Source organism: Amycolatopsis sp. NBC_01307 (genome assembly GCF_035975215.1).
In the GTDB taxonomy this organism is placed as follows: Bacteria; Actinomycetota; Actinomycetes; order Mycobacteriales; family Pseudonocardiaceae; genus Amycolatopsis.
This window is the reverse complement of the sequence record NZ_CP108403.1, coordinates 393,473-623,569: the sequence shown is the minus strand read 5'-3', so window position 1 is coordinate 623,569 and position 230,097 is coordinate 393,473. Positions and strand designations below refer to the sequence as shown.

Annotated in this window: 213 protein-coding genes (2 of these 213 only partly in view); 101 read left to right on the top strand and 112 right to left on the bottom strand. The window is 71.9% G+C overall.

Annotated features, from left to right (window positions below):
* From ruvX to OG439_RS02940, 8 genes are all read right to left on the bottom strand, one after another.
* Nucleotides 1–168: the 5' portion of a Holliday junction resolvase RuvX gene (ruvX, locus tag OG439_RS02975; RefSeq protein WP_230862612.1), read on the bottom strand. It extends 261 nt beyond the left edge of the window; the window shows 168 of its 429 coding nt (coding positions 1–168); it begins with the start codon at nt 166–168; its stop codon lies off the left edge, out of view.
* A gap of 64 nt (nt 169–232) precedes the next feature.
* On the bottom strand, nt 233–2,893 hold the full coding sequence (gene alaS, locus OG439_RS02970; protein ID WP_326947783.1) for an alanine--tRNA ligase: 2,661 nt from the start codon (nt 2,891–2,893) through the stop codon (nt 233–235).
* 86 nt (nt 2,894–2,979) lie between these two features.
* On the bottom strand, nt 2,980–3,285 hold the full coding sequence (locus OG439_RS02965) for a hypothetical protein (protein ID WP_326947782.1): 306 nt from the start codon (nt 3,283–3,285) through the stop codon (nt 2,980–2,982).
* Entirely contained in the window at nt 3,282–3,668 is a 387-nt protein-coding gene (locus tag OG439_RS02960) for a DUF948 domain-containing protein (RefSeq protein ID WP_247049106.1), read from the bottom strand. Before OG439_RS02960 ends, OG439_RS02965 begins: the two co-directional genes overlap by 4 nt.
* A 128-nt stretch (nt 3,669–3,796) precedes the next feature.
* A complete protein-coding gene (locus OG439_RS02955; protein WP_326947781.1) occupies nt 3,797–4,645 on the bottom strand; it encodes an NAD(P)-dependent oxidoreductase in 849 nt (282 codons plus the stop codon).
* Nucleotides 4,646–4,760: 115 nt separating this feature from the next.
* Nucleotides 4,761–5,138, bottom strand: coding sequence for a VOC family protein (locus OG439_RS02950; RefSeq protein ID WP_326947780.1), 378 nt, complete (start codon nt 5,136–5,138; stop codon nt 4,761–4,763).
* Nucleotides 5,139–5,286: 148 nt separating this feature from the next.
* Nucleotides 5,287–6,945 carry a purple acid phosphatase family protein gene (locus OG439_RS02945; protein ID WP_326947779.1) on the bottom strand — a complete coding sequence of 553 codons (1,659 nt, stop codon included), beginning with the start codon at nt 6,943–6,945 and terminating at the stop codon, nt 5,287–5,289.
* A 100-nt stretch (nt 6,946–7,045) separates the two neighbouring features.
* Nucleotides 7,046–8,422, bottom strand: coding sequence for a replication-associated recombination protein A (locus OG439_RS02940; RefSeq protein ID WP_247049100.1), 1,377 nt, complete (start codon nt 8,420–8,422; stop codon nt 7,046–7,048).
* Nucleotides 8,423–8,553: 131 nt separating this feature from the next.
* Here OG439_RS02940 and OG439_RS02935 point away from each other — a divergent pair, with 131 nt between their 5' ends.
* From OG439_RS02935 to OG439_RS02925, 3 genes are all read left to right on the top strand, one after another.
* Nucleotides 8,554–9,249, top strand: a complete 696-nt coding sequence (locus OG439_RS02935; protein WP_326947778.1) for a TetR/AcrR family transcriptional regulator — start codon at nt 8,554–8,556, stop codon at nt 9,247–9,249.
* Nucleotides 9,250–9,280: 31 nt separating this feature from the next.
* Entirely contained in the window at nt 9,281–10,492 is a 1,212-nt protein-coding gene (locus OG439_RS02930) for a cytochrome P450 (RefSeq protein ID WP_326947777.1), read from the top strand.
* A 61-nt stretch (nt 10,493–10,553) separates the two neighbouring features.
* A complete protein-coding gene (locus OG439_RS02925; protein ID WP_326947776.1) occupies nt 10,554–11,282 on the top strand; it encodes a metallophosphoesterase family protein in 729 nt (242 codons plus the stop codon).
* On the opposite strand, the gene OG439_RS02920 is transcribed toward OG439_RS02925, so the two are convergent.
* The 14 genes from OG439_RS02920 to OG439_RS02855 all read right to left on the bottom strand — a co-directional run bounded on the left by OG439_RS02920 (nt 11,254) and on the right by OG439_RS02855 (nt 31,834).
* Nucleotides 11,254–12,147, bottom strand: a complete 894-nt coding sequence (locus tag OG439_RS02920; protein WP_326947775.1) for an SGNH/GDSL hydrolase family protein — start codon at nt 12,145–12,147, stop codon at nt 11,254–11,256. The two genes, OG439_RS02925 and OG439_RS02920, sit on opposite strands and share 29 nt — an antisense overlap.
* A gap of 794 nt (nt 12,148–12,941) precedes the next feature.
* Entirely contained in the window at nt 12,942–14,126 is a 1,185-nt protein-coding gene (locus tag OG439_RS02915; protein ID WP_326947773.1) for a phosphotransferase, read from the bottom strand.
* Nucleotides 14,127–14,205: 79 nt separating this feature from the next.
* On the bottom strand, nt 14,206–15,153 hold the full coding sequence (locus OG439_RS02910; RefSeq protein WP_326947772.1) for a DUF389 domain-containing protein: 948 nt from the start codon (nt 15,151–15,153) through the stop codon (nt 14,206–14,208).
* Nucleotides 15,153–16,931 (bottom strand): aspartate--tRNA ligase, encoded by a 1,779-nt coding sequence (gene aspS / locus OG439_RS02905; protein ID WP_326947771.1) that lies wholly within the window; start codon nt 16,929–16,931, stop codon nt 15,153–15,155. Before aspS ends, OG439_RS02910 begins: the two co-directional genes overlap by 1 nt.
* A 105-nt stretch (nt 16,932–17,036) precedes the next feature.
* Nucleotides 17,037–17,639: an organomercurial lyase gene (gene merB / locus OG439_RS02900; RefSeq protein WP_247049093.1), complete on the bottom strand. Its 603-nt coding sequence runs from the start codon at nt 17,637–17,639 to the stop codon at nt 17,037–17,039.
* A gap of 340 nt (nt 17,640–17,979) precedes the next feature.
* Entirely contained in the window at nt 17,980–19,908 is a 1,929-nt protein-coding gene (locus OG439_RS02895) for an intein-containing Rv2578c family radical SAM protein (RefSeq protein WP_326947770.1), read from the bottom strand.
* A gap of 268 nt (nt 19,909–20,176) precedes the next feature.
* The gene (gene sthA, locus OG439_RS02890; RefSeq protein WP_326947769.1) at nt 20,177–21,589 is read right to left on the bottom strand and encodes a Si-specific NAD(P)(+) transhydrogenase; all 1,413 of its coding nucleotides are present in this window, start codon (nt 21,587–21,589) and stop codon (nt 20,177–20,179) included.
* A gap of 64 nt (nt 21,590–21,653) precedes the next feature.
* Nucleotides 21,654–22,979, bottom strand: coding sequence for a glutamine synthetase (locus OG439_RS02885; protein WP_326951478.1), 1,326 nt, complete (start codon nt 22,977–22,979; stop codon nt 21,654–21,656).
* Nucleotides 22,976–24,715, bottom strand: a complete 1,740-nt coding sequence (locus tag OG439_RS02880; protein WP_326947768.1) for an IucA/IucC family protein — start codon at nt 24,713–24,715, stop codon at nt 22,976–22,978. The genes OG439_RS02885 and OG439_RS02880 overlap by 4 nt, the downstream gene beginning before the upstream one ends.
* On the bottom strand, nt 24,712–25,998 hold the full coding sequence (locus OG439_RS02875) for a lysine N(6)-hydroxylase/L-ornithine N(5)-oxygenase family protein (protein ID WP_326947767.1): 1,287 nt from the start codon (nt 25,996–25,998) through the stop codon (nt 24,712–24,714). Before OG439_RS02875 ends, OG439_RS02880 begins: the two co-directional genes overlap by 4 nt.
* Nucleotides 25,995–27,440, bottom strand: a complete 1,446-nt coding sequence (locus OG439_RS02870; RefSeq protein WP_326947766.1) for a pyridoxal phosphate-dependent decarboxylase family protein — start codon at nt 27,438–27,440, stop codon at nt 25,995–25,997. Before OG439_RS02870 ends, OG439_RS02875 begins: the two co-directional genes overlap by 4 nt.
* 472 nt (nt 27,441–27,912) lie before the next feature.
* A complete protein-coding gene (locus OG439_RS02865; RefSeq protein ID WP_326947765.1) occupies nt 27,913–28,863 on the bottom strand; it encodes an LLM class F420-dependent oxidoreductase in 951 nt (316 codons plus the stop codon).
* Nucleotides 28,860–30,959, bottom strand: coding sequence for a S9 family peptidase (locus OG439_RS02860; RefSeq protein WP_326947764.1), 2,100 nt, complete (start codon nt 30,957–30,959; stop codon nt 28,860–28,862). The genes OG439_RS02865 and OG439_RS02860 overlap by 4 nt, the downstream gene beginning before the upstream one ends.
* A 20-nt stretch (nt 30,960–30,979) precedes the next feature.
* Nucleotides 30,980–31,834: a PPK2 family polyphosphate kinase gene (locus tag OG439_RS02855; RefSeq protein WP_326947763.1), complete on the bottom strand. Its 855-nt coding sequence runs from the start codon at nt 31,832–31,834 to the stop codon at nt 30,980–30,982.
* A 162-nt stretch (nt 31,835–31,996) separates the two neighbouring features.
* On the opposite strand from OG439_RS02855, the gene rocD reads away from it, so the two are divergent.
* The 4 genes from rocD to OG439_RS02835 all read left to right on the top strand — a co-directional run bounded on the left by rocD (nt 31,997) and on the right by OG439_RS02835 (nt 36,699).
* Nucleotides 31,997–33,229 carry an ornithine--oxo-acid transaminase gene (gene rocD, locus OG439_RS02850; protein ID WP_326947762.1) on the top strand — a complete coding sequence of 411 codons (1,233 nt, stop codon included), beginning with the start codon at nt 31,997–31,999 and terminating at the stop codon, nt 33,227–33,229.
* A gap of 102 nt (nt 33,230–33,331) precedes the next feature.
* The gene (locus OG439_RS02845) at nt 33,332–34,690 is read left to right on the top strand and encodes a DUF2252 domain-containing protein (RefSeq protein WP_326947761.1); all 1,359 of its coding nucleotides are present in this window, start codon (nt 33,332–33,334) and stop codon (nt 34,688–34,690) included.
* An 84-nt stretch (nt 34,691–34,774) separates the two neighbouring features.
* The gene (locus tag OG439_RS02840) at nt 34,775–36,073 is read left to right on the top strand and encodes a glycoside hydrolase 5 family protein (RefSeq protein WP_326947760.1); all 1,299 of its coding nucleotides are present in this window, start codon (nt 34,775–34,777) and stop codon (nt 36,071–36,073) included.
* Nucleotides 36,074–36,147: 74 nt separating this feature from the next.
* A complete protein-coding gene (locus OG439_RS02835; protein WP_326951477.1) occupies nt 36,148–36,699 on the top strand; it encodes a phosphatase PAP2 family protein in 552 nt (183 codons plus the stop codon).
* On the opposite strand, the gene zapE is transcribed toward OG439_RS02835, so the two are convergent.
* Nucleotides 36,653–37,675, bottom strand: a complete 1,023-nt coding sequence (gene zapE / locus OG439_RS02830; protein WP_326947759.1) for a cell division protein ZapE — start codon at nt 37,673–37,675, stop codon at nt 36,653–36,655. The genes OG439_RS02835 and zapE overlap by 47 nt on opposite strands.
* 109 nt (nt 37,676–37,784) lie before the next feature.
* On the opposite strand from zapE, the gene OG439_RS02825 reads away from it, so the two are divergent.
* The 11 genes from OG439_RS02825 to OG439_RS02775 all read left to right on the top strand — a co-directional run bounded on the left by OG439_RS02825 (nt 37,785) and on the right by OG439_RS02775 (nt 44,736).
* Complete coding sequence (locus tag OG439_RS02825; RefSeq protein ID WP_442792278.1) at nt 37,785–38,510, top strand: dihydrofolate reductase family protein; 726 nt, start codon at nt 37,785–37,787, stop codon at nt 38,508–38,510.
* The gene (locus OG439_RS02820) at nt 38,507–39,067 is read left to right on the top strand and encodes an RNA polymerase sigma factor (protein ID WP_326947757.1); all 561 of its coding nucleotides are present in this window, start codon (nt 38,507–38,509) and stop codon (nt 39,065–39,067) included. The genes OG439_RS02825 and OG439_RS02820 overlap by 4 nt, the downstream gene beginning before the upstream one ends.
* Nucleotides 39,067–39,468: a hypothetical protein gene (locus tag OG439_RS02815; RefSeq protein ID WP_326947756.1), complete on the top strand. Its 402-nt coding sequence runs from the start codon at nt 39,067–39,069 to the stop codon at nt 39,466–39,468. The genes OG439_RS02820 and OG439_RS02815 overlap by 1 nt, the downstream gene beginning before the upstream one ends.
* A 91-nt stretch (nt 39,469–39,559) precedes the next feature.
* Nucleotides 39,560–39,997, top strand: a complete 438-nt coding sequence (locus tag OG439_RS02810; protein ID WP_247049077.1) for an Asp23/Gls24 family envelope stress response protein — start codon at nt 39,560–39,562, stop codon at nt 39,995–39,997.
* Nucleotides 39,994–40,257 (top strand): hypothetical protein, encoded by a 264-nt coding sequence (locus OG439_RS02805; RefSeq protein ID WP_326947755.1) that lies wholly within the window; start codon nt 39,994–39,996, stop codon nt 40,255–40,257. Before OG439_RS02810 ends, OG439_RS02805 begins: the two co-directional genes overlap by 4 nt.
* 100 nt (nt 40,258–40,357) lie before the next feature.
* Nucleotides 40,358–40,534, top strand: coding sequence for a hypothetical protein (locus OG439_RS02800; RefSeq protein WP_013224542.1), 177 nt, complete (start codon nt 40,358–40,360; stop codon nt 40,532–40,534).
* The gene (locus OG439_RS02795; RefSeq protein ID WP_326947754.1) at nt 40,531–40,881 is read left to right on the top strand and encodes a hypothetical protein; all 351 of its coding nucleotides are present in this window, start codon (nt 40,531–40,533) and stop codon (nt 40,879–40,881) included. Before OG439_RS02800 ends, OG439_RS02795 begins: the two co-directional genes overlap by 4 nt.
* A 2-nt stretch (nt 40,882–40,883) precedes the next feature.
* Nucleotides 40,884–41,420, top strand: a complete 537-nt coding sequence (locus OG439_RS02790) for a DUF6286 domain-containing protein (RefSeq protein ID WP_326947753.1) — start codon at nt 40,884–40,886, stop codon at nt 41,418–41,420.
* Entirely contained in the window at nt 41,417–42,016 is a 600-nt protein-coding gene (locus OG439_RS02785; RefSeq protein ID WP_326947752.1) for an alkaline shock response membrane anchor protein AmaP, read from the top strand. The genes OG439_RS02790 and OG439_RS02785 overlap by 4 nt, the downstream gene beginning before the upstream one ends.
* 26 nt (nt 42,017–42,042) lie before the next feature.
* Nucleotides 42,043–43,122, top strand: coding sequence for an ATP-dependent DNA ligase (locus OG439_RS02780; protein WP_326947751.1), 1,080 nt, complete (start codon nt 42,043–42,045; stop codon nt 43,120–43,122).
* Between the two features lie 69 nt (nt 43,123–43,191).
* Nucleotides 43,192–44,736 carry an alpha/beta hydrolase gene (locus OG439_RS02775; RefSeq protein WP_371827491.1) on the top strand — a complete coding sequence of 515 codons (1,545 nt, stop codon included), beginning with the start codon at nt 43,192–43,194 and terminating at the stop codon, nt 44,734–44,736.
* Between the two features lie 143 nt (nt 44,737–44,879).
* On the opposite strand, the gene OG439_RS02770 is transcribed toward OG439_RS02775, so the two are convergent.
* Nucleotides 44,880–45,122, bottom strand: a complete 243-nt coding sequence (locus OG439_RS02770; RefSeq protein ID WP_247049070.1) for a DUF2630 family protein — start codon at nt 45,120–45,122, stop codon at nt 44,880–44,882.
* 89 nt (nt 45,123–45,211) lie between these two features.
* On the opposite strand from OG439_RS02770, the gene OG439_RS02765 reads away from it, so the two are divergent.
* Nucleotides 45,212–45,586, top strand: a complete 375-nt coding sequence (locus OG439_RS02765) for a thioredoxin family protein (RefSeq protein WP_247049069.1) — start codon at nt 45,212–45,214, stop codon at nt 45,584–45,586.
* Between the two features lie 64 nt (nt 45,587–45,650).
* Here OG439_RS02765 and OG439_RS02760 read toward each other — a convergent pair whose 3' ends face one another.
* Both OG439_RS02760 and pruA read right to left on the bottom strand, forming a co-directional pair.
* The gene (locus tag OG439_RS02760; RefSeq protein ID WP_326947749.1) at nt 45,651–46,580 is read right to left on the bottom strand and encodes a proline dehydrogenase family protein; all 930 of its coding nucleotides are present in this window, start codon (nt 46,578–46,580) and stop codon (nt 45,651–45,653) included.
* A gap of 13 nt (nt 46,581–46,593) precedes the next feature.
* Entirely contained in the window at nt 46,594–48,222 is a 1,629-nt protein-coding gene (gene pruA, locus OG439_RS02755; RefSeq protein WP_326947748.1) for an L-glutamate gamma-semialdehyde dehydrogenase, read from the bottom strand.
* Nucleotides 48,223–48,347: 125 nt separating this feature from the next.
* Here pruA and OG439_RS02750 point away from each other — a divergent pair, with 125 nt between their 5' ends.
* Both OG439_RS02750 and OG439_RS02745 read left to right on the top strand, forming a co-directional pair.
* Nucleotides 48,348–49,910, top strand: a complete 1,563-nt coding sequence (locus OG439_RS02750) for a PucR family transcriptional regulator (RefSeq protein WP_326947747.1) — start codon at nt 48,348–48,350, stop codon at nt 49,908–49,910.
* Nucleotides 49,911–49,928: 18 nt separating this feature from the next.
* Nucleotides 49,929–50,582 (top strand): maleylpyruvate isomerase N-terminal domain-containing protein, encoded by a 654-nt coding sequence (locus OG439_RS02745; protein ID WP_326947746.1) that lies wholly within the window; start codon nt 49,929–49,931, stop codon nt 50,580–50,582.
* Nucleotides 50,583–50,698: 116 nt separating this feature from the next.
* Here the strand turns inward: OG439_RS02745 and OG439_RS02740 are convergent, their stop codons facing one another.
* Nucleotides 50,699–51,679, bottom strand: coding sequence for an LLM class flavin-dependent oxidoreductase (locus OG439_RS02740; protein ID WP_326947745.1), 981 nt, complete (start codon nt 51,677–51,679; stop codon nt 50,699–50,701).
* A gap of 49 nt (nt 51,680–51,728) precedes the next feature.
* Complete coding sequence (locus tag OG439_RS02735) at nt 51,729–52,121, bottom strand: DUF6221 family protein (RefSeq protein ID WP_247049063.1); 393 nt, start codon at nt 52,119–52,121, stop codon at nt 51,729–51,731.
* Nucleotides 52,122–52,464: 343 nt separating this feature from the next.
* Between OG439_RS02735 and OG439_RS02730 the strand changes: the two genes are divergently transcribed.
* Nucleotides 52,465–53,088, top strand: a complete 624-nt coding sequence (locus OG439_RS02730) for a hypothetical protein (RefSeq protein WP_326947743.1) — start codon at nt 52,465–52,467, stop codon at nt 53,086–53,088.
* 1 nt (nt 53,089) lies between these two features.
* Here OG439_RS02730 and OG439_RS02725 read toward each other — a convergent pair whose 3' ends face one another.
* A complete protein-coding gene (locus tag OG439_RS02725; protein WP_326947742.1) occupies nt 53,090–54,115 on the bottom strand; it encodes a DNA polymerase domain-containing protein in 1,026 nt (341 codons plus the stop codon).
* 89 nt (nt 54,116–54,204) lie between these two features.
* Here OG439_RS02725 and OG439_RS02720 point away from each other — a divergent pair, with 89 nt between their 5' ends.
* The 8 genes from OG439_RS02720 (at nt 54,205) to OG439_RS02685 (ending at nt 60,580) form a co-directional block, all read left to right on the top strand.
* On the top strand, nt 54,205–54,879 hold the full coding sequence (locus OG439_RS02720) for a TVP38/TMEM64 family protein (RefSeq protein WP_326947741.1): 675 nt from the start codon (nt 54,205–54,207) through the stop codon (nt 54,877–54,879).
* Between the two features lie 118 nt (nt 54,880–54,997).
* Complete coding sequence (locus OG439_RS02715; protein WP_326951476.1) at nt 54,998–56,653, top strand: serine/threonine-protein kinase; 1,656 nt, start codon at nt 54,998–55,000, stop codon at nt 56,651–56,653.
* A 56-nt stretch (nt 56,654–56,709) separates the two neighbouring features.
* Entirely contained in the window at nt 56,710–57,015 is a 306-nt protein-coding gene (locus tag OG439_RS02710; RefSeq protein ID WP_247049058.1) for a hypothetical protein, read from the top strand.
* A 19-nt stretch (nt 57,016–57,034) separates the two neighbouring features.
* Nucleotides 57,035–57,457: a peptide-methionine (R)-S-oxide reductase MsrB gene (gene msrB / locus OG439_RS02705; RefSeq protein WP_326947740.1), complete on the top strand. Its 423-nt coding sequence runs from the start codon at nt 57,035–57,037 to the stop codon at nt 57,455–57,457.
* An 87-nt stretch (nt 57,458–57,544) separates the two neighbouring features.
* Nucleotides 57,545–58,465, top strand: a complete 921-nt coding sequence (locus OG439_RS02700) for a TIGR04222 domain-containing membrane protein (protein ID WP_326947739.1) — start codon at nt 57,545–57,547, stop codon at nt 58,463–58,465.
* Between the two features lie 66 nt (nt 58,466–58,531).
* Complete coding sequence (locus tag OG439_RS02695) at nt 58,532–59,452, top strand: TIGR04222 domain-containing membrane protein (RefSeq protein WP_326947738.1); 921 nt, start codon at nt 58,532–58,534, stop codon at nt 59,450–59,452.
* Nucleotides 59,445–60,245 (top strand): DUF692 domain-containing protein, encoded by an 801-nt coding sequence (locus OG439_RS02690; RefSeq protein ID WP_326947737.1) that lies wholly within the window; start codon nt 59,445–59,447, stop codon nt 60,243–60,245. Before OG439_RS02695 ends, OG439_RS02690 begins: the two co-directional genes overlap by 8 nt.
* Entirely contained in the window at nt 60,242–60,580 is a 339-nt protein-coding gene (locus tag OG439_RS02685; RefSeq protein ID WP_326947736.1) for a hypothetical protein, read from the top strand. The genes OG439_RS02690 and OG439_RS02685 overlap by 4 nt, the downstream gene beginning before the upstream one ends.
* Before the next feature lie 28 nt (nt 60,581–60,608).
* On the opposite strand, the gene OG439_RS02680 is transcribed toward OG439_RS02685, so the two are convergent.
* Nucleotides 60,609–61,184, bottom strand: coding sequence for a TetR/AcrR family transcriptional regulator (locus tag OG439_RS02680; protein ID WP_326947735.1), 576 nt, complete (start codon nt 61,182–61,184; stop codon nt 60,609–60,611).
* A gap of 92 nt (nt 61,185–61,276) precedes the next feature.
* Here OG439_RS02680 and OG439_RS02675 point away from each other — a divergent pair, with 92 nt between their 5' ends.
* A complete protein-coding gene (locus OG439_RS02675; protein ID WP_326947734.1) occupies nt 61,277–62,209 on the top strand; it encodes an NADP-dependent oxidoreductase in 933 nt (310 codons plus the stop codon).
* A 1-nt stretch (nt 62,210) separates the two neighbouring features.
* Here OG439_RS02675 and OG439_RS02670 read toward each other — a convergent pair whose 3' ends face one another.
* The 4 genes from OG439_RS02670 to hemE are packed head-to-tail and all read right to left on the bottom strand — an operon-like array spanning nt 62,211 to nt 66,783.
* Nucleotides 62,211–63,551, bottom strand: a complete 1,341-nt coding sequence (locus tag OG439_RS02670) for a CoA transferase (protein ID WP_326947733.1) — start codon at nt 63,549–63,551, stop codon at nt 62,211–62,213.
* A gap of 14 nt (nt 63,552–63,565) precedes the next feature.
* A complete protein-coding gene (gene hemQ, locus OG439_RS02665; protein ID WP_247049049.1) occupies nt 63,566–64,258 on the bottom strand; it encodes a hydrogen peroxide-dependent heme synthase in 693 nt (230 codons plus the stop codon).
* A 57-nt stretch (nt 64,259–64,315) separates the two neighbouring features.
* A complete protein-coding gene (gene hemG, locus OG439_RS02660) occupies nt 64,316–65,716 on the bottom strand; it encodes a protoporphyrinogen oxidase (protein ID WP_326947732.1) in 1,401 nt (466 codons plus the stop codon).
* A complete protein-coding gene (gene hemE / locus OG439_RS02655) occupies nt 65,713–66,783 on the bottom strand; it encodes a uroporphyrinogen decarboxylase (protein WP_326947731.1) in 1,071 nt (356 codons plus the stop codon). Before hemE ends, hemG begins: the two co-directional genes overlap by 4 nt.
* Nucleotides 66,784–66,871: 88 nt before the next feature.
* Here hemE and OG439_RS02650 point away from each other — a divergent pair, with 88 nt between their 5' ends.
* The 3 genes from OG439_RS02650 to OG439_RS02640 all read left to right on the top strand — a co-directional run bounded on the left by OG439_RS02650 (nt 66,872) and on the right by OG439_RS02640 (nt 70,239).
* Complete coding sequence (locus OG439_RS02650) at nt 66,872–67,435, top strand: DUF3000 domain-containing protein (RefSeq protein WP_326947730.1); 564 nt, start codon at nt 66,872–66,874, stop codon at nt 67,433–67,435.
* Nucleotides 67,436–68,198: 763 nt separating this feature from the next.
* Nucleotides 68,199–68,915 (top strand): response regulator, encoded by a 717-nt coding sequence (locus tag OG439_RS02645; RefSeq protein ID WP_033261886.1) that lies wholly within the window; start codon nt 68,199–68,201, stop codon nt 68,913–68,915.
* Nucleotides 68,916–69,015: 100 nt separating this feature from the next.
* Nucleotides 69,016–70,239 (top strand): HRDC domain-containing protein, encoded by a 1,224-nt coding sequence (locus OG439_RS02640; RefSeq protein ID WP_442792321.1) that lies wholly within the window; start codon nt 69,016–69,018, stop codon nt 70,237–70,239.
* Between the two features lie 2 nt (nt 70,240–70,241).
* On the opposite strand, the gene OG439_RS02635 is transcribed toward OG439_RS02640, so the two are convergent.
* From OG439_RS02635 to OG439_RS02625, 3 genes are all read right to left on the bottom strand, one after another.
* The gene (locus OG439_RS02635; protein WP_326947728.1) at nt 70,242–70,622 is read right to left on the bottom strand and encodes a hypothetical protein; all 381 of its coding nucleotides are present in this window, start codon (nt 70,620–70,622) and stop codon (nt 70,242–70,244) included.
* 228 nt (nt 70,623–70,850) lie between these two features.
* Nucleotides 70,851–70,994, bottom strand: coding sequence for a hypothetical protein (locus tag OG439_RS02630; protein ID WP_326947727.1), 144 nt, complete (start codon nt 70,992–70,994; stop codon nt 70,851–70,853).
* The gene (locus tag OG439_RS02625) at nt 70,994–71,653 is read right to left on the bottom strand and encodes a TetR/AcrR family transcriptional regulator (protein WP_326947726.1); all 660 of its coding nucleotides are present in this window, start codon (nt 71,651–71,653) and stop codon (nt 70,994–70,996) included. Before OG439_RS02625 ends, OG439_RS02630 begins: the two co-directional genes overlap by 1 nt.
* Before the next feature lie 419 nt (nt 71,654–72,072).
* Between OG439_RS02625 and OG439_RS02620 the strand changes: the two genes are divergently transcribed.
* The 8 genes from OG439_RS02620 to OG439_RS02585 all read left to right on the top strand — a co-directional run bounded on the left by OG439_RS02620 (nt 72,073) and on the right by OG439_RS02585 (nt 84,035).
* Nucleotides 72,073–72,906, top strand: coding sequence for an urea amidolyase associated protein UAAP1 (locus OG439_RS02620; RefSeq protein ID WP_326947725.1), 834 nt, complete (start codon nt 72,073–72,075; stop codon nt 72,904–72,906).
* Nucleotides 72,903–73,538: an urea amidolyase associated protein UAAP2 gene (locus OG439_RS02615; RefSeq protein WP_326947724.1), complete on the top strand. Its 636-nt coding sequence runs from the start codon at nt 72,903–72,905 to the stop codon at nt 73,536–73,538. The genes OG439_RS02620 and OG439_RS02615 overlap by 4 nt, the downstream gene beginning before the upstream one ends.
* Nucleotides 73,535–77,062, top strand: a complete 3,528-nt coding sequence (gene uca, locus OG439_RS02610; RefSeq protein WP_326947722.1) for an urea carboxylase — start codon at nt 73,535–73,537, stop codon at nt 77,060–77,062. The genes OG439_RS02615 and uca overlap by 4 nt, the downstream gene beginning before the upstream one ends.
* Nucleotides 77,059–78,654 carry an allophanate hydrolase gene (locus tag OG439_RS02605; protein WP_326947721.1) on the top strand — a complete coding sequence of 532 codons (1,596 nt, stop codon included), beginning with the start codon at nt 77,059–77,061 and terminating at the stop codon, nt 78,652–78,654. The genes uca and OG439_RS02605 overlap by 4 nt, the downstream gene beginning before the upstream one ends.
* A gap of 123 nt (nt 78,655–78,777) precedes the next feature.
* Complete coding sequence (locus OG439_RS02600) at nt 78,778–79,914, top strand: hypothetical protein (protein ID WP_326947720.1); 1,137 nt, start codon at nt 78,778–78,780, stop codon at nt 79,912–79,914.
* A 60-nt stretch (nt 79,915–79,974) separates the two neighbouring features.
* Nucleotides 79,975–80,592, top strand: coding sequence for a DUF998 domain-containing protein (locus tag OG439_RS02595; protein WP_326947719.1), 618 nt, complete (start codon nt 79,975–79,977; stop codon nt 80,590–80,592).
* 99 nt (nt 80,593–80,691) lie between these two features.
* Nucleotides 80,692–81,924: a thiolase family protein gene (locus OG439_RS02590; RefSeq protein ID WP_326947718.1), complete on the top strand. Its 1,233-nt coding sequence runs from the start codon at nt 80,692–80,694 to the stop codon at nt 81,922–81,924.
* Nucleotides 81,924–84,035, top strand: a complete 2,112-nt coding sequence (locus OG439_RS02585; protein ID WP_326947717.1) for a 3-hydroxyacyl-CoA dehydrogenase NAD-binding domain-containing protein — start codon at nt 81,924–81,926, stop codon at nt 84,033–84,035. Before OG439_RS02590 ends, OG439_RS02585 begins: the two co-directional genes overlap by 1 nt.
* 61 nt (nt 84,036–84,096) lie before the next feature.
* Here OG439_RS02585 and OG439_RS02580 read toward each other — a convergent pair whose 3' ends face one another.
* Together OG439_RS02580 and OG439_RS02575 are read right to left on the bottom strand one after the other, a co-directional pair.
* Nucleotides 84,097–84,615: a permease-like cell division protein FtsX gene (locus OG439_RS02580; protein ID WP_326947716.1), complete on the bottom strand. Its 519-nt coding sequence runs from the start codon at nt 84,613–84,615 to the stop codon at nt 84,097–84,099.
* 8 nt (nt 84,616–84,623) lie between these two features.
* Nucleotides 84,624–85,334: a GntR family transcriptional regulator gene (locus OG439_RS02575; protein WP_326947715.1), complete on the bottom strand. Its 711-nt coding sequence runs from the start codon at nt 85,332–85,334 to the stop codon at nt 84,624–84,626.
* An 84-nt stretch (nt 85,335–85,418) separates the two neighbouring features.
* On the opposite strand from OG439_RS02575, the gene OG439_RS02570 reads away from it, so the two are divergent.
* A complete protein-coding gene (locus OG439_RS02570; RefSeq protein ID WP_326947714.1) occupies nt 85,419–86,150 on the top strand; it encodes an SDR family oxidoreductase in 732 nt (243 codons plus the stop codon).
* 3 nt (nt 86,151–86,153) lie between these two features.
* Here OG439_RS02570 and OG439_RS02565 read toward each other — a convergent pair whose 3' ends face one another.
* From OG439_RS02565 to OG439_RS02555, 3 genes are all read right to left on the bottom strand, one after another.
* Nucleotides 86,154–87,278 carry a sensor histidine kinase gene (locus OG439_RS02565; protein ID WP_326947713.1) on the bottom strand — a complete coding sequence of 375 codons (1,125 nt, stop codon included), beginning with the start codon at nt 87,276–87,278 and terminating at the stop codon, nt 86,154–86,156.
* Nucleotides 87,275–87,952 (bottom strand): response regulator transcription factor, encoded by a 678-nt coding sequence (locus OG439_RS02560; protein ID WP_247049032.1) that lies wholly within the window; start codon nt 87,950–87,952, stop codon nt 87,275–87,277. The genes OG439_RS02565 and OG439_RS02560 overlap by 4 nt, the downstream gene beginning before the upstream one ends.
* Before the next feature lie 132 nt (nt 87,953–88,084).
* Entirely contained in the window at nt 88,085–89,590 is a 1,506-nt protein-coding gene (locus OG439_RS02555; RefSeq protein ID WP_326947712.1) for a PucR family transcriptional regulator, read from the bottom strand.
* A gap of 107 nt (nt 89,591–89,697) precedes the next feature.
* Between OG439_RS02555 and OG439_RS02550 the strand changes: the two genes are divergently transcribed.
* Genes OG439_RS02550 through OG439_RS02530 form a run of 5 tightly spaced genes read left to right on the top strand, consistent with a single transcriptional unit; the run spans nt 89,698 to nt 96,532 of the window.
* Nucleotides 89,698–91,149, top strand: a complete 1,452-nt coding sequence (locus OG439_RS02550; protein ID WP_326947711.1) for a sodium:solute symporter — start codon at nt 89,698–89,700, stop codon at nt 91,147–91,149.
* Nucleotides 91,142–92,086, top strand: coding sequence for an agmatinase (gene speB, locus OG439_RS02545; protein ID WP_326947710.1), 945 nt, complete (start codon nt 91,142–91,144; stop codon nt 92,084–92,086). The genes OG439_RS02550 and speB overlap by 8 nt, the downstream gene beginning before the upstream one ends.
* Complete coding sequence (locus tag OG439_RS02540; RefSeq protein WP_326947709.1) at nt 92,083–93,738, top strand: thiamine pyrophosphate-binding protein; 1,656 nt, start codon at nt 92,083–92,085, stop codon at nt 93,736–93,738. The genes speB and OG439_RS02540 overlap by 4 nt, the downstream gene beginning before the upstream one ends.
* Entirely contained in the window at nt 93,735–95,087 is a 1,353-nt protein-coding gene (locus OG439_RS02535) for an aminobutyraldehyde dehydrogenase (RefSeq protein ID WP_326947708.1), read from the top strand. The genes OG439_RS02540 and OG439_RS02535 overlap by 4 nt, the downstream gene beginning before the upstream one ends.
* Entirely contained in the window at nt 95,084–96,532 is a 1,449-nt protein-coding gene (locus OG439_RS02530; RefSeq protein ID WP_326947707.1) for a purine-cytosine permease family protein, read from the top strand. The genes OG439_RS02535 and OG439_RS02530 overlap by 4 nt, the downstream gene beginning before the upstream one ends.
* 81 nt (nt 96,533–96,613) lie before the next feature.
* On the opposite strand, the gene dxs is transcribed toward OG439_RS02530, so the two are convergent.
* Nucleotides 96,614–98,527 (bottom strand): 1-deoxy-D-xylulose-5-phosphate synthase, encoded by a 1,914-nt coding sequence (dxs, locus tag OG439_RS02525; RefSeq protein ID WP_326947706.1) that lies wholly within the window; start codon nt 98,525–98,527, stop codon nt 96,614–96,616.
* 182 nt (nt 98,528–98,709) lie between these two features.
* Between dxs and OG439_RS02520 the strand changes: the two genes are divergently transcribed.
* Nucleotides 98,710–100,179, top strand: a complete 1,470-nt coding sequence (locus OG439_RS02520) for an aldehyde dehydrogenase family protein (RefSeq protein WP_326947705.1) — start codon at nt 98,710–98,712, stop codon at nt 100,177–100,179.
* Here the strand turns inward: OG439_RS02520 and OG439_RS02515 are convergent.
* Genes OG439_RS02515 through OG439_RS02505 form a run of 3 tightly spaced genes read right to left on the bottom strand, consistent with a single transcriptional unit; the run spans nt 100,134 to nt 103,653 of the window.
* A complete protein-coding gene (locus OG439_RS02515; RefSeq protein ID WP_326947703.1) occupies nt 100,134–100,373 on the bottom strand; it encodes a hypothetical protein in 240 nt (79 codons plus the stop codon). The two genes, OG439_RS02520 and OG439_RS02515, sit on opposite strands and share 46 nt — an antisense overlap.
* Before the next feature lie 32 nt (nt 100,374–100,405).
* Nucleotides 100,406–101,593 carry a class I SAM-dependent RNA methyltransferase gene (locus OG439_RS02510; protein WP_326947702.1) on the bottom strand — a complete coding sequence of 396 codons (1,188 nt, stop codon included), beginning with the start codon at nt 101,591–101,593 and terminating at the stop codon, nt 100,406–100,408.
* Nucleotides 101,590–103,653: an APC family permease gene (locus tag OG439_RS02505; RefSeq protein WP_326947701.1), complete on the bottom strand. Its 2,064-nt coding sequence runs from the start codon at nt 103,651–103,653 to the stop codon at nt 101,590–101,592. The genes OG439_RS02510 and OG439_RS02505 overlap by 4 nt, the downstream gene beginning before the upstream one ends.
* Nucleotides 103,654–103,800: 147 nt before the next feature.
* On the opposite strand from OG439_RS02505, the gene OG439_RS02500 reads away from it, so the two are divergent.
* Both OG439_RS02500 and OG439_RS02495 read left to right on the top strand, forming a co-directional pair.
* A complete protein-coding gene (locus tag OG439_RS02500; RefSeq protein ID WP_326947700.1) occupies nt 103,801–104,466 on the top strand; it encodes a potassium channel family protein in 666 nt (221 codons plus the stop codon).
* The gene (locus OG439_RS02495; protein WP_247049020.1) at nt 104,463–105,119 is read left to right on the top strand and encodes a potassium channel family protein; all 657 of its coding nucleotides are present in this window, start codon (nt 104,463–104,465) and stop codon (nt 105,117–105,119) included. The genes OG439_RS02500 and OG439_RS02495 overlap by 4 nt, the downstream gene beginning before the upstream one ends.
* 69 nt (nt 105,120–105,188) lie before the next feature.
* Here OG439_RS02495 and OG439_RS02490 read toward each other — a convergent pair whose 3' ends face one another.
* Both OG439_RS02490 and OG439_RS02485 read right to left on the bottom strand, forming a co-directional pair.
* Nucleotides 105,189–105,911: a DUF3159 domain-containing protein gene (locus tag OG439_RS02490; protein ID WP_247049019.1), complete on the bottom strand. Its 723-nt coding sequence runs from the start codon at nt 105,909–105,911 to the stop codon at nt 105,189–105,191.
* 9 nt (nt 105,912–105,920) lie between these two features.
* On the bottom strand, nt 105,921–106,301 hold the full coding sequence (locus OG439_RS02485) for an OB-fold nucleic acid binding domain-containing protein (protein WP_247049018.1): 381 nt from the start codon (nt 106,299–106,301) through the stop codon (nt 105,921–105,923).
* Nucleotides 106,302–106,406: 105 nt separating this feature from the next.
* Between OG439_RS02485 and OG439_RS02480 the strand changes: the two genes are divergently transcribed.
* Nucleotides 106,407–107,120 (top strand): alpha/beta fold hydrolase, encoded by a 714-nt coding sequence (locus OG439_RS02480; RefSeq protein ID WP_326947699.1) that lies wholly within the window; start codon nt 106,407–106,409, stop codon nt 107,118–107,120.
* 61 nt (nt 107,121–107,181) lie between these two features.
* On the opposite strand, the gene OG439_RS02475 is transcribed toward OG439_RS02480, so the two are convergent.
* Both OG439_RS02475 and dut read right to left on the bottom strand, forming a co-directional pair.
* Entirely contained in the window at nt 107,182–107,841 is a 660-nt protein-coding gene (locus OG439_RS02475) for a DUF3710 domain-containing protein (RefSeq protein WP_326947698.1), read from the bottom strand.
* Nucleotides 107,841–108,344: a dUTP diphosphatase gene (gene dut / locus OG439_RS02470; protein WP_326947697.1), complete on the bottom strand. Its 504-nt coding sequence runs from the start codon at nt 108,342–108,344 to the stop codon at nt 107,841–107,843. Before dut ends, OG439_RS02475 begins: the two co-directional genes overlap by 1 nt.
* Before the next feature lie 24 nt (nt 108,345–108,368).
* Here dut and OG439_RS02465 point away from each other — a divergent pair, with 24 nt between their 5' ends.
* Nucleotides 108,369–108,851, top strand: a complete 483-nt coding sequence (locus tag OG439_RS02465; RefSeq protein ID WP_326947696.1) for a DUF3093 domain-containing protein — start codon at nt 108,369–108,371, stop codon at nt 108,849–108,851.
* 136 nt (nt 108,852–108,987) lie between these two features.
* Here OG439_RS02465 and OG439_RS02460 read toward each other — a convergent pair whose 3' ends face one another.
* On the bottom strand, nt 108,988–109,296 hold the full coding sequence (locus tag OG439_RS02460; RefSeq protein ID WP_086676737.1) for a DUF4193 domain-containing protein: 309 nt from the start codon (nt 109,294–109,296) through the stop codon (nt 108,988–108,990).
* Between the two features lie 516 nt (nt 109,297–109,812).
* Between OG439_RS02460 and cei the strand changes: the two genes are divergently transcribed.
* A complete protein-coding gene (gene cei / locus OG439_RS02455; RefSeq protein WP_247049014.1) occupies nt 109,813–110,496 on the top strand; it encodes an envelope integrity protein Cei in 684 nt (227 codons plus the stop codon).
* A 187-nt stretch (nt 110,497–110,683) separates the two neighbouring features.
* Here the strand turns inward: cei and OG439_RS02450 are convergent, their stop codons facing one another.
* Nucleotides 110,684–111,505 (bottom strand): inositol monophosphatase family protein, encoded by an 822-nt coding sequence (locus OG439_RS02450; RefSeq protein WP_326947695.1) that lies wholly within the window; start codon nt 111,503–111,505, stop codon nt 110,684–110,686.
* Between the two features lie 64 nt (nt 111,506–111,569).
* Between OG439_RS02450 and ppgK the strand changes: the two genes are divergently transcribed.
* From ppgK to OG439_RS02435, 3 genes are all read left to right on the top strand, one after another.
* Nucleotides 111,570–112,337 carry a polyphosphate--glucose phosphotransferase gene (ppgK, locus tag OG439_RS02445; RefSeq protein ID WP_371827686.1) on the top strand — a complete coding sequence of 256 codons (768 nt, stop codon included), beginning with the start codon at nt 111,570–111,572 and terminating at the stop codon, nt 112,335–112,337.
* Between the two features lie 219 nt (nt 112,338–112,556).
* Entirely contained in the window at nt 112,557–113,948 is a 1,392-nt protein-coding gene (locus OG439_RS02440; RefSeq protein WP_326947694.1) for an RNA polymerase sigma factor, read from the top strand.
* 103 nt (nt 113,949–114,051) lie between these two features.
* A complete protein-coding gene (locus tag OG439_RS02435; RefSeq protein ID WP_326947693.1) occupies nt 114,052–114,903 on the top strand; it encodes an LLM class flavin-dependent oxidoreductase in 852 nt (283 codons plus the stop codon).
* Between the two features lie 105 nt (nt 114,904–115,008).
* Here the strand turns inward: OG439_RS02435 and OG439_RS02430 are convergent, their stop codons facing one another.
* From OG439_RS02430 to malQ, 10 genes are all read right to left on the bottom strand, one after another.
* Entirely contained in the window at nt 115,009–115,401 is a 393-nt protein-coding gene (locus tag OG439_RS02430) for a hypothetical protein (RefSeq protein ID WP_326947692.1), read from the bottom strand.
* A 198-nt stretch (nt 115,402–115,599) separates the two neighbouring features.
* Nucleotides 115,600–117,810, bottom strand: coding sequence for a 1,4-alpha-glucan branching protein GlgB (gene glgB / locus OG439_RS02425; protein WP_326951475.1), 2,211 nt, complete (start codon nt 117,808–117,810; stop codon nt 115,600–115,602).
* A gap of 5 nt (nt 117,811–117,815) precedes the next feature.
* Nucleotides 117,816–119,189 (bottom strand): maltokinase N-terminal cap-like domain-containing protein, encoded by a 1,374-nt coding sequence (locus OG439_RS02420; protein WP_326947691.1) that lies wholly within the window; start codon nt 119,187–119,189, stop codon nt 117,816–117,818.
* Nucleotides 119,190–119,194: 5 nt separating this feature from the next.
* Nucleotides 119,195–121,003, bottom strand: a complete 1,809-nt coding sequence (gene treS, locus OG439_RS02415; RefSeq protein ID WP_247063535.1) for a maltose alpha-D-glucosyltransferase — start codon at nt 121,001–121,003, stop codon at nt 119,195–119,197.
* Nucleotides 121,004–121,060: 57 nt separating this feature from the next.
* Nucleotides 121,061–123,043: an alpha-1,4-glucan--maltose-1-phosphate maltosyltransferase gene (locus OG439_RS02410; RefSeq protein ID WP_326947690.1), complete on the bottom strand. Its 1,983-nt coding sequence runs from the start codon at nt 123,041–123,043 to the stop codon at nt 121,061–121,063.
* 178 nt (nt 123,044–123,221) lie between these two features.
* A complete protein-coding gene (glgX, locus tag OG439_RS02405; protein ID WP_326947689.1) occupies nt 123,222–125,369 on the bottom strand; it encodes a glycogen debranching protein GlgX in 2,148 nt (715 codons plus the stop codon).
* 70 nt (nt 125,370–125,439) lie between these two features.
* Nucleotides 125,440–127,155, bottom strand: coding sequence for a malto-oligosyltrehalose trehalohydrolase (treZ, locus tag OG439_RS02400; protein ID WP_326947688.1), 1,716 nt, complete (start codon nt 127,153–127,155; stop codon nt 125,440–125,442).
* Nucleotides 127,152–129,425 carry a malto-oligosyltrehalose synthase gene (gene treY / locus OG439_RS02395; RefSeq protein WP_326947687.1) on the bottom strand — a complete coding sequence of 758 codons (2,274 nt, stop codon included), beginning with the start codon at nt 129,423–129,425 and terminating at the stop codon, nt 127,152–127,154. The genes treZ and treY overlap by 4 nt, the downstream gene beginning before the upstream one ends.
* On the bottom strand, nt 129,422–131,542 hold the full coding sequence (gene glgX, locus OG439_RS02390) for a glycogen debranching protein GlgX (protein WP_326947685.1): 2,121 nt from the start codon (nt 131,540–131,542) through the stop codon (nt 129,422–129,424). The genes treY and glgX (OG439_RS02390) overlap by 4 nt, the downstream gene beginning before the upstream one ends.
* 86 nt (nt 131,543–131,628) lie before the next feature.
* Nucleotides 131,629–133,605 (bottom strand): 4-alpha-glucanotransferase, encoded by a 1,977-nt coding sequence (gene malQ, locus OG439_RS02385; protein ID WP_326951474.1) that lies wholly within the window; start codon nt 133,603–133,605, stop codon nt 131,629–131,631.
* 157 nt (nt 133,606–133,762) lie between these two features.
* On the opposite strand from malQ, the gene OG439_RS02380 reads away from it, so the two are divergent.
* Nucleotides 133,763–135,208, top strand: a complete 1,446-nt coding sequence (locus OG439_RS02380; protein WP_326951473.1) for an amino acid permease — start codon at nt 133,763–133,765, stop codon at nt 135,206–135,208.
* Here OG439_RS02380 and OG439_RS02375 read toward each other — a convergent pair.
* On the bottom strand, nt 135,186–135,968 hold the full coding sequence (locus tag OG439_RS02375; protein ID WP_326947684.1) for a DUF6885 family protein: 783 nt from the start codon (nt 135,966–135,968) through the stop codon (nt 135,186–135,188). The genes OG439_RS02380 and OG439_RS02375 overlap by 23 nt on opposite strands.
* 220 nt (nt 135,969–136,188) lie before the next feature.
* Nucleotides 136,189–136,992, bottom strand: a complete 804-nt coding sequence (locus OG439_RS02370; RefSeq protein WP_326947683.1) for an EamA family transporter — start codon at nt 136,990–136,992, stop codon at nt 136,189–136,191.
* A gap of 341 nt (nt 136,993–137,333) precedes the next feature.
* Between OG439_RS02370 and OG439_RS02365 the strand changes: the two genes are divergently transcribed.
* Nucleotides 137,334–137,510: a DUF7455 domain-containing protein gene (locus tag OG439_RS02365; RefSeq protein WP_247063514.1), complete on the top strand. Its 177-nt coding sequence runs from the start codon at nt 137,334–137,336 to the stop codon at nt 137,508–137,510.
* Between the two features lie 168 nt (nt 137,511–137,678).
* On the opposite strand, the gene OG439_RS02360 is transcribed toward OG439_RS02365, so the two are convergent.
* The 5 genes from OG439_RS02360 to OG439_RS02340 all read right to left on the bottom strand — a co-directional run bounded on the left by OG439_RS02360 (nt 137,679) and on the right by OG439_RS02340 (nt 145,269).
* Nucleotides 137,679–138,860, bottom strand: coding sequence for an ROK family transcriptional regulator (locus OG439_RS02360; RefSeq protein WP_326947682.1), 1,182 nt, complete (start codon nt 138,858–138,860; stop codon nt 137,679–137,681).
* A gap of 11 nt (nt 138,861–138,871) precedes the next feature.
* Nucleotides 138,872–140,335, bottom strand: coding sequence for a sugar ABC transporter permease (locus tag OG439_RS02355; RefSeq protein WP_326947681.1), 1,464 nt, complete (start codon nt 140,333–140,335; stop codon nt 138,872–138,874).
* Nucleotides 140,336–140,355: 20 nt separating this feature from the next.
* Complete coding sequence (locus OG439_RS02350) at nt 140,356–141,129, bottom strand: ATP-binding cassette domain-containing protein (protein ID WP_326947680.1); 774 nt, start codon at nt 141,127–141,129, stop codon at nt 140,356–140,358.
* Nucleotides 141,130–141,267: 138 nt separating this feature from the next.
* Nucleotides 141,268–142,407, bottom strand: coding sequence for a sugar ABC transporter substrate-binding protein (locus OG439_RS02345; protein WP_326947679.1), 1,140 nt, complete (start codon nt 142,405–142,407; stop codon nt 141,268–141,270).
* Nucleotides 142,408–143,532: 1,125 nt separating this feature from the next.
* A complete protein-coding gene (locus OG439_RS02340; protein WP_326947678.1) occupies nt 143,533–145,269 on the bottom strand; it encodes a DEAD/DEAH box helicase in 1,737 nt (578 codons plus the stop codon).
* Between the two features lie 209 nt (nt 145,270–145,478).
* Between OG439_RS02340 and OG439_RS02335 the strand changes: the two genes are divergently transcribed.
* Complete coding sequence (locus OG439_RS02335; protein ID WP_442792277.1) at nt 145,479–146,657, top strand: YihY/virulence factor BrkB family protein; 1,179 nt, start codon at nt 145,479–145,481, stop codon at nt 146,655–146,657.
* 88 nt (nt 146,658–146,745) lie between these two features.
* Nucleotides 146,746–149,901: an efflux RND transporter permease subunit gene (locus OG439_RS02330; RefSeq protein WP_326947677.1), complete on the top strand. Its 3,156-nt coding sequence runs from the start codon at nt 146,746–146,748 to the stop codon at nt 149,899–149,901.
* Between the two features lie 136 nt (nt 149,902–150,037).
* Here the strand turns inward: OG439_RS02330 and OG439_RS02325 are convergent, their stop codons facing one another.
* Nucleotides 150,038–150,874: a hypothetical protein gene (locus OG439_RS02325; protein WP_326947676.1), complete on the bottom strand. Its 837-nt coding sequence runs from the start codon at nt 150,872–150,874 to the stop codon at nt 150,038–150,040.
* A 167-nt stretch (nt 150,875–151,041) separates the two neighbouring features.
* Nucleotides 151,042–151,284, bottom strand: coding sequence for a DUF3039 domain-containing protein (locus OG439_RS02320; protein WP_247063499.1), 243 nt, complete (start codon nt 151,282–151,284; stop codon nt 151,042–151,044).
* Nucleotides 151,285–151,351: 67 nt separating this feature from the next.
* On the opposite strand from OG439_RS02320, the gene OG439_RS02315 reads away from it, so the two are divergent.
* From OG439_RS02315 to OG439_RS02295, 5 genes are all read left to right on the top strand, one after another.
* Nucleotides 151,352–152,140: a sporulation protein gene (locus OG439_RS02315; protein WP_326947675.1), complete on the top strand. Its 789-nt coding sequence runs from the start codon at nt 151,352–151,354 to the stop codon at nt 152,138–152,140.
* Nucleotides 152,141–152,163: 23 nt separating this feature from the next.
* Nucleotides 152,164–152,502, top strand: a complete 339-nt coding sequence (locus tag OG439_RS02310; RefSeq protein ID WP_326947674.1) for a pyridoxamine 5'-phosphate oxidase family protein — start codon at nt 152,164–152,166, stop codon at nt 152,500–152,502.
* A complete protein-coding gene (locus OG439_RS02305) occupies nt 152,499–153,116 on the top strand; it encodes an HD domain-containing protein (protein WP_326947673.1) in 618 nt (205 codons plus the stop codon). The genes OG439_RS02310 and OG439_RS02305 overlap by 4 nt, the downstream gene beginning before the upstream one ends.
* A gap of 9 nt (nt 153,117–153,125) precedes the next feature.
* Nucleotides 153,126–154,031: a pseudouridine-5'-phosphate glycosidase gene (locus tag OG439_RS02300; protein WP_326947672.1), complete on the top strand. Its 906-nt coding sequence runs from the start codon at nt 153,126–153,128 to the stop codon at nt 154,029–154,031.
* A gap of 73 nt (nt 154,032–154,104) precedes the next feature.
* Nucleotides 154,105–154,977 (top strand): carbohydrate kinase family protein, encoded by an 873-nt coding sequence (locus tag OG439_RS02295; protein ID WP_326947671.1) that lies wholly within the window; start codon nt 154,105–154,107, stop codon nt 154,975–154,977.
* A 51-nt stretch (nt 154,978–155,028) separates the two neighbouring features.
* On the opposite strand, the gene OG439_RS02290 is transcribed toward OG439_RS02295, so the two are convergent.
* Both OG439_RS02290 and OG439_RS02285 read right to left on the bottom strand, forming a co-directional pair.
* Nucleotides 155,029–155,364: a DUF3099 domain-containing protein gene (locus OG439_RS02290; protein ID WP_247063491.1), complete on the bottom strand. Its 336-nt coding sequence runs from the start codon at nt 155,362–155,364 to the stop codon at nt 155,029–155,031.
* Between the two features lie 17 nt (nt 155,365–155,381).
* Complete coding sequence (locus OG439_RS02285) at nt 155,382–156,647, bottom strand: amidohydrolase (protein WP_326951471.1); 1,266 nt, start codon at nt 156,645–156,647, stop codon at nt 155,382–155,384.
* A gap of 28 nt (nt 156,648–156,675) precedes the next feature.
* Here OG439_RS02285 and OG439_RS02280 point away from each other — a divergent pair, with 28 nt between their 5' ends.
* The 4 genes from OG439_RS02280 (at nt 156,676) to OG439_RS02265 (ending at nt 162,271) form a co-directional block, all read left to right on the top strand.
* Complete coding sequence (locus OG439_RS02280; RefSeq protein ID WP_326947670.1) at nt 156,676–158,175, top strand: DUF7782 domain-containing protein; 1,500 nt, start codon at nt 156,676–156,678, stop codon at nt 158,173–158,175.
* A complete protein-coding gene (gene dtd / locus OG439_RS02275) occupies nt 158,172–158,597 on the top strand; it encodes a D-aminoacyl-tRNA deacylase (RefSeq protein ID WP_326947669.1) in 426 nt (141 codons plus the stop codon). Before OG439_RS02280 ends, dtd begins: the two co-directional genes overlap by 4 nt.
* Before the next feature lie 286 nt (nt 158,598–158,883).
* A complete protein-coding gene (locus tag OG439_RS02270; RefSeq protein ID WP_326947668.1) occupies nt 158,884–159,912 on the top strand; it encodes a sigma-70 family RNA polymerase sigma factor in 1,029 nt (342 codons plus the stop codon).
* A gap of 697 nt (nt 159,913–160,609) precedes the next feature.
* Entirely contained in the window at nt 160,610–162,271 is a 1,662-nt protein-coding gene (locus OG439_RS02265) for a fumarate hydratase (RefSeq protein WP_326947667.1), read from the top strand.
* A gap of 130 nt (nt 162,272–162,401) precedes the next feature.
* Here the strand turns inward: OG439_RS02265 and OG439_RS02260 are convergent, their stop codons facing one another.
* The 4 genes from OG439_RS02260 to OG439_RS02245 all read right to left on the bottom strand — a co-directional run bounded on the left by OG439_RS02260 (nt 162,402) and on the right by OG439_RS02245 (nt 165,641).
* On the bottom strand, nt 162,402–163,085 hold the full coding sequence (locus OG439_RS02260; RefSeq protein ID WP_247063484.1) for a hypothetical protein: 684 nt from the start codon (nt 163,083–163,085) through the stop codon (nt 162,402–162,404).
* An 85-nt stretch (nt 163,086–163,170) separates the two neighbouring features.
* Nucleotides 163,171–164,595 carry an MFS transporter gene (locus OG439_RS02255; RefSeq protein ID WP_326947666.1) on the bottom strand — a complete coding sequence of 475 codons (1,425 nt, stop codon included), beginning with the start codon at nt 164,593–164,595 and terminating at the stop codon, nt 163,171–163,173.
* Between the two features lie 84 nt (nt 164,596–164,679).
* Complete coding sequence (locus OG439_RS02250; protein WP_247063479.1) at nt 164,680–165,117, bottom strand: SRPBCC family protein; 438 nt, start codon at nt 165,115–165,117, stop codon at nt 164,680–164,682.
* A gap of 14 nt (nt 165,118–165,131) precedes the next feature.
* Nucleotides 165,132–165,641, bottom strand: coding sequence for a hypothetical protein (locus tag OG439_RS02245; RefSeq protein ID WP_326947665.1), 510 nt, complete (start codon nt 165,639–165,641; stop codon nt 165,132–165,134).
* 85 nt (nt 165,642–165,726) lie between these two features.
* Between OG439_RS02245 and OG439_RS02240 the strand changes: the two genes are divergently transcribed.
* Complete coding sequence (locus OG439_RS02240; RefSeq protein ID WP_326947664.1) at nt 165,727–166,269, top strand: MarR family winged helix-turn-helix transcriptional regulator; 543 nt, start codon at nt 165,727–165,729, stop codon at nt 166,267–166,269.
* Nucleotides 166,266–166,631 carry a hypothetical protein gene (locus tag OG439_RS02235; RefSeq protein ID WP_326947663.1) on the top strand — a complete coding sequence of 122 codons (366 nt, stop codon included), beginning with the start codon at nt 166,266–166,268 and terminating at the stop codon, nt 166,629–166,631. Before OG439_RS02240 ends, OG439_RS02235 begins: the two co-directional genes overlap by 4 nt.
* A 96-nt stretch (nt 166,632–166,727) precedes the next feature.
* On the opposite strand, the gene OG439_RS02230 is transcribed toward OG439_RS02235, so the two are convergent.
* The 8 genes from OG439_RS02230 to OG439_RS02195 all read right to left on the bottom strand — a co-directional run bounded on the left by OG439_RS02230 (nt 166,728) and on the right by OG439_RS02195 (nt 173,979).
* Entirely contained in the window at nt 166,728–167,261 is a 534-nt protein-coding gene (locus tag OG439_RS02230) for a hypothetical protein (RefSeq protein WP_326947662.1), read from the bottom strand.
* A 61-nt stretch (nt 167,262–167,322) separates the two neighbouring features.
* Nucleotides 167,323–168,120 (bottom strand): ABC transporter permease, encoded by a 798-nt coding sequence (locus OG439_RS02225; protein ID WP_326947661.1) that lies wholly within the window; start codon nt 168,118–168,120, stop codon nt 167,323–167,325.
* Entirely contained in the window at nt 168,098–168,949 is an 852-nt protein-coding gene (locus tag OG439_RS02220) for a 2-aminoethylphosphonate ABC transporter permease subunit (RefSeq protein ID WP_442792276.1), read from the bottom strand. The genes OG439_RS02225 and OG439_RS02220 overlap by 23 nt, the downstream gene beginning before the upstream one ends.
* Nucleotides 168,946–170,007 (bottom strand): ABC transporter ATP-binding protein, encoded by a 1,062-nt coding sequence (locus OG439_RS02215; protein ID WP_326947660.1) that lies wholly within the window; start codon nt 170,005–170,007, stop codon nt 168,946–168,948. Before OG439_RS02215 ends, OG439_RS02220 begins: the two co-directional genes overlap by 4 nt.
* Entirely contained in the window at nt 170,004–171,008 is a 1,005-nt protein-coding gene (locus tag OG439_RS02210) for a 2-aminoethylphosphonate ABC transporter substrate-binding protein (protein ID WP_326947659.1), read from the bottom strand. Before OG439_RS02210 ends, OG439_RS02215 begins: the two co-directional genes overlap by 4 nt.
* Nucleotides 171,005–171,670, bottom strand: a complete 666-nt coding sequence (locus OG439_RS02205) for an HAD family hydrolase (protein ID WP_326947658.1) — start codon at nt 171,668–171,670, stop codon at nt 171,005–171,007. Before OG439_RS02205 ends, OG439_RS02210 begins: the two co-directional genes overlap by 4 nt.
* On the bottom strand, nt 171,667–172,785 hold the full coding sequence (locus OG439_RS02200) for a TIGR03364 family FAD-dependent oxidoreductase (protein ID WP_326947657.1): 1,119 nt from the start codon (nt 172,783–172,785) through the stop codon (nt 171,667–171,669). The genes OG439_RS02205 and OG439_RS02200 overlap by 4 nt, the downstream gene beginning before the upstream one ends.
* 417 nt (nt 172,786–173,202) lie before the next feature.
* Nucleotides 173,203–173,979, bottom strand: a complete 777-nt coding sequence (locus tag OG439_RS02195; RefSeq protein WP_247063452.1) for a GntR family transcriptional regulator — start codon at nt 173,977–173,979, stop codon at nt 173,203–173,205.
* Nucleotides 173,980–174,059: 80 nt separating this feature from the next.
* On the opposite strand from OG439_RS02195, the gene OG439_RS02190 reads away from it, so the two are divergent.
* Nucleotides 174,060–175,274: an APC family permease gene (locus OG439_RS02190; protein WP_326947656.1), complete on the top strand. Its 1,215-nt coding sequence runs from the start codon at nt 174,060–174,062 to the stop codon at nt 175,272–175,274.
* Nucleotides 175,275–175,399: 125 nt separating this feature from the next.
* Nucleotides 175,400–176,206 (top strand): S1 family peptidase, encoded by an 807-nt coding sequence (locus tag OG439_RS02185; RefSeq protein WP_326947655.1) that lies wholly within the window; start codon nt 175,400–175,402, stop codon nt 176,204–176,206.
* Nucleotides 176,207–176,272: 66 nt separating this feature from the next.
* Here the strand turns inward: OG439_RS02185 and OG439_RS02180 are convergent, their stop codons facing one another.
* Nucleotides 176,273–177,373 carry an NAD(P)H-dependent flavin oxidoreductase gene (locus tag OG439_RS02180; protein WP_326947654.1) on the bottom strand — a complete coding sequence of 367 codons (1,101 nt, stop codon included), beginning with the start codon at nt 177,371–177,373 and terminating at the stop codon, nt 176,273–176,275.
* A gap of 12 nt (nt 177,374–177,385) precedes the next feature.
* The gene (locus OG439_RS02175) at nt 177,386–179,002 is read right to left on the bottom strand and encodes an acyl-CoA synthetase (RefSeq protein WP_326947653.1); all 1,617 of its coding nucleotides are present in this window, start codon (nt 179,000–179,002) and stop codon (nt 177,386–177,388) included.
* 63 nt (nt 179,003–179,065) lie between these two features.
* On the opposite strand from OG439_RS02175, the gene OG439_RS02170 reads away from it, so the two are divergent.
* A complete protein-coding gene (locus OG439_RS02170; protein WP_326951469.1) occupies nt 179,066–179,854 on the top strand; it encodes a crotonase/enoyl-CoA hydratase family protein in 789 nt (262 codons plus the stop codon).
* Nucleotides 179,855–180,017: 163 nt separating this feature from the next.
* On the opposite strand, the gene OG439_RS02165 is transcribed toward OG439_RS02170, so the two are convergent.
* Nucleotides 180,018–180,251, bottom strand: a complete 234-nt coding sequence (locus tag OG439_RS02165) for a hypothetical protein (RefSeq protein ID WP_326947652.1) — start codon at nt 180,249–180,251, stop codon at nt 180,018–180,020.
* A 139-nt stretch (nt 180,252–180,390) separates the two neighbouring features.
* Nucleotides 180,391–181,938 (bottom strand): acyl-CoA synthetase, encoded by a 1,548-nt coding sequence (locus OG439_RS02160; protein WP_326947651.1) that lies wholly within the window; start codon nt 181,936–181,938, stop codon nt 180,391–180,393.
* A gap of 87 nt (nt 181,939–182,025) precedes the next feature.
* On the opposite strand from OG439_RS02160, the gene OG439_RS02155 reads away from it, so the two are divergent.
* Genes OG439_RS02155 through OG439_RS02140 form a run of 4 tightly spaced genes read left to right on the top strand, consistent with a single transcriptional unit; the run spans nt 182,026 to nt 185,811 of the window.
* The gene (locus OG439_RS02155; protein WP_326947650.1) at nt 182,026–183,003 is read left to right on the top strand and encodes a Zn-ribbon domain-containing OB-fold protein; all 978 of its coding nucleotides are present in this window, start codon (nt 182,026–182,028) and stop codon (nt 183,001–183,003) included.
* Between the two features lie 7 nt (nt 183,004–183,010).
* Nucleotides 183,011–184,024 (top strand): thiolase domain-containing protein, encoded by a 1,014-nt coding sequence (locus OG439_RS02150; RefSeq protein WP_326947649.1) that lies wholly within the window; start codon nt 183,011–183,013, stop codon nt 184,022–184,024.
* Nucleotides 184,021–185,184 carry a thiolase domain-containing protein gene (locus OG439_RS02145; protein ID WP_326947648.1) on the top strand — a complete coding sequence of 388 codons (1,164 nt, stop codon included), beginning with the start codon at nt 184,021–184,023 and terminating at the stop codon, nt 185,182–185,184. Before OG439_RS02150 ends, OG439_RS02145 begins: the two co-directional genes overlap by 4 nt.
* A 15-nt stretch (nt 185,185–185,199) precedes the next feature.
* A complete protein-coding gene (locus OG439_RS02140) occupies nt 185,200–185,811 on the top strand; it encodes a TetR/AcrR family transcriptional regulator (protein WP_326947647.1) in 612 nt (203 codons plus the stop codon).
* On the opposite strand, the gene OG439_RS02135 is transcribed toward OG439_RS02140, so the two are convergent.
* Together OG439_RS02135 and OG439_RS02130 are read right to left on the bottom strand one after the other, a co-directional pair.
* Nucleotides 185,786–186,805, bottom strand: a complete 1,020-nt coding sequence (locus OG439_RS02135) for a YhjD/YihY/BrkB family envelope integrity protein (RefSeq protein ID WP_247063424.1) — start codon at nt 186,803–186,805, stop codon at nt 185,786–185,788. The two genes, OG439_RS02140 and OG439_RS02135, sit on opposite strands and share 26 nt — an antisense overlap.
* 113 nt (nt 186,806–186,918) lie before the next feature.
* Nucleotides 186,919–187,710: a transglutaminase-like domain-containing protein gene (locus OG439_RS02130; RefSeq protein WP_326947646.1), complete on the bottom strand. Its 792-nt coding sequence runs from the start codon at nt 187,708–187,710 to the stop codon at nt 186,919–186,921.
* Between the two features lie 41 nt (nt 187,711–187,751).
* Here OG439_RS02130 and OG439_RS02125 point away from each other — a divergent pair, with 41 nt between their 5' ends.
* A complete protein-coding gene (locus OG439_RS02125; protein ID WP_326947645.1) occupies nt 187,752–188,315 on the top strand; it encodes a dienelactone hydrolase family protein in 564 nt (187 codons plus the stop codon).
* Here OG439_RS02125 and OG439_RS02120 read toward each other — a convergent pair.
* Nucleotides 188,306–189,532, bottom strand: coding sequence for a cytochrome P450 (locus tag OG439_RS02120; protein WP_247063418.1), 1,227 nt, complete (start codon nt 189,530–189,532; stop codon nt 188,306–188,308). The genes OG439_RS02125 and OG439_RS02120 overlap by 10 nt on opposite strands.
* A gap of 244 nt (nt 189,533–189,776) precedes the next feature.
* On the opposite strand from OG439_RS02120, the gene OG439_RS02115 reads away from it, so the two are divergent.
* Nucleotides 189,777–190,934, top strand: coding sequence for a steroid 3-ketoacyl-CoA thiolase (locus OG439_RS02115; RefSeq protein WP_326947644.1), 1,158 nt, complete (start codon nt 189,777–189,779; stop codon nt 190,932–190,934).
* Between the two features lie 526 nt (nt 190,935–191,460).
* Here the strand turns inward: OG439_RS02115 and OG439_RS02110 are convergent.
* Together OG439_RS02110 and OG439_RS02105 are read right to left on the bottom strand one after the other, a co-directional pair.
* Nucleotides 191,461–191,937, bottom strand: coding sequence for a pyridoxamine 5'-phosphate oxidase family protein (locus tag OG439_RS02110; RefSeq protein WP_326947643.1), 477 nt, complete (start codon nt 191,935–191,937; stop codon nt 191,461–191,463).
* Nucleotides 191,938–191,970: 33 nt separating this feature from the next.
* Complete coding sequence (locus OG439_RS02105; protein ID WP_326947642.1) at nt 191,971–193,236, bottom strand: beta-ketoacyl [acyl carrier protein] synthase domain-containing protein; 1,266 nt, start codon at nt 193,234–193,236, stop codon at nt 191,971–191,973.
* A gap of 147 nt (nt 193,237–193,383) precedes the next feature.
* Between OG439_RS02105 and asnB the strand changes: the two genes are divergently transcribed.
* Nucleotides 193,384–195,168: an asparagine synthase (glutamine-hydrolyzing) gene (asnB, locus tag OG439_RS02100; RefSeq protein WP_326947641.1), complete on the top strand. Its 1,785-nt coding sequence runs from the start codon at nt 193,384–193,386 to the stop codon at nt 195,166–195,168.
* Here asnB and OG439_RS02095 read toward each other — a convergent pair.
* Genes OG439_RS02095 through OG439_RS02085 form a run of 3 tightly spaced genes read right to left on the bottom strand, consistent with a single transcriptional unit; the run spans nt 195,165 to nt 197,231 of the window.
* On the bottom strand, nt 195,165–195,548 hold the full coding sequence (locus OG439_RS02095; protein WP_326947640.1) for a RidA family protein: 384 nt from the start codon (nt 195,546–195,548) through the stop codon (nt 195,165–195,167). The two genes, asnB and OG439_RS02095, sit on opposite strands and share 4 nt — an antisense overlap.
* A 31-nt stretch (nt 195,549–195,579) precedes the next feature.
* Nucleotides 195,580–196,479 (bottom strand): SDR family oxidoreductase, encoded by a 900-nt coding sequence (locus tag OG439_RS02090; protein WP_326947639.1) that lies wholly within the window; start codon nt 196,477–196,479, stop codon nt 195,580–195,582.
* The gene (locus OG439_RS02085; protein ID WP_326947638.1) at nt 196,476–197,231 is read right to left on the bottom strand and encodes an SDR family oxidoreductase; all 756 of its coding nucleotides are present in this window, start codon (nt 197,229–197,231) and stop codon (nt 196,476–196,478) included. The genes OG439_RS02090 and OG439_RS02085 overlap by 4 nt, the downstream gene beginning before the upstream one ends.
* Nucleotides 197,232–197,307: 76 nt before the next feature.
* Here OG439_RS02085 and OG439_RS02080 point away from each other — a divergent pair, with 76 nt between their 5' ends.
* From OG439_RS02080 to OG439_RS02060, 5 genes are read left to right on the top strand one after another with little or no spacing between them, the layout of a single operon-like run.
* Entirely contained in the window at nt 197,308–198,057 is a 750-nt protein-coding gene (locus tag OG439_RS02080) for an enoyl-CoA hydratase family protein (protein ID WP_326947637.1), read from the top strand.
* Complete coding sequence (locus OG439_RS02075; RefSeq protein ID WP_326947636.1) at nt 198,054–198,917, top strand: CoA transferase subunit A; 864 nt, start codon at nt 198,054–198,056, stop codon at nt 198,915–198,917. Before OG439_RS02080 ends, OG439_RS02075 begins: the two co-directional genes overlap by 4 nt.
* Nucleotides 198,914–199,636, top strand: coding sequence for a CoA-transferase subunit beta (locus OG439_RS02070; RefSeq protein ID WP_326947635.1), 723 nt, complete (start codon nt 198,914–198,916; stop codon nt 199,634–199,636). Before OG439_RS02075 ends, OG439_RS02070 begins: the two co-directional genes overlap by 4 nt.
* The gene (locus tag OG439_RS02065) at nt 199,633–200,676 is read left to right on the top strand and encodes an NAD(P)H-dependent flavin oxidoreductase (RefSeq protein WP_326947634.1); all 1,044 of its coding nucleotides are present in this window, start codon (nt 199,633–199,635) and stop codon (nt 200,674–200,676) included. Before OG439_RS02070 ends, OG439_RS02065 begins: the two co-directional genes overlap by 4 nt.
* 9 nt (nt 200,677–200,685) lie before the next feature.
* Nucleotides 200,686–201,483, top strand: coding sequence for an alpha/beta fold hydrolase (locus OG439_RS02060; RefSeq protein ID WP_326947633.1), 798 nt, complete (start codon nt 200,686–200,688; stop codon nt 201,481–201,483).
* An 8-nt stretch (nt 201,484–201,491) separates the two neighbouring features.
* Here the strand turns inward: OG439_RS02060 and OG439_RS02055 are convergent, their stop codons facing one another.
* The 5 genes from OG439_RS02055 to OG439_RS02035 are packed head-to-tail and all read right to left on the bottom strand — an operon-like array spanning nt 201,492 to nt 206,776.
* A complete protein-coding gene (locus tag OG439_RS02055; protein ID WP_326947632.1) occupies nt 201,492–202,718 on the bottom strand; it encodes a hypothetical protein in 1,227 nt (408 codons plus the stop codon).
* Between the two features lie 48 nt (nt 202,719–202,766).
* Nucleotides 202,767–203,969, bottom strand: coding sequence for a metal-dependent hydrolase family protein (locus OG439_RS02050; protein WP_326947631.1), 1,203 nt, complete (start codon nt 203,967–203,969; stop codon nt 202,767–202,769).
* Nucleotides 203,966–205,378 carry a sodium:solute symporter family protein gene (locus tag OG439_RS02045; RefSeq protein ID WP_326947630.1) on the bottom strand — a complete coding sequence of 471 codons (1,413 nt, stop codon included), beginning with the start codon at nt 205,376–205,378 and terminating at the stop codon, nt 203,966–203,968. The genes OG439_RS02050 and OG439_RS02045 overlap by 4 nt, the downstream gene beginning before the upstream one ends.
* Nucleotides 205,375–205,578, bottom strand: a complete 204-nt coding sequence (locus tag OG439_RS02040) for a hypothetical protein (RefSeq protein WP_247063390.1) — start codon at nt 205,576–205,578, stop codon at nt 205,375–205,377. Before OG439_RS02040 ends, OG439_RS02045 begins: the two co-directional genes overlap by 4 nt.
* A gap of 4 nt (nt 205,579–205,582) precedes the next feature.
* Nucleotides 205,583–206,776 (bottom strand): M20 metallopeptidase family protein, encoded by a 1,194-nt coding sequence (locus tag OG439_RS02035; protein WP_326947629.1) that lies wholly within the window; start codon nt 206,774–206,776, stop codon nt 205,583–205,585.
* A gap of 68 nt (nt 206,777–206,844) precedes the next feature.
* Between OG439_RS02035 and OG439_RS02030 the strand changes: the two genes are divergently transcribed.
* Nucleotides 206,845–207,891, top strand: coding sequence for an Lrp/AsnC family transcriptional regulator (locus OG439_RS02030; RefSeq protein ID WP_326947628.1), 1,047 nt, complete (start codon nt 206,845–206,847; stop codon nt 207,889–207,891).
* Nucleotides 207,892–208,547: 656 nt separating this feature from the next.
* Here OG439_RS02030 and OG439_RS02025 read toward each other — a convergent pair.
* The 4 genes from OG439_RS02025 to OG439_RS02010 all read right to left on the bottom strand — a co-directional run bounded on the left by OG439_RS02025 (nt 208,548) and on the right by OG439_RS02010 (nt 212,736).
* Nucleotides 208,548–209,510: an SCO0930 family lipoprotein gene (locus OG439_RS02025; RefSeq protein WP_326947627.1), complete on the bottom strand. Its 963-nt coding sequence runs from the start codon at nt 209,508–209,510 to the stop codon at nt 208,548–208,550.
* Between the two features lie 46 nt (nt 209,511–209,556).
* Nucleotides 209,557–211,047: a DUF1996 domain-containing protein gene (locus OG439_RS02020; RefSeq protein ID WP_326947626.1), complete on the bottom strand. Its 1,491-nt coding sequence runs from the start codon at nt 211,045–211,047 to the stop codon at nt 209,557–209,559.
* 324 nt (nt 211,048–211,371) lie between these two features.
* Nucleotides 211,372–212,166, bottom strand: a complete 795-nt coding sequence (locus OG439_RS02015; protein ID WP_326947625.1) for a zf-HC2 domain-containing protein — start codon at nt 212,164–212,166, stop codon at nt 211,372–211,374.
* 6 nt (nt 212,167–212,172) lie between these two features.
* A complete protein-coding gene (locus OG439_RS02010; RefSeq protein ID WP_247063381.1) occupies nt 212,173–212,736 on the bottom strand; it encodes a sigma-70 family RNA polymerase sigma factor in 564 nt (187 codons plus the stop codon).
* A 229-nt stretch (nt 212,737–212,965) separates the two neighbouring features.
* Here OG439_RS02010 and OG439_RS02005 point away from each other — a divergent pair, with 229 nt between their 5' ends.
* From OG439_RS02005 to OG439_RS01985, 5 genes are read left to right on the top strand one after another with little or no spacing between them, the layout of a single operon-like run.
* Nucleotides 212,966–213,559 (top strand): hypothetical protein, encoded by a 594-nt coding sequence (locus OG439_RS02005; protein WP_326947624.1) that lies wholly within the window; start codon nt 212,966–212,968, stop codon nt 213,557–213,559.
* Nucleotides 213,543–214,343: a DUF4142 domain-containing protein gene (locus OG439_RS02000; protein WP_326947623.1), complete on the top strand. Its 801-nt coding sequence runs from the start codon at nt 213,543–213,545 to the stop codon at nt 214,341–214,343. The genes OG439_RS02005 and OG439_RS02000 overlap by 17 nt, the downstream gene beginning before the upstream one ends.
* The gene (locus tag OG439_RS01995; RefSeq protein WP_326947622.1) at nt 214,336–214,953 is read left to right on the top strand and encodes a hypothetical protein; all 618 of its coding nucleotides are present in this window, start codon (nt 214,336–214,338) and stop codon (nt 214,951–214,953) included. Before OG439_RS02000 ends, OG439_RS01995 begins: the two co-directional genes overlap by 8 nt.
* 1 nt (nt 214,954) lies before the next feature.
* Complete coding sequence (locus tag OG439_RS01990; protein ID WP_247063377.1) at nt 214,955–215,185, top strand: ferredoxin; 231 nt, start codon at nt 214,955–214,957, stop codon at nt 215,183–215,185.
* Complete coding sequence (locus OG439_RS01985; protein WP_326947621.1) at nt 215,178–216,620, top strand: NAD(P)/FAD-dependent oxidoreductase; 1,443 nt, start codon at nt 215,178–215,180, stop codon at nt 216,618–216,620. Before OG439_RS01990 ends, OG439_RS01985 begins: the two co-directional genes overlap by 8 nt.
* A 397-nt stretch (nt 216,621–217,017) precedes the next feature.
* Here OG439_RS01985 and OG439_RS01980 read toward each other — a convergent pair whose 3' ends face one another.
* From OG439_RS01980 to OG439_RS01965, 4 genes are read right to left on the bottom strand one after another with little or no spacing between them, the layout of a single operon-like run.
* Nucleotides 217,018–218,172: an acetyl-CoA C-acetyltransferase gene (locus tag OG439_RS01980; protein ID WP_326947620.1), complete on the bottom strand. Its 1,155-nt coding sequence runs from the start codon at nt 218,170–218,172 to the stop codon at nt 217,018–217,020.
* Entirely contained in the window at nt 218,165–218,770 is a 606-nt protein-coding gene (locus OG439_RS01975; protein WP_326947618.1) for a TetR/AcrR family transcriptional regulator, read from the bottom strand. Before OG439_RS01975 ends, OG439_RS01980 begins: the two co-directional genes overlap by 8 nt.
* Nucleotides 218,771–218,817: 47 nt before the next feature.
* On the bottom strand, nt 218,818–219,594 hold the full coding sequence (locus tag OG439_RS01970; protein ID WP_326947617.1) for an SDR family oxidoreductase: 777 nt from the start codon (nt 219,592–219,594) through the stop codon (nt 218,818–218,820).
* Nucleotides 219,591–220,733 carry an acyl-CoA dehydrogenase family protein gene (locus tag OG439_RS01965; RefSeq protein ID WP_326947616.1) on the bottom strand — a complete coding sequence of 381 codons (1,143 nt, stop codon included), beginning with the start codon at nt 220,731–220,733 and terminating at the stop codon, nt 219,591–219,593. Before OG439_RS01965 ends, OG439_RS01970 begins: the two co-directional genes overlap by 4 nt.
* Before the next feature lie 72 nt (nt 220,734–220,805).
* Here OG439_RS01965 and OG439_RS01960 point away from each other — a divergent pair, with 72 nt between their 5' ends.
* From OG439_RS01960 to OG439_RS01925, 8 genes are all read left to right on the top strand, one after another.
* On the top strand, nt 220,806–222,302 hold the full coding sequence (locus OG439_RS01960; protein ID WP_326947615.1) for a FadD3 family acyl-CoA ligase: 1,497 nt from the start codon (nt 220,806–220,808) through the stop codon (nt 222,300–222,302).
* Nucleotides 222,299–223,138 (top strand): enoyl-CoA hydratase, encoded by an 840-nt coding sequence (locus tag OG439_RS01955; protein WP_326947613.1) that lies wholly within the window; start codon nt 222,299–222,301, stop codon nt 223,136–223,138. Before OG439_RS01960 ends, OG439_RS01955 begins: the two co-directional genes overlap by 4 nt.
* The gene (locus OG439_RS01950) at nt 223,138–224,271 is read left to right on the top strand and encodes an acyl-CoA dehydrogenase family protein (RefSeq protein WP_326947612.1); all 1,134 of its coding nucleotides are present in this window, start codon (nt 223,138–223,140) and stop codon (nt 224,269–224,271) included. Before OG439_RS01955 ends, OG439_RS01950 begins: the two co-directional genes overlap by 1 nt.
* On the top strand, nt 224,268–225,152 hold the full coding sequence (locus OG439_RS01945) for an acyl-CoA dehydrogenase family protein (RefSeq protein ID WP_326947611.1): 885 nt from the start codon (nt 224,268–224,270) through the stop codon (nt 225,150–225,152). Before OG439_RS01950 ends, OG439_RS01945 begins: the two co-directional genes overlap by 4 nt.
* Nucleotides 225,149–226,078 (top strand): acyl-CoA dehydrogenase family protein, encoded by a 930-nt coding sequence (locus OG439_RS01940; protein WP_326947610.1) that lies wholly within the window; start codon nt 225,149–225,151, stop codon nt 226,076–226,078. The genes OG439_RS01945 and OG439_RS01940 overlap by 4 nt, the downstream gene beginning before the upstream one ends.
* Before the next feature lie 140 nt (nt 226,079–226,218).
* Complete coding sequence (locus tag OG439_RS01935; protein ID WP_326947609.1) at nt 226,219–227,238, top strand: fatty acid desaturase family protein; 1,020 nt, start codon at nt 226,219–226,221, stop codon at nt 227,236–227,238.
* Nucleotides 227,239–227,247: 9 nt separating this feature from the next.
* Nucleotides 227,248–228,309, top strand: a complete 1,062-nt coding sequence (locus tag OG439_RS01930; RefSeq protein ID WP_326947608.1) for an MBL fold metallo-hydrolase — start codon at nt 227,248–227,250, stop codon at nt 228,307–228,309.
* The gene (locus OG439_RS01925) at nt 228,306–228,560 is read left to right on the top strand and encodes a Smr/MutS family protein (RefSeq protein ID WP_247063355.1); all 255 of its coding nucleotides are present in this window, start codon (nt 228,306–228,308) and stop codon (nt 228,558–228,560) included. The genes OG439_RS01930 and OG439_RS01925 overlap by 4 nt, the downstream gene beginning before the upstream one ends.
* A gap of 7 nt (nt 228,561–228,567) precedes the next feature.
* Here OG439_RS01925 and OG439_RS01920 read toward each other — a convergent pair whose 3' ends face one another.
* Together OG439_RS01920 and OG439_RS01915 are read right to left on the bottom strand one after the other, a co-directional pair.
* Entirely contained in the window at nt 228,568–229,158 is a 591-nt protein-coding gene (locus tag OG439_RS01920) for an Rv1733c family protein (RefSeq protein WP_326947607.1), read from the bottom strand.
* A 121-nt stretch (nt 229,159–229,279) separates the two neighbouring features.
* On the bottom strand, nt 229,280–230,097 hold the 3' portion of the coding sequence (locus tag OG439_RS01915; RefSeq protein ID WP_326947606.1) for a hypothetical protein. 262 nt of this gene lie beyond the right edge of the window; only the last 818 of its 1,080 coding nucleotides appear in the window; its start codon lies off the right edge, out of view; its stop codon occupies nt 229,280–229,282.

Here is a 230,097-nt window from a genome sequence, read left to right as displayed (position 1 = left end):
CGGCAAGCCCACGATCACCTCGACCACCTCGTGCTCGGTGACGAGGGCGGCCAGCTGGTCCAGATCACTGTCGTCGGTCGCATCGCGGGAGAGGGTAACCAATGGCGACGCGAGCACGGGCGCCGGATCGCTCAGAGCGACCCCGACCCGGACGGATCCGACATCCACCCCGAGCCGCCGGCCGCGGCCCGGATCGCCGGGGCCGGGGCGATCCGGGCCGCGGTTTCCGCGGTTAACCAATGCCGGCGATCGCCGCGCGCAGGGCCGTGACCGCGTCGGCCGCGCCGGCCGGGTTCGTGCCACCGCCCTGGGCCATGTCGGGCTTGCCGCCACCGCGGCCGCCGATCGCGCCGGCGAACGACGGGACGAGCTTGCCCGCGGCGACGCCCTTGTCCTGCGCCGCCTTCGTCGTCGCGACGACGAAGCTGAGCTTGTCGCCCGCCGGCGAGAACAGCGCCACCACGCCGGGCCGCGAGCCGAGGCGGCCGCGCAGGTCCGAGGCAAGGGCGCGCAGGCCGTTGCCGTCGACGTCCGGGACGACCTCGGCGACGACCGTGACGCCGCCGACGTCCTGCGCCTTGTCGAGCAGCGCGCCCGCCGAGCCCAGCACCTGCTGGGTCTTCAGCTGGGCGATCTCCTTCTCGGCGTTCTTCAGCCGGGTCAGGACGTCCTCGATGCGGCCCGGCAGCTCGTCCGAGGGCACCTTGAACGTGTTCGCCAGCTGCGAGACCAGCAGCTGCTCCTTGCGGACGTACTTCAGCGCGTCACCGCCGACGAGCGCCTCGACGCGGTGCACGCCGGAGCCGATCGACGCGTCGGAGACCAGCTTGACCAGGCCGAGCTGGCCGATCCGGTCCACGTGCGTGCCACCGCAGAGCTCGCGGGAGTACTCGCCCATGTCGACCACGCGGACGTCGTTGCCGTACTTCTCGCCGAACAGCGCGACCGCGCCCAGCTCGAGGGCCTTGTCCTTGGTCGTGGTGAAGCTGTTGACCTCCACGTCGGTCTGCAGGTAGTCGTTGACCTCCTGCTCGACCTCGGTCAGCACGTCCGCCGAGACCGAGCCGGGCGTGGTGAAGTCGAACCGCATCCGGCCCGGCGAGTTCAGCGAACCCGCCTGCGCCGCGCGCTTGCCGTAGGCGCCGCGGACCGCCGCGTGCACCAGGTGGGTCGCGGAGTGCGAGCGCTCGATGGACAGCCGGCGGTGCGCGTCGACCGAGCCGGTGACCTTGGAGTCCAGGCCGACCTCGCCGTCGAGCACCTCGACGCGGTGCACGAACAGCCCCGGGACGATCTTCTGGACGTCCAGGACCTTCAGCTCGACGCCGTCGCCGAGCAGCACACCGGTGTCGGCGACCTGGCCGCCGCTCTCGGCGTAGAACGGGGTGCGGTCGAGGACCAGCTCGGCCTTCTTGCCCGCCGAGACGCTGCGGACCGGCTGCCCGTCTTCGAGCAGCGCGACGACCTTCGCCTCGGCCTGCAGGTCGGAGTAGCCGAGGAACTCGGTCTCGCCGTGCTGCTCCAGGACCTTCCGGTACTCCGAGAGGTCGCCGTGGCCGGTCTTGCGGGCCGCCGCGTCCGCCTTCGCGCGGGTGCGCTGCTCGTTCATGAGCGTGCGGAAGCCGTCTTCGTCGACGCTCAGGCCCTGCTCGGACGCCATTTCCAAGGTCAGGTCGATCGGGAAGCCGTAGGTGTCGTGCAGCTGGAACGCCTTGTCGCCGGCCAGGACGTCACCGCCGCCGCGCTTGGTCTCCTCGGCCGCCATGTCGAAGATGCGCGACCCGCTGGTCAGCGTGGCGAGGAACGCCTCCTCCTCGATCCGGACGACCTCGTTGATCCGGTCGAAGCCGCTGACGAGCTCGGGGTAGGTCGGGCCCATCGTGTCGCGCACGACCGCGGCGAACGACTGCAGCACCGGCTCGTGCACGCCGAGCAGGCGCGAGGAGCGGACGATGCGGCGCAGCAGCCGGCGCAGCACGTACCCGCGGCCGTCGTTGCCCGGGGTGACGCCGTCGCCGATCAGCAGGACGCCGGTGCGGGCGTGGTCGGCGATCACGCGGAAGCGGACGTCGTCGGCGTGGTTGCCGCCGTAGCGGCGGCCGGAGAACTCCTCGGCGCGGCCGATCACCGGACGCACCAGGTCCGTCTCGTAGACGTTCTCGACGCCCTGCAGGATCGTCGCGACGCGCTCGACGCCCATGCCGGTGTCGATGTTCTTCTTCGGCAGCTCACCGATCGGCTTGTGCCCGAGCTTGGGGCTCAGCTCGCCGCGGATGTCCTGCATGAAGACGAGGTTCCAGATCTCGATGTAGCGGTCCTCGTCCGCGACCGGGCCGCCCTCGCGGCCGTACGCCGGGCCGCGGTCGTAGTAGATCTCCGAGCACGGGCCGCCGGGACCGGGCACGCCCATGTCCCAGTAGTTGTCCTTGCCGTCGCGCACCTGGATGCGCTCGCCGGGCAGGCCGGTGAGCTTGCGCCACAGGCCGGCCGCCTCGGCGTCGTCCTCGTAGACCGTCGCCCACAGGCGGTTCGGGTCGAGGCCGTAACCGCCGTCGCTCTGGAGCTTGGTGATCAGCTCCCAGGCGTACTCGATGGCGCCTTCCTTGAAGTAGTCGCCGAAGGAGAAGTTGCCGGCCATCTGGAAGAACGTGTTGTGCCGGGTGGTCTTGCCGACCTCGTCGATGTCCGGGGTGCGCACGCACTTCTGCACGGAGGTCGCGCGCGGGTACGGCGGCGGCGCCTCACCGAGGAAGTACGGCTTGAACTGGACCATGCCGGCGTTGACGAAGAGCAGGTTCGGGTCGTCGAGGATCAGCGGCGCGCTGGGCACGCGCGTGTGGCCCTTGCTCTCGTAATGGCGCAGGAAACGGTCGGTGATTTCGTGTGTGTCCACGGGTCAGGTCCTTGTGCTGGTGCTGGTGCCGGAGTGCAGGGATGACGACGGCGGCGGAGCGGCTTCCGGGTCGCGAAGGCGACCGGTCAGCCCTCCGCCCGGCGAGCTCGCCGGGCGGGCCGCCGGGCTTCGGCGGCGTGCCGGCCCGAGGCCTGCGGCGTCACCACACCCGACCGCTGCTCGACCATCTCGTGCAACTCCTGCTCCCGCTCGCTCATGCCCGCGCGCACCTCGGCGCCGAACGAACCCACGGCGCCCGCCAGCTCGCGCACGGCGTCACCCAGGTTCGATGCTATCCCGGTGGGAGTGGCCTGACGAGCGGTTTCGGCGGCCTTGCGGGACAGCGCGACCCCGGCGACCACGCCGACGCCGAGCCAGAACAGCCGCTTCACTTCGCGGCCTTCTTCGCGGCCTTGGCGGCGTTCTTCTTCTTGCGCGCCCGGATCGCCTTGCTGAGCCCGTAGGACAGCGCGGCGGTCTTGACCAGCGGCCCGCCCAGCGTCGCGGTGAACACCGACGTCAACGCGGAGACGTTCCCGGTGACGGCCTGCGCGTTCGACGTGATCCCGTCCACCCGCTCGAGCTGGGCGTTGACGTGGGTGATCGTCTGGTTCGCGCCGACCAGCAGCGGATCGGTGTTGCTGTTGGTGCGCTCGATCGCCTCGGTGGCCGCGTCCAGCGTCTTGCCGAGCTTGATCAGCGGGATCGCCAGCAGGACGACCAGCACCACGAATGCTCCTGCGGCGATCAACGCGGCGATCTGCCCTGCCGACACGGGCCCTCCTCGGTTCACTGGGACTTGGAGTCTTGGGTGCTGGTGAGGTTACCGCCTGGCCGGGTCCCCGACCGTGTCACCCCGCCGCACTGTCACGGTCCGCACCGGGGGCCGCGGGCGTGGACCGCTCAGCCACGCTCCTTGAGCACCGCCCGGTAGAGGGCCGCCATGTCCTCGTCGCCGTGGCCGGCTTCGACCGCCGTCTCCAGGTGCGACAAGACCGCCCGGGCGCCCGCCACGTCGACGGTGTCGCCCGCGGCCTCGACGACCAGGCCGGCGTCCTTCGCCGCCAGGCTCGCCGGGAACGACGGCTCGTAGTCGCCCGACAGCATCGCCGCGCCCTTCACGTGCGCGTAGCCGACGTCCAGGCCGCCGCCCTTGATCGTCTCCAGGAACAACGCCGGGTCCAGGCCCAGCGCGCCGGCGAGGCCGAGGCTCTCGGCCGTGCCGTTGGTGAGCGTCAGCACCCACGCGTTCAGCACCAGCTTCAGCCGGCTGCCCTGGCCGGCCGGGCCGAGCCAGCGCGTGCGGATCGCGACGGCGTCGAACACCGGCGTCGCGGCCGGGCGAGCCTCCTCCGGGCCGGACGCCAGTACCTGCAGCTGCGCCTGCTCGGCCGGCTGCCGGGTGCCGAGGACCGGCGCGTCGACGAACACCACGCCCGCCTTCTCCGCCAGCGCGGCGAGCCGGTCGGTCCAGTCGAGGCCGACCGTGCTCATCTGCAGCCACAACGTGCCCGAAGCGGGCGAAGCGGCTTCGAACGCCGACGCGACGGCGGGACCGTCGGCCAGCATCGTCACCAGGATGTCGGCGCCGTCGGCCGCCGCGGCGGCCGAATCGGCCACCGTCGCGACGTCGGCGAGGGGCTCGGCCTTCGCCCGCGTCCGGTTCCAGACGCGGACGTCGAGGCCCGCCTTCGCGATGTTGGCCGCCATGGCGGCGCCCATGATCCCGGTACCGAGGAACGCGATGCTCATGCGCCCCATCGTGCCGAAGACTCCGCCGCCGCGCAGTCCACGGACGGATGAGCGAGGGAGTTCCGCGCCACCGAAGGCTTCTACGGCAAGCACTTCGCGGCGGAAGTACCCGCGGTCAGTAGTCGCCGAGGAGGCAGAACGGGTGGCCCGCCGGGTCGGCGTAGACGCGCCAGCCCCGGCCGCCGAGGTCGGGGTCGAGCAGCCGGCCGCCGTACGCGAGAACCTGGTGGTGCGTCTGGGCGAGGTTGTCGACCTCGAAGTCGAGGTGGAACTGCTGCGGGTGGGCCGGATCCGGCCAGCGCGGCGGCTGGTGGCCGGGAGCGCGCTGGAACCCCAGGACCATGCCGTTCACGTGCAGGGTCGACCAGTCCTCGTCCACCCGCCAGCGGGGGTCCGGGAGATCCACCTCGCCGCCCATGATCGCTTGGTAGAAGTACGCGAGCACGACGGGTTCCGGACAGTCCAGGACGATGCACTGCAGCGTCGCGGGCACGGGGATGCCTCCTGCCTTCGCTGGGCCGCCCCCCTGTGTTCAGGCCGCCCCAAGCCGCGAAGCTTACGAAACCCGATGATCTTGCTGCCTCCGGCCCACGTTCGGTGCCCGTTCCCGCACGGGCCGTGCGGGAGCGGGCCCGCGATCCTCAGGCGTCGCCCGGGTCCGCACCGACCTGTGCCGAGCCACCGGAACCGCCGAAGTCGCCCGTCGCGGTGTGCAGGCCCGCGGTGCGGCGCAAGGAGAATCTGTCGATTTCGACGCCGTCGTTGCGCAGTGTCCGCACGGTCAGCGTGGTCTTCCGGCCGAACCACGCCGGCTCGACGTCGATCGCGAGGAACGAGTAACCGGTGTAGCGCACCCGCGACCAGCCGACGGTCTCCGTCTCCTGCCCGCCGCCCTTCACCCAGTGGTAGCTGGTGAACTCGCCGTCGAAGGTGTCCGGCACCGGGAAGCTGTAGACGCTGCGGCCCCCGCCGCCGCAGGTGGCGTAGACCGTGCCGTCGCGGTCCGGGTCGACGGTGTCGCCGATGGCGACCTTCTTCGTGACGCGGCCGCCGCGCAGCGCGTCGGTGCGCTCGTAGATGTGGTTGTGCCCGTTGACGACCAGGTCGACGTGGAACTGGTCGAACAGCGGCACCCACTCCTCCCGCACGCCGCCTTCGGACGCGTGCTGGTTGGTCGTCGAGTAGGCGCAGTGGTGGAAGAACACCACGACGAAGTCGACGTCCGGCTGCAGGCGCAGGTACCGCAGGCGGCGCTTGAGCCACGCCGTCTGGGAGCCGTGCGAGTAGCCGCGGTTGGCCGGGATCTCGTACGAGACGTCGTTGGCGTCCAAGGAGATCACGCCGACGTTGCCGTAGATGAACGAGTACACGCTCGGGCAGTCGGCCGGGCCACTGCCGGGGAAGTCCCAGCGCTTGGTCTGGCCGCCGTAGCCGTCGGGCGAGTACAGCGCTTCCATGTCGTGGTTGCCGGTCGTGACCATCCACGGCACGGACGCGGCGACGCCCTCGATCTGGTTGTAGTAGGCGTCCCAGACCTTCGGGTCGTACAGGTCGTGGGTGCCGTCGGCGACCGGGCCGGGCGGCAGGCCCGCGCCGCTCGGGTCGGCGTAGGCGATGTCACCGGCGAGGAGGTGGAAGCGCGGGTGCTGCTTGGCGACCGCGCCGTCCTGGGCCAGCGCGGTCGTGGAGACACCCTGGTCGCCGAACGCGGTGAAGGTGAACTTCCCCGCCGGGAAGCCGCGTGCGGGCGCGGTCGTGAACGTCGAGAGCGCGGCGGGGCCGCCGTCGCCGTTCGCCGGGTCGAAGCCGTCGTGGCCGACCGCGTAGGTGTAGGTGCGGCCGGGCGTCAGACGGCTCGCCTCGGCGTGCAGGTAGTACTGGTCGTACGGCGGGATGACCCCGGCGACCTCGGAGTGCAGCGCCCGCGTCTCGGCCGGGATCCGGTGCCCCCACTGGTATCCGTGGCGGTCATGGTGCTGTGCCGATGGGTTCTCGCCGGGAAAGCGTGGCTCGAACTCGGCGACGCGCAGGAAGGGGTTCTTCACGCGCGTCGGCACCTGCCAGGCGACGCGGACGTCCGTGCGCGGGTTGCGCCCGAAGGCGAGGTGACGCCCGGCCGGGGCGACCTTCGCGCCGTCGGCGTAGGCGGTGCCGGGCAGCAGCATCGGGCCGGCGGCGAGCAGGGCACCGGTGGCGGCGGCGCCCTTCAGCAGGGAACGACGGGAGAGGTACTCGTGCTGCTCGGCCATGGTGAGGCGGGCAGCCAGTGCGTCGGGAACGCCGACTCTCGGGATTTCCATGCGCGGATGCTCGCCGACGCACGTGCCCGGATCGCGTCGGCCGGGCGAACACCAGCCGTCCAGTTCCCCCGGGCTCTCCCAAGGGATTCCCAAGCCGCCTTTACCGCTCGCCGCGGATGGTCCGGCGCAGCTTCGGGACGCGCTCGGCGAGCGGGCGTTCCGCACCGCGCTGGGTCGGCTCGTAGTAGTCCCTGCCGACCAGCTCGTCCGGCGGGTACTGCTGCGCCAGCACGCCTTCCGGGACGCCGTGCGGGTAGCGGTAGCCCTGGGCGTTGCCCAGCTTCTTGGCGCCCGCGTAGTGGCCGTCGCGCAGGTGCGGCGGGACACTGCCGGCCAGCCCGGCCCGGACGTCGGCCAGCGCGGCGTCGATGCCGGTGACGACGGCGTTCGACTTCGGGGCCGTGGCCAGGTGGATCGTCGCCTGCGCGAGCGCCAGCCTGCCCTCGGGCATGCCGATGAACTGGACGGCGTGCGAGGCCGCGACCGCCGCCTGCAGCGCCGTCGGGTCGGCCATGCCGATGTCCTCGCTGGCGTGCACGACCAGGCGCCGGGCCAGGAAGCGCGGGTCCTCCCCCGCCTCGATCATCCGGGCCAGGTAGTGCAGCGCGGCGTCGACGTCGGACCCGCGGATCGACTTGATGAACGCGCTGATGATGTCGTAGTGCTGGTCGCCGTCGCGGTCGTAGCGCACCGCCGCCTTGTCCACAGTGGACTCGACGATCGGCAGGTCGATGGTCTTCGCCTCGGTGGCCGACGCCGCGTCCGCCGCCGCTTCGAGCGCGGTCAGCGCGCGGCGGGCGTCACCGCCGGCGAGCCGGACGAGGTGGGCGCGGGCGTCCTCGGTCAGCGTGAGCTCGCCGCCGAGGCCGCGGTCGTCGGTCAGCGCGCGCTCGATCAGCCGCGTGATGTCCTCGTCGGTCAGCGGGCGCAGCTGCAGCACGAGCGAGCGCGACAGCAGCGGTGAGACGACGGAGAACGACGGGTTCTCGGTGGTCGCCGCGACCAGCAGCACCGTGCGGTCCTCGACCGCGCCGAGCAGGGCGTCCTGCTGGGTCTTGGAGAAGCGGTGCACCTCGTCGATGAACAGGACGGTGTTCTCGGTGTTGTACTGCCGGCGGCGCCGGGCCTCCTCGATTACCCCGCGCACCTCCTTGACGCCCGCCGAGAGCGCCGACATCGCGACGAACCGGCGTCCGGTGGCGATCGAGACCAGGTTGGCCAGGGTCGTCTTCCCGGTGCCGGGCGGGCCGTAGAGCAGCACGGACGCCGGAGCGGCGCCCTCGACCAGCCGGCGCAGCGGGGCGCCTTCGCGCAGCAGGTGCTGCTGGCCGACGACCTCGTCGAGCGAGCGCGGCCGCATCCGCACGGCCAGCGGGGAGCTCGCCGGGTCCGCCTGCCGCTCGTCCGCGTTCGACGTGGTGCGTTCAGGTGGGGGCGCCACGTCGGCGTTCACGGTGAAGAGCTCGTCTTGTGCCACCCGGATGACGTTAACCGACGCCACCGACAGAACCCTTGCCCCGGGGTTCGGGGGCGCGCTACCGTCGTGATGACCGGTTGACCGAAAGTGCGAATCCGGTCAACAAGTCAAATCCTCGACGGAAGAGCGGCATGAGCCATCCCAACCGCGAGCGCGGCGACCGCATCCTGGACGCGGCGGGCGAACTGCTGCTGCGCATGGGCTACCGCAAGGTGGCCGTCGACGACATCGCGCGCGCGGCCGGCATCGGCAAGGGCACCGTCTACCTGCACTGGCGCACCAAGGAACTGCTGTTCCAGGCGCTGATGATGCGGGAGTCCGCCGACCTGACCGAGGTCATCCTGGACGGGATCAAGGCCGACCCGGCGATGATCCTGCCGCACCGGATGATCTCGTCGTCGTTCCTCGCCACCCACCGGCGGCCGCTGGTGATGGCGATGATGCGCGGCAACGCGGAGCTGTTCGGCTCGCTCGGCGACCTGGCGCTGCGCAAGCAGCAGCAAGAGCTGAGCGGCCACTTCGAGGACGCCATGCGCCGGCACGGGCTGGTCCGCACCGACGTCCCGAACCTGGACTACGCGCTCAACGCCACGTCGATCGGCTTCTACCTCACCGACGTGGTGTCCGCCAAGTTCGAGGGCATCCCGATCGAGGAGCGGGCCGGCGCCCTCGCGCACACGATCCGCGTCGCGTTCGAGCCGCCAGGGGAACCCGATCCCGCGGCGGTCGCGAAGGTGGCCGCGGAGCTCACAGCGGCGCTCGAGGAGCTCGTCTCGGGCTACCGGCAGGGGATCTACGCACACGATCCCACCGAGGATCCCGGCTGATCCCGGGCCCACAAAGGGAAAAGGGGCGGACATGACCACCACACTCGCCGACACCTGGGGACTGCACGAATCCCAGTTCTGGCTGCGGGGGAAGCAACCGGCCGAACGCGTGCGGCACGCGGCCGACCTCGGGTTCTGGAACGTCTACGGGCACCCGGAAGCCGAAGAGATCCTCCGCGACCCGGGGACCTACTCCTCGGACACCACCCGGCTGGTGCCGAAGGAGCTGCTCGAGGACGTCGACCTGGCGGCGATGTCGGCGGGCAACCTGCTGCAGCTGGACCCGCCGCTGCACAACAAGATGCGCAAGCTCGTCAGCCGCGCGTTCACGCCGAAGGTCGTCGCCGACCTCGAGCCGCGCATCGCCGCGGTGACGACCGAAATGCTCGACGAGGCCGGCGGTTCCGGCCGGCTGGAGCTCGTCGAGGACCTGGCCTACCCGTTGCCGGTGATCGTGATCGCGGAGCTGCTGGGGGTCCCCGCGAGCGACCGGCACCTGTTCAAGGGCTGGGTGGACAAGCTGCTCAACGCCTCCGAGCAGTTCTCGCTGAAGGAGCAGAGCGAGGAGAACCAGGCGTCGGTCAAGAAGTCGCTGGAAGGCCAGAAGGCGCTCGTCGAGTACCTCGGCGAGCACGTCGACGAGCGGCGCACCCGGCCGCGCGACGACCTGCTGACGAAGCTCGTCGAGGCGGAGCTCGACGGCGAGAAGCTGACCCGCAACGAGGTCGTCAACTTCGCGAACGTGCTGCTGCTGGCCGGGCACATCACCACCACGATGCTGCTCGGCAACGCCGTGCTGTGCCTCGACACGCACCCGGAGTGGGACGAGCGGGCCCGCGCCGACCGGGCCCTGGTGCCGCCGCTGATCGAGGAGTCGCTGCGCTACCTCTCGCCGTTCGCGGCGGTGGCCCGCACGACGAACCGCGAGGTGCAGCTGGGCGGCGCGACCATCCCGGCCGAGCAGATGCTGATGGTGTGGGTCGCCGCGGCCAACCGCGACGAGCGCGTGTTCGCCGAGCCGGACACGTTCAACCCGCTGCGCGATCCGAACCCGCACCTGGCGTTCGGCCGCGGCATCCACTTCTGCATCGGCGCGCCGCTCGCGCGGCTCGAAGGGCGGGTGGCGCTGAACACCCTGTTCGACCGCTACCCGGCGCTGCGCACGATCCCGGGTGAGCCGCCGAAGTTCCAGGTGAACCCGAACATGACCGGCGTGCGGGAGCTGCCGCTCACCACGGGCTGAACCGGTTGCGCCCTGGGCGAAACCACTCGCCCGGGGCGCGTCCGTGCCCGAGGGTGGGCGGATGCGGATCGCGGTGCTCTCGGACATCCACGGCGTCCTGCCGGCGCTGGAAGCGGTGCTGGCCGAACCGGACGTCGTCGCGGCGGACCGGATCGTGCTGCTGGGCGACATGCTCGCCGGGCCGATGCCCGTCGAAACCCTGGAGCGCCTGGTTTCCCTGGGCGAGCGCGCGGTCTGGGTGCGCGGCAACGCCGACCGCGAGCTGGCGGCGTCCGCGCGCGGCGACGGGAAGTTCGTGCCGGACCCGATCTTCCCGTGGGCGGCGCGGCAGCTGCGTCCGGGCGATCTGCCGGTCCTGGACGCGCTCCCGCTGACGGTCACGCTCGACGGCGTCCTGTTCTGCCACGCGACCCCGCGCGACGACACCGAGATCGTGCTCGTCGACAGTGCGCTGGAACGCTGGGCGGAGGTCCTGGACGGCGTTTCTGCGTCCACCGTGGTGCTCGGTCACACCCACATGCCGTTCACGCGGCTGGCGGACCGGCGGCTGATCGTGAACCCCGGCAGCGTCGGAATGCCTTACGGGACCGGGGGTGCGCACTGGGCGTTGCTCGGCGACGGCGTCGAACTGCGGCGCACGCGGTACGACGTCGAGGCGGCGTGCCGGTTCCTGGCCTCGCACTGTGCTTATCCGGACATCGAGGAGTGGGCGGACTTCTTCGTCCGCAACCCGGCTTCGGACGCCGAGGCGTTGCGGGTGTTCAGCGCGTCCGGACCGAGTTCCACATGATGACCGCGGCGTAGGGCAGGAACTCGCGGCCGCGGCGCCACAGCCACGGAATCCCCTTCAGCACCAGCCATCCCACGTGTCCCGTGGCGCTCGGCTCGACTCCGCCACCGCAGGTGAGGCTCACCGGTTCCGGGACGTCGAACCCGGCGTCGGCGAGCAGCCCGGTGAAGCCGTCCGCCAGCATCCGGTGCCCCAGTTCGGACGGGTGCAGCCGGTCGACGCTCCACGCCGCCAGGTCGTACGCGCCGGGCAGCCGGCCGAGGTCCAGGCAGGGCACGCCTTCGCGGGCGACGACGACGTCGATGGCCGCGTTCAGCTCGGCGACGCGGGCGCTGAGGGCACGCTTGAGGGCCGGCGGGAGGCGGAACACCTTGCTGTGGTCGTGGAACCGGACGGGGATGACGGTGGTACCGACCGCACCGAGCCGCCGCACGACCTCGGTGAGATCGGCGGCGATGGCACCGGCGTCGAAGTCGGGCCGCAGGGTGTCGTTCATCCCGGCGACCACGAGCGCCACATCAGGCCGGTGCGCCACGGCGGCGGGCACCTGCTCGCCGAGCACACAGCGCATCCGGGCACCGGTGAAGGAGGGATTGAGGTAGCCGTCGGCCCCGACCCCGAGCGCCGCGGCGACCAGCGGGCCGACACCCCGCCACCCCCCACGCCGAGGCAAGGGATCCCCCAGCCCCACGGCGGTCGAGTCCCCGAGCACGACGAGCCGCCGCGCTCGCCTGAGCGACGGGAGGCTCGGGCTGTTCGGGACTTCCGGGATGTTTGGGACGTTCGGGACCGCTTTGAGCGCGGGCCGGGAGGGTTCGGGACAGGGAGTGACTTCGAGGCTGGTCACGGTCACGCCCAAAACCATCGGCCACGGAGACTCACCTGCGGTGAGGACGAGGTAACGCGACCACGACACCACGCCGAATTCTTGACACTCAGCTCACGAATGTCCGAAATGTCCCGCGTCTGCCGCCCCTAAAGCAGCCCCCACCCTCCCTGGGGGCCGGCCCCGCATCCAGCGTATCGCCGGGGCCCGACGAAAGGCCGGGAGAAGCCGTGTCCGGGCCGGCTTGTCCACATCACGGCCGGGCTGTGGACAAGCGGGGCTGCCGCGGCCTGTCGTGAGTGGTCAGCCGGGTTAGAGCGGACCCGCCCTTGGCGACCTACCGATTCCGGCTGCGGTTTGTGGTTGCCGAGGCTGATGCGGTCGCCGGGGCGTTGCGGCTGGGGGTCGTGAGTGTTTAGGAGGGTTAGAACCCTCCTAAACACTCACGACCGGTACCGGTGTGGCGCGTGTGACTTCTGGTGCGGCGGGGTTGGCTTGCGGCGGCTGAGTGCCGGGCCTGCGTGACGCCGGCCAGCGGTATCCCGGTCGTGAGTTGGCCGTTGGGTTCTGACCCGACTGACCCCTCGCGTGGAGACAGAGCCGCGGAAACCGGACAGCACGCCGGGCTCGGCGAAGTGCGTAGGCCTGGGCGGAAGAACCGGCTGTTCGCCGGCCGGCGCGGCCGGGCCGTGGACGAGTCCGGCCGGGGTCAGCAAGATGCCAAGCCGGACGCCGGGTCAGGCGACCCGACACACGGGGTCGGCCCGGGGAATCTCGCCGCCGGATCGCGGTCGTTGCGCCGCGCAAGCCAGGCCGAGCTGAGGACAAGCGGGTCAGCGGAAGGCTGGGTAGAACGCCAGGTCCGCGTGCGGGCCCAGCCGGGCCGCCAAGGCCGCTGCCACCTTTGACGAGAACTCCGAGACCGCCGTCATGCGGACGTAGCCCGCGTGCTTGGCCAGGTCGCGCCACCACGTCACCAGGGCCGCCTCGCGGCTCACCGGGGCCGCGTGGCGGGAGAGGTCCAGGGCGCCCAGCTCCTCGCCCGTGATCAGCCAGACTCGCAGCAGCTCGCTCGACGTGAGGTGGCCGGCCAGTGCCTCGTCGTCGGCGAAGGCGGGCCACACGCCCGCCACCTCCGCGCGCCACGCCGCGATCATCGCCTCGCTCATGCCCGCGGGCAGCGCCAGCGCGTCCGGCCAGCTCGCGAACGGCAGCCGGAGGTTGGCGGCGTCGACCAGTGCCGACCGGACCCGGCCGTACTCGAAGTCTAGGAACCGCACCCCCTCGCCGGTGACCAGGTTGTTGTCGGGGCTGAGCTCCACCGGGCTGAACGCGCGGAAGGCCGTCGACCGGGACTGCTCGACGGCGTGCGTGACCGCGTCGAGCACCGCTTCCGGCACCGGCGTGCCCAGCCGGTCCTGGATCAGCGACGGCACCCGCGCGCAGATCTCGTCGACGTCGTCGTGGTCGCACTTGGCCGGTCCGCCGAGGCGGCGCAGCAGGGCGTTGAAGTCGGCCTCGCGCCCGGCGGTGTTCGCGTGCAGCCGGCCCAGCGACCGGGCCCAGGACAGCAGCGCGCGCTCGGCGGCGCGGGAGTCGCGGGCGTGGAGCTTGTCCTCCAGGGTCGCCGTGCGGCCGAGGTCCTCCAGCACGAGCACGCGGTCGCGGCCGTCGTGGGCCAGCAGTTCCGGGCACATCCGCTCGTCCGGGGACAGCGCCGTGAACAGCTGGTAGCTGACCGCCTCCTGGGCGAACGAGTCCTCCTCGCCCGGCGCCGGACGGTCCGGGTAGTGCTTGATGACCAGCGTGCGCGGCAGCGCGAAGGACGACGACACCACTCTCGCGCGGACGACCGTGGCCGGCCCGCTGCCCGCGAGGTCCTCGGGCGAAACCAGCGTGATCGCACTGCCGAACCGGCGCGAGAGAACGGACTCGCCCGCCGCGACCGCGGCGGCGATATCCTGCTCGGCTCCTGCCCCGACCCCAGCGTCGCCGGTGGAGGAGGTGTCGACTGTCATTGTCACCGACCCTACTCGTGACTGAGCAACCATGACTACTGACATCCGGACAACAAGGAGCATCCCGCCCGGATCCGGGTCACCCGCGTGAAAGCGGACGCAGCTCCTTCAGAGAACCTTGCCCATTCCGGCGCACGATCAACACGACGGCCGCCGCTGCAACGATTCCGAGAAGGTTCACGAGCAGCTGCCCGATCGACTGGAGACACCTGCTCCACTCCCCTGCCACGGCCGCCACGACCGCGTATCCCGCGGCCGGCACCGTGGTCACCGAGATGAAGACCCCCACGAGCGCGGCCGATTTCGCCGACGTCATGGCGAGCATCCCGGCCGCTCCGGCGAGCATCGCCACGACCAGCGACGGTACGCCCACCGAGAACACGAAGTCGACCTCGTTGTGCTGCTTCAGCTCGAACGCCTGCGCGCCGAAGACGCCCGTCACCCGGACCAGCAGCGCACCGCCGAGCGTGACGACGATGGCCAGCGGGAAGCCGATCGCGAGCGCCGCGCCCGCCTGCCGGACCAGGTCCCAGCGCCGCAGCACGAGACCGACCGCGAGCGCGGCGAGAGGCCCGAACTCGGGGCCGACGACCATCGCGCCGACGATCGTCACCGCCGAGTCGGTCAGCACACCGACCGCGGCGAGCAGGCACGCGATGATGAGGAACGCCAGGAACGTCACGTTGAGCCGCGACTCCTCGCCGGTGCGGGACAGCAGCTCCTGCCACACGACGGCGTCGGCCCCCTCCCCCGGCGCGGCTTCTTCCGCCTCGTCGGCGGCGTCGGACAGCGCGGTGTCGAGCGCCTCCAGGGTGATCCCGCCGGTGCGGTCGAGCTCGAGCACGCACAGCGCGTCCACGATCTCGTCCGCCGCTTCGCGCGCGATGTCGGCCTCGAGCAGATCTCCCGCGGGCGAAACGGCGGCACCGCGGTGCACGATCAGGTGCGCGGTGCCGGCGTGTACCCGCAGGACGTCGAGCGCCTGAGCGGTCTTGTCCGGCGGGCACACGGCCCTGAGGTGCAGCATTAGTTCTGCGTTGCGGGGGCGGCCGGCTTCGCGTCGATGCCGGCCTCCTTGCGCTGCTGCGCGGTGATCGGCGCGGGCGCCGCGGTCAGCGGGTCGTAGCCGCCGCCGGTCTTCGGGAACGCGATCACGTCACGCAGCGAGTCGGCCTTGGCCAGCAGCATGACGATGCGGTCCCAGCCGAACGCGATGCCGCCGTGCGGCGGCGGGCCGAACGCGAAGGCGTCGAGCAGGAAGCCGAACTTCTCCTGCGCCTCTTCCTCGCCGAGGCCCATCAGCGAGAAGACGCGCTTCTGCACGTCGCCGCGGTGGATACGGATCGAGCCACCGCCGATCTCGTTGCCGTTGCAGACGATGTCGTAGGCGTAGGCCAGGGCGTTGCCCGGGTCCTGCTCGAACTTGTCGATCCACTCCGGGGTCGGCGAGGTGAACGCGTGGTGCACGGCGGTCCACTTGCCGGAGCCGACGGCGACGTCGTCACCGATGTCCTCGACCGGCGCGAACAGCGGGGCGTCGACGACCCACACGAACGACCAGGCGTCCTCGTCGATCAGGCCGAGGCGCTTGCCGATCTCGTCGCGCGCGGCGCCGAGCAGCGGCTGCGTGCTCGCGGCCTTGCCGGCGGCGAAGAAGACGCAGTCGCCGGCCTTCGCGCCCGCCGCGGCGGCGACGTTCTCGCGCTCGGTCTCGGACAGGTTCTTGGCGACCGGGCCGCCGAGCGTGCCGTCCTCGTTGACGAGGATGTACGCGAGGCCGCGCGCGCCGCGCTGCTTGGCCCACTCCTGCCACGCGTCGAGCTGGCGACGCGGCTGCGAAGCGCCGCCGGCCATCACGACCGCGCCGACGTAGGGCGCCTGGAACACGCGGAACGGCGTGTCGGCGAAGAACTCCGTCATGTCGGTGATCTCGAGGTCGAAGCGCAGGTCCGGCTTGTCCGAGCCGTACTTGGCCATCGACTCGAGGTAGGTGATGCGCGGGATCGGCCGCGGGATCTCGTGCCCGATCAGCTTCCACAGCGCGGTGACGATGTCCTCGCCGACCTTGATGACGTCGTCCTGCTCGACGAAGCTCATCTCGATGTCGAGCTGGGTGAACTCCGGCTGGCGGTCGGCGCGGAAGTCCTCGTCCCGGTAGCAGCGCGCGATCTGGTAGTACCGCTCCATGCCGCCGACCATGAGCAGCTGCTTGAACAGCTGCGGCGACTGCGGCAGGGCGTACCAGGACCCGGGCTTCAGCCGCGCCGGGATCACGAAGTCGCGGGCGCCTTCCGGGGTGGAGCGGGTCATCGTCGGCGTCTCGATCTCGACGAAGTCCTGCTCGTGCAGCACCTCGCGGGCGGCGCGGCTGACCTCGCTGCGCAGCCGCATCGCCGCGGCCGGCCCGCTGCGCCGCAGGTCCAGGTAGCGGTGCTTGAGGCGGATCTCCTCGCCGACGTCGACCCGGTCGTCGATCGGGAACGGCAGCGGCGCGGCCTCGGACAGCACCTCGAGCTCGGTCGCGAGGACCTCGATCTCGCCGGTCGGGATCTCGGCGTTCGCGTTGCCGTCGGGGCGCTTCGCGACCTCACCGACGATCTTGACGCAGAACTCCGAGCGCAGCGCGTGGGCGCGCTCGGCCATCTCGCCCTCGCGGAAGACGACCTGGGCCACACCGCTGGCGTCGCGGAGGTCGATGAAGATGACGCCGCCGTGATCTCGCCGCCGGGCCACCCATCCGGTGAGGGTGACGGTCTGTCCGGCCTGCTCGGCACGCAGGGTGCCGGCGTTGTGAGTGCGGAGCACTGCGACTGCTCTCCTTCGACATGGACGGTTCTCGCTGCCCGGAAAGGCTAACGAACCGCCCAGCCTACGACGTCGGCAGGTTTGACTTGCCCGCGGTGCCGGGCGTCAGAGCACGAACTTGGGGCGGGCCTCCAGCGCGGCCACCAGCCGGTGGGCCTGGGCGAGGTAGGCGGCGACCTGGTAGATCCGCCCGCCGGGGTGCGAGACCAGCCAGTTCGCGGCCGCCGACGCCGACGCGAAGAACGGCTGCCCGGCGCAGGCGACGGCGTCGACGCGGTCGAGGTCGAAGCCGAGGTCGACCGCGGCGACGACGGCGGAGGCCGGGTCGGCCTGCAGGATCCCCCACGGGGTGAGCTCGATGCGGATGCGCGTGCCGGTGACCGGGCAGGTCGCGACGGCGTGCACACGCTCGTTGGTCGCCAGGGCCAGCAGGAACATGTCGACGGAGCCGTCCGGGCCGGCCCCGAGGGTGCCTTCGGCGGGCTCGAGCCGCTGGTGGCTCCCGCGCGGCGCGGGTCCGGTCGAGACGAGGTCGCGGTGCAGGGTGAAGCCGATCAGCTCGACGAGCCGGCGCGCTTCGGCCGGGGTGACGCCGACGGTCCCGGCGAGCCGGTCGACGCCCACCGGGTGACGGCCGGCCCGGGTCAGCTTCAGCGCGGCCCAGGCGAGCCGGGCCGCCGCGACACGGTCGGTCTGCGAGGTCGTCAACGTCCGGCTCCTTTCGGATCGATCCCTTCGACGTTAGGCGTCGGTGAGGGGGCCCGACAACGACACGATCGGACATTTTCCCGCAAGCACCCGACACCACCCGCCGGGTTACGGCGAACGGTGCAGTGTCACGGTTGTCGGGGGTGACGGCCTCACTCACACGGCCGCCCGGTGGGAGGATCACGTACCGCAATCGTGGTCCATAAAGGACAGTCAAAGGACTCACTGCGGACGCTGACCCACTGGGCCATCAGAGTAGCCGGAATCGCCCGGCGAGCGGGAGCCGTCCCGCTGAGTGAGCACCGGACGCGCTCCGCCGTGACAGGGCACCGCGGGGCCGTCACAGCAACCGCAGCTGTTCGGCGGGCGGTACGTCCTCCCCCTGCGACGACACCGACGGCACCGGCGGCTCCGGCGTCCGTACTTCGTACCCCGTCTTCGGGGCCAGCCCGTGCCGCCTCAGCAGCGGCGCCACCCGCTCGCCGAGCCGCTCGCGGTACGCCTTCTGCACGTAGCTCCCCTTCGCGTACAGCTCCCGGTAGCGCGGGACCAGCGCCGGGTACGTGCCCGCCAGCCAGCGGCCGAACCACTCGCGGGCGCCCGGGCGCAGGTGCAGCGGGATGACCGTCACGCTCGTGGCGCCCACCTCGGCCAGCCGCGCGAACAGCGCGTCGAGGGCCTCGGCGGAGTCGGTCAGCCACGGCAGCACCGGCGCCACCAGTACCGAGCACGGCAGCCCGGCCTCACGGGCCTTGCGGACGAGCTCCAGCCGCGCCCGCGGGCTCGGCGTGCCCGGTTCGAGACGGTGCTGCAGCTCGCGGTCGAGCAGCGCGATCGACACGGCGAGGCCGACCGGGACGTCCGCCGCGACGCGCTGCAGCAGCGGCAGGTCCCGGGCCAGCACCGTGCCCTTCGTGAGCACCGACAACGGCGTGCCGGACCGCGCGAGCGCCGTGATGATGCCCGGCATCAGCCCGTAGCGGCCCTCCGCGCGCTGGTACGGGTCGGTGTTGGTGCCCATCGCGACGGGCTCGCGCCGCCAGGACGGCCGCTTCAGCTGCGCCGCCAGCACCTGCGGGGCGTTGACCTTGACGACGACCTGGGTGTCGAAGTCACGGCCGGCGTCGAAGTCCAGGTAGGTGTGGGTGTTCCGGGCGAAGCAGTTGTGCGACACCATGCCGTCGGCGATGAAGTCGCCGGTGCCGGTGGTGATGTCGAACAGCGGGAGCTGCAGGCCCAGCGGCTCGATCGCCTCGACGCGCCGCCGGCTGGCGCCGATCACCGAGCCGTCGAGCGAGCGTTTCCAGGCGACCGCCGGGTTGCTCAGGTGCAGGAACCGGAGGACCTCGCCGGCGCCGCCGAGCAACCGGACCTCTTGGCGCGTCGGGAACTTCGGCACTTCGTCGAGCTGGTGCGCGAAGCCGAAGCTGGTGAGCGCCGCCGCGAAGGCGTCGGCGATCTCCGGCTCGTCGTGCGCGACGGACAGCATCCCGCGGCCGTGGCTGCCGGCGAGGTCGAAGACGCCGGCGAGGAACCCGCGCCGCCAGTGCGCGTCCGGGTCGGCGGGCACCTTCAGGAAGCCGACCGACGCCCCGAAGTCGGGCAGGTACTCCAGCGCCCGCGCGGCCGCGTCCGCCTCCGCGCCGAACCCGCCGGAGCGCAGCATCCCGCACAGGTAGCCGGCGCGGTAGCCGAGCGTCTCGTCGGGCGTCGGCGCGAACCGGCCGACGCCGATCAGCTCGGCCCCGGGGGTCAGGTGCGGCCGTTGGGCGGCGCCGAGCTTGCTGCCGGTGACGTGCTTCCAGCCCTTCGAGGTGAGGAACCGGTGATCGCCGCTCGCGACGAGCCGCGTGCCGTCGTCGAGGGTGACGCGGTAGGCGTCGCGCAACGTCGTCCAGTGCGCGAGCACCGTGGTCGGCACCAGCCGCCGGGCCGCGCCGTGGCCGCGGGTGCCGTAGATCGCGTCGCCGACCTTCAGCTCCGACAGCGCCCGCGTCCGGCCGTCGGCGAGCAGGATCCGGGTGCCGCCCTCCAGGCAGTAGGTACAGGCGTGGGAGCAGCCGCGGTACGGGTTCACGGTCCAGCTGAACGGCACCCCGGAGCCCGCAGGCACCTTGTTCAGCACCGAGCGGGCGTTCACCTCGTGAAAGGTGACGCCGTCGAATTCCGGTGACCGCACGGAACGCACCAGGCCTTCCAGCCCGGGCAGTGCCGGCTCACCCTCCCCTGCTCGCTGCCGATCCCATCGCACTCCGGCAGTCGAACACATGTTCTATTGGGGTGTCAAACGCGTTCGCGGCGGGTGGGACGGGTGGTGCGGATGGGGCCGCCTTCGCGAGGTATCAGCAGGGGCGGGTGGTGCGCAGGGCCCACCGCGCGACCGTGCGCTGCGCACGGAAGCCGTGCCGGCGACCCGCACGACGAAGCTCACCTGACGCTCGGCGCGGGTTGTCGTGAGTGTTTAGGAGGGTTCTAACCCTCCTAAACACTCACGACCCCTGGTGTCACAGAGCCTGGCGAATTCGGCGACGACGGTGTCAGGAGGTGAACCGGTCCAGGGCGCGGATCTTGTTGGTGGCGTCCAGCGCGGCCACCTTGTAGGCCTCCGAGAGCGTCGGGTAGTTGAACACCGCGTCGACGAGGTAGTCGACCGTGCCGCCGCAGCCCATCACCGCCTGTCCGATGTGGACCAGGTCGGTCGCGCCCGTGCCGAACACGTGCACGCCCAGCAGCTTCCGGTCCTTCGTGGACACCAGCAGCTTCAGCATGCCGTAGCTGTCGCCGGTGATCTGGCCGCGCGCGAGCTCGCGGTAGCGGGCGATGCCGACCTCGTACGGCACCGACGACGACGTCAGCTGGGCCTCGGTCGCCCCGACGTACGAGATCTCCGGGATCGTGTAGATGCCGATCGGCTGCAGCGCGCCGAGGCCGTTCGCCGGCTCGCCGAACGCGTGGTAGGCCGCGAGCCGGCCCTGGTCCATCGACGTCGCCGCGAGCGCCGGGAAGCCGATCACGTCGCCGACGGCGTAGATGTGCGGGACCTCGGTGCGGTAGTGCTCGTCGACGACGAGCCGGCCGCGCTCGTCCGCGGCCAGCCCGGCCTGGTCCAGCGCGAGCGAGCCGGTCATGCCCTGGCGGCCGGCGGAGTACATCACGCCGTCGGCCGGGATGCGCTTGCCGCTGACCAGCGTCGTGATCGTCGCGTCGTCGGACACCGCGACGTCGGCGACCTTCTCGCCGAACCGGAACGTGACGCCGAGGTCGCGCAGCTGGAACTTCAGCGACTCCACGATCTCGGGGTCGCAGAAGTCGAGCATCTGGTCGCGCTGCTCGACCACGGTGACGCGCGAGCCGAGCGCGGCGAACATCGACGCGTACTCGATGCCGATCACGCCCGCGCCGACCACGACGAGCGACGACGGGATCTGTTCGAGCCGCAGGATCTCGTCGGAGTCCAGCACGCGGGCGGCGTCGAAGTCGACGTGCCCGGGCCGCGCGGGCCGGGTGCCGGTGGCGATCACGACGTAGTCCCCGGTCAGCGTCCGGCGGTCCCCGGCGTGCTTGCCGTCGACGACCACGGTGTGCGGGTCGGCGAACGAGCCGAGGCCGGCGATGAGGTCGACGTGGTTGCGCATCAGCTGGGCGCGCACCACCTGGACCTCGCGCCCGACCACGTGGTGGGTGCGCGCCAGCAGGTCGGCGATGGTGATGTCCTGCTTGACGCGGTAGCTGGCGCCGTACAGCTCGCGCTGGTTCATGCCGGTCAGGTAGAGCACCGCTTCGCGCAGGGTCTTGGACGGGATCGTGCCGGTGTTGACGCACACCCCGCCGACCATGTCGTGCCGGTCGACGACCGCCACCTTCTTGCCCAGTTTCGCGGCCGCGATGGCGGCCTTCTGCCCGCCCGGGCCCGAACCGATGACGATGAGGTCGTACTCGTGCTCGCTCACGGTGTCGAGCCTGCGCACCCGGAGCCCGCCGCGCAACCCCCAGCGGGTGAAGAGGGGTGCAGGCTCAGGCCCGGAGGGCGCCCCGGCGCCGCTGCCAGTCGGTCACCGCGTCCAGACCGGACTCGATCTCCTCCGTGAGCAACGCCGTCAGCTGCGCCGCGACGTCGACGCCGAGCAGCTTGCCGGCCCGGCCGTCCGAGATCAGCGCCAGCGCCTCCCACGGCGACGTCGCCAGCTCGTCCACGGTCGTCCCGGCCGGCGGCGGCGTCAGGCCCTCCTCCAGCCCGAACCGCCCGGCCGCCAGCAGGGCCGCGACGACCAGGTGGGGCTGGGCGTCGGCACCCGGGAAGCGGAACTCCAGGCGGCGGTTCGCCGCGGGCCCGGCCACGCGGACCGACGCCGTCCGGTCGTCGTGGCCCCAGCGGATCTCGCGCGGGGAGAACGGTGCCGTCCGCAGCCGGACGTAGCCGTTCCACGTCGGCGCCCACACGGCCGTCAGCGCCCGCGCGTCCCGCAGCACGCCCGCCAGGAACCCGCCCAGCAGATCCGGCCCGGAACCGTCCACGGCGGACAGTGACAGGTGGACGTGCCCCGAGTTGCCCTGGCCGGGCGCGGGCGCCGCGAGGTAGTCGGCGGTGACGCCGTGGCGTGCCGCGACCCGGCGGACGATCAGCTGCTGCAGCAGGACGTCGTCGCAGGCGGCGAGGGCGTCGCGGTGGCGCAGCACGATCTCGTACTGGCCCGGGTGGCACTCCGCGCGCGCCGACTCGACGCCCAGCCCGGCCTCGTCGAGCGCCACCCGCAGGTCGCGCAGCAGCGGCGCCAGGCGCTCGGTGCCGCCGACCGCGTAGTCGGCGCCGTGCGCGGTGAGCGGCTCGCCGGCCGCGTCGCGGAACACCACCTCGTGCTCGATGCCCACCGACGGCACCAGCCCGAGCCCTTCGAGGGCTTCGAGCTGCCCCCGCAGCACCTCGCGCGGGGCGAGCTCCGCGACCGGTCCGGCCGGCCACTCGGCGTCGCACACCACCGCCCACGTCCGGTCGCCGAGCGGGATCGCGCTCGCCGCGTCCGGCCGCATCCGCAGGTCGCCGTAGCCCTCCAGGTAGCCATTCAGGTAGCCACCGAGCGCCCCGGACTCCGGCAGCGCCGCGCGCTCGGGCGTCCACGCGAAGACGTAGCTGCAGACGCCGTAGCCGTCGGTGAGGACGTCGGCGGCGAACGGCGCGGCCAGCTCGACGGCGGCGAAGCGGGCGTGCGGGTCGGGCACCAGCAGGAGCAGCCGCGCGCCGTCCTCGGCGAGCACCCCGCGCAGCACGCCTTCCCCGGTCACGGCCGCCGCGCGCCGGGCGGCCAGCGACCGCGGGCCGGCCGGGCGCGCGAACGGCGTCACCACGCGCCGCCGGGATCCGCGCTGTGCAGCGGGTTCGGCACCCGGCCGAAGCGGACGTCGAACTCGTCGTCGCGCTCCACCTTGTCGAAGCCCTGCCCGGCGAAGTGCTCGCGGTTGAGCGTGACGCGCTCGACGTCCGGTGCGAACAGCCGGCACGCGTCGAACCGCGCGGCGACGTCCGGGTTCTCGTCGCGGTAGCGGCCGACGATCTCGCGCACCGGCGCCCAGAACCTCGCCCGCGGCAGGCCCAGCTCGTCGAGCAGCACCTCAGCCCAGAACCGGAACTGCCCGGAGAACACCGAGCTGAACAGCGACTGCGCGAGCAGGTGCGCCGGCCAGCGCAGCATGTCGGCGGCCGCCTCGGGCGGGAGGCTTTCGTAGCTTTCGAGCTGCTCGTCGAGCAGGTCGACGCCCTGCGCGAAGTCCTTGATCAGCACCCGCTGCGGCACGCCGGCGGCGTCGACGACGAGGATCAGGTTCTGGCCGTGCGGGCAGAAGCCGACGCCGTGGCGCAGCAGCCACTGCAGCAACGGCGTGAGCGTCAGGTCGAACAGCCGCGTCAGCCACGCCTCCGGGTCGCCGTCGCCGATCAGGTGGGCCAGCACCGAGACGCCGTCGGGCCCGCGATAAGGCAGTGCGGCGAACGAGATCGCGCGCTCCCCGGCCGCCAGGTGCGCGGTGAGGGGTTCCCGCCACAACGCACCGAGGGTCTCGTGGAACCGGTACGGCAGCTCCTCCAGGTGCCCGAACAGCGGGTGCTTCACCGACACGCTCGCGACCTCGCCGAGCAGCCCGAAGCGGTACTTCCCGGCCAGGAGCGGATCGCCCGCGCTGACCCGGCGCAGCCACGACGTCACCGACGGCCCGGCGAGCGTGGCCGCGGAGTTGAGCCCGCGGTAGACGAGCGTGTTGCGCACCGACACGGCGGTCTTGACGTCGTGCCGCCCGGGCGTGCTCACGTTCGCCAGCGTCCGGACGGTCTGGTGCGCGCGGTAGCCGTCGGCGCTCTCGCCGAGGTCGATCATGACGCCGGTGGCCAGCTCGGCGGCGTAGAGCGTGCCGAGGATTTCGTCGGCCTGCCACGGGTGCACCGGCACCCACACGTAGCCGTCGGGCGCGCGGCCGGCGAACTCCGCGCGCAGGTCGCCGAGTTCGGCGGCCAGCAACGCGTCCCGGCTCAGCTCGTCGACACAGCGGAACTCGGCGTGCTCGGGGTGGACGGCGAACCAGCGCAGCCGGACGTCGGCCCCGGCCTCCGGCGCGTAGCGGGCGCGGTCGAGCGCGGAGAAGCCGACGCGGCCCTTGTTGAGCACCAGCCGCGGGTGACCCGTGAGGTGCCCGTCGGCGACGTTGTAGTCCAGTGCGGACAGTTCGGCCGCGGTCGGTGCGCGGCGCAGGCGGGCGGCCTCGTTGGCGACCGTCGCGGTCAGCTCGGCCAGGACGTCGGCCAGCCGCAACCCGCTGAGTCCCAACGTCTTCCGGGCGTCCACGACGAGCGTGCGCGGGTCGGTGGCCGGCTCGCCGGACCGGTGCGCGCTGCCCGCGACCACCGTCCAGGCGTCGAAAGCGCCGCGCCGAGCTTGGAACGTATAGACGACGTCGTCCGGCAGCTCGAGCCGGTAACTGTCGCCGTCGGCCACCGGCTCCAGCATGTGCTCGTACGACAGCTCGCCGAGCATCTTGTGCGTGATCAGGGCACCGGCCGCGCGCCAGGCGGCCGCCTCGTCGATGCTCACTTGTCCTCCAGGCCGAACGTGGTGAAGGCGGTGCGGTCGGGCAGCTCGTGCACGGTCTTGCCGCACACGGCGTTGAGGATCACGGCCGCCCGCCAGGCGCCCAGGCCGAGGTCGGGGGCGCCCGGCCCGTGCGTGTGCCGTTCGGCGTTCTGCACGAACAGCGGCCCCGGCACGTCGAGGGCGACGCGGTGGTCGGCGCCGACCACGAGCCGGCCCCGGTCGTCGCGGTGCACGGCGTCGCCGAGCCCGGCCAGCAGCGGCCCGGTCGGCGTTTCGGTGTAGCCGGTGGCCGCGACGACGGCGGCGGTGCGCACGGTCCCGTTGCGGCCCTGCTGCGCGTGCCGGAGGCCCAAGTCGACTTGTCCATCCACAGTGGATGCCGAGACGACCTCGACGCCCGGGCTCAGCACCGCGGCGGGCCAGCCGCCGCCGATGCTGCGGCGGTAGAGCTCGTCGTGGATCGCCGCGATCGTCTCGGCGTCGATCCCCTTGTACAGCTGCCACTGCGTGGGCAGCAGGCGGTCGCGGACCGCGCTCGGCAGGCCGTGGAAGTAGGCGGTGTAGTCCGGGGTGAACTGCTCCAGCCCGAGCTTCGAGTACTCCATCGGCGCGAACGCCAGGGTCCGCGCCAGCCAGCGCAGGCCGTCCACAGTGGACCGCGCGCGCAGCAGGTCGAGGACGACCTCGGCCCCCGACTGCCCGGACCCGACGACCGTGACGCTCTCGGCGGCCACCAGTGCGGCCCGGTGGGTGAGGAAGTCCGCGGAGTGCAAGGCAAGGGTGTCCGGGTCCGAAACCAGGTCCCGCAACGGTTCCGGCACCGACGGCACCGACCCGACGCCGAGCACGACGGCGTCGGCCAGCACCGGTTCGGTGCCGGCGACCGTCAGCTCGAACGCCGCTTCGGCCGCGTCCCACCGGACGCCGGTGACCTCGTGGCCGAACCGGCACGACGGCAGCCGCGCCGCGGCCCAGCGGCCGTAGTCGTCGTATTCGGCGCGCGGCAGGTGGAACCGCTCGGCGAAGTAGAAGGGCAGCAGCCGGCCGCGGTCGCGCAGGTAGTTGAGGAACGACAACGGGTTCGTCGGGTCGACCAGCGTCACCAGGTCGGCGAGGAACGGCACCTGCAGGCTCGCGCCCTCGACCAGCAGGCCCGGGTGCCACCGGAACTCCGGGCGGGCGTCGAAGAACACCGCGTCCAGGCCGTCGACCGGGGCGGCGAGCGCCGCGAGCGAGAGGTTGAACGGCCCGATCCCGATGCCCGCCAGGTGGTGGCGCCTCACGAAGCGACCGGGCTTTCCCGGTTCGCGACGAGCTCGGCGCCCGCCGTGGCGGCGATCCGGTCCAGCAGCGGGCGGTAGTCCTCGACCGTGGTTTCGGGGTGCAGCAGCGTCAGCTTGAGCCACAGCTGCGGCGCGCCGCCGGGGCCGGTCGGCAGCGCGGCCCGGCCGATCACCGCGGTGCCCGCCTCCAGCAGCGCGCGGCGGACCCGGGCGACCAGTTCGTCGGCTTCGGCGTCCGCGAGGTTCTCGGCGACGACCGGGCGCAGGACGACGGTGGACAGCTCCGGCGCGCCCCAGAGGCGCAGGCCGGGGTGGGCGTCGACGACGGCCGCGACCTCGCCGGCGGTGTCGCAGCAGTGCTCGACGAGCGCGCCGAGGCCGTCGGTGCCCAGCGCTCGCACGGTGACGGCCATCCGGAACGCGTCCGGCCGCCGCGACGTCCGGATCGAGCGGCCGAGCAGGTCCGGCAGGCCGGCCTCGGTGTCGTCGTCGGCGTTGAGGTACTCGGCCCGCACGGTCAGCGCGCCGAGGTCGGCGGCCTCGCGGGCGGCGAAGAGCCCGGCCGCGACCGGCTGCCAGCCGAACTTGTGCAGGTCGAGCGCGACGGAGTCGGCCTGCTCCAGCCCGGCGAGCTGGGCCCGGAGCGCGGTGCTGCACAGCGCCATCCCGCCGTACGCGGCGTCGACGTGCAGCCGGGCACCCGCTTGGCGGCAGATCTCGGCGATCTCGGGCAGCGGGTCGATCGTGCCGGTGTTGGTGGTGCCGGCGGTCGCGACGACGACGGCGGACGCGCCCAGGTCGCGGAGGGTTTCGGCGAGCGCGGCCGGGAGCAGGCGATCGCCCTCGCACGCGACGACGACCGGCGCGGGCAGGCCGAGCAGCCAGGCCGCGCGGGCGACGCTGTGGTGGGCGTTGACGCCGCAGACGGGCCGGACGTGCGCGTCCCGCTCGCGGGCGAGCAGCAGCCCGAGCAGGTTGGATTCGGTGCCACCGGTGGTCACGACGGCGTCCGGCGCGGCGGCGTCCGGGTAGCAGAGGCGGGCGATGCCGGTGGTGAACTCGCGCTCCAGCTCGCTGGCCACCGGCGCCTGGTCCCAGGAGTCCATCGACGGGTTGAGCGCGCTCGCCACGACGTCGGCGGCGACGGACACCGCGAGCGGCGGGCAGTGCAGGTGCGCCGCGCAGGCCGGGTCGGCGGGATCGGCCGAGCCCGCCGCGAGCAGCCGGCTGAGCTCCTCCAGCGCGGCTTCGGCGCCGACGCCGTGACGTGGCAGCGCGCCCCCTTCACCGGCGAGCGCCGCGGCCACCGCGGCGGGTCCGCCGGCCGGCACCGGCCCGCCGCGTTCGGCCACCCCGGCCGCCATGCCGCGCAGTGCCGCCGGGATCAGCTCCCCGAGCCGGTCCGCGCCGCCTTCGCCCCCGGCCAGCCCGTCTGCCCGCATGTACCCCCGCCTTCCTTAGGGTTGCCTTGCCTACGCTGAGCAACAGTACGGCGACCGAAGGCTGCCTGTCACCCGGCCCCGTTCCAGCATGCGCGACCGAGCGGCGGGAACGCGTCGGCCATCGGGAGTAGGTTCGGCCCCGAAGGTGATCGGCTGTGACGACGGGCTGCGAGCGCGGATCGCCGGGCTGGCCCCGATCGGGGCGCCGGCGGACGCGGTCTGACTGGTCGCCCACCGTCTTCCCGGCCGACGCGGTGTCCGATATCCGGTCGACGTACTCGGCGAGCGTGCTGCCGACCACTTGCGCTTCATGCGGCGACGCCGGGCTGCAGCCGTGTGCCGCCGCTTCCACCCGGATCTCGCCGGGATCACCCGGCGCCGCGCGCGAGGCGAGGCTTTCGTGCGCGCGGTTGGCTCGCCGCACGAAAGCCTTGCCGCGCGCCGGTTTCTCGCGCGACGACTCGGCGAAGGGTCAGCGCGGGGCCAGGGCCCGGACCTGCTCGAACGGGTCGCCGCCCGTCGGCAACAGCGCGATGATCGGCGTCGTCAGGCCGTTGTCCACATAGGACTGGATCTGTTCCCGGCACGAGTCGAGGCTGCCGTGGACGATCAGGTCGTCCACCACCGCGTCCGGGATGACCTGGTTGGCCTTCTGGCGGTCGCCCGCCGCCCAGGCCTCGTGCATCGGGGCGAGGGCCTCGCCGCGGCCGAGCCACTCGTGAAACGCCGCGTACACCGGGACCGTGAGGTAGCTCGAGATCAGCATCCGGCCGAGGCCCCGCGCCGCGGCGGCGTCCTCGGTGGGGCAGACGAAGATCCGGGCCGCCAGCTCGACGTCCGGGCCCACGACCGCGCGGATCTTCGGCACGTCCGTGGGCGCCAGCCAGTTCGTGATCGCGCCGTCGGCCTCGCGCGCGGCCAGCTTGAGCATGCCCGGGCGCAGCGCGGCCAGCATGATCGACGGCGGCGGGTCGGCCGGGCGCTCCAGGCGGAACTTCGAGACGGCGAACGTCTCGTACTTCTCGCTGACCTTCTCCCCCGTCAGCGCCGAGCGCAGGAACCGCAAGGTGTCCCGCGACCGCGCGAACGGCGCTTCGAACGGCGCCGCGTTCCAGTTCGAGACGATCACCGGCGACGACGCGCCGATGCCGAGCACGAACCGGCCCGGCGCCAGCTCGGCCACCGTCGCCGCCTGCATCGCCAGCAGACCCGGACCACGCGTGTACACCGGCACGATCGCGGTGCCGAGCCGCAGCTGCGGCGCCCACTGCGAGGCGAGCACCAGCGGCGTGAACGCGTCGGTGCCCGCCGTCTCGGCCGTCCACGCGTCGGTGTAACCCAGGTCCGGCAGCTGCTCGACCAGCTCACGGTGCGCCGTCAACGGCACCCCGGTCAGCGGAATCGTGAGGCCCCAGCGGCTCATGCGATCTCCTTCTCCACGACGGAAAGCTCACGCAGGATCCAGTCCACCTGGGTGCGCATCAGGTTCTCCGCGACCTCTTCGGCCTGCGGCGTCATGTGGGTGGCCCCGGCCAGCGGCAGGAACACGTGCGAGCGGCCCTTCGCCAGCAGCGCCGACGACAGCCGCAGCGAGTGGGCGACGAACACGTTGTCGTCGGCCAGCCCGTGCACGATCAGCAGCGCCCGGCTCAGCTCGCCGGCGCTCTCGATCAGCGAGTTGTGCGCGTAGCTCTCCACCTCGTCCTGAGGCTTCCCGAGGTAACGCTCGGTGTAGTGCGTGTCGTACAACGACCAGTCCGTGACGGGCGCTCCCGCGACCGCCGCGTGGAAGACGTCCGGGCGGCGCAGCACGGCCAGCGCGGACAGGTAACCGCCGTAGGACCAGCCGCGGATCGCGACGCGCTCGACGTCCAGCTCGGGGAACCGCGCGGCCGCGGCCTGCAGCGCGTCGACCTGGTCCTGCAGGGTGACGTCGGCGAGGCGGCCGTGGATCTCTCGCTCCCACACCGCGCCGCGCCCGGGCGTGCCGCGGCCGTCGGCGACGAGCACCGCGAACCCCTGGTCGGCCAGCCACTGCGACGTCAGGAACGCGTTGCGGCTCTGCAGCACGCGCTGGGCGTGCGGGCCGCCGTACGGGTCGAGCAGCACCGGCAGCTTGCCCTCGCTCGGCTCGTAGCCCCGGGGCAGCAGCAGGGCGCCGCGCAGGCCGCGCTCCCCCAGCGTCAGCCAGGTCAGGTTCGGCACGATGTCGGGGTCCACAGTGGACGACGCGATCGCCACGGCCTCGGCGCCGTCGCGCAGCACCGAGACGCGCGGGCCGCTGTGCTCCAGGCTCCACGACGACAGCACGGTCACCGCGGCGGACCCGGCGCCGTGGTGTACGCCGTCCACAGTGGACACCCGGTGGATCGAACCGCCTTCGGTGCGGTAGACGTGGATCTGCGTCGAGTCCTCGTCGGACGCGCTGAAGAGCAGCTCGTCGCCGACGTCGAGGACCGCGCGCAGCTGCAGCCCGGCCGGGGTGACGGCGTCTTCGCCGACGTAGAGCCGGTGGTCGCCGTCGACCATCCGCTCGGTGACGAGGCGCCCGTCCGGCGTCCACGCCGGGACGCCGCCGACGATGTCGATCCAGTGCTGGTCGGTGGCGGTGTGCACGACCGACGTCGAGCCGTCGGTGACGTCGAGGGCGAGCACGTCCAGCCGCGTCTGGTCGCGCGGCTCGACGGCCAGCAGCGGCGCGCCGCCCGCCGACCAGTGCACCGAGGCGAGGTACTCCCACTCCCCCGGCGCGACGTCGACGCGCGAGCCGTCCAGGCCGAGGACGGCCAGCGTGACCAGGGCGTTCGTGGTGCCCGCGGCCGGGTAGGCGACGACGTTGGCCGGGTTCTGCGGGTTGGCCGGGTCGGCGATGGTCCAGCGCGGCACCGGACCGCGGTCGGCGCGCTCGGCCAGCAGCGCGGCGCCGTCCGGGGCCCACCAGTAGCCGCGGGTGCGGTCCATCTCCTCGGCGGCGATGAACTCGGCGAGCCCCCAGGAGACGTCTTCGTCGTCCTCGCCGGCCAGCACCCGGTCGTCGCCGGTGGCCAGCTCCATGACGTGCAGCCGGCGGTCCTGCACGTACGCGACGTGCGTGCCGGTGGGGCTCGGCCGCGGGTCGATGACCGCGCCGTCGACCCGCAGCGTCACCTCGCCGGACGCGAGATCCAGGGTGTAGAGCTTGCCCGAGAGCGTGAAGGCCGCGACCGTGAAGCCCGCGTCGACGCCGTAGTGGACGACCCCGCCGCCGGTCTCGCGGGCCCGTTCGCGCCGCGCCCGCTCCTCGGCCGGCAGCTCCTCCTCGCCGGGCAGCAGCTCGGCGGCGTCGACGACCTTCGTCTCGGCGCCGCTCGCGAGGTCGGCCGACCAGAGGCTGTGCCGCGGGTCGGTACCCGACTCCGCCCGCAGGAACAGCACGCGCGAACCGTCCGGGGCGACCCGGAACGCCTTCGGCGCGCCGAGGGTGAAGCGCTGGGTACGGGCCTGTTTGCGGAGGAACGGGAGATCGTCGACATCGGTCACGCCCGCACTCTTCCAGACACTCAGGCCGGTACGCCAACACCCTTCAGCTTCGCCAGCTCGGCGTCGACGTCGTAGTCCGGCTGCGGGAACTTCGGGTCCAGCTCGGTGAGGGTCTCGATGAGCAGCTCCGCGACGGCCCAGTTCCGGTACCACTTGTGGTCGGCCGGCACGACGTGCCACGGCGCGTAGTCCGTCGACGTCTTCTTGAAGATGTCGGCGTAGGCCTTCTGGTAGGCGGGCCAGTGCGACCGAGCCTCGAGGTCGCCCGGGTTGTACTTCCAGTGCTTCTCGGGCGTCTCCAGCCGGGCCTTCAGCCGCTTGAGCTGCTCTTCGGGCGAGATGTGCAGGAAGACCTTGACGACGGTGGTGCCGCCGTCGGTCAGCTCCTTCTCGAACGCGTTGATCTCGCTGTAGCGGCGGCGGCGCTCCTCCGCGCTGAGCAGCCCGGACACCCGCGGGACCAGGATGTCCTCGTAGTGCGAGCGGTCGAACACGCCGATCTGGCCGGGTACCGGCAGCTGCTTGCGGATCCGCCAGAGGTAGTGGTGGCGCCGCTCGGCCGCCGTCGGCGCCTTGAACCCCGAGTAGTGCACGCCCATCGGGTTGACCAGGCCGAGCACGTGCGAGACCGTGCCGCCCTTGCCCGAGGTGTCCATGCCCTGCAGCACCAGCAGGACGTTGCGTTCGCCGCCGCCGACACCCTCGGCGTAGAGCGCCTCCTGCAGCGCGGACAGCCGCTCGCCCGCGGTGCCGAGCTTGGCGAGGGCCTTCGGCTTCTTGCCGGGCCCGACCGGCGCCGAGCCCGGGTCCGGCAGCTCCCCGGTGATCCGCAGCGCGTCCCGGACCCGGCTTCCCTCGTCGTTCTTCTTGCCCATCCCGCGAGGTTAACGACTCGGGCGGCGGCTTTCCTGTCGACGCACCCGGCCGGGTGGCGGCGCAGCGATTCGGGGGTCGGATCCGCGAATTGCGCAACGAACAACGGGTGAAAGCAACGATTCCCGGCTGAACTCTGCGTCTGCGGTCTCTAACCTGAACGCATGACGACGTTCGCCGGCCGGGAAACCGCCGCCCCCACCGCCGCGAGCTTCATCGCGCTCGACGAGCAATGGAGCACGCACAACTACCACCCGCTGCCCGTCGTGATCGCCGAAGCCTCCGGGGCGACGGTGACCGACGTCGAAGGCCGGTCCTACCTGGACTTCCTCTCCGGCTATTCGGCGCTGAACTTCGGCCACCGCCACCCGGACCTGATCGGCGCCGCCGTCGAGCAGCTCGGCCGCGTCACGCTCACGTCGCGAGCGTTCCACCACGACCAGCTCGGCCTGTTCTGCCGCGAGCTGGCCGAGCTGACCGGCACCGAGATGGTGCTGCCGATGAACTCGGGCGCCGAGGCCGTCGAGTCCGCGGTCAAGCTCGCCCGCAAGTGGGCGCACACGGTCAAAGGCGTGCCGGACGGCACCGCCGAGATCATCGTCGCCGACTCGAACTTCCACGGCCGGACCACCACGATCGTGTCGTTCTCGACCGACGAGACCGCGCGTGCCGACTTCGGCCCGTTCACCCCGGGCTTCGTCACGGTGAAGTACGGCGACGCCGCCGCCCTGCGCGACGCGATCACCCCGCGCACGGCCGCCGTCCTGCTCGAGCCGGTCCAGGGCGAGGCCGGCGTCATCGTGCCGCCGTCGGGCTACTTCGCCGACGTCCGCGCGGCCTGCGACGACCACAACGTGCTGCTGATCGCCGACGAGATCCAGTCCGGCCTGGCCCGCACCGGCACCGTGCTGGCGCTGGACCACGAGGGTGTCCGCGCCGACGTCTACACGCTGGGCAAGGCCCTCGGCGGCGGCATCCTGCCGGTGTCCGCGGTGGTCGGCAGCCGCGACGTGCTGGGCGTGCTGAAGCCGGGCGAGCACGGCTCGACGTTCGGCGGCAACCCGCTGGCCTGCGCGATCGGCCGCGCGGTCGTGAAGCTGCTGCAGACCGGCGAGTTCCAGCAGCGCTCCACCGAACTGGGCGCCCACCTGCACACGCGCCTGACCGAGCTGGTCGGGAGCGGGCTGTCCGAGGTCCGCGGCCGCGGCCTGTGGGCGGGCATCGACATCGCCCCCGGCGGCCCCGAGGGCCGGGCGGCGTCGGAGGCCCTGGCCGCCCGCGGCGTGCTGTGCAAGGAGACGCACGACCGCACGCTGCGCGTCGCCCCGCCGCTGGTGATCACCCGTGAGGAGCTGGACCGCGGCATCGACGCCATCGCCGAGGTCATCCGCCCCTGAACCCCGGTCGTCCGTGAATGCCACATCGAGGGACATAGTGTCCCTCGATGTGGCATTCACGGCGTTCGGGAGCGAACCGGGCGGATCGGGCGTTGGGCAGGTATGGGATCAGGGGAATGGGTGGAGCGGCCGCTGGCCGGTGCGGACAGCGTCACGCCGGCCGAGCTGTACGAGCAGGGGAAGCGACTCCGGGACAAGACGCCGGTCACCGCGCACGACCACGAGGCCGCCGCGACGGACCGGCCGACGCCCGCGCAGTACTTCGAGGCCAGTGGCAAAGGACGGCTGCCCGAGCTGGTCGAACTCCGCCGTGAGCGGATGCTCGCGTCCCCGTTCACCTTCTTCCGCGGCGCCGCCGGGCTGATGGGCGCCGACCTCGCGCGCACGCCCGTCTCGGGCCTCGACGCCCAACTCTGCGGCGACGCGCACGCGGCGAACTTCGGGCTCTACGGCACGCCCGAGGGCAAGATCGTGATGGACATCAACGACTTCGACGAGACCGTCCCCGGCCCGTGGGAGTGGGACCTCAAACGGCTCGCCGCGAGCCTCGTGCTCGCCGGCCGCGAGGGCGGCATCGGCGAGTCCGGCTGCCGCGAAGCCGCCGAGGACGCGGCGAAGTCGTACCGGCGGACCATCCGCGCGCTGGCCGAGCTGCCGTTCCTGCGCAGCTGGAACGCGCTGCCGGACTCGTCCGTGCTGTCGAAGGCCCGCGCGGACGAGCTGATCGACGACTTCGCCGACGCCGCCGAGAAGGCCCGCAAGAACGACAGCGCCAAGGTCGCCGCGAAGTGGACCGAGCGCGTCGACGACCACCGGACGGGCCTCGCGCGCCACCGGTTCGTCGAGGACCCGCCGGTGCTGACGCACGTCGACGAGCAGACCGCGGAGGCCGTCGCCGCCGGACTGGCGTCCTATGTGGACACCCTGCGCGAGTCGCGGCGGACGCTGATCTCGCGTTACCGCCTCGCCGACGTCGCCTTCCGCGTCGTCGGCACCGGCAGCGTCGGGCTCCGCAGCTACGTCGCGCTGCTGCACGGCAACGACGACGAAGACCTGGTGCTGCAGGTGAAACAGGCGGCGTCACCGGCGCTCGGGCCGTACCTGGACCTGCCCGCGGCCGAGCACGAAGGCCGCCGGATCGTCGACGGCGCCCGGCTCGTGCAGGCCGAGACCGACATCCTGCTCGGCTGGACCACGATCGACGGCGTCCCGTACATCGTCCGCCAGTTCCGGAACCTCAAGGGCGACATCGACCCGGCGGAGCTGGAGAAGGACCACCTCGACGACTACGGCAGGCTCGCCGGGGCGCTGCTCGCCCGCGCCCACACGCGGTCGCTGCACCCGCAGCTGCTGTCCGGCTACTTCGCCGACGACTCCGAGCTGGACGAGGCGATCGGCGCGTACGCCGTGCGCTACGCCGACCGGACGGAGGCCGACCACGCCGCCTTCTCGGGGACCTGACCGGACAGGAAGCCGGTCAACGCTGGAGAACGAATTCCCCGCCGTGCTAGATCTTCGTGAACGGGTGACGGCGAGGGAGACGGCGTGGCGGATCTCAAACGGCGGTCGGTGCTCACGGGAGCGGTCGCGACGGCGTTGGCGGCCACCGCCGCGCCCGCACTGGCCGCCCCCAGGCGGCGGCCGTTCCGGCTGGGCGTCAACTACACACCCTCGACGCGCTGGTTCCACATGTGGGAGGACTGGCGCGAAGCCGACCTGCGCCGCGACCTCGACGACATCGCCGCGCTCGGGCTCGACCACATCCGGATGATGCTGCTGTGGTCGGCGTTCCAGCCCGAGCCGCACCTGGTCAGCGGCGAGAAGCTCGACCGGCTGCACCGGTTCCTGGACCTCGCGGGCGCGGCCGGCCTCGACGTCGAGGTGACGGTCTTCAACGGCCACATCTCGGCCCGCTACTGGACGCCGAACTGGCTGCAGACCACGCCGGAGCCGGTCAACTGGTTCACCGACCCGGCGGCCCTCGACGCCCAGCGCGCGCTGCTCACGGCACTGGCCGCGCGGATCGGGAAGCACCCGCGGTTCCTCGGGTTCGACCTGTCGAACGAGCCGTACTACTACTGGGACTCCTTCGCCGGCCTGGCGGTGACGCCGGAGCAGGCCGACGCGTGGGCGCACACCCTGTGCGAGACGGCGGAGAGCGTCGCGCCGGGAAAGGCGCACACGGTCGGCTGCGACCGCGCGCCGTGGGACAACGGCCGCTACTTCACCCGCGCCGGCCTGGCCGACGCCGGGAACGTCGTGGCGATCCACCCGTGGACGTCGTTCTTCGGCACGCTCAAGACGACGCCGCTCGGCGCGTTCGAGACGCACAACGCGGAGCGCCTGATCCAGGTGGCGCAGGCGTACGCGACGGACCCGGCGAGGCCGTGCTGGATCCAGGAGGACGGCGCGGCGCCGTCGATCCACTTCAGCGACGCGACCCGCCCGCAGTACGCCGAGTGGCTGTCCCGCTCGATCCGCAACGCGGCGTCGTGCGCGCACACGCTGGGCTTCACGTGGTGGTGCTCCCACGACGTCGACCCGGCGCTGGTCCCGAACCTGAATCCGCTGGAGTACGACCTGGGGCTGTACACGAACGACCACCGTCTCAAGCCCGCGGGCCGCGCGTTGCAGGCGCTGGTGGCGGAGTTCGACCGCACCCCGCCGAAACCGGCGCCGCGGACGACGGCGATCGTCATCCCGGACGCGGACCCGACCCGGGGCTCGGACCGCTTCTTCGCACTGGCCGACGCCGGGACGCGGGCGGCGTTCGTGCTGCAGAGCCGAGCCGGCGACGCGAACTACCTGGCGCGGCGGGGCATCACGGCGCTGGTACAGCCCTGACCAGGCCCGCGACGTCCGCCGCGCGGCCGCGGGAGCGGGCGACGACTACCCTCGCGGGGGTGAGGACGATCTGGGTGCTCGCCGCCGGGTGCGGTCTGCTGGCCCTCCTGCTGGGGCTTCCGTTCGCCGGCGGTGACACGCCCAGTGCGCTCGACTCGGCCGCCGCGGGCGCTGTCGCGCACCTGGGGCCGGTGGCGGCGCGGATCCTGGTGCTGCCGACCGAGCCGTACGTCGTGTTCGCGCTGGCCGCCGTCGCCGTGTTCCTGTGCCTGCGCGCCGGGCGGCGGTGGGAAGCCGCGCTCGCGCTGGGCGGGCCGCTGCTGGCGATCCTGCTCAACACCTGGCTGCTCAAGCCGCTGTACGACCGGTGGAAGAACGGCACGCTCGTCTACCCGAGCGGCCACACCGTCAGCCTGGTCGCGGTGCTGACCGTGCTGGTGCTGCTCACGCGCAAGACCTACGTCGTCGTGCTGAGCGCCGTGGCGCTGCTCGCGGCCACCGCCGGCCTGATCGGCATGGGCTACCACTACCTCACGGACGTCGTCGGCGGCACGCTGTTCGCGGTCGCCGTCGTGCTCGTCACGTGGTCTGTGCCGCGTCGCGTGCCAGCGCCGTCAACCGGCTGATCGCGCGCAGGTACTTCTTGCGGTAGCCGCCCTCGATCATCTCCTCGGTGAACAGCGCCGGCAGCGGTTCGCCCGAGACGACGACCGGGATCGCGCGGTCGTAGAGGCGGTCGGCCAGCGCCACCAGCCGCAGCGCGACGTTCTGGTCCGGCGCCGGGTGGATGCCGCGCAGGTGCACGCGGGTGACGCCGTCCAGCAGCCGCCCGTACCGCGACGGGTGCAGCTCGCCCAGGTGGGCGCACAGCGCGTCGAAGTCGTCCACAGTGGACCCGTCGTGGGCCGCGACGGACGCCGCCAGCTCGTCGGCGGAGACCGGCGGCGGCGCGTCCGGCAGGCCGCGGTGCCGGTAGTCGGGACCGTCGACGCGCACGACGCCGAACCGGGCCGACAGCGACTGGATCTCGCGCAGGAAGTCCTCGGCGGCGAAGCGCCCCTCGCCGAGCTTCTCCGGCAGCGTGTTCGACGTCGCCGCGATGTACACCCCGGCGTCCATGAGCTCCTGCAGCAGCCGCGTGACCAGCGTGGTGTCGCCCGGGTCGTCCAGCTCGAACTCGTCGATGGCCAGGATCCGGTGCTCCGACAGCCGCCGCACGGCCTCGGGGAAGCCCAGCGCGCCGACGAGGTGGGTCAGCTCGACGAACGTGCCGTACGCCTTCGGGGACGGCGCCGCGTGCCACGCCGAAGCCAGCAGGTGGGTCTTGCCGACGCCGAAGCCGCCGTCGAGGTAGAGCCCCATCGGGCCGGACGGCGCCGAGGAGGAGCCCCCGAAGAGCCGGAACTTCTTCTTCTCCGGTCGCGCGCCGATGCGGCCGGCGAACGCCGCGCAGGCCTCGACCGCGGCGGCCTGGCTGGGCTCGTCCGGGTTCGGGATGTAGGTGTCGAACCGCACCGCGTCGAAACGCGGCGGCGGCACCAGCGCCGTGATCAGCTCGTCGGCGCCGAGCACGGGACGGCGGTCGGTCAGGTGCGCGGGCATGGTCGCAGAGCCTATCCGCCGCCGCGAAGGCCCCGGATCACCGGTGAGTAGCCACATCCCCCGGTGGAGAACGGGTTTCCGGGCGTGCTGGGATGGTCGGGTGCGGAGCGTGTGGCCACCATCACCGGGCGAGCTGACCGGGGCCGACCTGGAGGCGATCTACGCCTACCCGGCGGCCCTCGACCGGTCGTGGGTCCAGGTCAACTTCGTCGCCTCCGCCGACGGCGCCGTCGAGGTCGACACGACGTCCGCGGGCCTGTCGCACGCCGCCGACCGCGAGGTCTTCCTGCTCGGGCGCGATCTCTGCGACGTCGTCCTGGTCGGCGCCGGCACCGCGCGCGCCGAGGGCTACCGCGGGGTCCGGGCGAGCGCGAAGCGGCTCGAGCGCCGGCGCCGGCTCGGGCTGGCGGACGTCCCGCCGATCGCCGTCGTGACGCGCACCGCGGACCTCGACCCGCACTCTCCGTTGTTCACCGACACGATCGTGGCCCCGATCGTGGTCACGACCACCGGCGCCGACACCGCGCACCTGGCCGGCGCCGAGGTCCTGCGTGCCGGGGACGCCGACGTCGACCTCGCGCTCGCGCTGGACCTGCTGGCCGGGCGCGGCCTGCGCCGCGTCGACTGCGAAGGCGGGCCGCGCCTGTTCGCCGGGCTGATCGCCGCCGACCTCGTCGACCAGCTGTGCCTCACCGTCGCGCCGCTGCTCGTGGCGGGCGGCGCCGGGCGCATCGCCGCGGGTCCGGCCCTCGCGGCGCCGCGCGCCCTGGCCCTGGCGTCGGTCCTCGTCGAGGACGGCTTCACGCTCCTGCGCTACCGCCGGGGTGGCGGATGACCGACGACGCCACGCTGGTCGAACGGGCCGCCGGCGGCGACGAAGCCGCGTTCGGCGTGCTGGTGCGGCGGCACACGCCCCGGATGTACCGGGTCGCGCTGCGGATCACCGGCAGCGCCGCCGAGGCCGAGGACGTCGTGCAGGAGGCGTGGCTGGCCGCCTGGCGCTCGCTGGGCGGCTTCCGGCACGAGTCGGCCGTGTCGACGTGGCTCTACCGCGTCGTCACCAACGGCGCGCTCGCGATGCTGCGCCGCCGGAAGCCGACGATCTCCCTGGACTCACCCGAGCCCGCCGGGAAGTCCACTGTGGACAGCGCACTGCTCGCGGCGGCCGAACCCGGGCCGGAGGGGCGCGTCGTGCGCGCCGAGGAGGTCGACGCCGTGCTGCGGGCGATCGGCCGGCTCGAGCTGTCCCAGCGGGTGCCGCTGGTGCTGCGCGAGCTGGAAGGGCTGAGCTACGAAGAGGTCGCCGAAGTGCTCGACGTGAACGTCGGCGCCTTGCGCTCCCGCCTGCACCGGGCCAGGGTGGCGCTGCTCGCCGAGCTGAGGGAGCGGTGATGGACCCGGAACAGGACCCCCGCTGGGACGCCGTGCGCGCGGCCGCCCGCCGCCGGGTGCCGACCCCGCCCGGCCTGGTCGAACGCGTGCTGCGCACGGTGGCCCGCGGCCGCCGGACGGCGGTGGACGTGCCCGGCGAGGAAGGCAGCCTGCGCGTGACCGAGCGGGTCATCGGCCGCCTGGCCTCGGCGATCGCCGCCGCACGGGCGCCCGCGGGCGTGCGGATCTCGGCCGTCGCGGTGGAGGACGACGTGGTCCAGGTGCTGGTGTCGGTCCGCTTCGGCCTGACCGCCGACGAAGCCGCCGAGACGCTCCGGCGGGAGATCACCGCGGAGCTGGCGCGGCAGCTGGGCGTGGCCACTGTGGTCAACGTGCACGTCGTCGACGTCCACCCCGACTGAAACATTCCCCCGAATGGGTGACCTTGCGTGAGAGCCCCGTGGTCGCGGGCATCGTAGGGACGACAAGACCGCTCGAAAGGAGCCTGCAGGCATGCATCCGGAACGGACCGAAAGCCCCGGCCTGGTGACCCCGCTCAACGAGGAGGGCGCCGCCGGCCGCACCACGATCTCGTCGCTGGTGGTGCAGAAGGTCGCCGGGATGGCCACCCGCGAGGTCACCGGGGTGCACGCGCTGGGCGGCGGCATGTCGCGGGCGTTCAGCGCCCTGCGCGAGCGCATCCCCGGCTCCGGCACGGTCACCACGTCCGGCGTGTCGGTCGAGGTCGGCGAGAAGCAGACCGCGATCGACCTCGACGTCGTCGTCGAGTACGGCGCGCGCATCGCCGACGTCGCCCGCGCGGTGCGGCGCAACGTGATCACCGCCGTCGAGCAGATCACCGGCCTCGAGGTGATCGAGGTCAACATCGCCGTCAACGACATCCACCTGCCGGGTGAGGACGAGCCCGAACTCCCGTCGCGGGTGGAGTGACCGCGCGGGGTGCGCGGGACGACCCGGAGGCCCGCGCGGCCTTCCGGGAGTTCGTGCGCACCCACCACCCCGACGTCGGCGGCGACCCGGCCGAGTTCGCCGCCGGGCTCGCCCGGTTCCGCGCCGGCAAGTCCGAAGTGGACTCGACGATCGGTGACGCCCGGTTCGACGCGCCGATCCGCTTCGTGGTGAACCGCCGCGGAGTGGCCGCGGTGCTCGCGCGCCTGCGCAAGCGCCGCCGTCCGCCCCGCGTCAAATGACCTCCCCGCAGTGCCATCCGGGGCCTTGCCCCGGGCCGGGGGCTCCGCCACCCGGACCCCGCAAGAAGAGGTTTCTCCCCGCCTGTCCTTGGAGGACAACGTGAACGCAACGCAGACCGGGCTCCTGGCCGGGCTCATCCTCGGCCTGGCCGCGACCCAGGGGTTCACCGCGTTCCTGGTGACCCTGGCCGTCGGGATCATCGGGCTGGTCGCCGGCCGGGTGCTCGACGGCGAACTCGACCTCGGCGAGCTGTTCGGGAAGGGCCGCGACAAGTGAGCCGGCTCCTCGACGTGCCGCGCGAGCTCGCCGAACCGGACGAGCGCGGCACCCTCACCATCGGGCACGCGGTGGTGCGCAAGGTCGCGCAGCACGCCGCCGACCAGGTGCCCGGCACCGCGCGGGCCGGCAAGAAGGGCGCGCACGCGCGGGTCGGCGGCCACGACAACGACGTCGACCTGGCGCTGGACCTCGCCCTGCACTACCCGGCGGCGGTGCGCGCGGTCGTCGGCGTCGTGCGCGAGCGGGTCGTCGACGAGGTCGAGCGGATCACGTCCTACCAGGTGCGGACCCTGGCCGTGACGGTGTCGGCGCTGCTGCCCGACGTCCCGCCGAGGGTGCGGTAACCGTGCGCCTGTTCGTCCGGCTCCTGTCCACCCTGCTCGGCCTGGCCTTCGCCGGCGCCGGGATCCTGCTCGCGCTCGAGGTCGGCTGGCACTGGTGGCGCCCGGGGTCCGGGCCGCTGCTGGTGCCGTGGCCGCGCTGGCAGGCCGAGCTCGCGGCCCTGGGCTGGGACGCCTACACCGTGCGCGTCGGCGCCGTCGTGCTCGCCGTCGCGGGCCTGGTGCTGCTGCTGTGCGCGCTGGCCGCCGGCAACCGCGCGGTCCGGCTGACCGACCCGGCCGACGAGGTCAGCGTCTCGACGTCCCCGCGGTCGCTGGCCCGGCTCGTCGGGCTCGTGGTGCGGGCGCAGGACAACGTCGCGGGCGCGACGGTCACCGCCAGCGCCCGCCGGGTCCGGGTCCGCGCGACCAGCAGGCTCGAAACCGAAGGCGAGCTGCGGCCGCGCCTGCTGGAGACCGTGGCCACGCTGCTCGACGACGTCCCGCTGGCCCGGCGGCCGAAGGTCAGCGTCGTCGTCGACTCGCCGAAGGACCGCCGATGAGCAAGTCAGTCGCCACGAAGGCGCTTTCCCGGTCGTACGCGGGCGAACGCGTGCTGACGTTCCTCGTCGGGCTGCTGGCCCTGCTCGGCGGCGCGCTCGCGCTGGTCGTCGGCGCCGGCTTGCTGGGCGAGTTCCGCGGCCGGCGCCCGCTGCTCGACCCGATGGCCGTCGACTGGCTGGGCGGGCACGCCACGCCCGCTCGCATCGCCGCGATCGTGCTCGGCCTGCTCCTGTTCGTGCTGGGCCTGCGCTGGGCGGTGCGGTCGCTGCGCCCGGAACCGCGGCCCGACCTGGCCCTCGACGACGCGGTGGGTGCCGAGCTGGTCGTCACGGCGGGCGCGATCTCCGACGCGGTCCAGGCCGACGCGGAGCAGCTCGACGGCGTCAGCCGCGCCCGGGTCCGCGCGGTCGGCTCGCGGACTTCTCCCGCGTTGCGCATCACCCTGTACCTGCACGAGGGCACCGACCTCAAGCGCGTCTGGGAAGACCTCGACCTGCGCGTGCTGACCAGGGCGCGCGAGTCCCTCGGCCTCGACGTCCTGCCGACGGCCGTGCGCCTCGAGCTCGACACGGGCCGGGCCGAACGCGTGCGCTGAGCGGCGTTGTTCCGCAGAATGCCGTCATGCCCCTACCGCTGCAGCCGCCGCTGAAGCCGATGCTCGCCAAGCCCGCCAAGGCCATCCCAGACTCCGGCGGGCTGCTGTTCGAGCCCAAGTGGGACGGCTTCCGCTGCATCGTGTTCCGCGACGGCGACGAGCTGTACCTGCAGTCCCGCGCCGAGAAGCCGCTCAACCGGTACTTCCCGGAGGCGGTCGCGCGGCTGCTCGAGATCCTGCCGCCGAAGGTCGTGCTGGACGGCGAGCTCGTCGTCGCGCGGGACGGGCGGCTCGACTTCGACGCGCTCACCCAGCGGATCCACCCCGCCGAAAGCCGCATCACGCTGCTGGCGGACGAGCAGCCCGCCGAGTTCGTCGCGTTCGACCTGCTCGCCCTCGGCGACGAGTCCTTCCTCGACGAACCGACGTCGGCCCGCCGCGAACGGCTCGAGAAGCTGGCCGACGGCCGCATCTCGCTCACCCCGGCGACCACCGACCCGGACACGGCGCGGCACTGGTTCGAGCTGTTCGAGGGCGCCGGCCTCGACGGCGTCATCGGCAAGCCGCTCGACGAGCCGTACTCCCCCGGCAAGCGGGTCCTGCTCAAGTACAAGCACCTGCGCACCGCCGACTGCGTGCTGGCCGGGCTGCGCTGGCACGTCGACGGCGGCCCGGGCGACCTCGTCGGCTCGTTCCTGCTCGGCCTGCACGACGACGCGGGCGTGCTGCACCACGTCGGCACGATCGGGTCGTTCCCGAAGGACCGCCGTCGCGAGCTGGCCGAGGAGCTGGCGCCGCTGATCACCGACGGCGAGGACCACCCGTGGGGCGGCAAGGCCACCGGCGAGGCGCAGCGGATCCCCGGCGGGATCACCCGCTGGCGCGCCACCGAGCACGAATGGGTGCCGCTGCGGCCCGAGCGCGTCGTCGAGGTGGCCTACGAGAACACCGAGGGCGGCATGCCGTCGCGGTTCCGGCACAACGCGCGGTTCGTGCGGTGGCGCCCGGACCGCGAGCCCGCGTCGTGCGACTACGGCCAGCTCGACGAGCCGGCCCGCTACGACCTCGACGCCGTGTTCCGCGGCCAGGTGGTGCGTACCCGCTAACCCGCGTCCCACACCGGACGTGGAAAGCTCACGGGTGTTCCGGCCTTGATCTACGTGAGGACTTCGCCCGTGCGCCGCCGTTCCCGTCTGCTGGTCGCGCTGCTCGCCCTGGCCTCCGCCGCGGGCTGCGCCGCGGGGCCGTCGGTGCGCCCCGCGCTGGTCGAGAACGACGGCCCGGCGAAGTCGGCGGCGCCCAGCGCCACGCCGCCGGTCCCGCTGCCGCCGCTGGGCGAGCCGCAGTCGTCGACGCTGAAGTGGTCCGACTGCGACGACGACACCCGCCAGCGGATCGGCACCCCGCCGGTGCCGGACAGCCTGCACTTCACCTGCGCCCGCGTGTCGACCCCGGTCGACGCGCCGGGCGAGCCGCGCCGCTCGGTCATGCGGCTGCTGGCGCTCAAGGTCGGCGCCGGGCCGGTGCCGCTCGTCGTCGTCAACGACGTCGGCGGCGAACCGGGCACGATCTACGCCGCCCGCCTCGCCACCACGCTGCCGCCGGCGTTCCTGGAGAAGTTCTCGCTGATCGGCCTGGACCGGCGCGGCACCGGGATGTCGGGCGCCGTGCAGTGCGTGCCGGCCGAGATCCGGCACGACCTGATCGACGCCGACCCGGCGCAGGGCGGCCTCGCCGACGTCCTGGACGCCGCGCGCAAGGCCGGTCAGCAGTGCGCCATCGAGCTGGACGACACGCAGACCGCGCTGGACAGCTGGCGCGCCGCGGGCGACCTCGACGAGCTGCGCAAGCAGCTGGGCATGGAGCGGCTCGACGCGCTCGGCCGCGGCGACGGCTCGAAGGTGCTTGCGGAGTACGCCGTGCGCTTCCCCGGCCAGGTCGGCCGGATGGTGCTCGACGGCGTGCCCGACCCGGGCCCGGACTCGGCCGCGGTGCTCGACGCCGTCGCGGCCGGCGCCCAGTCCACTTTGGACGCTTTCGCGGCCGACTGTGCGGCGCGCGGGTGCTCGCTCGGCGACCCGAAGGCCGCCCTCGCCACCCTGACCGACCAGCTGCGCGCTTCGCCGCCGTCGAACGACGACGGGAGCGCGTTCGGCCCGGGCGTCGCGATGTTCGCCGTCTACTCCGGACTGACGCAGCGCTCGCGCTGGCCCGAGCTGGCCGACGCGATCACGGCGGCCAAGGGCGGGACCATCGCGCCGCTGGCCGCGTTCGCCGCGCCGGCGCTGCACGACTCGCGGGCCCAGCCGTCGCGGCTCGACTCCACCATCGCGACGCACTGCAACGACAGCCAGACGCGCCTGTCGGCCGACCAGCTCGACCAGGTCGTCGGCGGGATGCGCGCCAAGTACCCGCAGTTCGGCGCGGTCGTCGCCCAGGAGCTGGCGTGGTGCGGCCCGTGGCCGGTGCGGACCGAGCCGCTTCCCCCGGCGGGCGCCCCGGGCGCACCGCCGATCCTGGTCACGGCCACCGCGGCCGACCCGGTCACCCCGCAGGTGGGCACCACCCGCGCGGCCGACCAGATGCCGTCGGCGGTGACGCTGACCTGGCAGGGCGCGGGCCACGGCGCGCTGGGCGCGTCCCCCTGCGTCACGGACGCGGCCCGCGGCTTCCTCATCGACGGCAAGATCCCCGCCGACGGCACCCTCTGCCCCGCCTGACCCGTGATCAGCGGGTCAGCACGCGTGATTGAGCAGTCATCACTCGTGATTGAAGGGTCGACACGGCGTCGCGCATCGTGTCGACCCTTCAATCACGCGTGTCGACCCTCTGATCACGCGTGTCGACCCCTCCATCACGCCGTCTACTGGCGGTAGGACTCGACCTCGGAGACCGGGCGGGCCTGGGCGTCTTCCGGGTTCTCGTGGAACTCGGTTTTCGCGCGGCGCTGCCGGAGCAGGTCCCAGCACTGGTCGAGCTGCTGCTCGACCGAGGTGAGCCGGTCCTTGTCGGTGCCGGCCAGGCCCACGCCCACCGAGCGCGACCGGAGCTCGTGCTCCTCCGCGATCAGTTCGTCGATCCGGCCCAGGATCTCGCTGTCGGCCATGTCTCCTCCTCGGGTCACGCGGGTTTCGCTCGTGCAGACGCTACCGCGCGCCCGGGAATTCCCGCCGCGCCCACGTCGTTGACCAGGTCATGAGCACCGTTGAGCTGACCGCCGAGAACTTCGACCAGACCCTCAATGACCACGAGTTCGTCCTCATCGACTTCTGGGCGAGCTGGTGCGGCCCGTGCCGTCAGTTCGCGCCGGTGTACGAGAAGGCGTCGGAGAAGCACGAGGACATCGTGTTCGCGAGCGTCGACACGGAGGCGCAGCAGCAGCTCGCGGCCGCCTTCGACGTCCGCTCGATCCCGACGCTCGCGATCATCCGCGACAAGACCCTGATCTACGCCCAGCCCGGCGCGCTCCCCGAGCCCGCCCTGGAAGAGCTGATCAAGCAGGCGCGCGACATCGACATGGCCGAGGTCAAGCGCAAGGCCGCCGAAGCCGAGACGGCCGAGCAGGCGTAACGCCCGAAAGCCGTGAAGGCCTCCTTACCGGCCGTAAGAGCCGGTAAGGAGGCCTTCACGGCTTTCAGGACCGGGTGGCCAGGCCGCGCAGGAAGAACCCGAGGTTGGCCGGGCGCTCCGCGAGACGGCGCATGAAGTAGCCGTACCACTCGTCGCCGTAGGGCACGTAGACGCGCATCCGCGAGCCCGACGCCGCGATCCGCGCCTGCTCCTCCGGGCGGATGCCGTAGAGCATCTGGAACTCGTGGTCGTCGGACGACCGGGTGTTCTCGATCGCCAGCGCCGCGGCGATCTCGATCATCCGCGGGTCGTGCGAGGCCACCATCGGGTAGCCCTGTCCGGCCATCAGGACGCGCAGGCAGCGCACGTACGACTTGTCGACGTCGCCCTTGTCCTGGAACGCGGCCGACTCCGGCTCCGCGTAGGCACCCTTGCACAGCCGCACCCGCGAACCCGGGCCGGACAGCTCACGGCAGTCCTGCTCGGTGCGCCGCAGGTACGCCTGGAGCACCGCGCCGACCCACGGGTACTCGCCGCGCAGCTCCCGCAGGATGCCGAGCGTCGAGTCCGTGGTGGTGTGGTCCTCCATGTCGAGCGTCACGGTCGCGCCGACCGCGTCCGCCGCGGCGCAGATCTTCCGGGCGTTCTCCAGTGCGACGTCCTCGCCGTTCGACGGCAGGAACTGGCCCACCGCCGACAGCTTCACCGAGACGTCCGCGCCGGAAGCAAGCCCTTCCGAGGCCAGCGCCGACAGCACGGCTTCGTAGGCCGCGACCGTCGCGGCCGCCTGCGTGGCATCGGTGGTGTCCTCACCCAGGTGGTCGAGGGTGATCCGCCGGCCATCCGCGGCCAGTTCCCTGGCCACGCGGACGGCGTCGGCGGTCTCGGACCCGGCCACGAACCGGCGCACCACGGATCGCGTGGCGGGCACCGCTTCGACGAGCCGCCGGATGCCCTTCGAGCGGGCGGCGGCGAGCAACGGGGCACGCAGCATGACGGTCTCCCTCTCAGCCCTGGTGCGGGTAGCGGACGCTGGTCGGCGGGACGAAGGTTTCCTTGATCGAGCGCGGGCTCGTCCAGCGCTGCAGGTTGAAGATCGAGCCGGCCTTGTCGTTGGTGCCCGAGGCCCGCGCACCGCCGAACGGCTGCTGGCCGACGACCGCGCCGGTCGGCTTGTCGTTGACGTAGAAGTTGCCGGCGGCGAACCGCAGCGCCTCGGACGCCTTCGCCACGGCCGTGCGGTCGTTGGCGATGATCGCGCCGGTCAGCGCGTACGACGCCGTCTCGTCGACGAGCTTCAGAACGGCGTCGAAATCGCCGTCCTCGTAGACGTGCACCGACAGGATCGGGCCGAAGTACTCGGTCGAGAAGATCTCGTGCTTCGGGTTGTCCGAGACGAGGATCGTCGGCTGGACGAAGAAGCCGTCGGTGTCGTCGGCCGTGCCGCCGGTGAGGATCTCCACCGAGGCGTCACCCTTGACGCGGTCGAACAGCGAAGCGTGCTTGTCGAACGCGCGCCGGTCGATCACCGCGCCGCCGAAGTGCGACAGGTCGGTGACGTCGCCGTAGGACAGGGCTTCGGTCTCCGCGACGAGACCGTCCTTCACCCGGTTCCAGACGCTGCGCGGGATGTAGGCCCGCGACGCCGCGGAGCACTTCTGGCCCTGGTACTCGAAAGCGCCGCGGACCATCGCGGTGCGCAGGACGTCGACGTCGGCCGACGGGTGCGCGACGATGAAGTCCTTGCCGCCGGTCTCGCCGACCAGCCGCGGGTAGGAGCGGTACCCGGCGATGTTCGCGCCGATCGTGCCCCAGAGGTGCTGGAACGTCGCGGTCGAGCCGGTGAAGTGGACGCCGGCCAGGTCGCGGTGGGTCAGGGCGACCTCGGAGACGGCCTGGCCGTCACCCGGCAGCAGGTTGATGACGCCCGCGGGCAGGCCGGCCTCTTCGAGCAGCCGCATGGTCAGGTGCGCGGCGAACGACTGCGTCGGCGACGGCTTCCACAGCACGGTGTTGCCCATCAGCGCGGGCGCGGTCGGCAGGTTGCCGGCGATCGCGGTGAAGTTGAACGGCGTGATCGCGTAGACGAAGCCTTCGAGCGGGCGGTGCTCCAGCCGGTTCCACACACCCGGTGAGCTGATCGGCTGCTCGGTGAGCACGCGGCGACCGAACTCGACGTTGAAGCGCCAGAAGTCGGCGAGCTCGCAGGCGGAGTCGATCTCGGCCTGGGTCGCGGTCTTGGACTGGCCGAGCATGGTGGCGGCGTTGATCGTGGCGCGCCACGGGCCGGTCAGCAGGTCGGCCGCGCGCAGCAGGATGGCGGCGCGGTCGTCGTAGGACAGCGCGCGCCACTCCGGCGCGACCGTCGCGGCCGCGGTGATGGCGTCCGTGGTGTCCTGCTGCGTGGCGCTGTGGATGGTGCCCAGCACGTGACGGTGGTTGTGCGGCTGCACGACGTCGATCTTCTCGCCGCCGCCGGGGCGCTGCTCGCCCCCGACGGTGACCGTGAGGTCGACGGGTTCCGCCTGGCCCAGCCGCTTGAGCGCGCCCTCGAGTTCCGCGCGCTCCGCGCTGCCCGGCGCGTAGGTCAGCACCGTCTCGTTCTTCGGGGCGGGGGTCTGGGTCACGGCGTCCACGGCGGCTCCTCTGCAGCGCTCTTCCAAGTCCTGATGCCCCGAACGGTAACCCCGGACACGTGTTCTGGGTTTGTCCGAACGGCTAAAATCACCGACATGAGCTTGTCCGATCGGCTGACCCGCAGGTGACGGCCGGGACGTCGCTGCGGCACGTGCTCGCCACCCTCGGCGAACCGCTGGTCGAGGTCGTCGTGGCGCCGCACGGCCTCGGCGTGCCGGTCTCGGACGTCGTCATCCTCGACCCCGAAGACCCGCTCGAAGCGAGCCCCGGCGACCTGGTGCTGGTCATCGGCGCGCGCGGGCGGGCCGCGGCGCCCGCGATCCGCGCGGCCGGCCGCGGTGGTGCGGCGGCCGTGGCGGTCAAGGGCACCGGCGGTGCCGAGGTGGCCGCGGACGCCGGCGTCGCCCTCCTCACCGTCGGCGCCGAAGCCCGCTGGGAGCAAGTGGAGTCACTCGCCCGTGGTGTCGTCGAGGCCGCCCGCGCGGGCGGCGAAGCGGCGAGCGGCGAGGTGCTCGGCGACCTGTTCGCCCTGGCGCAGACGATTGCGACCCTCACCGGCGGGCTCGTCAGCATCGAGGACACGGCCAGCCGCGTGCTCGCCTACTCCCGCGCCGGCGACGAGGTCGACGAGCTGCGACGGCTGTCGATCCTCGGCCGCGAAGGCCCGGAACGCTACCTCGCGCTGCTCCGCGAATGGGGCGTCTACCAGCGGCTTCGCGCCGGCGAGGGGATCGTGCGGATCGACGAGCGCCCCGAGCTCGGCATCCGCCGGCGCATCGCGGCGGGCATCCACGCCGGCACGCAGCCGCTCGGCACGATCTGGGTCCAGGAAGGCGCCCAGCCCCTCACCGAGCAGGCCGAGCTGGCCCTGCTCGGCGCGAGCCGCGCGCTCGCCCCGCAGCTGATCCGCGCCCGCACCCTGCCCAGCCCCGAGCTGCGGCTGCGCGAGGACCTCCTGGCGAGCCTGCTGGAAGGCAAGCTGGACGCCGAGTCCGTCGCCGACGACATCGGCGCCGACCCCTCGCGGCCGGCGCAGGTGCTGGCGTTCGCCCTGGAGCGATCGGACAACCGGCAGCTGCGGCGCGCCGAGCTGGTGCACCTGATCGCCGTGCACACCGCCGCGTACCGGCGCAGCGCGCTGGTGAGCGTGATCGGCGGCCGTGTCTACGCGCTGCTGCCGGACCTGCCCGAGCACTCGGACGCCGCCGTCCTGGCGCTGGCCCGCGAGATCGCCGGCGCGGCCCGCCGGCACCTGGACGTCCCGGTCCGGGCGGCGCTCGGCGGCGTCGTACCGCGGCTGTCCGACGCCGTCGCCTCGCGCGGGGACGCCGACCGCGTCCTGGCCACGATGGCGCGCGGGCATTGGCCGTCCGACGTCGCTTCGCTGGCCGACGTCCGCGCCGAGGTGCTGCTGTCGGAGGTGCTGGCCCACCTCGGCGACCAGCCGCGGATCCGCGACCCGCGGCTGACGGCGCTGGTGGCGCACGACGCCGAGCACGGCGGCATCCTCGTCCCCGCCGTGCTGAGCTGGCTCGACGCGTTCGGCGACGTCCGCGCCGCCGCCGCGGCGCTGAACGTGCACCCCAACACCGTCCGGTACCGCGTCCGGCGCGCCGCCGAAGTGTCCGGTGTGGACTTCGGCGACCCCGCGCAGCGGATCCTCACCCAGCTGCAGCTGCGGCTCTGAATCGCTACCTTGGCCGACGTGGATCTCTTCTCGCGGTCGTGGACGGCGTTGCGCGCGGCGGTAGCCGGTCTCGAAGGCGGCCAGTGGGCCCAGCCGTCGGGCTGCACCGGCTGGCTGGTGCAGGACCTGGTGTTCCACCTGGTCATCGACGCGCAGGACGTGCTGATCACCCTGGTGACGCCGACCGACGCGGAACCGGACATGGACGCGGTGACGTACTGGCAGCCCGCGGACCTGCCGACGGGCGTCGACGCGGAAGCGGCGTTCGTCCGCCGCGGCGCGGCGGCCTACCGCGACGCCGACGGCCTCCGCCACCACTTCGACGACCTGGCGGGCGCCGCCGGCCGAGCGGCGGCCGCGGCGGACCCGGCGCGGCGGGTGGAGACGACCGACCGGGTCATCACGATCGCCGACTACCTCGGCGTGTACGTCGTGGAGTGGACGCTGCACCACCTGGACCTGGTCGCGCACCTGCCGGAGGTGGCCGGGCCGCCCGCAGAGGGGTTGGCGTACACCCGGCAGGTGCTGGAGAAGTTCGCCGGCACGACGATCAGCGACCGGCTGGACGACACGGACGCGCTGCGGGTGGTCACGGGCCGCCGCGCCCCGACGGAAGCGGAGACGGCCGCGCTGGGCACCCTCGCCGCCCGGCTGCCGTTGGTCCTCGGGTGATCGCGCGAGAACGACGCTGCCGAACCGTCACGGATAATTGACGACACGATAGTCCGATACTCGGAATTTCATTCACCGACGCGATATCGCTCGAATTGGTCGACGGCTCACGGAATTCAGGCGGGAACGCGAAGATCGGCCAGCTCGGCCAAGGCGGCGAAAGAATCGAGACGCGCCGTTTGGTCGTAGGCCGCCGTCGTCGAGAGGACTTCGTCGGCCGCGGTGGTCTCGACCAGTGCGCCCAGCCGGTCGGCGGCTTCGGCCGGGGTGCCGGAGATCTGGCCGTCCAGGGTCTCCTCCAGGCGGCGGCGTTCGCAGTCGGTCATCGGCAGGGCCAGGACCTCCGCGGGCGGGGACAGCGGCGGGAAGACGCCGTGGGAGCGCGAATAGACCGTCGCCCAGGCCTCCGAGACGAGCAGGCGCCGGGCGTCGGCCGCCGTCTCCGCGACGGCGATGGCCGTCGAGACCACGACGTACGGCTCCCCCGCCCACGCCGACGGCCGGAACCCGTCGCGATAACGCGTCACGGCTTCCTTCAGGGCCTGTTCGCCGCGGACCGGCGCGATCACCAGCGGCAGTCCCAGCTCGGCGGCGAGGTCCGCACCGGAGCCGGTGGCCAGCAGGAACGGCGCGACGCGGGCGCCCTCGGCCGGGTAGGCGTGGACGCCGGGAAAGCCGTGGTCACCGGTGAAGAACCCGAGCAGCTCCCGCACCTGCGCACCGAAGTCGTCGGCGGCGTCCTTGCCGTGGCCGAGCGCCTCGCGGACCCCGCCGGTGAACCCGACCGAACGGCCCAGCCCCATGTCGATCCGGCCCGAGTACAGCGCTTCGAGGACGCCGAACTGCTCGGCGACGACCAGCGGGCGGTGGTTCGGCAGCATCACGCCGCCGGTGCCGACGCGGATCCGCGACGTCGCCCCGGCGACGGCCGCGGCCAGCACGGTCGGCGCGGACCCGGCGACCCCGGGCACGCTGTGGTGCTCGGACACCCAGAAGCGGTGGTAGCCCAGCCGTTCGACGCCGGCGGCGAAGGCGACGGTGTCGCGCAGCGCCCGCGCCGGGGTGCTGCCGCGCCGCACGGGCGAACGGTCGAGCACGGAAAGCTTCACACCGGGTGCAACGCCCGGCGCGCGACGGGATTCCCCGTCAGGGGCGCCAGCGCTCGCTGTAGTCCGCGTGGTCGGCGTAGGGCAGCGCCAGCAGGCGCAGCGTGAGGCACCAGTTCGAGCCGGCCTCGTCGGCGGGCACGTGGCAGGTCTCACACCAGTATTCGCTGCCGTAGAGCGGAAAGCCGGGGACCTTCTCGGACACCGTCGTGCGGTGGGCGAGCAGGATCCGCCGGGTCGCCTCGATCTCGTTGATCATCTGGTTGACGGCGTCGAGGTCCAGGTCGGTCAGCCCGCGGATCCGCTGCTCCACGGCGACCTTCGTCTCGCCGCGGTTCATCGTGTCGCCGCCCTTGGCCTTGTTGACGGCCTGCATGATCAACGCCTGCCGCGCGCCCACGCGCGCGGCGAGGAATGCGATCAGGTCGTCCACGAAGGGCCTCCCTCTGGTCGAGCCCGCCCCCGGCATTGTCCCGGGGAGTCGTCGATTCGGGACCGCACGTTACGCCGTTCGAGTCCATGATCGTGACGCCGAACTCGGCCGTGCAACATTTGTGACCCTATAGGCGACACCGCGCGCTTGGGTGATCACTCCGCGTTCTTTCGGGCGGGAAACCGATAAAGGTTTTGACCACTTTCGCCGAGCGCGAGTGGCGCCCGGCACCCCTGTGGCGATGGTTACAGTCCGTGCCGGTTTTCGGCACGGACTGGTCTCGCTGAGTAACAACGCGATTCGTCGTGGCGTCTGTCCTCGCACACCGTCACGGGAGGAAACCATGTCCGTTCCGACTCCGACCGGCCCGCCGCTGCCGTACTACGCACCGCCCGCCCCCGAGCCGCCGCGCAAGAAGTGGCCGTGGGCCGTCGCCGCGCTGGTCGCCCTGCCGCTGCTGGTGGCCGGTATCGCCGTGGTGGTCGTGGTCGGCAAGGCCGCCTCCGGCCCGTGCCTGGACAAGGCGCAGCAGGCCCCGTGCGTGGGCCCCGGCGGGACGTGGGTGTCGGCCGACGGCCAGGTGCGCCCGCGCGACGCCGCCGCTCCCGCGACCACCAGCCCGTCCATCCCCGAGCTGGTCGCGCCGACCAGCACCGAGCCCCTGCTGCCGGAACCGGCGGCGAAGGACTACTCCGTCGCCCTCAGCGTCGTGTCCAAGCAGTGCTTCGGCTCCGCGGGCTGCAACGTCGTCGTCGAGCCGAAGCTCAGCATGCTCGGCGCGAGCACCCTGCTCTGGGACTGCGACATCACCTACAGCATCTCGGGGGACGACTCCGGCGAGCTGATCGAGACCGCCTACTCCCAAGGCGGTTCCTCCTACCGCGTCGACCGCACCGTCATGTCCACCAAGAGCACCAAGGTCGCGCCCAAGGCGACCGTGACCGGCGTCAGCTGCCGGAAACCCTGAGTCAGGCCTCCGGCTCCGGGCGGGCCTTGCTCGGCTGGACCCGCTTCGGCTCCCCCGGCATCTTCGGATAGTCCGGCGGGTACGGCAGGTCCCCGAGCCCGTGGTCGCGCAGGTCGCGGTCGTACCACTCCAGGGCCGTCTCCAGGCCGAACGCCTTGTCGTCCAGGTGCTCGTGCAGGTCTCCGTGCTCGGCGAGGAAGTCCGGGACCGTGAGGACGTCGAAGTCATCCGCGTCGACCTCGGGCAGCATGTCCCACGTCAGCGGGGTGGAGACCGTCGCTCGTGGGGTGCCGCGGACCGACCAGCTGGAGGCGACCGTGCGGTCGCGGGCCGCCTGGTTGTAGTCGAGGAAGACGCGGCCGCCGCGTTCCTCCTTCCACCAGGAGATCGTCGCCTTGTCCGGGATCCGGCGCTCGACCTCGCGGCCCAGCGCGATCACCGCGTGGCGCACCTGGACGAAGTCCCACTCCGGGCGGATCCGGACCAGCACGTGCACCCCGCGCCCGCCGGACGTCTTCGGGTAGCCCGTCAGCCCGGCGGCCTCCAGCACCTCGCGGACGACCTGCGCGACCCCGACCGCGTCGGCGAACCCGGCGCGGTCCGGCGGGTCGACGTCGATCCGCAGCTCGTCCGGGTGATCGACGTCCGGGCGCCGCACCGGCCACGGGTGGAAGTCGAACGTGCCGAGGTTGGCCGCCCACGCGAACACGGCCGGCTCGGTCGGGCACACCTCGGCGGCCTTGCGGCCCGAGGGGAACGTGATCTCGGCGGTCTCCACCCAGTCCGGCGCGCCCTTCGGCAGGCGCTTGGCGTAGAACCAGTCGCCCTCGACGCCGTCGACGTAGCGCTTCAGCGTCGTGGGCCGCTCGCCGATCGCGCGCAGCAGCGGCTCGCCGACCGCCAGGTAGTACTCGACGACCTGCCGCTTGGTGATGCCGCGCTGCGGGAAGTACACCTTGTCCGGGCTGGAGACGCGGACGCTGCGCCCGCCCACCTCGTAGGTCACCGGGTCACCGTGCTTGGGCATGCGGCCACGCTAGCGGTGATCGCGCCGCCCGGCCCGCGCGAGTTTCCCGGCGGAACGACCCGGGAAACCGACGCTGTAGCCTCGAACGGGTGTCCGGCCGCACCAAGCTGATCGTCGCGCTCGCCGTGCTCGCCCTCTTCGCGGCGGCCGCGGTGCTGTTGCCGATCCCGGGGCCGGCCGAGCTGCGCGCCTGGGCGGCGGCCACCGGCCCGGCCACCCCGCTCATCCTGTTCGTCGCGTACTCGCTGCTCACGGTGATCCCGATCCCGCGGACGGTGTTCAACCTCGCGGCGGGCCTGCTGGTCGGCACCGCGGCCGGGATCGCGATCGGGCTCGTCGCCACCACCATCGCGGCCGGCCTGTCGTTCGGGCTGGCCCGGCTGCTCGGCCGCGACCTCGTCACCCGGCACCTGCACCGCGCGTCGGTGCGGGCGGTCAACGACCGGCTCTCCGACGGTGGCGTCCTGGCCATCACGTCGCTGCGACTCATACCCGTAGTGCCCTTCGCGCCCTTCAGTTACCTCTGCGGGGTGTCGTCCGTACGGCTGACCCCGTATCTGGCGGGTACGCTGCTGGGAAGCGTGCCCGGCACCGTCGCGGTGGTCGTGCTCGGGGACGTCTTGACCGGCGACACGCCGCCCGCGCTGCTCGCCTGTTACGGCGTCTTCGCGCTGGCCGGGGCGATCGGGCTGGTCAGGGTGTTCCGGAAACGGGCGCCGGTGGAGCCGGTACCCGAACCGGAGCCCGCCGGTCCGGCTGGCTGACGCGAACAGCACACGGCCGCCCGCTACACTCGATCGGGTGCGCGAAGCGGGTACGCGCTGAGCAGGGTCACCATCACCGGGAATTTCGTCAGGAGCAGTCGCCATCGACACCGGTCAGCTGATCGCGGGGCACTACCGCCTCGTCGAGCACGTCGGAAGCGGTGCCATGGGAGTCGTGTGGCGCGCGACCGACGTGCGCCTCGAGCGCACCGTGGCGATCAAGCAGATCCTGCCCCAGCCGGGCGTCTCCGAGACCGAGCGCGACAACATGCGCCAGCGCGCCATGCGCGAGGCGAAGAACGCCGCCCGGTTCCAGCACCCGAACGCCATCGTGGTGTTCGACATCGCCGAGCACAACGGCGACCCGTGCCTGGTCATGGAGTACCTCAACGGGCCGAGCCTCTCCACGATCCTCTCCGAGGAGGGCACGCTGCCCCTCGGCCGGATCGCGCGGATCGGCGAGCAGGTGGCGTCGGCGCTGGTCGCCGCGCACCGCGCCGGGATCGTCCACCGCGACGTCAAGCCCGGCAACATCCTCATCGACGAGACCGGCACCGCGAAGATCACCGACTTCGGCATCTCGCGCGCGGCCGGCGACATGACGCTGACGGCGACCGGCCTGATCGGCGGCACGCCCGCCTACCTGGCGCCCGAGCTGGCGCGCGGCGCCGACCCGGTGCCCAGCTCCGACGTCTTCGCCCTCGGCGCGACCCTCTACCAGGCCATCGAGGGCACCACGCCCTACGGCAACACGACCAACCAGCTCGCACTGCTCTACGCGGCCGCGAACGGCCAGATCAACCCGCCGGTGCAGGCGGGCGGGGCCACCGCGCTGCTGATGAGCCTGCTGCGCAGCGAACCGGGCGAGCGCCCGTCCATGGCCGAGGCCCGCGAACGGCTGGCCGCGCTGGCCCGGACCGAGCCGGGCGGCATGTCGGCGTCACCGCCGCTGCTCTCGGGTGGCGGGGGCCGCAGGCCCGCCGCTCCCCCCGCGGACAGCGGTGACCGTCCGCCGTGGCAGCGCTTCGACCAGCAGCAGGCTCCGCCGTCACCGCCGGTCGGCACGCCGGTGCCCGCGGGCAAGGCGTCGTCGAACCCGCCGCGCCCGACCGCCGCGTTCATGCCGATGCGGTCCGCGGCCGCGCCGCCGAACACCCCGCCCAGGCCGGTGCCCGCGGCTTCGGCGCCGTCGGCCAGGGCGCCCCAGTACTCGTCGGGCACGGCCAAGCCGGACAACAAGCGCAAGTACGCGATCTTCGCCGGCGCGGGTGCCGCGGTCGTCGTGGTTGCCGTGATCATCTTCCTGATGGTCAACTCCGGCAGCGGCGGCACGGGCGGCGACCAGACCGCGCAGTCCCCGGGCGCGCCGACCAGCGCACCCGGCACCGCGCCGAAGAGCACCGGTGCCCCGAGCGCCACGGACGCCCCCGCCGGTCTGGGCAAGACCGCGCCGGAAGGCAAGATCAGCGACTACGGCGCCGCCGGCCGCGCGCTCACCGCGTTCTACGACAGCCCGTCGAGCGGCTGGTCGAAGCTCACCCAGGCCGCGCAGCAGGTGTACGGCGGCGAGCAGGCCTTCACCGACTACTGGTCGAGCAACAAAGCCCCCAACTACAGCACGGCCCGCGCCGACAGCGGCGGCGCCAACTCCGACGGCTCGATCACGATGAACCTGACGGTCAACGGGGTCCGCAGCGGTTACCGGATCGTCACGGTCGGCGGTCAGATGCTCATCGACGCCGACACCAGGCTCCCCGGCTCGGCCTCCCGCTAGTGAGACTTAACGCGCCGCTGGTGGGCTGAGCGGTCCCGATGGCCTACCGTGGTGGTATGGCCGAGAGCGGAGCTTCGCCGCCGGGCGGGAACCCTCGCTTCCACGAGGACCTGGTCGGGCTGGACCCGTTTGACCCGGAGGCGCGCGCGTTCGCCGAGCACCTCGACCGGATCGAACGATCCGGTCCGAACTTCACGATCGAAGCCGCGCTCGACGGCGTCGCCGACTTCGCCGATTCCAGCAACCGCCTCGGCGGCCTGCGCTACTGGGTGTCCGCCCTGATCGTCGTGCTCATCGTCCTGGGAGTGATAGTCGCCGCATGGGACATCGTGGTGCACGCCCTCGCGTGGCTCGCGGCGTAACGTGGATCGGGTGAAAGGTATGAAACCCGTTGTCGGCGCCACCCCTCGCGTCGTGAAGTCCGAGCAGGAATGGCGGGCGGAGCTGGGCCCGGAGGAGTACGCCGTACTCCGCCAGGCCGGCACCGAACGGCCGTTCACCGGCGAGTACACCGACACCAAGACGACCGGCGTCTACGCCTGCCGCGCCTGTGGTGCCGAGCTGTTCCGCAGCGACACGAAGTTCGAGAGCCACTGCGGCTGGCCGTCGTTCTACGACCCGGCCGACTCCGACGCCGTCCTGCTCCGGGAAGACCGGGCCATGGGCATGAAGCGGATCGAGGTGCTCTGCGGCTCCTGCCACAGCCACCTCGGGCACGTCTTCGAAGGCGAGGGGTACGCGACCCCGACCGACCAGCGCTACTGCATCAACTCGATCTCCCTGAAACTGGAACCCCAGGCCTAAATCGCAGTCCTAAATCCTCCTTAAGCCGGCAACCCTCCGCCCTTCCTCGAACGTAGTCTCCGCACACGGACGAGGGAGGGCGGAGTCATGACCGACACGTGGGGCATTCCCGGACCGCTGTTCACAGGCCTCTACCTGGGCCTGCTTCTCATTCCCCTGCTTTACGCCGTGGTGCGCACCAGCCTGCTGGCGCGCGGCCACGCGGGCGGGGCACCCCGGAGCGTCGAAGAGCTCGCCCTGCTGACGGGTGGGCCCGACCGCGTCGGCGAGGTCGTCGTCGCGGGGCTGCTGGAGCACCAGTTCGTCCGGATGGACGGCACCGGCCGGCTGCACCGCGTCACGGGCCGGCCGGCGGATGAACTGGGCCGCATCGCGGTCGACCGCGTCGGCAAGACCGGCAGCTCGGTCGACCGGGTGCGCACCGCCGTCTCCCAGCACCGGTCGGTGACCGAACTGGCGGCCGGACTGGTCGGCCGCGGCCTGCTCGCCGACACGCGGAAACTGCGGCTGACCTGGACCACCACGTCGATCGCGTACTGGGTGCTGATCGCGCTCGGCATCGCGCGGCTGGTCGCCGGGGCGAGCACCGGCCACGCCGTCGGCTACCTGCTCGGACTGCTCGTGCTGAACGTGGTCGCGGTGGTCGCCGTCACCGTGCGGGCCGCGAACGCGCCCGAGGCGAAGGCCACCGGCGCCGGGCGGATGGCCGTCGAAGAAGCCCGCCGGGCCGGGACGCTGCTCTCCGGCACGACCGGCGCCGTCGCGAGCGGCGGCCTCGCCGCCCACCCGGACAAGGACGTCCGCACGGCCGTCACCCGGGCCACGCACGCCGCCGCCAAGACCTACGAGCGCCGGGCACGCCGCTCGCGCTGGGCGAACGCCGGGGGCGGCGCGGCCGTCGGTTACTACGGCGGCAGTTCCTGCGGTGGGGGCGGCAGCTCCTGCGGCGGCGGTGGCGGTGGCGGCGGGTGTGGTGGCGGCGGTGGCGGCGGGGGCTGCGGCGGTTGAAACGCCGACGCGACCTGCTGCGTCTCACAGCTACGGTAACCGGCATCAACTGAGGGGAGACGGGCGATGGACGACCCGTGGGGCATCTCGGGACCCGATTTCGTGGTCCTCTACATCGCGCTGCTGGGCGCGGTCCTGCTGATCCGGCTCGTCGTGTCCGGTGTCATGGCCGGCCGCGCGATGCGCGCCGACCACGCCCAGCCCGGCCCGACGCCGAGCGTCTACCAGCTCGCGTTCCTGGCCGGCGGCCCGGACCGGGCGACCGACGCGGCGATCGCGGCGCTGGTCGAACGCGGCCAGCTGCGGGTCAACAGCTACCGGCAGATCAGCCAGGCCGGCGCGCGGCCGGTGGAGCCGCTGGAGCAGGCGGTCGCCGACGTCGCGCAGCTGAAGACGACCGCGACGATCCGGGCGAAGGTCCGCGGCTCCGCGGCCATGCGGGCGCTGGAGGACGGCCTCGACCAGCGGGGGCTGCTGACGTCGGCCGCGGCGCGGCGCCAGGCCCGGACGTTCGGCCTGGTCCTGCAGCTGGCCGTGCTCGCGCTCGGCGTGATCCGGCTGCTCAACGGCATCTCGCTGGGCCGGCCGGTCGGTGTCCTGGTGTTCCTGGTGCTGATCGCGGCCGTGCTGACGATCGTGGCCGCGGTCCGGCGGAACAAGGCCGGCATGCGGCAGCCGTCGGCCGCGGGACACCGCCTGCTCGGCCAGGCGCGCGCGGCGGCGTCCGGGCCGGTGCCGGCCGGAGCGCTCGCGGGCGGCGTGCTGCTCGGCGGCGCCGTCGCCGCGGTCGCCCTCGGCGGCCTGGCGATGTACCCGGACGAAGAGCTCAGCGCGGCCCTGATGCCGCCCGCGGGCGCGGTCGGCGGCGGTGGGTCGTCGGGGTCGTCGTGCAGCAGCGGGTCGTCGTGTTCGAGTTCGTCGTCGTGCAGCAGCGGTTCTTCGTGCGGTGGCGGCGGTGGCTGCGGAGGCGGGGGCTGCGGTGGGTGAGCTCGGCATCGGGATCGGCTGGCGGCACGAGCTCGACCTGTCCATCGCCCGGCTCCCGGGCGTGGACTGGGTCGAGGTCGTGGCCGAGAACCTGCACCACGACAACCTTCCGGAGACGCTCGTCGCGTTGCGGGAGCGCGGTCTGCCGGTGCTGCCGCACGCCGTCTCGCTCTCGCTCGGCGGGGCCGAGCCGCTCGACACCGGGCGTGTCCAGCACCTCGCGGAGATCGCGCGGGCGCTGGACGCGCCGCTGGTCAGCGACCACGTCTGCTTCGTGCGCGCGGGCGGGCTCGACTCCGGGCACCTGATGCCGCTCCCCCGCACCCGGGAGGCGCTGGACGTGCTGGTCGCGAACGTGCGGCTCGCGCAGTCCATTGTGGACGTCCCGTTCGCGCTGGAGAACATCGCGGCGGTGCTGGAATGGCCGCACGCCGAGCTCACCGAAGAACAGTTCCTCACCGAGCTCACCGAGCGGACGAACTGCCGGCTGATCATCGACGTCGCCAACCTGTACGCCAACGCCCGCAACATCGGCACCGACCCGGAGGCCTTCCTCGACGGCATCCCGTGGGAGCGCCTGGCGTACGTGCACATGGCGGGCGGCATCGAGCGCGACGGCGTCTACCACGACACGCACGCGCACCCGGTGCTGCCGGAAGTCCTCGCGCTGCTGGCGGAACTCCGCCGGCGGACGGACCCGCCGGGAGTCCTGCTGGAACGCGACGACGACTACCCGAGCGACGCCGAGCTGGCGGCGGAGCTGGCCGCGCTCCGGGCGGCGGTGACGATGTGAGCCGCGAGGAGCTGGCGGCGCGGCAGGCGGAGCTGCTGCACGCCCTCCTGGCCGGCGGCGAACCCCCGCCGGGTTTCGACCCTTCGCGGTTGAAGGTGGAGGCGAACGTGTTGCGCCGCAAGCACGGCAAGGTGCTGGCCTACCAGCGCCCGGAGCTGGCGGAGACGCTGGGCGAGCGGTACGGGCCGTTGTTCGCGGAGTTCGCGGCGGGCCGCCCGAAGAAGGCCACGGAGCATTCGCACGCGTACGCGGACGAGTTCGTCACGTGGCTGATCGCGGCGGGCCACCTGCCGAAACCCAAGCGGGGCCTGGTTTCCCGGCTCCGGCGCCGCTAGCCGGCGCGCCGGACGCCGTCGAAACGGCTCAGCCGGGCGGTGGCCGGAGGCCGTCCATCAGCAGGTCCAGCAGGCGACCGGCCTTGGCTTCCTGCTCGGGCCGGGGCGCCACGGTGAAGATGCCGATGAGGGAAGCGGCGATGTCCTCGGCGGTGACGTCGGCGCGGAGGTCGCCCGCCGCGCGGCCGGCGTCGAGGATCGTGGTGATGGCCGTCAGCAGCTCGGTCCGGGTCTGCGCGTGGGCGATCTCGCCGGCGTCGATCATCGCGAGCAGCGTGTCGAGCATGCCGTTCTTGGTCGCGATCCAGTCCCCGAACAGGTCCATCCAGCGCCGCATCGCGGCGGCCGGGGGCAGCGTTCCGGTCAGCTCGCGGGCGCCGATTGTGAGCCGGCCGACCTGGTCGCGGTAGACCGCGTCGACCAGCGACTCGCGGGTCGGGAAGTGCCGGTAGAGCGTGGCGATGCCGACCCCGGCCTCACGGGCGATCGCCCGCATCGACGGCTCGGCGTCCGCCGTCACGAACACCCGGGTCGCCACCGCGAGCAGCTGGTCGCGGTTGCGGGCCGCGTCCGCCCGCGGCACGCGTGTCTCCGCCTCAGCCAAAACGGATCACGCTCCGGTTGTGTTAGGGTCGTCCATGGAAACGGAGCATAGTCCGTTTCACCGCGTTCCCCGACCCGAGGAGACGGACGTCCATGCAAGAACAGAGCAGGGCGGTCCGGCTCGACGCCTTCGGCGGCCCCGAAGTCCTCGACGTCCGTGCGGTTTCCGCTCCGCAGGCCGGCCCGGGACAGGTCCGCGTGCGGGTCACCGCGGCCGGCCTGAACCCGATGGACTGGATCATGACCGCCGACGCGGACACCGCCGCCCGGTTCGGCCTGAGCCTGCCGGCCGGGTTCGGCACCGACTACGCGGGCGTGGTCGACCAGGTCGGCGCCGGGGTGACCGGCTTCGCCCCCGGCGACCGGGTGTTCGGGGGCGCGTTGTCCCGCGCGGTCGCCGACTTCGTGGTGATCGAGCCGGCCGGGGCGATCGCGGCGAACGAGGCTCACCACACCCCCGACGGCGTCGACGACCGCACCGCCGCCACCCTCACGATCGCCGGCCGCACGGCATCCGCCGCCCTCGCCGTGGTCGCCCCGGGCCCGGACGACACCGTGCTGATCGGCGGCGCGGCGGGCGGGGTCGGGGTGTTCGCCGTCCAGCTGGCCCGGATCGCCGGAGCGCGCGTGATCGGGACGGGATCGGCGTCGTCGGCCGATTTCCTGCGCGACCTCGGCGCCGAGCCGGTCGTCTACGGCGACGGCCTGGCCGACCGGGTCCGGGCTCTCGCGTCCGGCGGCGTCACCGCCGCCATCGACGTGCACGGGACGGAGACCGTGCACGTCGCACGGGATCTCGGCGTCCCGGACGGCCGCATCTGCACCGTCGCCGCGCAGGTCGACGGCGTGTCGGCGGCCAACGGCGCGAACGCCGCTCCCGGCGCCCTGGAAGAGCTCGCCCGCTTGGTCGCGGCGGGCCGGCTCCGGGTGCCTGTCGGGGCGAGCTTCCCGATCGGGCAGATCCGCCGCGCGGCCGAACTCCAGGCTGGCCGGCACGTGCACGGCAAGGTCGTCATCGACCTCTAGGTCACGGCGTCCAGGTCGGCTTGTCGACACCCGGGGTGCGCGTCCCGAAGTCCCAGTGCGGTTCCGCGCCCGGCAGGCCGCCCGCCATCCGGACCCGGGTCAGCCGGCCGTAGCCGCTGTCGGTCTCCTCCAGCAGGTCGCTGAAGTCCACTTCGGACGACGCAGGATCCTTGCGGCCCAGGGAATCCAGCCAGCGGCCGGTGCCCGCGAGGGACAGCCGGACCCGCCAGGTGCCGCCGTCGGTGACCTGGCGGCGCAGGGCCGTCATGATCGCCGCCGCGGCGAGCCAGCCCGTGCCGTGGTCCAGCGCCTGGACCGGGAGCGGCGACGGCCCTTCCTCGCCCCACGCGATGCCGTTCGACATCTGGACCAGGCTGTCGAACCCGCGCCGCCGCGCCCAGGGGCCTTCCCAGCCGTAGGCGCTCAGGTCGGCGATCACCAGGCCCGGTCGCAGCTCGGCCAGATCCGCGGGACCGAAGCCGATCCGCTCGAGCGCGCCCGGGCGGAACGACTGCACGAGCACGTCGGCCCGGCTGATCAGCTTCTTGAGCCGCGCGCGGCCGCCCTCGGTGTCGAGGGCGACGAACGCGGATTTCTTGCCCTGCCCGGTGTCCCGCACGAGCGTCTCGACACGCGGCAGGTGCGCGGCCCCGACGTGCAGGACGTCGGCGCCGTGCGCGGCGAGCACCCGGCCGGCCACCGGGCCGGCGAGCACGTGCGTCAGCTCCAGCACGCGGACGCCGCCGAGCGGGCGGTCCGAGTAGAACAACGTCCGCTTCGGCGCTTCGCCGATCGGCGCGAGGTCCGCGAGCGGCAGCGAAGCCACCGCTTCGCCCTGCGGGTGCGCCGCCCAGTCCTCCGGCGAGCGCAGCTCCGCGGCCGCTCCCCCGGCGCTGACGACGGCGTGCTCGACCTCGCGCGCGATGCGCCCGGCGACCGTCTTCGTCACGACGTCGCGGCTGCCGGGCACGCCGAGTCCCCAGCACACCGCGGCTTCGTGACGCGGGTAGTTGCAGTGCAGGCGGACCCAGCCGTCGGTCGTGCGGTAGCTGCCCGACAGCGGCGCCCACACGGACTCGGGCTCGGTGCCTTCGACGCGCGAGAAGGCTTCGCTCGCGAAGGCCGCCGCCGCGTGGCGGGTGTCCGCCGTGACGACGCCGGGGTCGATCTCGCGCAGCTTCAGCAGTTCGCCGGCGGCCAGGGTCGCCGCCGCGATGGTCGTGGTCGCGGCCGCCGCCACCCGGTACGGCCCGGGCAGCACGTCTTCGGTCCCGGTCAGCTCGACCGGCCCCGGCGTCTCCCCGGTGAGGGTGTGCCAGACGCCGTCCAGGATCTCGGTCACGGAGGTCTCGGACACTAGGGCAGCGCCGCGACGAGCTCGGCGGGCGGCACGCGGGTGCCGGTGTAGAACGGGATCTCTTCACGCACGTGCAGGCGCGCTTCGGTGCCGCGCAGGTGGCGCATGAGGTCGACGATCCGGTGCAGCTCGTCGGCCTCGAAGGCGAGGATCCACTCGTAGTCGCCCAGCGCGAACGACGCGACGGTGTTGGCGCGCACGTCCGGGTAGTCGCGGGCTTCCTTGCCGTGGTCGGCGAGCATCTTGCGGCGCTCGTTCTCCGGCAGCAGGTACCACTCGTAGGAGCGGACGAACGGGTAGACGCAGATGAACTTGCGGGCCTCTTCCCCGGCGAGGAACGCGGGGATGTGGCTCTTGTTGAACTCGGCGGGCCGGTGCAGCGCGGTCTGGCTCCAGACCGGCGTCGACGCGCGCCCGAGCGGCGTCCGCCGGAACCCGGCGTAGGCGGCCTGGACCTGCTCGATCTCCTCGGCGTGCCACCAGATCATGTAGTCGGCGTCGGCCCGCAGGGCGGAAAGGTCGTAGACGCCGCGGACGACGACGCCCTTGGCCTCGAGCCCGTCGAGGTACTCGGTGGTCTCGCGACCGGCGGTCCCGCGGTCCTCACCCAGCCTGCCGGGCTCGATCCGGAAGACCGACCAGGTGGTGTACCGGATGGTGTCGTTGAGCTCGCTGAAGTTGACCCGCGCCATACGTCCATCCTGTCACCGCGCCCCGCAGGGCGCCCCCACGGGTAGCCGTGAGAGCACTCACGCGGAAAGGTGCGCCGCCACCCGCTGTGCGGCCGCTTCGGCCGTCGCCACGCACGCCGGCAGCCCGACGCCGTGCAGGGTCGCGCCCGCCACGGCCAGGCCCGGGATCCCGGCGATCGCCTTCTCGATGCGCTCGACCCGCTCCAGGTGGCCGGTGCCGTACTGCGGCAGGCCGCCGCCCCAGCGGGTCACCAGCGTCTCCACCGGTTCCGCCGTGACGCCCGTGAGGCGCGCGAGGTCGTCGCGGACCACGCGGACCAGCTCGACGTCGTCCGCCTTCAACGCGCCCAGCTCGCCGAAGCGGCCCACCGAGCCGCGGACCAGGACCGGGCCCGTGCCGAAGTGCGCCCACTTGCGCGAAGAGAACGTGAACGCCTTCGCCGCGTACGGCACGCCCGCCGCGTCACGCTCGCCTTGGCCGATCAGGATTCCCGACGCCGCGGGCAGCTCCGTGCCGGGTGGCAGGGCCAGCGCGACCACCGCCATCGACGCCAGCTCGACCTCGCCGAACGCCGCCGACGCCGCGGGCACCAGGTCCGCGAGCAGGCGGCGGGCCGACGGCGCGGGCACCGCGAGGACCACCGCGTCGGCGTCGATCGTGTTCTCCGCGGGCGCGTGCGCGGTCGGTGCCGCGCCGATCCGCAACCGCCAGCCCGTACCGTTCCGCTCGATGTCGCACACCGGCAGCCCGGTCCGCAGGTCGGCGCCGGACAGCTCGGTCAGCCGGTCGACGACCGTGCCCAGGCCGCCGGGAACCGTGCCGAACACCGGGGCCGAGCTGGGTGACGCGGGCAGCTGGGACGCGGCCGCCGCGGTCAGCGACCCCGCGCCGGCGGCCACCGCCGCGGCCAGGCCCGGCATGGTCGCGCGCAGGCCGAGACCGTCGGCCCCGCCCGCGTAGACGCCGCCCAGCAGCGGGTCGACCAGCCGGTCGACCAATTCGTCGCCGAACCGCTCGCGCAGCAGCGGCCCCAGCGGCACGTCCCCGCCCGGCAGCCGCAGCTCCGGCAGCGACGCCTCGGCCTCGACCGCGCGGCGCCCCGCCTCCGACAGCACGCCGGCGACCGACTCCGCCGACGCCGGGACACCCATCACTGTGCCCGGCGGCAGCCCGGTCACGGTCCCGCCGGCGTGGATCTTCGCGCGGGCGCCGGTCGGGTGGACGACGTCGAGGCCCAGCTCGCGGACCAGCGCGAGCATCTCGGGCCGGCGGGCGAGGAACGCCTCGGCGCCGACGTCGTAGGGCACGCCGGCCAGCTCGGTCGTGCGCAGCTTGCCGCCCGGGGTCCGGGTCTTCTCGAAGACGACGATCTCGGCGCCGGCGCCGAGCAGCTGCCGCAGCCGGTACGCCGCGGTCAGGCCGGAGACGCCCGCCCCGACGACGGCGACCCGCGTCACAGCTCGTGCACCAGCCCGGCCACGCGGGTCAGGACCTCGGGATCGACACTGGGGAGCACGCCGTGGCCCAGGTTGAAGATGTGACCGTCGGCGGCTCGCCCCTCGGCGACGATGCGGCGCACCTGGGCCTCGAGCACCGGCCAGGACGCGTACAGCAGCGCCGGGTCCAGGTTGCCCTGCACCACGGCCTTGCCACCGAGCCGCCGGACGGCCTCGTCGAGCGGGATCCGCCAGTCGACGCCGACGACGTCCGCGCCCGCGTCACGCATCGCGGGCAGCAGCTCGCCGGTGCCGACGCCGAAGTGGATCCGGGGGACGCCGTAGGCGGCGACGCCGTCGAGGACCTTCGCCGAGTGCGGCAGCACGAACTCGCGGTAGTCCCGCTCGGACAGCGCGCCGGCCCAGGAGTCGAACAGCTGGATCGCGTCGACGCCGGCGTCGAGCTGCGCGCGCAGGAAGGTCAGCGCGATGTCGGCCAGCCGGCCGGCCAGCTCGTGCCACACCGCCGGCTCGGAGTGCATGAGCGCCTTGGTGTGCTCGTGGTTGCGGCTCGGGCCGCCCTCGATGAGGTAGCTGGCCAGGGTGAACGGCGCGCCGGCGAAGCCGATCAGCGGTGTGTCGCCGAGCCGCTCGACCAGCAGCGCGATGCCGTCGGCGACCTTGCCGACCTGGTCGGGGACCAGCTCCGGCAGCGCCTTCACGGCGGCCAGGTCGCGCACCGGCGTCGCGACCACGGGACCGGTGCCCGGGACGATGTCGATGTCGACCCCGGCGGCCTTGAGCGGCACGACGATGTCGCTGAACAGGACCGCGGCGTCGACCTCGTGCCGCCGGACCGGCTGCAGCGTGATCTCGGCGAGCATCTCGGGGTCGAAACAGGCGTCGAGCATCGCCACGCCCTCGCGCAGCGCGCGGTACTCGGGCAGCGACCGCCCGGCCTGGCGCATGAACCAGACGGGCGTGCGCGCCGGGCGTTCGCCGCGCGCGGCGGCCAGGAACGGGGCTTCGGGCAGCTCGCGGCGGGCGGACGCGGGGGTCCGCTGCGGCAGAGGCGTGGTGGGAGACATCGTCTTCAATCGTGCCACGAGCCCGGTGGGGCCCTTCTCTCGGCGCGCCTCCGCCCGCAACAGGGCGTGCCCGCCCTAAAGTCGATGCGTGACCGCGACGACTCCAGTGCCCGAACTCTTCCGCGAAGCCGTCGCGTCGCTGCAGTCCGTCCGGCCCCGCCGGGAGGTGCTGCTCGAGCGGATGCGGGCGCCGCAGCGGCTCGCACCGTTCTCCTACGCGGTGAGCTGTGAGGTCGCCGGTCCTGCCGACGTGCTGGCCTCGGGCCGGCTGGTCCTGCTGCACGACCCGGACGGCCAGGAAGGCTGGGACGGTGTCCTGCGCCTCGTCATGTACGTGCGCGCGGAGCTGGACCGCGAACTGGCGACCGATCCCTTCCTCCCCGGCGTCGGCTGGTCGTGGCTGACCGACGCCCTCGAGGTGTCCGGCGCGAGCTGGAAGGCACTGGGCGGCACGGTCACCGAGACGTCGTCGGCCCGCTTCGGCGACATCTCCGGCCCGGCCCGCACCGACGACCTCGAGCTGCGGGCGTCCTGGACGCCCGCCGACGGCGCGCTGCTGCCCCACGGGCAGGCGTTCTGCCAGGTGATGGCGAGCGTCGTCGGCCTGCCGCCGGTCGGCGTGACGCTCTTCGGGCAGCGCCAGAACTCCTGAGCCGCGCCCTGCGGCCGTCCGGGCGACAGTCACGGGTGGAACCGCGACGCCGGGTCCTTCGCGAGCGTCCGCCGGGTCGCGTCTTGTACGAATGTGAGCAAAATTCGCGTCCGCCGAACGACGTCCAACCCCGGGCGGCCCGTCCGACGGCCGCTGAGCGGGCCGTCACGCGCTCGGAGTGGTCTATACAACACAAGACCCCGGCGGACCACCCGGAGCGTTCCCGAGGTCATTTCACGTCTCGCGCGGATGCCCCCGTTCGTGAGACAACGCCGTCACGCAGTGCGACAAGATCAACTTGCCCCGCGATCGCCGCCGGAACCGGTGAACACCCTTCACGGGATACGGACAGTCACCACGGGCGGCTGCGAAAGCCCTTCTGAAGCCGTTTCACGAAGTTGATCATGCCCCGGCCGAGACCGCTTTCCGGAGCAGTCGGACCCCCGTGGAGCCCCCGGTCGGCGGACGCACTGGAAGGTGCACGGCCCATCTGCACGGCCATTTGGGCGCCGGTAACTTCTTTGCATCGTGTTCGCTGGGCTATCCGTTAGCAACCGGCCGTGTACTAGCCCGATCGTGTTACCACGAACTCCCTGAGTGACTGTTCGTTTGAGATAGATACCCATTCGATCCCCCCGCAGCGGCCTCAGGGCGGCTACAGTGCCTTCGACGACACCACTTTCGGTCTAAAGCTGGCGCGGCTGAACGGCCGAAGGTCCCGGTGCCGGTCGGGGGGCACGACCGACTCCAGGGAGGTAGTGACGTGGCTACCGTCGGCATTTCTCAGGCCGTCCGATCCACGCCAGCCGGTGCTTTGCCGGCGAGCATGGTTCCGCACCCGCGGGAAGAGCTTTTTTCCGTGTTGGTGGTCGATGACCACCCGCTGTTGAGGGAGGCAATCGCAGCAAGACTCGCACAGATGGGTGCGGGTACCGTTCACGAAGCCGCCACGGTGGCCGAAGCGAGGGCGCGAGCACAGGCCACAGGGCCCTGTGACCTGGCGATCCTCGATCTCGGACTGCCGGACGGCAGCGGCATCGAACTGGTTACGGAACTTCGTAGCCACGGGTGGCCGCGCGTGGTGGTTCTCGCATCTTCGGACGACCCGTACGCGGTCCGCTCGGCCTTCCAGGCCGGGGCCCAGGCGTACCTGCTGAAGTCCGCGTCGCCGGTCGTAGTGACCGATGGCGTGCGGCGTGTGCTCGAAGGCGGCGTTTACGCCGACCCGAGCGTGGCTCCGGTGCTCGCCACCGGGACCCGCGTCGCCGGCACCGACAACACCCCGCGCGAGCTTTCCGCTCGTGAGGTGGAGGTGCTCCAGCTGGTCGCCGACGGACAGTCCAACAAGGAGATCGGCGAGGAACTTTCCCTCTCCGCCCTCACCGTCAAGTCCCACCTGTCTCGCATCGGGCGCAAGCTCGGCACGGGCGACCGGGCTCAGATGGTTGCGCTGGCCATGCGAGCCGGCGTCATCCGCTGACGGATAGACGAACCTCCCCACGGGGCGGGCGCACCAGGCGCGGTACGCCCGTCCCGTAGGGTCGTCAACCATGGAAAGCGCAGAAGCCGAGGACGCCGGGATGGAGATCGAGTCCGCAGGCGGACCCGTGCTGCTACGCGAGCCCGCCGAGGGCACACCTCCGGTGGTCACCGACCGGGCCGCACTGCTCGAAGCGTGTGCGCGGCTCGCCGCGGGCACCGGGGCCGTCGCCGTCGACACCGAACGCGCGTCCGGCTACCGGTACTGGCCCAAGGCCTATCTCGTCCAGTTGCGGCGTGAGGGTTCCGGCACGGTCCTGATCGACCCGACCGAGCTCGACGACCTCACCCCGCTGAAGAACGTCCTCAACTCCCTGGAGTGGGTGCTGCACGCCGCCTCCCAGGACCTCCCCTGTCTCGCCGAGCTGGACCTGCACCCGGCGGCGCTGTTCGACACCGAACTCGCCGGCCGCCTCGCGGGCTACGAGCGGGTCGCGCTCGGGACGCTCGTCGAGCTGCTGCTCGGTTACACCCTCGAAAAGGGGCACAGCGCGGCCGACTGGTCGAAGCGGCCCCTGCCGGTCGACTGGCTGAACTACGCCGCCCTCGACGTCGAGCTGCTCATCCAGCTGCGCGAAAAGCTGGAAGCGGAGCTGGGCGCCCAGGGCAAGCTGGAGTGGGCGCAGCAGGAGTTCGACGCCGTCCGCACCGCGCCGCCGCCCGCACCGCGGGCCGAGCCGTGGCGCCGGACGTCCGGGGTGCACAAGATCCGCAACCCGCGCGGTCTCGCCGTGGTGCGCGAGCTGTGGCAGGCGCGTGACGAGCTGGCCCGCAAGCGCGACCGCGCGCCGAGCCGGATCCTGCCGGACAGCGCGATCATCAACGCCGTCACGGCCGACCCGAAGACGGTCGAGGAGCTGCAGGCGCTGCCGGTGTTCAGCGGCCGCGTCCAGCGCAAGTACACCGCGAGCTGGCTGCGGCACCTGCAGGCGGCCAAGGCGCTGCCGGCGAGCGAGCTGCCGTCGCCGTCGCAGTCCACCGACGGCCCACCGCCGGTGAACCGCTGGGCGGACAAGGACCCGGACGCCGCGGCCCGGTTGTCGGCGGCCCGCGCGGCCCTGTCGGCGATCGCGGAGGACCGCCGGCTGCCGGTGGAGAACCTGCTGCTGCCGGACCTGGTCCGCCGCACCTGCTGGCGGCCCCCGGCCCAGCTGGACGAGGACACCGTGGCCGACGTCCTGCGCGCGGGCGGAGCCCGCCCGTGGCAGGTCGAGCTGACGGCGTCGGCGCTGAGCAAGGCCCTGCACGCCGCCGCGGCTTCCTGACGCTAGTTCGCCGCCTCGCGGGCCGCGGCCAGAGCATCGGCCATCCTCAGCGTCTTCGGGTGGCCGGGTCCCAGCACCAGCTCGAAGCCTTCGACCGCGTACTCGAACGCGACGACGGCGTCGGCCCACTCCGCGCGCCGGAAGTGCACCCGGGCCACCACGCTCTGGGCCCACAACAGCACCGGGTGGCCGGGCGGGAACGGGCCTGCGGCCAGGACGGCCCGCGCGTAGTGGTCCGCGTCGGCGAGGCGGTCGGTCTCGGCCAGCACCCGGCTCAACAGCAGGCGGGACTCCCACGTGAGCAGCGCGGGCCCGGCCGTGCGCAGCGTCTGTTCCGCGTCGTCGAACCGGCCCAGCTCGGCCTGCGCACGAGCGAGCCACACCCAGCAACTCCGGGTTCCGGTCGAGCAGGGCCCGGTAGGCGTCGATCGCCGCCGCGTACCGGCCGACGCGGTGCAACGTGCTCGCGACTGCGACGCGACACTCGCGGACCACCGGGTGCTCCCGCCCCATCACGTAGGCGAAGGTCGCCTCCAGCCAGGACAACAGCGCCAGCGCTTCGTCGACACGACCGGTCTCCGCACAGCGGTGGGCGATGCCGGACCAGGACATCAGCGTGCTCTGTCGTGGAGTTCGAGCAGCCGTTCCGCGATCTCTCGCCGCAGTTCCAGCGCCTCGATGCTGTCCCGCTTGCGTTTGCGGTCCAGTTTCGCGTGCAGCCACGTGATCTCGCCGCGAAGCCGCTGGACGTCCACTATTCGGTCGGCGTCGCCAGGAGGGCGTGGCCCCGCGTTCGCAGCTCGTCGGTCGGCTCCGGCAGCCCGGCCAGCCGGACGACGCCGTCGGCGCCTTCGCGGGTGTGGGCCTCGACGTCCAGCTCCGGGTCGTCGCGGCGGATCACCGCGATGCTCTCCACCAGGCCGAAAACGAGGTCCGTGCGGACGGCCGCCGGGACGACGCCCGCTGCGGCGAGCAGGTCGCCGTAGGCCGCCTTCAGCTCCGCGCGCTCGGCGCGGAAGCGGGCCAGGTTGGGCGAGCCGACCTCGGGCAGCAGGTACAGCGCGCCCAGGTTGTGCCGGGCGCCGCCGAGCAGGCCGATGTCCGCGTAGGCCAGGGCCCACAGCCGGACGGCCACCGGCGCGTCCCCGGCGACCAGCTGCGCGGCCAGGACCAGCGATGGGCGGACCGTCCCGGCCAGCAGCGCGGCGAGGATGTCCTCCTTCGCCGGGAAGTGGTAGTAGAGCGACGCCTGGCGCAGCCCGGCGCGCTCGGCGATCGCGCGGGTCGTCGTCGCCGCGTAACCGGCTCCGGTGAACAGCTCCCCCGCCGCGTCGAGCACGGCCTGCCGCGCGTCCGGGCGGTTCGCCGCCGCGCCACTCGCCCTGGGTCTGCCGACCCCCGCCCCTTTGACCACGGCGCTGATCCTGCCAGGTCCCCTTCCCGCACCTGATCACCGAGGTGGCGTTACGCCGGGGTGTCATCGTTGACGGCCGGTGGGCCGATCGGTTAACCGAGTCGCAACACCGCGGAGATCGTCACGCCCTGCCGTCACCTTAATTTCTGTCGTACGATCGAAACCATGACACGGGGAGCGTCCATGATCGACGAGCCGACCGGCTCCGGTCGGCCGCGGCGGCCGTCGCCCGCGGCCCGACGATGGTCGTGAACATCGGCCGGCGACGTGCGGAGATCTCCGATCTGTCCGGTTCGGGCGTCCTCGGACGCTCTTGTTCCCGCTAGAGTTCGTCGGCGGCGCGCCCGTGATCGGCGCGGTCTGCCGGCTGCGGCCACGCCCCGCTCCCGCCCTCGAACCGCTACCCGAGAGGACGTCCGATGAGCACGACCGCGACCACCTACGGCGCGCGTGACCACGCCCGCGCCCAGGCGGGCACCGTCGTCGACACGATGCCGTCGATCCCGGCGAGCACGTGGCCGTCACCGCCACCGGGGGTCGCACCCGAGGCGCTGACCTGGGCCGAGACGGTCGCCGGTGGCGGGTACACGCACAAGGTGCTGACCCGCGGCACCCGGCTGCGGCTCACCGACGTCGAGGGCGACGCGTGCGCGCACCTGCTGCTGTTCAACGCCGATCAGCCCTGGGAGCGGCTCAACGTCGCCGACACGGTGAAGGTGCAGTGGAACGCCTACCTCGGCGGGTCCGTGGCGCTGCTGTCGGACCAGGCCCGGGTGCTCGCGACGATCGTCGAGGATTCGAGCGGCCGGCACGACGCGCTGTGCGGGACGTCCACTGTGGACGGCAACACCGAGCACTACGGCGACGGCGCCCCGCAGGGCCCCTCTCCCGCCGGGCTCCCGCTGTTCACGTTGGCCGCGGCGAAGAACGGGCTCGGCCCGCGCGACCTGCCGCCGAGCCTGTCGTTCTTCCAGGGCGTGCGCGTGGGTGCCGCGGGCGAGCTGGAGTTCACCGGCTCCGCGGGCGCCGGGAAGTCCGTCGACCTGCGGATCGAGATCCCGTCGATCGTGCTGCTCGCGAACGTGCCGCACCCGGTCGACCCGCGGCCGGACTACACGGCGACCAAGCTCGAAGTGCTCGCCTGGCGCGATCGGCCGTCCACTCCGGACAGTCCCGAATGGACGCACAGCCCCGAAGCCCAGCGCGCTTTCGAGAACACCGCCGACTACCTGGCCGCGAGGGGGATCGCGTGAGCGCCGCTTACCAGTCCCAGCTGACGCTCACCTTCGACGTCCCGGCGCGGGCGCCGTTCTCCCTCGTGCTGAAGCAGGGACAGGAACTGTCGATCGTCGACCTCGGCGGCAACCAGGCCGTCGACTTCCTGTGCTACGACGCGAACGACACGGCGAAGCGCTACAGCGCCGCGGCGACGATCGCCGCGCAGCGCAACATCTTCCTGACGACTGGCAGCGTGCTGCGCACCCAGGAAGGCGCGCCGCTGCTGACCGTCGTCGCCGACACCTGCGGGCGGCACGACACACTCGGCGGCGCGTGCAGCAAGGAGTCCAACAGCCTGCGCTACGGCCAGCACACCCGGTTCCAGCACGCCTGCGTCGAGAACTTCCTCAGCGAGGGCGCGAAGTGGGGGCTCGGCAAGCGCGACCTCGTCAGCAACGTCAACTGGTACATGAACGTGCCGGTCGAGGCGGACGGCACCCTCGGCATCGTCGACGGGATCTCCGCGCCCGGCCTGGAGGTCCGGCTGCGCGCCGAGACCGACGTCCTGGTGCTGGTGTCGAACTGCCCGCAGATCAACAACCCGTGCAACGGGTTCGACCCGACGCCGGTCCGGCTGGTCGTGACGGCTTCCGGAGGCGGGGTGTGAGACTGCTCGTCGCCAACCGCGGCGAGATCGCGGTCCGGATCCTGCGCAGCGCGAAGGAACTGGGCCTCGAAACCGTCGCGGTGTACTCGGACGCCGACCGCCTGACCCCGCACGTGAGGCTCGCCGACCGGGCCGTCCGGCTCGGCCCGGCGCCCGCGGCGGAGAGCTATCTGCGCTCCGACGCGATCATCGCGGCCGCGCTCGAGACCAGCTGCGACGCCGTCCACCCGGGGTACGGGTTCCTCTCCGAGGACGCGGCGTTCGCGCGGGCCTGCGAGGACGCCGGGCTCGTCTTCGCCGGGCCGTCGCCCGAGCACCTGGAGGTGTTCGGCAGCAAGCACACCGCGCGCGAGGCGGCGATCGCGGCGGGCGTCCCGCTGCTGCCCGGCACCGGCCTGCTGTCCGATGTGGACGAAGCGGTGGCCCACGCGGCGGAGATCGGCTACCCGGTGATGCTCAAGGCGACCGGCGGGGGCGGCGGGATCGGGATGCGCGCGTGCGCCACGCCCGGGGAGCTGCGGCTCGCGTGGGACGGTGTGCGCAGCATCGCGGCCAAGAGCTTCGCCAGTTCCGGGGTGTTCCTGGAACGGCTGGTGCGCCGCGCCCGGCACGTCGAGGTCCAGGTGTTCGGCGACGGTTTCGGCGAGGTCCTCGCGCTGGGCACGCGCGATTGCTCGCTGCAGCGGCGCAACCAGAAGGTCGTCGAGGAGTGCCCGGCGCCGGACCTGCCCGACGCCGTCCGCCGTCGCCTGGTCGACTCGGCCGTCGCGCTGTGTTCGTCCGTGCGGTACCGCTCGGCGGGCACGGTCGAGTACGTCTACGACCCCGAGCACCGCGAGGCGGCGTTCCTCGAGGTCAACACCCGGTTGCAGGTCGAGCACCCGGTCACCGAGGCGGTGTACGGCGTCGACCTGGTCGCCTGGATGCTGCGGCTCGCCCAAGGCGACCGCGCGATGTTCCGGGCCGTGCCGGTGGCGCGCGGGCACGCCGTCGAGGCACGCGTGTACGCCGAGGACCCCAGCGCCGGCCACCGGCCGAGTGCGGGCCTCGTCACGCGGTTCACGCGGCCCGCCGGCGCCCGGGTGGACACCTGGGTCGAGCCGGGCACGACCGTCACCACGCACTACGACCCGTTGCTGGCCAAGGTGATCTGCACCGGCACCGACCGCGCGGACGCCCTGGCGAACCTGCGGACGGCCCTCGAAGAGACGCGCGTCGACGGCGTCGCGACCAACCTCGGGCAGCTGCGAGCCGCGGCCGCCGATCCGGCGTTCGGCACCGCGACGCACGACACGTCCACTTTGGACGACGTCGGGGACACCGAACCGCGGATCGACGTCGTGCGCGGCGGGACCATGACGACCGTGCAGGACTGGCCGGGCCGCACCGGGTACTGGCACGTCGGCGTGCCGCCGAGCGGGCCGATGGACGACCGTTCGCTGCGGCTGGGCAACGTCGCGCTGGGCAACCCCGAGGGCGCGCCCGGCCTGGAGTGCACTGTGGACGGTGTCACGCTGCGGTTCTCGCACGCCACGCAGGTGTGCGTCACCGGCGCGCCGACGACCGTCCTCGTGGACGGCGCCGAGGTTCCCTCGTGGACCCCCGTCGAGGTGCCGGCGGGGGCGACTCTCGACGTCCGGGCGTGCACGGCCGGGCTGCGCAGTTACGTGCTGCTGCGCGGCGGCGTCGACGTGCCGGAGTTCCTCGGCAGCACCGCGACGTTCACCCTGGGCCGCTTCGGCGGGCACGGCGGCCGCGCGCTGGCCGCGGGCGGCGTACTGCAGCTCGGCCCGGTGCCCGCGGATCCCGTCGTCGGGCCGGTGACCGACCGCCCGGGCTTCGCGTCGCACTGGACGATCGGCGCGCTCGAAGGACCGCACGCGGCCCCGGAGTTCTTCACCCCCGACGACGTCGACACGTTCTACACCACGGACTGGCAGGTCCACTTCAACTCGGCGCGCACCGGCGTCCGGCTCGTCGGCCCGCGGCCGAAGTGGGCCCGCGCGGACGGCGGCGAGGCGGGGCTGCACCCGTCGAACATCCACGACACGCCGTACGCGATCGGCGCCGTCGACTACACCGGCGACCTGCCGATCCTGCTCGGCCCGGACGGCCCCAGCCTCGGCGGGTTCGTCTGCCCGGCGACGGTCGCCACCGGCGAGCGGTGGAAGCTCGGGCAGCTGCGCCCCGGCGACACCGTGCGGTTCGTGCCGATCGACGCCGACCACGCGGCGGCCCTGCGCACGCGGTACGCGTCAGTAATCGAGCCGAGCCGGACTGCGCGCCACGACGGCGGTGTCCTCACGCGACTGTCCGCTTCGGACGACGAGCCGGCCGTCACCTACCGGCGCAGCGGCGACGACAACCTGCTCGTCGAGTACGGCGAGATGAAGCTCGACCTGGCGTTGCGGATGCGGGTGCACGCGCTCGCCGAGCGGCTCGCGGCCGAGGGCGTGCCCGGGATCGTCGACCTGACTCCGGGCATCCGGTCGCTGCAGGTGCACGTCGACCCGGACGCGCTGCCGGTCGGCAAGGCGCTCGGCCTGGTGCGCGAGCTGGAACGCGACCTGCCGCCGACGCACGATCTCGTGGTGCCGAGCCGCAGCGTGCGGCTCCCGCTGTCGTGGGACGACCCGGCGACGCGCGAGGCGATCGAGCGGTACATGACGGGCGTGCGCGACGACGCGCCGTGGTGCCCGTGGAACATCGAGTTCATCCGGCGCGTCAACGGACTGTCCAGTGTGGACGACGTCTACCGGACGGTCTTCGACGCCGAGTACCTGGTGCTCGGCCTCGGCGACGTCTACCTGGGCGCGCCGGTCGCGACGCCCTTGGATCCGCGGCACCGGCTGGTCACGACGAAGTACAACCCGGCGCGGACGTGGACGGCGGAGAACTCCGTCGGCATCGGCGGCGCCTACCTGTGCATCTACGGGATGGAGGGGCCGGGCGGGTACCAGTTCGTCGGGCGGACCGTGCAGGTCTGGAACAGCTGGCGTGGCGCGAAAGCGCCGTGGCTGCTGCGGTTCTTCGACCGGATCTCCTGGTACCCCGTGTCGGCCGACGAGCTGCTGGACCTGCGGGCGCGTTCGTCGGCCGGTCAGCTGGAGCTCGACGTCACCGACGGTTCGTTCGCCCTCGCCGGCTACCAGGAGTTCCTGGCCGGCAACGCGTCGAGCATCGCGGACTTCCGGGCGACGCAGGCGGCGGCGTTCGAGGCCGAGCGGCGGGCGTGGGCGGCGGCGGGCGAGTTCGACCCGAAGCCGGAACCGGTGACGCGGCCCTCGGCGCGCGTCGAGGCTCCGCCTGGCGGCCACGTCGTCGAGGCGCCGTTCGCGGCGACCGTGTGGCGGGTGGACGTCTCGGTGGGCCAGCACGTCGAGGACGCGCAGTCGCTGGTGACGCTGGAAGCGATGAAGACGGAGGCGCGGATCCCGGCGCCGGCCGGCGGGAAGGTGGTCGACGTGCTCGTGTCCCCCGGTGACCAGGTGGCGCCCGGCACGCCGTTGGTGGTGCTGGCATGAGCCTGCTGGAACGCGTGCGCGCGGCTTACCGGCGGATCGAGCAGGTCGACCGGCCCGAAATCTGGATCGATCTGCGGCCGGAAGCCGACGTGCTGGCCGAAGCGGCCGCGCTGGAAGAGCGTGGGCTGCCGCTCTACGGGACGCTCGTCGCGGTGAAGGGCAACATCGACGTCGCCGGGCTGCCGACGACGGCGGGATGCCCGGCCTACGCGTACCGGCCGGCCGCGGACGCACCGGTCGTGGCCCGGCTGCGGGCGGCCGGCGCGCTGGTGCTCGGCACGACAAACCTGGACCAGTTCGCGACCGGGCTGGTCGGCACGCGCAGCCCGTACGGCGCGGTCCGCAACGCCGTCGACCCGGCGTACGTCTCGGGCGGGTCCAGCTCGGGGTCGGCGGTGGCAGTGGCGCTGGGAATCGTCGACCTCGCTTTGGGCACCGACACCGCGGGTTCCGGACGGGTACCGGCGGCGTTCAACGGGATCGTCGGCCTCAAGCCGACGCCGGGCCTGCTGCCGACCGAGGGCGTCGTGCCCGCGTGCCGCAGCATCGACTGCGTCTCGCTCTTCGCGCGGACGGTCGAGGAGGCGGCGTTCGCACTGACGTGCCTGGCCGAGCCCGAACAGGTCCACACGGGACGGTTCCGCATCGGCGTGCCCGCGGAACTCGGCCCGCTCGCACCCGGCTGGGCGGAGGCGTTCGCCGCGACGGTGGAGGGCTACGCGGCCGCGGGCGCCGAAGTGACCACTGTGGACATCTCGGCGTTCCTGGACGCGGCGCAGCTCTTGTACGGCGGCGCGTTCGTCGCCGAGCGCTACACGGCGGTCGGCGAGTTCCTGGAGTCGCACCCGGACGACTGCGACCCGGTGGTGCACGGCATCATCACCGGCGCCCGGGACATCCGCGCGCACCGGCTGTTCGCCGACCAGGACACCCTGGCCGGGCTGCGCACCGAAGCCCTGGCCACGCTGGCCGGCGTCGACGCGCTCCTGCTGCCGACGACCACCGAGCACCCCACGCTCGCCGAGGTCGCCGCGGACCCGGTCGCCGTCAACGCGCGCCTCGGCCGGTTCACCAACTCCACCAACCTGTTCGGGCTGTCGGCCTTGGCGGTCCCGGCGGGGACGGTGGCCGGGCGCCCGTTCGGCGTCATGCTGGTCGGCGCTCCGCACGACGACCTGAAGCTGACGGCGCTGGCCTCGCTGCCGGGTGCGCGCGTACCGATCGTCGTGGTCGGCGCGCACCTTCGCGGGCAGCCGCTGAACCACGAGCTGACGTCCCGCGGCGGCCGGTTCGTGTCCGAAGTGGACACGGCGGCTTCGTACCGTCTTTACGCCTTGGACACTGTGCCGCCGAAGCCCGGGCTGGTGCGCGTCCCCGCGGACGGCGTGTCGGTGGCGGCGGAGGTCTGGTCGCTTCCCGTGCGGGGCTTCGGCGAGTTCGTCTCGCGGATCCCGTCGCCGCTGGCCATCGGCAAGGTCGAACTGGCGGACGGCCGCGAGGTGCCGGGCTTCCTGTGCGAACCGTCGGCTACCGAAGGCGCGAAGGACATCTCCGCCACCGGCGGCTGGCTCGCGTACCTGGCGTCGCGATAAATCAGGTGCGCCCCTGCGCACACTGGAGTGGTGAAAGCTCTATCGTGCGGCCATCTCGCACCGGCCGCCGGGGCGCGTGTCTGCGCCCATCTGACCACCGACAACGGACCTGACTGCTTCCGCGTGCTCACGGGCGTCGCGACCCGGTACGACCTGCTGTGCGAGGCGTGCGCCGACCTCGACGCCCCCGAACTGCTCGACGCGTGCGCCGGCTGCTTCGACCGGGCCGAGGCCGACGCGGACCTCGGCTGGCGCGGCACCCCCGGAATCCTCCGGCACGACCGGGACCTCGGCGGTGCCTGGACGACGACGGCCTGCCCGGTCACCCCGCTGAACGACCAGTGCCTCGCGCCCCTGCCGGACGGCTGGCTCGCGCTCACCGCGGAAGGCCTGGTCGGGATCGGCGGCGAACCCCGGCTCATCGGGCCGGTCGACGTGCCGCCGGAACCCCCGCGCGAGTGGGCCGGTCACGTCCGTGGACCGGCGCTGTACACGAGCGGCGACGGCCGGTTCGCCGCCGTGGTCACCGACTACGGCCGATACGGCGCGGTCGTCGACCTCGCTTCCGGCGCGGTGACCCTGGCGCTGGACCGGCAGGACTACCACGCCGACACGACCCGGTTCCCCGTCGCGTTCCTCGACGCCGGCGCCGGCGCGCTGGTCGTCGCGGCCACCGGCTGGAACCGGCTCGACGTCTTCGACGCCGCCACCGGCCGCCTGCTCACCGACCGCGTCACGACCCGTGAAGAGAACCCAGAGCACTACCTCGACTACTTCTTCGGCGCGCTGCGGCCGAGCCCGTCCGGGCGCGTCCTGCTCGTCGACGGCTGGGCCTGGCACCCGGTGGGGGTGCCGCTGGCGCTCGACTGCGAGGCGTGGCTCGCGGGTGAGCGGCACGCGCCCGAACACGGTCGCCTGCTCGCCGACCGCGGCTACTGCTGGAACCGGCCGATGGCCTGGATCGACGAGAACACCGTGGCGCTGCAAGGCATCGGTGAGGACGAGCCGATGCTCGACGGCGTCGAGCTCCGCGACGCCGGGGCCGGCCGCCGGATCGGGATGTTCGCCGGGCCCGCCGGCCAGATGTGGGGTCACCGCGGCCTGCTGTACGTCACCGCCGAGGCCGGGTTCGAGGTCTGGGATCCCGCCGCCGGCGCCCGGATCGGGTTCGCCGCGGGCTTCCGGCCCACCGCGCACCGCGACGGCACCTTCGCCGAGCTGGGTAACGATCGGCTGCGGATCTGGTCGTCCGCTCGGTAACGACCCTCAGACTCCGCCGCCGGTGTGCCGATGAATCACGGACGACTCCCGGAGGCGGCCATGACGACGGCGACCACATCCCCGCAGACCACGCTCGTCCACTCCTACCTCTACCTGCGGCGCGCCATCGGGCTGATCGGGCTCGCGCTGCCGCCCGTCCTGATCCTCGGCAAGCAGCTCGCGGACGGCGGCGGCCTCCTCGGCTCGCTCAGCGGCTACTACTACACCGACGTGGGGAACGTCTTCGTCGGCGCGATGTGCGCGGTCGGGGTGTTCCTGCTCGCCTACTACGGTCACGACCTCGTCGACAACGTCGTGAGCACCGTCGCGGGCCTCGGCGCGATCGGGGTCGGGCTGTTCCCCACCACGCCGGGCGGCGACGTCTCGGGCTGGGACCGGACCGCCGGCGTCCTGCACCTCACGTTCGCCACGGTGTTCTTCCTGAGCCTGGCCTGCTTCTGCCTGCGGCTGTTCCCGCGCGACGGCGAGCACTCCGCACAGCGAGGCACCTTCTACCGCGCCTGCGGCGCCGTGATCCTCGCCTCTCTGGTGCTCATCGTGCTCACCAGCGCCCTCGGCCTCGTCCCGGCGCTGCACCCGGCACTGTGGCTGGAGAGCGTCGCGGTGTGGGCGTTCGGGCTCGCCTGGCTCGTCAAGGGACAGACGATGACCCCGTGAGTGTGCCTTACCCCACTCGACCGGGCCACACCACTGGTTACCCACGGGTAACAAGGGCTACCCTGCGGCTAACAACCCTGTCTACTTGATGGAGTATTCGTGGCCGCACCAGCAACGCCGCTTGCGCCGAACGCGCGAGGGGTACGCAACGTCGCCTTCGTCGAGGGGGTACGGACCCCATTCGGCAAGGCCGGCGACAAGGGCATCTACGCCGGGACCCGCGCCGACGACCTGGTCGTCAACGCCATCCGGGAGCTGCTGCGGCGGCACCCGGAGCTGCCGCCCGAGCGCGTCGACGAGGTGGCCATCGCCGCCACCACGCAGATCGGCGACCAGGGCCTGACCATCGGCCGCACCGCCGCGCTGCTCGCCGGGCTGCCGAAGTCGGTGCCCGGCTTCGCCCTCGACCGGATGTGCGCCGGCGCCATGACGGCCGTCACGACCACCGCGTCCGGTATCGGCTTCGGCGCCTACGACATCGCGATCGCCGGCGGCGTCGAGCACATGGGCCGCCACCCGATGGGTGAAGGCGTCGACCCGAACCCGCGGATCATCGCCGACAAGCTGGTCGACCCGACCGCGCTCGTCATGGGCCAGACCGCCGAGAACCTGCACGACCGGTTCCCGGACATCACCAAGCTGCGCACCGACGCGTTCGCCGCGCGCAGCCAGGAGCGCTACGCCGAAGCCGTCAAGACCGGCAAGATCGGCCCCGAACTGGTGCCCGTCGCCACCCGTTCGAAGGAACTCGGCTGGGGCCTGGCCACCGAGGACGAGCCGCCGCGGCCCGGCACCACGCTCGAGACGCTCGCCGGGCTGAAGACGCCGTTCCGCCCGCACGGCCGGATCACCGCCGGCAACGCCGCGGGCCTCAACGACGGCGCGACCGCGGCGCTGCTGGCCGACGAGGACACCGCCCGCGAGCTGGGCCTGCCCGTCGCGATGCGGCTGGTCGGCTACTCCTTCGCCGGCGTCGAGCCCGAGGTCATGGGCATCGGCCCGGTGCCGGCCACCGAGAAGCTGTTCAAGCGCACGGGCCTCTCCATCGACGACATCGGCCTGTTCGAGATCAACGAGGCCTTCGCCGTGCAGGTGCTGGCCTTCCTCGACCACTTCGGCATCGCCGACGACGACCCGCGCGTCAACCAGTGGGGCGGCGCGATCGCCTGCGGCCACCCGCTGGCCTCCTCCGGCGTCCGGCTGATGACGCAGCTCGCGCGCCAGTTCGCCGAGCGGCCCGACGTGCAGTACGGCATCACCACGATGTGCATCGGCATCGGCATGGGCGGCACCGTGATCTGGGAGAACCCGGCGTTCGAGGGGGCGAAGTAATGACGTTCACCGCTGAAGAAGCGAAGGCCGCGTTCCCCGACGAGGTCGTCACGGTCGCGACGACCCGGCTCGTCAAGGTGCCCGGACTCACCAAGCCGGTCGCCCTGATCACGCTCGACAACGGCCACGACCACACCCGGCCGAACACCTTCGGCCCGCAGGGGCTCGTGTCGCTCGACACCGCGCTGGACAAGGCGTTCGAGGCCGAGCCGGCCGCGATCGCCGTCACCGGCAAGCCGTTCATCTTCGCCGTCGGCGCGGACCTCTCGGGTGTCGAGTCCGTCGCGGACCCGAAGCTGGCGCGCGAGATCGCCCAGACCGGGCACGACGTCTTCCGCCGCCTCACCGAGACGAAGATCCCGACGTTCGGGTTCGTCAACGGCGCGGTCATGGGCGGCGGCCTCGAGCTGGCGCTGTCGTGCCACTACCGGACGCTCTCGGAGAACACCGCCGCGATCGCGTTCCCCGAGGTCTTCCTCGGCCTGTTCCCGGGCTGGGGCGGCACGCAGCTGCTGCCGAACCTCATCGGGCCGGACGCCGCCGTCACGGTGATCATCGAGAACGCCCTGGCGCAGAACAAGATGCTCACCGTCAAGAAGACGGCCGAGCTGGGCATCGTCGACGCCGTCTTCGGCTCGGCGGACTACCTCGAGCAGTCGCTGCTGTGGCTGGCTCGCGTGGTCAACGGCGAGATCACCCCGGCGCGGCGCGAGATCGACCGCGGCGCGGAGTGGGACGACGCCATCGCGCGGGCCAAGTCCATTGTGGACGGCCGCACGCACGGCGCGTCGCCGGGCGCGACCAAGGCCGTCGAGCTGCTGGAACTGGCCCGGGAGAACGACCTCGACCGGGGTTACGCGGCCGAGACCGACGGCCTCGCCGAGCTGCTCATGTCCGACGTCCTGCGCGCCGGGCTGTACTCGTTCAACCTGGTCAACAAGCGCGCCAAGCGCCCGGCCGGCGCGCCGGACAAGAACCTGGCGCGCAAGGTGAACAAGGTCGGCATCGTCGGCGCCGGCCTGATGGCCAGCCAGCTCGCGCTGCTGTTCGTGCGCCGTCTCAAGGTGCCGGTCGTGCTGACCGACGTCGACCAGGCGCGCGTCGACAAGGGTGTCGGGTACGTCCACGACGAGATCGACAAGCTCCTGGCCAAGAAGCGCGTCTCCCCGGACGGCGCCAACCGGCTCAAGGCGCTGGTCTCCGGTTCGCTCGACAAGGCCGCGTTCGCCGACGCCGACTTCGTCATCGAGGCCGTGTTCGAGGAGCTGGGCGTCAAGCAGCAGGTGTTCGCCGAGCTGGAGCAGCACGTCTCCGCCGAGGCGATCCTGGCGACCAACACGTCGTCGCTGTCGATCACCGCGATGGCGTCGAAGCTGCAGCACCCCGAGCGCGTGGTCGGCTTCCACTTCTTCAACCCGGTGGCCGTGCTGCCGCTGCTGGAGATCGTCCGCGGCGAGCAGACCGACGACGCGTCGCTCGCGACGGCGTTCTCGGTCGGCAAGCAGCTGAAGAAGTCCAGCGTGCTGGTGAAGGACGCTTCGGCTTTCGTGGTCAACCGGCTCCTGCTGCGCTTCCTCGGCGAGGTGCTGGTGGCGGTCGACGAGGGCACGCCGTTCGAGGTCGCCGACGGCGCGCTCGAGCCGCTCGGCCTGCCGATGTCGCCGCTGACGCTGATGCAGCTCGTCGGCCCGGCCATCGCGCTGCACGTCGGCGAGACGCTGCACGAGGCGTACCCGGACCGGTTCACGGTCAGCGACAACCTCGCCAAGTTCGTCAAGGCGGGCAAGAAGGGCGTCTGGGTCTGGGATGCCCAGGGGAACCAGTCGCCCGACCCCGAGGTCGTCGAGCTGTGGACGCAGGGCGACCAGCCGTCGACGGCGGAGCAGGTGCGTGAGCGCGCCCTTTCCGCCATCGCCGAGGAGATCCGGATCATGCTCGACGAAGGCGTCGTCGCCGAGGCGCAGGACATCGACCTGTGCCTGGTCCTCGGCGCCGGCTGGCCGTTCTGGAACGGCGGCATCACGCCGTACCTGGACCGCTCGGGTGTGTCCGAGCGGGTGAACGGCAAGCCGTTCCTCGCCCCGGGCGTCGCGTCGGTCCCGGCCTCCTGAGGTAAAGCCGTGAAGGCCTCCTTACCGGCTCTTATGGCCGGGAAGGAGGCCTTCACGGCTTTCAGTACTCGCCCTCGCGCGGGCACTTCGGCGGCGGTGCGGTGACCTTCAGCCGCGTCGCCGCCTCGTTCAGGTCGTTGACCTGCACCTGGTCGGCGTTCGGGAAGCGGGCGTGCAGCTCTCGGGCCCAGGCGTCCAGGTCCGTGCCGGGCACCGCGAGCAGCGACACCGACGCGGGCAACGCGTCCGGTGTGGTCAGCTGCAGCAGTTCGGGCTGGTCCTTGAAGACGTCCTTGAACCGGGCGAACGCCTCCGCTTTGGTCTGGACGAACACCCGCCGCGCCTTCGGGTCGTCGCGGAACTTTCCCGCGGCGTCCCGCATCTCGTCGTCGGTCCGGAAGTACACCGCGACCGACGCGCAGAGGTTGTGCCCGGCCAGCGGCCCGGGGTTCGTGTCCACCGGCAGATCGGGCGGCCGCAGCAGCGCCGCGACGAAGAACGCCAGCCCGACCCCGGCGGCCAGGGCCGCGACGACGACCGGCACCAGGATCCGGGGCAACGACCGCGGTTTCGCGTCCACGCCAGGAATCACAGCACACTCCGCGGTTCGGCGCGCCCCTCCTGCTCGGGCCGGGTCTCGAGGATGAGGTCGGTGGTCAGCCGGATGTGGCCGGCCAGGGCGGCCACCGCGCCGTCCGCGTCGCCGGCCAGCGCGTGATCGGTGATGGCGGCGTGCTCGGCCGCCGGGTCGCGCTCGCGGTCCTGCTCGTCGAGGGCTTCGGACCACCGCCGGTAGAGCTTCGCGCTGTCGCGCAGGGCGCGCGCGATGCCGTAGAGGCGTTCGCTGCCGCACCCGGCGAGCAGGACGTCGTGGAACTCCGCGTGCGCGGCTTCCCAGTCCGGCGTCACGCGCCCGGGATCGGCCGGGTCACGGCGGCGCGTGTTCGCCAGGGTGTAGTGCGCCGCGACGACTTTCGAGCGCCAGGCCAGGTCGTTGCGCTCGACGGACCGCCGCAGCGCCAGGCCTTCGATGTCGACCCGGGTCGCGGTCAGGTCCCGCAGGTCCGCCTCGGAGATCGGCGTCACCTGGAACCCGACCTGCGGGCTCGCGCGCACCAGTCCCTGCTCGGCGAGCCGGCTCAGCACCTCGCGGACGAGGCTCACGCTCGCGGTGTACCGCGCGCACAGCGGCCGGAACTTCAGCCGCTCACCGGGCACCAGGACGCCGCCGAGGATGTCGGCGCGCAGCCACTCGTACACGTCATCGGTGCGGGTCTTCGCGGCAGCGGGCGTCGCCATGGCCTCACCCTACACATCTTCGAGTTCATCTCAGATGTTCGAACATCTCTTGACTTATCGAGAATCTGATTCTAGAACTGGGCCATGACTTCTTCCCGCACCGTCGTCATCACCGGTGGTGGCACCGGCATCGGCGCCACCACCGCCGCCCTCTTCGCCGCGGCGGGCGACACCGTCACCATCACCGGTCGCCGCGAGGACGTCCTGGCCGGCACCGCCGCGAAACTCGGCGTGCGCTACCTGGCTTTCGACGCGGCCGACCCGGGCTCGGTCCGGGCCGCGCTCGACCAGTTGCCCGGCTCGGTCGACGTGCTCGTCAACAACGCGGGCGGCAACACCGACCGGCAACGCCCGGCCGTCGAGCCCGGTGACCTCGACGGCGTCGCGGCCGCGTGGCGGGCCAACTTCGACGCCAACGTCCTCACCGCCGTGCTCGTCACGGAAGCCCTGACGCCGCGGCTGGCCGACGGCGCCCGGATCGTCACCGTGGGCTCGATCGCGGCGAAGCAGGGCTCCGGCTCCTACGGCGCGGCCAAGGCCGCCATCGAAGCCTGGAACGTCGACCTCGCCCGGAAACTGGCCGGACGCGGGATCAGCGCGAACGTCGTCGCCCCCGGTGTCACGCTCGACACCGAGTTCTTCCAGGGCACCGTGACCGAGGACTGGGTCCGGGCTCGCGTCTCGGTGGCGTTCGACAAGCGGCCCGGCACGCCCGCCGAGACCGCCGACACGATCTTCTTCTTGGCGGGCAACGGATCCGGTCACCTCACCGGGCAGGTCGTGCACGTCAACGGCGGCGCGTACACCGCCCGCTGACGCTCAGCCGACGGGCAGGTGCACCGTCACGGCCAGTCCACCGCCGACGATCGGCTCCGCCGCCACGCTCCCGCCGTGCGCCGCGACCGCCGCGCGGACGATCGACAACCCCAGTCCCGCACCGAACCGGGCCGTGCGCGCCACGCCCGCGCGGCGGAACGGCTCGAACAGCTCCGGCACCGCCGCCGGGTCCACGAGGCCGCCCGACGAGCGGACCCGCAGCACCGACCACTGCGGGCCCGGCTGGGTCACGACGTCCAGCCAGCCGTGCTCGACGTTGTGGCGCACGGCGTTCTCCAGCAGGTTGCCCGCGATCCGTTCCAGCAGCGCGGGATCGCCGAACGTGGGCGCCGGCGCCATCGTGAACGACGCCCGGATCCCGCGCTGCTCAGCCTCGACGCGGGCCGAGCGCCAGGCGCGGTCGACGACCACCACCAGGTCCACCGGCTCGCGGACGCCGAGGCCCGCGCCATCCGTGCGGGCCAGCAGCAGCAGCGAGTTGACGAGCTGGCCGGCGCGTTCGGTCGCGTCGCGGACCACGCCGCCCATCCGGCGCAGCTCGGCCACGTCGGCTTCCTCGTCGGCGAGCGTGACGTCCAGTTCCGTGCGGATCACCGACAACGGCGTCCGCAGCTCGTGGCTCGCGTTCGCGACGAAGTGGCGTTGCGCGTCGAACGCGGCCTGCAGCCGGTCGAGCATGTCGTCGAACGTGCCGGCCAGCTCGGCCAGCTCGTCACGCGAGCGGACCTCGCCGATCCGCGCCCCGAGCGACTCGACCGACAGCCGCCGCGCCGTGCCGGTGATCTCGCGCAGCGGCAGCAGCACGCGCGAGGTGAACGTCCAGGCGAGGATCGCCGCGGCCGCCACCACCAGCAGGAACGCCAGCGACCCGAACAGCAGCATCCGGTTGCGGGCGTGCACGCGCAGGTGCTCCGCGAGCGTCGAGGCGTCCACCTGGACGCCGTCGACGACCACGGTGCTGCCCGGCGGCATCTGCGGGACCGCGTCGAGCGAGTCCCGCACCAGCGTCCAGGCCAGCCAGAGCAGCAGCAGGCTGACGGCGGCGACCAGCACGGTCGCCAGCAGGGTGATCCGGGCGCGGAGGCTGCGGGTGCCCGGCAGGTTCACGCGCGCGGCGTGCCGGGCTCCGGCACCCGGTACCCGGAGCCGACGACCGTCTCGATGATCCCCGGCTCGCCGAGCTTCTTGCGCAGCGTCATGACGGTGACCCGGACGGTCGTGGTGAACGGGTCGGCGTTCTCGTCCCAGACCCGTTCGAGCAGCTCTTCGCTGCTGACCACCGAACCGGCGGCCGAGAGCAGCACCTCGAGGACGCCGAACTCCTTGCGGGTCAGCTCGACCGGCCCGCTGGCGCGGCGCACGGTGCGCTTCGCCGGGTCCAGCTCGACGTCACCCGCGGTCAGCAACGGCGGCGCGGCCGGCGTGGCGCGGCGGCCCAGCGCCCGCACCCGCGCGACCAGCTCGGGGAAGGCGAACGGTTTCGCGAGGTAGTCGTCGGCACCGAGCGACAGCCCCTCGACCCGGTCCGACACCGAACTGCTCGCGGTCAGCATCAGCACCCGCGTCAGCTCGCCGGACGCGACGATCTCGCGGCACAGCTCGTCACCGGACATCCCGGGCAGATCCCGGTCCAGCAACACGACGTCGTACCGCGTGACGGCGGCCTTCTCATGACCGTCATCACCCGTGAGCGCGACGTCCACCGCCATGCCTTCGCGGCGCAAGCCACGGGCGATCGCGTCGGCCAGGGGTTCTTCGTCCTCGACTACCAAAACTCGCACCGGACCACAATCCCATATTTTCCTGAGAGTGCCCTTTAAGGACTGAGGCTTGTTCTGGTCAGGCCGCCGCGACCCGCCCCGGATGCCGCGGATTACCGCGAAGTCATGCGGCGGCCGACGGCTGAACAAGCCTCACCGTGCGTCGGGTGTGGCCCAGCGCAGGGCGAACCACAGCCGCATCCGGGTCTCCGGGTCCGCCAGGTCCACGTCGAGCGCGCGCTCCACCTGGGCGATCCGGTGCCGGACGCTGTTGCGGTGCACGCCCAGCGCCGTCGCGGTCGCCTCCCAGCCGCCGTGGTGGGCCAGCCACGTGCGCACCGTCGGCACCAGTTCCCGGTCCCCCGCCCGGTCGAGGGCCAGCAGCGGTTCCAAAGCCCGGGCCGCGAACGCCCGGGACGCGTCCGGCGCCACCAACGCGTCGAAGTCGAGCGGGCCGCTGCCGGCGAGCACCGGGCGGCCGAGGGCCACCGCCCGCTCCAGCAGCAGATCCACCTCGGCCACGGCGTCGGCCAGCCGCTCGGCCGGGACCGGCGACCCGGCCGCCGCGAGCCAGCCGTGTGCGCGCAAGTCCTCCAGGTCTCCCGGCGACGGACCGGTGATCGCGACGAACCGCGGGCCGGGCCGGACCTCGAGCAGCGGCGTGTCCAGCCGCGCGCGCAGCCAGTCCGGGCGCAACGCCACCTCGCCGGGCCCGCGGCGGTACGGCGCACCCGCGACCAGCCGGCAGACGTCCGATCCCAGGACGGCCCGCGCGACGCCGTCGGCCGACGCGCGCCCGAGCAGCAGCCCGGTCGCCGCCGCGCCCAGCTCGGCCGCGTCCGAACCAGCGCGCCCGACCAGGCCGAGCAGGGCCGCGCCGACGGCGAGGATCGCGCGGTCGGCGCTGTCGAACCGGCGGGCGCGGCCGGTGACCACCAGGTGCGACGCCGTCGCCTGCGGGTACACCGGCTGGACCACGACGAAAACGCCGCCGGCCAGCTCGGTCGTCGCGCTGCGGATCCCGCTGCCTGCCCGCACGGTGGCGACGAGCTCGCGCACCTCGGGCGGCAACGGCGTCGGCGCGTCGTGGGCCGAGGCCAGCACGTCCCCGGCGCCGACCAGCGCGACCCAGGACCGCAGCCGGTCCGCGAGCGCTTCCGTCAGCTCGCCGAGCCCGCCGCCCGCCGCGCGTGTCAGGGCTTCCCGGGCCGCGGTGATCCGCCGTTGCTCCCGCTGGCCCGCCTCGGTCAGCGCGACCGAGACGGCCCGGTTGATCGCCAGGAACGGCGTCCGCGGCGGCACCACCAGCAGCGGCAGCCCGTGCCGCGCGCAGGCCCGGCGCAGCGGTTCGGGCAGCGTCTCGGAGACGGTCGGGGTGAGCCCGAAGCCGAGCGCCGTCACGCCGGCCTCGCGCAGCCCGCGCACGTACCGGTCGACGTCGTCGGGCAGGTTCACCCCGGCGGTGAGGATCAGCTCCTCGCCGATCAGGTACGGCGCGGGGTCCCGCAGCTCGCTGACGTGCGCCCAGCGCACCGGGGCGTCGAGCGCGCCCGGCCGCAGCGTCTCGGGGACGACGTCGAGCGCGAGCTCCCGGTTGCCGACGACGTCCCGTAACGGGACATTCACTTCGGTGGACCACGGATCCGCGTTCTGGGTCATTACGTCCTCATATTGAGCAAACAGAGGATGGATCGTCCCATGCCAGCGGGGTGGCCCGCGAACCTACGGTGACCCGAACACCACCCGAAGAGGTAAGGAGGACCGCCGTGACCGGGGACTATGTGGTCATCGCGCTCTACATCGCGGGGATGCTCGGGGTCGGCTGGTACGGCCTCCGGCTCGCGAAGACGAAGTCCGACTACCTCGTCGCCGGGCGGCGGCTGGGCTGGTTCATGTACTCCGGCACGATGTCGGCCGTCGTGCTCGGCGGCGCGTCCACCGTCGGCGGCGTGAAGCTCGGTTACACCTACGGCATCTCGGGCGCCTGGCTGGTGCTCTCCATCGGCGTCGGCATCCTGGTGCTGCACGCGGTGTTCGCGCGGCGGCTGGTGCGGCTCAAGGTCTACACCGTCGGCGAGATGCTCGACCTGCGTTACGGCGGCAACACCAGCGCGGTGTCCGGCGTCGTGATGTGGGGCTACACCCTGATGCTCACGGTCACCTCGACGCTGGCCTTCGCCACCATCTTCAAGGTGCTGTTCGACCTGCCGAACTGGGCGGGCATCGCCGTCGGCGGCGCGATCGTGGTGCTCTACTCGGTGCTCGGCGGCATGTGGTCGATCACGCTCACCGACATCGCCCAGTTCGTCATCAAGACCATCGGCATCCTGGCGATCCTGCTGCCGGTCGCGATCAGCTCCGCCGGCGGTTTCAGCGGCATGAGCGAGAAGCTCGACGCGAGCTTCTTCAGCTTCACCTCGATCGGCACGGACACGATCGTCACGTACTTCGTGATCTACACCTTCGGCCTGCTCATCGGCCAGGACATCTGGCAGCGCGTGTTCACCGCCCGCACGCCGGCGATCGCGACGTCCGGCGGGATCACCTCCGGCGTCTACTGCCTGGTCTACGGCGTCGCCGGCGCGCTGATCGGGATGGCCGCCCACGCGCTCTACCCGGACCTCGGCAGCGCGCAGGACGCCTTCGCGACGATCGTCGAACGCCTGCTGCCGACCGGCGTCCGCGGGCTGGTGCTGGCCGCCGCGCTCTCGGCGATGATGTCGACCGCCAGCGGCGCGCTCATCGCCTGCGCCACCACCACGACGTCGGACCTGCTGACCAAGCTGGGCCTGAAGAACAGCGAGACCGGCGAGGTCCGCCGCAACCGGATCACCACGCTCGTGCTCGGCCTGGTCGCGATCGGCATCGCGATGATCGTCGACGACGTCGTCAACGCGCTCACCATCGCCTACGACATCCTCGTCGGCGGCCTGCTGGTGGCGATCGTCGGCGCGCTGTTCTGGAAGCGCGGCACCCGCCAGGGCGCGTACGCCTCGATGATCGCCGGCACGGTGTCCGTCGTGACGTTCATGATCATCGACGGCGTCGAGGCCAACACCCCGATCTACTGGGGCCTGGGCGCGAGCCTGCTGGTCTACCTGGCCGTCAGCTTCGCCACGCCCCGCACGGCCGACTCGATCCTGACCACCTGGACCCGCCGTCTCAACGGCGAAGACACGTCCGTCCCGACCCGCGAACAGGAGCCTGCCAGTGCCTAACGTCGGACCCCTCGACTCGTCGCGGATCCCCCGGTTCGCCGGGTTCGCCACCTTCGCGCGGCTGCCGCGGATCGACCAGGTCCCCCACGCCGACGTCGCCGTCGTCGGGGTGCCCTTCGACTCCGGGGTGTCCTACCGGCCCGGCGCGCGGTTCGGCCCGGCCGCCGTCCGCGAGGCGAGCCGGCTGCTGCGGCCCTACCACCCGGAGCTGGACGTCTCGCCGTTCGCCGAGATGCAGGTGGTGGACGCGGGTGACATCGCCGTCAACCCGTTCAACATCGGCGAGGCGATCGAGGTCCTGCAGCAGGAAGCCGAGGCGCTGCAGGCGAACGGGACGCGGCTGGTGACCGTCGGCGGCGACCACACGATCGCGCTGCCGCTGCTGCGCGCGGCGGCCAAGCGCCACGGACCGGTGGCGCTGCTGCACTTCGACGCGCACCTCGACACCTGGGACACCTACTTCGGCGAGCCCTACACCCACGGCACCCCGTTCCGGCGGGCGTCGGAGGAGGGCATCCTCGACACGAGCGCGCTGTCGCACGTCGGCACGCGCGGGCCGTTGTACGGCAAGCGGGACCTCGAAGAGGACCGCCGCCTCGGCTTCGGCATCGTCACCTCCGGCGACGTCATGCGCCGGGGTGTCGACGAGACCGTGGACGCGCTGCGGCAGCGGATCGGCGACCGGCCGCTGTACGTCTCCGTCGACATCGACGTCCTCGACCCGGCCCACGCCCCCGGCACGGGCACCCCCGAAGCCGGTGGGATGACCAGCCGCGAGCTGCTGGAGATCCTGCGCGGGCTGCGCGACCTCAACCTGATCGGAGCCGACGTCGTCGAACTGGCCCCCGCTTACGATCACGCCGAGATCACCGCCATCGCGGCCTCCCACGTCGCCTACGACCTGGTGAGCCTGCTGACCTTGGGGAAGAGCGCATGACGGACACCGAACGCATCGGCGGCGACGTCGTCGTCGAAACGCTGCGCGCCCTGGGCGCCGACACGGTCTTCGGCCTGCCGGGCCAGCACGCCCTGGGCCTGTTCGAAGCCCTGCGGCGGGCCGACGACCTGCGCGTGATCAGCGGGCGCGTCGAGAACAACCTCGCCTTCGCCGCCGACGGGCACGCCCGCGCGCGGCTCGCGGCGAACCCGGACGGCCCGGTCCCGGTGACGCCGCTCGTCGTCTCCACCGGCCCGGGCGCGCTGCTGACGCTGGCTTCCCTGCAGGAGTCCCGCGCGGCGTCGGTGCCGGTGCTCGGGATCTCCAGCCAGATCCCGGTGGCCGGCCTCGGCGGTGGCCGGCACGGGTACCTGCACGAGCTGCCGGACCAGCAGGCGAGCTTCGCGGGCGTCGTGAAGTCGGTGCACGTCGTGCGCCGCGCGAGCCAGATCCCTTCGGCCTTGCGCGAAGCCTGGACGTCGGCCTCGACCGCGCCCTACGGTCCGGTCTGGGTCGAGATCCCCCAGGATGTGCTGCTCGGCCCGGCCGGAGTCCCGCCGATCACGTCGGTAGCCGCCGCGCCCGCTCCCCTGGCGCCGCTGCCCGAGCTGGTCACCGCGGCGGCGGATCTGCTGGCCGCGGCGTCGAACCCGGTCATCCTGGCCGGGGGTGGCGCGCTGCGGTCCGGCGCCCACGCCGAGCTGGGGGCGCTCGCCGAAGCTCTGCGCGCGCCCGTGCTGTCGACCTTCGGCGGCAAGGGCGTCTTCGGCTGGGACCACGAGCTGTCCGGGCAGTCGTGGCTGGAGGACTGGCACAGCACGGAGTTCCTCGCCGACGCCGACGTGCTGCTCGTGCTGGGCTCCGGGCTCGGCGAACTGTCCAGCAACTACCGCGAGTTCGCGCCGCGTGGGCGCGTGATCCAGGTCGAGGCCGACCTGGGCAAGCTGGAGTCCAACTACCCGGGCCTGGGCATCCACGCCGACGTCCGGCTCACGCTGCAGGCGCTGCTGGAGTGGGTGCCGATGCGGCGTTCGGACGGCCGCGCGGAAGCGGCGGTCGCTTCCTTGCTGTCACGGGTGCAGTCGCGTTTGGACGGTCAGGATCTGGCCGTCGAACGCAAGCTCGTCGACGACGTCCGCGCGGCCGTCCCCGACGGCACGCAGACGTACTGGGACATGACGATCGCCGCGTACTGGGCCTGGTCGGTGTGGAACCCCGAGGGTGCGCCGATCCACACGGCGCAGGGCGCGGGCGGCCTCGGCTACGGCCTGCCCGGCGCGCTCGGCGGCGCGGCCGCGACCGGCGGACCCACGCTGGCCGTGTCCGGCGACGGCGGCGCGATGTACAGCGTCGCGGAGCTGGCCACCGCCGTCCAGCACGGCCTGGACGTCACGTGGCTGATCGTCGACGACGGCGGGTACGGCATCCTCCGCGAGTACCTCACCGGCGCCTTCGGGCAGTCGACGGCCACCGAGCTGGCCCGGCCCGACTTCGTGGCGCTGGCGCAGTCTTTCGGCGTCGCCGCTCAGTTGTCCACTTTGGACAGCGTCGGCGCCGATCTCGCCGAGGCGTTGCGCACGCCGGGGCCGTCCGTCGTGGTCCTGCCCGCCCTGCTGAAGATGTTCGAGCCGACCCACCCGGAGCAGTCATGACGCTCGACCTGACCGACCCGGCGACCGGCGAAGTGTTCGGCACCAGCCCGATCGCCACGCAGTCCGATGTGGACAACGCTCTCGAATCGGCCGCGCGGGCGTTCAAGGTGTGGCGGCGCAGCACCCCGGCGCAGCGGCAGCTCGCCCTCCTGAAGATCGCGGACGCGCTGGAAGCGCGTGCGGCGGAGTTCGCCGACCTGGAAGTGCGCGAGACGGGCAAGATCCGGTCCGTCGTGCTGGAGGAGGAGATCCCGGAGTGCGTCAGCGCCCTGCGGTTCTTCGCGGGCGCCGCGCGGCAGCTGGAAGGCACCGCGGCCGGGGAGTACACGGCCGGCCACACGTCGGTGATCCGCCGCGAGCCGGTCGGGGTCTGCGCGCAGATCGCGCCGTGGAACTACCCGCTGATGATGGCGATCTGGAAGATCGCCCCGGCGCTGGCCGCCGGGAACACTGTGGTGCTCAAGCCCGCCGAGACGACCCCGTCGACGGCCGTGCTGCTGGCCGAGGTCGCCGCCGAGTTCCTGCCTTCGGGTGCGTTCACGGTCCTGACCGGCGACCGCGACACCGGCCGCGCCCTGGTCAAGCACCCGATCACGGCTCTGGTCTCGATCACCGGGTCGACGCGGGCGGGCATCGACGTCGCCACCGTGGCGGCCGCCGACCTCAAGCGCACCCACCTGGAGCTGGGCGGCAACGCACCGCTGCTGGTCTTCCCCGACGTCGACCTCGCCTCGACGGCCGAAGGCATCGTGGGCGCCGCGTTCTACAACGCCGGGCAGGACTGCACCGCGGGCAGCCGGGTGCTGGTGCACGCCTCGATCCACGACGACTTCGTCGCGGAGCTGACCAAAGCCGCCGCCGCGCAGACACCGGGCGTCGACTTCGGCCCGCTCAACAGCCGCGCGCAGTTCGACCGCGTCCAGGGTCTGCTCGAACGGCTACCGTCGCACGCCCGCGTCGAGACCGGCGGGGTTCAGCACGGCGACCGCGGGTTCTACTTCTCCCCCACGGTGGTTTCCGGGCTGCGTCAGGACGACGAGATCGTCCAGGAGGAGATCTTCGGACCGGTCGTCACCGTTCAGTCCTTTTCGGACGAAGACGAGGGTGTCGCGCTGGCCAACGGCGTGCCGTACGGGCTGGCGTCGTCGGTCTGGACGCGCGACCTCGCGATCGCCGCGCGCGTCTCGGCCGAGCTGGACTTCGGCTGCGTGTGGGTCAACACGCACGGCCCGCTGGTCGCCGAGATGCCGCACGGCGGCTTCGGCCACTCGGGGCACGGCAAGGACCTGTCGGCGTACGCCTTCGCCGAGTACACCCGCGTCAAGCACGTGATGACGCGGTTCGCGTGAGCGGCGGGATCACCGAGGTCGAGCAGCACGGGATCGCGCCGATCCCGCCGGAGGAACAGACTTCGCGCCCGCGTGACCTGTTCCGGATGGCGTTCGGCGGCGCGAACACGTTCGCCACGATCATCCTCGGCACGCTGCCGATCGCGTACGGCCTGAGCTTCCGGGCCGCGCTGGCGGCGACGGCGATCGGCGTGGTGCTCGGCGGGCTCGTGCTGGCCCCGATGGCGTTGTTCGGCCCGCGCACCCGCACGAACAACGCGGTGTCGTCCGGCGCGCACTTCGGCGTCGTCGGCCGGTGCGTCGGCTCGTTCCTGTCGCTGCTGACGGCGATCACGTTCTTCGCGATCTCGGTCTGGGTCAGCGGCGACGCCGTCGCCGGGGCGGCGCAACGGCTCTTCGGCTTCGACGGCGGCGCCGTGCTGCGGGCCGTCGCGTACGGCGTCATCGCGATCGCGACGCTCGTCGTCTGCATCTACGGCTACCGGTTCATGCTGCTGGTCAACCGGGTCGCGGTGGTCCTGGGCACGGTGATCATGCTGCTGGGCGTCCTCGCCTACGGCGGCACGTTCGACCCGGGCTTCAGCGGCACGGGCACGTACGCGCTGGGCACGTTCGGGCCGACGTTCATCCTTGCGGTGGTCACGGCGTTGGCCAACCCGATCTCGTTCGGTGCGTTCCTCGGCGACTGGTCCCGCTACATCCCTTCCAAGTACAGCAAACGCTCCCTGCTGGCGGCACCGTTCCTCGCGCAGGTGGCGACGCTGCTGCCGTTCGGCTTCGGCATCGCGACGGCCACGCTGGTCGCCGACCCGGCCGACTATATCACCGGCCTGACGGCGATTTCCCCGCTCTGGTACGCGATCCCGCTCATCGTGGTGGCGCTGATCGGCGGCCTGTCGACGGGCACGACGTCGCTCTACGGCACGGGGCTGGACTTCAGCTCGATCTTCCCGCGGCTGTCACGGGTCCAGGCGACACTGCTGATCGGCACGCTGAGCGTGGTGTTCATCTTCGTCGGCAACTTCGCGCTCGACATGGTGTCCAGCATCAACGCGTTCGCCACGCTGATCGTGCTGTGCACCTCGCCGTGGATGGTGATCATGATGATCGGCTTCGTCCAACGACGCGGCTTCTACGACGTCGCCGACCTGCAGGTCTTCAACGAGGGCCGCCGCGGCGGACGCTACTGGTTCACCCGCGGGGTGAACTGGCGCGCAATGGCGGCCTGGATCCCGGCAACGGCGCTGGGCCTGCTGTGCGCGAACACCCCGATGATCGCCGGCCCGCTACGCAACATCGCGGGCGGCGTCGACATCAGCCTGCTGGTAACCCTGGGCACCGCGGCAATCGCGTACCCGGCGCTGGTGAAGCTCTTCCCGGAACCGGCGGAGGTCTTCGGCCGGGCAACCGCGCCAATGCACGACGCGGTAGCCGCCGAAGCCTGACCCGCGAGGTCGGCGGTAAAGCCGTGAAGGCCTCCTTACCGGCCATAAGAGCCGGTAAGGAGGCCTTCACGGCTTTCACACTCAGCTGCGGTCGGCGCTCTTCTCGGACCGTTCCGCGGGTGCGCCGATGCGGCCCGACGCCCACTCCGTCACCCGGCGGGCGACGTCCTGAGCGGTGAGGCCGATGCGGGTCAGGACCTCGTCGCGGCTGCCCAGGTCGTGGAACGTCTGCGGGACGGCCAGGTCGCGCAGCGGGACGTCGCACTCGGCGTCGCGGAAGACCGCCGCCAGGGCCGAGCCGAAGCCGCCGTGGCGGCCGCTGTCCTCGACCGTCACCACCAGCTTGTGCTGCTCGGCCAGCGCGACCAGCTCCGCGGGCACCGGCAGCACCCAGCGCGGGTCGACGACCGTGACGCCGATGCCCTGGTCGGCCAGCCGAGCCGCGGCGGCCAGGCCCAGCGTGGCGAACGCGCCCACCGTGACCAGCAGGACGTCGGCGCCCTCCTTCGGGCGGCGCAGCACGTCGACCGTGCCGAGCCGCTCGACGGCGGTGACGTCCGTGCCGACCTTGCCCTTGGAGAACCGCAGCGCGGTCGGGCCGTCGGCCACCGCCACCGCTTCGCGCAGCTCCTCGCGCAGCGTGGCCGGGTCGCGCGGCGCGGCGACGCGCATGCCGGGCACCATGCCCAGCAGCGACAGGTCCCACATGCCGTGGTGGCTCGGCCCGTCCGGCCCGGTGATCCCGGCGCGGTCCAGCACCAGCGTCACCGGCAGGCGGTGCAGCGCGACGTCCATCAGGACCTGGTCGAACGCGCGGTTGAGGAACGTCGAGTAGATCGCGACGACCGGGTGCAGCCCGCCCATGGCGAGACCGGCGGCCGAGGTGACGGCGTGCTGCTCGGCGATGCCGACGTCGTACCAGCGGTCCGGGAACGCCTCGGCGAACTTGTCCAGCCCGGTCGAGCGCAGCATCGCCGCGGTGATCGCGACGACGTCGTCGCGGTCGGCGCCGATCTTCGCCAGCTCGTCGCCGAACACGCCGGTCCAGCTGGGGCCCTTCACCGGCGGCAGGCCGGTCTCCGGGTCGATCGGGTCGGTCTGGTGCATCTGGTCGTGCTCGTTGTTGACCGCGGGCGCGTAGCCGTGGCCCTTCTCGGTGACCACGTGCACGATCACCGCGCCGCCGAACGCCTTCGCGCTCTGGAACGCCTTCTCCAGCGCGGCGAAGTCGTGGCCGTCGACCGGGCCGAGGTACTTCAGGCCGAGGTCGGAGAACATCGCCTGCGGGCTCAACGCGTCCTTCAGGCCGGCCTTCGCGGCGTGCAGGGCGGCGTAGATCGGCTTGCCGACGACGGGGGTGTGCTTGAGGAGCTCGCGGCCGCCGTCGAGCAGGCGCTCGTACCCGGGTTGCAGGCGCAGCGCGGCGAGGTGGTCGGCGAGCCCGCCGATGGTCGGCGAGTAGGACCGGCCGTTGTCGTTGATGACGATCACGACCGGGCGGTCCCGGTGCGCGGCGATGTTGTTGAGCGCCTCCCAGCACATGCCGCCGGTGAGCGCGCCGTCGCCGACGACGGCGACCGCGTGCCGCTCGTCGTCACCCAGCGCGAACGCCTTCGCCAGGCCGTCCACATAGGACAGTGCCGAGGAGGCGTGGCTGCTCTCGACCCAGTCGTGCTCGCTCTCGGCGCGCGACGGGTAGCCGGTGACGCCGCCGGTCTGGCGCAGCTTGTCGAAACCCTCGGCGCGGCCGGTGACGATCTTGTGGACGTAGGCCTGGTGCCCGACGTCCCAGACGATCGCGTCGCGCGGCGAGTCGAACACGCGGTGCAGGGCCAGTGTCATCTCGACGACGCCGAGGTTCGGCCCCAGGTGCCCGCCGGCCCTGCGGACCTTGTCGACGAGGAAGTCCCGGATCTCGGCCGCCAGTTCGCCGAGGTCCTCGACACTCATGCGCTTCAGGTCCGCCGGTCCGCTGACGGACTCCAGCATCGTCACTCGTCTCCACCTCGCTCATCCACGACCACGTTCCGGCCAGTCTACGGAGACCCGCCACCGAGGTTCCGCCCGCCGCGTCCGGCGTCACAGGCGGAGCGCGACCACCCGTCATCACGCGGGGTGAACCTCGTCTCCCCGCGCTGCTGTGGCGGTTACGCCGCGTGGCCACGAGAATGGGCGGCATGGCGGACTTCTTCATCGGCGGCGACTGGGTGGACGCGGTGGCCGGCGGGCGGCGCGAAATCCGCTGCCCGGCCGACGGCACCCCGGTCGTGACGGTCGCCGAGGGCACCGCCGCGGACACCGAGGCCGCCATCGCCGCGGCGCGGCGCGCGTTCGACACCGGGCCGTGGCCCGGCACGCCCGCGCACCTGCGCGGTGACCTGCTGTTGCGCACCGCCGACCTGCTGGACCGCGACGCCGAGGCGTTCGCCAGGGCCGAGTCGCTCGACACCGGCAAGCGCCTGGTCGAGAGCCGCTACGACATGGCCGACATCGCCGCCTGCCTGCGGTACTTCGGCAAGCTCGCGGCCCAGGACGCGGGCCGCGTCGTCGACACCGGCAACCCGGACGCCTTCAGCCGGATCGTGCACGAACCGGTCGGCGTCTGCGGGCTGATCACGCCGTGGAACTACCCGCTGTTGCAGACCGTGTGGAAGATCGCACCCGCGCTGGCCGCGGGTAACACGTTCGTGCTCAAGCCCAGCGAGCTGACGCCGCACACGGCGATCCTGTTCCTCAAGCTGCTCACCGAGGCGGGCCTGCCGGACGGCGTCGCGAACCTGGTGCTCGGCGCCGGTGCGGAGGTCGGCGCGCCGCTGGCCGAGCACCCGGACGTCGACCTGGTGTCGTTCACCGGTGGCCTGGCGACCGGCCGGACCATCGCCGCGGCGGCGGCCGCCACGGTCAAGAAAGTGGCCCTCGAGCTGGGCGGGAAGAACCCGAACGTGGTCTTCGCCGACGCCGACTTCGAGACGGCGGTCGACTACGCGCTGACCGCGGTGTTCCTGCACTCCGGCCAGGTCTGCTCGGCCGGCGCGCGGCTGATCGTGCAGCGCGAGTGGCACGACGAGTTCGTCGCCGAGCTGGTGCGCCGGGCGGAGCGGATCCGCCTCGGCGGGCCGTTCGACTCGCAGGCGGAAACCGGCCCGCTGATCTCGGCGGCCCACCGCGACAAGATCGAGAAGTACGTGGCGGCGGCGCTGGCCGAGGGCGCGGTGCTGCGCACGGGCGGCCGCCGGCCTGCGGATCCGGCGCTGGCCGACGGCTTCTACTACCTCCCGACCATCCTGGACCAGGTGGAACAGGGCTCGTCGGCGGTCGTCGACGAGTCGTTCGGGCCGGTGCTGACGGTCGAGACGTTCACCGACGAGGACGACGCCGTCCGCATCGCCAACGACACCCACTACGGCCTGGCCGGCGCGGTGTTCACGCAGGACGCCGGGCGGGCGCAGCGCGTCGCGGGCCGGCTGCGCCACGGCACGGTGTGGATCAACGACTTCCACCCGTACCTCCCGCAGGCCGAGTGGGGCGGCTACAAGCAGTCCGGCTTCGGCCGCGAGCTGGGCCCGTCGGGCTTGGGCGAGTACACCGAGACGAAGCACATCTACCAGAACCTGCGCCCGGCGCCGCAGCGCTGGTTCGCGGGCTGAGCTGTCGCCCGATCGGGATCCACCGAACGGCCCAGCCGCGGAAGGTGACCGGAAAGCCAGCCGTGGGCCAGGTACTCGTTCACGCGCATGTGGACCAGGAACTCCCCCAGCACCTCACCCAACGGCCACCTTCGCGCGGTGACCAGGCCGGTCACCCTCGACGCGGCCCGGTCGAAAGCGTCGAGAACAGTCACCAGGACAGTGTGACGACCACCACCGGCAAAACTCAGGACAGCAGCGCCACGCACTCCACGTGGTGCGTCATCGGGAACGCGTCGAACGCGCGCAGCGCCGTCAGCGCGTAGCCGTGCGACGTGAAAGTCGCGAGGTCGCGGGCCAGGGCCGCCGGGTCGCAGGCGACGTACACGACGCGGTCCGGCTGGCCGGCCACGATCGACTCCACCACCGCCTTGCCCGCGCCCTTGCGGGGCGGGTCCAGGACGACGACGTCGACGGGCTTGTCCGCCGCGGACAGCACGTCCTCCACCCGCCCGGCCTGCCACGACACCTGCGGCAGGTCCGCGAGGTTGTGCTGGCCGTCGGTGACCGCGCGGCGGCCCGACTCGATCGCCAGCACCCTCCCGGATTCGCCGACCTGCGAGGCCAGCACCGACGCGAACAGCCCGACGCCCGCGTAGAGGTCCCAGGCCGATCCGCCCGCCGGCGCTTCCGCCCACTCCGCCACGACCGCGGCCAGGGTGGACGCCGCCGCCGGGTGGACCTGCCAGAAGCCGTGCGCGTCGAGGCGCCAGTCGCGGCCCGCGGCGTGCTGCACCGCCACCCCGCCCGACAGCTGCCGGGCGCGGACCTTGCCGCGCACCGTCGACAGCTCGCGGACGTGGGTGCGGCCGTCGCCGTCGCTGGTCACCTCCAGCTCGCTGCCCGGGCGCCAGCGCCGCGCGAGGACGTCTTCGAGCTCGCCCGGGACCGCGATCGGGCAGTCCTCCAGGGCCACCACGCGGTGGCTGTGGTGGGCGCGCAGGCCCGCGCGCCCGTCCCGCCCGGCGACCAGCCGGACGCGGCTGCGCCAGTCCAGCACCCCGCCGTCGAGGGCTTCGACGACGACCTCGCGTTCGATGCCGGCCAGCCGCTGCAGCTGCTCCGCGACCACCGCGGCCTTCAGCTCACGCTGGTACGACGGCGACGCGTGCTGCCAGTCGCAGCCGCCGCACGCGCCGGGCGCGGCGAGCGGGCACGGCGGTGTGACGCGGTCCGGTGACGGCTTGAGCACCTCGACCGCGTCGCCACGGCAGAACGAGCCGCCGTTGTCCTCGGTGACCTCGACGCGCACGTGCTCGCCGGGCAGCGCGTGCCGGACGAACACCACCCGTCCGTCGGCGCGGGCCACGCAGTGGCCGCCGTGCGCGACCGCACCGACCTCCACCTCGAGTACTCGGCCTTGCCAGGACGTCATTCAGCGGGCTCCTTGGGTTTCGCGACGGGTTTGGAAACGGGCTTCGAGACGGGGGTGACGGGCGGGACGCCGCCGGGTGAGAACCCGCGCCGGACGTCGCCCGCGGCGGGCCGTTCGTTCCGGACGCGCGCGGCCGCCTTGGCCGAGGACTCCAGCTGCCACGGCACGCTCGCCACGATCACGCCGGACTGGAACAGCAGACGGCCTTTGAGCCGCAGCGCGCTCTGGTTGTGCAGCACCTGCTCCCACCAGTGACCGACCACGTACTCCGGGATGAACACGGTGACGACGTTGCGCGGGTTGTCGCCGCGCACGCGCTTCACGTAGTCCAGCACCGGTTTCGTGATCTCGCGGTAGGGCGATTCGACGACCTTCAGCGGCACCTTGAAGTTGTGCGCGTCCCATTCGGCGGTGAGCCGGCGGGTGTCCGCGTCGTCCACGTTGACCGTGACGGCTTCGAGGACGTCCGGGCGCATCGCCTTGGCGTAGGCCAGCGCGCGCAGGGTCGGGCGGTGCAGTTTGGACACCAGGACGATCGCGTGGTTGCGCGACGGCAGCACGGTCGGGGTGTCGCCGAGGTCCTTCAGCTCGTCGGCGACGCGGTCGTAGTGCTTCCGGATCGCGGTCATCAGCACGAAGATCGCGATCATCGCGGCGATCGCGATCCACGCGCCCAGCAGGAACTTCGTGATCAGCACGATCACCAGCACGACGCCGGTGCAGGTGAGGCCGACCGCGTTGACCGTCTGCGAGCGCCGCATCCGCCGCCGCTTGGCGGGGTCGGTTTCCTTGGCCAGCAACCGGTTCCAGTGCCGGATCATGCCCGCCTGGCTCACCGTGAACGACACGAACACGCCCACGATGTACAGCTGGATCAGCCGGGTCACCTCGGCGTCGAACGCGATGATCAGCACCAGCGCGAACGCCGCCAGGAACAGGATGCCGTTGGAGAACGCGAGCCGGTCGCCGCGGGTGTGCAGCTGCCGCGGCAGGTAGCGGTCCTGCGCCAGGATCGAGCCCAGCACCGGGAAACCGTTGAATGCGGTGTTCGCGGCCAGCAGCAGGATGATGCCGGTGGAGAAGGAGATGTAGTAGAACGCCGGCGGGAAGTCCGCGAACACCGCGTGCGCGATCTGCGCGACGATCGTCTTCTGCTGGTAGCCCGCGGGCGCGCCGGCGAGCTGCTCCGCCGGGTCCTCGGCGAACTTGACGTCGGTGATCGTGGCGAGCGTGATGATGCCGACCAGCATGGTGACGGCGAGCAGGCCCATCATCAGCAGCGTGGTGGCCGCGTTCTTCGACTTGGGTTTCTGGAACGCCGGGACGCCGTTGCTGATCGCCTCGACCCCGGTCAGCGCCGCGGCGCCGGAGGAGAACGCCCGCAGCACCAGGAACGCGTACGCGACACCCGCGAAGGATCCTTCGGCGCTCAGCGTGAACCCGGCGCTCTCGGCCTTCATCTGGGTGCCGGTCGCCGCCTGGAACAGGCCCCAGACGACCATGATCATGATGCCGATGATGAACCCGTACGTCGGGATCGCGAAGGCCTTGCCCGACTCGCGGATGCCCCGCAGGTTCAACGCCGTGAGCACCGAGACGATCACGATGGACGCCAGCACCTTGTGCTCGGCGACCCACGGGACGGCGGACCCGATGTTGGCCACACCGGACGAAGTGGACACCGCGACCGTGAGGACGTAGTCGACGAGCAGCGCGCTCGCGACGGTCAGCCCGAACTTGCCGCCCAGGTTCGTGTTGGCGACCTCGTAGTCACCGCCGCCGCTCGGGTAGGCGTGCACGTTCTGCCGGTAGGACGCGACGACGACGAGCATCACCAGCGCGACCATGATGCCGATCCACGGCGCCAGCGCGTACGCGGACAGCCCCGCGACGCTGAGCGTCAGGAAGATCTCTTCGGGCGCGTACGCCACGCTCGAGAGCGCGTCGGACGCGAAGATAGGCAGCGCGATGCGCTTCGGCAGGAGCGTGTGAGCGAGCCTGTCACTGCGGAACGGACGTCCGAGGACCAGGCGTTTCAGCACGGTCGGGAACTTCGACACCACCGGACAGTACAGCGGAGCGGCGCTTCTCCGTCGAGGGCGGTGGCGGGGAGGACGGTGGAGCTGACCGGCGGGGCGCAGGGTAGGTTCGGCGCTGGCATGTCGGGGTAGGTACGGACGGGAAACCGCCGAATGAGGAGGCAGGGCGTGCACGTGGTGATCATGGGATGCGGCCGGGTCGGCGCGTCCCTGGCCGCTGCGCTGGAGCGGCTCGGCCACGAGGTGGCCGTCATCGACAAGAACCAGCAGGCGTTCCGCAGGCTGGGCAGCGACTTCCACGGCCAGCAGGTCGTCGGGGTCGGGTTCGACCGCAAGGTGCTGATCTCGGCCGGGATCGAGCGGGCCGGCGCGTTCGCCGCGGTGTCCAGCGGCGACAACTCGAACATCATCTCGGCGCGGGTCGCGCGCGAGAACTTCGGCATCGAGCACGTCGTGGCGCGGATCTACGACCACAAGCGCGCCGCCGTCTACGAGCGGCTGGGCATCCCGACGGTGGCGACCGTGCCGTGGACCACCGACCGGTTCCTGCGCACCCTGCTGCCGGACGGCGTCGCGTCAGCGTGGCGGGACCCGTCGGGCAATGTCGCGATCCTGCAGCTGCCGCTCCACGAGGGCTGGGTCGGGCACTCCGTGAAGTCCCTGCAGGAGGCGAGCGGCGCTCGGGTCGCGTTCATCATGCGCTTCGGCACCGCCGTGCTGCCGGACCCCAAGACCGTGCTGCAGGCCGACGACGACGTGTGGGTGGCCGCGCGCTCCGGCACCGTCAGCGACGTGGGCAGCGTGGCCAACCGCGAACCGGAGGACGAGGCATGAGGGTCGCGATTGCCGGTGCGGGCGCCGTGGGCCGGTCCATCGCCGCCGAGCTGATCGACGGCAGGCACCAGGTGATGCTCATCGAGCGGGAGGCCGACCAGTTCGAGCCGCACACCGTCGAGCAGGCCGACTGGGTGCTCGGCGACGCCTGCGAGGTGTCGATCCTGGAGGAGTCCGGGATCGAGCAGTGCGACGTCGTGATCGCGGCGACCGGCGACGACAAGGCCAACCTCGTGGTGTCGCTGCTGGCGAAGACCGAGTTCGCGGTGAAGCGCGTCGTGGCCCGGGTGAACAACCCGGCCAACGAGTGGCTCTTCACCGACGCCTGGGGCGTCGACGTCGCGGTGTCGACCCCGCGGATGCTCGCGGCGATGGTCGAAGAGGCGGTCAGCGTCGGCGACCTCGTCCGGCTGATGACGTTCCGGCAGAGCAACGCGAACCTCGTCGAGCTCACCCTCCCGGAGGAGACGCCGCTGGCCGGGAAGCCGGTGAGCGAGCTGGACCTGCCCCGCGACGCGGCGCTGGTGACGATCCTGCGCGGCGACCGCGTGATCGTGCCGCAGCCGGAGGACCCGCTCGAGCCGGGCGACGAGCTGCTGTTCGTGGCGACGTCCGACGTCGAGCCGGAGATCCGCACGGCCCTGGGCTACTGACAAAAGCCGTGAAGGCCTCCTTACCGGCTCTTATGGCCGGTAAGGAGGCCTTCACGGCGTTAGGGAACTTCAGGCCTCGGGGGCCGCGTACTTTTCGCGGAGCCGGGCTTCGACCTCGGCGTCGGTCTCCGGGGCCGGCTCGTCCTCGGCCATGGCCTTGAGCCGCTTGTCCGACCGGCGCACCGCCCAGACGACCACCAGCAGGCCCAGCGCGTAGAGCGGGTAGCCCATGGCGATCTTCGCGAAGGCCAGCCAGCCGGTGTAGTCCTCCTGGTAGAGCCACCGCTGCACGACGAACCGGGCGGCGAAGATCGCCGCCATGGCCAGCGTGGCGACGTCGTAGCCGTAGCGGGACGGCTTGTCCTTGCGCCACGCCTGGCCGGTGCCGTTGAGCATGTTCCAGACGACGCCCGCGATCGGGTAGCGCACCACCACCGACAGCACGAAGATGCCGCAGTAGACGAGGCTCGCGTAGATCCCGAAGAGGAAGAACCCCTTCGCGGACCCGGTACGGTAGGCGATGAACGCCGCGATGGCGACGCCGAAGAACCCGGAGATCGCCGGCTGCAGCGGCTCCTTGCGCACCAGCCGCAGCACGGTGATGGCCACCGCGCTGCCGATCGAGGTCCAGATGGCCGCGGTCAGGCCGAAGAAGGAGTTCGCCAGGACGAACACGATCACCGGCAGCGACGAGTAGATCAGGCCGGACACGCCGCCCATCTGCTCGAGCAGGGTCGGCTGCGGTTCATCCGCGTCTTCGGTCTTCTTCTCGCTCGGGGCGGGATCAGTCACGATAGGTGATCAACTCACTGGGCTCTGGAGTTCGTAATAGGGGTTGTACAGCACCTTCTGGCCGTCACGGGTGGCCATCCGGCCGCGCACCTTGATCGTGCGGCCCGGTTCGATGCCCGCGATCCGGCGGCGGCCGAGCCAGATTAGCGTCACGCCCTGTGTCCCGTCGAACAGCTCCGCCTCCAGCGTGGCGGCTTCGTTGGTCGGGCAGAGCTCGACACTGCGGAGTCTCCCCAGCACGGTGACCTCTTCGCCGGAGCGGCAGTCGCAGGCGCGCTGCGCGCCTTCGGCGTCCGACCTCATCGACATCTCGTCGGCGTCGAGATCCTCGACGTCGCTGGTCAGCTTGCGAACCAACCGGCTGAAGTAGCCGCCGTCTTTGGCGGACATAGGTGCTCCTGTGCTCCGGGGCCCCCGACTTGGTCTTTGCGGCCCGAACGTTTCCAGCGTACTGCGGTCCCCGTCAGGGAAACGCCTTTGCGCAAAGATCGCAACGTGACGTCCGCAATCCCCGCTCCCGCCGCCGTGCTGCTGCCCGGCACCGGCTCCGACGAGGTGTTCGTCCGCGCCGTCTTCGCCGGCCCGCTGCGCGCCCTCGGCGTCCCGCTCCTCACGCCGGCGCCGCCACCGGGGGCGACGCTGGCCGACGGCTACCTGGCGATCCTCGACGCGCTGGCGGACGAACACGGCGAACTGCTCGTAGGCGGCATTTCGTTCGGCGCCCACCTGGCCGCGGAGTGGGCCGTGCGCAATCCCGGCCGTTGCGGGGGCCTGCTGGCCGCGCTCCCGGCCTGGAACGGGACTCCGGGCCCAGCACCCGCGTCGCTCGCCGCGTCGCTGTCGGCGGATCTGGTGGCCCGTTCCGGGGTCGACGGCGCGCTGGCGCAGACCGCCGGCAGCCCGGACTGGCTGCGGGCGGAACTGGACCGCGCCTGGCGCCGGCACGGCGACGGCCTGGCGGCGAGCCTGCGCGTCGCGGCGGCCCGCCCGGCGCCGTCACTGGCCGAGCTGGCGGCGCTGACGGTGCCCGCGGGCGTCGGCACGTGCACCGACGACCCGATACACCCGACGAAAGTCGCATCCGAGTGGGCCGCGGCCCTCCCTCGAGCGTCGCTGGGCCCGACGACCCTGGCCGCGCTGGGCGCCGACCGCGAGTCACTGGGCCGCGCGACGGTGCTCGCCTTCCTCAGGGCTTGCCAAAAGCCGTGAATGCCACATTGACGGACGCTATGTCCCTCAATGTGGCATTCACGGACTTTCGGGTCGAGCGTCAGCCCTGTTGCTGGGCGGCGATGTGCTCCGCGACCGCCTCGGGGAGCGTGATGGTCAGCGGCGTCCGGACCGGCATCGGCGCGTCACCGCGGTCGACGATCGTGCGGCGGACGATGTCCCGCAGCACCTCCACCGCCGCCGCGGCCTCCGACTGCGGCCCGGCGATGACGCCGCGCAGCATCCAGCGCGGCCGGTCGATGCCGACGAAGCGCAGCGAGACGTCGCCGACGATGGCCGAGATCTCCAGGCCCCACGCGCCGCGGCCGATGTTGACCTTGGCGCCGTCGGCCCGCAGCTGGTCGGCCAGCTCGGTGCTGACCTCCCGCCACAACCCGCCGGTGCGCGGCGCGGCGTACGCGCTGACCGTGATCTGGCCCTGCTCGGTGACGACGTGCACGGCCCGCACGCCGCTGGTCTCCGGGTCCATCTCGACCTGGACCTGCGACCCGTCGGGCACCGGCACCTTCACCGAGCCGAGGTCGATCCGCGGGACGCCGTCGTCCTCGAAGTCCGCGACGTCGAACGGGCCGTCGGAGACGTCCGACAGCTCGGAGTCCTCGCTGAACTCGTCGTCCTCGATCGTGTCGTCGGCATCGGGCGCGGCGTGCCGTCCCGCGGACCCGCCCTCGGTCCGCCGCTTGCGTCCGAAAATCCCCACTACTTCTCCGTTCCTTCCCCAGCCACGGCGCTCGCCGCGAGCGCGTCTGCTCCCAGTGTGGCGTGTCCGCCCGTGGAGCCGTAGCCGCCGGCGCCCCGTTCGGTCGCGTCGAGCTCGGCGACCTCGACGAACTCGGCGTGTTCGACCCGCTGCACGACCAGCTGGGCGATGCGGTCCCCGCGGGTGAGCTTCACCGGGTGCACCGGGTCGTGGTTGATCAGGCAGACCTTGATCTCACCGCGGTAGCCCGCGTCGATCGTGCCCGGGGTGTTGACCACCGAGAGACCGACCCGGGCGGCCAGGCCCGAGCGGGGGTGGACGAACCCCGCGAAACCCGGGGGGAGCGCGATCGCGACACCGGTGCCGACCACCCCGCGTTCCCCGGGTTCGAGCACGATATCCGAGGTCGTGACGAGATCGGCGCCCGCGTCGCCCGGTCGGGCGTAGGCGGGCAGCGGGACATCCGGGTCGAGCCGGGAGAGGAGTACCTGAACGCTGGACACGGGCGGCGAGATTACTCTCTACCCGTGGGTGAATCAGCGAAGACGGCCTCGAGCGCCGCGGTCCGGCACTCCGAGCGGCTCTACGTCCCGTGGTGGGGCTGGCCGCTGCCGGTCCTGGGCGCGATCCTCCTGGCGGCCGAGATCGACCTCGGGTACCCGGGGATCCGGGCCTGGCTGCCGTACGTGATCGCGTTGCCGGTGGTGGTGGCGCTGCTGCTGTCGCTCGGCAAGTCCCGGATCCGCGTCACCGGCGGTGACGAGCCCGAGCTGTGGGTGGGCGACGCGCACCTGCCGCTGCGCTACGTCGGCGAGGTGGAGATCTTCGACAAGGACGCCAAGCGCAAGGCGCTCGGCCGCGACGGCGACCCCGCGGCGTACGTGCTGCACCGCGGCTGGGTCGGCCCGGCCGTGCGGATCCGGCTCACCGACCCCGCGGACCCGACGCCGTACTGGCTGTTCAGCACCCGGCACCCGGAGCGCGTCGCCGAGCTGCTCAAGGGCGCCTGATCGCCCGGAGACGTGGAAGGGGGCCGGCCTGCCGGCCGGCCCCCTTGTCCCCAGCGCGCTTCGAGCCCTCCCTTGATCCCTCAGGGCTCTCCGTCGCGTCTGTTCGTCCCGAACCCTGGTCCGAGCTCCCGCGCCCTCAGGCGCAGTCGCGGCAGATCAGGCGTCCACCGCTCTCCTCGGCCAGCCTGCTGCGGTGGTGCACCAGGAAGCACACGGAGCAGGTGAACTCGTCCGCCTGCTTCGGCACCACCTTCACGGTCATGTCCTCACCGGAAAGCCCGGAGAGGTCGGCACCTGGAAGCTCGAAGTTCTCGGCGGTCGCGTCCTCGTCGACGTCGACGACGCCGGACTGGTTCTCGTTCCGCCGGGCCTTGAGCTCCTCCAACGAGTCTTCGGCCAGCTCGTCGGCTTCGCTGCGGCGCGGAGCGTCGTAGTCGGTAGCCATGTGTCCCTCACCCCTGCGATCAGCTTGTGTAGTCGTTTTCCCGGACCCTCGGGTGCGCCCGCGAGTCCGCCGTGCCGCTGGTCAACGTTCCAGGGCCGCTGTTTGTGCCCGACGGCCGGAGTGACCGAGGTCTCTCTCGTTTTGGGCCTCGTCCTGCGGCCGGAGCCCGGGAAGGGTAGCTCACGCCTTCGCGGCTTCTGCAACGAGTCAGACATTGCCGGGGATTCGTCACCCGACAGGGGGAACCCGCAGGTAAGACGCGTTGTCGTCCATTCGGGTTGCCCCCGGGTGGAGAACCTCACGGGGGGCCCGTGTCCGCTTGCCCCGGCCGACCCCCGCGTGGTGCGATCGCCGCACGGGGACAGGCCTCCGGGCGGCGCCCGGGACCACGGCGGCGCCCGGGAAACCGGCGGGGTGACCCGGACCCGCGCACGCGGGTCGCAGCGCCTAGGCTGATCGGCCACGACGGTGCCGACGAGCTGCCGTCGGGTTCTGGGTTCGGGAAGGGACGGGCAGGTGGCGTCGGGGAACGGCATCGGGGACCGTGCGGCGCGGCCGTACCGCAGGCACAAGCCACTGCCGGCGCTGATCGTCATCGGCGTGCTGGCGCTCGGCGCGATCATCGTCTGGATCAACGCCGCGGTCGGCAAGGGCGACGTCGACGAGGCCGTCCGGTGCGACCCGCAGGCCAGCCCGCCGCCGGGTGTCACGTTCAGCACACTCCCCCACAACGCCCTCGACGACCGCGCGCCGGTGCCGCCGGACAAGGTCGCGGTGAAGGTCCTCAACGCGTCGAGCACGCGCGGTCAGGGCAGCATCACGACGACGGCGCTGCACGAGCTCGGGTTCACCAACACCGGCGAGCCGGCCAACGACCCCGCCTACGAGAACCGCGAAGCGAAGTGCCGCGGCCAGATCCGCTTCGGCGAGAACGGCATCACCGCGGCCCGCACGCTCGGCCTGGTGGTGCCCTGCGCCGAGCTGGTCCAGGACAACCGCAAGGACGCCAGCGTCGACCTCGTCACCGGCACCAACTTCGGCGACATCCGCCCGCGCGCCGAGGCCCGCCAGGTCCTCACCCAGCTCGCCGAGTGGTCCAAGGCCCACCAGGGCGGCGGCGGCAACGAGCAGTCCGCGGGCGCCCAGGCCCCGGTCATCGACCAGACCCTGCTGGCCTCGGCCCGCGACGTCCAGTGCTGACCCGCTGACCCGACCCCCTGCGTACGCGACCCGACCCTCTGGGTACGTGAGCCGACCGCACAATCACGCGAGTCGTCCCCTCAATCACGCGTGTCGTCCACCCAATCACGCGTGATGCCTCTCCAGACACGCGCGATGCCCTCCCGATCACGCGTGTCCGGCCCTCAGAGCCTCCGCAACGGCCCTCTCAGACGTCCGCGGCCCCGCACTCCCCCAGCGCCTTCCGCAGCGGCTCCGCGATCGACGGCGCCGCCGCGTACGTCGCGTCCGCGCCGAGGTCCGGCGCCGCACCCGGCAGCACGACCGTCGCGCCTGCCTCCGCCGCGATCAGCGCGCCCGCGGCCCAGTCCCAGCGGTGCAGGCCGTGCTCGACGTACGCGTCCAGCCAGCCCGCCGCGACCGCGCACAGGTCGAGCGACGCCGCGCCGTTGCGGCGGATGTCGCGCACCCGCCCGAGCAGCCCCGCCGCGAACCGCGCCTGCCGCGTCCGCCGCTCCGCCGAGTACGCGAACCCGGTCCCGACGAGCGTCAGCTCCAGCCGCGACGGCGCCGAGACGCCCAGCCGGCGGCCGTCGAGCCACGCGCCCTGACCGCGAGCGGCCGACCACACCCGCCCGCTCGCCGGCTCGACGACGGCGCCGGCCACCGACACCCCGCCGATCTGCGCGGCGACGGACACGCCGAACCACGGCAGGCCGTAGAGGAAGTTGACCGTGCCGTCGATCGGGTCGACGACCCACGTGACGCCGTCGTCACCCGCGGTCCCGCCGCCCTCCTCGCCCAGCACCGGCTCGCCGGGCCGCAGTTCGGCGAGCCGGGCGCGGACGAGCCGCTCCGACTCGTGGTCGACGGCGGTGACCACGTCGGTGTCCGCGGACTTGGTGTCCACGGCGACCGACCGGCCCGCCGCCATCCCGGCCCAGGCCTCGCGGACCAGCTCGGCGGCGTCCGTCGCGACCTGCACCGCGACGCTTTTCAGCAACGACTCGTCAACTCCCACGTCCGCCATGTCACCACATCCGGTTAAAGTCTCCGAGGCAGGCTTCTGAATCGTGCGAGAAGGGACCACGTCCGTGGTGGAGGCGACCCGCCGAGGTTTCGGCATCGACATCGGCGGCAGCGGGATCAAGGGCGCGTTGGTCGACCTGGACCGGGGGCAGCTCATCGGCGACCGGATCCGGATCGAGACGCCCAAGCCGTCCACCCCCTCGGCGGTGGCGGACGTCGTCGCCGAGATCGTGGCGCAGGCGGGCTGGGGCGGGCCGGTCGGCGTGACCCTGCCGGCGGTCGTGAAGAAGGGCGTCGCGCACACCGCGGCCAACATCGACAAGCAGTGGATCGGCACCGACGCCGACGCGCTGTTCGCCAAGCGGCTCGGGGTCGGCGTCGACCAGGTCGCCATGCTCAACGACGCCGACGCGGCCGGCATGGCGGAGATCCGCTTCGGCGACCCCGTCGCGCGCACCGGCGTCACGGCGCTGCTGACCTTCGGCACCGGCATCGGCAGCGCGGTGTTCCAGGACGGCAAGCTCGTCCCGAACACCGAGTTCGGCCACCTGGAGATCGACGGCCACGACGCGGAGAAGCGCGCGGCCGCGTCGGTGAAGGACAACGAGGGCCTGACCTACCCCGAATGGTCCAAGCGGGTGCACCGTTATCTGACCGTGCTGGAAAACCTGATCTGGCCGGATCTGTTCATCGTCGGCGGCGGCGTCAGCAAGAAGGCCGAGAAATGGGTGCCGCTGCTGGACATCCGGACCCCGGTGCTGGTCGCGAAGCTGCTGAACAACGCCGGGATCGTCGGGGCCGCGGCCGCCGCGGCCGAGGGCATCCAGCACTAGACCGACGCCGGATCCGGCGTCGGTTTCGACGCCGATTCGACACCTCCGGCCGGCCGGAGGGTGATCGCTTCGCGACGCAGGCGCGTACCGTCGTTACAATGGAACACGGCCCACGGCTGCGGAGGCCAAAACCGCAGGCCGAGGCTGTTCCCCGAATGTGAGGCAGCAGTGGCTCCTAGTCCGCTGCTCGTCATGATCGACCGCTGCGAAAGGGCGTAAGTGGCAGCCGCAAGAACCGCAACCCGAGGCGGGACGAAGACAGCGACCGCAGCCGGCGAGCCGGCCGAAGAGGCAGCCACCGGGACGGCGAAGCCAGCGGCGCGCAAGACCACCACTGCCAAGAAGGCACCGGCCAAGAAGGCACCGGCGAAGAAGCCCGGGACCAAGGGCGAGGACGGCGAGCCCGACGGTCCCGAGGGCATCGAGGGCGAGCTCGACTCGCCCGACTTGTCGGACCTGGAAGAAGTCGAGGTCGAGGTCGACGTCGTCGAGGAGACGGTCGCCGACACGCCGGATGCCGACGACGATGACGACGACGAGGAATCCGACGAGGAGACCCCGGCGCAGCGTCGTCGCGGCGCGGCCGCCGACAAGGCGGCCGCGGCCAAGAGCTCCGACAACCCGGACTTCGTCTGGGACGAGGAGGAGTCGGAGGCCCTGCGCCAGGCGCGCAAGGACGCCGAGCTCACCGCGTCGGCCGACTCCGTGCGTGCCTACCTCAAGCAGATCGGCAAGGTCGCGCTGCTGAACGCGGAGGAGGAGGTGGAGCTCGCCAAGCGGATCGAGGCCGGGCTCTACGCCGCCGAGCGGGTGCGCACGGCCGAAGAAGAGGGCGAAAAGCTCGTCACGCAGATGCGCCGCGATCTCAAGTGGATCGTGCGTGACGGCGAGCGGGCCAAGAACCACCTCCTGGAGGCGAACCTCCGGCTCGTGGTGTCGCTGGCCAAGCGCTACACCGGCCGTGGCATGGCGTTCCTGGACCTCATCCAGGAGGGCAACCTCGGCCTGATCCGCGCGGTGGAGAAGTTCGACTACACCAAGGGCTACAAGTTCTCGACGTACGCCACGTGGTGGATCCGCCAGGCGATCACCCGCGCGATGGCCGACCAGGCCCGCACCATCCGCATCCCGGTGCACATGGTCGAGGTCATCAACAAGCTCGGCCGCATACAGCGTGAGCTGCTCCAGGACCTCGGCCGCGAGCCGACCCCGGAAGAGCTGGCCAAGGAAATGGACATCTCCCCGGAGAAGGTCCTGGAGATCCAGCAGTACGCGCGTGAGCCGATCTCGCTCGACCAGACCATCGGCGACGAGGGCGACTCCCAGCTCGGTGACTTCATCGAAGACTCCGAAGCCGTCGTCGCGGTCGACGCCGTGTCGTTCACGCTGCTGCAGGACCAGCTCCAGTCGGTGCTGCAGACGCTGTCCGAGCGCGAGGCGGGCGTCGTCCGGCTGCGCTTCGGCCTGACGGACGGCCAGCCGCGCACGCTCGACGAGATCGGCCAGGTGTACGGGGTGACCCGTGAGCGCATCCGGCAGATCGAGTCGAAGACGATGTCGAAGCTGCGTCACCCGTCGCGGTCCCAGGTGCTGCGCGACTACCTGGACTGATTTTCCTTCGGTACCAACGAAGAACCCCGCCACGATCGTGGCGGGGTTCTTCGTTTTCCGGGATGGTGGGATGGAGATCATTTTCCTTCCTGAGGAGCCTCCATTGCAGATCGGCATCGGATTGCCGAACCAGGTCCGGGACATGCGCCCGGCCCTCCTTCCCGGCTGGGCCGCGCGCGCCGAGGCCGCCGGGTTCTCGACGCTCGGCACGGTCGGCCGGATCGCCTACCCCGGCGTGATGGACACCGTCGCGCTGGCCGCCGCGGCCGGCGCGACGTCGCGGATCGGCCTGGTCAGCAACGTCCTGCTCGGCACCGTGTGGCCGCCCGTGCTGCTGGCGAAGGAGATCGCGGGCATCGACGGCGTCTCCGGCGGCCGGCTCACCCTCGGCATCGGGATCGGCGGCCGGCCGGACGACTTCGTCACCGGCGGGCTCGGCCCGAAGGGGCTCGGCAAGCGGATCGACGCCGACCTCGAGGTCTACCGGGACGTGTGGAACGGCCGGCCCGTCGGCGGCGGGGACAATCCGGCGGTCCCGGCCGGCACGCGCGAGGTGCCGCTGCTGTTCGGCGGGTTCGCGCCCAACGCCCTGGCCCGGATGGCGAAGCACGGCCAGGGTTACGTCGGCGGTTCGATGCCGCCCGGGATGGTCGCCGACGCCTTCGACAAGGCCCGTGCGGCCTGGCGTGACGGCGGCCGCGAGGGCGACCCGCGGCTCGTCGCCATCGTCTACTACGCGCTCGGCGAGCCGGACACCGGCCGCGCGAAGGTCGGCGACTACTACAGCAACCTGGGCGAGCTGGCCAAGGTCGTCGTGGACAACGTCCGCACGACGCCGGAAGCCGTGCGGGCCGCGGTGAAGGAGTTCGCCGACCTCGGCGCGGACGAGCTGATCTTCAACCCGGCCACCGACGAGATCGACGACGTCGAACGGCTCGCCGAGATCGTGCTGTGACACCGCCGGGACGTAGTCGTCGCAGGCGGCCGGCGGCCGAGGCCAGGGGCGTCCACAAAGGACAGCCGGACCAGGGTGCCGCCGGGCGTACACGTCCCGTACAACTCAGGGGACGGCCAGGCCACGCTCCCGCAGTGACTGCTCGACGCGCAGGCGTTCGATCTCGCGGTCCATGCCCTCCGGCAGCTCGGCGAGCCGGTGCGGGACGCCGATCTGCCGGCAGGCCTGGGCGAGCAGTTCGTCGTAGGCCTGCCGGGTGCCGTACCGCCGCGCGGCCGAGGTGCCGGACGGGTAGTCGACGAGCAGCCGGTGCACCCGGCGCAGGTCCGCGGCGACCCGCTCGATCGGGGGCCCCTGCGGCTGCGGCTTCGCGAACTTCTCCCGCGCCCGCCGCAGCAGGTCCGGGGCGCGCAGCGCGCACCAGAAGAGCACCGTGGGAATGATGCAGACCACGGCGAACAGGATCAAGTTCCCGAGGACGCCTCCGGCGCCGGCCATGCCCTCATCGTAAGCCCGCAACACGGGCCCGCCGGACCCATTTTCGCGTCAACCCACGTGATCGAACACGGGACTCGCGTGATCGAGCACGTGACCCACGTGATCAGAGACGGAACTCGCGAGATCCGGCTTCGATCACGCGAGTTCCGGCCTCGATCACGTGGGTCACGGCTTCGATCACGTGGGTCACGGCTTCGATCACGGGAGTTCGGGGACCGCCGGGGGTGTCTCTTCGGCGAGCCAGAGGACTCCGGCGGGCGGGAGCTGGAGGATCGCCGAGGCCGGCTGGCCGTGCCACGGTGAGGTGACCGCCTCCACCGCGCCCAGGTTGCCGACGCCCGAGCCGCCGTAGGCTTCGGCGTCGGTGTTGACCACCTCGCGCCAGCGGCCCGCGGACGGGAGGCCGACCCGGTAGTCGTGGTGCGGGACGCCGGCGAAGTTGGCGACGCACGCCAGCCGCGAGCCGTCGGCGCCGATGCGCAGGAAGCTCAGGACGTTGCCGCCGGAGTCGTTGGCGTCGATCCAGGCGAAGCCCTCCGGCGAGGTGTCCTGGCTGAACAGCGCCGGCGTCGTCTTGTACACCGAGTTCAGCGCCCGCAGCAGGTCCTGCACGCCGCGGTGCAGCGGCTCGTCGAGCAGGTGCCAGTCGAGCGACCGCTGCTCGGACCACTCCTGCGGCTGGCCGAACTCGCCACCCATGAACAGCAGCTGCTTACCCGGGTGGGCCCACATGAACGCCAGCAGCGAGCGCAGCCCGGCCGCCTTGTTCCAGTCGTCGCCCGGCATCCGGCCCCACAGGGATCCCTTGCCGTGCACCACTTCGTCGTGCGAGAGCGGCAGGACGAAGTTCTCGCTCCACGCGTACACGAGCGAGAACGTCATCTCGTTGTGGTGGTAGGCGCGGTGGATCGGCTCGTGGGACAGGTAGCGGAGCGTGTCGTGCATCCACCCCATGTTCCACTTGAAGCCGAAGCCGAGGCCGCCCAGGTGGGTCGGGCGCGTGACGCCCGGCCACGCCGTCGACTCCTCGGCCACCATCACCACGCCCGGGTGTCGCTTGTAGACGGTCGCGTTCAGCTCCTGCAGGAACCGCACCGCGTCCAGGTTTTCGCGGCCACCGTACTGGTTCGGCAGCCACTCCCCTTCCTTGCGGGAGTAGTCGAGGTAGAGCATCGACGCCACCGCGTCGACGCGCAGCCCGTCGAGGTGGAACTCCTCGATCCAGAACAGCGCGTTGGCGACGAGGAAGTTGCGGACCTCGTTGCGGCCGAAGTCGAACACGAGCGTGCCCCAGTCGGGCTGCTCGCCGCGGCGCGGGTCCGCGTGCTCGTACAGCGCCGTGCCGTCGAACTTCGCCAGCGCCCAGATGTCCTTGGGGAAGTGCGCGGGCACCCAGTCGACGAGCACGCCGATCCCCCGCTGGTGCAGGCGGTCGACGAAGTAGCGGAAGTCGTCGGGCGAGCCGAAGCGGGACGTCGGCGCGTAGTACGACGTCACCTGGTAGCCCCAGGAGCCGCCGAACGGGTGCTCCGACACCGGCAGCAGCTCGACGTGCGTGAAGCCCGTCTCGACGACGTAGTCGCCCAGCTGGTCGGCCAGCTCGCGGTAGTCCAGGCCGGGGCGCCACGAACCGAGGTGGACCTCGTAGACGCTCATCGGCGCCGCGGCCCACTGGGTCGCTTCGCGCTGCGCGACCCACTCGTCGTCTTCCCAGCTGTACGCCGTGCGCGTGACGACCGACGCCGTCGCGGGCGGCAGCTCGGTGCCGAACGCCATCGGGTCGGCCTTCTCCTGCCAGTTCCCGTCGGCGCCGAGGATCCGGAACTTGTAGCAGGCGCCGGTCCCGACGCCGGGCACGAACAGCTCCCAGATCCCGGACGAGCCCAGCGAGCGCATCGCGTGCCCGCGCCCGTCCCAGCCGTTGAAGTCGCCGATCACGCGGATGCCGCGGGCGTTCGGCGCCCAGACGGCGAACGACGTGCCCTCGACGGCTCCACCGGGCGTGTCGTAGGAGCGCACGTGCGCGCCCAGCGCCTCCCAGAGCCGCTCGTGCCGGCCTTCGCCGATCAGGTGCAGGTCCAGCTCGCCGACCGTGGGCAGCCAGCGGTACGGGTCGTCGGCGGTGACGCTGTGGCCGTCGTACTCGACTTCCAGGCGGTAGTCACCGGGGTGCTCCGGCACGGCGACGGCGAACAGCGCGTCGATCACCGGCTCCATCGGGTACCGGTGTTCGCCGACGCTCAGCGCGACGGCCTTGGCGCCGGGCAGCAGCGCCCGCGCCGCGAACCCCTTGCCCACGGCGTGCACGCCCAGCACCGAGTGCGGGTCGTGGTGCGAGCCGGCCAGCAGCCGGTCGATGTCGGCGGCCGGCGGGGCCGCGTCCGGCAGTTCTTCCGGTACCGCGTTCACGTTCTTCACCCATCTCCCCGCATGATCCGGGCGATCGAGGCGAGCGGGACGCCCAGCCAGTCGGGCCGGTTCGCGTACTCGTAGCTCACTTCGTAGATCGCCTTGTCCAGTTCGAACGCGCGCAGCAGCTCACCCTGGTCCCGGGGGTCCGCCGCGATCGCGGCGTAACCCTCGCAGAACGCCGTGCGGTTGCGGGCCGACCACTCCTGCGCCCGCTCGGCCAGCTCCGGGTCGTCCGGCTGCCCGACCAGCATCTGCTGGGCGGCGTAGTCGAACGACCTCAGCATGCCCGCCACGTCGCGCAACGGCGACCTGAGCGCGTGCCGCTCCTCGACCGGGGCCGCGGGCTCGCCCTCGAAGTCGATGAGCAGCCAGCCGGTGACCGTCCGCAGCACCTGGCCCAGGTGCAGGTCGCCGTGGATGAACTGCATCGAGACCGAGTCGGCGGGCAGCGTCCGGAGCGTCTCGAACGACGCCCGCAGCGCCGGCGCGTACGCGGCCAGCTCCGGGACCTGCCCGGCGACGGTCTCCAGCCGCGCGATCATGGCCTTCATCGTGCGGTCCAGCTCGTCGGCGTCGACGCCCTCGGTGTCGAGCGCCGCGGCCAGGTCCGCGTGCACCTCGGCGACCGCGCGGCCCAGCCGCTCGGCCTCGCCGGCGAAGTCGCCGCCGACCTCCTCGGCGTGCCGCTCCGGGCCGGCCATCAGGTCGCGGACGCTGGTGGTGGCCATCGCCCAGCCGTCGACCGCGTCCGGGATGAACTGCTGGAGCATGCCGACCGTGGTCGGCTCGCCGTCCAGGTCGCCGGTGATCGAGCCGAGCGGCGCGGCGATGTGCTTGCTGCCGACCTTCTGCAGCGCGCGGTGCAGGAGCAGGTCCTTGTTCTGGCCCGGGGTCAGCTTGCGGAACAGCTTGAGGATGTACTGGCCGCCGTAGACCAGCGAGGTGTTGCTCTGCTCCGACGAGATCGGCCGGGCGCGCAGCCCGGTCTCCAGCTCCACGCCGGGCTCGTGCCCGAAGCCGAGCGCGCCGACGCGCCCCTCGCTCGCCATCAGGTCCAGCAGCACGCCGGTCAGGTCCGCGTCCGCGGACGCCTCGTAGGCGTTCAGGTCGCCACCGGCGACGATCCAGCTGCCCGACGCGATCTCCGGTGGGTGCGTCCGCCGGCCGACGAGCAGCTGGTAGGGCTCGCGGCGGTCGCCCTGGATCACCTCGATGACCAGGTGCAGCAGCTGCGGGTCGCCTTCGACCAGCTCGGTCACGCCGAGCGGCCGGACACCGGTCACCGGCCGGTCCTTGCCGGCGAACCAGCGCTGGGCCGGCAGCCACCGGGCCAGATCGCCGGTCAGTGCGTCGACCAGCTCACTGGTCTCGGACACGGAACTCACCTCGCTTCGCCTTCGTCTCCCGGGGTCGTCAGCTGGAACCAGTAGAAGCCGTGCCCCGGCAGCGTCAGCAGGTAGGACAGCTCCCCGATGCCCGGGAAGCGCACGCCGCCGGTCAGCTCGACCGGCACGCACCCGCGGTGCGCGGACAGGTCCAGCTCCACCGGCTGCGGGAAGCGGGAGAGGTTGTTCACGCAGAGCACCGTGTCCTCACCGCCGTCCGGGCGCCGCCACTGGCGCTTGTAGGCCAGCACGCTCGGGTTGGAGCCGCCGAGGTCGACGAACTCCCCTTCGGCGAAGGCGTGGTGCTGCTTGCGCACCTCGATCATCCGCCGGGTCCAGTTGAGCAGGGAGGAATCGTTGTTGGACTGGGCTTCGACGTTCAGGCCCTGGTACCCGTAGACCGGGTCCATGATCACCGGGAGGTAGATCCGGCCCGGGTCGCAGGAGGAGAACCCGGCGTTGCGGTCCGGGGTCCACTGCATGGGTGTGCGCACCGCGTCGCGATCGCCGAGCCAGATGTTGTCTCCCATGCCGATCTCGTCACCGTAGTACAGAACGGGCGAGCCCGGGAGGGACAACAGCATCGCCGTGAACAGCTCCTGCTGGTTCCGGTCGTTGTCGAGCAGCGGGGCCAGCCGGCGGCGGATGCCGATGTTGGCCTTCATCCGCGGGTCCTTGGCGTACTCCGTGTACATGTAGTCGCGCTCTTCGTCGGTGACCATCTCGAGGGTCAGCTCGTCGTGGTTGCGCAGGAAGATGCCCCACTGGGTGCCGTCGGGGATCTGCGGGGTCTGGGTGAGGATCTCCGAGATCGGGAACCGGGACTCGCGGCGCACGGCCATGAAGATCCGCGGCATCAGCGGGAAGTGGAACGCCATGTGGCACTCGTCGCCGCCGACCGCCGGGTCGCCGAAGTACTCGACGACGTCGGAGGGCCACTGGTTCGCCTCGGCCAGCAGGATCCGGCCGGGGTACTCGTCGTCGACGACCTTGCGGCAGCGCTTGAGGAACTCGTGCGTGCGCGGCAGGTTCTCGCAGTTGGTGCCCTCCTGCTCGAACAGGTACGGCACGGCGTCGAGGCGGAAGCCGTCGATCCCCAGGTCCAGCCAGAACCGCAGGGTGTCGATCATGGCGTTCTGGACGTCGGGGTTCTCGAAGTTCAGGTCGGGCTGGTGGGAGAAGAACCGGTGCCAGTAGAACTGGCCGCGCACCGGGTCGTACGTCCAGTTGGACGACTCGGTGTCGACGAAGATGATCCGCGCGTCGGCGTAGCGGGAGTCGTCGTCGCTCCACACGTAGTAGTCGCCGTACGGGCCGTCCGGGTCGCTGCGCGACTGCTGGAACCACGGGTGCGCGTCCGACGTGTGGTTGAGCACCAGGTCGGTGATCACGCGGATGCCGCGCCGGTGCGCCTCGTTCAGCAGGAAGACGAAGTCCTCGACGCTGCCGAACTCCGGCAGCACGGCCCGGAAGTCGCTGATGTCGTACCCGCCGTCGCGCAGCGGCGACGCGTAGAACGGCGGCAGCCACAGGCAGTCGATGCCCAGCCACGCCAGGTAGTCCAGCCGGCCGGCCAAGCCGCGCAGGTCGCCGGTGCCGTCGCCGTTCGAGTCGGCGAAGGCGCGCACCAGCACCTCGTAGAACACCGCGCCCTTGAACCACGCCGGGTTGCTCGGCGCCTGCTGCGCCGAGCGGAAATCCTCGGCCTGGGGTTCGACCAGCATCCCGTCGGCCGTCATGGCCTCACCGGTGTGCGGCACGCCCTCGAGCCCGAGCGCCGCGTCGGGGCGAGTCTCCTCCGCCATGTGTTCCACCTCGTCCCTCAAGTCCCGCACTTCCCGCACTTTCCCGCGTTTTCCCGTCTACCCGGCCAGCCGGCGCCGCACCGACACCACGTGGGCCACGGCCCGCCACGGTTCGAGCCGGACGAAGTTGGCCTGCCCCCAGTCCCAGGTGTCCCCGGTGACCTCGTCGTGGGCGATCAGCCGCTCGTGCGCCTCGAACCCGAGCGCGCCGGTGTCGAGCCACAACGTGCCCTCCTGCGGCCCGTACGGGTCGAGCGTCACGACCGTGACGACGGTGTCGCCGGTGGCCGGGTCCTGTTTGGAGTAGGCCAGCAGCGCGTCGTTGTCGATGTGGTGGAAGTGCAGGGTGCGCATCTGCTGCAGCGCGGGGTGCGCGCGGCGGACGGCGTTGAGCTTCGCGATCCACGGCTCCAGCGACCGGCCCTCGGCGAGCGCGCGGTCGAAGTCGCGCGGGCGCAGCTGGTACTTCTCGGAGTCCAGGTACTCCTCGCTGCCGTCGCGGACCGGGGCGTGCTCGAACAGCTCGTAGCCCGAGTAGACGCCCCACGTCGGCGCGATCGTCGCGGCGAGCGCGGCCCGCAGCGCGAACATGCCCGGGCCGCCGCGCTGCAGCGACTCGTGGAGGATGTCCGGGGTGTTGACGAACAGGTTCGGCCGGCCCTCGTTCCAGTGGTCCCGCAGGTCCACGGCGAAGTCGATCAGCTCCTGCTTGCCGGTCCGCCAGGTGAAGTACGTGTAGCTCTGGGTGAAGCCGAGCCGGGCCAGGCCCCACAGCCGCGCCGGGCGGGTGAACGCCTCGGCCAGGAACAGGACGTCCGGGTGGGCGTCCTTCACCGACTGGATCAGCCAGGCCCAGAAGTCCGGCGGCTTGGTGTGCGGGTTGTCGACCCGGAAGACCTTGACCCCGTGCTCGACCCAGACCAGGACGACGCGCAGCATCTCCTCGTAGACGGCCTTGGGGTCGTTGTCGAAGTTGATCGGGTAGATGTCCTGGTACTTCTTCGGCGGGTTCTCCGCGTAGGCGATCGAACCGTCCGGCCGGGTGGTGAAGAACTCGGGGTGCTTGAGGACCCACGGGTGGTCGGGCGCGGCCTGCAGCGCGAAGTCGAGCGCCACCTCCATGCCCAGCTCCGCCGAGCGGGCGACGAAGGCGTCGAAGTCGTCAAAGGTGCCGAGGTCCGGGTGGATGGCGTCGTGCCCGCCCTCGTCGGCGCCGATGGCCCACGGCGAGCCGACGTCGTCCGGGGTGGCGTCGAGGGTGTTGTTGGGGCCCTTGCGGTTCACCCGGCCGATCGGGTGGATCGGCGGCAGGTAGACGACGTCGAAGCCCATCTTGGCGACCCGGTCGAGCGCGGCCGCGGCGGTGGTGAACGTGCCGTGCACGGCCTTGCCCTCGGCGTCGAGACCGCCGGTGGAGCGCGGGAACAGCTCGTACCAGGAGCCGTAGGCGGCGCGCTTGCGGTCGACCCACAGCTTGAGCGGCTTGCCCTTGGTGATCAGCTCGCGCACCGGGAACTCGTGCATGAGCTGGCGGACCTCCGGCGACAGCGCGGGCCCGACGCGCTCGGCGAGGCTCAGCTCGTCGTTGCGCAGCGCGACGACCGCGCCGGTGAGGAGCGCTTTCTCGGCCCGGCGGTCCGGCCGGCGGGAGACGCGCTCCAGCAGCCGGGCGCCGTTCTCGATGTCGTTGGCCAGGTCCTCGGGCCCCTGCCCGGCGGCGACCTTCACCTCGACGGCGTGTTCCCACGTCGCCCAGGGATCGCTCCAGGCGTCGATCCGGTAGGTCCAGAGCCCGGTGACGTCGGGGACGATCACCGCGGCGAACTCGTCCGGGTGGTCGGGTCCGCGCGGCACCATCCGCGCCTGGCGCGTCAGGCGGTCGCCGGGACCGCGCCACGCGACGGTGGCCGCGACGGCGTCATGGCCTTCGCGCCAGACCGTCGCGGTGACGGGAATGTGTTCCCCCACAACGGCTTTGGCCGGATACCGGCCGCAGCTCACGCTGGGGGAGACGTCGTCGATACCGAGCCGGCCGGTCATGGGCAACGCCCCTCGATCTATGGGTGTGGACGCAGGCGTCGTCAGTCTGCCCGACTCGATCACGCACGATCGAGGCAGGGCTCTCTTGTTCTGTACCCAGACTCGTTCGAGTGAAACGCTTTCCGCACAAAGGTTCCCGGCGGATGTCCGGTGGGTTACGGCCGGACGGCGGTACGCGTCAGTAGGGTTCGGCCGGGGGTTCCGCCGCGAGGCGCGGGGCGCGCAGCAGGAGCAGGGAACGCGACTGGAGCGTCACCCGGCTCTTGGGCTCCAGCGGACCCGGGTTGCCCGGGCTGCCGTCGCCGGTGCTGGTGTCCAGCGTCGGCTTGAACGTCTCGCCGTACTCGCGGCCCGGCAGGACGACCTCCGTGGTTTCGTCGCCCGCGTGCAGCCACAGCAGCCACGAGTGGTCCGGCACCAGCGCGCCCTCGCGGTTGCGGGCCTGGCTGTTGGAGCCGTCGATCCACATGCCGAGCGTGCGGCGGTCGGCGAACCAGTCGCTCTCGCCGAACTCCTCGCCGTCCGGGCGGAACCAGACCAGATCCGGCTTGCCGGTCGGCGTGGTCCGGCCTTCGAAGAACTCCGGCTGCCGCAGCGCCGGGCTGTTGGCGCGCAGCCGGACGACGCGGCGGGCGAACGCGAGCATCGTCTCGGCCTCGGTGTCCCCCGGCGTCCAGTCGAACCAGGACGTCTCGTCGTCGAGGCAGTAGGCGTTGTTGTTGCCGTGCTGGGTGCGCCAGAACTCGTCGCCCGCGGTGAGCATCGGGGTGCCGGTGGACAGCAGCAGCGTCGCGAACAGGTTCCGCGCCTGCCGGGTGCGCAGCTCGCGGATCTCCGCGTCGCCCGTCTCCCCCTCCGCGCCGTGGTTCCACGAGCGGTTGTCGTTGGTGCCGTCGCGGTTGTCCTCGCCGTTGGCCTCGTTGTGCTTTTCGTTGTAGGACACCAGGTCCCGCAGCGTGAAGCCGTCGTGGGCGGTGATGAAGTTGATCGACTGCCACGGCCGGCGCAGGTTGTGGTCGTACAGATCCGACGAACCGGACAGCCGGTAGGCCAGGTCGCGGACGCCGGTCGCGCCGCGCCAGAAGTCGCGGATCGTGTCGCGGTAGCGGCCGTTCCACTCCGCCCACTGGGCGCCGAAGCCGCCGACGCGGTAGCCCTCGCCGGTCGCGTCCCACGGCTCGGCGATCAGCTTGCAGCGCGAGAGCACCGGGTCGGTGGTGATCGCGGTGAGCAGCGTCGAGGCGGCGTCGAACGCGCCGCCGCGCGGCCGGCCCAGCGTGCTGGCCAGGTCGAACCGGAAGCCGTCGACGCCCAGCTCCTGCGTCCAGTAGCGCAGCGAGTCGGTCACCAGCCGGACCACGGTCGGCGAGCCGGCCTCCAGGGTGTTGCCGCAGCCGGTGATGTCGGCCATGTGGCCGCGGTCGGTGTGCAGGTAGTACACCGGCGCGTTGAGCCCGCGGAAGCTCAGCGTCGGCCCGTCCGGCCCGCCCTCGCAGGTGTGGTTGAACACGACGTCGACGATCACCTCGATGCCGGCCGCGTGCAGCGCCGCCACCATCAGCCGGAACTCCTCGACCTCGTGGCCGGGCTCGCTGGCGTAGGCGGCGTGCGGTGCGAAGAAGCCGAGCGGCGAGTACCCCCAGTAGTTGTGCCGGCCGCCGCGGACCAGGGACGGCTCGTCGAGGAACGTGTGCACCGGCAGCAGCTCCACCGAGGTGACGCCGAGCCGGGTCAGGTACTCGATGGCCACCGGGTGGGCCAGGCCCAGGTAGGTGCCGCGCAGCGCCTCGGGGATGAACGGGTGCTGCTGGGTGAAGCCCTTGACGTGCACCTCGTAGATCACCGCCTCCTCGAACGGCACCTCCGGGTGCGCCCCGGTGTCCGGGCCGCCGGGCGAGGTGACGACCGACAGCGGCACGCTGCCCAGCGAGTCCACTGTGGACATCGGGCCGCGGTCCGGGTCGCCGGTGAAGCCCTGGGCGGCGGTCAGGTCGGTGAGCTGCCCGGTGATCTGCCGGGCGTACGGGTCCAGCAGCAGCTTGTGCGGGTTGCAGCGCAGGCCGCGGGCCGGGTCGTAGGGCCCGTGGACGCGGTAGCCGTAGCGCTGCCCGGGCGTCACGCCGGGCACCAGGCCGTGCCAGACGCCGAACGTGCGTTCGGTGAGCGCGATCCGCCGCTGCGAGCCGTCGGCGTCGATCAGGCAGAGGTCGACGGCGTCCGCGACGGCGGAGGTGATGGCGAACCGGACCCCGCCCGCCTCGGGGTGGGCGCCGAGCGGGAACGGGCGTCCGGCGAGGACGTGGTCGGCGGAGGGTCGGGTAGCCATTCCTGAATCGTCCCAGATCCCGGCCGGGGTGCGCGCGCCCGGCGGTCGAGTGGCCGCCGGGCAACCGCCGTCAGGGTGTCGTTTCGGCCAGGACGAAGGTCTCGGGCGGCAGGTGCGCGGCCCCACCGTCCAAGGTGGCCGGAGCCCAGGCCAGCAGTTCCTTCGTCGCCCCGAGCGGCAGCGTGACGTCGCCCGGGCCGAAGTTGCACGCCAGCCGCAGCCCGCCGCGCCGCAGCACCAGCCACGACCCGTCCGGCGCGGCGTCGATCCGCAGGTCGGGCGTCCACGGGTCGGCCAGCTCGGGCCGCTCGCGGCGCAGCCGGATCAGCGCGCGGTAGAGGTCGAGGACCTCCCGGTGCTCCGGCTGGTCCACCTCGGCCCAGTCGAGCCGCGAGCGCTCGACCGTGGCCGGGTCCATCGGGTCGGGGACGTCGGTCTCGCCCCAGCCGTGCCGGGCGAACTCGCGACGACGTCCGGTGCGGACCGCCTCGGCCAGCTCCGGGTCCGGGAAGGAGGCGAAGAACTGCCACGGCGTGCTCGCCGCCCACTCCTCCCCCATGAACACCATCGGCGTGAACGGCGAGCAGAACAGGATGGCCGCGCCGCAGGCCAGCCGGCCCGCCGGCACCGTGGCCGAGAGCCGGTCGCCGGCCGCGCGGTTGCCGATCTGGTCGTGGTCCTGCAGGTAGGCGAGGAAGCGGTGGCCGGGCACGCTCCGGGTGTCCACCGGCCGGCCGTGGGTCCGCTCGCGGAACGACGACCAGGTGCCGGCGTGGAAGAAGACGTCGTGGAGCACGCGCTGGAGCGCGTCCGGCGCGGCGAAGTCCGCGTAGTAGCCCTCGTCCTCCCCGGTCAGCCGGACGTGCATCGCGTGGTGGAAGTCGTCCGACCACTGGGCCTGCAGGCCGTAACCGCCGCGCTCGCGGGGCGTGACCAGCTTCGGGTCGTTGAGGTCGGACTCGGCGATCAGCGTCAGCGGCCGGTTCAGCGCCGCCGACAGCGTCTCGACCTCGACGGCGAGCTGTTCGAGCAGGTGGACGGCCCGCCGGTCGAGCAGCGCGTGGACGGCGTCCAGGCGCAGCGCGTCGAGGTGGAAGTCGCGGAACCACGCGAGCGCGTTGTCGACGACGTACCGGCGGACCTCGTCCGAGCCCGGCCCGTCGAGGTTGAGCCCGGGTCCCCAGTCGTTCTGGCCGGCGAAGTACGGCCCGAACCGGTCGAGGTAGGCCCCGGAGGGCCCGAGGTGGTTGTAGACGACGTCGAGCGCCACGGCGAGGCCGCGCGCGTGCGCCGCGTCGACGAACCGCTTCAGCCCGTCCGGCCCGCCGTAGGGCTCGTGGACCGCGCCCCAGAGGACGCCGTCGTAACCCCAGCCCGCGGTGCCGTCGAAGGAGTTCACCGGCAGCAGCTCGACGTGCGTGATGCCCAGCTCCACCAGGTGGTCGAGCCGGTCGATCGCGGCGTCGAAGGTGCCGCCGGGGGTGAAGGTGCCGATGTGCAGCTCGTAGACGACGCCGCCGGCCAGCTGCCGCCCGTGCCAGGCGTCGTCCGTCCAGTCGAACTCGGCGTGGTCGTAGACGCGTGACTCTTTGTGCACGCCGTGCGGCTGCCACCGCGACCGCGGGTCCGGCAGCGGCTCGTCGGAGTCGCCGATCAGGAAGGCGTAGTTGATGCCCTCGGCCTCAGCGGACCACCAGCCGCCCTCGCCGCGGGTCATCTCGTGCACGTCGGCGTCGACCTGGACGCGGACGCGCTCGGCCGACGGGGCCCACACGGTGAACGTCATGCGTCTCCTCGCACGAGCAGGGCCACCGGGTAGCGGCCGAACAGCGTGGCCACGTCCGGGGTGGCGTCGCGGCCGGTCAGGACGTCGGTCCAGACGCCGTCGGGCAGCGGCAGGACGGTGTCGCGCCAGCCGCCCGCGGCCGCGAGGCCGTTCGGCAGCCGCGTCACGGCGACGACCAGGCCGGGGCTGCGGGTGTAGGCCAGCACGTGGTCCGCGGCGACGCCCTCGGCGCGCAGCGGGCGGTAGCCGTGGAACAGCGCGGGGTGCTCCTGGCGCAGCTTCAGCGCCTTGTGCGTCACCAGCAGCTTCGCGGCGCCCGAGGCGTCGATCTCCGGCTGCTCGCCGTCGACGACCCGGGCCAGGATCTCGCGGCGGGCCGTGTAGTCGACCGCGCGGCGGTTGTCCGGGTCGACCAGCGAGAAGTCCCACAGCTCGGTGCCCTGGTAGACGTCCGGGACGCCCGGCGCGGTCAGCTGCACCAGCTTCTGGCCGAGCGAGTTGCTCCAGCCCGGGCCCTCGATCCGGCCGACGAACGCCGCGACGTCCGCGGCCAGCTCGACGTCGCCCATGACGTCGTCCGGCCAGGCCGCGACGGCCTTCTCGAACTCCTCGTCGTGGTCGGTCCAGCTGGTCCGGAGCTTGGCCTCCTTGGCCGCCTTGTCGAGGTAGTCCCGCAGCCGGGGCGGCTCGATCGGCCAGGTCGACACCAGCGTCTGCCAGGCCAGCAGGTTGAGCGACGGCTCGGTGATCCCCCGGCGCGCGGTCCAGCGGCGGACGGCGTCGGCGAACTCGCCGGGCAGCTCCGCCAGCACCGTCGCGCGGGCCCGGGTGTCCTCGGACCGCTTGGTGTCGTGGGTGGTCAGCGTGGTCATCGCGGCCGGGTAGCCGGCGTCGCGCGCGGCGGCGAGGCGGTGGAACTCCTCGACGTCCAGGCCGAACCGGTCCGGGTTGCCGCCGACCTCGTTGAGCGCGGCGAACCGGGTGTAGCGGTAGAAGGTGGTGTCCTCGGTGCCCTTCGCGACGACCATGCCGGACGTCTGCTGGATCCGCGTGGCCAGCTCGCCGTCCGGCTCGGCGCGCACCTGCGCGTCGAGGGCGTCCAGCGCTTCCCCCAGGTCAGGCCGGGCTTCCCGGGCCGCGGCGATCGCCGTCGCCCAGTGCTGTTCGCCTTCGGGCAGGTAGGAGCGGTAGACCGGGAACGCCACCATGGTCTCGGCGACGGCTTCCCGGGCTTGCTCGCTGTCGAACCGCAGCAGCGCCGCGATCCGCCGGACCTCGGCGACCAGGATCCGGTCGGTGACCAGGCGCCGGGCCTCGGCCTCGACGTCGTGGTAGCCGGTCCGGACGCCGAGCTCGTCCGCCAAGGCGGTGTACGCGGGCTCGGCGGCCGCGTCGACGAAGACCCCGGCGATCTCACGCAGGGCGTCGTAGCCGGTGGTGCCGTCGACCGGCCAGGTCTGCGGCAGCGGCTCGCCCGGGTGCAGGATCTTCTCCGCGACGATCCACGCGCCGGGCGCGTTCTCCCGCAGCCGCCGGAAGTAGCCACCCGGGTCGGCGAGGCCGTCCGGGTGGTCGACGCGCAGGCCGGTGACGTCGCCGTCGGCGACCCAGCGCAGCACCTCGCCGTGGGTCTCGGCGAACACCACCGGGTCCTCGACGCGGACCGCGGCCAGGTTCGTGATGTCGAAGAACCGGCGGTAGGTCAGCTCCGCGTTGCCACGCCGCCAGCCCACGAGCCGGTAGTGCTGGCGCTCGTGCACCTCCTGCGGCGTGCCGTCGCCGGTGCCGGGCGCGATCGGGAACCGGTGGTCGTAGTAGACGAGCTCGTCGCCTTCGACGGTCAGCTCGCCGACGGCGTCGTCGTCGCCCAGCACCGGCAGCAGGATCGGGCCGCGGTCCCAGTCGACGTCGTAGAAGGCGGCGTGCGCCGAGTCGCGGCCGTGCGTGAGCACGTCCCACCACCAGCGGTTCACCTTCGGCGTCTCCACCGACATGTGGTTCGGCACGATGTCGACGACCAGGCCGAGCCCGGCCTCCCGGAGCCGCTTGGACAGCTCCTGGCGGGCTTCCTCGCCACCCAGCTCGGGCCGCGCCCGGGTCGGGTCGACGACGTCGTAACCGTGGGTCGAGCCCGGCGTCGCGTCGAGCACCGGCGACGCGTAGAGCGCGCCGATGCCCAGGTCGCGCAGGTAACCGGTCAGCTCGGCGGCGTCGGCGAAGGTGAACTCCGGGCGCAGCTGCACCCGGTAGGTCGACTCCGGAACCGTCATTCCGTCTCCGTCCGCTGCAGCACGATCAGGGACCGGGCGGGCAGCGTCAGCTTGCCGCCGCCCTCGATGGGCTCCGCGTCCGTGGGCTCGACCTCGCCGGTCGCGGAGTCGACGACGACCGTCCACGCCTCGCCGTAGCCGTTGCCCGGCAGCGTGGCGTCGATGTCCTCGTAGTGCGCGTTGAAGGCGAGCAGGAACGAGTCGTCCTCCACCGCCATGCCGCGCGGGTCGAGGTCGGGGATGGCCTTGCCGTTGAGGAAGACCACGACGGCCTTGCCGAAGCCGTCGTCCCAGTTCTGCTCGGTCATCTCCTCGCCGGTCGGGGTGAACCAGGCGATGTCGCCGAGCTTGTCGCCCTTGCCGACCGGGCCGCCCTGGAAGAAGCGGCGGCGGCGGAACACCGGGTGCCGGTGCCGGAACGCCGTCAGCCCGCCGGTGAACCGGACCAGGCCGGCGTTCTGCTTGGCCAGCTCCCAGTCCATCCAGGCGAGCTCGGAGTCCTGGCAGTAGACGTTGTTGTTGCCCTGCTGGGTACGGCCGATCTCGTCGCCGTGCAGGATCATCGGCACGCCCTGCGACAGGAGGATCGTGGCGAGCATGTTGCGCTGCTGGCGGATGCGCAGCTCGTTCACTTGCGCGTCGTCGGTCTCGCCTTCGACACCGCAGTTCCACGAGCGGTTGTCGTCGGCGCCGTCGCGGCCGTCCTCGCCGTTGGCCTCGTTGTGCTTTTCGTTGTAGGACACCAGGTCCCGCAGCGTGAAGCCGTCGTGCGCGGTGACGAAGTTGATCGACGCGAACGGGCGGCGGCCGTCGTCCTGGTAGAGGTCCGACGAGCCGGTGATCCGCGACGCGAACTCCCCCAGCGTCGACGGCTCGCCGCGCCAGAAGTCGCGGACGGTGTCGCGGTACTGCCCGTTCCACTCCGTCCACAGGGGAGGGAAGTTGCCGACCTGGTAGCCACCGGGGCCGACGTCCCACGGCTCGGCGATGAGCTTGACCTGGCTCACGATCGGGTCCTGCTGCACGAGGTCGAAGAACGTGGACAGCCGGTCGACGTCGTAGAACTCCCGCGCCAGCGCCGAAGCGAGGTCGAAGCGGAAGCCGTCGACGTGCATCTCGGTCACCCAGTACCGCAGCGAGTCCATGATCAGCTGCAGCGTGTGCGGGTTGCGCACGTTCATCGAGTTGCCGGTGCCCGTGTAGTCCATGTAGTACTCGGGCTCCCCCTCCACCAGCCGGTAGTAGGCCTCGTTGTCGATGCCGCGCATCGACAGGGTCGGCCCGAGGTGGTTGCCCTCCGCGGTGTGGTTGTAAACCACGTCGAGGATCACTTCGATGCCGGCCTCGTGGAAGGCCTTGACCATGCCCTTGAACTCCTGGACCTGGCCGCCCTCGCCGGGCATCGCCGCGTACGCGTCGTGCGGCGCGAAGAACCCGATCGTGTTGTAGCCCCAGTAGTTCGTGAGGCCCTTCTCCTCCAGGCCGTGGTCGGAGACGAACTGGTGCACCGGCAGCAGCTCCACGGCGGTGACGCCGATCTTCTGCAGGTGCTCGACCACGGCGGGGTGGGCCATGCCGGCGTACGTGCCGCGCAGTGCTTCCGGCACGAACGGGTGATTCACCGTCATGCCCTTGACGTGCGCCTCGTAGATGACCGTCTCGTTGTAGGGCCGCCGCGGCTGGCGGTCGTTGCCCCAGTCGAAGAACGGGTTCGCCACCAGCGAGTACGGCACGCGTCCCGCCGAGTCGGCGTCGTTGCGCTCCTCCGGGTTGTCGAACTGGTACCCGAACAGTGATTCGTCCCACTTCACGCCGTGCGAGACGGCCTTCGCGTAGGGGTCGATCAGGAGCTTGTTCGGGTTGCAGCGCAGGCCGCGGCTCGGGTCGTACGGTCCGTGCACGCGGAAGCCGTAGCGCTGGCCGGGGCCGACGTTGAGCAGGTAACCGTGGTGGACGAAGCCGTCGACCTCTTCGAGCGCGTGCCGCGACTCGTTGCCTTCGCCGTCGAACAGGCACAGCTCGACCTGCTCGGCCACTTCGGAGAACAGGGCGAAGTTCGTCCCGACTCCGTCGTAGGTGGCGCCGAGCGGATAGGGCGTTCCGGGCCAGGGCCGCACTGGTGTCTCCTCGAGCTTCGGGTGGTACCGGGGCGTCCGCACTCGCGGACGCGCATCACAGGGGGTCGTGCGCTGCCGTATACCCGTTATCCGGGCAACGGACGCGCCGCAGCCAGCGGCGCCACCGCGGCGCGCACTCCCCTCGCGGTGAAGAAGCCGTCGACGCTGACGGGAAGGGGAATCCGCCAGTTAGGGTACTGGTCGACCGTGCCGGGCAGATTCGGCTGCCGCACCTGGCCCGCGACGTCGGCCGGCGAGGTCAGCACCAGGCGGGACGCGGCCGAGGCCAGCAGCGTGTGCAGCGCGACGACCGGGTCGTCGTCCGGGATCCCTTCCCGGGCAAGGAGTTCCCACAGGGCTTGACGTTCTTCCGCGGCGGCCGCGCGTTCGGCCTCGACGCCGCGGTCCAGCAGCCCCAGCTCGGCGCGGACCCGGACGTGCTCGGCGGCCAGCCAGCCGGCCACCGTCGGCAGGTCGTGCGTGGAGATGCTGGCCATCGCGTCCGGGTCCCACTTCGCCGGCGGGGTGAACGGCTTGCCCGGCTCGTCCCAGTCGCGCTGGAACCACAGCACGGCCGAGCTGAGCATGCCGCGCTCGTGCAGCGTCTCGGTGACGACGTCCTCGACCGTGCCGAGGTCCTCCCCCACGACCACCGCGCCGGCGCGGTGCGCTTCGAGCGCCAGGACGCCGACCATCGCCTCGGCGTCGTAGTGCACGTACGTGCCGCGGTGCGCGGGCTCGCCCGGCGGGATCCACCACAGCCGCCAGAGCCCCGCGATGTGGTCGACGCGGATGCCGTCGGCGTAGCGCAGCACGCCCCGGATGACGTCCCGCAGCGGCGCGTACCCCGCCTCGGCGAGCTTGTCCGGCCGCCACGGCGGCAGGTTCCAGTCCTGGCCCTGCTGGTTGAAGGCGTCCGGCGGCGCGCCGACCCGCACGTCGGCGGCGAAGACGTCGCGCCCGGCCCAGGTGTCGGCCCCGCCGGGGTGCACGCCGACCGGCAGGTCGTGCACGATCCCGACGGTCATCCCGGCGTCACGCGCGGCGCGCCGGGCCTCGGCCAGCTGCTCGCGGCAGAGGTGCTGGAGCCAGACGTAGAAGCCGACGCGGTCCTTCAGCTCTTCGCGTGCTTCGGCGACTTCGGGGCCGGCCGGGTCGCGCAACGGCTCGGGCCAGTCCCGCCAGTCGGCGCCGTGCTGCTCGGCGAGAGCGCAGAAGACGGCGAAGCCGCGGAGGTCGTCGTCCTCGGGCAGGTCTTCGACGCGGTGCGGCCAGAGCAGCTCGAGCGCGGCGCGCTTGGCCGTCCAGACGGCGTCGTAGTCGATCAGCTCGCCGTCGCGGTCCGGGGCCAGCGAGCGGACGGCCTCCTGCGTCGCGTCGTCGGCCCGCTCGAAGGTCTCGGTGGCGGTGACGCGCAGGTAGACGGGGTTGGCGAAGCGGCGGCTCGCCGGCGAGTAGGGCGAGCGCTCGACGGGGTGGGCGGGGCTGAAGGCCTGGACGGGGTTGACCAGCAGCACGCCCGCGTCGAGCTCGGTGGCGGAGCGGGCCGCGAACGTCGCGAGGTCGGCGTAGTCGCCGATGCCCCAGGAGCCGGCCGAGTGCAGGGAGTAGAGCTGCAGCATCCAGCCCCAGGCGGGGTGGACGGCGGGCAGCTTCGCCGGGACGACGGCGAGCACGACGTCCTGCTCGGCGGTGACCACCCGGTGCCAGCCCAGCGGCAGGTCCGCCGGCAGCTCGCCCCGCACCCGCCGGCGGGTGCCGTCTTCGAGCACGACCTCGGCGTCCGTGCCGAGCGCCCGGGTGACGCCCTCCTGGACGACGATGGTCGGCGGCAGCGCGCCCGCCGGCCGGGCTTCGCGCACGGCGGCCAGTGCGGCGCCGATCGCGTCCTCGCCGGTCGCGTCGACCCCGAACTGCCGCAGCACGGCGACGACGACGTCGTCGTCCACCTCGACCCACACCTGGTCCGAGTTCTCGTACCGGGTGGCGATGCCGTGGGCGTCGGCGAGCTCGTGCAGGGGGCTGCGGGCGGGGCGGTCTTCGGGGGGCGTCTCGGGGGGCATCTCTGGGGGCACTGGCACAGCATTCCGGTGCCCGGCCGTTCGCGCCATCCGCACCCGCCGACATCACTCGGCACCGGCGGCGGTTGCTTCCTGCCGATCTGCGAAAAGGCTCGTGACCTTCTAACTTCTCTTCATGGGTGTGCGGAGAACGTTGAACGTGGACGAGGTCCTGAAGCGCCAGGACTCGGGTGAGCTCAAACGGCGGCTGCGGGGCCGCGACCTGATCGGGTTCGGCATCGGGATCATCATCGGGACCGGCATCTTCACCCTCGCGGGCGTCGAGGCGAAGACGCACGCCGGGCCGGCGGTGACGCTCTCGTTCGTGCTCGGCGCCGCCGTCGCCGGGCTGGCGGCGCTCTGCTATGCCGAGCTCGCGTCGAGTGTCCCGACGGCGGGAAGCGCCTACACGTACGCCTTCGCCACGCTCGGCGAGATCTTCGCCTGGATCATCGGCTGGGACCTGCTGCTCGAGTTCGCGCTCGGCGCCGCCGTGGTCGCCCGCGGCTGGTCGGGCTACCTGGCGAACCTGCTCGGGCTGTCGCCGGACTGGTTCGGCGAGGACGCGAAGGTCAACGTCGGCGCCGTCGCCATCATCGCGGTGCTGACCGTGGTCGCCGTGCTGGGGATCAAGGAGTCGGCCTGGCTGACGAACCTCCTGGTGTGCGTGAAGGTCGCCGTCTGCGTCCTGGTCCTCGCCGTGGGCCTGTTCTTCGTCAAGGGCTCGAACCTGACGCCGTTCATCCCGACGGCGAAGCCCCCCGAGGGCGGGTCGAGCGTGCTGGAGCAGCCGATCGTGCAGGCGGCGCTCGGCCTGGAGCAGTCCGTGTACGGCATCGCCGGCATGATCACCGCCGCCGCCGTGGTCTTCTTCGCCTACACCGGCTTCGAAGCGCTCGCGAACCTCGGCGAGGAGACGCTGAACCCGAAGAAGGACCTGCGGGTCGGCATCCTCGGCGCGCTGGCCGTCTGCGCGGTGCTCTACATCGGCGTCTCGATCGTCCTCACCGGGATGATCCCCTTCACCGACATCGACACGGGCGCGCCGCTGGCCGACGCGTTCGACAAGGTCGGCCAGCACTGGGTCGGCGCGCTCATCTCGCTCGGCGCGGTGACCGGCCTGACGTCGGTGATGATGGTGGAGCTGGTCACGATCGGCCGGATCGGCTTCGCGATGGGCCGCGACGGCCTGCTGCCCAAGAAGCTCGGCACCGCGCACCCGAAGTGGGGCACCCCGCACCGGATGACCATCGGCGGGGCGGTGCTGATCGCCGTGCTGGCCGCGTTCATCCCGATCTCCGAGCTGGCCGACATGGTGAGCATCGGCGCGCTGTCGGCGATGATCATCGTCGCGGTGGCCGTCCCGGTGCTGCGCCGCCGGCGGCCCGACCTGGACCGGCCGTTCACCGTGCCGTTCTCGCCGGTGATCCCGATCGTCGCGGCGGCGGCGTGCTTCTACCTGATGCTGAACCTGAACGTGCTGACGTGGATCCGGTTCGCGGTCTGGCTGGCGCTCGGGCTGGTCATCTACTTCACCTACGGCCGCCGCCACTCCCGCTTCGCGCCCGGGAACGCCGACAACGTCAGTCCCACGAAGACGGAGTGAGGCCAGCGGCGCGGACCGCCTCACGGGCCACCGCGGCGCGGTCCGCGTCGACGACCACCAGTACCCCCAGCCCGGCCAGCGCCGCCGTGAGCCATTCGAGCGGCTGGTCGTGGATCCCGTTGTCCCCCAAAGAAGCGTAAGTGTCCACAACGGACACCAGAGTTCCTTCGGCACCGATCCGGACACCCGCCAGGAGCACGAAGTGGCCACCCGGCGGCCGCCACCGCGACGTCCACAGTGGCGGGACGCCGGTGTCGAGGTAGTCGAGCAGCGCGCGTTCGGGGGTGTCGTCGGCGCCGAGCTCCGCACCGTCGATCCGGGCGATCACCGCCACGCGCGGCAGGTCCCACAGCCCGGCCAGCAGAGCGAACAGCGACTCGGTGGTCCACTCCCCCGCCGCCGGCACCGCGGTCAACGCGCCGCCGGACAACGCCGCCACGGCCGTCGCCAGCGCGGACACGCGCGTACCCGCAGCGAGCGGATCGCCGACGACCCTCGGCGGCAACCGGAAGCCGGTCCGCCCCGGCTCGCCGGGAGGACGCACCGCCGGCCCGCGAACGGTGCCCGCGGCCGCCGCGACGGCGTCCTGGTCGAGCACGTCGACCCCGGCCGCCCGCAACGCCGCGAGACCGCAGAACGCCGCGGCCAGCCCGTCCTTCTGCGGCAGCTCCGCCTGGGCGACCGCGGCCAGCCGGGCCCCGCCCGGCAGCCACCGCACCCCGGACAGGTCGAGCTGCCCGCCGTCGATCCCCGAAGACATCGATCCCCTCAGTAGCCTCCTGCCGCCAGACACGAGTATCCCCGCCCAGCGCCGACGACGGCCATCACGATCCGGCGCCCATCGGCCGAGCTGCCTACCTGCACCAGCACCCTGTGCCAGTCGCCGTCCTCGTCGACCTCGCCGCCGAGGGCGCGCCCGTTTGAAACCGACTCTCGGCCGCGAGGTCCGCCACGTCGAGCGTGACTTGCACCGGCGTCGCCTAGCCCGGCGGCTCCGGGGACGGCCGGGAAGGGGCCTCACGTCGCCGCAGGGCCACGCCGGCCACCACCGCCAGGGTCCCCAGTGCCTCCGGCAGGGTCGGCACCTGGTGCAGCAGCAGGAAGCCCGTCACGCCCGCCGTCACCGGGAGCAGGGCCAGCAGCACCGCGAACCGGGCCTGGCCCAGGCGGCGCAGGACCACCTGGTCGAGCGCGTACGGCACCACCGTCGACAGCACGCCCACGCCGACGCCCAGCAGGAGCATGCGTGGCGAAGACCACACTTCTCCCGTGCCGAACGCCAGGGGCGAGAGCACGACCGTCGCCGCGGCGAAGCCGATCGCGAGGCTGTCGATGCCGTCGCCGTCGGTCGCCACCCGCTTGCCGATCAGGATGTAACCCGCCCAGGCGGCCGCCGCGGCCAGGGCGAACAGCACGCCCAGGGCGCTGCCGGACAGCCGGACGTCGGCGATCGCCACCACCCCGGCGACCACCAGCAGCAGGGCCAGCACGTCGCGGCGGGTGCGGGAGCCCGCGGCGGCCACCACCACGGGCCCGGCGAACTCCAGCGCGACGACCGTGCCCAGCGGCAGCCGGGCGATCGCCTCGTAGAACAGCACGTTCATGCCCGCGGTCACGATCCCGAAGACGCACGCCAGCAGCAGCCGCCGGCCCCGCCAGGCCGCGCGCGGCGGCCGCCGCCAGGCCAGCAGCACCACCGCCGCGCCCAGGCACCGCAGCCAGGCCACCCCGGCCGGCGTCGCGTGGCCGAAAAGATCGACCGCGATGGCCGCTCCGGCGTACATGGAAATTCCGCTGAGAACGAACAACAGCGGGGCGGGTACCGCGGAAACCTTCCGGACCGGCGTCAAGGAACTCACGACTCCATGGTGCCTGACCACGGAAAATGTGACTCTCCGGGTAATCCACTCCTGCATTGCGGGATCCCGCTACGACATCCGGGGTAAATCGACGTGACTCGGGTCCCACCGGCGCGGGAACACTTGCGGGCCGCGAAACGTCTGGAAGAGTGGAAGCACGAACACCGCGGAGCCGGAGACGATCGCCGTAGCCGACATCAGTCCGAAGTGGGCGTAGCTGGATCGATGGCACCGGGCAACCGGTGCCGGGACGGAGGGAGACCCCCATGACAACGCCGACGCTCACCCGCCCCGAACTGACCGCCCTCGACCGCTGTGACCGGTGCGGGGCCGCAGCTCAGGTACGCGCCGTCCTCAAGGGCGGCGAGCTTCTCTTCTGCGGGCACCACGCCCGCGAGCACGAGGCCAAGCTCAAGGAACTGTCCGCCGACATCCAGCGGTAACGACCTAGACACAAGCGAAGGCGGTCAGTGCGCACAGGCACTGGCCGCCTTCGTATTTCTCTGGCCGGCACAGTCGACCGGCAAAGCTGCAAGTTGCCGATTGCCGCGCCGGAAATCACGGACAGGCCTCGGAATGCCGTGATTCCGGACACGAAACCGGACAAGAAGTCAGACAGAATCCAGCACGACTTCGAACGCGACTTCGGCGGCGCCCAGCAGCTTCACGTCGGCGCCCAGTGCCGAGCTGATGATCCGCGTGCCGCCGACCGCCCGGCTCACCAGGCTGCGCCGGCGGACCTCCGCGCCGACGTGCCGCAGGACCGCCTCCGGCAGCACCGTCAGCAGGTCGCCGAGGATCACCAGCTGCGGCCCGAGCAGGTTGACGACGTTGATCAGCCCGAGGGTCAGCCACTCGCCGAACTCCGCGAGCCGCGTCATCGCCGCTTCGGAGTCCCGGCCGAGCTCGCGCAGCTCGAACAGGATCGCGCCGCGCGGGGTGTCCTCGGCCAGCCCGAGCGCCCGGCACAACGCGGCCTCGCCGACCTCGGTCTCCCAGCAGCCGCTGCTGCCGCAGTAGCAGGGACGCCCGCCGGGCCGGATCACCATGTGCCCGATCTCGCCGACGTACCCCGCGCCGCCCCGCAGGGCCGCGCCTTCGGCGATGACCCCGCCGCCGACCCCGACGTCCGCCGAGATGTACACCATGTCGGAGGACCCGCGGGCCGCTCCGCGCAGGTGCTCGGCGACCGCGCCGAGCTCGGCGTCGTTCCCGACCAGGATCGGGATCTGCAGGACACCGCCCAGCCGCTCACCGAGCGCGACGTCGGTCCAGCGCAGGTTGGGTGCTTCGTGCACGTACCCGTCCGCGCGCCGGACGACGCCCGGTACCGACACCCCGACCGCCACCGGGCTCACGTCGAGGTCGCCGGCCAGGACGGTCGCCGACTCGATGACGTGGGTGATGACCTCTTCGGGCCGGTTCATCCGGCCCCGCAGGTTCCAGCTGTTGCGGCCCAGGATCTGGCCGCCCAGCCCCACGAGCGCGATCGCGACGTGCTCGACCTGCAGGTCGACCGCGAGCACGACCGCTGCGTGCGGCTGGGGCAGGACCAGGAGCGAGGGGCGGCCCGCCCCTCGTCCCGGCCTCGGCACCTTCTCCTCGACGACACCGGCTTCCGCCAGCCCGTCGACGAGGGTCTTGATCGTGCTCCGGTTGAGCCCCAGCTCGGCGGCCAGGGTCGCCCGGGTGCTCGGCCCGCCGACGTGCAGCAGGCGGAGCAGGGTCGTGCGGTTGTGCCGGCGCACCTCGTCCGGTCGCGCGACGGGTGAGCTGGACACGGGCTTGATCATCCCATGCTGGTTCAGCGCGTCGACGCAGCCGCGCGGCGCCGCGACAGCGCGTCGACCGTGGCGGCGAGCAGGAGGACCAGGCCGGTGATGATGTTGACCACCGCGGCCGGCTGCTTGAGCAGGCCCAGGCCGTTGATGACCACCGCGATGACCAGGCCACCGACGACGGCGTCGGCCACCCGGCCCTTGCCGCCGAACAGCGACGTGCCGCCGATGACGGCCGCGCCGACCGAGTACAGCAGCGTGTTGAGGCCACCGGACTGCGGGCTGACCGAACCGACCTTCGACGCGGCGACGATGCCGCCGATGGCCGCGACCGCCGAGCCGATGATGAACACGCTCGCCCGGATCTTCGGCACGTCGATACCGGCGCGACGGGCGGCTTCCTTGTTGCCGCCGACCGCGTAGACGTACCGGCCGTACTTGGTGCGGTTGAGCACGTAGGTCCCGGCCACCAGCAGCACCAGCATGATCGGGATGACGTACGGGACGCCCTCGATCGTGACGACGGCCTTGTTCGGCGAGCGGTTGATCGTCAGCAGCCAGGTGCCCACCGCCGACAGCACGACGAGCGCGCCGACCTTGACCAGCACCAGCGCCGTCGGCTGCACGACCAGGCCGCGCTGGAGCCGCTTGAAGTGGCTGATCAGCGTGATCACGGCGAACCCGCCCGCGGCGACGAGGAAGAAGATCCAGCTGCCGAGGATGTTCAGGTTGCCGTTGGCGATCTTGTACAGGGTGTCCGAGTTGGTGATGCCGATCGTGCCGCCTTCACCGATGAACTGCAGCAGGACGCCCTGCCACACGATGAACAGCGCCAGCGTCACGACGAAGGACGGCATGCCGATCTTCGAGACGAGGAAGCCGGTGATGCAGCCGATCGCGGTGCCGACGCAGATGGCCAGCAGGATCTCGAGCCAGGCGTTGGCCGGGACGCCGACCGCGACGAGCAGCAGGCCGATCAGCGAAAGCGCGGCGCCGGCCCAGATCCGCTGGTAGGCCGACAGCAGCATGGCCACGGCGAGGACCGCGATGAACGTGATGAACACGCCGGAGCCCAAGGTGCCCAGCAGGTTTCCGGCGTGCACGTAGTGCAGGGCCATCACCGACGCGGCGGTGCCGGAGGCCACACCGGCGGCGAGGTCGATCTCGCCGAGCAGCAGCACGAAGACGATGCCCATCGCGATGATGATCACGCCCGCGCCCTGCGGGAACACGTTGGCGATGTTGGCCAGCGTGAAGAAGTTGTCCGACAGCGCGCTGAACAGGATGACCAGCACGAGCAGGCCGAACAGCGACGGCAGCGAGCCGAGCTCGCCGGCCCGGATGCGGGCGAAGTAGTCGCGAAGCGCTTCACCGGTTGACATCGATGTCGTGTCGATGCCGAAGTCGGTGATCGCCGCGGTGGGGTTCTGGGTCTGCGCGAGCGCGTCGGCGGGTGAGCCGACTTCGGGCTTGGCAGGGGTTTCAGTCATGTCCGGTTCTTTCTTCCCGCTCACAGGACCACGGCTTCGGGCCGGGCCAGGCCGAGGTCACCGGAGCGACCCGCGGTGATCAGTTCCACGATCTGGCCGTGGCTGACGTCCTTCGTGTGCACCTCGGCGACGAGGCGGCCGAGGTACAGCACCGAGATGCGGTCGGCGACCTCGAACACGTCGGCCATGTTGTGGCTGATCAGCACGACGCCGAGACCCTGCTCGGCCAGCCGGCGGACCAGGTCCAGCACCTGCCGGGTCTGCGCGACACCGAGGGCGGCGGTCGGCTCGTCCAGCACGACGACCTTGCTGTTCCACAGCACCGACTTCGCGATGGCCACGGTCTGGCGCTGACCACCGGACAGCGAGGAGACCGGCGTCCGGACCGACTTCACGGTCCGCACCGACAGGGAGGCCAGCGTCTCGCGAGCGGCCTTCTCCATGCTGGCTTCGTCCAGCTTCCAGCTGTTCCCGCGCTCACGGCCGAGGAACATGTTCTGGACGATGTCGAGGTTGTCGGCGAGGGCGAGATCCTGGTAGACGATCTCGATGCCGAGGTCCGCCGCGTCGCGCGGGCCGCGGATGTGGGCGTCCTCGCCGTTGAACCGCACGGCCCCCGAGTCGTACGGGTGGATGCCGGCGATGCACTTGACGAGGGTCGACTTGCCGGCGCCGTTGTCGCCGACCAGGGCGGTCACTTCGCCCGCACGCACGTCGAAGTCCACGTCGTGGAGGACGTGGACGGGGCCGAAGCTCTTGTTCAGGCCCTTGATCTCGAGGATGGGCTCACTCATGGATGGCATTTCTCCGAATTTCTTATGCCCTGTGCCGCCGCTCCGCCGATCGGCAAGCGAGGAGTGGGGACCGGGCCGGGGCGCGCCGTCGGGGTGCGCGTCCCGGCCCGGCTGTTCATGGGTACTACTGCCTACGGCTCAGGAGATGCCGAGCGAGGTGCACTTGGCGGCGAGGTCGCCACCGCAGATCTCGGTCGCCTTCACGTAGCCCTGGGTCACGACGGTCTTGATGTCCTTCTCCAGGATCAGGGTCGGCGTGAGCAGCACGGACTTGATGTCGCGGTTGTTCTTCGGGTCGTGGAGCTTGCCCGTCGCGATCGCGTCCGCACCGGCGGTGTCACCCTTGACCAGGGCAGCGGCCAGCTTGGCCGTGGCCTCGGCCTCTTCCTTGATCGGCTTGAAGATGGTCAGGTACTGGTCGCCGCGCATGATGGCCATGAGGCCGTCCGCGGTGGCGTCCTGGCCCGTGACCGGGACCTTGCCGTTGAGGCCGTTCTTCTTGAGGATCGTGATGACCGCGCCGGCCAGGCCGTCGTTCGCCGCCACGACGCCGTCGACCTTGCCGCCGTTGCCCTGCAGGATCTGCTCGAAGGTCGTGCCGCCGAGCTGGTTGTCCCAGTCGTTGATCGGCTGCTTCTGGACCAGCTTCAGCGCGTTGCTGGCGAACAGGGGCGCGAGGACGGAGTCCTGGCCCTTGGTGAACAGCGTCGCGTTGTTGTCGGTCGGGGCACCCTCGATCTGGATGACCTGCGCGCCCGGCTTGTCCTTCAGCTTGTCCGCGAGGCCCTGGCCCTGCAGCTGGCCGACCTTCTCGTTGTCGAACGAGACGTAGTAGTCGGCGGACCCGCCGAGGCTCGGCCGGTCGTAGTCGATGACCGGGATGCCGGCGCCCTTCGCCTTCGCCTCGACAGCGGCACCGACGGCCGGGTCGGACGGGGCGATGATCAGGGCCTTGACGCCGGAGCTGATGAAGCCGTCGGCCAGGGTGGTGAACTTCTGGGCGTCACCCTGGGCGTTCTGGATGTCGGCTTCGAAGCCCTGCGCCGTGAGAGCGGCCTGCAGCATCGGCTTGTCGAAAGCTTCCCAGCGGGCCGAGCTGGCGGTCTCCGGCAGGATGACACCGACCTTGCCGCTGGCGCCGCCCGCGGCGGCCGGAGCGGACGACGAGGCGGAGCTGCTCCCCGCGCCCCCGCTGTCCGAACTGTTTGCACCACACGCGGAGAGCACCAAGCCGGTGCTCACCGTGGCGGCGAGGAGGGTAAGGGTTCTGCTGCGCATCCTCGTTCCTTCCGGATCCAAGCATTGTGTCGATTCGGCCCGCGACTGCTGTCCCGGGCCTTGCGGGGCGGTGATCCGGAGGAGCCCCCGGCGCACCGACGCGCATATGTTGTGGGCGACAACATATGCCGCTGAGCGGCTGCGGGGAAGATAGCTGGATCGATTAAATGACACCAATTGGACACGGTTCGGCAACACAGGCTGACCGTCGCCCGGAAAGAGTAGATCCGCTGACGATGTGATCGCCACTACTCACCGTGTGTTACATCCAGGTTTCTTGACGGCGTGAAGGTAGCCCCGCCGCCGGAGTCCCGGACACCGAGCGTGGGCGCCGGCGAAGCCGTGGTGATCCCACCGACCACTCCCGTTCCTGGTCGCCGACTTGCGAAACCTTTCGCCCGGACTGCCCGAAGTGTCGTCCGCCCGGGAACGGACGGGCAGGGTGGTGGTGACAGCCGGGCACACAGCGTCACAGCGACCGACCGAGCACCCCGAGAACGGACGGTGACGACGAACTTCAGCCTCTCGGGCGACACGGGAGGGGCGGAGGCGGCTCACGATGGAGTGACGGGGGTGGGTTCGGGGCAGTCCGGAGCCGGCGGCGGCCGGGGCCGATCGGCTGACCTGCGACAAGAGCGACGAGGGCAGTTGGCGGGCCCACGACCGGGGCGGCGGAGTGCAGTGGCTGACCCGCGCTCGGGGCGGCGATGGGCAGCGGGCGGACGTGCCGACCGGGCGGCGAGGGCAGCGGGCAGACCCATGACCGGGGCGACGAGGGCGATGGGTGGACCTGCGACTGGGGCCACGAGAGCCTCCGGCGGACCCCCCGGCCGGAGCGGCGAGGCCGGCGGGCAGACGGCAGCGGTTCGACTGGCCGGGGCGGAGGCGGGCCGCTGCGACTGGCCGGCAGGGTCGTGAGTGGATAACAGTGTTCTAACCCGTCTCCTCACTCACGACCGGCGACACCCGAGGCATCCGGCCGCGCCGAGGGTCACGTGTGCAGCCGGACCCGCACCTGGCCGCCCCGTGACCGTGCTCAGCTTTGAACCGGCCATCAGGACCTGGCCGACCGCACCAAGGCACCGGGACCAGGCCTCAGCACCACCGCATCGAGACACCACAGCGTCACCAGGAGCGGAGGGTGACTATCCGTTCTTCCAGCTGCTCCATCGTCGCCATCGCGGTCGGCGGGCCGCCGCAGACTCGGCGTAGTTCGTTGTGGATTGCGCCGTGGGGCTTCTTCGTGCGGTGGTGGTACATGCCCACCAGGGCGTTCAGCTCCTTGCGCAGCGTGCCCAGCCGCTCGCTCACCGAGGCCGAGCGGGCCGGCGCCGGGGCCTGCTCCTCGGCCTTCGGCTTGCGGCGCTTCTCGTCCGCGACCTGCTCTTCCTGCCGCTTGCGCAGCAGTGCGCGGACCTGGTCCGGCTCCAGCAGGCCCGGCAGGCCGAGGTACTCCTGCTCCTCGTCGGAGCCCGAGAAGACCGCCGTGCCGAAGGAGTTGCCGTCGTAGATGACCTGGTCCAGCTCGGCCGAGGCGCCCAGCGAGGTGAACGCCTTCTCCTCCTCGCCCGGCTCGTCCTCGGTGCGGTTGGCCTGGGCGAGCAGCTCGTCCTCCCAGCCCTCCTGCTCGCGGTGGGGCTTGCCCAGCACGTGGTCGCGCTGCGCCTCCAGCTCGCTCGCCAGCTCCAGCAGCACCGGCACCGACGGCAGGAAGACGCTCGCCGTCTCGCCCTTCTTCCGGGCTCGCACGTACCGGCCGATCGCCTGGGCGAAGAACAGCGGGGTCGACGCGCTCGTGGCGTACACGCCGACGGCCAGCCGCGGGACGTCGACGCCTTCCGACACCATCCGGACGGCCACGATCCAGCGTTCGTTGGTCTCGGAGAACTCCTTGATCCGGCCCGAGGCCTTCGGATCGTCGGAGAGCACCAGCGTCGGCGTCTGGCCCGAGAGCCGCTCCAGGATCTTCGCGTACGCGCGCGCCGACTCCTGGTCGGTGGCGATGACCAGGCCGCCCGCGTCCGGCACGCTCTGGCGCACCTGCGACAGCCGCGTGTCGGCGGCGTGCAGCACCGCCGGCATCCACTCGCCCGCCGGGTCGAGGGCTGTGCGCCACGCGCGGGCGTTCTGCTCCGCGGTCAGCGGCTCGCCGAGCCGGGCGGTGAACTCCTCCCCCGCGCTGGTGCGCCAGGAGGCTTCACCCGAATAGGCGAGGAAGACGACCGGCCGGACCACGCCGTCGGCCAGCGCGTCGGCGTAGCCGTACGAGTGGTCGGCCTTGCTGCGCTGGAAGCCGCCGGCGTCCGGCTCGTAGGTGACGAACGGGATGGCCGAGTCGTCGGACCGGAACGGCGTCCCGGTCAGCGAGAGCCGCCGCACGGCCGGGGTGAAGGCCTCGCGGATCGCGTCACCCCAGGACTTCGCGTCACCGCCGTGGTGGATCTCGTCGAGGATGACCAGCGTCTTGCGGTTCTCGGTGCGCACCCGGTGCAACGTCGGGTGCGCGGCGACCTGCGCGTACGTCAGCGCGACGCCGTTGTAGTCCGACGAGGTGACACCGGTGGTGTTGCGGAAGTTCGAGTCGATCTGGATCCCGGCCACGGCCGCCGCCGACGCCCACTGGTGCTTCAGGTGCTCGGTCGGGGTGACGATGGTGACGGCCTCGATCGTGCGGTCCGACAGCAGTTCGGCCGCGATCCGCAGGCCGAACACGGTCTTGCCGGCGCCGGGCGTCGCCACCGCGAGGAAGTCCTTGGGCCGCTTCGTCAGGTACTTGGTCAGTGCCCGCCGCTGCCACGCCCGCAGCGGGCGCGCGGTCGAGTCCTTCTCCGCGGGAGGCGCCCCGAGCTGCGTCCCCGTCATGCCGGTCCCCCCTCGCTCAACTGCCGCTCAAGTGCTTTGACGTGCGAAAACCCTCACTGTGGTACCGACTTCGGCGTCAGTTGCAGCGGTGAGGGCACTGGAGCGAGTCTACCGGCCGGGTCCGACAGTTCCGGGCACCGGCACGGGTGATGTCCCCCGACACGCCCGGGTGCAGGGGTGGTGACGAGCCAAATCTCCACGGATGGACCATGCTGGACACCGTCATGGGTGAGGTGCAGCCGTCCGCAGCGACGAAGGTGGCCCGCAAGGGGCCGTGGCGCCTCCTCACGCGCACGCTCGGCAAGGCCTGGGAGGGCAACATCTTCTCGGAGGCCGCGGAAGCGGCCTTCTGGCAGACGCTCTCGCTGCCGCCGCTGCTGCTGGGCCTGCTCGGCAGCCTGGGTTTCGTCGGCGAGTGGTTCGGCCAGGACGTCGTCGCGCAGGTGCACGACCGGATCATCGGCTTCTGCCGCACCGTCTTCAGCGCCAACGCCGTCCAGGACATCATCGAACCGACGGTGAACAGCATCCTCACCGTCGGCAAGGGCGAGATCGTCTCGATCGGCTTCCTCATCTCGCTGTGGGCCGGCTCGTCGGCGATGTCGTCGTTCGTGGACGCGATCACCGTCGCGCACGACCAGTACGGCGTCCGCAACGACGTCTGGCAGCGGATCTTCGCGCTGCTGCTCTACCTGTGCGGCCTGGTGGTCCTGGTGGTCGGCCTGCCGCTGCTGGCCATCGGCCCGGACCTGCTGCCCGAGTTCTTCCCCTCGGACTGGCGCCCGACCGTGTCCTCGTGGGTGAGCGCGCTCTACTTCCCGGCGCTCGGCGCGATGATCACCCTCGCGCTGACGACGTTGTACAAGCTCGCGCTGCCGCGGAAGCTGCCGTGGCACCGCGGGCTGCCGGGGGCGGTGCTCGCCATGGTCGTGTTCCTGCTCTCCTCGGTCGGCCTGCGCGTCTACCTGAACTGGATCACCAAGACGGGCTACACCTACGGCGCGCTGGCCGCGCCGATCGCGTTCCTGCTGCTGATGTTCTTCATCGGGCTGGCCGTGGTCGGCGGCGCGTACTTCAACAGCGCGCTCCAGGAGCTGTGGCCGGCGAAGGCGACCCGGCGCCAGCGCCGCAAGTGGCGCCGGCTGGAGATGGAACGCGCCTCCGAGCGGCTGCGCACCGAGGACGGGCGCAAGCTGTGGGAGCGCTCGACGATGCCGCTGCGCCGCCCCCGCGCCGAGGACGTGAACGGCGCCGCGGAGGCGCCCGGCGGCGAGACACCGTCCGATGAGGACGGATCGTCGTCACCCAGCGCGCCGGAACCGGCACCCAGCGCTGCTCAGGGTGGGGGCTCATCCGAAGGGACCACCCGGAATCCACCCACAGGCTGAGTCGCTCCTCAGTTCGGACATGGCACGCTCAGCGGGTCACTGACGCAGGCGTCGGTCGCCGCGTCGTTCCCGAGGGGGTTCCCAAGTCATGTCCGTGCTGGCCAGATTGAGCCTGCGCAACCGAAGCCTGATCGGCCTGCTCGCGCTCGTCATCGTCGGCTTCGGTGCCTTCGCGCTGCCGCAGATCAAGCAGCAGCTGTTCCCGTCGCTGCAGTTCCCGCAGGCGCAGATCGTCACCGCGTACGCGGGCGCGTCCCCGGACGCGGTCGACAAGCAGGTCACCGAGCCGCTCGAAGGCGGCCTCCAGGGGCTCAAGGGCCTCGAGGAGCTGAATTCGACGTCTTCCGACGGGGTGTCGCGGGTCGTCGCGCAGTTCGAGTTCGGGACCGACATCGACGCCGCCGTCTCCCAGATCCAGCAGGCGGTGAACCAGGTCCGGACCCGGCTGCCGCAGAACTCCGAGCCTGCCGTGTCCGCGGGCAGCACCGACGACCTGCCGGTCGTGCTGGTCGCCGCCGGCACCGCCGGGGACCCGCAGCAGCTCGCCCCCGCGCTGACCGACCAGGTCGCGCCGGAGCTGCGCAAGATCGACGGCGTCCGCACGGTCACCGTCACCGGCGTGCAGCAGCCGCGGGTCACGATCACCCTCGACTACGCGAAGCTGGCCGCCGCGGGCATCGACCCGACGTCGATCGCCACCGCGCTGCAGACGGCGGGCGCGGCCGTGCCGGCCGGGACGCTCACCGAAGGCGGCAAGACGCTGTCGGTCCAGGTCGGCGGCGCGCAGACCACTGTGGACACGATCCGCAACCTCTACCTCACGCCGAGCGCCGCGGCCGGGGCTTCCCGCGCGGGCGCTCCGGCTCGGGGACCGGTGAAGCTCGGTGACGTCGCCGACGTCCAGACCGGGTTCGCCCCGCCGACGTCGATCACGCGCACCAACGGCAAGCCGAGCCTCGGCCTCTCGATCACCATGGTGGACAACGGGAACGCCGTCGCGATCTCCGACGCGGTCCGCGACAAGCTGCCCGACCTGGCGAAGAAGACCGGCTCCGAGATGAGCGTCGTGTTCGACCAGGGCACGCCGGTGAAGGACGCGATCAGCGGCCTGACCACCGAAGGCCTGCTGGGCCTGGCGTTCGCCGTCATCGTCATCCTGCTGTTCCTGCTGTCGGTGCGCTCGACGCTGGTGACCGCGGTCTCGATCCCGCTGTCGGTGATCGTCGCGCTGCTGGCGCTGTGGACCGGCGACCTGTCACTCAACCTGCTCACCCTCGGCGCGCTCACCATCGCGATCGGCCGGGTGGTCGACGACTCGATCGTGGTGCTGGAGAACATCAAACGCCACCTCGCGTACGGCGAGGAGAAGCAGCGGGCGGTGCTCGACGGCGTCCGCGAGGTGGCCGGCGCGGTCACCTCGTCCACGCTGACGACCGTCGCGGTGTTCCTGCCGATCGCGTTCGTCGGCGGGTTCGTCGGGGAGCTGTTCTCGCCGTTCGCGATCACCGTGACGGTGGCGCTGCTGGCGTCGCTGCTCGTGTCGCTGACCGTGGTCCCGGTGCTCGCGTACTGGTTCCTCAAGCAGCCGAAGGTGCCCGCCGACGCCATCGAGGCCGAGCGGGCGCGCGAAGCCGCCGTCGAGAAGGAGCGCCGCGGCCTGCTGCAGCGCGCCTACCTGCCGGTGATCCGGTTCGCCACCAAGCGGCGCCTCACCGTCGTCCTGCTGGCGCTGCTGATCTTCGCCGGCACCGTCGGCCTCGCGACCCGGCTGAACACCAACTTCCTCGACCAGTCCGGCGGCACCACGCTGAACATGACGCAGAAGCTGCCCGCGGGCACCAGCGTCGAAGCCAAGGAGAAGGCCGCCACGGCGGTCGAGCAGGCCCTGGCGGCCGAGAAGTCCGTGCAGACCTACCAGGTCAGCGTCGGCGGGGGTGGCGCCTTCGGCGGCTTCGGCGGCGGCGGCACGTCGACCAGCATCTCCGTCACCGTCGCGAAGGACACCGATCTCGACGCGCTGTCGAGCCGGCTGCGTGACGAGCTGACGTCCCGGCCCGAGCTGGGCGAGATCAAGATCGGCGCCGACGCCTCCGGGTTCAACTCCGACCAGGTCTCGGTCACCGTGACCGCGCCGTCGGAAGCGGCGCTGAAGCCCGCGTCCGACCAGGTGCAGCAGGCGCTGCAAGGGGTTTCCGGGCTGACCGAGGTGACCAGCGACCTGTCCGTCGGCTCGCCGCGGGTGCAGGTCGAGGTGGACGACGCCGCGGCCGCCGCGCGCGGGCTGTCGGCGAGCACCATCGGCCAGGTCGCCAACCAGGCGATCGCCGGGCGCACGGTGACGCAGCTCCCGGTCGACGGGCAGCGCACCGACGTCGTGCTCCGCGCCGGCACCGCGCCGGTGTCCGTGGACCAGGTCAAGGGCCTGCCGATCCCCGGCCCGGCCGGCGTAGTCCGGCTGGACGAGGTCGCGAAGGTGTCCACTGTGGACGGCCCGGCGTCGGTGCACCGCACCGGCGGCGACCTCAGCACCACCGTCACGGCCAAGAACACCGGTGACAACCTGAGCAAGACGACCGCGGACATCCAGTCCAAGCTGGACGGCATCACGTTCGCCGGCGGCGCGTCGTACTCGCTCGGCGGCGTGAGCCAGGACCAGCAGGAGGCGTTCTCGAACCTCTTCCTGGCGCTGCTCGCGGCCATCGCGATCGTGTTCCTGATCATGGTGGCGACGTTCCGCAGCCTGATCCAGCCGCTGATCCTGCTGGTGTCGATCCCGTTCGCGGCGACCGGCGCGATCGGGCTGCTGCTGGCCACCGGCACCGCGCTCGGCCTGCCGTCGCTGATCGGGATGCTGATGCTCGTCGGCATCGTCGTGACCAACGCGATCGTGCTGATCGACCTGATCAACCAGTACCGCGCCGAGGGGATGAGCGTCGCCGACGCCGTCACCGAAGGCGGCCGGCGCCGGCTGCGGCCGATCCTGATGACCGCGGCGGCGACGATCTTCGCACTCGTCCCGATGGCGCTGGGCATCACCGGCCAGGGCGGCTTCATCGGCCAGCCCCTGGCGATCGTGGTGATCGGCGGCCTGGTCAGCTCGACGCTGCTGACGCTGGTGCTGGTCCCGACCCTCTACACGATGGTCGAGACCCGCAAGGAACGCCGCCACGCGCGCCGCGAAGCGCGCCGGCACCCGGTCGAGGCCCCGGAGTCGGAGTCCCTGGACCCCGCCCCCACCGCCTGACCGTTTGACGAAGGCCCGGCACTTTCACGTGAAAGTGCCGGGCCTTCGGCGTTCACCCGGCGTGTCGACCCTTCAACCACGCGAGTCGGCTTCTCAATCACGCGTGTCGGCCCTTCCAGCACGGCTCGAGTGGCGGCTACTGCTTGAAGCGGTAGGTCATGCTGTCGAAGAGGATGCAGATGCTCGGCGACATCACGATGACCCGCAGGGTGTTGTCCCGCTCGTCGAAGTCGAGGCCTTCGACCTCGAAGGTCCCGCTGCAGCCGCTGCGCAGTGGCAGCTGGCCGAGCGAGGTGACGTGGCCGGCGACGTCGGAGCCGTTGAGGCCGCCGGCGAGATCGACTTGGAGCAGCGGCTTCGTCGTGCCGAAGAGGCTGCCGTCCGGGTCGTCGGACGAGCAGAGCAGCCGGGTCGCGGTCTGGAAGTCGCAGCCCTGGACGTCGCGGACCGGGTGGTCTAGCCGGATCGTCCCGGCCAGCGGCAGGTTCTGCGCGGGGGTCGTGAACACCGCGCCGGGCATCGGGTGGACCAGGAGCCGGTCCATGGTGCCGTACTCGCCCTCGACCAGCCAGCGCGCGTCGGGCGAGACGGCGGCGAACGAGTTGTTGTTCGCCTCCCACGACTCGAGGCTGTGCTTGTAGTTCGCCCACGAGCCGTCCGGCGCCTGGACGCGGTAGAGCTTCCCGCCGCGGTCGTCGCGCTGGTAGGGCTCGACATACCAGCCCTGCGCCGACCCGGGGTCGCCGATGTGGTTCCAGCCCTGGGAGTTCAGGTCGGCCGGGATGGTGCTGAGCCCGGTGTAGCGGATGGTGGTGCCCGACGGCCGCACGATCGTCGCGAGCCCCTGGCTTTCGTCGAGGGCGCGGGCCTGGTCCTTGCCGACCTCGGTCCAGCCGGTGACGGCCTGCGCCAGCGCGGGCGCGAACACGGTGAGCAGGGCGGCTACGGCGACGATGATCCCGGTTCTGCGCATGACGCCTCCGGTGGGAGTGGGAAACCTGGCGAACCGGATCTACCAGCACTCCCGGGCGTCGCGCACCCGTCTAATGAAGGGTTTTCACGTTTATCCCGGAGATCTGTCCCTTTCCGGACAGGATTGAACCCCGGCGGACGACGTCAGCCGGGGTTCCGGGCGCGGGGTCACTCCCCCTTGCGCAGCCCGTCGAAGATCTCCTTGCAGGCCGGGCAGACCGGCGAACCGGGCTTCGGCGACTTCGTCACCGGGAAGACCTCACCGCACAGCGCCACCACGTGATTGCCCATGACCGCGCTCTCGGCGATCTTGGCCTTCTTCACGTAGTGGAACATCTTCGGTGTGTCGTCGTCGGTGGTCTCCGTGCCCTCGGGCGTGGTTTCCGGCTTCGTCAGCGTCTCGGTGCTCACCCGGCCATTGTGCCCCAGTCCCCCCGAAGCTCGTACGAAAGCCCCTCGACCTGGCAGGATCGGCGGCATGTTCCAGAAGGTGCTCGCGACGTTCGGCTCGGGCGGAGCGAAGATCGACGCCCGCCTGCTCGACCGCACGGCCGCCCCCGGCCGCCCGTTGCACGGCGAGGTCCTGCTGCTCGGCGGCGAGGTCGACCAGGAGATCAACGCGCTGGGCGTGACGCTGCTGGCCCGCGTCCAGGTCCCCGGCGAGGACAAGACCGAAGACCTCCCGTTCGGTGCGCAGCAGCTCGTCGGCCGCGAGACCATCCGCGCCGGTCAGCAGGTGCGCGTGCCGTTCGAGATCCCGCTGCCCTGGGAGACGCCGGTCACGAGCGTCTTCGGCAAGCCCCTGGCAGGGACGGCGGTCGGCGTGCGCGCCGAGCTGGACCTCGCGGCCGCGGTGTCCGACCCGTTCGACGCCGACGCCGTCGCGATCGAGCCGCTCCCGGCGCAGAAGCGGGTCCTCGACGCGCTGGGCCGGATCGGTTTCGTCTACCACGAGGCGATCCTGGAGCAGGGCCGGATCAACGGCGCGAACCAGCAGCTCGCCTTCTTCCAAGAGATCCGCTTCGCGCCTTCACCGCGCTTCGCGAGTGTCTTTTCCCAGGTCGCGGTCACGTTCCTGACGTCGTCGGAGCGCACCGACGTCGTCCTGGAGGTCACCAAGCGGGTCCGGGTGAGCAAGACCGGCGGCTTCGGCGGCCGCGGCCAGGAGTTCCTCGGCCTGTTCACGATGAAGCCGGACGTGAACTGGGAGAAGCAGCTCGACGACTGGTTCGACCAGGTGGCACGGCCGCGCGGGATCTTCGACTAGCCGTGGAGACGCACCGTCCGTACATGCCCGGGTACGGGATCGCGCCCGCCGGCGAGGTGCTGTGGTTCTCGTCGTCGCTGCGGTCGGTGAAGGCCCGCAACGTCGCCGCGGGCTCGGCGGTGTCGATCGCGACGGACGACCCGTACGAGCCGGTCGTCGTCGAGGGCACCGCCGAGGTCGTCACCGATCCGGCGGCGCTGCGGGAGTTCCTGGACGCGATGAACGCCAAGTACCGGACGTCGTACGAGGAAGACTTCCTCGAACCGGCCGCCAACGCGTCGATGCAGCTGCGGCCGGAGAAGGTGATCGGGTTGCGGGAGAAGGACTTCACGAACACCCCGACGCGCTGGACGTTCCCGTGAAGTGGGCCGAAGCGATCGCCGCGCTCGGCGGCACGCCGGATGCCTGGCCCCGGCTCGAAAGCCGTTACGGAGAGCCCCATCGCCGTTACCACACGCTCACCCACGCGGCCGCCGTCGCGTGTGACTCCGCCTGGCTGGCCGGCGGTCTCGGCGAGACCGACCGGGCCGTCGTCGCCGTCGCCGCGTGGACGCACGACGTCGTCTACGACGCGAACCCCGGCGAAGACGAGCGCGCGAGCGCGGCTTGGGCCCGGGAAGCGCTGACCGGGGTCGCCGAAGCGCAGGTCGAGCGCGTGGAAGGCCTGATCCTGGCCACGATCAAGCACGACGCGCCGGCCGGCGACCACCTCGCCACCGCGCTGCTCGACGCCGACCTCGCCATCCTGGGCGCGCCCGAAGCGCAGTACGCGGAGTACGCCGAAGCCGTGCGCGAGGAGTACGCGAAGTACCCCGACGACGTCTGGCGCGAAGGGCGCATCGCCGTCCTCGAAGGCATGCTGTCGCGGACGCTCTACCGCAGCGAAGCCGCGCGGGCACGCTGGGCGACCGCCGCGGAAAAGAACCTGACCGCCGAGCTGACCCGCTGGCGCCGGGACCGACCCGATCACCGATGATGGTTCCTCGTGACCACCCCACTCAACCTGCACGAAGAGGTCGCTTCCGCGCTGCGTGACGGGCACCCCGTCGTCGCGCTGGAGAGCACCATCCTGTCCCACGGCCTGCCGCCGGGCCGCAACTTCGACGTCGCCCGGCGCCTCGAGCGCGTGGTGCGCGACGGCGGCGCCGTCCCGGCCACCATCGCGGTGCTCGACGGACGCGTCGTCGTCGGCCTCTCCCCCGCCGAGCTGGAACGCGTCTGCGCGCCGGACGCCGGCCTGGACAAGCTGTCGCTGCGCGACCTCGGCCCGGCCGTCGGCCTCGGCCGCTCGGGCGCGACGACCGTCGCGAGCACGTCGGCGCTGGCCGCCGCGGCCGGCATCGGGATGTTCGCCACCGGCGGCCTGGGCGGGGTGCACGTCGGCGCCGCGCAGTCCTGGGACGTCTCGGCGGACCTCGGCGTGCTCGCGAAGGTGCCGACCGTGGTCGTCTGCTCCGGCGTGAAGTCGGTGCTCGACATCCCGGCGACCCTCGAGGTGCTGGAGACGAACTCGGTGCCGGTGCTGGGGTACCGCACCGACGACTTCCCGGCGTTCTACCTGCGCTCGTCCGGGCACGCCGTGGGCTGGCGCGTCGACGACGCGAAGCAGGCCGCCGCAGTGGTCGCCGCGCACCGCGCGTACGCGGATTCCGGTGTTCTGCTGGCGAACCCGATCCCCGAAGCGTCCGAAATGGACAAAGAGCTGCACGACCGGCTGCTCGCCGAGGGCCTGGCGCTGGTGGCCGAGCGGGGCGTGCACGGCGCCGAGGTCACGCCGGTGCTGCTGGAGCACTTCCACACCGCGAGCGGCGGGGTGAGCATCGACGCGAACGAGGCGCTGGTGCTGAACAACGCGAAGCTGGCGACCGACGTCGCGGTGGCGCTCGCATGATCGAGCTTGCGAGTGAATCAATCAACACTGCGCCGGCCGGTCAGGCCGCACCGAGCGTCAGCGAGGTGTGCGCATGACCGGCATCGTGGTGGTCGGCGACGCGGCCCTCGACGTGATCGCGCGGCACGACAAGCCGTTGCCGCACGGCGGCGACGCCCGCGCGAAGATCCGGTTCACCGGCGGCGGCTCGGGCGCCAACACGGCGCTGTGGCTGCGTTCGCTGGACGCGGACACGACGCTGCTCGCGCGCATCGGCGACGACCCGGGCGGCCGGCTGATCAAGGCCGAGCTGGAGGCCGCGGGCGTGCGCTGCGCGTTCGCGGTCGACGCCGAGGCGCCGACGTGCTGCGTCGTGGTGATGGTCGACGCCACCGGGCAGCGGAGCATGCTCGCCGACCGCGGCGCCAACCAGCGCTTCGCGCCCGAGGACGTCACGCCGGAGGCGCTGGCCGGGGCGGGGCACCTGCACCTGTCCGGTTACGTGCTGCTCGACCCGCCGTCGCGGGCCGCGGGTCTCGCGTCGCTGGCGCTCGCCCGCGAGCTGGGCCTGACGACGTCGGTGGACCCGCAGGCGGCGGCGCACATCACCGACCCGGCGGCGTTCCTCGACGACGTCCGCGGCGTCGACCTGCTGATGCCGAACACCGAGGAGCTGGTCGCGTTGACCGGCTCAGCGGACCCGGCGTCGGCGAAGGAGCTGCTCGGCGTGGTCGGCGCGGTGGTGGTCACCGCCGGCCTGAACGGCGCGAGCTGGGTCGACGGCGGCGGCGTCACGAGCGTGCCCGCGATCGAGGCCGACTGCGTGGACTCGACGGGCGCGGGCGACGCGTTCGACGCGGGCGTGCTCACCGGCTGGCTGGCCGGGGAGTCCACTGTGGACATCCTGCGCCACGGCGTGCGGCTGGGCGCGCTGGCCGTCGGGAAGGTGGGCCCGCAGCCGTCGTGAGTGGTAATTCGGGTTAGAACCCTCATTACCACTCACGAGCCGGGACGTGGCTCAGCCGTCGATGACGCGGTGGGTGGTGTGCTCGATCGCCGTCGGCTCGGCCTGGAAGCGGTTGACCTTCTCGGTCTTGCGCGGCGGGCTGTCGTTGGCGATCAGCACCGCGATCCACGGCAGCGGCACCGAGATCGCGAGGAACCCGAGCGCCAGCCACCACACGTGGTAGGTCAGCCCGGCGAGGATCAGACACGGGATGCGGCACGCCATCATGATGACGTACTTGCGCTTGCGAGCCCTGAACTGCTCTTCGTACGACGGGGCCGCCCCGGTGATCAGCACCGGGTCCGAGTCGTTGGCGGGCATGGTCACTGCACCACCTCCGCCGTCCATCGTCTCACCGGTGCGGCTCATGCGACACCGGGGTGGGCCAACCGGCTCAACGCGGCCGAGACGAGCGTCTCGATGCCGGTGCGCAGGGTCGGGTGCAGCACCGGGGCGAACCGCGGCGAGTGGTTGGACGGGATGTCACGCTCGAAGCGGCCTTCGGTCATCGCCGTGATCACCGTCTCCGGGTCGAACCCGCCGACCAGCCAGAACACCGACGGCGCGCCGGCCGCCCGGCCGAACTCGCTGAAGTCCTCACTGCCGGTGATCAGCGGCGCCGGCATGGTCACCTCGGGGCCGAAGTGGGCGAGGAAGACCTCGGCGAGCGCGTTGTTGGCCGCTTCGTCGTTCTCCGTGATCGGGTAGGAGCCGAACCGGACGATCTCGGGCGGCTTCGGCGCGCCGGCCGTGGCGGCTTCGCCGTTGACGATCCGTTCGACCGCGGCCAGCACGCGCTCGCGGACCGCCTGGTCGAACGACCGGACGTTGACCTCCAGGACGGCGTCGTCGGCGATCACGTTGCTCGCCGTGCCCACGTGCAGCGAGCCGACGGTGACCACGGCCGAGTCGGTCGCGGCGATCTCGCGCGAGACGATCGTCTGCAGCTTGAGCACGACGGACGCGGCCAGCACGGCCGGGTCGACGGTCGTCTCGGGGCGCGAGCCGTGGCCGCCGCGGCCGTGCAGGGTGATCCGCAGGGTGTCGGTGGCGGCCATGATCACGCCGGGGCGGGTGAGCACCCAGCCCGCCGGGCCGGGCACGAGGTGCTGGCCGAACACGACGTCGGGCTTCCCGGCGATGTCGAACAGGCCGTCGCGGACCATCGCCGACGCGCCGCCCGCGCTCTCCTCCCCCGGCTGGAACACCACGAGCAGCGTGCCGGACCAGGCGTCGCGCCCGCGCGCGAGCAGCGTCGCGGCCCCGGACAGCCAGGTGGCGTGCATGTCGTGCCCGCAGGCGTGCATGACCGGGACGTCGGTGCCGTGCTCGTCGGTGCCGCGCTCGGTGCTCGCGTACGACAGCCCGGTCTTCTCCTCGACCGGCAGCGCGTCGATGTCGGCGCGCAACTGCACCGTGGGGCCCTCGCCGTTGCGCAGCACACCCAGCACCCCGGTGCCGGCGATGCCGGTGTGCACCTCGTAGCCGTCGCGCTCCAGCCGCCGGGCCAGCTCCGCGGCCGTGCGCGTCTCGGCGAAGGAGAGCTCGGGGTGGCGGTGGAGGTCGATGTACAGCGCTTCGAGTTCGGGCAGCGCCGCGTCGAGCGGGGTGAGGACGTCTTCGAGGGTCACAGGAGCCATCGTGGCAGCATTACCCACCGTGAGCACGCGAAGCGTACTGCCCGACCTGTCCGACGACGTCTGCGCGCGGCTGCGCGAGGCCTTCCGGCGCACCTCCTACGACGCCGACGGCGTGGTGGCCGCCCTCGGCGGCGCCGCACACGCGGCGCTGGGCCGCGGCGAGCCGGAACCGGCGGACCGGGCGAGCCGGGACGCGGGTGACCTCGGCACGCTGATCCGGCTGTTCCTGCTGGGCGGGACGGAACCGGAGACCGCCGTCAAGGCCGCGTTCGCGCCGCTGACTCCGGAAGACGCCGTCGCGGCCGGCCTGCTCGACGCCGTCGCCGGCGGCTACCGCGCCGCCCTCGACGTCCGCCCGCACGGCGACGAGGAGGGCTCCTGGTGGGTCGTCTCCGACCTCGACGCCGACGTCCTCGGCGCGACCGTGCCCGAGGACCACGTGCTCGGCGTCGGGCACGCGTCGCTGTCGCTGATCCGCGCGACCACCCGCCGGCCGGTCGGCACCCTGCTCGACCTGGGCACCGGCAACGGCGTCCAGGCGCTGCACGCGACCCGGCACGCCCGGCGCGTCACCGCCACCGACGTCTCCGCGCGGGCCCTCGCGCTGGCCGCGGCGACGTTCCGGCTCAACGAGCTGGACGTCGAGCTGGTGCGCGGCGAGTGGTTCGCGCCGGTCGCGCGGCGGAAGTTCGACCAGGTCGTCTGCAACCCGCCGTTCGTGGTCGGGCCGGCGCGCGTCGACTACACCTACCGCGACTCCGGGCTGGCGGGCGACGACGCGAGCGCGCTCGTCATCCGGCAGCTGCCGGGGTTCCTGAACGACGACGGCGTCGGCCAGCTGCTGGCGTCCTGGCTGCACACCGGCACCGAGGACTGGGCCGACCGGGTGAGCCGCTGGCTGCCCGCCGAGACCGACGCCTGGTTCGTCCAGCGCGACGTCGCCGACCCGGCGCTCTACGTCGGCACGTGGCTGCGGGACGCGGGCATCGACCCGCGCTCGCCCGAAGGCCGGGTGAAGGCGGCGGCGTGGCTCGACTGGTTCGCGGCCAACGACGTCCGGGGCATCGGCTTCGGCTTCGTGACGCTGCGGCGTGCGGCCGGGCGCACACCGACCGTGGTGTGCGAGGACCTGCGGCAGGCTTACGACGACCCGCTGGGCCCGGAAGCGGCGGGCTGGCTGGACCGCGTCGAATGGCTGCGCAATTCCGGTTCCCTGCTTGATGTCCGATTTGTCGTACCCGACACCGTTTTGCTGGAAAGCGTCGAAGAACCGGGCGACGAGGGCTGGACGACGTCGATCCGGCGGCTGCACCGCACCGACGGCCCCGGCTGGCAGCACGAGGTCGACGACCTGGCCGCACGGCTGCTCGCGGGCTGCCGCGGCGCGCTGCCGCTGGAGGACCTCATCGAGCTGCTCGCGGCCGCCCAGGGCCTCGAAGCGGACGAGCTGGCCGCCGCCGCGCTGCCCGTCGTCCGGGAGCTCGTGCGGCACGGGATGCTCGTGCCGGCGGGGCGATGAGGGCGGTCGCGGCCCGCGTCACCCGGGCGGACGTGACGGTCGATGGCGCGGTGGTCGGCGCCATCACCGAACCGGGTTTGCTTGTACTGCTGGGAATCCACGTCGGCGACGACGCGGCGAAGGCCGCGACGATGGCGCGCAAATTGCACGAGTTGCGCATCCTGCGTGACGAGGAATCATGCGCCACGGTGAATGCGCCGTTGCTCGTGGTGAGCCAGTTCACGCTCTACGGCGACACGAAGAAAGGGCGCCGGCCGTCGTGGACGCAGGCCGCCCGGCCCGAGGTCGCCGAGCCGTTGGTGGACGCCGTGGTCGCTGACCTGCGCGAGCGCGGCGCGCACGTCGAAACGGGGCGTTTCGGGGCGATGATGGCAGTCTCGAGCGTGAACGACGGTCCGTTCATCGTTCTCGTAGAGGTCTAGACCACTCCGGAGCGGTTCACTTCCTGACCGAATTCTCAAGGTCTTCTCAGGTTTCCCGGACCCTGATCCTTCTCAGGAAAAGCTCAGCATTGGTGGAGCAACCGGAGCGCTCCGGCAGCCGTCTCCTTATCAGCGAGCCGGGAACGTTTTGGGAACCCGGAGCGTTGTGCCAGATGTCCAGCCAAGCCGGCCGGACCGGCGTACCGGGTTCCACAGGCCTCGGTCCGCGGGTACGCACCCGGCGTGACCCACCGCAGCACGTTCAGCCCGTGACCGGGGAGGCAGAATGTCAGTCCAGACTCTCGAACGCGAGTCGCGCGGGATTCGCGAACGTATTCCGAGCCAGTTCTCCGAGGAGCCGCCGAGCGCGGGGGCGCTCGCCGACGGCGACCTCGACGCCCCGAGCCCGGCCGCCGACCTGGTCCGCGTCTACCTCAACGGTATCGGCAAGACGGCGCTGCTGTCGGCCGCCGACGAGGTGGAGCTCGCGAAGCGCATCGAAGCCGGCGTTTTCGCCCAGCACATGCTGGACACCGGTGAAAACCTCACGACCAAGCGCCGCACGGAGATGTCCGCCCTGGTGCGTGACGGGCACGTGGCGAAGAACCACCTGCTCGAGGCCAACCTGCGCCTGGTCGTCTCGCTGGCCAAGCGGTACACCGGCCGGGGGATGCCGCTGCTGGACCTGATCCAGGAGGGGAACCTGGGCCTGATCCGCGCGGTGGAGAAGTTCGACTACTCCAAGGGGTTCAAGTTCTCGACCTACGCCACCTGGTGGATCCGGCAGGCCATCACCCGGGGCATGGCCGACCAGGGCCGCACCATCCGCCTCCCGGTCCACCTGGTGGAACAGGTCAACAAGCTCGCCCGCATCAAGCGCGACCTGCACCAGCAGCTCGGGCGGGACGCGACGCACGAAGAGCTGGCCGCGGAGTCCGGCATCCCGGCCCACAAGATCTCCGACCTGCTCGACCACTCGCGTGACCCGGTAAGCCTGGACATGCCGGTCGGCGCGGAAGAGGACGCCCCGCTCGGTGACTTCATCGAGGACTCCGAGGCGACCGACGCCGAGAGCGCCGTGATCTCCGGCCTGCTGCAGGACGACCTGCGCCGCGTGCTCGCGACGCTGGACGACCGCGAGCAGCACGTCATCCGGCTGCGCTACGGCCTGGACGACGGCCAGCCCCGCACGCTCGACCAGATCGGCAAGCACTTCGGGCTCTCCCGCGAGCGCGTCCGCCAGATCGAGCGCGAGGTCATGTCCAAGCTCCGCCAGGGCGAGCGCGCGGACCGGCTCCGCGCCTACGCCAGTTGATCCACTTACGGTGATCCACCTCGGACGGGGCGGGCCGCGCACACTGTGCGTGCCCGCCCCGTTTTCGTGCCCGAACCCGCGATTGTTCCCGCAGTTCACGGGCGCGATCGGAAAATAAGCCACCAAACTGAGGTTTCGGCCCCACATGACGTGGGTAGCAAACCTTCGCAACACCCGTTCGGCCGGATTGACTTATGACCTACGTCACGCCACTGTCGGGTGAAGGCCGGTGGGGTACGGCGACAAGCCTCGCGACTGGATGTGCACGCATCCGGGCGCTTTCCCCGGGAGGTCGGGTCCGTCGGGGTGGACCCGGCCTCCCGACCCAAACCTCAGGCGCCGGCGTCGCCCAGCTCCCAGACGGTCGCCTCGCGTACCCAGGCAGTCGGCTCGCGCACTCAGACCGTCGGCTCACGTACCCAGGCAGTCGGCTCGCCTGCTCGGCCGGTCGGCTCCCTCCGCGCCGGACCGGGCTTTCCACAGCCCTGCCGTGATGTGGACAACCAGGCCCCGGTTGCCGCTTTCCCCGGGTTTCGCCGAGCGCCCCCGATAAACTGGACAAGGGCACGCCCCCCAGGGAGGGTGGGGGCGCGATTGCGGGCCGTGGGGTGGCCCACAGTGGCCGGATGCCTCTGGGGCGTGGCCGTCGCACCTGCGTAGGGTGGACCGATCCCGGAGCTGGCAAAGGAGCCTGGCAGTGCCGTCCACCACCACTTTTCAGCACACCGAAGTCCTCCCGCTGGGCAAGGACACCACCACCGAGTACCGGCTGGTCACCGCCGAGGGCGTCGAGACCTTCGAAGCCGCCGGGCGGAAGTTCCTGAAGGTCGACCCCGCGGTGCTGACCACCCTGGCGCGCACGGCCATCACCGACATCCAGCACCTGTTGCGCACGTCACACCTGACGCAGCTGCGCGCGATCGTCGACGACCCCGAGGCGAGCGGCAACGACCGCTTCGTCGCCATGGACCTGCTCCGCAACGCCGCCATCTCGGCCGGTGGGGTGCTGCCCATGTGCCAGGACACCGGCACCGCGATCGTCATCGGCAAGCGCGGCGAAGGCGTCCTCACCGGCGGTGACGACGAGCGCGCGCTCTCGCGGGGCATCTTCGACGCCTACCAGCAGCTCAACCTGCGGTACTCGCAGATGGCGCCGGTCAACTTCTGGGACGAGCGCAACACCGGCACGAACCTGCCGGCGCAGGTCGAGCTCTACCACAAGGACGGCCAGGACGACCCGGCCTACGAGTTCCTCTTCATGGCCAAGGGCGGCGGCAGCGCCAACAAGACGTTCCTCTACCAGGAAACGAAAGCCGTCCTGAACCCGAAGCGGCTCGCCCGCTTCCTCGACGAGAAGCTCCGCAGCCTCGGCACCGCGGCCTGCCCGCCGTACCACCTCGCGATCGTCGTCGGCGGCATGTCCGCCGAGTTCAACCTGAAGGTCGCGAAGCTCGCCTCCGCGCGCTACCTCGACACCCTCCCGCAGGAGGGCTCCGAGCTCGGCCACGCCTTCCGCGACCCGAGCCTCGAGCAGCAGGTCCTGGAGATGACGCGCCAGTTCGGCATCGGCGCGCAGTTCGGCGGGAAGTACTTCTGCCACGACGTCCGCGTCATCCGGCTCCCCCGCCACGGCGCCTCGTGCCCGGTCGGCATCGCCGTCTCCTGCTCGGCCGACCGGCAGGCCAAGGCCAAGATCACCGCGGACGGCGTGTTCATCGAGCAGCTCGAACGCGACCCGGCGCGCTTCCTGCCCGAGGTCACCGAGGAGGACCTCTCCGACGACGTCGTGTCGGTCGACCTCAACCGGCCGATGGCCGAGATCCGCGCGCAGCTCTCGCAGCTGCCGGTGAAGACGCGGCTGTCGCTGTCCGGGCCGCTGGTCGTCGCCCGCGACATCGCGCACGCGAAGATCGCCGAGCGCCTCGACGCCGGCGAGGAGATGCCCGAGTACCTCAAGAACCACCCGGTGTACTACGCGGGCCCGGCGAAGACGCCGGAGGGCTACGCGTCCGGCTCGTTCGGGCCGACGACGGCCGGGCGGATGGACTCCTACGTCGCGCAGTTCCAGGCCGCGGGCGGCTCACTCGTTATGCTGGCCAAGGGAAACCGCTCGAAGCAGGTGACGTCGGCGTGCGAAGAGCACGGCGGTTTCTACCTCGGTTCGATCGGCGGCCCGGCCGCGCGGCTGGCGCAGGACTGCATCAAGAAGGTCGACGTCCTCGAGTACGCCGAGCTCGGCATGGAAGCCGTCTGGAAGATCGAGGTCGAGGACTTCCCCGCGTTCATCGTGATCGACGACAAGGGCAACGACTTCTTCGCCAGCACCGGCGATCCGGTGCTGCAGATCAGCTTCCGCTGACCCGGTAACACCCGCAACGCACGCGAAGCCCCTCCGGCCGTCCACAGTGGCCGGAGGGGCTTCGTCGCGTGATCAGGGCGGGGAAGGGAGCACCAGCCCGCCGCCAGTGCTCCCCTCCTTCCCTGCTCCCTCAGCCGACGCGCTCGATCCGCGCGCGCCGGATGAGGAACTTTCCGGGTTCCCGAACCTGTTCGAAGGCCGCGTTGTTGAGCAGCGCGCAGCTGCCCGACACCGACGTCACCGTCACGGTGGTGGACTTCGAGTTGTCGAGGTTCGTCACCTTCAGCTTGGTCCCCGCGGGGAACTGGTTGCTCGACGCCGCCGGCGCACCGGCCTCGCCCGAGAGCGTCACGGTCGAGCCGGCGCACACCACGTCGCCCGTCGCGGCACCGTTCTGGTTCTGCTGCTGCGCCGGAGCCTGCTGTGCGGGCGCCTGCTGGGCCGGGGCCTGTTGCACGGGCGCCTGCTGGGCCGGAGCCTGTTGCGCCGGGGCCGCCTGGCCGTTGTTCGCGACGACGTTCGCGGTGCACTCCGCGACCACCCGCCGTTGCTGGATGAGGTCCACCACCGCCTGGCGGTTGGCGATCCTCGCGGCCGACTGCGCGTCCGGGTTCGCCTGCTGGCCGGCGATGAAGTTCAGGTTGTTCTGCAGCGCGGTGTCGAGTCCCCCGCAGTTCTCCTTGGGTGCCTCGGCCGCGTTGCTCGCGGGGCTGCTCAGCGCGATCGCGGCCGCGGTGACGCCGGAAACGCCCAGCAGCGCGGCCAGTCCGATGGTCGCTCGCTTGCGGTGCCGACCACTACTCAACCGGGGCATGTTCCGTTCCTCTCTGATCACCACCTCATCCGGGAATACGGCCCGGTAACGAAGGTGGTTCACCGAGATGCGGGACTTTTTCGGCCTAGCTGCCCGAAGCCGAGGTCACGGGCTCGCCGAGGTGGTCCGGACCACTGACGCGCGCGGCGGTCGCCCGCGCCCACCGGCCGGTGGTGATCAACCCCAGCGCGAACACCACCACCCCGCAGCCGGCGATGATCACCCAGCCGGTGCGGCCCGTCCCCGGCGGCAGCCCGTCGCTCGAGGCGACGACCACGCCGATCACGGCCACGCCGAGGGAGATCCCGATCTGGCGGCTGGTCGAGGCGACGGCCGCGGCGAGCCCGGCGCGCTCACGCGGCATGCCGGACACCGCGGCGTTCGTGATCGGCGCGTTGAGCATGCCGAACCCGGCGCCGAAGCACACGTAACCCAGCATCAGCACGGGAATCGGGGTGGTCGGGCTGATCCCGGAGAGCACGATCCCCGACGCCGCGATCCCCGCGCCGGCGACGAGCAGCGGCAGCCGCGGCCCGCGCGCGCCGACCAGCCGGCCGGACAGCGGGGCGAACACCGCCGTCACCGCCGCCATCGGCAGCGTCAGCAGGCCCGCGTCCAGCGCGGACAGCCCGCGGGCGTCCTGCAGGTAGAGCGAGTTGAGGAACAGGAAGCCCGACAGCGCCGCGAGCCCCGTGACGGCGGTCAGCGTCGCGCCGGAGAACGGCACGCTGCGGAAGAACTTCAGGTCCAGCAACGGATCCCGGCGACGGCGTTCGTAGGGCAGCAGCACGGCCAGCGCCACCGCGGCGAGCACGAAACAGCCGATGATCTCCGGCGAACCCCAGCCGGCGCCGCGCCCTTCGATGATCCCGTAGGTGACCGACGCCAGCAGGACGATGACCAGCAGCTGCCCCACCGGGTCGAGCCGGCGCGGGTACGGGGACCGCGACTCGGGGACGAACACCGCCGTGAGCACGATCGCGGCCACCCCGACCGGGACGTTGATCCAGAAGATCGAGCGCCAGCCCGCCCAGTCGACGAGCGCGCCGCCGAGCACCGGCCCGACGGCCATGCTCAGCCCGACGACCCCGGCCCAGACGCCGATCGCGCGGGCGCGTTCGCGGGGTTCGGTGAAGATGTTGGTGACGATGGACAGCGCGACCGGGTTGAGCATCGAGCCGCCGATGGCCTGCAGCGCGCGGAACGCGACGAGCGAGCCGATGTTCGGCGCGATCCCGCACAGCAGCGAGCCGAGGCTGAACAGGGCCAGGCCGGTCTGGAACGTCCTTCGCCGGCCGATGCGGTCCGCCGTCGAGCCCGAGAGCATGAGCAAGCTGGCCAGCACGAGCGTGTAGGCGTCGATCGTCCACTGCAGACTGGACACCGACGCGCCCAGCTCGCGCCGGATCGACGGCAGCGCGAGGTTCACGATCGTGTTGTCGAGCCCGACGATGAACAGGCTCATGCAGCAGACGGCGAGGACCACCCGCCGCCGGACCGGCTGAGGCACGACGCCCCCAAACTAGTTGCAAGTGGCAATATTAAGCACTGTACAACTAATTACCGGCCGGCCCGGGTGACGCGGACCACCCGGTCAGGCCGGGAACAGCTCCGTGAGCCGGGCCAGCGTCTTCTCGATGCCCTGGGCGTTCTTGCGCGGGAACGGGCTGAGGCTGATCGCGAGCGGGAACTTCGCCGTCGACCAGTCGAACGTCTCGGTGACCTCGGTGCGGCCGCCGTCGAGGGGCTCGAGGCGCCAGCGCCAGCGGTGGCCGTTGAAGTGGCGCCACGCGATCAGGCGGCCTTCTTCGTACTCGACCACGGTGTTGAGGACCTTGTAGGACGCGCCCATCTTCATGTCCATGCCGAACTTCGTGCCGAGCGCGAGCCGGTCCGGGCCCCCCGGCTGGGGCGCCCGGACCGTGCCCGATCCGTCGATGAGCGGGTGCTGGGCCGGATCGGCCAGGAGCCCGAAGATCTTCTCCGGGGTCGTGGCGACGATCGTGGTGCGTGAGACCTGGCGGCTTCCCATCACCCGAGCCTAGATCATTTGGTCGTCTTGAGTACGACCGTGCGCTGGTCCAGCGGCGCGGCCAGCGCGACGGAGATCACCGGGAACCGGATGTCCATCGTGCACATCTGGCCGGTCTGCGCCTTCGTCTCGCTCAGGTTGACGACGACGCGGTCGCCGGCCTGCTCGGTCGCCTCGCCGAGGGCGTGGCCACAGCCGCCCTCCTGGGCGCGGATGTTGAGGATCGTGCCGCCGTTGGCCGTCCACACCTCGTGCGGGTAGCTGGCCGGCAGCGCCGCCGCGTCGACCTTGTTCGGCGGCACCGGGGTACTGCCTTCGGGCACGGTGAGCCGGGGTTTGCCCGGCGGGTTCGCCGAGGGCGCCGTCGGCAGCACCGACTCGCTCGGCGACGTCGAAACGCTGCCGGAGGGGGCTGCGGAGTCGCCGCCGGAAGCGGGCTGGCTGATGGGCATGTCCTGGCCGGCGCAGGCCGTCACCATGAAGAGGAGTGCGCCTGTCCCGACCACCTTCGCTGAGTACCTCATGCGTCCAGGACGGAACGGGTGCCGCACGGGGTTGCACGAAGATCGATGACAAATACGGAAGTACGTACTAATGTAGTGCTTCATCATGAAGGACGTAGATTTCGCTCGTGACCCTGAAGACCGGCTGTTCGACCCTCGGGTCCGGGCCGCGCTCGGCGACTTCGCCGTCGACGACGACCTCGGCCCGCTGGAAGCGGCCGCGGCCGTCCGGACGGCCGCGCGGGGCCTGGACTGGCTGCGCTCGCACGGGACGGACAGCCGCGGGCTGAGCCCGGGCGCCCTCGACGTCCTGATCCGGATCGGCGGGAGCGAGGCCGGGATCAGCATCAAGGACCTGGCCGGCGCCGCCGGGGTGAGCTCGCGGAACGTGACCGGCCTGGTCGACACGCTCGAGCGGGGCGGGCTCGCCGAGCGCGTCCCCGCCCCGGCGGACCGGCGGTCCGTGCTCGCCCGGATCACCCCGGCCGGGCGGACGTGGCTCGAGGATTTCCGGCGCCCGTCCCAGGCGGCCATGGCGGCCGTCTTCCGCGGCTTCACCCCCGGCGAAACCGCGCTGCTGCGGCACTTGTGCCTGCGTGTCGTGGAAAACCAGCACCACTTGGCCCGCTACCTGGAGGAACGGAAATGACGACCCGCGAGACTGTTCAGGCCTACCACCGGGCGAGGTTCGCCGGCGACGTGCCCGCCGCGGCCGCGCGCCTGGCCGACGCGTTCACCTTCGAGAGCCCGCTGCTCAGCGCCGACGCCGACGGTCACCTGGCCGGGCTCGCCGGCTTCCTCCAGGTGGTCTCGGGCGTGGAGATGATCAGCGAGCTGTACGGCGAATCGGAGGCCACGCTCGTCTACGACGTCCACACAGCGACGCCGGTGGGCACACAACGCACGGCGGAGCACTTCCGTCTCCAGGACGGCCGGATCGAGTCGATCACGCTGATCTTCGACGCCACCCGCTGGCACCCGATCATGGCCGCGGCCACTCACCCCGCGTGAGCCAAACCCGCCACTTTCGCTAGGAAAGATGCGGGTTTGCGCGGGGTGAGGCGACACGTTCGTGGGGGCGTGCGCTTTCGGGTGATGTCGGGGGCGTCAGCCTTGGCGGAGGACGACCGTGCGGGTGCCGAGGGGCGCGGCCAGCGCCAGCGGGATGCTGATCTCTTTGATGTAGTCCGGGCACATCTGGCCCTTCGTCCCGGACGTCACCGCGATCAGCACGACCACCTGCGCCGCGCTCTGCTCGCCGACCCGGGCCGAGACGCGGCGGCAGCCGCCCTCCTCGGCGCCCAGCAGCACCGTCTTGCCGTCCAGGCTGCGGGTCAGCGTGCGGGGGTAGCCCTCCGGCAGCCCCCGCGCGTCGACCTGCGTCTCGGCGATGACGTCGTCACCCGGGGCGATGCCCTGCGTCGGGCGGCCGACCGTGCCCGGGGGCGGCGGGTCGAACGTCGGCGTCACAGTGCCCGGCACGGTCGGTGCCGTCGTCGGCGTCTCCGGCCCGGTACTGCTGACCGGCGGCGGAGTGGCCGAAGAGGCCGAGGGAGCCCCGGCCCCGGTCGAAGAAGCACCGCACGCCGTCATCGTGAGCAGCAGCAGGCCCGTCCCCAGCAGTTTCACCGCGTTGCGCATACGTCCAGGACGGAACGCGGGGTCGTCTGGTTGCACGGCGCCTCCCAAACGGCCCGGAACGTCACCGATGGGCGGCTCGTCCCCGGACCAGGCCGAGCAGGCTCACCCCGGCCAGCGTCACCACCAGCAGCAGCACCGTCGCCGCCGAAGCCAGGAACACCTGGCCGCGGTCGGTCAGCGCGAAGATGCTCGCCGGGAGCGTGCGCCAGTCCGGCGGGTACAGCATCATCGTCGCGCCCAGCTCCCCCATCGACATCGCCAGCGCGAGGCTCGCCGACGCCGTCATCGCCGGCAGCAGCACCGGGACGCGCACCCGCAGCAGCACCCGCGCCGGCGACGCGCCGAGCGACGCCGCGGCCTGCGCGAGCTGCGGGTCGACGCGGGCGAGCGCCGCCGAGACCGTGCTGTAGGCGAACGGCAGCAGGATCAGCAGGTGCCCGAGCAGCACGATCCACCGCGTCCCGTTGAACGCCAGCGGCGGCCGGCTGAACGCGACCAGCAGCGCCAGGCCGAGCACCACCGACGGCACCGCGATCGGCAGGTGGAACACTGTGTCGGTGAGCCGCCGCAGCCGTCGCGGCGCGGTCTCCGCCGCCAGCGCGGCCCACGTGCCGAGCAGCACCGCCGCCGCGCCCGCGAGCACGCCCGTCTGGACGCTGACCGCCAGGCTCGCGAACGTCTCCCCCGACAACGCCTCCGTGTAGTGGCCGAGGGTGAACCCGCCCGGCAGCACGCCGGTCCAGTGCCCGGCGAACGACGCGAGCACGATCATCACCAGCAGCGCCGCGACGACCACCGCGAACAGCACGCCGAACACCAGCCACAGCAGCGCTTTGCTACGCCGCGTCCACAGCAGCACCGCGTCTCCTTCCCAGCACCCGATAACTCCCGTACAGCAGCAGGGAGATCGCGACGTCGACCAGCGCGACGACGCTCGCCGCCGGGAAGTCGAACGTGACGATCCCCTTGCCGTACACCAGCATCGGCAACGTCGTGACGCCCTTGGCGCCGAGGAACAGCACGATGCCGAACTCGTTCAGCGCCAGCAGCAGCGTCAGGCACGCACCCGAGGCCAGCGACGGCAGCGCCGCTGGCAGCACTACCCGCCACAGCACCCGGCCGGGACGCGCGCCCAGCGCCGCCGCGACGTCCAGCTGCACGCCCGGGACCTGGCTGAACGCCGCGAGCGCCGGCCGCATCACGAACGGCGTGTAGAAGGTGATCTCGGCCAGCAGCACACCCCACGGCGAGTACAGGAACCCGCCGGCGCCGAAGACGCCCGCGCTGCCGTAGAGGAACGTGAACGCCAGCGCGATGAGGAACGACGGGAACGCCAGCACGGTGTCGACCAGCCGCGACAGCGTCCGCGCCCCGGGGAACGGGACGAACGCGACGACCAGCGCGAAGAACGTGCCGAGCAGCACGCAGCCGGTGGTCGCGCCCAGCGCCAGCAGCACGGTCTGCCACGCCGCGTCCTGGAACTCCGCGGAGCCGAGCACCTCGGCCCACTTCGCCAGCCCGAAGCCGTTGTCCGTGGTGAGCGACTGCCCGGCCACCAGGACCAGCGGGTACCCGAAGAAGACGGCCACAACCACCAGTGGCGGCAGCAGCCACAGACCCCGTCGTGAGTGGGAAACAGTGTTAGAACACTGTTTCCCACTCACGACCGCCAGCGCGACGCCGCTCATGCGCCGACCCCGACCAGCGGGCAGCCGTCCGGAATGGACACTCCCACCGGGGTGCCCACCGCCAGCCCGGCGACGTCCGGGACCTCCGCGCGGATCGTGCCGCCCGTCGCCGCCAGTTCCAGGTCCAGGCGGTAGCCGGTGCCGCGCCACTGGACCGCGCGGACCAGCGCCGGGAGCGTGTCCGCGCCGGGTTCGCCGACGCCGACGCGGTGCGGGCGCACCCCGAGCGCCACCGGCTGCCCGGGGCTCAGCGCGCCGGTCGGTTCGGCGGTCAGCACCCGCTCGCCGAGCCGGACGGTCGACGGCGTCCCGGCGTGGATGACCTCGACCGGGATGAGGTTGGCCGCGCCGAGGAAGCTCGCGGTGAACCCGTCGGCCGGGCGCCGGTAGAGCTGTTCGCACGGGCCGGTCTCGACCAGCCGGGAGTCGCGCATGACGGCGATCCGGTCGGCCAGCGCGAGGGCCTCGCCCTGGTCGTGGGTGACGTAGACCAGCGTAGTGTCCGGCAGTTCGGCGCGCAGCCGCAGCAGCTCCGCGATCATGTCCTCGCGCAGCGCGGCGTCCAATGCGGACAGTGGCTCGTCGAGCAGCAGGACGTCCGGCCGGATGGCGAGGGCCCTGGCGAGCGCGACCCGCTGCTGCTGCCCGCCCGACAGCTCGCGCGGGTACCGCCGGGCGTAGGCGCCCATGCCGACGAGGTCGAGGACCTCGGCGACGCGCGCCGCGACCTCGGCACGCGGGGCCCGGCGCGCGTTCAGTCCGAAAGCGACGTTCGCGGCGACGCGCATATGGGGGAACAGCGCGTAACTCTGCACGACGACGCCGAGGCCGCGCCGGTGCGGCGGCAGGTCGGTGACGTCCTGCCCGGCCAGGAACACCCGACCCGAGCTGGGCCGCACGAACCCGGCCAGCGCCTTGAGCGCCGTCGACTTGCCGGAGCCGGACGGCCCGAGCAGGGCCAGCGTCTCGCCGCGGGCCACGGCGAGGTTCAGCGAGTCCAGCGCCGTCGTCCGTCCGAAGTGGACGGAGACGTCGCGGAACTCGACCGCCGGGGTCATCGGCCGACGGCCTTCTTGTACGCGGCGATGTCGGCGTCGAGCTTGCCGAGCACGGTGGTCCAGTCCGGCTGCCAGATGTCGACGCCCTGCAGCGCGGCCGTGATCTTGCCGGCGTTGGCGCCGGTCGCCGTGACGTCGGCGCGGGCGGGGATGCCGAACGCGTCGGCGGTCTTGGCCTGGACCGCGGGCGAGAGCAGGAAGTCGAGGAGCTTCTTCGCCTCGTCCGCGTGCGGCGCGTTCGCGACGAGCCCGGCGTAGTAGGGCAGCGCGAACGTCGAGCGCTTGCCCTGGGCGTCGGCCGGGAAGAAGACGTCGAAGCCGCCGCTCTTGGCGATCTCGGCGAGGTTCATCTGGACGTCGCCGTTGGCCACGAGCAGCTCGCCCTTGGCCACCTTCGGCTGCAGCTTGCCGGTGGACGACGACGGCCCGGCGTTGTTCGCCTCCAGCTTGCCGAGGTAGTCGAGCGCGCCCTGCGCCCCCAGCACGTGCTGGAGCTGCAGCAGGACCGCGGTGCCGTCGCCGGCCTCACCGGGCGTCGAGTACTGGACCTTGCCCTTGAGCTTCGGGTCGAGCAGGTCGTCCCAGGTCTTCGGGGTGGCGCCCGGGTTGCGGATGAAGCTGAGGTAGTTGTTCATCATCGCGAAGTAACGGCCCTGCGGGTCCTTGTCCGCCACCTTGTCGCCGCCCGCCGGGGTGTACGGCTGCAGGAGACCGGCGACGCGCTGGATGAACGGCGGCAGCGTGACGAGGACGTCGGCCTTGGTGTTGGCCTTCTCCTTTTCGACGCGTGAGGCGACCTCGCCGGAGCCGGCCGTCACGGCCTCCACGGTGATCCCGGTCTGCTGCTTGAACTCGGCGAACCGGGCGGTGTACCAGTCTTCCAGTCCGTCCACTGTGTACACGGTGACGGTCTTGCCGCCGGCGGACGCGGCGCCGGTGCCACCGCAGGCGGCGAGCAGGCCGGTCAGCGCCACGGCGAGCACGGCGATGGTCTTTCTCATCGGTTTTCTCCTAGCACGGCGGGAAGTTCGCGAACGGAATCGAGGACGTGGGTGGCTTCGAGGAGGTCTTCGCGGCGGCCCGCGCCGGTGAGGACGCCGGCGACGACCGACGCGCCCGCGCGGCGGCCGCACAGGACGTCGGACGCGGTGTCGCCGACGACGGCGACGTGGCGCACGTCGGTGACTTCGAGCCGCAGCGCGGCGGTGAGGACGAGGTCGGGGAACGGGCGGCCGCGCACGCCGTCGCCGGGGGCGAGCGCGAGGTCGGCGAGGTCGCGCCAGCCGAGCGCGTCGAGGATGGCCAGCTGGGTCACCGGGGCGAAGCCGGTGGTGAAGGCGACCTTGACGCCGTCCTCGCGCAGGCCGCGGACGACGTCTTCGGCGCCGTCGATCGGGGTGCACGCGCCGCCGCGCACGAGGTCGCCGTACGCGCCTTCGAACGCCGCATTGGCTTGCTGTGCAAGGGTTTCGTCGTCGAGCAGGGCGCGGAAGACGGTGATCTTCGACTGGCCCATGGTGTCGACGACGTACTCGAGCATGTCCGGGTAGCGCTCATCGGGCACGCCGATGGCGCGGATCGCTTCGGTGAAGGCGCGCACGACGAGGCCGTCGTCCGCGACGGTCGTGCCGGCCATGTCCAGGACGACGAGTTCGGTGGTCACAGGTTCAGCTCCTCGGCGGTGTCCTCGGCGATGGCGGGGGCGCAGGTCATGCCGCGGCCGCCCGGTCCGGTGACGAGCCAGGCGTTGCCCGCGACGCGCTCCCGGTGCACGATCCGCCCGGTGTCGGTGGTCTGCGCGTAGACGCCGGCCCAGCGGCGCCGGACGCGCGGCAGCGGCCGCCCGAGCAGCGCCGACGCGACGTCGGCGAGGTGCTCGTACGGGTCTTCGGCGACGTCGAAGGCGAACGGCTCGTCGTACTCGTGGGTGTCGCCGATGGTGAGGGAGCCGTCGAGCCGCTGGACGAGCAGCAGCTGCATGCGGTGTTCCGCCGCGACGTCCCCCTGCGGCTGCGTCCCCGCCAGCGTGTCGAGGGCCGGGCCGCGGTAGGCGGGGTAGTAGCGGAAGCTGTCACCGTCGGCGACACTGGTGGTCAGCTCCTCGCCGAGCGGCTCGGTCTGCGCCATCTGCAGCCGCACCTTGCGCACCGGCGGCTCGCCGGCCAGCTCGCGCACGAGCCCGCCGGTCCACGCGCCGGTGCAGAAGACGACGACGTCACCGTCGTGCCGCTCCCCCCGGTCGTCGACGACGCCGGTGGCGGTCAGGTGCCGGACCTCCCGGCCGGGCCGCCAGGTGTAGCGGCCACTGCGCTCGAGTTCGGCACGCAGGGCGGGCTGGGCGACGCGGGGTTCGACGGCGGCGTCTCGATCGCACCAGAGCGCGCCGAGGAAGTCGCCGCGCAGAGCCGGATTCAGGTCTTTGGCTTCGGCGGCGTCGAGCAGCTTGTACCCGCGATCGGCGGCTTCCGCACCCGCGGCCACCTCCTGCGCCACGGCGAGTTCGGCCGCGGTCCGGACGACGGTCAGCGAGCCGTTCGCACGGAAGCCGAGCCCCGGGACGCGCTCGCCGATCCGCTCCCACAGCGCCCGCGCCCGCAGCGCGGTGTCCAGTTCGGCGCCGGTGGCCCGGCCCCCGACCCAGACCAGGCCGAAGTTGCGCACGGACGCGCCCCGGGCCTCGGGTTCACGTTCGAGCTGGACGACGTCGTGGCCGCGTTCGACGGCCTGCCAGGCGTGCAGCGTGCCGAGCACGCCACCGCCCACGATGAGGATTCGCACGCCGCACACGCTCGCGGCCACGCGCCAACGGCGCCTGTCCCGACGGCGAACACAACGTGAAGCGCCACCGAATATTGGACCGGATGAGTTACCGTTCTGTTATCTTGACGCTGGCGAGCCCAGCGAGCGCCGGAAGATGTCGAGCAGCCGCGTCAGGCTCACCGGAAAGAACATCGCTCAAGCCGGTTGTCCACAGGCACGCCGTGATGTGGACAGCGAGGCCCGGCAGCGCACATATCCGGCTTCTCGTCGGATGCTCCCGATACGATGGACTGGGGCCGCCCCCCGGAGAGGGTGGGGGACGTTCTAGGGGGGCACGGCTGCTGCGAACTCGCGTGGGTGCGGCCGACTTCGATCGGCGGGCCTCCGCGCAGGACAGCCGCCCGAGCGACGCAGCAGGTCACTCCACGCGGCAGATCAGTCCACGCGGCCCAGGCGGGTCATGAAGCTCAGCCGGTCGCCGCGGTACAGCGAGCGGACTCGCTCGAACGGGGCGCCGTCCGGGCCCCATGACACGCGGTGCATCAGCAGCATCGGCAGGGCCGGGTTCGTCCCGATCAGCAGCGCCTCGCGCGGGGTCGCGAGCACCGTCTCGACCCGCTCCTCGGCGCCGTCGAAGACCACGCCGAGCCGCTGGCTCAAGCACGCGTACAGGGACTGCTCCGGGTCGAAGACGTCCATCAGCGTCGGAAACCGGGACGCGAGGAGATAAGTCGACTCCAGGCCGACGCGCTCCTCGTCGGCCAGCAGGACGCGCTCGATGTGGATCACCTCGGCGTCCGACGTGACCTGCAGGTCGGCCGCCAGCGCACTGCCGGCGACGCGCCGCTCCAGCGTCACCACGTTGCGGCCGGGGCGGATGCCCTGGCGCCGCAGGCCCTCGGTGTAGCTGACCAGGGCCAGCGGCTGGATGAGCTTCGGGCCGGCGACGTACGTGCCGCTCCCCTGCCGCCGGCTGAGCTTGCCTTCGAGGACCAGCTCGCTGACCGCCTGCCGCACCGTCGCCCGCGACACCTCGAACCGCTCGCACAGTTCCCGTTCCGTGGGCAGCACCGAGCCTTCGCCGAGTTCCGCGATCACCGCCAGCAGTTCGACTTTGACCGCGTAGTAACGCGGGACACGGCCGTGCTCGGGAATCCCGTCGAGCACGGGACCGTCGGCGGACAGGCGGGAATAACGCGAAGGGGCAGGCACGGAATCGACCCTATTGCCTCACGCCGACGCCGTGGTTGGCTGTGGCGCGTAACACGGCCGACACACGGAGGATCACCCGGATGCGCCCGGCACCGCTGACTCGCCGGCTCGGCCTCGCCGACGCCGTTTTCCTGGGCCTGGGCTCGATGATCGGCGCCGGCGTGTTCGCCGCGTTCGCGCCGGCGGCGCACGCCGCGGGGGCCGGGCTGCTGCCCGCGCTGGTCGTCGCGGCCGTCGTCGCGTACTGCAATGCGACGTCTTCCGCGCGGCTCGCGGCGATTCATCCGGAATCCGGCGGAACCTACGTATACGGCCGGGAAAGGCTCGGTGAATTCTGGGGCTACCTCGCCGGCTGGGGATTCGTCACCGGCAAGACGGCCAGTTGCGCGGCGATGGCGCTGACCGTCGTCGCGTACGCCGCACCCGGGCTCGGGTCGCCGTGGCGGAGCCTCCTCGCCGTCGCGGTGGTCGCCGCGCTCACGGCCGTCAACTACTTCGGCGTCCACCGCTCGGCGCTGGCGACGCGGGTGATCGTGACGGGCACGCTGCTCGTGCTCACCGTCGCGGCGGTGATGATGAGTGCCGGGCCGCACGCGGGCGGGCCGCTCGTCGCCTGGCCCGGCACCGGCGGGATCCTCGAAGCGGCCGGACTGCTCTTCTTCGCCTTCGCGGGCTACGCGCGGCTCGCGACGCTCGGTGAGGAGGTCCGCGACCCGGCTCGCACCATTCCGCGCGCCATCCCGATCGCCCTGGGCGTCACCCTGGTCGTCTACGCCGCGCTCGCGGTGCTGCTGCTCGTCCGGCTCGGCCCGGCCGCGCTCGCCGCGAGCCCGGACCCGATCGCGGCCGCCGTCCCGGGCTGGTTCGCGCCGGTTGTCCGCGTCGGCGCGACGCTGGCGGCGCTCGGTTCGCTGCTCGCGCTCGTCCTCGGCGTCTCGCGCACGACCCTGGCGATGAGCCGCGACGGCCACCTCCCCCGGTTCCTCGCCGCGGTGCACCCGCGCTACGGCGTGCCGCACCGGGCCGAACTGGCCGTCGGGCTGGTCGTCGCCGTGCTCGCGGCGACGCTCGACCTGCGTGCCGCGATCGGCTTCTCGTCCTTCGCCGTCCTGAGCTACTACGCGGTCGCGAACGCGGCGGCGCTGACGCTGCGGTCGTCACGCTGGGTCGCCGTGCTCGGTCTGGCGGGATGCGTGGTGCTGGCCTTCAGCCTGCCCTGGACGTCGGTGCTGATCGGCGGTGGCGTGCTGGTGCTGGGCGCGTCGGCCTACGGCGTTCGCCGGATGCGCCGGTGAGAAATCACCCAACCGCCCGAAACATCCGAAGAAAGTCGGTTGTCCGGGTGTGCGGACACCTGGTGTAGTCGTGGGGCCGCCGTCGGCAACCGCTTCCTTTGTGGACACTGGAAGGACTGATCCCCTTGGCTCCCAAGCGCTGGTTCACCCTGCTCAGAAACGTCACCACCGCCGTAGCGGCCGTCGCCGCGGCCGCGTCGTTCGCCACCCCGGCGATCGCCACCGCCGCCCAGCCGCCGTCCACCGACGTCGTCGGCGGGACCCGGGCCGCCCAGGGCGAATTCCCGTTCATGGTGCGGCTTTCCATGGGCTGTGGCGGCGCGCTCTACACCAATCAGATCGTGCTGACGGCCGCGCACTGCGTCAGCCGCACCGGCTCGAACACGTCGATCACCGCGACGGTCGGCGTGGTCGACCTCAACAGCACGAGCGCCAAGAAGATCAAGTCGACCTACGTCTACCAGTCCCCCACCTACGGCAGCTCGACCGGCGGCGACTGGGCGCTGATCAAGCTCGCGAGCCCGGTCACCGGCCTCTCGACGCTGCCGATCGCGTCGACGTCGACCTACAACACCGGCACGTTCACCGTGGCCGGCTGGGGCGCGGCGACCGAGGGTGGCGCGCAGCAGCGTTACCTGCTGAAGGCGACCGTCCCGTTCGTGGCCGACAGCACCTGCGCCGCCCAGGGCGGCAGCTACCCCGACCTGATCCCGAGCGCGGAGATCTGCGCGGGCAACCTGAGCGCGGGCGGCGTCGACACCTGCCAGGGTGACTCCGGCGGCCCGATGTTCCGCCGGGACAACAACAACGCCTGGATCCAGGTCGGCATCGTCAGCTGGGGTGACGGCTGCGCCCGGCCGCACGCCCCCGGCGTCTACACCGAGGTGAGCACGTTCGCGTCGAAGATCGCCGCGGCCGCCGCTTCGCTGTAGCTTCCCCGAAGTCCGTGAATGCCACATTGAGGGACACTTGGTCCCTCAATGTGGCATTCACGGCTTTCAGCGGGTCTTGTCCAAACGGGACAGTGCGGCTTCGTAGCCCGTCACCAGGTCGGCGACGACGTCGGCGACCGGGCGGACGCCGTTCATCCGGCCGACGATCTGGCCGACCGGCATCGAGACCACCGTCGGGTCGCTCGCCGCGTGGATCCGGTTGTGCGCGTGGGAAACCAGCAGGTTCTGCAACGGCATCGGCAACGGCTCGGGCGCGTCCGCCGCGGCCCACGCCTCGGTCCAGCGCGTCTTCAGCAGCCGCGCCGGCTTGCCGGTGTAGATCCGCGTGCGGACGGTGTCCGACGACGTCGCCGCGACCAGCGCCTGCTGCATCGCCGCCGACTCGCCCATCGTCTGCAGGTACTCCTCGGTGGCGAGCCAGTACGAGCCCATCCAGACGCCGGACGCGCCGAGCGCGAGCGCCGCGGCGACCTGGCGGCCGGACCCGATCCCACCGGCGGCGAGCACCGGCACGTCGACGGCGTCGACGATCTCCGGCACCAGCACCATCGACGCGATCTCGCCGGTGTGCCCGCCGGCCTCGTAGCCCTGCGCCACCACTAAGTCGACGCCGTTCTCGACGTGCCGGACCGCGTGCTGGGCCTTCCCGGCGAGCGCAGCGACCGGGATGCCGCGGTCGTGGCACTGGGCGATGACGTCGGGCGGCGGCGAGCCGAGCGCGTTCGCGATCAGCTTGATCGGGTGGTTGAGCGCGACCTCGACGTGCGACCGGGCGACCGAGTGCAGCCAGCCCAGCACGCCCGCGCGTTCGTCGGTGTCGTCCGGCAGCGGCGGCACCGCGAGGTCGCGCAGCACGCGGTCGACGAACTCGCGGTGGCCGTCCGGGATCATCTTGGCGAGGTCGACCTGGGTGCCCTCGGCGGGGATCTTCGCCGGCATCACGATGTCGACGCCGTAGGGCTTGCCGCCGGTGTTCTCGTCCATCCAGGTGAGCACCCGGTCGAGCTCGGCCGCGTCGTTGAACCGGACGCAGCCGAGCACCCCGAGCCCGCCGGCCCGGCTCAGCGCCGCGGCGACGTGCTCGGAGGGCGTGAACCCGACGATCGGCAGGTCGATGCCGAGCCGGTCGCACAGCGATGTCCGCACTCGTGTTCCTCCTCAGACGGGCTGGGCCGCCGCCGGGTCGTGCTCGGCGGCGTAGCGCTGGGCCCACGGGTAGTCCGGCTTGCCGCTCGGCGAGCGGCCGATCTCGTCGGCCAGCCACACGGTGCGCGGCACCTTGTACCCGGCGACCTCGTGGCGGACGTGCTGCTCGATCCCGGCGAGATCCGGTTCGGCGCCTTCCCGGAGCTGGATGACGGCGGCGACGCGCTGGCCGGTCCGCTCGTCCGGGATGCCGATGACGAGCGCGTCGAAGACGTCGGGATGGGACTTCAGCGCCCCTTCGACCTCTTCGGGGTAGACCTTCTCGCCGCCGGTGTTGACGCACTGGGAGCCGCGGCCGAGCAGCGTGACCGTGCCGTCCTCTTCGTAGCGCGCGTAGTCGCCGGGGACGACGTACCGGACGTCGCCGATGTCGACGAAGATCGTCTTGCTCTTCTCGGGATCGCCGTAGTAGCCGAGCGGGACGTGCCCGCGGCGGCCGATCAGCCCGATCGCGCCCGCCTTCGGCTCGACCAGGTGGCCGTCGTCGTCGAGCAGGATGGCGTCCTTGCCGAAGCTGACGCGCGGGCCGGCGCTGTGGTCGGAGTCCTTGCCCACCATACCGATCCCGGTGAAACCGCTTTCGGACGAGCCGATCGCGTCGGTGATCACGGCGTTCGGCACGAGCGCGACGAACTCCTGCTTGACCGACTGCGAGAACAGCGCGGCGTGGCTGGACACGGCGACGAGCGACGACGCGTCGTAGTCACCCTCGCGGAAGGCTTCGATGAGCGGGCGCGCCATGGCGTCACCGACGATCGTGAGGACCTGGACCTTGTGCTCCTGCACGGCTTTCCACACCTCGTGCGCGTCGAAGCGCGGCACGAACACCACCGGGCTGCCGGTGAACAACGCGCCGAACGCGGCCCACTGCGCGGCGCCGTGGATCAGCGGCGCGGCGGGCAGGCGCGTCAGGCTGCCGGACTTGCCCTGCTCGGCGAGCGTCCACTCGTCGGGGACGTACTCGCCGGTGACGAAGTTGATGCCGCCGCCGAGCGCGCGCCAGATGTCCTCGTGGCGCCAGAGGACGCCCTTCGGGTAGCCGGTGGTGCCGCCGGTGTAGAGGATGTAGAGGTCGTCGTTGCTGCGCTCGTCGAAGTCGCGCTCGGGCGACTGTTCCTTCAGCGCTGCTTCGTACTCGACGCCGCCGTAGCTCCCGAAGTCACCGTCGCTGCCGTCTTCGACGACGACAACGTGTTTCAGTTTCGGCGCCTCGGGCAGGACCGCCCTGACCTTGTCGGAGTAGCTTCTCTCGTGCACGAGCGCGACGAGATCGGCGTCCGTGAAGAGGTACGCGAGCTCGCCGTGCACGTAGCGGTAGTTGACGTTGACGGCGATCGCGCGCAGCTTGTACGCGGCGATCATCGCCTCGAGGGCCTCGATCGAGTTGCGGGAGTAGACCCCGATGTGGGATCCGCGTCCCACGCCGTGCGCGGCGAGGTGGTGGGCGAGCCGGTTGGCCCGCGCCTCCAGTTCGGCGAAGGTGACTCGCCGGTCGCCGCACACGACCGCGACGCGCTCCGGCACGGCGTCGACGGCGTGCTCCAGAAGATCCGCGATGTTGAGTGCCACGCCCTCAAAGTAGAACATGTTATCGTTCTGGGCAATGGCACCGCGTTGTTCGAGGAGGTTTCGGTGAGTGAACCGCACGCGCTGGTTTCGCAGGACGGGCCGACGCTGATCGTCACGATGAACCGCCCGGAGGCCCGCAACGCGATCACGGGCGAGATGATGTCGATCATGGTCGACGCCTGGGACCGGGTCGACGCGGACGACACGATCCGCAGCTGCGTCCTGACCGGCGCCGGCGGCGCGTTCTGCGCCGGGGCGGACCTGAAGTCGATGTCGCGGAACTCGCCGTCCGAGTCTTTCTCGTCAGGTCGCTTTGATCCTTCGCGTATCCCAGGCCTCTTGAAGGGCCGTCGCCTGAAGAAGCCGCTGATCGCGGCGGTCGAGGGCCCGGCGATCGCGGGCGGCACGGAGATCCTGCAGGGAACGGACATCCGGGTGGCGGGCACGTCGGCCCGCTTCGGGGTGTCGGAGGCGCGCTGGGGCCTGTTCCCGATGGGCGGCTCGGCGGTCCGGCTACCACGCCAGATCCCGTACACGGTCGCGGCGGACATCCTGCTGACCGGCCGTCACCTGTCCGCCGCGGAAGCCCTGGCGATCGGCTTGATCGGTCACGTGGTGCCTGATGGAACTGCGTTGTCTCGTGCTTTGGAGCTGGCTTCGCTGGTGAACGCGAACGGCCCAGTCGCGGTGCGCGCGATCCTGCGTACGATCCGGGACACCGAAGGCCTCCACGAGGAGGAGGCCTTCAAGCTGGACTCGCAGTACGGCATCGAGGTTTTCGCTTCGGAAGACGCGAAGGAAGGGCCACGGGCGTTCTCGGAGAAGCGCAAGCCGGACTTCCACAACCGCTGAGCCGGTATCACGCGTGACCCGGCAGGCTTCACCCGTGATCCGAGGGGCATCACCCGTGATTGAGCGGGCATCACGTGTGATTGGCGGGGCATCGCGGTGATGCCCCGCCAGTCACGAATGATGCCCGCTCAATCACGCGCACCGAAGGCCGACAGGACGCCGCCTAACAGCCCATGTCCTTGGCGACTTCCTCCTGCGCTGCCGCGATTTCCTCGGTTGTCGCACCGGCGATGCCGGCGTCTTGTTCCAGCCGGGACAGCAGGTCGGTCAGCGCCTGCTTCTGCGCCGGGTGCGTGATCGGCACCGCGTCGAGGTCGGTGCTCATCAGCCCATCGAACAGCACGACGGCATCGGCACGCCACAAACGCACGGTGACGATGGGCAGGTCCGTGTCCATGCGAACGATCCTGCCGGAACTCGCGTGACTGAGCACGTCACTCGCGTGATCGAAGACGTAAGTCGTGTGATTGGGGCCGGAACTCGCGAGTTCCGGCCCCAATCACGTAAGTTCCGGCCCTGATCACGCGGGTTGCGGGTTATGACACGTACTTGGCTCGCAGGTGGCGCTTGTACAGCTTGCCGTTCGGGTCCCGCGGCAGCTCGTCGAGGTAGTCGATCGACTTCGGCAGCTTGAACTTCGCCAGTCGCGTCGCCGCATAAGCCAGCAACTCGGCCGTGAGAGCGTCGGACGGCGTGACTCCGGGAGCCGGCTGGACTACGGCCTTGATCTCCTCGCCCCAGTCCTCGTGCGGGAGACCGAAGACCGCGACGTCCGCGACCGATGGGTGCATCACCAGCTCGCCCTCGATCTCCGCCGGGTAGATGTTCACCCCGCCCGAGATGATCAGGTCCGCCTTGCGGTCGTGCAAGTACAGGTACCCGTCGGAGTCCAGGTGGCCCATGTCGCCCAGGGTGAACAGCTTGCCGACGCGTGCGGCGGCCGTCTTGTCCGGGTCGTTGTGGTACGAGAACTCCGATGAGCCCATCTGCATGTACACCGTGCCCGTCTCCCCGGGCGGCAGGGAAACACCGGCGTCGTCCAGGACCTTGATCGTCGAGCCCGGCCAGGGCAACCCCACCGAGCCCGGCTTGCGCAGCCAGTCCTTGCCCGAGATCACCGTGCCGCCGCCCTCCGTGGCCGCGTAGTACTCCGTGACCACCGGGCCCCACCACGCCAGCATCTGGCGCTTGACCTCCAGCGGGCACGGCGCCGCGCCGTGGATCATCACCCGCAGCGACGAAATGTCGTACCGGGAACGTACTGAGTCAGGCAGGCCCAGCAAGCGGCGGAACTGCGTCGGGACCATGTGGCTGTGCGTGACGTGGTGGCGCTCGATCAGGCGCAGCATGTCCTCGGCGTCCCAGCGGTCCATCAGCACTGCGGAATGCCCCAGCTGCAGCGAAATCGCCACGAAGTTCAGCACCGCCGTGTGGTACAGCGGCGAGCCGCACAGGTGGACGTGGTCGTCGTGCGGGCCGAGGCCGAAGACGCCGAAGAACCACGTCGACGCCGCCGGCACCTCGTCCGGGTCGGTGCCCGTCAGCGGACGGCGGACGCCCTTCGGGCGGCCCGTCGTGCCGGACGTGTACAGCATCGGCGAGCCCGCCGTGCGCCGTGCGGGACGTCCGTCGCCTTCGCCGGCGCCCAGCTCCTCGATCCGGCGGAAGCCGGGGACGTTGCCGACCGCGAAGCGCGCCGAAGCGGGCAACCCGGCTTCGTCGGCCGCGGCGATCGCGACGTCGGCGAAGCGCTCGTGCGCGAGGAACGCCTTCGCGCCGCTGTCGCCGATGATGTACGCGACCTCCGGGCCGATCAGGTGCCAGTTGACGACCACGACGTACAGCCCGGCCTGGATCGCGGCGAAGTAGGCCGCCACCAGTTCGTCGCCGTTCGGCTGGAGCAGCACGACGACGTCGCCGACGTCGAGGCCCAGCTCCTGCAGCCCCCGGGAGTACCGGTTGGCCTTCGCGGCCAGCTCGCCGTAGGACACGCCGCGGCCGTCCGGGTCGACCAGAGCCGTCTTCTCGGGCTCTTCCGCGGCGATGTTCCACAGGCCCAGCGTCTTCGCGGCAGTCGTCGTCATACCGCAAATCTAGAACGCGTTCCACCTACAGGCAACCGTCCGGCGGTGAATCTTGCCGACGAATCGAGAACGTGTTTCACTCAAGCCGTGACCGAGACACCGCTTGCGGCACCCCTCAACGTCGGCTTCGACTACACCCGCTCGACCGGGCCGGTGCTCGGCCGCTTCGTGAACGCGCTGCGTGAGCGCCGCATCGAGGGCATCCGCGGCAGCGACGGCCGGGTGCACGTCCCGCCGGTGGAGTACGACCCGGTGACGGCCGACCCGCTCAGCGAGTTCGTCCCGGTCGCCGAAGAGGGCACCGTCGTCTCCTGGTCGTGGTGCCCGCGCCCCCTGGAAGGCCAGCCGCTGAGCCGTCCGTTCGCCTGGGCGCTGGTCAAGCTCGACGGCGCCGACACCGCGATGCTGCACGCCGTCGACGCCGGCTCGCCCGCGAACATCCACAGTGGACAGCGCGTCCGCGTCCGCTGGGCCGACGACACCGTCGGGCACATCCGCGACATCGCCTACTTCCTCCCCGCCGACGCCGCGGACACGACACCGACCGAGCCCGCTCCCCCGGTCGCCGAACGCGAAGAGGGCGCGCCGGTCAGCATCGTCATCACGCCGGTGCACCTGCGCTACCAGCACTCCGCGTCGCCCGAGGAGAGCCGTTACCTGCGCGGCCTGGCCGAAGGCAAACTGATCGGCCAGCGCTGCCCCGCGTGCCAGAAGGTCTACATCCCGCCGCGCGGCTCCTGCCCGACCGACGGCGTGCCGACCACCGACGAGGTCGAGCTCCCCGACACCGGCATCGTGACGACGTTCTGCATCGTCAACGTCCCGTTCCTGGGCCAGCGGATCAAGCCGCCCTACGTCGCCGCGTACATCCTCCTGGACGGCGCCGACATCGCGTTCCTGCACCTCGTGCTCGGCTGCGACGCCAAGGACGTCCGGATGGGCCTGCGCGTGCGCGCCGCGTGGAAACCCCGCGACGAGTGGTGGACGTCACTGGAGAACATCGACCACTTCGAGCCGACCGGCGAGCCGGACGCGGCTTACGAAACCTTCGCCCACCACCTGTGAGGTCCTGATGCCAGACGTCGCGATCGCGGGCTTCGCCCACGCGCCGAACGTCCGCGAGACCGCGGGCACCACCAACGGCGTGGAGATGCTCGTCCCGATCTTCGCCGAGGTCTTCGCGCAGACCGGACTGTCCAAGCAGGACATCGGGTTCTGGTGCTCCGGCTCCTCGGACTACCTGGCCGGGCGCGCGTTCTCGTTCATCGCCGCGGTCGACGCGATCGGCGCGTTCCCGCCGATCCACGAGTCGCACGTCGAGATGGACGCCGCCTGGGCGCTCTACGAGGCCTGGCTGAAGATCCGGATGGGCGAGGTCGAGACGGCGCTCGTCTACGGCTTCGGCAAGTCCAGCGCCGGGCAGCTGCGCCGGGTGCTCGCGTTACAGATGGACCCGTACGTCGTCACTCCACTGTGGCCGGACTCGATCTCGATCGCCGGTATCCAAGCCCGGATGGGTCTCGACGCCGGCCTGTGGTCCGAAAAGGACCTCGCCGAGGTCGCCGCGCGCAACCGGGACCTCGACGCCGCCGAGCTGCTGGACACGCCGTACGTCGCGGACCCGTTGCGCGCGCACGACATCGCGCCGATCACCGACGGCGCCGCCGTGATCGTCCTGTCCACAGTGGAACGGGCGAAGGGCATCGTCGAGCACCCGGCGGTGATCGCCGGGATCGAGCACCGGGTCGACTCCCCCGTGCTCGGCGCCCGCGACCTGACGCGGTCGCCGTCGACCGAGATCGCGGCGAAGGCCCTCGACCTCGACGGCGTCGACCTCGCCGAGCTGCACGCGCCGTTCACGCACCAGGAGATCATCCTGCGCACCGCCCTCGGCCTCAAGGACAACGTGACCATCAACCCCTCGGGCGGCGCGCTGGCCGCGAACCCGATGTTCTCCGCCGGGCTCGCCCGCATCGGCGAGGCGGCGCGGCGGATCCACAGTGGAGAGTCTCGCAAGGCCGTGGCGCACGCGACGAGCGGCCCCGCCCTGCAGCAGAACCTCCTGGCCGTGCTGGAGGCACGATGACCAAGCAGCTCACGGCCGTGCTCGGCACCGGCCAGACGCACCACCGCGCCAAGCGCACCGACGTCTCGATGCCGGGCCTGCTGCGCGAGGCGATCGACCGCGCGATGATCGACGCCCAGGTCGGGTGGGCCGACATCGACGCCGTCGTGCTCGGCAAGGCGCCGGACCTGTTCGAAGGCGTCATGATGCCCGAGCTGTTCCTCGCCGACGCGCTGGGCGCGAACGGGAAACCGTTGCTGCGCGTGCACACCGCGGGCTCGGTCGGCGGGTCGACGGCGCTGGTCGCGGCGTCGCTCGTGCAGTCCGGCGTGCACCGCCGGGTGCTCACGGTGGCGTTCGAGAAGCAGTCCGAGTCGAACGCGATGTGGGGCCTGTCGATCCTGCCGCCGTTCCAGATGCCGGTCGGCGCCGGCGCGGGCGGCTACTTCGCGCCGCACGTCCGGTCCTACATCCGCCGCTCCGGCGCGCCCGAGCACATCGGCGCGATCGTCGCGGCGAAGGACCGCCGCAACGGCGCGTTGAACCCGTTCGCGCACCTGCGTCAGGCGGACATCACCGTCGAGTCGGTGCAGGCGTCGCAGATGCTGTGGGACCCGATCCGTTACGACGAGACGTGCCCGTCGTCGGACGGCGCGTGCGCGATGGTGCTCGGCGACGAGGCCGCCGGGGACGCCGTCGAGGGCGGGGCCGCCTGGATCCACGCGACGGCGATGCGCACCGAGCCGACCACGTTCGCCGGCCGCGACCAGGTCAACCCGCAGGCCGGGCGCGACGCCGCGGCCGCGCTGTGGGCCGAAGCCGGGATCAAGGACCCGATGTCCGAAGTGGACGTCGCCGAGATCTACGTGCCGTTCTCGTGGTTCGAGCCGATGTGGCTGGAGAACCTCGGGTTCGCCGCGGAAGGCGAGGGCTGGAAGGTCACCGAGGCCGGTGAGACGGCGATCGGCGGGCGGCTGCCGGTCAACCCGTCCGGCGGGGTGCTCTCGTCCAACCCGATCGGCGCGTCCGGCATGCTTCGCTTCTCCGAAGCCGCGAAGCAGGTCATGGGCCGCGCCGGGGACTACCAGGTGGACGGCGCGCGCGTCGCCCTCGGGCACGCCTACGGCGGCGGGTCGCAGTACTTCTCGATGTGGGTGGTCGGCGCCGCCAAGCCGCGTTGATACGCTCGACCCACCATGCCGAGACTCGCGGACCACGAACAACGCCGTCGTCAGATCGCCGAAGCCGTCTGGCGGATCGCCAGCGCGCGCGGGCTGGAAGACGTGTCGCTGCGCAAGGTCGCGGCCGAGGCCGGCGTCTCGCTGCGGCTCGTCCAGTACTACTTCGGCACGCGCAACGACCTGCTGCTGGGCGCGCTCGAGATCCTCAACAAGGTCGCCGAGGAACACACCCGCGCCGAGGTCGGGCCGGAGGCGGACGCGACACCGCGCCAGGTCCTGCGCACGATGCTGGTCGGGATGCTCCCGCTGGACGACGAGCGCCGCACGCGTTACCTCGTGCACCTGGCCTACTTCGTCCGCTCGCTGACCGACCCCGACCTCGCGACGGCGTTCAGCGCGGCGCCGCCGGAGCTGGAACGGCTGACCGCGGACCTGCTGGCCTGGGGGCAGCAACGCGGTGAGGTGCCGCCGGACCTCGAGCTGATGCCGGAGGCCGAGCTGCTCCTCTCGAGCGTCGACGGCCTGCAGACCAGCATCATCCTGGGCCAGCGCACCCCCGAGGCCGTGTTCGCGCTGATCGACCACCAGCTCGGGCGGCTCTTCAGTCTCTCGAACGTCGCCACTTGAGCGCGAGCAGCGTCCCGAGCACCCCGGTCACGACGCCGACCGCGGCCGGCACCGCGACCGGCGGGTCCACCACGATCACCGGCTTCAGCTCCACCGGCGCCGGCGGCTGCACCGGCTTCGGCGGCGCGTCCGAACCGGTGGCCGTCCAGGCCGTGACGTAGACGAGCATCCGCGCGATCAGCGAGATGAAGAAGATCAGGCCGATCACCGAGCCGAACGCGATCCCCGTCGGCGAGCTGCCGATCAGCCGCAGGTAGAAGCCACCGGCCAGCTTGAGCGCCTCGAAGCCGAGGGCCAGGGCGATCGCGCCGCGCACCGCGCTGCGCACGCCCACGGGCTGGCGCGGCAGCCGGGTCAGCACCCAGAGGAACACCAGCCAGTCGGCGGCCAGCGAGAGCGGCACCGAGGACGCGGACACGAGCTGGTGCCCCCAGCTCGTGTCGTCGAGGCCGGCCAGCCGGAGCAGGTAGCTGCCGAGCGCGGTGCCGGAGATGGTGATCGTGAACGACACCAGCAGCGCCGCCGTCAGGCCGAGCAACGCGAGCAGGTCGACGGCGATCAGCCGCGGCAGCGACTGGTCCGACCGGTTCTGCCCCCACAGCGCGGTGAGCGAGTCCCGCAGCGCGTTCATCCAGTTCCAGCCCGAGTAGAGGCCGATCACCAGGCCGAACGCGCCGACGCTCGTCCGCTGGTCGACGAAGCCGGTGAGCAGGTCGGTGGCCTTGTCCCCCAGCCCGCCGGGCAGCGTGCTGACGATCGCGCGCACCATCGTGTCGAGCAGGTGCGGCTGGCTGGCCAGCACGAACCCGGCCACCGACGACGCCACCATCAGCAGCGGCACGAGCGACAGCAGGCTGAAGTAGGTGATCGACGCGACGTAGTGGTAGCCGCCGGTGTCGACGTAGCGGTTGGTCGCGCGGGCGATGTGGTCCAGCCACCGGTACCGGGCACGGGCCCGCGCCCAGGGGCTCGGGGCCTTGGGGGAACTCTTCACGGACACTGTTTACCCAGCCGGGACCCTCCTCGCGCACACAACACGCACTCTTGGCACCCCATCACCCGCTCGCCGGACGTGCGGGGGCCTTGGAGTGACCTCGGCCAGGGGCGTCAGCTGAGCGCGACCAGCTCGGACCAGTCGTCCTGGGGCAGCTCGGCGTCCGTCGTCGCGAACACCGAGCTGCCCAGGAAGTCCAGGCTGCAGCCGAGGGTGGCCAGGAACGACGTGTCCGCGGCGTCGCGGCCGGTGGAGATGCGGAGCATCGTCTGGCGCGGCGCGAGGTGCGTGGCGTCGAAGACGTACCAGTGGCCGTCGATCGCGGCCTCGAACACGGCGTGGAAGTCCATCGGCGACAGCCCGGGCGCGTAGACGCCGACGTAGCGGGCCGGGATGTCGAAGAACCGGCAGAAGGTGACGCACACGTGCGCGAAGTCGCGGCAGACGCCTTCGCCGGCCAGGAGGGTGTCGATCGCGTCGTCGGTCGGCCGGGTGGCGCCGACGGTGTAGAGCAGCCGGTCGTTGACGTTCCGGACGATCGCGTCCACAGTGGACCGCGCGTCGGGGCGGCCGTACATCTCCGGCGTCGCCAGGCCGCCGATCCGGTCGGACGGGCAGTACCGGCTCGGCCGGGTGAACACGGCGATGTCGGCGAGGGTGACGGGCTCGGGTTCGGCCGCGGCCAGGTCGCGCTCGGCGTGGTAGGTGACGCGGTGCTCGCCGAGCGGCAGGTCGAAGACGTCGGCGCGGGTACCGTGCTCGAACAGGACGGCTTCGCTCCCGCCGTCCCAGGAGACGGTCAGGTCCTCGGTGTCGGCGTTCGCCGCCGCGATCGAGATCGCCGCCCGGCCGGGTTCGGTGACACGGATGGTGAACTCGACGTCGACACTCGCTCGCGGGGCCATCGCGCCATGATGACAGCCGGGCCGCGTGCGACCATCACCCCGTGGTGAACATCGTGGTCTTCCATTCGGTGCTGGGGCTCCGGCCGGTCGAGCTCGGCGCGGCCGAACGGCTGCGGGCGGCCGGGCACGACGTTGTCACGCCGGACCTCTACGCCGGCTCGACCGCGCCCACGCTCGAGGAGGGCTTCGCCCTGATGGACCACGTCGGCTGGACGACGATCAGTGGTCGCGCGTCCGACGCGGTGCGCGACCTGCCGCCCGCCACCGTGCTGCTGGGGGTGTCGATGGGCTGCGGTGTGGTCCAGAGCGTCCTCCCGGACCGTCCCGCCGCGGCGGGAGTCCTGCTGCTGCACGCGTTGGGGGTCATTCCGGCGTCGGCGCGCACCGGCCTGCCGGCGCAGGTGCACGTCGCCGATCCGGACCCGATCGCACCGCCGGCCGAGGTCGCCGCCTGGCGAGCGGTCAACCCCACGGCCGAGGTATTCATCTACCCCGGCGCCGGCCACTTCTACACCGACGCCGAGGGTCCCGACCACGACGAAGCCGCGTCCGCCCTCACCTGGCAGCGGGTGCTCGGCTTCCTCCGGACGCTGCCTCAGGCGTAGCGGACGGGGTAGTGCTTGATGCCGTTGAGCCAGCTGGAGCGCAGGCGCACCGGGGGTTCCGCTTCGGTGATGTCCGGCATCACGTCGGCGATGGCGTTGAAGATCAGGTCGATCTCCAGCCGGGCGAGGTTGGCGCCGATGCAGTAGTGCGAACCGGTGCCGCCGAAGCCGACGTGCGGGTTGTCCTCCCGCAGGATGTCGAACTTCTCCGCGTCTTCGAACACGTCGGGGTCGAAGTTGGCGGAGCTGTAGAACATCCCGACGCGGTCGCCCCGCTTGATCTGCGCGCCGCCCAGCTCGGTGTCGCGGGTGGCGGTGCGCTGGAAGGCGACCACCGGGGTGGCCCAGCGGACGATCTCGTCGGGCGCGGTCTTCGGGCGCTGCTCCTTGAACAGCTCCCACTGGGCCGGGTGGTCCAGGAACGCCTTCATGCCGTGCGTGATCGCGTTGCGCGTGGTCTCGTTGCCGGCCACCGCGAGCAGGATGACGAAGAAGCCGAACTCGTCGGAGCCCAGCGCCTCGCCGTCGACGTCGGCCTCGATCAGTTTGGTGACGATGTCGTCCATGGGACACTTGCGGCGGTCCTCGGCCATGTTCCAGGCGTAGCCGATGAGCTGGGTCGACGCCTCGAGGGGCTCGAGCTGGTACTCGGGATCGTCGTAGGCGACCATCTGGTTGGACCAGTCGAAGATCTTGAGCCGGTCCTCCTGCGGGACGCCGATCAGTTCGGCGATCGCCTGCAACGGCAGCTCGCAGGCGACGTCGGTGACGAAGTCGCCCGTGCCCTTCTTCTTCGCCTCGAAGACGATCTTCGCGGCGCGGTCCCGCAGCGTGTCCTCGAGCTTGGCGATCGAGCGCGGGGTGAAGCCCTTCGACACGATCCGCCGCAGCTTGGTGTGCTGGGGCGCGTCCATGTTGAGCAGGACCAGGCGGTTCGCGTTGAGGCGGTCCTCGGTCATGCTCTCGTCGAAGCGGATGATCGCGGTCTTCTCGCTCGACGAGTAGAGCGTGCTGTCGCGGGAGACCTCCTTGACGTCCGCGTGCCGCGAGACGACCCAATAGCCGTCGTCACCGAAGCCCGCGGTGTTGTTCTTCTGAGGGTTCCACCACACGGGGGCGGTCCGCCGGAGCTCGGCGAACTCGGCCAGGGGCAGCCGATGGGCGTAGAGGTCCGGGTCCGTGAAGTCGAAACCGGCGGGGATGAGCGGAGCGGCCACGTTGCCTCCCACGGTTCGCCTTGTGAAACACGTTCTAAGCGGATTTAAGCATACGGTGTTAACAAGCGGAAGGGCGTTCAGTGAAACCCGTTAACTTGACCGATGAGGCCAGGTGAACGAGCGCTCACTCGGCCAAGATCGAGATCACGCCCGCGCTGCGGCGCCTTGCATCGAACGATAACTTGTTCTAGTTTTTGGGCTACTGAACAGTCTTCCCGACGAACTTCCCGACGAAGGGGACCAGATGGGCGTGCCGGTCATCGTCGAAGCCGTGCGGACCCCGATCGGCAAGCGGGGCGGCCTGCTGGCCGGCCTGCACGCGGCCGAGCTGCTGGGGGCCGCGCAGCTGGCCCTGCTGGACCGCGCCGGGATCGACCCGGCGCTGGTCGAGCAGCTGATCGGCGGCTGCGTCACGCAGGCCGGCGAACAGTCGAGCAACGTCACGCGCACCGCGTGGCTGCACGCGGGCCTGCCGGAGACGGCGGGCGCGACGACGATCGACGCCCAGTGCGGCTCGGCGCAGCAGGCCACGCACCTGATCGCCGGCCTGATCGCGGCGGACGCCATCGACGTCGGCGTCGCCTGCGGAGTCGAGGCGATGAGCCGCGTCCCCCTGGGGACGAACCGAGCGGGCGGCTCCCCCCGGCCGGCGTCGTGGTCGATCGACCTCCCGAATCAGTACGGCGCGGCGGAGCGCATCGCGGTGCGCCGGGGCTTGACGCGCGCCGACGTCGACGCGTTCGGCGCGGCGTCCCAGCAGAAAGCGGCGGCCGCGTGGGAGGCCGGGCACTTCGACCGCGAGGTGGCGCCGGTGAAGGCCCCGGTCCTCGACGCGTCGGGCGAACCGACCGGCGAAACCCGGCTGATCACCCGGGACCAAGGCCTGCGCGAGACGACGGCCGAGGGCCTGGCCCGCCTCAAGCCGGTGGTCGAGGACGGCATCCACACGGCGGGCACGTCATCCCAGATCTCCGACGGCGCGGCGGCCCTGCTGCTGATGGACTCCACGCGCGCCGAGGCCCTGGGCCTGCGCCCCCGGGCCCGGATCATCGCGCAGGCACTGGTCGGCGCGGAGCCGTACTACCACCTGGACGGCCCGATCCGCGCGACGGAGCGAGTGCTGACACGCGCGGGCATGACGATCGCCGACCCGGACCTGTTCGAGGTCAACGAAGCGTTCGCTTCGGTGCCGCTGTCGTGGCAGCGAACGCTCTCGCCGGACGAGTCCCGAGTCAACGTCAACGGCGGCGCGATCGCCCTGGGCCACCCGGTGGGCAGCACAGGAGCGCGCCTGCTGACGACGGCGCTGCACGAGCTGGAGCGCCGGGATGCGTCGACGGCGCTGGTGACGATGTGCGCCGGGGGCGCGCTGGCGACGGCGACGATCATCGAACGCCTCTGACTCGCGGTCCCCAGGCCTCTTCGGTCGGCCGCTCTCACCGGTGTGGCCGCTCCGGTCGGCGAGTTGGTTGCTCGCGGCGGTGAGTCGACCGATTGGGTCACCGTGTTGGCCGCTCCCGCCGGTGTGTTGCGCTCCGGTCGGCGAGTTGGCCACTCCAGCCAGCGAGTTGGCCGCCCCGGTCGCCGCGTTGGCTACTCCGGTCAGCGTGTTGGCTGCTCCGGGCGCCGGGTGACCGCTTCCGGCGGCGTGTCGACCGATTGGGTCACCGTATTGGCCGTCGCGGTCGCCAGGTTGGCCGCTCCGGTCGCCGAGTCGATCGCTCCAGTCGCCGAGTTGGCCACTCCAGTTAGCGTGTCGGCCGCTCCAGTCGCCAGCCTGGCCGTTCTGGTTGCCGAGTCGGAGAGGCCCGGGCGGCCGAGGTGACCGCACGCCATCGTCGGCTCAGGCTCGCGCCAGCCGCACGCCGTCGCCTACTCAGGCTTTCCTTGTCGCCAAACGCATCCCCTGCTCCCGCACCCCTCCTCCGCTACTCCACCACCTCCGCGGGACCGTTGCCCGGCCTGGCGAACTTCACCGTTCCCCGCCCCTCCCTCCAGCTCTCCACGAAGAGCGTGTCCTCCGCCACCCACGTCAGCACGACCTCCCTGAGGTCCAGCCGGAACAGGTGGCACGGCTCGTCGTTTCCTTGCAGCGCCGCGATTTCCGCCTTGTCCGTCAGCTCCGCCACCACGCCCGCCAGCTTCGCGTCGCCGCCCTCTTCCATGCCCGGGTACGCGTGGATCGCGAAGCGGTTGTCACGGCGCAGGTCGAGGGCCTTCAGCGCGTCCAGCATCGACCCGATGTAGGCCTCCGCGCCGCGGAAGTCCACCTCGGAGCCGCTCACCCGTGGTGCGCCGTCGCGGCGCAATGTGGCCAGTACGTGCGACTTCTCCGCCGTGAAACGTGCGTGCACCCGCGTCGCCAGCGAAGGTGACTGCGCCGAGAACTCCTGCCAACTCGTCATGCCCAGCAGCGTCCCACCCACCACCGACAGTTTTCAGAGCCCACCCACGACCAGGTGAACGAACGTCCCGGACAGCCCGTACGTGCTGACCCCGGCCAACGCCCGCCCCGGGTGGGGCCATTCGGCTGGTGACGACGCGAGTTCCAGACCGGCCCAGTCGACCGCCGACGTCGGACGTGGGCAGTGCAGGGTGGCCGGAATCCGCCGTTCGCGGACCACCATCGCCGTCTTGATCAAGCCCGCCAGGCCACCCGCCGCCTCCGGGTGGCCGATGTTCGACTTCACCGAACCCACCAGGCACGGCTGCCCCGGCGGCCGTCCGGCGCCGATCGCCTCGCTGAGCGCCCGCAGCTCGATGACGTCGCCCGCCGGGGCCGCGTTGCCGTGTGCCTCCACGTAACCGATCTCCGCGGGCGCGACCCCGGCCTGCGCGCACGCCCGGGTGATCACCTGCAGGTAACCCTCGACGGAAGGCGCGATGATCGCCTTGGCCGTGCGGCCCTTGCTCGCCTGCGCGCTGCCCAGGATCAGCGCGTGGACGCGGTCGCCGTCGGTCAGGGCCTGGCCCAGGCGCTTGAGGACGACGACGCCCGCGCCGTCGCTGCGGACGAAACCGTCCGCGTCCTCGTCGCCGAAACGGCAGCGTCCGGTCGGCGACAGCATCCCCGCCGCCGAGTAGCCGAGCGTGTGGTCGGTGCCCAGGACCAGGCTGACGCCGCCCGCCACCGCCGTGTCGCACTCCCCCGTGCGCAGGCTCTGGCACGCGAGGTGCACGGCCAGGGTGCCCGACGAACACGCCGCGTCGACGGTGGCGCACGGGCCGCGCAGGTCCCAGGCGTAGCTGATCCGCCCGGACGCCATGCTCCGCGCCGCCGCGCCCGCGATCGCGTACATGTCGGCCGTCCCTTGAAGACCGTCCCAGTGCTCGCCCGTGCTCTGCCCCATGAAGACGCCGATCTCGCGGCCCTCGACGCCGTCGAGCCCGGCGTCGGCCAGCGCGTCGCGCGTGGTCGTCAGGAGGACGCGGTGCTGCGGGTCGAGCACCGCCGCTTCCCGTTCGCTCACCCCGAAGAACCCCGGGTCGAACTCCTCGGAGCCGAGGAAACCGCCCGCCAGGCTGACGAGCCGGCCGCGACGGCGGGGCACCGGGTCGTACAGCTCCGCCGCGTCGAACCGGCCGCCCGGCGCGGCGCCGGCGACCGCGTCCACGCGCGTGTCGAGCAGCTCCCAGAGCGCGTCCGGGCCCGCCGCGCCGGGGAACCGGCAGCCCATGCCGACGATCGCGATCGGCTCGTTCATCGTTCTCCCAAAGATGTCCACTGTGGACGGCGGATTCACCCGTCCGTGGCAGCGCGGGTTCCCGCAGCCGCGCACACCCTATGTGATCATTCAGGCCGCCCGGGTGATCGCCTCGGCGATCTCCCCTTCCCCGGAGGAATCCCCGTTATGTGTGGCATCGCGGGCTGGGCCGACCCCAGCTGCCCGCTCCCGGACGGCGGCATGACCGTGCACCGGATGACCGAGACCCTCGCCGCCCGCGGACCGGACGACTCCGGCGTCTGGGCGGCCGCGCACGTCGCGTTCGGGCACCGCCGGCTCGCCGTGCTCGATCCCGCGAACGGCCGGCAGCCGATGGTGGCCTACGACGACCAGGACGAGGCCACGACCGTCCTGTCTTACAGCGGCGAGGTGTTCAACCACCGCGAACTGCGCGTCGAACTGGAGCTGCTGGGGCACAAGTTCCGCACGCGCACCGACACGGAAGTCGTGCTGCACGCCTGCCTGGAGTGGGGCACCGACGCCCCGCGACGGCTCGACGGCATGTTCGCCTTCGCCGTCTGGGACGCCTCGCGCCGCCGGTTGCTGCTGGTCCGCGACCGGCTCGGCGTCAAACCGCTCTGCTACGCGCGGCACGGCGACGGCGTCCTGTTCGCCTCCGAGCCCAAGGCGCTGTTCGCGTCCGGCCTGGTCGCCCCGGCCGTCGACGACGGCGGCCTGCGCGACTTCCTGGCCTCGGTCCGCACCCCGGGGATGACGCTCCACCAGGGCGTCCACGAGGTCCGGCCGGGCACGATGCTGCTGGTCGACGCCGACGGCGTCCGCGAGCGCCGGTACTGGTCACTGGACGCGCAGCCGCACGAGGACGACCTCGCCACGACCGTCGAGCGGATCCGCGAACTCCTCGAAGACATCACCGAACGGCACGTCCGGGCCGACGTCCCGCTCGGCGCGCTGCTGTCGGGCGGCCTCGATTCGAGCGCGCTCGCCGCGCTGGGCCAACGGTTCACGAACGCGCCTCTGCGCACCTTCTCCGTGGGTTTCGCCGGCGAGTTCGTGCCCGACGCCCTGCGCGCCACGCCGGACGCGCCCTACGTCCGGGACGTCGTCGCGCACTGCGGGCTCGACCACCGTGACCTGGTGCTCGGGTCGGCGGCGCTGGCCGATCCGGCGGTGCGCCGGGCCGTCGTCCACGCGCGGGACGCGCCCGCGACCGGCGACATAGACACGTCGCTCTTCCTGCTGTTCAAGGCGGTCCGCGAGCATTCGACGGTGGCGTTGTCCGGGGAGAGCGCCGACGAGGTCTTCGGCGGCTACCCGTGGTTCCACCAGCCGCTCGCCGACGGCTACCCGTGGCGTTACTTCACCGGCCGCAGCGGGACGTACCTCGCGCTGCTGCGCGACGACGTCGCCGCGGAACTCGCCGTCGGCGCCCATCGCGAAGCGCACTACCGGCAGGCGCTCGCCGAAGTTCCGGTGCTGCCGGGGGAAACGGCCGAGCGGCGCCGGACGCGCGAGGTCGTCCACCTGCACCTGACGCGCTGGCTGCCGGACCTGCTCGACCGCAAGGACCGGCTCAGCATGGCCGTCGGCCTGGAGGTCCGGGTGCCGTTCTGCGATCACCGGCTCGTCGAGTACGCCTTCAACACGCCCTGGTCGCACCACACTTTCGACGGCCGGGAGAAGTCGCTGCTGCGGGCGGCGGTGGCCGATCTGCTCCCGCGCAGCGTCACCGAGCGGGTCAAGGCGCCCTACCCGGCGACGCACGATCCCGGCTACGACGTCGCGATCCGCGCGCAGGCCGCGGATCTGCTGGCCACGCCGAACGCGCCCGCGTGGACCTACCTCGACCCGGCGCGGCTGAGCGAGCGCCTGGCACGCCCGGAGACCGACCGGGCGACACGCGCGGGCATCGACTTCGCGCTCAACCTGGACCTCTGGCTCACACGCTAACCGGGCAGGTGCGCGTCGACCTCGATCTCGATCTTCATGCGCGGGTCGGCCAGACCGGCCTCCAGCATCGTCGCGGCCGGGCGGACCTCGGCGAACGCCTTGCGCAGCACCGGCCAGCACGGCTCGAAGTCCGCCCGCGACGGCAGCACGTACCGCACCCGGACGACGTCGGCGAAGGTGCAGCCGGCCTCGGTCAGGGCGGCCTCGATGTTGTGGAGGCACTGGGCGGCCTGCTCGATGACGTCGTCGGAGATCGTCATCGTCGAGTAGTCGAAGCCGGTGGTGCCAGAGACGTACACGCGGCCGCCGTCGACGACCGCGCGGGCGTAGCCGATCTGCTCCTCGAAGGTGGAGCCGCTAAGAATGGTTTGACGCGCCATACGCGCACGTTAGCGGCCCGCGCCAACCGAATTATCCGGCGCCGTAGACCGGTTCCGGGTCCGCCGACTCCGCCAGCAGTTCGGCCACCACCGGACCCAGCTCGACCGGGGCCCACCGCGCGCCTTTGTCGCGTTGCGGGCCGGGGCGCCAGCCGTCCGCGAGGCCGACGCGGCCGCCGTCCACCTCGAAAACCCGGCCCGTCACCGACGAAGATTCCGTGCTGCCCAGCCAGACCACCAGCGGGGAGACGTTCTCCGGGGCCATCGCGTCGAAGCCGTCGTCGGGGGCGGCCATGTCGAACGTCGTCTCGGTCATCCGGGTCCGGGCGGCCGGGGCGATCGCGTTGACCGTGACGCCGTAGCGGCCGAACTCCGCGGCCGCGACCGTGGTCAGCCCGAGGATGCCCGCCTTCGCCGCCGAGTAGTTGCCCTGGCCGACGCTGCCGAGCAGGCCCGCGCCGGAACTCGTGTTGATCACCCGCGCGGCCCGCGTGCGGCCGGCCTTCGCCTCGGCGCGCCAGTACTCGGCCGCGTGCCGCAGGGGTGCGAAATGGCCTTTGAGGTGCACGCGGACGACCGCATCCCACTCCTCCTCGGCCAGGTTGACCAGCATCCGGTCACGCAGGAAGCCCGCGTTGTTGACCAGGACGTCGAGGCCGCCGAAGGCGTCCAAAGCCGCCCGGATCAGCGAAGCCGCGCCGTCCCACGAAGCGACGTCGTCGGTGTTCGCCACGGCTTCCCCGCCCGCCGCGCGGATCTCGTCGACCACCTGCTGCGCCGGGCCCGCTTCGCCGCCGCGGCCGTCCAGCGCCGCGCCCAGGTCGTTGACGACCACCCGCGCGCCCTCGGCGGCGAACGCCAGCGCGTGCGCCCGGCCGATCCCCCGCCCGGCGCCGGTGACGACCACGACGCGTCCTTCGACCAGCTTCATTCCTTCTCCTCCATAGCGTCTTCCAGGGCACCGAGAAACGCCGGACGCTCGCCGCCGCCGTGCACCACGAGCCGCGCGCCGCTGACGTAGGACGCCAGCGGTGAAGCCAGGAACACCGCGCACGCGCCGATTTCCGCCGGTTCGGCGAGCCGGCCGAGCGGCACGGTCGCACCGAGCGCCGCGGGGTCGCCGTACCCGCCTTCCGTGCGCACCATGCCGACGTCGAGCGCGTTGACCCGCACCTTCGGCGCCCATTCGACGGCGAGGGTGCTGGTCAGGTTGTCGAGCCCGGCCTTCGCCGCGCCGTAGGACGCGGTCCCCGGCGACGGCCGCAGCGCGCTCACGCTGCTGATGTTGACGATCGAGCCGCCCCGGTCCTGGTGCTGCATCACGGCGTTCGCGGCCCGCGAGACGATCAGCGGCGCCAGGAGGTTCAGCCCGACGACCTTCTCGTGGAAGCGCGGCGACGCCGTCGACGTGTCCGCGAAGGGCGCGCCGCCCGCGTTGTTCACCAGGACGTCCAGCCGCCCGAAGCGCGCCACGATCTCCGCGACCAGGGCGTCGACGGCGTCCGGATCCCGGATGTCACAAGGGAAGAACGCCTCCCCCGGCGACGACTCCGGCGTCCGCCGGGCGCAGGTCACGACCCGCGCGCCCGCCTGGTCGAAGGCGTGCGAGATGCCGAGGCCCACCCCGCGGACGCCCCCGGTCACCAGGACGACCGCGCCGTCCAGGCCGAGTTCGAGTGCCACCTGCGACCTCCCGCTTTTGTCGTCCCGATGCTAACGTACCAAGCAAGTGCTAGGTTGTTAACCGCGAGAGGTGCCGATGACGGTTTCGACGCACACCCCGGAGCCCGGGATCGCCGTGGTCACCGTGGCCGCTCCCCCGGTGAACGCGCTGACCGTGCGCGGCTGGTTCGACCTCGCTGAGGCCATCGAAAAGGCCGGTCGCGACCCGGCCGTGCACGTCGTCGTGCTGCGCGCGGAGGGCCGCGGGTTCAACGCGGGCGTCGACATCAAGGAGATCCAGCGCGACCCGGGGTACGACGCGCTGATCGGCGCGAACGAGGGCTGCGCGGCGGCGTTCTCGGCGGTGTACGACTGCCTCGTGCCGGTGATCGTCGCGGTGCAAGGGTTCTGCCTCGGCGGCGGCGTCGGGCTGGCCGGCAACGCGGACATCGTCGTGGCCAGCGAAGACGCCGAGTTCGGACTGCCCGAAGTGGACCGTGGCGCACTCGGCGCGGCGACGCACCTGGCGCGGCTCGTGCCGCAGCACCTCATGCGCGCGCTCTACTACACAGCGTCGAAGATCAGCGCGCAGCAGCTGCACCACCACGGTTCGGTGTACGCGGTCGTGCCGCGCGAAGAACTCGACGCAACCGCGCTCGGCGTCGCCCGGCAGATCGCCGCGAAGGACACGCGCGTGATCCGCGCGGCGAAGCAGGCCATCAACGGCATCGACGTCCAGCCCGTGCACCGCAGCTACCGGTTCGAGCAAGGGTTCACGTTCCAGCTCAACCTCGCCGGCGTCTCGGACGGGGCGCGTCAAGAGTTCCTCGAGAAGGGAAAGCCTTGAGCGACAAGCGGATGAGCGTCGACGACGTCGTCGGCGAACTGCGCGACGGCATGACGCTCGGCATCGGCGGCTGGGGGTCGCGGCGCAAGCCGATGGCGCTGATCCGGGCCATCCTGCGGTCGCCGTTGAAGGACCTCACGGTCGTCTCCTACGGCGGCCCGGACGTCGGGCTGCTGGCCTCCGCGGGTAAGCTGAAAAGGCTGGTCTTCGGGTTCGTGACGCTCGATTCGGTGCCGTTCGACCCGTGGTTCAACCGGGTGCGCGAAGCCGGGTCGATCGAGGTCACCGAGTACGACGAGGGCATCCTCGGAACCGGGCTTTCCGCAGCGGCGCAACGGCTTCCGTTCCTGCCGACGCGCGCTGGGCTCGGCTCCGACGTCATGACGTTCTCGCCGTCGCTGAAGACCGTCCGCTCGCCGTACGCAGACGGCGAAGAGCTGCTGGCCGTGCCCGCACTGCGCCTCGACGCGGCGCTCGTGCACCTCAACCGCGCGGACGCCCGCGGCAACGCGCAGTACCTCGGCCCGGACCCGTACTTCGACGAGCTGTTCGCGCTCGCCGCCGACAAGTGTTACGTGTCAACGGAAAAAGTCATCTCCACCCACGAGTTGACGGCGACGGCACCCGTGCAGAGCCTGCTGCTCAACCGCGCGAGCGTGCACGGCGTCGTCGAAACCCCGCGCGGCGCGCACTTCACGTCCGCCGCACCGGATTACGGCCGGGACGAACGGTTCCAGCGGCACTACGCGGCCGCGGCGAAGGATCCGGACGCCTGGCCGGCGTTCGCGGACCGGTTCCTGGCCGGCGACGAGAAGGACTACCAGCGGGCCGTCACGCGGTTCGCGGAGGAGGCGGCATGACGCGCGCGGACGTCGCGGTCGTCGCGTGCGCGGAGCTGTTCCGCGGCGACGGCGAGATCCTGATCAGCCCGATGGGCTACGTCCCGGCGCTCGGCGCGCGGCTCGCGCGGCTGACGTTCGAGCCGGACCTGCTGCTCTCGGACGGCGAGGCGTACCTGCTCGAAAGCCCCGTCGGCGAGCCGGTGATCGAGGGCTGGCAGCCGTTCCGGAAGGTCCTGGACACCGTGGTGCCGCACGGGAAACGGCACGTCGTGATGGGCGCCAACCAGGTCGACCGGCACGGCAACCAGAACATCTCCGCCATCGGCGACCACGAGAAGCCGAAGAAGCAGCTGCTCGGCGTGCGCGGCGGGCCGGGCAACACGGCCAACCACCGCACCAGCTACTGGGTGCCGCGGCACAGCACCCGGGTGTTCGTCGAAGACGTCGATGTCGTGTCCGGTGTCGGCTACGCCCGGGCCCGTGCGGCGGGGTTGCGCTACCACGACGTCCACCGGGTGGTGACGAACCTCGGCGTCCTCGACTTCGGCGGGCCGGACCACGCGGCGCGGCTCGTGTCGACGCACCCCGGCGTCACGGTCGAGGAGGTCGTCGCGGCGACCGGGTTCCCGCTGGTCACCGACGGCGTCGCGGTGTCGAGGGAGCCGACCGGCGAGGAGCTGGAGCTGATCGCCCAGCTGGACCCGAAGTCGTTGCGGGAGAAGGAAGTCCCCGAATGAAGACGCGGCTGACCGAGCTGACCGGCGTCCGGCACCCGGTCGTCCAGACCGGGATGGGCTGGGTGGCCGGGCCGCGGCTGGTGTCGGCGACCGCGGAAGGCGGCGGGCTCGGCATCCTCGGGTCCGCGACGATGACGCTCGACGAACTCGAAGCCGCCGTCAAGGAGGTCAAGAGCCGCACGTCCGCGCCGTTCGGGGTCAACCTGCGCGCGGACGCCGACGACGCCGGCCGCCGCGTCGACCTGCTGATCCGCGAGAACGTCCGGGTCGCGTCGTTCGCCTTGGCGCCCAAGAAGGACATGATCGCGAAGCTTAAGGACCACGGCGTCGTCGTCGTGCCTTCGGTGGGCGCGGCGCGGCACGCCGAGAAGGTGGCGTCGTGGGGCGCGGACGCCGTCGTCGTCCAGGGCGGCGAGGGCGGCGGGCACACCGGCGGGGTGGCCACGACGCTGCTGCTGCCGTCGGTGCTGGACGCCGTCGACATCCCGGTCGTCGCGGCAGGCGGGTTCTTCGACGGCCGCGGGCTGGCCGCGGCGCTGGCGTACGGCGCGGCCGGGATCGGCATGGGCACGCGGTTCCTGCTGACGCGGGAGAGCACCGTGCCGGACGCCGTCAAGCAGGCCTACCTGGCGCGTGACCTGAACGGCACCGTCGTCACCCGGAAGGTGGACGGCCTTCCTCACCGTGTGTTGCGAACGGGGCTGGTCGACGGACTGGAGGCGTCCGGGACGCTCGGCGGGCTCGGCCGGGCCGCGGCGAACGCCGTCCGGTTCCGGCGGCTGAGCGGGCTCTCGTGGACGTCGCTGCTGCGCGAGGGCGTCCGGATGAAGCGAAGCGGGCAGCGGACGTGGGCGCAGGTGCTGATGGCCGCGAACACGCCGATGCTGCTGCGCGCGGGGCTCGTCGACGGCGACCTCGGGGCCGGCGTGCTGGCGTCCGGGCAGGTCGTCGGGCTGCTCGCGGATCTCCCCCGGGTGGGTGACCTGATCGAACGGATCGTGGCCGACGCCGAAGGAATCCTGCGCGGGCTGTGTGCTTGACTTTCCGGCATGATCTCGGAAAGCCGTTGCCCGGTGGAGGACGGTGAGCTCCAAGTCCGCCGCGGCGGCGAGGGGCCGGTGCTGCTGCTGATCGCGGGCGGCACCGGATCGGGTGACGCCTACCGGGCGCTGGCGAAGCACCTGTACGAGCACTTCACGGTCGTCACGTACGACCGGCGCGGCCACTTCGCCAGCACGGACACCACGACGGGCCCGGTCCCGGTGTCGCTGCAGGCCGACGACGCGCTGGCGGTGCTGAACCACGTGACGGCCGCGCCGGCCCAGGTGTTCGGCTCGAGCGCGGGCGCGCTGATCGGCCTCGACCTGGTGGCCCGCCACCCGGACCGCGTCACGACGCTGGTCGCGCACGAGCCCCCGGCGGTCCACCTGATGCCGGACGCGAGCGGCTGGCTCGACGCGGCGGCCGAGCAGGTCCGGTTGGCCCGTTCGGGTGACCTGATCGGCGCGGTGACCCGGTTCGCGGACGCGATCGCCGGGGCGGCGCTGCCGAACCTGCCCAACATCCGCCTGCCCCACGAGGCCGACTGGATCCGGCTGTTCGACCGCGAGCTGACGCCGTTCTTCGACTACCTGCCGGACCTGCGCGCCCTGCGCCGGGCGAGCACGGAGATCCTCCCGGTGGCGGGCGAAGGCAGTCGAGGCCGCTACCACTACCAGCCGGCGAAGATCCTGGCGCTGGAACTGGGCTTGCCGTTCACGGAGACGCCGGGAGCACACCTGGCACCGCAACGAAACCCGGCGAAGTTCGCGGCGGCGTTGCGGGACCTGCTGACCCCGGAGGGGTAAGCGGCGGATCAGAGTTCGACGCCAAAGTGCCCAGCCAGCGCACGCGTCAGCCCGTCCGGGTCCGAGAGGCTCTCGACGTGGACGATCTTCTCGTGTCGGTCTGGCGGGGTCCGAAACCGCGAACCGACCACCATCGCCACTGATCCGACCTCCAGCCCACTCGTCTGGAACTCGCCGCGGAACTCGCTTTCGGTGACCATGATCAGGTCGAACCTGCTGCTCCCGAACAGCACATCGTCGGCGAAAACACTCTCGCTCACCACGAGACCGCCCGACTTGCATCCGCTGAGGTCCACTTCTCCGCTGAACTGGCACTTACCCAGCATGAAAGGGTTCGCGACAGTAATCGCGGACAGATCCACCTCGGCCTCGAAACTCGAACTCATCAACGTCAGTCCTGTGCGGAATACGCTTCGCGCGAGGATCAACCTGCCGAGGAACTTCGCCCCGCCGAACCCGCACACTCCATCGGCCTGGATGTCGGCGAAGTCCGCGAGGCCGTGCACGACCGTGCCCTCACATTTGAGGTTCCTGACACGCAGCTGCCGGAAGATTGGGTCGACAAGCACCGTACGTGAAAGGTCGAGGTCCAGGTCGGGCCAGAACCGGCCTTCGGAACCTCGTTTGGTGGGATCACCCAGATGTTCCCAGAACATGCTCTGGATCGTGTAGCGCACCTCCAGCTCGGCGTGTGTCTCGGCGGCTTCGGCGGGTTTTCCGGCGGCCAGCCCGGGCTGCGCACCGCGATCGGCCGGCGGGACAAACGGCAACCGCAGGTAGGAACTGAACACGTCCAAGACGGTCTGGCGGTGTCCCGGGTGGTCCTGCGCGATGCGTTCGAGTGAGTAGACGGCGCCGAGCCGCACCGCGCCCTTCTCGTGGCCCAGTTGGTCGATGGCCTTGCTGTACTGGTCGGTGATCCGGCGTTCAGTGGTGTCGGTCACCGTCGACTCGGAGACCTCCCGCTGCAGCACGAGGGTTTGTTCGGCCGAGCGCTGGCGTCGGGTTGCGAGCCACAGGGCAAACAACCCGCCGGTGCCGGCGCCGACGCTGAGGCCGATCCGCACAATGTCGAGCACCGTGGATACGCGCTGAGCGTCCGCGTTCCGGTAGACGACGAAGAGGCCGGCGGTCAACCCGCCGGCGAGGGCGACGCCGGAGGCAGCCCACAGGAAGGCGGCCGACGGACGCAGCACGGACTCGGCCGCCGCACCCGCGCGCCTGAGAATCCTCACACGTCCCAGGATGCCGTTCCCGAAGGACGTCCCGCGACTCTCACGGCGTCAGACCACCCGGGTGCCGTCCTTCCAGACCTCGCGGATGTTCGAAGCCAGCCCCGGGAAGTCGTACGGGTCCCCCGATACCACCACCAGGTCCGCCCGCAGCCCCGTCTCGATGCGGCCCAGCTCGCCGTCCAGGCCCATGAGCCGCGCCGCCGAGGACGTCGTTGCCTCCAGGACGTCGCCCGGGGTCATGCCGCACGCCGCCATCAGGGCCAGTTCCTCCAGGTTCGTGCCGTGCGGGCCGACGCCGCTGTCGGTGCCCATCGCGATGCGGACGCCCGCCGCGTACGCGCGGCGCACCGAGTCGCGGTGGGCCTCCACCACTTCGCGGGCCTTCGCGACGACCGACGCGGGCAGGTCGACGCCCGCGTCGGCCGCGCGGACCACGTTCACCGGGGCGATCAGCGTCGGGACCAGCCACGTGCCGTGGCCGAGCATCAGCTCGATCGCCTCGTCGTCCAGGTAGATGCCGTGCTCGATCGACCGGACGCCCGCGCGGACCGCGTTCTTGATGCCCGCCGAACCCTGGGCGTGCGCCATCACCGGCCGGCCCTGCATCGCCGCCTCGGCGACCAGGATCTCCAGCTCCGCCGGCGTGAACTGCGAGTGCCGCGGGTCGTCACGCGGTGAGAGCACCCCGCCGGTCGTGCACACCTTCAGCACGTCCGCGCCCGCGCGCAGCAGGGTGCGGGCGACGCGGCGCATCTCGTCGGGGCCGTCGGCCGTCGCGTCCGGGCGGCCCGGGTGCGGCACCAGCAGCGGGACGCACATCCCGGACGGGCTCCACGCGTCGCCGTGGCCGCCGGTCTGGCTGATCAGCCCGATCGAGATCTGCAGCCGCGGCCCCGGGATCAGGCCGTCGTCCACCGCCTGCTTGATGCCGAGGTCCGCGCCGGAGGCGTCGCGGACCGTCGTGATGCCCAGCCCGAGCGTCGCCCACAGGTTCCGCGCGGCCTCGTAGAACTGGTAGGAAAACGGTTTCTGCACCCGCGCCAGCAGCCCGATGTCCGACACCGTGACGTGCACGTGGCAGTCGAACAGCCCCGGCAGCAGCACCGCGCCGACGCAGTCGACGCCCTCGTCACCGTCCAGGTCCGTCCCGACTTCGACGATCCGGCCGTGCTCGACGGCGACGTCGGCCGCCGCCGGGTCCGAGCCGGTGCCGTCGAACACCGAACCGCCGGTGAACACCGTGCGAGTCACGCCGCCTCCTGGGGAGAAGCCTGTCGTTGGACCAGAGCGGCCAGGGCGAGGACGACGACGTTCGCGCCGAGCCCGACCAAGCCCACGTTGACGGTGCCGACCAGGTGAGTGTCCACAAAGGTCAGCCAGCTGACGACGAGCTCGCCGGCGATCAGCCCGGCGAGCACCGGGCCCTTGCCGACCGGCACGCGCCGGAAGAAGCCCAGCAGGTTGGCCGGGGCCAGCTGGACCGACCCCGAATAAGTGAGCAGCAGCAGGTTGGCCAGCAGATCCGGCCGGAAGATGCCGAGCACGAGGGCAAGAGTACTCGCGACCACAACCGTGCCGTGGTTGATCCAGAACTGCTTGCGGCCACTGCGGACACGGACTATGTTGCGCGCCACCAGCGACGAGATGCCGATCAGGATCCCGGCCGCCGGGACCATCGCGGTGGCCGTCGCGGCGACCACGACGATGCCCGTAACCCAGCCCGGCAACGCGTCCTTCGACAGCGTCAGCAGTACGCCGTTCGGGTCACTCCCCTTGGGTACCACGAGGATCGCGGCGAACCCGATGACCATCGGCAGCAGCAGGCACAGCTCGTACACCGGCATCCAGGCGTAGTTGCGCCGCAGCACCTTCGGGTCGCGCGCCGACATCAGCGCCGGCCACGAGTGCGGCAGCGTCATCAGGCCGACGCCGATGGCGCTGACCAGCATGCTCGTGATGAACCAGACGTGGTCGTTCGCTCCACTGTGGACGATCAGCTTCTCGGGGTGCAGCTGCTCGATCTTGTGGAACACCGCCGGGATCCCGCCCGCGAAGTGCGTCGGCACGGCGATGATGAGCACCACCAGCGCGACCAGCATGATGCCGTCCTTGAAGTAGGACGTCGCCGCGACGCCGCGCAGCCCGGCCCACAGCACGAACGCGACGATCAGCACGCTGCCGGTCACCATGCTGAGCGTGCCGGACGCGTTGTCGCCGGTGACCAGCCGCACGATCAGGCCGAGCCCGGTGATCTGCAGCTGCAGGTAGGGCAGCACGAACACGACGCCGAGCACCGCCGACAGCGTGCCGAGCGCCCGGCTGGAGTAGCGGTCCTCGAGGAAGTCGCCCTGGGTGAGGTAGCCGCGGTCCTTCCCCATCGTCCACAGCCGTTTGGCCAGGAAGAACAGCACGACGTAGGCGATCGGCACGTACGGCAGCGCGTACATCGCGGCGACGCCGCCGGAGAACGCGAGCCCGGCCATGCCGAGGAAGGTGAAGGTGGTGAACACCTCTCCCGCCTGCAGGAACCACATGGTCATGGCGCCGAAGCGGCGGCCGCCGACGGTCCACTCCGCCAGGTCGGCGACGGGCTTGCGGCGGCCGACGAAGCCGAGCACGCCGATCAGGACGATGCCCACCAGGGTGAAGGTGAGGATCACGCGTCGTCCTCCTCCCCCGCTGCGCGCAGCAGCCGTTCCGACAGCAGCAGCGCCGGGGTGAACATCAGGCACCAGAACGCGCCCCACACGACCATCCGCGGCAGCCCGAGCCACAGCCCGGTCGTGTTGACGAACGGCAGGAACGGCATCAGGACCAGCGCGAGCACCGGGAGCAACGGCGGCCAGTGGTAGCGGCGCACGGCGTCACCCGGCCAGGAGCGCGAGCCGGCGGATCGCGAGCTCGGCCAGCAGCGCGGCGCCGTCGCCGAGCACGCTGTCGTCGAACCGCGCGCGCGGCGAGTGGTTGTCCGGCGCGGTCGCCGGGTCCGTCGGGCACGCGCCGAGGAACAGGTACGCGCCGGGCACGCGCTCGAGGACGCGGGAGAAGTCCTCCGACCCGGTGATCGGTTCGGCCATCTCGGTGAACCGCTCCGCGCCGAAGACGTCGCGGATGGTGGCCGCGACGAAGTCGTACGCGCCCGCGTCGTTGACCGTGGCCGGGTACTCGGGCTCGAACGTGACGTCGATGTCGAGGCCGTGCGCGGCGGCGATGCCGCGGCAGACCTGGACGGCGCGGTCGCCGACGCGCGCCGCCGTCTCCGGCGAGAACGACCGCAGCGTCGCCTCGAACACCGCGTCGTCCGGGATGATGTTGCGCCGGGTGCCGGCGTGGAACGTCCCGACGGTGACGACGACGGGGTCGAAGACGTCGAAGGCCCGCGTCACCATCGTCTGCAGCGCGGTCACCATCTCGCAGGCGGCCGGGATCGGGTCGCGCGCGTCGTGCGGGGACGAGCCGTGGCCGCCCTCGCCCCGCACCCGGACGGCGAGCGCGCCGGAAGCCGCCATGAGCGTGCCAGGGCGGGCGGTGAACTGGCCCTTCGCGTAACTCGCGGCCGAGACGTGCAGGCCGTACGCGGCGTCGACGTGCTTGCCGGACGCCGTCAGGACGCCTTCCTCGATCATGTGGCCGGCGCCGTCCCAGCCCTCTTCGCCGGGCTGGAACATGAACACGACGTCGCCGGGCAGGTCGGCTTTGCGGGCGCAGAGCAGCCGGGCCGCGCCGACCAGGCCCGCGGTGTGGAGGTCGTGGCCGCAGGCGTGCATGGCGCCGTCGAGCGTCGAGCTGAACTCCTCGCCGGTCGCCTCGGTCACCGGGAGCGCGTCCATGTCCCCGCGCAGCAAGACGGTCCCGCCGGGCCTGCCGCCGCGCAGGACTCCGGTGATCGACGAGAGGTTCTTGCCGACGCTCAGTTCGAGGTCGAGGCCGTCGAGGGCGGCGAGGGCGCGCTCCTGCGTGCGCGGCAGGTGCAGGCCGATCTCGGGGATGCGGTGCAGGTCACGGCGCAGAGCGACCAGATCGTCGAGCAGGACGGCGGCGTCGGAGCGCAGGGTCATCCGCCGATCATGCGAGAGTCGAGCACAATGGCGGGAGAAAATCCTCAAAACCACCGTTTCGAGGGCTGATGAGCGAAGAATCCGCCATGTTGGACGAGCAGGACCTCAAACTGGTCGACGCGCTGCAGGCGGCGCCGCGGGCGTCCTGGTCGACGCTCGGGAACGCGCTCGGGCTGGGCGCGGTGACCGCCGCCCGGCGCTGGGACGGCCTCGTCGAACGCGGCGACGCGTGGCTCACCGCCTACGCGGGCGGGGAGCTCACCGCGCAGCTCGCGCTGGCGTTCGTCGAGATCGACTGCGCGCCCGGCGCGGCCCTGCGCGTCGCCGACGCGCTGGCCGCCGACGTGCACGTCGTCACCGTCGAGTACCTCGCGGGGCCGTTCGACCTGCTCGCCCACGTCGTCGCGCCGACGTTGCGGGAGCTGGGCGCGCACGTGCTGGACCGGGTGACGGCGGTGCCGGGCGTGACGCGCGTGCGGACGGTGCTGTCGCCGCGGATGTTCACCGAGGGCAGCCGGTGGCGGGTGCGGGCGATCTCGCCCGGGCAACGGGAAGCGCTGACGCCGAAGCCGGTGCGCCACCGCGCCCCGCTGCGCTTCGACGACGCCGACCGGGCGCTGATCCTGGCTCTCGGCGTCGACGCGCGGGTGTCGGCGGCGGCGCTGGCGGCCGAGCTCGGCGTCGGGGCGACGACCGTGCGGCGCCGGCTGGACGCGCTGCTGGCCCGGGGCGCGATCCGCGTCCGGTGCGAGATCGCGCGGTCGGCGTCGCCCGCGCCGGTCACCGTGACGCTGTGGCTGCGGGTCCCACCGGACAAGCTGGAGACGACGGCCCGGTCGCTGGCGATGCTGCCGGAGGTCCGGATGTGCGCGGCGGTGTCCGGCGAGGCGAACCTGATGCTGGTGGTGTGGCTGCCGACGCAGCACGACACGGTGGCGCTGGAGAGCCTGATGGCCGCGAAGCTGCCGTGGCTGGAGATCGCCGGGCGGGCCGTCACGCTCCGGAGCGTCAAGCTGATGGGCCGGCTGCTCGACTCCGCCGGCCGGGGCGTCGGCCGCGTCCCGCTGGACTTCTGGGCCGCGGTCCCCGTGCCGGAGCACGGGGACCGCAGCTGAGCCGGTCCGGGGATGGGGGGTGAGGTGGAGGGAAGCATCCACCGGACCGGGGATTTCGGGGCCGGCGACCGAGGGGGCGGTCGCCGGGGCCGGATCCGGGCGGAGCGTGGAAGTTCCGACGCCGGATGCGCGTGACCGGAAGCGGATCTCGCGTGTCTGGGGACGTGACTCGCGTGACGGAAGACGTAAGTCGCGTGTCCAGAGGGGGATCTCGTGTGTCTGGAAGGGCATCTCGCGTGATTGGAGAGGCATCACGCGTGATTGGGGGGTCGACTCGCGTGATTGGGGGGTCGGGTTGGGGGGGTCCGGGCCGGCAGGTTGGGGGGTGAGGTGGAGGGAAGTCGCCTGCCGGGCCGGGACCTGAGGGGCGGGGTCTGCACCCGCCGTTTCCTCCTTTGTTTGATCCGCGGGGATCGTTGTGGGGGAAAGAGTCCCGGCCCGGCGGACTTTGGGGGGTGAGGTGGAGGAAGCGTCCGCCGGACCGGGTCTCGCGTTACCGCACCGGCCTGGTGGGCAAGGGGGGTGAGGTGGAGGGGAAACACCCACCGGGCCGGAACTCACGACCGGGACCGTGGTCCCGGGTACTGCTACCGGCCCGGCGAACGGGGGGGTGAGGTGGAGGGAAGTGTTCGCCGGGCCGGGGATCGTGGGGCGGGTCAGTACCCGCCAGATGACGCTGCCGCAACCTGCTGGGCGTCGGGTCTGCGGGCCGGGTCGACCTTGCAGCCGCTGGGTTCCACGGCGTACCAGGTGTTCCCGACTCCGTGCCCGCTGGCTTCGCCGGGCGCGCCGTCCTTGCTGTAGGTGTAGACCGGCCAGCCGCCGACGGTCACCTGCATGGTGCCGTCCGGGCGCCGGATCTGGCCGATGAGGCCGGTGTCGACGCTCTCGGCGACGGTGATCCGGCCGTCCACCCGCACCGGCGGCCACGTCTTCGCGCAGGCACCGTCGCAAGTGGACTCTCCGGAGTCCTTGCCGTCCTTGGTGAACAGGTAGAGCGTGCCGCCGGCCTGGTCGGTGAGCACCGGGCCGAGGCCGCCGACGTCGGTGGTGCCGATCGTCGTCGGCTTGGCGGGTTCGGTGGCCGGGGCGCCGCTCTGGCCGGCCGCCTTCCCGCCTGCCGGGGTGATCGCCGCCCAGTCCGCGCTGACGTTCTGGCCGAGCGCGATGCCCCGGCCGGTGTCCTTGGCGTACCGGTAGACCGGCCAGCCGCCGACGGTCACCTGCCGCTGCCCGTCGGGTCGGGTGACCTCGCCGACGAGCTGCGCGTCCACGCCGGCGGCGAGCGCCGGGGCGTCGGAGACCAGCGGGGGCCACGTTTCCGCGCAAGCACCGTCGCAGACGGCCTTCGGGGGCTTCGCGCTGTCCTTCGCGTACCGGTAGAGCGTGTGACCTTCGGCGTCGGCCAGGACCGTGCCGAGACCCTCCACTGTGGACGATGCGAGCTGGACTCGGCCGGCACCGGCCGGAACCGTGCTCGCCGGTTGCTGCTGCTGGAGACCGAGTGCCGCCGGCTGAACATTGCCGGACGTGGCGTACGGATTGGTCCCGCAGGCCGTGACCAGCGCGAGGCCGGCGACGGCGAGCAGAGCGGCAGCGACCGGGCGAGCACGGTTCATGACGTTCACCCTTCCTGGAGCGATGACCGGTGTAGGCGGTGGAGCGTTATTCCGCGCAGGCCTTGCCCGAGTTGACGCAGTTGACGAGGCGGTTCATGATCTTCTTGCTCATCACGTTGCCGAAGTCGTCGTGGTCGGAGCGCGGGTTGTGCTTCTCTTGCGCGAACGCGTCCACTTTGTACTGGCCGTTCTGCTGGACGTCCTGCGGGACGTCGTAGACCAGCGTCACCTGCAGCTGCGGGATGTTCTTGAACCCCTGCGGGCACTTGCCCTGCTGGTCGGCGAACACCACGTGGGTGCGGTGGTTCGCGCTGTCGGTGTTCTTGCCGTCCCAGCAGTTCGGGAAGGCGTGGATCCGCTCCACCTTGCTGCCCGCCGGGCAGATCGGGTAGAGGTCGGTCAGCCGGTCCTCGAAGCCGGTGCAGGTCCAGCTGGGCCGGGCGTTGGCCGGGCCGTTGGTGCTCTGCTTGGCGTCACCGTAGAGGATCTTCAGGCCGAGCGGCATCGCGACGACGTTCCTCGCGCCACCACCGATGAACTTCAGGGTCGCGGACTCCGGTTCGACGATCTCGCCGTCGTTGTCGCCGACCTCTTCGTTCGCGCCTTCGGGGCCACCGAGCTCTTCGGCCGGGGGCGCCGCGGCGGTGCTGCTCTGGTTGCCGTTCTGGCCGCCCTGGTTCTTGCCGCCGTCGTTGTTGTTCTGGCCGCCGTTGTTCTGGCCACCGTTCTGGCCGCCGCGCCGGCGGTCCTGGCCCTGCTGCTGGTTCTGACCGTCCTGCTGCTGGGCGTTCTGGTCACCGCGCGTCGCGCCGCCACCGGTGTTCTTTTTCTTCTGCTGACCGTTCTGGTCCTGAGCGTTCTGGTCCTGAGCGTTGGGGTCCGCGTTCGGGTCTGCGGCGTTGGGGTCCGCGTTCGGGTCCGCCGCCGCCTGGTCCTGCGCGTCCTGGCCCTCTCCGGCAGCGTCGGCCGCCTGGGCGTCCGCCGCGCTCTGGTCCTGCTGGACGTCGCCGGTCTTGCCCTGCTGCTCCTGCTCGGCCTTCTGGTTCTCGCTCTCGTTCGCCGCGTTGTCCTCGCGGTCGATCCGGATGACCGGCCAGAAGTAGGCGGACTGGTCGCCGTTCTTGCAGGTGGTGTCACCGGCGAGCAGGCTCTTGAGGCTCGAGTCGGCGTCGGTGGTCACGTTGCCGACGTAGTCGTGCAGGTGCTGCGCGCCGTTCTTGATCCCGGGCTGGGCGATGAAGTTGTCCGGGTTGTGGTGGGCGCCGTCGGCGTTCGTTCCACAGTCGACGGTGAAGGAGCCCTGCGCACCCTTCTTCTTCAAGGCCGCGTTGACGTTGTTGCCGGCGGGAACCTTGTTGATGTCGATGAAGAACGACGGGTCTGCGGGGTCCGCGCTGGCCTCGCCCGTGCGGCCCGTCGAGACCGCGACGGCGAGTGCGCCGACGGCGATCGCCAGGCCGAGCGCGCCCATCGCGATCTTGGTTCGACGGGCAACACGATGCTTGCCCGTCACGGGGGACCGAGAATTCCGGGGCATGGACTAGTTCACCTCGTTCGTTATTCCGGGCGCGCCGAACAGCGCGGCAGCCCGGGCAAGAACTACCGATAATTGAGGTCGTGATTGGTGCGGAACCCGGGGGAAGTGCTGACCGGGGCCTGCCGCCGTGCGTTCCGGCGTCGCTGCCCGGTGCCACTCGGTTCCGGCTCGGGGGCTATCGGGTGCATCGGGGGATGCATTGGGGGATACGGACACTGGTGGCGTGAGGTTCAAAAGCGACCGGCCCGTTATCTTTTCGTTATCTAACGCCGCGCAACCGGACAGCATTCACCCAGGTCACCGGGGATCGGCGGGAAAAATGATTTAACGTTGCACCATGACGAGAACGGTGCCGTCCTCGCCACGGACCTCGAACCGGCCGATCTGGTCCATCGTCATCGACGTGGACCCCTGCAGCCGCAGCGGTTCGGGTGAGCCGGGAATGCCGAAGCCCTTGGGCGGCACCGACCAGCCGGTGACGACGCGCTCCTCGCCCGCGGCGGAGATGGCGACCAGCTGGCAGTTGAGCGGCCCGACGATCCCGCGCAGCTCGAGCTCGACCCGGCTGCCCCACTCGACGGGCAGCACGGTGACGAGCGCGTTGACGGCCGACCCGCCGCTGCCGCGGCCGTAGGTCTGGCCGCCACCGGGCGGCCGGCTCGTCGACGCGGCGGACGGCGGTGGCGTGGACGTCGCGGGGACGCTCGTCACCGCGGACGCCGGCTTGCCGCTCGGCGCGGACAGGGAGGCGGGCGGGACGGCGTCGGCGGGCCGGACGGCGAGCGTCACGAGCGGGCCGGCGATGACGAGCGCGGCGGCCGCGGTGCCTGCGATGATGCCGGCCCGGCGCCGGCGCCGGCGCTTCACGGACGCCTCTTCCATCAGGCCGCGCAGCACGCGGGGCCCGGGGGCGAGGGTGCGCGGGCCGGGGGCGGGCATCGGGGGCTCGGGCCAGCTGCGCTTGACGAGGTCGAGCACGTCCGGCAGCTGGTACAGCTCGATCAGGTCGAGCTGGCAGTTGGGGCAGTTCATCAGGTGGGCTTCGAACTGGTTGTTCTCGGCCTCGCTGAGGACGCCGAGCACGTACGCGGCGACGTCGGTGTGTGCGGACCCGGCCACCTCAGCTCACCCCCGCTCGCGCAACGCTCGGCGCAGGGCGCGGACGGCGTGGTGGATGCGGGACTTGATGGTGCCGGGGGGCACGCCGAGGGTCGCCGCGACCTCGTTCACGGTCCGATCGCGCAGGTAGGTCTGCTGGATGGCCTCCCGCTGCTCGGGCGAAAGCCCCTGCAGCGCCTCGTAGACGATCATCGCGGCGAGCGTGCGGTCCGACTCGTCGGACACCGTGATCGCGTCCGATTCGATCTCTTCGAGCTCCTGGGGACGGACGCTGCGGCTGCGCCAGCCGTCGATGACGGTCCGCCGGGCCACCGTGAACAACCACGCGCGCAGCATCTCCGGCCGGCGGTCCAGCTTGTCCGCGTTCCGCCACGCCTTGATCAGGGTCTCCTGCACGACGTCTTCGGCCCACTGCCGGTCGTGGCCGGTCAGCCGGAGCGCGAACGCCATGAGGGACCCACCGAACTCCTGGTAGAGCGCCTTCGCCAGATCATCGGAGGCGTCGTTCGGCTCGACAACGACGCCTTCTTGATCTTCGACGGGTCTCAGCGCTCGAGTGTGCCGTCCCACGCGGGACATCCTGGTGTGCCGGAGGCCCGGCGTCCAGTACCAAATGAGCCCGAAAGTTTTTTGAACCGTTTCCGGACCGTGTCCGTATCCCCTACCGAAGACCCCCGACAAGCGTTGTCCCCCGCAACGCTCCGCATCCACCCCGGACCAGTCGTCCACAGTGGATCTTCCGCGCGCTTTTTCGTTGCACCCCCGGCAACAGCGCGTAGTCATGCCCCACGGAGGAGCAGTGATCCGCATTCCCCGACCGGTGGTCCCCGCCGCCGTGTGCCTCACCGCACTCGCCCTGCTCACCGCCTGCACCGCCGGCGCCGCGACCACTTCCGGCGGTTACGCCGCAGGTGGGGGCGCCGGCATGCAGATGCCCGGCCAGCAGGCCCCGATGACCCTCGCCATGCCGCAGCCGATCACGGCCAACCCGAACGACCCCGCGAAGAGCCAGATCCGCGCCGCCAAGACCTTCGACCTCGGGCTCATGCTCGTCGACGGGACCGGCTACACGATCTACCGCTACGACCGGGACTCGTCCGACCCGTCCCGGTCGAACTGCACCGGCGCCTGCGCGACCAAGTGGATCCCGGTCAACGTCGGCGGCCCCGCGCCGATCGACGTCGACCCGTCCCTGATCGGGCAGCTCACCCGCGACGACGGCAGCCAGCAGCTCACGCTCGCCGGCTGGCCGCTCTACCACTTCACCGGCGACAGCGAACCCGCCGACACCTCCGGCCAGGGCGCCGAGCAGGCGTGGTACCCCATCGCGCCGGACGGCAAGAAGATCACGATCACCCAGGACGAGTGGAGGCAAAATGCGTTCGGCATCTGAGTTCGCCACGCCGGAGCTCGACCAGCCGTCCACCCTGGAACGCTCCCGGCCGCTGGTCCGGATCCTGTTCGTGGTGGTCGCGGTGCTGACGCTGCTCGCGCCGGGCTCGGCCTCGACGGCCCAGACCACGGCCGTCTCCCCCACCGACTCGGTGCTGCTGACCAAGGTCCGCCAAGCCGGTCTGTGGGAGATGCCCTCCGGCATGATGGCCATGCAGAAGGGCAGCCCGCTGGTCAAGGAGATCGGCTTCGCGATCATGATGGATCACGGCCGGCTCGACGTGGCGACCCGCGCGCTGTCGGCGAAGCTGAACTCGCCGGTGCCCGACCAGCCCTCCGACGAACAGCGCGGCTGGCTGCTCGAAGAGATGAACGCGGCCCCCGGCCCGGCGTTCGACCGCGTCTTCGCCAACCGGCTGCGCGCGGCGCACGGCCAGGTGTTCGCCATCCTCGCGCAGCTGCGGGCCGGCACCCGCAACGACGACGTGCGGGCGTTCGCGACCGTCGGCAACCAGGCCGTGCTGCGGCACATGACGATGCTCGAGAGCAGCGGGATGGTCGACTACACCGCCCTGCCCGAGCCCGCGGTGTCCACCACCGCGGCGCCCGCCGGGGCCTCCCTCGGCCTCGACACGTCCCAGATCGCCGTGGTGGCGGCGCTGTTCCTGCTGGTCGGTGGCGGCCTGTTCTACGTGCTGCGCCAGATCAAGGGCAACCGCAACCGCGGCCGCACCCGGACCTCGTCCCGGCCCGCCGGAGTGAGAACCGGGGGCAGTCATGGTTGAGACCTGGCACGACGCGACGATCCTGATCACCCAGCAGTTCCAGCCGAAGACCGACCCGGCGGCGCGCGGCCTCGCGGCCTTCGCGGCCCGGGCGTCCTACGCGGCGATGATGCTGACCCTCACCTGGGGCGTGCTCACCGCCACGGGCTGGGTGCGCTCGGTCACCGGCCGCAAGGCGCTGCGCAGCACTCACATCGTGCTGGCGACCGCGACGCTGATCTTCGGCGGCATCCACGCCCTCGGCTTCTTCTACCTGACGATCCAGCCCTACAGCCTGCAGTACCTGTTCCTCCCGTTCCTGTCCGGCCAGGAGGTCCGGCACAGCATCGGCATCGTCGGCCTCGAGATCATGATGGCCATCGCCCTGACGGCGGGCCTGCAGCGGTTCACCTCGTACCGCCGCTGGCTGTGGCTGCACCGCTGCGCCTACCCGGCCGTCGCGCTGACCGCGTTGCACGCCTGGTTCGGCTCGATCGCCAACGGCCACCTCGCGGTCGTCTGGCTGGGCGGCATCACGCTGCTCATCCCGGCCGCGACGGTGTCGCTGCTGCGGTTCATGCCGGCCCGCACCCTCGAACGCATCGGACTCGTGGAAGAGCAGGTGGCTTGACATGCCGCTCCGTTTGCCCGGTGGCGGGCCCCGGATCAGCGTCGACAACGACCGGTGCGAGCTCTACGGCATCTGCGCCATGGAGGCGCCGGACGTGTTCGACCTCGGCCAGGACGGCCGGCTGCGCTTCCGCACGCGGCTGCTGGACGAAACCACCATGGAACAGGCGAAGATGGCCGCTCGCTGCTGCCCGATGCAGGCGGTCGTGATGAGAGGGGACCTCGATGGCTGACGGCGACCGGATCGTCATCGTCGGTGCGGGTGTCGCGGGGTTGCGCGCCGCGGAACGACTGCGGGAACAGAACTTCGACGGCGAGATCGTGCTCATCGGCGACGAGGCCCGGCGCCCCTACCACCGGCCGATGGTCTCCAAGGCCTTGGTGATGGGCACCGAACGGCCCAGCGACGTGGGCCTTTCGCACTACCTGCCGGACCTGGACGTGCACTGGCGCCTCGGCGCGCGCGTCACGCACCTCGACACCACCGAGCGGGTCGTGCACCTGCCCGGCGGCGAATCCCTCTGGTACGACGGCCTGATCGCCGCGACCGGCGTCTACCCGCGGCACCTGCCCGGGTCGCCGCGGCACGACCCGCGCGTGCGGATCCTGCGCACGGTCGAGGACTCGATGGCGGTGCGGCGCTGCCTCAACGCCAGCAAGAAGCCGGCCGTCGTGATCGGCGCCGGCCTGATCGGCAACGAGTTCGCCGCGAGCATGCGGCACATCGGCCGGGACGTCACGCTGATCGGCCACGCGAAGGCGCCGCTGCACCGCTTCGGCGACCGCGTCTCGAGCGGCGTCGTCGAAGCGCACCACGAGCACCGCGCGAAACTGTCGATGAAGAGCGAAGTGCGGCACTGGATCAGCACGAAGGACACCGTCGGGCTGCACCTGACGAACAACCAGCTGCTGGTCGCCAGCGTCGTCGTGCTCGCCATCGGCAGCGTCCCGTCGGTCGACTGGATGCGCGGCTCCGGCCTCGACATCAGCGACGGCGTGCTGTGCGACTCGAAGCTGTTCGCCGAGGGCGCGTCCGACGTGGTCATCGCCGGGGACATCGCGCGCTGGCCGAACCTGCGCTTCGACGAGACCCCGCGGCGGGTCGAGCACTGGATCAACGCCGTCGAGTCGGCCCGGCACGCGGCGGACAACCTGCTGCTGGGCCAGTCGAGCGCCAAGCCGTTCACCCCGCTCCCCCGGGCGTGGTCGACGCTGTACGACACGCGGCTGCAGATGTGCGGCATGCCTTCGCTGGCCGAAGACACCGTGACGCTGGCCGACGGCATCACCGGCTTCATCCGCGACGGCCGGCTCGTCGGCGTCTCCTCGTGGGACAAGCCGCGGGCCATGCTCGACTGGATGGCCGAGCTGGACCGCCGCCTGCCTGCCCCGGACTTCGTCCCGGAGCCGGAGCCCGCTCCCGCGGCGGCCGAGGTCCCGGTGGTCGAACCGTCGATCGCGGCTTTGGCGGCCGAGGTGCCGCCGGAGTTCGAGAGCGGCTTCGACGCCCAGGCCTTCGAGCGCGAGTTCGAGAGCGAGTTCGCGAACAACATCCCGACCACCGCGTTCGCTGCGCAGTCCCTGCCCGCACCCCCCACGACGGCGTTCGCCGCGCAGTCGCTGCCGGCGGAAGCGCTGCCGACGATGGCCATCCCGATGGGGAGGTAGAAGACGGGGGCGAGGCTGCGCGCGGCGGCCCTCGTCCCTCGGCCGGTCACCACACACCCTCCGCGGCTGGGTGGCGTGGTGACCGGCCCCCACAACAGCGTCCCCCTGCCCGCCTCGCGCCCGGACTCGGGCCGAGCGTCCGGCGGGCCAGGAGAGGGCCATCCCGAGGGAACCCGACACCCCTCGAGATGGCCTTCTTCCGGCTCGCCGGACGGGGGTCCGGGGTCGTGCGCCACGGCGGTCCGCCGCCGGGGCGTGTGCCTCGTGAAGGCCTTCCCGCCGGAAGGGTATGCCGGCGGGAAGGTCTTCACGGGGACTGAGTGCACAATCGGGGTTGCACCGGCCAGGGCCGGTTCGAGGGAACGGGAACCCTCGAACCGGCCTTCGCTGTGCCGCGTCAGGTCAGGTTTTCGACGATCGTCACGTTGGCCGTGCCGCCGCCTTCGCACATCGTCTGCAGCCCGTAGCGGCCGCCGCGGCGCTTCAGTTCGTGGACCAGCGTCGCGAACAGCTTCGTGCCCGACGCGCCGATCGGATGGCCCAGGGCGATCGCACCGCCGTTGACGTTCACCCGGGACGGGTCGGCACCCGTCTCGTCGAGCCACGCGAGGACCACGCTCGCGAACGCCTCGTTCACTTCGAAAAGATCGATGTCACCGATCGTCAACCCGGTGCGACGCAACGCGTGCGCGGTCGCCGGGATCGGGCCGGTGAGCATCCAGACCGGGTCCGCCGCGCGGACCGACAGGTGGTGGATGCGGGCCATCGGCGTCAGGTCGTGGTCGCGCACGAATGACTCGGACGCGATGAGCGTCGCGCTCGCGCCGTCCGAGAGCTGGCTCGCCACCGCCGCGGTGATACGCGATTCCGGGGACAGCGGTTTCAAGCCCGCCATCCGTTCCAGGGAAGTGTCGCGGCGCGGTCCTTCGTCCTTGCCGAATTCTCCGTAGGGCGCTATTTCGTCGTCGAACAATCCGCCGTCGGACGCCGCCGCCGCGAGCTGGTGACTCCGCAGCGCGAATTCCTCCATCGCGACGCGGGAAATGTCCCAGTGCCCGGCGATCATGTCCGCACTGCGGAACTGCGACACCTCATTCGCGCCGAAGCGTTCCTGCCAGCCTTTCGAGCCGGAAAACGGATCGTCGAACCCGTATTCGCGCCCGGCGAGCATCGCCGCGCCGATCGGGATCGCACTCATGTTCTGCACGCCGCCGGCCAGCACCAGGTCCGCCGTGCCGCTCAGCACCGCCTGCGCCGCGAAGTGCACCGCCTGCTGGCTCGAGCCGCACTGCCGGTCGACGGTCACGCCCGGCACGTGCTGCGGGTACCCGGCCGCCAGCCACGACGTCCGCGCGACGTTGCCGGCCTGCGGGCCCAGGGTGTCGACGCAGCCGAAGATGACGTCTTCCACCAGTTCCGGGTCGACGCCGGTGCGCTCGACGACCGCGCGGATCACGTGCGCGCCGAGGTCGGCCGGGTGGACCGCGCTCAGCGCTCCGCCGCGCTTGCCGACCGGCGTCCGCACCGCGTCCAGGACATACGCTTCAGCCACGCCGCCTCCGCTTGTTCGTTCCGATGCCGTCGAGCAGGATCCCGAGGTACTGCTCCGCGACGTCCTGCGCGGTGAGCGCGCCGTCGGGGTTGTACCAGCGCACGGCCACCCACACCGTGTCGCGGATGAAGCGGTAGGTCAGCTCGACGTCGAGGTCCGCGCGGAAGACGCCGTCCGCCACGCCGTCGGTGAGGATGCCGTTCCACAGCTTGCGGAACTCGGCGTTGCGGTCGTTGAGGTAGGCGAACCGCGGCAGCTGCATGAGGTGCTTGGCCTCGTTCTGGTAGATCGCGACCTGCGCCGGGCGCCGGTGGATCGAGTCGAACGACGCCACGACGACCGCTTCGAGCGTCTCGCGCGGGCCGAGCCCCTGGGCGACGATCTCGGCGTAGGAGCCGAACAGCTCGTCGAGGAAGCCGGTGAGGATCTCGTCGGCCATCGACTCCTTGGAGTCGAAGTGGTGGTAGAGGCTGCCCGAGAGGATGCCCGCGGCGTCGGCGATGTCGCGCACGGTGGTGGACACGTACCCACGCTCGGCGAACAGCCGCGCGGCCAGGTCCAGCAGCTCCGCACGGCGACTGTTCTTCACAGTGTTCATTTCTCCTCCGCGGGAAAAAGTACGTCGTCGGTACTCATCCAGGCACCTCACGCACGTTGCGAACTCACGGACACGACCTCGCCGGTGAGGTAGGAGGAGTACTCACTGGCCAGGAACACGATCACATTCGCCACTTCCCACGGTTCCGCCGCCCTCCCCGAAACCTCGCGGGCGGTGAGTTCTTCGAGCAGCTCGTCGCTGGTCACCTTGGCCAGGAAGGGGTGCATCGCCAGGCTGGGGGCGACCGCGTTGATCCGGACGCCCAGCGGCGCGGCGTCGACGGCCGCGCACCGCGTCAGCGCCATCACGCCCGCCTTGGCCGCCGCGTAGTGCGCCTGCCCACCCTGGGCGCGCCAGCCGAGCACGGACGCGTTGTTGACGATCGCCCCGCCGTCCCCCTGCGCGGCGAACCGGCGCAGGGCCGCGCGGGTGGCGCGGAAGGTGCCGTTGAGGGTGACGTCGAGGACGCGCGTCCACTCCTCGTCGGTCATGTCCACCAGCGACTTGGTGCCGCCGAGCCCGGCGTTGTTGACGACGACGTCGATCCGGCCGAACCGCTCGACACTGCCGTCAATCAGCGCCTGTACCTGCTCCTCCTGAGTGACGTCGCACGGGATCGCGTGGATATCGCCGAGGTCCGCCAGCTCCGCGGCCTTCTCGCCGAGACGGCGTTCGTGCCAGTCGCTGACGACGACCTTCGCGCCCTCTTCGAGCGCGCGCTTCGCCGTGGCCGAGCCGATCCCGGTGCCGGCCGCGGCGGTCACCACGACCACCTTGTCCCGCAGCAGGTTCGCGCCCTCGGGGTACTTCGGGACGGTGATCACGGGCGCGCCTCCCGGGGCAGGCCGAGCACGCGCTCGGCGATGATGTTGCGCTGGATCTCGTTGGAGCCGCCGTAGATCGTGTCGGCGCGGGTGAACAGGTAGAGCCGCTGCCAGTCGTCGAGGCCGCCGGGCGCGAGCATCCCAGCCGCGCCGCGGATCGCCATGGCCAGCTCCCCGAGCGTCCGGTGCCAGTTCGCCCAGACGAGCTTCGCGACCGACGCCGTGCCGGGGCCGGTGTCGCCCAGCGTGCGGATCGCGTGCGCACGCATGACTTCCAGGCCGAGCCAGGCCCGGTCGACGCGCTCGGCGAGCACCGGGTCGTCGAGCGCGCCGGCGCTCCGGGCCAGCTCGGTCAACGCCGTCAGCTCGCGCCGGAACCCGACCTGCTGGCCGAGGGTGGCGACGCCGCGTTCGAAGGCCAGGGTGCCCATCGCGACGCGCCAGCCGTCACCCGGCTCCCCCACTGCCAGGTCACGCGCGGTGCGGGCGCCGTCGAAGAAGACCTCGTTGAACTCCGCCGTGCCGGTCAGCTGGACGATCGGGCGAACGTCCACTCCGGACTGTCGCATCGGGACGAGCAGGTAGGACAGTCCCTTGTGGCGTTTCGAGCCGGGTTCGGTGCGCGCGACGACAAAACACCAGTCCGCGTGCTGCGCCAGCGACGTCCAGACCTTCTGCCCGGTGACCACCCACTCGTCACCGTCGAGCCGGGCCGACGTCGAGACGGCGGCGAGGTCGGAGCCCGCACCGGGTTCGGAGTAGCCCTGGCACCACAGTTCTTCCGCGGCGACGATGGGGGGCAGGAACCGGCGCTGCTGTTCCGGGGTGCCGAACGCGATGAGCGTCGGGCCGAGGAGTTCCTGGCCGAAGTGCCCGACCTTGGCCGGCGCGTCGGAGAGGGCGTACTCCTCGTGGAAGACGACCTGCTGCTCGAGGGTGGCGCCGCGGCCGCCGTGCTCGACGGGCCAGCCGACGCAGTTCCAGCCGCCGGTGGCCAGCTCGCGTTCCCAGGCCAGGCGCTCGTCGAACGCCTCGTGCTCGCGGCCGGGACCACCACGGCCGCGCAGCTTCGCGAAGTCGCCACGCAGGTGTTCGGCCAGCCAGGTCCTTACTTCGTCACGGAAGTCTTGGTCGGGCACCGTCACCTCCTCTGGCCAAAACCGGGGCTCCTGCGTAGGCTACCCTACCAAGCACTTGCTAGGGAGGCCGTGATGCCGGAGACCGTCCCGGCGGCGCTCGACGCCGCGGCGGAGCGGTTCCCCGCGCGTGAAGCACTGGTGGACGGCGACGTCCGGCTGACCTGGCCGGAGCTGGCTTCCCGGGTGCGGCAGTGCGCGAACTTCTACGCCGCCGCGGGGATCGGGCCGGGTGACCGCGTCGCGGTCTGCGCGCCCAACACGTGGCACTGGCCGGTCGCGGCCCTCGGCGCGCACTACGCCGGCGCGACGCTGGTGCCGATCAGCACCCGGTTCACCGCACGGGAAACCACGGACATCCTGACCCGGGGCGGCGTCTCGGCGCTGGCCATCACCGGGACGTTCCTCGGCGCCGACCGGCTCGCGGACCTGACCGAACGTCCGCCCACGGTGCTGCGGATCCCGGTCGAGGGCCCGGAAGACCCGGTCGACGGCGTCACCGAGTGGGCCGCGCTCGACAGCTTCGACGACACCTTCACCAGCCCCGCGCGGCCGGACGACGTCAGCGACATCCTCTTCACGTCGGGGACGACCGGCCGCAGCAAGGGCGCGATGTCGTCGCACCGGCAGGCCCTCGGCGTCGCCGCCGCGTGGGCCGAGTGCGGCGAGCTGAGCGAGCACGACCGCTACCTCGTGATCAACCCGTTCTTCCACAGCTTCGGTTACAAGGCCGGGATCCTCGCCGCGACATTGCACGGCACGACGCTCGTGCCGCAGCGCACCTTCGCCGTCGCCGAGACCCTCCGGCTGATCCAGGACGAGCGGATCTCCGTGCTGCCGGGCGCGCCGACGATCTTCCAGGTCCTCCTCGACGCGCCCGACCGGCCGTCGTACGACCTGTCGACGCTCCGGCTGGCGGTCACCGGCGCCGCGACCGTCCCGGTGGCGCTCGTCGAACGCATGCAGGCCGAACTCGGCTTCGACCTGGTCCTCACCGCGTACGGCCTGACCGAGGCCGTCGTGGCCACGATGTCGCTGCGCACCGACCCGCCCGACCTGATCGCCCGGACCGTCGGCCGGCCTGCCGCCGGGTTCGAGGTCCGCCTCGGCGAGCGTGACGAGGTGCTGCTGCGCGGGCCGAACGTGATGCTCGGGTACCTCGACGACCCGGCCGCCACCGCCGAGGCGATCGACACCGACGGCTGGCTGCACACCGGCGACGTCGGCGTGCTCACCGGGTCCGGGCACCTGCGGATCGTCGACCGGATCAAGGACATGTACATCTGCGGCGGCTTCAACGTCTACCCGGCCGAGGTCGAGCAGGCGCTGGGCTGGCTCGACGGCGTGGCCGAGGCCGTCGTCGTCGGCGTGCCGGACCCGGTCTACGGCGAGGTCGGCAAGGCCTACGTCCGGCTGCGGCCGGGCGTCACACTGTCCACAGAGGACGTCATCGACCACTGCAAGGCCAACCTGGCGAACTACAAGCGGCCCCGGCACGTCGAGTTCCGGGACGAGCTGCCGCGCACGCCGTCGGGCAAGGTGCTCAAACGAGTTCTGCGGGAGGAAGCATGAGCGACATCGGCGAGGAGGTCACGTACGAGGTGCGCGGACCGGTCGCGGTCGTCACCCTGAACCGGCCCGAGTACCGCAACGCGCAGAACTCGGCGATGACCTACGCGCTGGACGCCGCGTTCACCCGGGCCGTCGACGACGCCGAGGTGAAGGTGATCGTCCTGGCCGGGGCGGGCAAGCACTTCTCTGCCGGGCACGACATCGGCTCGCCGGGCCGCGACGCGGACGTCTCGTTCGAGCGCAAGGCCGTGATGTGGTGGGACCACGTCGACGCCGCGGGCGGCGACCAGCGGTTCGCGCGGGAGTCCGAAGTGTACTTGGGGATGTGCCGCCGCTGGCGGGAGATCCCGAAGCCGACGATCGCGTCCGTCCAGGGCGCGTGCATCGCCGGGGCGTTGATGCTGGCCTGGGTGTGCGACCTGATCGTCGCCTCCGACGACGCGTTCTTCGCCGATCCCGTGGTGCGCATGGGGATTCCCGGCGTCGAGTACTTCGCGCACCCGTGGGTGCTCGGGCCGCGCCGGGCCAAGGAGGTCCTGTTCACCGGCGAGCGCTTCACGGCCCAGCAGGCCCTCGACTGGGGCATGCTCAACCGGGTCGTCCCGCGCGCCGATCTCGAAACCGAGACGATGGCGCTGGCCACGAAGATCGCCGAGATGCCGCGGTTCGGCCTCGCGCTGGCCAAGAAGGCCGTGAACCAGGCCGAAGACCAGATGGGCCTGCGGTCCGGAATGGACAGTGTGTTCGGGTTGCACCACTTCGCGCACGCGCACAACGCCGAGACCGCCGGCGACTCCCTGGCCGGGCTGGACGCCCGGTCCATGCGGGACCGCTGATGGACCTCGACCTCTCCCCTGACGTCGAAGCGTTCCGCGACGAAGCCCGCGAATGGCTGGCCGCGCACGTCCCCGCCGAGCCGCTCCCCTCGTTCGACACGCCGGAGGGCTTCGCCGCCCACCGCGAGTGGGAGGCCGGGCTGGCCGACGCGCGCTGGTCGGTCGTCTCCTGGCCGGCGGAGTACGGCGGCCGCGACGCGAGCCTCCTGGAGTGGGTGCTGTTCGAGGAGGAGTACTACGCGGCCGGCGCGCCCCTGCGCGTCAACCAGAACGGCATCTTCATGCTGGCGCCGACGCTCTTCTCGCACGGCACCGACGAGCAGCTGGCCCGGATCCTGCCGAAGATGGCGCGCTCCGAAGAGGTCTGGGCGCAGGCCTGGTCCGAGCCGGAGGCGGGCAGCGACATCGCCGCGCTGCGCAGCACGGCGTCGCGTGTGGACGGTGGCTGGGTCCTCAACGGACAGAAGACGTGGAGCTCCCGGGCAGCCTACGCCGATCGCGCGTTCGGCCTGTTCCGCAGCGACCCCGAAGCCGAACGCCACCGCGGCCTGACCTACCTGATGGCGGACCTGCGCGCCGACGGCGTCACGGTGCGCCCGATCCCGCAGCTGGACGGCGAGCCGGGTTTCGCCGAGATCTTCTTCGACGACGTCTTCGTGCCGGACGCCGACGTCATCGGCGAGCCCGGCGCGGGCTGGAAGGTCGCGATGACCACGGCCAACAACGAACGCGGCCTGTCGCTGCGCAGCCCCGGCCGGTTCCTCGCGGCGGCCGATCGGCTGACGGCGCTGTGGTCCGGCGCGGGCCGTCCCGAAGCCACCGCGGACCGGGTCGCCGACGCCTGGATCGGCGCCCGCGCCTACCAGCTCTACACGTTCGGCACGGTCACCAAGCTCGCCGAGGGCGGCCAGCTCGGGCCGGAGTCGAGCGTCAACAAGCTCTTCTGGTCGCACCTGGACGTCGAGCTGCACGAGACGGCGCTCGACCTGCTGGGCCCGGACGCCGAGCTGCGCGGCCCCTGGAGCGACGGCTGGCTGTTCTCGCTGGCCGGCCCGATCTACGGCGGCACCGACCAGATCCAGCGCACGATCGTCGCCGAACGCCTGCTCGGCCTGCCCCGGGAGGACCGATGAGGTTCGGGTTGACCGCCGAGCAGACGGCGTTCGCCGCGTCTCTGCACGACCTGCTTTCGACCACAGACGACTGGCCGAAGCTCGCCGAGCTGGGCGTCACGGCCCTCGGCATCCCCGAGAAGCACGACGGCCTCGACGCCTCCCCGGTCGACCTCGTCGTCGCGTTCGAGGCGCTGGGCCACCACGGCGTCGCGGGGCCGTGGACCGACACGGTGGCCGTGCTGCCCGCGTTGCTCGACGACCCGGTGCTCGCGTCGGTGGCCTCAGGCGAGACGCGGGCGTCGGTGGTCTTCGCACCGCACGTGCCCTACGCGCTCGACGCCGACACCGCGGACCTGCGCGTCCTGGTGGACGGCACGCGCCTGAAGACCTTCACCCCCGGCCGCGAGCTGGCTTCGGTGGACCCGTCCCGGCGGCTGTTCGAGGCCGTCCCCGGCGACGACCTCGGCCCGGCCCTGGACCCGGCGCGCGCGTTCGACCTCGGCGTCCTCGCGACGGCGGCCCAGCTGCTCGGCGCCGGGAACTGGCTGCTCTCGACGTCGGTCGGCTACGCCGGGCAACGCCGCCAGTACGGCCGCGAGATCGGCAAGTACCAGGCGGTCAAGCACCTGCTCGCCGACGTCGTCACGGCGCTGGAGCTGGCCCGGCCGCTGCTGTACGGCGCGGCCGTGACCCTCGCCCCCGCCGACGTCTCGGCGGCGAAGGTGGCGTGCGGCGACGCGGCGTTGCTCGCGGCCCGCACCGGACTGCAGGTGCACGGCGCGATCGGCTACACCGCCGAGCACCCACTGGGTAGGCGGCTGCTGCGGGTCCGCGCCCTGACGACGGCGTGGGGCACCGGCGCGGTGCACCGGCGGCGCATCCTGGCGGCCGTCGGATGACACCCGAACAGGACGAACTCCGCGCCACCGTCCGGAAACTCCTGGAGCGCGAGGCCACGCCGTGGCCGGCCCTCGTCGACATCGGCGTCCCCGCGCTCGCCATCCCCGAGGAGCACGGCGGGCTCGGCGCCGGGCTCACCGAACTCCGGATCGTCGCCGAAGAGCTCGGCCGCGTCCTGGCCGACGTCCCGTTCCTCGGCTCGGCCGTCGCCACGCAGGCCGTGCTCGCGACGGGAGACGAGCGGCTGCTCCCCCGGCTCGCCGAGGGCGCCGTCGCCGCGCTGGCCTGGACCGGCGAGGACGGCCGCTGGGACGCCGCGGCCTGCCGGGGCGATTTGTCGACTGTGGACGGACGCGCGCACTACGTCCTGGACGGCGACACGGCGTCGATCCTGCTGGCCGTCACCGAAGACGGACTGTACGAAGTGGACCCAGCCGACGCCGACCGCGAGCACGTCCCGTCGCTCGACGAGACGCGGCACTTCGCCACCGTGACGTTCGACCACGCGCCCGCGCGCCGCCTCGGCCCCCTGGATCCCGGTCCGCTTCGGGATTTCGCGTGCCTGGTCCTCGCCGCCGAGCAGACCGGCGCGGCGGCCCGGGCACTCGAGCTGACCGTCGAGTACACCCAGCAACGCCATCAGTTCGGCCGCCCGATCGGGAGCTTCCAGGCGCTCAAGCACCGCATGGCGGACCTGCACGTCCTGGTCGAGACGGCCCGCTCGGCCGCCTACGCGGACCTGCCTGCGGTCGCCAAGGTGCACTGCTCCGAGGTGCTGTCCGAGGTCACGGCGGAGATGATCCAGCTGCACGGCGGCATCGCGATCACCTGGGAACACCCGGCGCACCGCTACTTCAAGCGCGCGCACTCGTCGTCCCTGCTGTTCGGCGCGCCGCACCACCACCTGCCGCGCGTCCGGTCGTGAGTGGTAATGCGGGTTAGAACCCTCATTACCACTCACGACGGGCCGGGCGCATACCAGGCACTCCGGTAGGGCTGGCCCCCCGAAGTGCCCACCGGCGCGCAGGATTCCGGCCGGTGGCGTCCGCGCGAAGACTCGGGGACGTGACCACAGACAACCTCGTGCACACCGGCAGCGACTTCGCCCGGCTGAGCCACCGCATCTCCGCCGCCGGCCTGATGAGGCGCCGGCCCGGTTACTACACCGCCCGGATCGCCGTCGTGACCACGTTGTTCGCCGCCGGCTGGGTCGCCTTCGCCTTCCTCGGGAACTCGTGGTGGCAGCTGGCCGTGGCCGCGTTCCAAGCCGTGCTGTTCGGCCAGATCGCGCTGCTCTCCCACGACCTCGCGCACAAGCAGGTGTTCCGGCGCCGGCGGCCGACCGAGGTCGCCGGGATGATCGCGGGCAACCTCGGCGTCGGCATGAGCTACGGCTGGTGGATGGACAAGCACACCCGCCACCACGCCAACCCGAACCACGAGGAGCTCGACCCCGACGTCGACCCGGACATCCTGGTGTGGTCGAAGGACCAGGCCCGCGCCAGCCGCGGTGTCCCGCGGTTCATCGGGCGCTACCAGGCGTTCCTGTTCTTCCCGCTGCTCACCCTCGAAGGCCTGAACCTGCACTGGTCCGGCATCCGCGCGGTGCGCAAGCCGGGCCTGCGCCACCGCGGCGTCGAGGCCGCCCTGCTCGCCCTGCACTTCGCCGTCTACTTCAGCGCGCTGATCACGGTGCTGTCGCCGGGCATGGCGTTGCTGTTCTTCGCCGTCCACCAAGGACTGTGGGGTGTCTACATGGGATCGATCTTCGCGCCCAACCACAAGGGCATGCCGACGCTGACCGGGCGGCCCGAGCTCGACTTCCTGCGCAAGCAGGTGCTGACCTCCCGCAACGTCCGCGGCGGCGCGGTCGTCGACGTCGCCCTCGGCGGCCTCAACTACCAGATCGAGCACCACCTGTTCCCGAGCATGCCGTCGCGGCACCTGCGGCAGGCGCAGCCGATCGTCCAGGGGTACTGCGCCGAGCTGGGCATCCCGTACCTGCAGACGAGCCTGGTCGAGTCCTACCGGCAGGCGCTCACCCACCTGCATGAAGCTGGGGCGCCTCTCAGGAACCGTTCGTAGACTCGGGGCATGAGGAAGACGATCGCTGCACTGCGTGACCTGCCGGCGGCGTTCGGCGCGAAGGCCGCCGGCGCCCGTGCCGAGCGGGTCCGCCGCTCGCCGCAGTTCGACGGCAAGGTGTTCCGCAACGTGGCGCCGCGGCACCCGATGACCGCGGCGTCGATGAGCACCATCTTCCGCGAGATGTTCTTCGGCACCGACCGTGAGCTGCGCAAACCCGCCAGTGCGATCCCCTTGGTGAAGGCCGCGCCGGTCGAGACGGCCGAGGGCCTGCACCTGACCTGGTACGGCCACGCCTCGACGCTGGTGGAGCTGGACGGCGCCCGCGTGCTGCTCGACCCGGTGTGGAGCGACCGCGTCTCGCCGGCGACGTTCGCCGGCCCGCGGCGGCTGCACGAGCCGCCGGTGCCGCTGTCCGGGGTCGGCCGGGTGGACGCCGTCGTCATCTCGCACGACCACTACGACCACCTCGACCTGGCGACGATCCGCTCGCTGGTGACGTCGACCGCGGCGCCGTTCCTGGTGCCGCTGGGTGTCGGCGCGCACCTGGAGCGCTGGCACGTCCCGGCCGAGCGGATCATCGAGCTGGACTGGCACGAAGAGGCGACGGTGGCCGGCGTGCGGTTCATCTCGACGCCGGCCCAGCACTTCTCCGGCCGCGGCATCACGAACGACGACACGCTGTGGACGTCGTGGGCGCTGCTCGGCCCGGAGCACCGGGTCTTCTACACCGGCGACACGGGCTACTTCGACGGCTTCGCGAGCATCGGCGCGGAACACGGCCCCTTCGACGTCGCCCTGGTCCAGATCGGCGCGTACGCCCCGCAGTGGCCGGACATCCACATGACACCGGAGGAAGGCGTCGCGGCGGGCCTCGACGTCCGGGCGAAGCTGCTGGTCCCGGTCCACTGGGCGACGTTCTCGCTGGCGATGCACCCGTGGGGTGAGCCGGCGGACCGCGTCTGGACCGAGGCGAAGGCGGCGGACATCCCGCTGGCGATCCCCCGTCCGGGTGAGCGCGTGGACGTCGGTGAGCCGCCGGCGGTCGACGGCTGGTGGCAGGCCCTGTGAAGCTGAAGCTGGACCTCCACGACATCTACAACCGCGGCGGCGAGATCGACAAGGCGCTGCAGGGGATCATCGACGAGGCCGTCGCCAAGAAGGCACCGCTCGTCGAGATCATCCCCGGCAAGGGCTCGGGGCAGCTGAAGAAGCACGTCCTGCGGTTCCTGGAGCGCAAGGACATCAAGGCGCTCTACCACCGGATCGAGAAGGACAAGGACAACTTCGGCCGGGTCTTCGTGCACTTCCGCTGGAAGTGACGGACGCTCAGAACCGGCTGTCGTGGCGGGCTTGCGCCCAGGCCCGGTCCCACGCCGCGGCGCGGAGGCGGCCCAGGACGAACCGGGCGACGCCGTAGAGCGCGGCCAGTGCGCCGGTGACGGCGACCCAGAGCAGGATCGCCGCGAACACGCCGTCGGCTGCCGAGGTGGCCGGCGAGAGCGGCTCGGTCGTCAGCTCGCCGCGCTGGTCCAGCCACACCGGGACGTGCGTGCCCTTAGGGCTGCCGGAGTCGGCGAGGACGTCGCCGGTGTGCCGGGTGCCGCGGGCGTCGAACCAGGCCGCCGGGACGGTCGTCTGGTCGGCGGGCGCGCCGGCACCGTCGGTGCTGTAGGTCTGCGTGGCGGCCGCGGCCAGCGAGGTCGCCGTCGCGGGATGACGCGTGGTGCGCTCCTGCTCGGCGCGGGCGGTCTGCGCGGCGTAGGTGTCGGAGCCGACGGCGGCGGCGAACGGCAGCGTCAGCAGCGCGCCGGCCACCAGCAGGAGCAGCAACGCGGCTTCGACGCGGTCACCGAACCGGGCGAGCGGGTTGCCGCCGGGGAACAACCGGCGCCGGAACCGGGCGATCCGACCCTGCATGCGCGGCACACTCCTCCCCGGGAACAGACTCTGCACCCTCAGTGTGCGCGCGCAGTGTCGGCTTTCTCTCGTGAATGGGACGCGGCCCACCTGTGAACCCCTGCACAACCACCCGCCCGAGCTAACCGGCCGCGATCGCCGACCACAGCGCGTGAGCGATTTCCGGCCCGTGGACGTCGGTGTGCCCGCGCACGAACCCGTCGGCCCGCAGGTTGTGCGGCACGCCCGGGCGCCACGCGTAACGCCCGCCGACCGGCAGCAGCTCGCCCGGCACGGCTTCGGCGGTCCCCTGAGCACCGTCCCGCCCGATGCTGCCGTAACCCAGCCCGGTGACGCGCGACGCGATCTCGAACGCGACCCCGGCGACCAGGTCGTACGCGGTGTGCGTGACGAGGATCGGTCCGGTCACGACGTGCGCGTCGAGCACGCCGCGGAACACCCCCGACTCGGCGAACGCGTGGTGCGACAACGTCGCCTGCAGCAGGGTGAGCGTGCCCAGCGTCCCGGCCGGCCGGGCCAGCGCGGCCGCGGTCACCAGGCGGCCGCCGAAGCCGTGCCCGACCAGGTGAACGCGCAGGCCGGGCCGGGCGACCGCGCCGAGCAACGGCGCCAGGCCGTGCTCCCCCACCTCGCCCGCGCGCGCCTTCATCTCGTAGTAGGTCAGGTAGTCCAGCAGCTGCCGCGCGGCCTCGACGAACCCGGACGCCGGTTTCGCGAGCCGGTCCATCACGGTGCCGCCGGGCAGGGTCAGCAGCTCCGTCGACGCGTCTTCGCGGTCCTGCGCGGCGGGGGCGGCGACCGACAGCAGCGCGGCGGCGAACGCGGTCCGCGCGGTCGAGCGGGCCGCGAGCGCCGGGACGAGCTCGGCCGCCGCGTCGATGGTGCGCCGGTGCTCGGGCACCAGCTCCCGCAGCAGGTCGAGCCGCTCCTCCAGCCCGG

Excerpts from the sequence above, each read along its gene's own strand:
- OG439_RS02495 (WP_247049020.1), top strand. The coding sequence starts at position 104,463 with ATGAGGGTCGCGATTGCCGGTGCGGGCGCCGTGGGCCGGTCCATCGCC.
- treZ (WP_326947688.1), bottom strand. The coding sequence starts at position 127,155 with ATGACGTTCACCGTGTGGGCCCCGTCGGCCGAGCGCGTCCGCGTCCAG.
- OG439_RS02430 (WP_326947692.1), bottom strand. The coding sequence starts at position 115,401 with ATGGCCGGCGCCGGAGGCGTCCTCGGGAACTTGATCCTGTTCGCCGTG.
- OG439_RS01995 (WP_326947622.1), top strand. The coding sequence starts at position 214,336 with ATGGTTGAGACCTGGCACGACGCGACGATCCTGATCACCCAGCAGTTC.
- dtd (WP_326947669.1), top strand. The coding sequence starts at position 158,172 with ATGAGGGCGGTCGCGGCCCGCGTCACCCGGGCGGACGTGACGGTCGAT.
- OG439_RS02035 (WP_326947629.1), bottom strand. The coding sequence starts at position 206,776 with ATGACCCTGCGCTCCGACGCCGCCGTCCTGCTCGACGATCTGGTCGCT.
- OG439_RS02485 (WP_247049018.1), bottom strand. The coding sequence starts at position 106,301 with ATGTCCGCCAAAGACGGCGGCTACTTCAGCCGGTTGGTTCGCAAGCTG.
- OG439_RS02920 (WP_326947775.1), bottom strand. The coding sequence starts at position 12,147 with ATGGTTTTGGGCGTGACCGTGACCAGCCTCGAAGTCACTCCCTGTCCC.
- OG439_RS02760 (WP_326947749.1), bottom strand. The coding sequence starts at position 46,580 with ATGCTGCGTGCCCCGTTGCTCGCCGCCGCCCGCTCGAAGGGCATCCGG.
- rocD (WP_326947762.1), top strand. The coding sequence starts at position 31,997 with ATGACGACGTTCGCCGGCCGGGAAACCGCCGCCCCCACCGCCGCGAGC.
- OG439_RS02340 (WP_326947678.1), bottom strand. The coding sequence starts at position 145,269 with ATGACGGGGACGCAGCTCGGGGCGCCTCCCGCGGAGAAGGACTCGACC.
- OG439_RS02020 (WP_326947626.1), bottom strand. The coding sequence starts at position 211,047 with ATGCCCCGGAATTCTCGGTCCCCCGTGACGGGCAAGCATCGTGTTGCC.
- OG439_RS02335 (WP_442792277.1), top strand. The coding sequence starts at position 145,479 with ATGCTGGACACCGTCATGGGTGAGGTGCAGCCGTCCGCAGCGACGAAG.
- OG439_RS02060 (WP_326947633.1), top strand. The coding sequence starts at position 200,686 with ATGATCTCGGAAAGCCGTTGCCCGGTGGAGGACGGTGAGCTCCAAGTC.
- OG439_RS02295 (WP_326947671.1), top strand. The coding sequence starts at position 154,105 with ATGACCGGCATCGTGGTGGTCGGCGACGCGGCCCTCGACGTGATCGCG.
- OG439_RS02845 (WP_326947761.1), top strand. The coding sequence starts at position 33,332 with ATGGGATCAGGGGAATGGGTGGAGCGGCCGCTGGCCGGTGCGGACAGC.
- OG439_RS02450 (WP_326947695.1), bottom strand. The coding sequence starts at position 111,505 with ATGGCGGACGTGGGAGTTGACGAGTCGTTGCTGAAAAGCGTCGCGGTG.
- OG439_RS02535 (WP_326947708.1), top strand. The coding sequence starts at position 93,735 with ATGACGCTCGACCTGACCGACCCGGCGACCGGCGAAGTGTTCGGCACC.
- OG439_RS02955 (WP_326947781.1), bottom strand. The coding sequence starts at position 4,645 with ATGAGCATCGCGTTCCTCGGTACCGGGATCATGGGCGCCGCCATGGCG.
- OG439_RS02000 (WP_326947623.1), top strand. The coding sequence starts at position 213,543 with ATGCGTTCGGCATCTGAGTTCGCCACGCCGGAGCTCGACCAGCCGTCC.
- OG439_RS02065 (WP_326947634.1), top strand. The coding sequence starts at position 199,633 with ATGAAGACGCGGCTGACCGAGCTGACCGGCGTCCGGCACCCGGTCGTC.
- OG439_RS02220 (WP_442792276.1), bottom strand. The coding sequence starts at position 168,949 with ATGAGCGGCGTCGCGCTGGCGGTCGTGAGTGGGAAACAGTGTTCTAAC.
- OG439_RS01990 (WP_247063377.1), top strand. The coding sequence starts at position 214,955 with ATGCCGCTCCGTTTGCCCGGTGGCGGGCCCCGGATCAGCGTCGACAAC.
- OG439_RS02695 (WP_326947738.1), top strand. The coding sequence starts at position 58,532 with ATGGACGACCCGTGGGGCATCTCGGGACCCGATTTCGTGGTCCTCTAC.
- OG439_RS02620 (WP_326947725.1), top strand. The coding sequence starts at position 72,073 with ATGAGCACGACCGCGACCACCTACGGCGCGCGTGACCACGCCCGCGCC.
- OG439_RS02360 (WP_326947682.1), bottom strand. The coding sequence starts at position 138,860 with ATGATCAAGCCCGTGTCCAGCTCACCCGTCGCGCGACCGGACGAGGTG.
- OG439_RS02585 (WP_326947717.1), top strand. The coding sequence starts at position 81,924 with ATGACGTTCACCGCTGAAGAAGCGAAGGCCGCGTTCCCCGACGAGGTC.
- asnB (WP_326947641.1), top strand. The coding sequence starts at position 193,384 with ATGTGTGGCATCGCGGGCTGGGCCGACCCCAGCTGCCCGCTCCCGGAC.
- malQ (WP_326951474.1), bottom strand. The coding sequence starts at position 133,605 with ATGCCCCCCGAGACGCCCCCCGAAGACCGCCCCGCCCGCAGCCCCCTG.
- OG439_RS02410 (WP_326947690.1), bottom strand. The coding sequence starts at position 123,043 with ATGACCGGCCGGCTCGGTATCGACGACGTCTCCCCCAGCGTGAGCTGC.
- OG439_RS02895 (WP_326947770.1), bottom strand. The coding sequence starts at position 19,908 with ATGTGTTCGACTGCCGGAGTGCGATGGGATCGGCAGCGAGCAGGGGAG.
- OG439_RS02130 (WP_326947646.1), bottom strand. The coding sequence starts at position 187,710 with ATGGCCCCGCGAGCGAGTGTCGACGTCGAGTTCACCATCCGTGTCACC.
- OG439_RS02150 (WP_326947649.1), top strand. The coding sequence starts at position 183,011 with ATGCCAGACGTCGCGATCGCGGGCTTCGCCCACGCGCCGAACGTCCGC.
- OG439_RS02235 (WP_326947663.1), top strand. The coding sequence starts at position 166,266 with ATGACGACCCGCGAGACTGTTCAGGCCTACCACCGGGCGAGGTTCGCC.
- OG439_RS02930 (WP_326947777.1), top strand. The coding sequence starts at position 9,281 with ATGACCACCACACTCGCCGACACCTGGGGACTGCACGAATCCCAGTTC.
- OG439_RS02510 (WP_326947702.1), bottom strand. The coding sequence starts at position 101,593 with ATGACGTCCTGGCAAGGCCGAGTACTCGAGGTGGAGGTCGGTGCGGTC.
- OG439_RS02230 (WP_326947662.1), bottom strand. The coding sequence starts at position 167,261 with ATGCGCAACGCGGTGAAACTGCTGGGGACGGGCCTGCTGCTGCTCACG.
- OG439_RS02370 (WP_326947683.1), bottom strand. The coding sequence starts at position 136,992 with ATGTACGCCGGAGCGGCCATCGCGGTCGATCTTTTCGGCCACGCGACG.
- OG439_RS02605 (WP_326947721.1), top strand. The coding sequence starts at position 77,059 with ATGAGCCTGCTGGAACGCGTGCGCGCGGCTTACCGGCGGATCGAGCAG.
- OG439_RS02375 (WP_326947684.1), bottom strand. The coding sequence starts at position 135,968 with ATGTCTTCGGGGATCGACGGCGGGCAGCTCGACCTGTCCGGGGTGCGG.
- OG439_RS02140 (WP_326947647.1), top strand. The coding sequence starts at position 185,200 with ATGCCGAGACTCGCGGACCACGAACAACGCCGTCGTCAGATCGCCGAA.
- OG439_RS02765 (WP_247049069.1), top strand. The coding sequence starts at position 45,212 with ATGAGCACCGTTGAGCTGACCGCCGAGAACTTCGACCAGACCCTCAAT.
- OG439_RS02810 (WP_247049077.1), top strand. The coding sequence starts at position 39,560 with ATGCATCCGGAACGGACCGAAAGCCCCGGCCTGGTGACCCCGCTCAAC.
- OG439_RS02540 (WP_326947709.1), top strand. The coding sequence starts at position 92,083 with ATGACGGACACCGAACGCATCGGCGGCGACGTCGTCGTCGAAACGCTG.
- OG439_RS02165 (WP_326947652.1), bottom strand. The coding sequence starts at position 180,251 with ATGGACACGGACCTGCCCATCGTCACCGTGCGTTTGTGGCGTGCCGAT.
- OG439_RS02710 (WP_247049058.1), top strand. The coding sequence starts at position 56,710 with ATGGCCGAGAGCGGAGCTTCGCCGCCGGGCGGGAACCCTCGCTTCCAC.
- treS (WP_247063535.1), bottom strand. The coding sequence starts at position 121,003 with ATGGCGGAGGAGACTCGCCCCGACGCGGCGCTCGGGCTCGAGGGCGTG.
- OG439_RS02095 (WP_326947640.1), bottom strand. The coding sequence starts at position 195,548 with ATGGCGCGTCAAACCATTCTTAGCGGCTCCACCTTCGAGGAGCAGATC.
- OG439_RS02700 (WP_326947739.1), top strand. The coding sequence starts at position 57,545 with ATGACCGACACGTGGGGCATTCCCGGACCGCTGTTCACAGGCCTCTAC.
- OG439_RS02315 (WP_326947675.1), top strand. The coding sequence starts at position 151,352 with ATGTTCCAGAAGGTGCTCGCGACGTTCGGCTCGGGCGGAGCGAAGATC.
- hemE (WP_326947731.1), bottom strand. The coding sequence starts at position 66,783 with ATGTCTCCCACCACGCCTCTGCCGCAGCGGACCCCCGCGTCCGCCCGC.
- OG439_RS02025 (WP_326947627.1), bottom strand. The coding sequence starts at position 209,510 with ATGAACCGTGCTCGCCCGGTCGCTGCCGCTCTGCTCGCCGTCGCCGGC.
- OG439_RS02105 (WP_326947642.1), bottom strand. The coding sequence starts at position 193,236 with ATGAACGAGCCGATCGCGATCGTCGGCATGGGCTGCCGGTTCCCCGGC.
- treY (WP_326947687.1), bottom strand. The coding sequence starts at position 129,425 with ATGACGGTTCCGGAGTCGACCTACCGGGTGCAGCTGCGCCCGGAGTTC.
- OG439_RS02820 (WP_326947757.1), top strand. The coding sequence starts at position 38,507 with ATGACCGACGACGCCACGCTGGTCGAACGGGCCGCCGGCGGCGACGAA.
- glgX (WP_326947689.1), bottom strand. The coding sequence starts at position 125,369 with ATGGCTACCCGACCCTCCGCCGACCACGTCCTCGCCGGACGCCCGTTC.
- OG439_RS02215 (WP_326947660.1), bottom strand. The coding sequence starts at position 170,007 with ATGACCCCGGCGGTCGAGTTCCGCGACGTCTCCGTCCACTTCGGACGG.
- OG439_RS02250 (WP_247063479.1), bottom strand. The coding sequence starts at position 165,117 with ATGGGAAGCCGCCAGGTCTCACGCACCACGATCGTCGCCACGACCCCG.
- OG439_RS01920 (WP_326947607.1), bottom strand. The coding sequence starts at position 229,158 with ATGCAGGGTCGGATCGCCCGGTTCCGGCGCCGGTTGTTCCCCGGCGGC.
- hemQ (WP_247049049.1), bottom strand. The coding sequence starts at position 64,258 with ATGGCGCGGGTCAACTTCAGCGAGCTCAACGACACCATCCGGTACACC.
- OG439_RS02270 (WP_326947668.1), top strand. The coding sequence starts at position 158,884 with ATGTCAGTCCAGACTCTCGAACGCGAGTCGCGCGGGATTCGCGAACGT.
- OG439_RS01940 (WP_326947610.1), top strand. The coding sequence starts at position 225,149 with ATGACACCCGAACAGGACGAACTCCGCGCCACCGTCCGGAAACTCCTG.
- zapE (WP_326947759.1), bottom strand. The coding sequence starts at position 37,675 with ATGCCCGCGCACCTGACCGACCGCCGTCCCGTGCTCGGCGCCGACGAG.
- OG439_RS02245 (WP_326947665.1), bottom strand. The coding sequence starts at position 165,641 with ATGAGGTACTCAGCGAAGGTGGTCGGGACAGGCGCACTCCTCTTCATG.
- OG439_RS02925 (WP_326947776.1), top strand. The coding sequence starts at position 10,554 with ATGCGGATCGCGGTGCTCTCGGACATCCACGGCGTCCTGCCGGCGCTG.
- OG439_RS02110 (WP_326947643.1), bottom strand. The coding sequence starts at position 191,937 with ATGACGAGTTGGCAGGAGTTCTCGGCGCAGTCACCTTCGCTGGCGACG.
- OG439_RS02815 (WP_326947756.1), top strand. The coding sequence starts at position 39,067 with ATGGACCCGGAACAGGACCCCCGCTGGGACGCCGTGCGCGCGGCCGCC.
- OG439_RS02945 (WP_326947779.1), bottom strand. The coding sequence starts at position 6,945 with ATGGAAATCCCGAGAGTCGGCGTTCCCGACGCACTGGCTGCCCGCCTC.
- msrB (WP_326947740.1), top strand. The coding sequence starts at position 57,035 with ATGAAACCCGTTGTCGGCGCCACCCCTCGCGTCGTGAAGTCCGAGCAG.
- OG439_RS02910 (WP_326947772.1), bottom strand. The coding sequence starts at position 15,153 with ATGCTGCACCTCAGGGCCGTGTGCCCGCCGGACAAGACCGCTCAGGCG.
- OG439_RS02365 (WP_247063514.1), top strand. The coding sequence starts at position 137,334 with ATGACAACGCCGACGCTCACCCGCCCCGAACTGACCGCCCTCGACCGC.
- OG439_RS02785 (WP_326947752.1), top strand. The coding sequence starts at position 41,417 with ATGAGCAAGTCAGTCGCCACGAAGGCGCTTTCCCGGTCGTACGCGGGC.
- OG439_RS02260 (WP_247063484.1), bottom strand. The coding sequence starts at position 163,085 with ATGCCCCGGTTGAGTAGTGGTCGGCACCGCAAGCGAGCGACCATCGGA.
- OG439_RS02555 (WP_326947712.1), bottom strand. The coding sequence starts at position 89,590 with ATGACCCAGAACGCGGATCCGTGGTCCACCGAAGTGAATGTCCCGTTA.
- OG439_RS02080 (WP_326947637.1), top strand. The coding sequence starts at position 197,308 with ATGACGGTTTCGACGCACACCCCGGAGCCCGGGATCGCCGTGGTCACC.
- OG439_RS02780 (WP_326947751.1), top strand. The coding sequence starts at position 42,043 with ATGCCCCTACCGCTGCAGCCGCCGCTGAAGCCGATGCTCGCCAAGCCC.
- OG439_RS02350 (WP_326947680.1), bottom strand. The coding sequence starts at position 141,129 with ATGAGTGAGCCCATCCTCGAGATCAAGGGCCTGAACAAGAGCTTCGGC.
- OG439_RS02770 (WP_247049070.1), bottom strand. The coding sequence starts at position 45,122 with ATGGCCGACAGCGAGATCCTGGGCCGGATCGACGAACTGATCGCGGAG.
- OG439_RS01985 (WP_326947621.1), top strand. The coding sequence starts at position 215,178 with ATGGCTGACGGCGACCGGATCGTCATCGTCGGTGCGGGTGTCGCGGGG.
- OG439_RS02355 (WP_326947681.1), bottom strand. The coding sequence starts at position 140,335 with ATGACTGAAACCCCTGCCAAGCCCGAAGTCGGCTCACCCGCCGACGCG.
- OG439_RS02855 (WP_326947763.1), bottom strand. The coding sequence starts at position 31,834 with ATGGGCAAGAAGAACGACGAGGGAAGCCGGGTCCGGGACGCGCTGCGG.
- OG439_RS02160 (WP_326947651.1), bottom strand. The coding sequence starts at position 181,938 with ATGACGACGACTGCCGCGAAGACGCTGGGCCTGTGGAACATCGCCGCG.
- OG439_RS02190 (WP_326947656.1), top strand. The coding sequence starts at position 174,060 with ATGCGCCCGGCACCGCTGACTCGCCGGCTCGGCCTCGCCGACGCCGTT.
- OG439_RS02345 (WP_326947679.1), bottom strand. The coding sequence starts at position 142,407 with ATGCGCAGCAGAACCCTTACCCTCCTCGCCGCCACGGTGAGCACCGGC.
- OG439_RS01975 (WP_326947618.1), bottom strand. The coding sequence starts at position 218,770 with ATGAACACTGTGAAGAACAGTCGCCGTGCGGAGCTGCTGGACCTGGCC.
- OG439_RS02145 (WP_326947648.1), top strand. The coding sequence starts at position 184,021 with ATGACCAAGCAGCTCACGGCCGTGCTCGGCACCGGCCAGACGCACCAC.
- OG439_RS02310 (WP_326947674.1), top strand. The coding sequence starts at position 152,164 with ATGCCCGGGTACGGGATCGCGCCCGCCGGCGAGGTGCTGTGGTTCTCG.
- OG439_RS02915 (WP_326947773.1), bottom strand. The coding sequence starts at position 14,126 with ATGACAGTCGACACCTCCTCCACCGGCGACGCTGGGGTCGGGGCAGGA.
- OG439_RS02090 (WP_326947639.1), bottom strand. The coding sequence starts at position 196,479 with ATGAAGCTGGTCGAAGGACGCGTCGTGGTCGTCACCGGCGCCGGGCGG.
- OG439_RS02290 (WP_247063491.1), bottom strand. The coding sequence starts at position 155,364 with ATGGACGGCGGAGGTGGTGCAGTGACCATGCCCGCCAACGACTCGGAC.
- OG439_RS01945 (WP_326947611.1), top strand. The coding sequence starts at position 224,268 with ATGAGGTTCGGGTTGACCGCCGAGCAGACGGCGTTCGCCGCGTCTCTG.
- OG439_RS02870 (WP_326947766.1), bottom strand. The coding sequence starts at position 27,440 with ATGCGGGCAGACGGGCTGGCCGGGGGCGAAGGCGGCGCGGACCGGCTC.
- OG439_RS01930 (WP_326947608.1), top strand. The coding sequence starts at position 227,248 with ATGAGGAAGACGATCGCTGCACTGCGTGACCTGCCGGCGGCGTTCGGC.
- OG439_RS02115 (WP_326947644.1), top strand. The coding sequence starts at position 189,777 with ATGGGCGTGCCGGTCATCGTCGAAGCCGTGCGGACCCCGATCGGCAAG.
- OG439_RS02240 (WP_326947664.1), top strand. The coding sequence starts at position 165,727 with ATGAAGGACGTAGATTTCGCTCGTGACCCTGAAGACCGGCTGTTCGAC.
- OG439_RS02595 (WP_326947719.1), top strand. The coding sequence starts at position 79,975 with ATGACGACGGCGACCACATCCCCGCAGACCACGCTCGTCCACTCCTAC.
- OG439_RS02935 (WP_326947778.1), top strand. The coding sequence starts at position 8,554 with ATGAGCCATCCCAACCGCGAGCGCGGCGACCGCATCCTGGACGCGGCG.
- OG439_RS02520 (WP_326947705.1), top strand. The coding sequence starts at position 98,710 with ATGGCGGACTTCTTCATCGGCGGCGACTGGGTGGACGCGGTGGCCGGC.
- OG439_RS02725 (WP_326947742.1), bottom strand. The coding sequence starts at position 54,115 with ATGCCCAAGCACGGTGACCCGGTGACCTACGAGGTGGGCGGGCGCAGC.
- OG439_RS02330 (WP_326947677.1), top strand. The coding sequence starts at position 146,746 with ATGTCCGTGCTGGCCAGATTGAGCCTGCGCAACCGAAGCCTGATCGGC.
- OG439_RS02210 (WP_326947659.1), bottom strand. The coding sequence starts at position 171,008 with ATGAGAAAGACCATCGCCGTGCTCGCCGTGGCGCTGACCGGCCTGCTC.
- OG439_RS02460 (WP_086676737.1), bottom strand. The coding sequence starts at position 109,296 with ATGGCTACCGACTACGACGCTCCGCGCCGCAGCGAAGCCGACGAGCTG.
- OG439_RS02640 (WP_442792321.1), top strand. The coding sequence starts at position 69,016 with ATGGAGATCGAGTCCGCAGGCGGACCCGTGCTGCTACGCGAGCCCGCC.
- OG439_RS02325 (WP_326947676.1), bottom strand. The coding sequence starts at position 150,874 with ATGCGCAGAACCGGGATCATCGTCGCCGTAGCCGCCCTGCTCACCGTG.
- OG439_RS02030 (WP_326947628.1), top strand. The coding sequence starts at position 206,845 with ATGAGCGAAGAATCCGCCATGTTGGACGAGCAGGACCTCAAACTGGTC.
- OG439_RS02070 (WP_326947635.1), top strand. The coding sequence starts at position 198,914 with ATGACGCGCGCGGACGTCGCGGTCGTCGCGTGCGCGGAGCTGTTCCGC.
- OG439_RS01960 (WP_326947615.1), top strand. The coding sequence starts at position 220,806 with ATGCCGGAGACCGTCCCGGCGGCGCTCGACGCCGCGGCGGAGCGGTTC.
- OG439_RS01950 (WP_326947612.1), top strand. The coding sequence starts at position 223,138 with ATGGACCTCGACCTCTCCCCTGACGTCGAAGCGTTCCGCGACGAAGCC.
- OG439_RS02865 (WP_326947765.1), bottom strand. The coding sequence starts at position 28,863 with ATGAGCCGCTGGGGCCTCACGATTCCGCTGACCGGGGTGCCGTTGACG.
- OG439_RS02570 (WP_326947714.1), top strand. The coding sequence starts at position 85,419 with ATGACTTCTTCCCGCACCGTCGTCATCACCGGTGGTGGCACCGGCATC.
- OG439_RS02575 (WP_326947715.1), bottom strand. The coding sequence starts at position 85,334 with ATGGCGACGCCCGCTGCCGCGAAGACCCGCACCGATGACGTGTACGAG.
- OG439_RS02675 (WP_326947734.1), top strand. The coding sequence starts at position 61,277 with ATGCAAGAACAGAGCAGGGCGGTCCGGCTCGACGCCTTCGGCGGCCCC.
- OG439_RS01955 (WP_326947613.1), top strand. The coding sequence starts at position 222,299 with ATGAGCGACATCGGCGAGGAGGTCACGTACGAGGTGCGCGGACCGGTC.
- OG439_RS02730 (WP_326947743.1), top strand. The coding sequence starts at position 52,465 with ATGTCCGTTCCGACTCCGACCGGCCCGCCGCTGCCGTACTACGCACCG.